Source organism: Mycobacterium gordonae (assembly GCF_017086405.1).
GTDB lineage: Bacteria > Actinomycetota > Actinomycetes > Mycobacteriales > Mycobacteriaceae > Mycobacterium > Mycobacterium gordonae_D.
This window is the reverse complement of the sequence record NZ_CP070973.1, coordinates 4,893,956-5,124,641: the sequence shown is the minus strand read 5'-3', so window position 1 is coordinate 5,124,641 and position 230,686 is coordinate 4,893,956. Positions and strand designations below refer to the sequence as shown.

The following is a 230,686-nucleotide window of genomic DNA, read 5'->3' as shown; positions in this document are numbered from 1 at the left end:
GTGTATCCCTTTCTTGTCGCCGAAGCGTCGGCACTAGGGTAGTTGCTCAGTGCACCAGCCTGACTTGGAGGACAGACACGTGGCGGACCGCGATCCCGACACCATCAAGCAGGAGATCGACCAGGCCCGTGAGCAGCTGGCGGCCACCGTCGACTCGCTTGCGGAACGGGCCAATCCTCGCCGCCTGGCCGACGACGTCAAGGCCAAGGTCATCGAATTCCTCAACAAGCCGATCGTGACGGTGTCGCTGACCGGGATCGGCGCAGCCGCCGTCGTCGTGGTGATCTACCGGATCAGAAAGCACTGATCGACTCAGCGCCGCGCCACGAAGTAGCCGGAGACCAGGGCTTTCAGCCGCCCCGACGGACACCACCACCAGACCAGCGATCACCGCGGTCGTCACGCCGGTTGACCTTTCATGCCTGCCGGGTGACGTGAATCGGAATGTTGTCGTCCCAAGGCTGGGCCCCGGCCATATCGGCGACCTCCACGTACCCGCGCTCGAACTCCCCCGTCGCCGCGTCCACCAGCCGATATTCCTGGCGCTGCGTCTGGATGGGTTGTGAGTCGAGGATCACCACCCGCACCTCACCGGGCTCGAATCCGCACCGCTTCTGCAGCGCCTCGATGAGGCACTCGTTGTGCAGATGCCCGTCGCCGAAGTTCCAGCCGAGCACCATCGCGCACAACACCTCACCCTCGCAGAGGTTGTAGTCGTCTTCGTCGTATCCGGCCAGGGCCCGGTGCGCGAGGGTGAACAGCGCCCTCCCGTGGGTGTTCATGCCGCGAAATGCGTAGGCGAGGTGGATGGGGACCAGGGTGGCCTCTTTGCTCTTGTACAACCGCTCGAGCTGAAGGTGCTGCATCGGCCCGAGCGCGCGCGAGCCGATGCGGATCTTCTCGTCGGCCGACGGCTTGACGCACCAGACGGTGGTGTCCCAGTTGCCGGCGTAATACCGCATGCCGGGCAGGAAGGAAACCTTGCGCGGGAACAGGTTTCCGATGACCACGGTGCCGGCGACCACCGTGAACAATGCGGCCACCAACACCGGTTGGTGCACATCGGAGAGGCCTACGCCCGCGTGCGCGACGAACAGCCACAGCACCCCGAACATCATGAAGACGTTCCACTCCAGCGGAACCCCCATCGGGAATGCCAACAGGATGTTGAGGTGGAAGACGATCATCACGAAGGCGGCGATGGCCGTGGGCCATCCGCCGTGCGAAAAGAGGAGCACCAACGGCACCAGCCCCTCCACAGCGGTCGAAAAGTGCGCGATGAATCCGGACAAGGCGCTGGGTCGCAAATCATCCGGGTACTTCTTGAACAGCGACCGCTTGAGGAATCCCGAGGGAATGAACGGGTTGTTCGCCAGCATGGTGGAGATCACGAAAGGAAAGTGCTTGTTCAGCTTGGACGTTGCCGCGCCGAGCCAGATGACCATGAACACCACCTTCGCCCCGACCACGATGTCCGCCCCGGAGAACAGGAACACCAGCGTCAGCGGCGCGTACACCTCCCCGCGGGCGGCCAGGAAGATGATCTTGTCGCGCAGGCCGAGTACGGCCAGCACGGAGAGTATGGCGATCGGTTGCCATCGGGGCAGCACGCCGATCGTGGTGTCCAGGGCCGGAATCGGACCGCTGCCGTCGGACACCACGGCGGTGGCGAGCAGGATGAGCAGGGCCGCGTAGAGCAGCGCGTCGAACGGAGTTCTGTCGGTGCCGTCAGTCAGGGGTATCCGGCCGGGCCACGGCGGCAGGCGGATGGTTGCGGGGCGCAGCCAGTACAGGGCAGAACCGATCGGCGGGAAGTAGCGCCCGGCCAGCGGCCCGAAACAGCAACCGAGGCCAAGAACCTCGAACAGCATCGTGTAGAGCACGGCCTTCTGGAAGACGATGGGCTCGGTCCACCACGATGCGACGTCGGTGAATCCGCCGACGCCCGTTGTGGTCGAGGCCAATGCCCAGGCGCCCAGGATGTAGAGCAAGATCTTGATGCCGTACATCACGTGCATGATCAGCGGTGTGCCGAAGCCGTTCGCGGCGATGTGCTGCATCATCGGGACCACGCGCTGCGCCCGCGGACGTTTGCTCCATTCAGCCATCTCGACGACGGGCAGGTTCGGCTGAATGAACCCCATTGCTGCTCCTTCGAACGGTGTGCTGTTGCCGACGACACGCCGTCGTGGCCGGCAACGTGGGGACGCTCGCGAGCGAGGGTCGGGCCATGAGAAAAGCTACCTGCGACGTAGGTGCGGCAAAAGGTATGCGTCGACTCAGCGGGACGAAACTCGCCGGTTTCGCGGGCTTGTTGCGATCAGCGCGATCCCATCTCCCGGGCGGGCCGACGGGGAGTGACGCCGTGGTGTCTTCATCGTCGATGGTGAGTACCGTTGAGCGACAGTGCTTGTCAGGTTCGAGCGACCTTCGCGCGCTCGACGGAACTGCTGCGCGGCTGACCACGGCGCCGCCCTCGCCGGCGCGCCGGTTCACGTGGACAACCGACGGGCCAGACCGGGAAACGTGAACCACACAGGTCTGTCGAGAGGAGTCCGAATTTGGGAATTGCCACTGTACGAATTGTCGGTGGCCACAAGCGCTTTGATGCCGACAGTCACGCCCTCGCCGACATCGACTTGACGATCGACGATGGCGACTTCCGGGCGATTCTCGGGCGTAGCGGCAGCGGCAAATCCACACTGTTACGGGTGATTGCCGGGCTGGAGACGCTCACCTCGGGCACCGTCGAGTGGTCCAGTGCCAACGGTGTGGCGCGACCGCCCACGACGTGGACGAGGACCTGTTGCTGGCGTCATCGACCGGTCCCGTTCGGCGCCGGTGGGTACCCGCGCTTGCGATCGTGATCGCTGTGGGCGCGTGGTGGCTGGCGACCGCGGTGCTGGCCCCGGCACATTCCCTGCTGCACGTGACGACGCCGGTGCAGGTGGCCAAGGCGCTAGGCGAGTTGTACAACCGCGGTGTGCTGCTGGCCGACACCGGGGTTAGCCTGTGGCACCTGCTGGTCGGTCTGTTGGTCGGCGCCGTGATCGGCATTCCGGCCGGGTTACCGATCGGGCTGAACGACACCGCCGAGCGCGCTACCCGACCGGTCGTCCAGTTTCTGCGGATGATTTCTCCGTTGTCGTGGGCGCCGGTCTCGGTGGCACTCTTGGGGCTCGGCGACGAACCGGTGGTCTTTCTGATCGCCGCGGCCTCGGTGTGGCCGATCCTGATCAACACCGCCGCCGGTGTGCACGCCATTGACCCGGGCTACCTCTAGGTCGCCAGATCGTTCGGCGCCACTCGCCTCGAACAGCTCGCCGTCGTGGTGCTGCCCGCAATCCGCGGCCATCTGCAAACGGGTCTGCGAGTGGCGTTGGGTATCGCCTGGGTGGTGTTGGTGCCGACCGAAATGTTGGGGGTGCGCTCGGGTCTCGGATATCAGATCCTCTACGCTCGCGACCAGTTGGCATACGGCCAGTGGTCGCGGTGATCGTGGTGATCGGCGCCATCGGGTACGTGCTGGATCTCGTGGCCCGGCGTGCCCTTTCGGGGTCCCGCCCGGCCTAGTTCGCCGCGACCGCGCGCGACCACGCCAGCGGGTTGAGTTCCCGGAAGGGGTCGTCGGCCCGCAGCGCGAGCAGATCCCGCAGGATCGCTTCGAGTTCGTGCTGGGTGTGGTCGCGCACCGTCGACACCCAGGTGTCCGCCGGTTTTTTCTTGGGCTTCGTGGTGTCGATCGGATCGCCGAAGCGCAGATACATCCGCTGGGGGCGGGGGATGAGGGTCGGTCCGATGCCCCGCAGCAACGGCATCGCCATGTCGGCATCGCCGCTGATTCTTTTGCTGACCGCTTGGCTGAGGCGACCCAGCCTGCTGTCGCGGGTGACCAGGCTCTTGTAGACATCGTCGCCGCCGACCAGGCCGACCGGCACGATCGGGTAGTTATGCTCCACCGCGAGGCGCGCGAATCCGGACCGGCCGCGCCAATTGAGCTGATACTCCTCGCCTTTGAATTTGGCGATCTCGCGGCCTCCGCCGGGGAACACCAGGATGGTCTCGTTATGGCGCATCAGTTCACTCGCCGCGTCCGGGGCGCCGACGACGCCTCCATAGGCGGCGATCAGGTCACGTCCGAGTCCTTTGGCCTGCCCGAACTTGCGGTCGGCCAGTGGCCGCACCCGGGTGCCGGTCACCCGCCGGACAAAGTGCGGAACGAGCAGAATCTCGGCCTGAGCCTGCTGAGTGTGGTTGCCGACCAACAGAAACCGGCCATCGGCGGGTAGCTTCTCCAGGCCACTGACATACGGGCGGTACAGGTCGACGACGGGTTGGATGCCGCCCTGGATCGTCTGCAGCGCCTCGCTCAGGATCTGCACCCGGCGAGGATGGTTCATCACGGCCTCACGTGCCTCGGTCATGGTGTCCTCCATTTCAGTTCCTGGCCACTATACCGAACGAACTAGTTCGTATGGTACCTTTTGGTGATGCGTAGTACAGACGAACTTCGCGACACGATCCTGGGCGCCGCTCGATCGGAGTTCGCCCAATTCGGGTTGGCCGGCGCCCGGATCGACCGCATCGCCCGCGCCGCAAGTGCCAGCAAAGAGCGGTTGTACGCACACTTCCGGGACAAGGAAACGCTTTTCCGCAGCGTGGTCGCCGCCGACAGCGCCGAGTTCTTCGCTGCCGTCACACTGCGGCCGGAGGCGGTCCCGGACTTCGTCGGCGACATCTTCGATCTCGCCTGCCGGCGTCCCGAGCATCTGAGGATGATCACCTGGGCAAGCCTCGAGGGGCTGACACTGGACCCGCCGCCCGCACTCGAGTGGGATTCGGTTCCGGAACGCGACATTCGCGCCATCGAGGAAGCTCAGGCTGCCGGCTATGTCGACTCTTCTTGGCGCCCCATGGATCTGCTGGTGGTGCTGTTCGGTGTGGGACTGTCCTGGGCACAGTCACCGCACCCGGACGCTCAGTCTTCCGATGCTGAGGTGCTGGCGGCCCGGCGTGCAACCGTCGTCGAGGCGGCCCGGCGAATCATCGCGCCGCGAGAATAGCCTCGGCGGTGCGGCGCCCGCTGACCAGTGCGCCTTGAATCGAGGCGGTGTCGCGATGGTCGCCGCACAGCCATATCCCCGCCGCGGTGCGGATCGGCCGGCGCACGGACAGCGGCGCGCCCTGTGCCGGCAGCGCTTTGGGTATGACGTGTCTGGTCAACGGCTTCCAACCGCGACTGTCGGTTTCCATGATGTCTGCGGCATGGGCCCGCATCGCGCTTTCCGACGGCACCGTTCCATCGCCGGCCACCACCGCCGAGGCCGCAATGAGGTGTCGGCCGGGCGGCGCATATGTCGGGGCGGCGGCACTGATCACTGCGGTGTTCAACACCGGTCCGCGGGGATGGGAACGGCCGTCCACCCGCAGCATCGGCGGACCCGGCACCGCATGATCGGTTGCCCACCAATCGGTCACGACCCCCTGCATGTGTGGCGCCGTCTCGGTTGTCAACCACGCCGCCGCGACCGCATCCGTCGCGACCACCACATGCCGTGCCCGGACACCCGCTCCCTCGGCATGAACGAGGTGCTGCTTGCCATCGGGGTCGATACGGAAGGCTCTGTGCTCCAACGCTATTCGATCGCTGATCGGCGCGGCCAACTGTCGCGGCAGGGCTTGCATGCCGTCGGCCGGCAGCGCAGGAACCCCGAGCGCGAACATCCGCGCCAGCAGTAACGCGAACGCGTTCGACGTGATCCCGGTCGTCTCGAGCAGCACACCGGCCATGAAGCGGTCAACCACCCTGCGCACCTCGCCGCCCAGGCCCGCCCGATCCAGCGCTTCTCGCAGACAGATGTCCCGATCCCGTTGCTTCTTGAGGCTTTTCGGCCGGGCGGCCGGGGCCACCCAGCGCACCAGCGCGACCAGGTCGCGAGGCGTGATGGCGCCGGAAGTCACCATGGCCGGCACTCGCCCGGGGGCGCGCAGCGGATGCACCCACACGGATGAACCCACCTCGCGGCGAACCACAACCCCCGCGCCGAACGGTTGCAGGTCCAGCTGCGCCAGGTCGACTGCCTTGCGCAGTTCCGGGTATGCCGGGTTGAGCACCTGAAACCCGCGGTCACACCGGAATCCGTCGACGATGTCGGTCCGGATCCGGCCACCGACCTGACCCTTCGCCTCCCAGACCAGGACATCGCGCCCCGCTGTCGCCAGCACGTCGGCACAGCGCAAACCGGCCAACCCGGCGCCGATGACCAGAACCTCTGTTTCGTCCATATCAGCTCACTCTTTCGCGGAACTGGAACCTGACCGGTGATCGGCGACCATACCGCGGTGCATAACGCGGTCCCCGACCACCCCACCGTGGTCGGCGCGATGCAGTACGCAGCGGTTGTCCCACATCACGACATCCCCCGGCGACCATTCATGGCGGTAGACATTGTCCGCCCGCGTCGAATGGCGGAACAGGAAGGCAATGGTCTCTTTCGCCAGCTCAGGCGACATGCCGCTAACCGCGGCGCAGCGCTGGGGCGCCGACAGATACAACGCGGTCCGACCGGACTCCGGGTGCATCAGGAAGACCGGGTGCTGCGCCGCCATCTCCTGGTCTGCGCCCAGGTCCAGGCCCGTCATGATGTGGGTGATGGTGCGCCCGTCGAGGTGGCTGCGGACTGAGTCAGGCAGTGTCCGGTAGGCGGCGTGCTGGTCGGTGAATAGCGTGTGCCCGCCGCGATTAGGAACCTGGACCGCTCGCAAGGCGGTGTAGACCGGGGGGTTTCTTACGTAACTGGTATCGGTGTGAAACGTCGAGCGGGGCGGCCGGTCGCGTCCGACGTTGCTGACCAAGTTGAGATCCGGGCATCCCGGTACGGGAGATTCGCCGGCGGTGAACACGATTGGACCGAAGCTGCGCAGAAAACGCAGGAAGGCTTCGTCGTCGATTGTCTGGTCAGGCAGGACGATCACACCGCGGCGCGCAAGCACCAGGCGCAGTGCGTGCACGTACGGTGCGGTCAACGCGCCGACCGAAAGGCCGGTTATCAACGCCCCAAGTGGTTTCAGCGTGGTGCACTCAAGCACGGTGCCCCCTCAAGGCCGATTTCGCGAAGTTGATCGGCGAACAACTCCGCGACGTCGATACCGGTCGCCGCCGCCATGACGGCGATGACGCTGCTGGGAGCGAAGGAGCAGTACGGGCCGGCCTCGAGGAACCACGGCTTGCCGTCCGGGTCGATTCGGAAGTCGAACAGGCTGTAGTGACGGCAGCCCAAGGCCCGGTGACAGCGTCGCGCCGCCTCCCAGACCCTTTCGGTGATCGGGTCGTCAGTGGGCACTATCCACGCGTAGCGGGTGTCCTTCGCCACGAGGTACAGATCACCGCCCTCGGTGCGGCGCAATTTGTCGTCGTGGTCACGGATGGGTTTGGTCGTCGCGTCCACCGCGTACTCTTCCAGCGGCAGGCACACCAGTTCCCCGTCGCGGACGACGATGCCGCACCGCACTTCCCGCCCGAGCTCGACGTACGACTCGATCAACGCCGACCCCCCGTAGCCGAGTGCCGTGTCGATCGCGGGGTGGAGTTCTCCCGGTGCGCGCACCAGGGACACACCTACCGAGTTGTCCGCGCATACCGGCTTGACCACCACCGGCAGCGGCAGGGTCGCGTCTTCACCGGCTCGCACCACCTCGCCGGCGGGCACGGCGACACCGGCGTCAGCGACGATCGCCCGTGCCGTCGCCTTGTCCGCCGCGATCTGCATCACCTCGGGCGGATTGCCAAGGTAGGGAAGTCGCAGTGCGCTCAGCAGTCGGCGGTAGGAGGTCATGCCGGGTAAGCAGAACATCTGCGGCACAACCACATCCACCCGCAGCGAGCGCAAGTGCGTGATGGCTCGAGAGACCGGCAATGCTGTTGCGGAATTCAGTGCGTCGGCACCGAGGTCATCGGGAAACCGCCATGATCCGTCGGGCGACACATACGCCAGCAGCACGTCGTAGCGGTCGTCTTCCGCGAGCGCGTCGAGGCAGGCGCGCGCGTAAAGGCGTGACAGCTCGGCGTGAAAGGTATCGACCGCCGACCCCACGAGGTGCAAGACCGACACGCGCGGCGGTAGGGTCATTCAGTCTCCGCCGTTCTCGACGAGTTTCCCGATGTTGAAGTCGATTCGGCGCCAACCTTTTCGGGCACGAAGGTTGGCCCACAGCAGTGCCGGGATCTGCAGATGATGCACCATCAGATAGGGCATCGGATCCCACCAGGTGAAGATCGCGTCCTTGCCTCGCATAATCGTCGCGAGCCTGCTGGGCCGGCCCGGCTGCCGGAGCAGCCGCCAGAGCTCGTGATAAATCCAGTAGGTGGGACGGGCGTCGGCATTCGGGGTGATCAGCGGATGCCCGTCGTCGAGGTAGGCGGCGGCAAGGTCCGGGTGGTCGTGAAACATGGTGATCGCCGAGTGGGTCCGCGGATTGCATTCGATGGCGTACACCGCACCGTCCCGAGACTCGATGAAATCGAAGGACACCTGGCCGCTGAGATTGAGATTCTTGACGAACGTTTCGACCCAAAGCCGGATTTCGGGCCTGTCGATACTGCGGTAATTGACCTGGGCCGGCGATGACTCACAGCAGCCGTAGACCTGCAGCCGCCCGCTGCGGGCAGTGCCGTGGGTGCAGTACTCGCGTCCTTCGATGAATTCCTGCAATATCCACGGGTCGTCCTCCGAAATCGACAGCGATCGCGCATACGCAGCATTGCGATCGGGTGTCGCGGCGGACAGGCGGGTGAGATCCAAGCGTCCGACCGGATCGTAGGCAATGCGCTTCAGGAGGTAGGAGCGTCCCGGGGGGAAAGCGAAGTCCACGACCTGCTCGGCATTCCTGATCCGGTGCGAGTCGGGCACCAGCAGGCTCAACGATGCTGCAGCTGAGGCGAATTGCGCCTTGTCATCGAGCAACCGAACCGTATCGGCATCGGAATGGACGACGTCGCAGGTACCGTCGAGCAGTTCCCGTGCGATGGCATCGGCGACACTTCCGGCGGGGCTGGACACCGGCACGTAGACGTCGACGTTTTCGTACCTGACGATGTTGAGCAGTGCGAGCGCGTAACCCGGAGTGGACGGTTCCGGCACACAGTAGAACGCATCCACCGCGCGGGAGAACCGGTGGCCGCTCCGTCGGTACTTGGTGGACTCGACCAGAATCACTCGGTGTCCGGCCAGGTGAAACGACCGGGCCAGCTGCAGCGCCTTAGTCATCTTTCCGCCAGTGAGCAGGATGGTCCGGCGAGCCTCGGCAGGCAGGCGGCCCCGAGCGGGTCGCCGTCCTCCGACCAACGCAACCAGCACCAGCGCGAGGTCGAAGGGAAGCGTGACGGATAGAGCGACAAGAGTGGCCACCGTCCGAGCCGCATCCGCATCCCAGATCCGGTGTACCCGAACACCGTTCATGGTCGCGGCGTCGTCGCGCGTCGCCGTCACTGCCGCGTGGCCTCGGATGCCGGCGGCGCGAAGACGTCCACGCCGTCTCCCGCGCGGGGAAACTCGAGGCAGATCTTCTTGTGCAACAACAGCGTATCGGCCAGCTCATCGGTGGTGACGTCGTTGAGGAACCGGCACTGACCGATCGGGTCGGGTATCGCGGCACGAAGCAGCCCGTCGCGCGTCTTGAGGATGGCAGTCGTCGCCCGCTCGAGCAGCTCCGAGGTCAGGTGTTCGCTGTCCAGGGCCAAACCCAGCGCGCTCATGACACTCAATATGCGGTCGCGGTCGCCGACCGACAGGTGGCCGCGCTGCTCCGCGAGTGTCGTCGACAACGCCATGTCGATGTTGATGGCGTGGCCATGGAAGAACGGGGTCGGTGGCGTCAGTTCCAATGTCGGGCTCCACGTGTGGCCGAACGCGATGACCCGGTCGAGGTCAATCTCGTGCAGGTTCGGCGCTTCCAGTCCGAGCATCGTCGCGATCCCCTGATAGGTCAGACGGTCACCCACGGCCCGCAATTCGGGGGTGCCGTCGAGATGGCCGAACCGGGTTCGGAGCAGTTCGGTGCCGTGCTCCTCGAGCAGATCGAAGATCTCGGCGTTGCCGACCACTGCGATCTTGATCAGCTCTGCCATCCCGTTACGTACCTGATCTTCGGGCAGCGTTTTGAGGAAGGAGAAGTCCAGCAGGACTTTCTCCGACGCGTGATAGGCGCCCAACCGATTCTTGTGCTTGCCGTGGTTAACGGCCACCTTGATCGACACGCTCGCATCGATAAGGCCGATCAGCGTGGTCGGAATCCGGATGTAGGGGGTGTTGCGACGGTAACTGGCGCAAGCGAATCCGGCGACGTCGGTGGTCAGTCCGCCCCCGACGACCAGGACGGGTTCGGTGCGCACCAAACCGAAAGCGTCGAACCGACTGACGATCTGTTCGTAGGTTTCCAGCGACTTGGCCGTTTCCCGGATCTGTACCGGGATAACGGTCAGCTCGATTCCGTGGTGGTTGAAATAGGACCGCATCGCGTCGCCGTAGATCCGGAAGACGGTATCGTCCACCACTGCCAACGCACGCCCGTACGGACGGTAGCTGTCTGCGAGTTCGGTGTTGTCCGGTGCGAACACGCCGTCGACGTAGCGCAGGTCGTACTCGATCCGCTCGTAGCCTTCGACGTGAAATGCTCTGTCACCGGCCGTCACTCGGGCTTGAAGATTGCTCACGGTGTCACTCCTGGGGCGAGGTGGGGAGGTGGTCAGGACGTGGCGAGGCCGAGAACCGTTTCAGGATCCAATGATTCGACGATCTGGATCGCGGCCGTGAACTCCGCTTCGCCCGCCCTGCTGGTGTTTTCGTTGGGGAACGCGATGCACGGGATGCCCGCTTGCACCGCTGCCGCTACACCGCCGACGTTGTCCTCGATCGCCACCACGCTGTCCGGCCGCTCACCGAGTTCCTTCAGGGCGAACTCGTACACCGCCGCACTGGGCTTGGCCTCCGACACGGACTCGTGATCGACGATGAGATCGAAGGTCTCGGCGCTGATCTCCGGCGTGAGCGCCGACAGCAATGCGTCGATGTTGGCCGGCGAAGTGGTGGTGACGAAGCCGACCTTGTGGTGATTCTTCTTGGCTTCGGCGATCGTGGCGGTGACTCCTGCGCGTGGCGTCACCGCCGAGTCCGCGAGCAGACGCTGGAAGATCTCGGATTTCACCTTGTGCACGGCTGCTGCATCGACGTTCTGCCCGCGGGACTGTGCGTAGTCCTCGATTCTTCGGGCACCGCCGTTGGAACCCAGCATCGCGATGTAGCCGTCTTGCGACCACTCCCAGTCCAGCCCGCAGTCGGCGAATGCTTCGTTGAAGGCTCGGCGCTGGAGCTCCGAGGTGTCGGCCAGAACACTGATGGATCCGAAGAGGACAGCTGACATGAGTTTCCTTTGATCGAGTGGGCATTGCCTAGATGGTTCCCCCGTCCACTACTGGTCTAAACGTACAGTAATGGTTAGATGCGTTTATAGTGGATATACAGTCCAATACTGGTCTGGCCGCCTTGGAACTTGCGCGGACTCGCTGTTGCATTACCCGGGGCCGGCCCGATGTTCAGTAAACTTCTGGCCCGAACGAGCCAGTGGGCGGAGACCACGAAGAAGGGACCGTTGCGAAAACAGAGGCGCGGCAGACATGACGGCAGTACCGGCTAACAGGCCGTCCGACGGCGGCGAGGACGCACGGGTCGCACGGACGCGTGCCGACGTCGCCCGCGCCGCCCTCAAGATCCTCAATGGCGAAGGGACAGAAGCGATTACGCACGCCCGGGTCGCCGATATGGCCGGTTACTCCAAAACCACGGTGTATACGCACTGGCCGGCGCGCGTCGACCTCATCGCCTTGGCGATCGAATCGCTCGGGGACATGCCGCACCACACACCCACCGGCGAGCTGCGCGCGGATTTGATCGAGGAACTCAAGGTCTTCCGGTCCGGGATCGTCGAACTGCGGCTCGACCGCGTGCTGGCCAGCATGGCGCAGTGGGCGTCGGAGGCACAGATCCGACAACTGCGGAACAGGGTCAACAGTGACGGCCAGCATCAGATGTACGCGATGCTGGGCGAGGTGTTCTCCGGCGCGGCGCTGGACGCGGCCGTCTCCATGCTGACCGGTGTCGTGGCATGCCCGTCACTGATGTACGGCACTCTCCCGGACGACGACGTCATCGAAGCCGCCGTCGACATGGTCCTGCGAAGCGCCGACTCGACGCATATCCCGACTCGTACCGTGGACACATGACCATTTCGTCGACGGTCAGCGCGGTGCGGCGCGACCTGGGGAGCCGAATCTTCGCCTTGGTGGCCGGCCCGGAGGGGCCGGCCAACCGGGAGCGCATCCACCGCACCCCGGGAGACCGGTGGTTCGCGCCGGATCGTCCCATCCGGCGGGTGAACGCGGACGCGTCGATGTTCGTCGGCGGATTGCGCGCCCTGCTGTTGCAGTCCTTGCATCCGCTGGCCATGGCCGGCGTCGCCGAACACTCGGACTACCGAGGCGATCCCTGGGGGCGGCTACAACGCACCAGCACCTTCCTGGCTACCACGACGTTCGGTTGCGCTGCCGATGCCCAAGCCGCGGTCGACCACGTCCGTCGCATTCACCGGTACGTAAACGGTGTCGCAACGGACGGGCGGCCATACGACGCGTCCGACCCGCACCTGCTGGAGTGGGTTCACATCGCCGAGGTGGACAGCTTCCTGCTCGCCCATCAGCTCTACGGCGCGGCCCCGCTCGACCAGGCCGGCCGGGACGGCTACGTCGCCGACATGGCCGTCGTGGCCAGGGCGCTCGGGGTGCCCGAACCGCCGCAGACCGAGCAGGAACTGCGTGACCGGATCGACGACTTCCGGCCCGAGTTGCGCGGCACACCGGCCGCCCGCGAGGCCGCCCGGTTCCTGCTGCTGACCCCGCCTTTGCCCCTGCCGGCCAGGCCTGCTTACGGCGTGCTGTCGGCTACCGCGGTGGCGATGCTGCCGGCGTGGGCGCGACTGCCCCTGCTGCTGCCGTACGTGCCGCTGCTGGAGGAGACGGTGACACGGATGGCCGGGCGTGTGCTGGTCGGCGGCATCCGCTGGGTCATGACGCCGGGTGGTGACGTGACAGCGACAGGTGGGTCAACGTCCTCGGCGCGACCGGAAGATCCGCCGACGCTCTGAGGGCGGCGAAGTGCTCTGGGAGCGCTCGAGTGCCTTCGGGGCCCAAACCGGATGGCCGGACTCGATGGCGCGGCGGAAGGCCGCTTGGGCGGCTTGGGTGTCACCGTGCTCGGCCCACAGAGTGCCCAGTCCGAATGCCGCGGCGGGGGCCGACTCGGCGTTTCCGGAGTCGGCCGCCTGCTGGAACGCAGCGGCCGCGCGGTCTGCGTCGCCTTGTCCCGCCCACAGGATCCCGAATCGGAGTGCTGCTCCAGGCGCATGCTCGGGGTGGCCCGACTCGAGTGCGAATTGGTAAGCGGCCGTGGCGCCTTCGAGGTCGCCCAGGCCGGCCCGCAGCATGCCGAGCGCGTTCGCCGCTGCCGGCGCATGGTCGGGATGCCCGGAGTCGATCACCGACTGATAGAGGGCGGTGGCGTCGGCGAAGTCGCCGTCCTTCTCGTGCAGCTTCGCCATGTTGATCGCCGCCTTGGGTGCCGCCTCGGCATCCTCGGTGTCGATCGCGGACCGATACGACGCACTGGCTTGTTCGAAATCGCCGGATCTTTCCCGCAGTTGCCCGAGATTGACCAGGGCCTTGGCCACCAGCTCAGGATCACCGGAATCGATGGTGGCCTGACAGGCGGTTGCCGCGCCGGCCAGATCACCCTGCTTTTCCAGCAGAGTGGCCAAATTGAATTCCGCGATGGGCGATAGTTCCGGGTGATCAGTGGCGATGACGATCTGATAAGCCTCCACGGCTCCCTCGGCATCGCCGAGGGCTTCTCTGGTCAGCGCCAGGTTGATCGCGGCAGTGGGAATCACCGCTGGCTTGCCGGACGCGACCGCGATCCGGTAGGCCACCTCGGCCCCCGCGGCATTGCCGCGACCCGCCCGCAACCCACCCAGTTGAAGCAGCGCGATCAGGATCGACTGTTCATGCTCGGATTCGATCGCCACGCGGTAGGCCGCTTCCGCTCCGTCGGCGTCGCCGTGTTCGGCTCGCAGATTTCCCAGATTCAGTGCGGCCATCGGGGCATGCTCGGGGTGACCGGAGTCAATTGCCTGCTGGTAGGCCGCAGTCGCACCTTGCGTGTCGCCTTGCCCGGTCAACAGGAACCCGAGCGCGAAAGCGGCTGCTGATGCCCAATGCGGGTGTTCGGAGTCGATGGCCCATTGATATGCCGCGAGCGCACCGTCGGCATCACCTTCGGTGGCTCGCTGCCGCGCCAGGGCGAATGCCGCCGGGGCCGCCTGCTCGAGGTCGCCGGAATGCAGTGCCCGTTGGAACGCAGCCTCGAGGTCGGCGGTTTCGCTCGACGCGTCGTGCGGTCGCTCGTGCTCGGAAGGGTATCGAGACGTTGGCATGTGGTGCGCCGTCAGGGTTTCGAACCCCGGACCCGCTGATTAAGAGTCAGCTGCTCTACCAACTGAGCTAACGGCGCGTGCTCGGCTTGAGACCGGCTCTCGACAATAACAGGCATCGCGCCCCTGAGTGAAATCCCCGGGTGGGGGCTGTGGTTAGCCGACAGAACCGCCGGGCACGAATCCGTCCGCATCTCCACGGCGAGTGCCGGCGAGGCACTACAATACTGGAAACAATCCAGGGTCAGCGGTGACCGTAAATTGCGAACAGAATGTGGAAGGTCACTTGATGACACCTTTGCGCAGACGTCGATCGTGGCTGGCTGCCGCCATGGTCTTAGTTGCTGTGTTCGGTGTTGCCTGCAGCAGTGGACCCAGTGCTCCGGTCGCCGCCAAAGTCATCGAAAACAAGGGCACACCTTTCGCTGACCTGCTGGTGCCCAAGCTCACCTCCTCGGTGACCGACGGGGCGGTCGGGGTCACCGTGGACGCGCCGGTGACGGTCAGCGTCGCCGACGGCGTGCTGGCATCGGTCGCCCTGGTCAACGACAACGGGCGCGCGATTGCCGGGCAACTGAGCCCCGACGGCCTGCACTGGCAGACCACCGAGCAGCTCGGCTACAACCGGCGCTACACGCTGAACGCCAAGGCGACCGGCCTCGGTGGTGCGGTGACTCGCCAGATGGCATTCCAGACGAGTTCGCCCGCGCACCTGACCATGCCCTACGTGGTACCGAGCGACGGTGAGGTGGTGGGCGTCGGGCAACCGGTCGCGATCCGCTTCGACGAGAACATCGCCGACCGCGCCGCGGCCGAGAAGGCCATCAAGATCACTGCCAACCCGCCGGTCGAAGGTGCGTTCTACTGGCTCAATCGACGCGAAGTGCGTTGGCGCCCCGAGCATTACTGGAAGCCCGGTACCAACGTCGACGTAGCGGTCAACACCTACGGCGTCGACCTGGGGGAGGGGATGTTCGGCGAGGACAACGTCAAGATGCACTTCACCATCGGTGACGAGATGATCGCCAGCGTCGACGACAACACCAAGATCATCACCGTTCGGATCAACGGCGAAGTGGTCAAGACCATGCCGACCTCGATGGGCAAGGACAGCACCCCGACGAACAACGGTGTGTACATCGTCGGGGCGCGGTTCAAGCACATCATCATGGACTCTTCGACCTACGGCGTACCGGTCAACTCGCCCAACGGGTATCGCACCGATGTGGATTACGCCACCCAAATTTCCTACAGCGGGATCTTCGTGCACTCCGCGCCGTGGTCGGTGGGCGCACAAGGACATTCGAACACCAGCCATGGCTGTTTGAATGTGAGCCCAAGCAACGCCGTGTGGTTCTACGACCACAGCAAGCGGGGAGACGTCATCGAGATCGTCAACACGGTCGGCAGCATCCTGCCCGGGACCGACGGTTTGGGCGACTGGAACATCCCCTGGGATGTGTGGCGCGCGGGCAACGCCAACCAAGGCGATCGCTAGCGCGGCGGAGCCGGGCGCAGCGGGTCGCCGCATCGGCTCCGCCGATCGCTAGCGCGGCGGAGCCGGGCGCAGCGGAATCTACACCCGCAGCACCGAACCCAGCGCGGACAGCGGGACGTGTGCCTCCACGGCGCCCCCGTCCATGTACCACTGCTGCGCGCCGGGAGAGAAGTCAATCGGTTCGTCGTGCGCTACCGGATAGTCGGGCATGTAGAGGACGAGCTCGTCCGGGGTGAGCGCCCACGCCCGGTAGGCGCCGGAGTAGACCTTGTCCGGGGTCCAGCGGTCGGCGAGGAACGGATACGTTCCCGGGTCATGTGGTGGCGCAGCCTGATTCAGCGCGGTCTCGATGTAGGGCTGCGCCAGCGGCGGTAGCGCGCTCAGCGGATTGCCGTTGGTCAGATCCGCCAGTTGCACGCGTCGGCCGCCCGCCATGTCGAAGGTAAAGGTGCGGTAGGCGTTGTTCGGCCGCGGGCCGTCGGCGTGGTAGTCCTCGTGGAAGACGGCGCTGAGCAGGTTGCCGTGCTGGAAGACCTGGTAGTTCTCCTCGCCGTAACTGTCCGCGACCATGTGGGCGTTGGCATTCCGCCAGTTGCCGACCAGGGTCCGTAGGTAATCCCGGATCACCGGACCCGTGGTGGGGTTGTCCACCAGGTCGACGGGCACGGCAACCTTGATGTCGCGCACGGCGTTGCGTTCCGAGGTCACCACCGCGTGGCAGTACTGACCGTCCCAGCCGCCGCCCAGCTCGCCGCAGAACGACTCAGCGGACGCGTGCGCGGTCGTCGCGCCCAAAATGGTTGTCGCGGCGGTCAGTAGTGACGCCGAGAGGATTCTTCCGATCATCGTTGACTCCGAATCGGTTACAGCAGCTGGACTTTGCTGGCTCGCCAGCGGCCGTCGACTTTCTCCATGGTCATCTTGATCCTGCTGCGATCGATGCGCGGATCGGGCACGGCCATATTGGCGACGGTCTGGTCGATGAACACCAGCACCACAACCTTGTTCGCGGTTTCCGAGGCGATCGCCGAGTCCACCACCACGCCGTGGGCGGTGGCCTTGTTGTCGATGAGCAGTTGCCGCAGTTGAACACTGGACTGGGTGTACATGTCCTTGAACTCGCCGGTGGCGCCGTCGAGCACCTGGCGGAAGTTCTCGTCGACGTTGTTCGAGTCGATGCTCGTCAGCACCCCCGCATACTTGATCGCCGCCTGTTGGGCTTCCTGGCCGGCCACCTTCAGCTGGTGCGCCTGCCACTGCAGCCAGCCGAGATAGCCCGAAACCCCAAGGGAAGCAGCCAATAACAGTGGGAGGATGCTGCGGCGCAGGTAGTGACGCCAGGGCCGGTTGAACCGCTTGGTCTTCTCCTTGCGGCGCAGCAGCGGCCCCTCGTCGCCGTCGTCTTCTGCGGCGTTGACTTCGGCGGCGTCGTCTTCGGCGTCGTCTTTGTCCGTGGCCGCGCCGGTGTCGTCGTCGGCGTCGACTTCTTCGGCGACCTCGAGGTCCTCGGCGTCGACCTCGTTCTCAGTGGTGGCGGTCACTGTCATCTCCTCGTGCTGGATGGGCTCAGTGTGGCGGTTCGATCGGCAACGGCGGGCCCCCGTAGGGGGTGGGAATCGTGAAGCGGCCCCGCGGGGTCGGATCGGTTCTGCGTCCCAGGTCCGCTCCCGGTGGCGGGCCCGCGGTGTCGTCGCCGCCCGGCCGCGGCGCGTTCTTGGCGCCCCGGATCCCGACTCCCGGGTCGTCGTCGCGGCAGTAGGTGTACATGAATGGTTCGTAATAATCGGCGGCCGAGGGCGGATGCGACGGCGTGCCGTAGTCGCACGCGTAGCGGGGGTAGAGCTCGGCCGTCGCCCACACGCCGTGGTCGTGGAAGGTGCTGGCCACCGCATCGATCGCCGATCCGCGGTAGTCAGGGAAGAGCGCGTTGAGCGCCGGCACGCGCAGATAGAGCAGTTGCGAGGCGGTGGCCAGACTGCCCAGGAGCGCCACCATGGTCTCGGAGTTGTCCGCGAACAGGTTGTCGATCGCGTTGAGCGCCTGGGGCGTCTGCTCGGTCAGACGCCGATAGCCGCCCTGCATTCTGGCGACGCCGGCCAGGGTCCGGTTCAGGTCCACGGTGGTGGCGGCCAGTCCCGCATTCTTGTCAGCCGCCAGGGACAGCACCACCCGGCTGGTCCGCAGGATGCTGGTCGTCTCGGGCAGCACCGAATCCAGCGTCGACAGCAACATGGTGCCACCGTCGACGATGGCAGCCAGCTTGCCGGGACCTTCCTTGCTGAGGCTGAGCTCCTTCTTGATCAGCTCGAGCTTGTGGGGATCGACCTGTGCCAGTAGGCCGTCGGCGTCGCCGAGCAGTTGCGCCAGGCTGACCGGGACGCTGGTGCGATCAAGCCCGATCACGCTGCCGTCGTGCAGGTACGGGCCGGCGTCAGATTCGGCCTCGAAGTTGATGTACTGCTCGCCGGCGGGCGACAGTGCCGACACGTGCACCGCGGCGTTCGCCGGGATCCGCACCTGCGAGGTGATGCTGGCGATGGCGTTGACGCCGCGGTCGGTGATCTGCAGCGAATCCACGCGGCCGATCCGTACGCCGCGCAGTGCGACGTCCTGATTGGGCAGCAGCCCGCCGGATTCCGGCAACTGCACGGTGACTATGTACGTCGACGCGAACGGCGCCACCCGCAGCGCGCCGAGCAGCAGATACGTGGTGGCGACGACCAGCGTCAGCACCAGGCCGGCCACCGACAGCCAGACCTGGCGGCGATGGGCGGCCCGCACTCCGCGGACGACAGCACGTGCTACACCGTCGATCACGGCGGTGGTCCTGGCAACGTAGTTCCGGGCGCCACGATGAGGCCGCCGGGCACGTTGGGGTCAGGCATCACCGGCACCTGCGGTGAGTTGGGACCCCGTCCGACGACGCGCTCCTGCAGTCGCCACAGGGTGTACTTCAGGGATCCGATGAACTCGTTCCAAGTGAACCTGGTCGGCCCGTGCAGGCCCCTATCCCCTGGGAAGCCGATGTCGGGAATCGATCCCAGGATGAGCTGATCCACCGTGACATGCACCGAAATTGCGTTACCGGCAGTGGATTTCACCAGGGCGGGGATCATCCGGTTCAACGGCAGCCAGCTGGTGTCGGGGCTTACCGCGACGTCGTTGGCGGCACCGGCGATGGTGTTCAGGTCACGGACCACGCTGCGGCCGCTGGTGTCGGTGCCGCTCAGGGAAGGAAAGCGGGCCAGCAGCCGGCTGGTGTCACCGACCTGCACCACCAGGTTGGACAACTCCGAGGTGTTGGCGGATAAGGCACTCACGGCGGGGTCGGCCGCGGCCATCACGTCGGTGAGAGCCTGGTTCTTGGCGTCGAGTTCTGAGCTGAGACGCGACAATTCGGTCAGCGCGTCAGAGATCTGTCCAGACCGGGCGTCCATGGTGCCCAGCAGCTGGTTGGACTTGCGCACCAGGTCGCCGAAAGCATGGCCCTGGTCGCCGGAGGCCCTGCCGAAACCGTTGATGATATTGGTGAAATTGCGCACCGCACCGCCGTTCACCAGGATCGCGGCCGAGCTCAACACCGATTCGACGGTTGCCGCCGCGGCGGTCGAGTCCAGTCCGATGGTGTCGCCGTTGGTCAGCATCGGCGTCTCCGGGGTGGTCTGTGCGGGCGGGCGCAGCGAGACGAAGACGTCGCCGAGCGGTGTGGCGGTGCGCAATTCGGCGGTGCTGCCCCTGGGCAGCAGCACGCCGTCGCGGATGCGCAGCGTGGTGACCGCGGTGTAGTCGCGGGCCATCATCGACTCGACCTGCCCGACGTCCGCGCCGGCGAGCTTCACCTTGGCATTCATCGGCAGGTTGAGTGCGTTGGCGAAGACCGCCGTGAGTTCGTATCCGCCCGAGCCCAGGCCGGGTGCCGGAAGGGGAAGGCTGGCAAGGCCGTTGGTGGCGCAACCCGAGGTGAGGAGCACGGCCGCAGCGATCGCGGCGGCGGTTCGTGTCGCGGTGCTCGTCATTTCTGGCCCATCGCCGCTAAGCCGTCCAGCACGTAGGTCAACCCGAAGTCGGGCCCGAAGTCCTGCACCGTCCCGGTGCTGCAGCCGAGTTGCCGCAGGCCCATCAGGTTGCAGACTTCTTTGGTCAGCTGGCTGTCGAAGATCATCCGGTCGGTGAGGAAGTGGGCACGCACCGCACCGTTTTCCCGGTCGACCATGTTGTAGGCGTTGTCGGCCAACAGCGGTGCGACGTCCAACGTTTCAGCGAGTTCCCGCCGCCGATCCACCAGCGTCGTCGCCAGCTTGTCGCCGTTGCGCGCGGCCTGCCTGATGGTGTCGCGGTTGGCGTCGAGCAGGTCGCCTGCCCGCTGGACGAGTTGGTCGAGTTTCCTGCCGGTGCTGCCCGTACCCAAGTCCTCATCGGCCAGGATCTGGCTGACCTGGTGGATGGTGGCGGAGAAGTCCCGCAGCTTGCCGTCGTTGTTGGCGGCGGCCTCGAACAGCGAACTGATGTTCTTGACGATGGCGGTGATCTGTCCGCGGGTCTGCGCACCCCCGTCGCTGCTCAGCCGCAACGCCCGCGACAGTTCATCCATCGCGCCTTTGATCCTTCCGCCGTTGCCGCTCAGCACTTCGCTGCCGCCGTTGAGCACGTCGGCCAGCGGACCCCCGCCGTGGCCGTCTCCCTCGAGCGACTTGGTGACCTTGTCCAAAACGGCCAGCACGCGGCTGAATTCGACCGGTGTCCGGGTGCGCGTCAGTCCGATGGTGTCGTGGTTCTCCAGCACCGCGCCGCCGCGGTAAGGCGGGGTCAGTTCGATCTGCCGATCGGTGAGGATCGACGTGGACACGGTGACGGCTTGCGCGTTCGCCGGGACTTTGACGTCACGGTCGACGGTGAACTGCACCTCGACGTAGCCGCCTTTCGGCGTGATCTTGATGACCTTGCCGACCGGCATGCCCAACACGGCCACCACGTTGCCCTCGTACAGACCTGAGGCGCTGTCGAACTGGGCGGTCACCGTGATCGGTTCCTTCTTGCCGGCCAGGTACCACCAGAAGCCGCCGACGACGGTGGCCAACGCCGCCACGACGGCCACGACGGTGATGACGCGGCCGCTCATTTGCAGTCCTTGTAGTACGGAATCATCCCGAATTGCTGGGCGCGGCCACTGATCGCGCACATCCACGAATCGATCAGCAGTGCGCTGGGGGCGTTGAAACTCACCGCGTTGGCGTCTCCGGTCAGGTTTGCCGCCTCGCGCACGAAGATCGGGGTGATCTGCAGCAGATCGCGCAGCAGGTCGTCGTGCTGGGCCATCATGTCGGTGAACTCCCGCATGTCTTTGAGCAGCCCCTCGACCCCCGACCGGTCGTTGACCACGATTTGGTGCATGGTGTCGACCAGGTTGGTCAGGGACTTCATCATTGCGTGGAACACGGCGCGTCGGGCCACAAACTGGCCCAGCAGATCCTGAGCCTGGTTGACCACATTGCCGATGCTGGACTGCTGGCGGCGCAGGGTGTTGGTGACCTGTTCGGTGCTCTTGAGCAGTTGGCCGAGTTGGTCGCGGCGCGCGGCGATGATCTGCGACAGCGAGTCGATGTTCTTCATCGCCTGGGGTACCACGGCGGGCAGGCCCTCGAGTTGCTTGCCCAGTACGGCCAGCGACTGCGCGAACCGGTCGGAGTCGACCTGGTCGAAAGTCGTTGTGGCGTCCTGTAATGCCGCCTGGAGGTCGTAGGGGACCTCGGTGTGCGCCAGGTCGAAGGTGCCGTGGGGGAGGGAGCCGGCACCGGCCGGTTCCAGGGCGAGATAGCGGGATCCCAGGATGGTGGTGACTTTGATCGAGGCCTTCGAGTCTGCGCCCAGCGTCACGTTGTCGCGGATCTTCAGGCCCGCTTCGACGTGGTCGCCGTCGAGTTTCATGCTGGTGACCTCGCCGACCGGTATGCCCGCCGCCGTGACCGGGTTGCCCGGCCGCAGCGAGGCGCCCTGCAGGAACTCGGCCGTGTAGTGCTTGTACCCGGCTCCCAGCGCGTGCACGACCAACATGGCGCCGATCAGCACCGCGACCACGGCAACGGCCGACAAACCCAGCCACAGCGGGTTGTAGTTTTCCAGCGGCCGCTTCCTGAGTCGCGAAAGGCGCTGTCTGACAACCGAATCAGCCACCTGCGCCCCCGTTGGTGTTCCGGCAGCGGGGCGTGTGCCACGCCTTGTTGCCGGGCGTTGCGGCGTTGACGATGATCGGCACCACATCGTTGAGGCCCGGGAAGAATGCGAACATGTTCAAATCGCACAGGTAGGCGTTGCCGTAGGCGCCCTGATTGCCCACCCGGACGAGCCCCTTCAGCAACAGGGGGATGTTGTCTCCGAAGAATGCCACCTGCGGCTCCACATCCATCAGGTGCCGGGCCACACCCGGTCGGCGATCGATGAATTCGCGCAACGCCGGGTAGTCCTGCTCGGCGGCCACCGACAGATTGCTCACCAGTCGTGACAGGGAACCCATGGAGGACACCAACTCCGGACGGCGTCGGTCGAGGGCGGCAACCACGTCGCGGGTCTGGGTGATCACCCCGTCGAGATTCGCGTTCTGCGCGGCGAGGCTGACGACCACCTTGTTGAGATTGGTGATCACGTCACCGAGCGCCTGATCCTTGCCCGCGAAAGTCTCAGTGAGCGTAGATGTTTGGCTGATCAGCGTGGCCAGCGATGAGGTATCGCCCTGTAGTGACTCGATGACGCCCTTGGTGAGGTTGTCGGCATCGTGCGGATTCAGCAGGCTGAACAGCGGTTCGTAGCCGTTGAGCAGCGCCGTGACGTCGAACGACGGTTCGGTGCGGTCCAGGGGGATGGTCGAGCCCGGCGGGAGCTGAGTTCGGCTGCCGTCTTTGCCGAGTGACAGTCCGAGGTAACGCTGACCGACGATGTTCTGGTAGGTCACCGAGGCGACGGTGTTGCCGAAGAGGTGCTGTTCGGTTTGCACCACGAACGACACCTTCGCGAGTTTCCCGTCCAGTTCCACCTTTTCGACCCGGCCGACACGCACCCCGGCCATCCGGACGTCGTCGCCCTCGCGCAGTCCGTACACGTCGGTGAACATTGCCGAGTAGGACGCCGTGCTACCGGCCACATCGCGCCGCAGGCTCACGTACACCAGCCAGGTCAGCGTCAGCGCGATGACCATGAACAGGGTCAGGCCGATCAGCGGGCCCCGAAATTTCACTTGGCCCCCCCGTCCCGTGCTACGGATACGGTGGTGCCGCGCGCCACCGGGCCCAGCAGGATCTCGGTGGCCGCAGTGGCGGGGCGGCCGGTGATCACGCTTAGCATTGTCCGTTCATAGTCGCTGCCGACCGGACCGACCGTGCCGCCGTAGGAGGACGGCAACGATCCCGCTGCCGGCGGACCGAGCAACGGCGGGGGCGGTACCGGGCCGTGCGCCGGGGGATATGGGTCCGGGTCATCCGGGTTGGCGCCGGTACGGATCGGTGGTGACGGCGAAATAAACGGCGGCAGTGGGGGATTGGGGTCGGTGAGGTTGGGCGGTGGATTGACCAGTGGTGGGCCGACCGCCACCAGGTTGCCGTCGGGGCCGATGACCGTGCCCGGCGGCGGGGCCAGATCCTTGGGCGGCTGGTAGTTCTGCGGCAGCAGCACGTCCGGCAAGTCGGGCTTGTTCGGAACCAGCGGCGCGGTGTAGCAGCTGGGGCCCTTCAGCTCGCCGTAATGCGGACAGTCCGCCCGCGTGTAGGCGAAGGTCTGGGTGAAAGAAATCCTGGTCCGCATGTTCCCGACGCCGAGTTCGGGTATCCAGACTTCCTCCATGAATTTGCGAGCCAGGTTGTCCAGTTTGGCGACCGCGGGGACGAAATTGTCGGACCGCATCGCTAGCACGCCGAGCACGGGCGTCATCTCTGTCGAGATCCTGATGAGCTGGTCCATGTGGTTGTCGAACGCTTGATGGGTGGTGCCGACGGTGTTCTGGGCGGCGGAGAGCAACGACGTCAGCTGTCCGCGAGTCTCGGCGAAGGTCTGCATCGGCTGCACGGCTTCGTGCAGGGCGTCGATCAGGTCGGGTGCGGTGGACTGCAACCCGCGGGTGGCCTCCAGCAGCGCCGACACCGTCGACGGGCCCGTATCGGTACTGACGATCGAATTGAGTTGGTCGATAAGCCGATTGAGTTGCGCACCGCTGTTCAGCAGTGCGGTCCGGCGATGGTTGGTGGCGGCCGCCAGCGCCGCCAGGATACCCACCGACCGGTCTTCGCGACCGCGACCCGTGGCGGCCAGCACGTCGCGGAGCTTGCTGACTGTGGTTTGGAACAGCACGGTCGGCAGGTTCTTGTCTTCCGGGATATGCGCACCCGGCCGGATGACAGCTCCGGGACCGTTCCCGACCAGTTGCACCGATGACACCGCGAACACATTGCTGGGCACCACCCGCGCGGTCACCGCCGCTGGAATGGACTGGGCGTACTCGGGTTTCAGGTCGATGTGAACGAAGTTTGGTTTGCCGTGTGCCGCCGGGACGACGCTGCTGACCATACCGACCAGGACGCCGTGATACTTCACGTCCGATTTCTGCGGCAGGCCGTCGCCGACGTTGATCAGATCGGCGGTCACCCGCACATAGTCGTTGAGCCGGCCCGTCGATTTGTACAGCAAGCCCACCGTCAGTACCGCCGCGACGACAATGACGGCCACACCACAGCCGAGCAGCTGCCGATCCGAAGGGCCGCGCCCGTCGACGTCGAAGGAATTGCCGGTCACCTCAGCCACCGAACCTTGCGCCGGCGTCGACGCCCCACAGGGCCATGGTGAGCAGCATGTTGACCATGATCATGACGGTGATGCTGGCCCGCATGCCGTGTCCCGCGGCAACGCCCACGCCCTCGGGGCCGCCGCTGGCGTAGAAGCCGTAGTAGCACTGAATGGTCGATGCGATCCAGACGAAGATGACGGCCTTGACCAGTGAATAGAGAATGTCCTTGCCGGCCAGCATCAACGAGAAGTAGTGCAGGTAGGAGCCGGCAGAGCCGCCGCTGCTGATCTGGACCACGACCTGCGTACTCAGGTAGCCGATGGCCAGGCATGCGGCGTAGAGCGGAATCATCGCCATCACCGAGGCGATGAGCCGGGTGGTTACCAGGTACGGGATCGGCCGGATCGCAATGGATTCCATCGCGTCGATTTCCTCGGCGATGCGCATCGAGCCCAACTGGGCGGTGAACCGGCAGCCGCCCTGCATCGCAAAGGCCATGGCGGCCATCAGCGGAGCCAGCTCGCGGGTGTTGACCAGCGACGACACGAACCCGGTCGCCGGACCCAGACCCAACAGGTCCAGAAAGTTGTAGCCCTCGATGCCGACCAGCGCTCCGACCGTCATGCCGAGAACCACTGCCACACCGGCGGTTCCGCCGCCGACCACGATCGAGCCGTTGCCCCAGGTGATGTTGGACAGCAAACGTAGGAACTCGCCGTTGTACTGCCGCAGGGTGAGCGGAATCGCCGTCAGCGCGCGCACGAAGAAGACCAGCATGTGGCCCAGCCGGCTGATCGGCTTGGTTCCCCTGCGGTACCAACGGATCAGGCGCCCGGTGACGGGCGCCAGTGGCAGGTAGGAGGAGGCGGTCACTCACAGCCCCGTCCGGGGCGACAGCATGATGTAGAGCTGGCTGATCGCGACGTTGACGATCATCAACAGCAGAATCGATTCCACCACAGCCGCATTTACTGAATTGGCCACACCCGTCGGCCCGCCTTTGGTGGAAAGCCCTTTCTGTGCCGACACGATCGCGACGATGGCGCCGAAGATGATTGCCTTCAACAGCGCCAGGATCATGTCGCCCGTGGTCGCGAACGAGGCGAACGTGGACACGAAACTGCCCGGGGCGCCGTTCTGGAAGTAGACGTTGAACATGTAGCTGGCGAAGAACCCGACGAAGCAGACCACGCCGGTCAGCGCGACGCCGATCATGATCGCGGCGGCGAAACGCGGGACAACCAAGCGGCGGATGACCGACACGCCCATCACCTCCATGGCGTCGGTCTCTTCGCGCATGGTCCGGGAACCAAGGTCGGCGGTGATGGCGGAGCCGACGGCCGCCGCCATCAGCACCGCGGCCACCAGAGAGGCGCCCTGCCGGATCACCGCCAGTCCACTGGCCGCCCCGGCCAGCGAGGTGGCGCCGACCTGGCCGGCCAGCAAGGCGAACTGGATCGACAGCGTGACGCTGATCGGCAGGGACACCAGGATGGTCGGCAGTACGGCGGTACCGGCCATGAACGCGCCCTGACGCACGAACTCCTGCCACTGGAATCGCCCGGTGAACAGGTCGATGAAGAAGTACTGGACGGTGCGGATGCCGAGGACGAACTGTTCGCCGACGGTCCGCAGCGAGGCCAGCGGATGACGGTCGACGTAGCCGACGCCCCAATGCGCTATGGCGGCGACGCCGTCATCCCGCAATTCGGGGTCGGATTCGATGGTCATCCCTGCACGCCCAAAAGGTTCTGTAGCAAACTCGAAGCAGTCGTCATAGCGAACCCGGAACCGTCGTCATCGGCGCACTCCCCACCATTTGCTCCCTGAGCGCCGAGCGGAAGGGGTTAGGTGCTATCGAGGTGTCCCTGCCCTGCAGGTGCCTGTGCCCCCATATCTCTGCAGCTCAATCCGGCTTTGCGGTTTCACGCTAGCTTACTTGATAGGGACTTTCAATAGTGTAGAGTCACTCATCGGCGATCTTTTCCGGATTGCTCAGCCGTGTTGGAATGTCAGGCTCACAAAGGTGATGGCATGTCCTCAGCAAACACCGAGTCGCTGCGGGACCGGCGGCGGGCCGAGTTGCTCTCGCAGATCCAGCACACCGCGCACGAACTCTTCGCCGAGCGCGGATTCGACGCGGTGACCACCGAGGACATCGCGGCGGCCGCCGGGATCTCCATCAGCACCTACTTCCGGCACGCGCCGACGAAGGAAGGCCTGCTGGTAGAGCCCGTCCGCGAAGCGATCAGCGCGATGCTCGATTCGTTCAGCACCCGACCCGCGGACGAATCGGCCGTCGAAGTGCTCATCCAGCTGTTCGTCGCCCGCGCCCGGGATGCCAGCGAGTCCGACCGTCTGCACACCTGGCAGCGCGCGATCGTGACCGCGCCCCACCTGTTGAGCAAGTCGACGCTGATGGGCGAATCCGATGAGCGCAGGTTCGTGGAGCTGGTGGCGTCGCGCATGCGCGTCGACCCGTCGGCCGATATGCGCCCCTCGCTGCTGGTCTATACCAGTCTGGCCACGGTCAAATTCGTCATCAACCGCTGGTTGACCGCCGACGTCGTCCCAAGCGAGCCCTTCGACGTACAGATGGAAGAGGCGCTACGGATCACGCTGGCCGGGTTCGCGTGATGGCAGGGGCGTTGACTCGGCGCTGAGGGTTGCGAATCACGCGAAACGCCGCCCTGGACGCAGAGTGAACGCCAGGGAGACGGGCTGGTGGCACAAAAAACCCCGGCCAGTGGCCGGGGATTCTGTTTGGGGTGAGTGACGGGACTCGAACCCGCGACATTCAGGATCACAACCTGACGCTCTACCAACTGAACTACACCCACCATGACCGCATGCGCGGCGACGTCGATACTAACCGCTTGAGCGCTCGTCGGCCGAATCGATTTCCTCTTCGGGGTCCGTGTCACCCTGAAGATCGGCCACCACCGCCGCGATTTCGCTGGTAGCGGGCCCGGGCAGGGGTACGAACGCGGTTCGCCGGTAGTACTGCAATTCGCGGATGGACTCGTGAATATCGGCAAGCGCGCGATGCGCCAGCCCCTTGGGGGGTTGCCCGAAGTAGATACGCGGGTACCAGCGCCGGCAGAGTTCCTTGATCGAGCTGACATCGATCATCCGGTAGTGCAGAAACGCGTCCAGGGCCGGCATGTCGCGAGCGATGAAGGATCGGTCGGTGGCGATCGAGTTACCGGCCAGCGGCGCCGTCTTGGGCTGTTTGACGTGTTCGCCGATGTAGTCCAGGACCATGGCTTCCGCGGTGGCCAGGTCGACGGTGGAGGCCCTGACCTCGTTGGTCAGCCCGGATCGGGAGTGCATGTCCTTGACGACGTCGATCATCGCCGACAATGCGGCGTCGTCGGCGTGGATCACCACGTCGATTCCGTCACCTAGAACGTTCAGGTCCGCATCGGTGACCAGGGCGGCGATTTCGATCAACTTGTCCGACCCCAGATCGAGCCCGGTCATCTCGCAGTCGATCCACACCAGTTCGTCACGCACAGCGCTCACACTAAGCCCACGCGCAGCTCAGGTAAGCCCTGACCCTGCCGCGCACGGGGAAGTAGGGTGATTGCTTTCCCACACAGCGAGGGGCGTCTATGAGCACTGAATCAGAGCTGGGACCCGCGCAACGCATTGCGGCGGGCTACGCCGTCGAAGGCCAGGCGCTCGAGTTGGGCACCGTGGTGGTCGACGGCCAGTCGGACCCGACCGCGCAGATCCGCATTCCGCTGGCCACCATCAACCGGCACGGCCTGGTGGCCGGGGCCACCGGAACCGGCAAGACCAAGACGCTGCAGCTGGTCGCCGAGCAGCTCAGTGCCGCCGGCGTGCCGGTGTTCATGGCCGACGTGAAGGGCGACCTGTCCGGGCTCTCGCAGCCCGGAGAGGCCAACGACAAGACTGCCGCGCGTGCCAGGGACACCGGGGACAACTGGGCGCCGACGGGCTTCCCGGTGGAGTTCCTGTCGCTCGGGACCGACGGAATCGGGGTCCCCGTGCGCGCCACAGTCGACAGCTTCGGTCCGGTGCTGCTGTCGAAAGTGTTGGGGCTCAATGCCACGCAGGAGTCGACGCTGGGGCTCATCTTCCATTGGGCCAAACAGAACAACCGCCCGCTGGTCACGCTGGGCAATCTGCGCACCGTCATCAGTCACCTGGCGGGCGACGAGGGCAAGGCCGACCTGAAGTCCCTTGGCGGGGTATCGGCGACGACCGCCGGCGTCATCCTGCGAGCGCTGGTGAACCTCGCGGGCGAGGGCGGCGACACCTTCTTCGGTGAGCCGAAGCTCGACCCGAATGATCTGCTGCGGGTCGACACGCGGGGCCGCGGCACGATCAGCCTGCTGGAGTTCAGTGGTCAATCGTTGCGTCCGGTCATCTTCTCGACGTTCTTGATGTGGTTGCTGGCCGACCTTTTCGCGCAGTTGCCCGAAGTCGGCGACATCGACAAGCCCAAGCTGGTGTTCTTCTTCGACGAGGCGCACCTGTTGTTCGCTGACGCGTCCAAGGCGTTCCTCGAACAGGTCGAACAGACCGTCAAGCTCATCCGGTCCAAGGGCGTCGGGGTGTTCTTCTGCACCCAACTGCCCACCGACCTGCCCAACGACGTGTTGTCTCAGCTGGGCGCCCGCATCCAGCACGCATTGCGGGCGTTCACCCCCGACGATCAGAAGGCGCTGAGCAAGACCGTCCGCACCTATCCGAAAACCGATGTCTACGAACTGGAATCGGCGTTGACGTCGCTGGGCATCGGCGAGGCCGTGGTCACCGTGTTGTCGGAGAAGGGCGCACCGACACCGGTCGCCTGGACACGCATGCGGGTGCCCCGGTCGTTGATGGGGGCCATCGGTACCGATGAGGTCACCAAGGCGGCGAAGGCCAGCCCCCTGCACGCCAAGTACGGGCAGACCATCGAGCGGCCGGAGCCCCCCATGGTCGCGACGGGGGGCCAGGCTCCCTCGGTTCCGCAGGTGGATGCCGAGCTGCCGCCCATGCCGGCGCCCTTCGAGCCGAAGGGACCCGCGGTGTGGGAGGAAGTGCTGAAAAACCCGACGGTGAAAAGCGGGATCAACACGGCGATACGCGAGATCATCCGCAACATGACTCGGTCCGGCCGCCGTCGCTAGTTGCGGCTATCCGCCGCCCAGCTTCTTGTAGAAAGCGCCCACGATCGGCGCCACGATGGCCCGTGGCGCATATCCACTTGCCACCGACATGGCCTTCGACGTCAACCCGGGCACGATGCGCATCTTGTTGCGCTCCAACGCATCCAGTGACACCTGCGCGGTGTGCTCGGTCGAAATCCACAGGAAGTCGGGCACGAGCTTCTCCACCAGCGATCGTTCGTCGCCTTCGGGCAGATCCGTGCGCACCGGGCCGGGCGCCAGCAGCGTGACGTGCACGCCGAATTTGCGGACCTCACCGCGCAGCGATTCGCTGAACGTGTTCGCGAATGCCTTAGTGGCGGCATAGGTGGCGTTGTAGGGAATCGGCGAATTGCCGGCTGCGGAGCCGGAAATGAGGATGCCGCCAGCCTGGCGCTGGATCATTCCCGGCAGCACCGCCAGCGTAAGGTCTTGCACCGCAACGGCATTCAGCTGCACCTGGGCCTTCTCGCCGGCCGGGTCGAGATCGGCGACCGCGCCGAACGTCGCGGTGCCGGCGTTGGCGCACAGGATCGAGATCGTCCGGGTGGCCAGTTCGTCGCACAGCCTGGCCCGCTCGGCGGGGTCGGCCAGGTCGGCCGGTCGTACCTCGACCGTGACGCGGTACCGCTCTGCAAGCCGGGCGGCGAGTTGGTTGAGCAGCTCCTCGCGCCGCGCGGTGATGATCAGGCTGTGGCCGCGCGCGGCCAGCTCGGTGGCCAGCGCCTCGCCGATGTTTTGCGAAGCCCCGGTGACTACAGCACGCGCGTCAGGACTGGGAGCGGGAACCGGCATGACGACGATCGTAGACAGTGGGCTCGCGCGGCCGGGCGCAGCGGGTCGCTGCCAGAACCAATACGCTCTTGTGCATGAGTGACCCGGAGCCGGGCGCGACGGATCGCCAGAGCGCCGAGCCTGAAGATTCGCAGACAAAGTTCGAGGACTCGTCTGCGAAATTACAGCTTCGGTGCGATGAGCTGCGGCCCTTCTCGCGAGTCCGGATTCTGGCCTGGGCCTTGTGGGACTGCGGCTCGACCGGCCTGAACGCGATCACGGCGACTTTCGTGTTCTCCGTCTACCTGACCAGCAGCGTCGGGGAGGGCGCACCCGGTGGTGCGACTCCGGAGAGTTGGTTGGGGCGTGCCGCAGCCATCGCGGGGATCGTCGTGGCCATGCTGGCGCCTGTCGTCGGGGTTTGGGTGGCCTCGCACCATCGACGGCATGTCGCGCTCGGCGTGTTGACCGGTTGCGCGGTGGCGACGACGTGCGGGATGTCGCTGATTCGTGATCAGCCCGACTATTTCTTCGCGGGCCTGGCGCTGTTGGCGGCGACTGCGGCGGCCGGTGACTTGGCCAGCGTTCCCTACAACGCGATGTTGCGGGAATTCTCGACCCCGGCAACAGCCGGGCGCATCTCGGGCTTCGGCTGGGCAGCGGGATACTTCGGCAGCGTTCTGCTGCTGATCCTGGTCTATCTGGGCTTCATGACCGGTGATGGCGATGAACGCGGTCTGCTAAACCTGTCCACGTACGACGGGCTCAATGTGCGGGCGGCGATGTTGCTGGCCGCGGCCTGGCTGGCGATCCTGGGAACGCCACTGCTGCTCATCGCTCATCGCCTGCCCGACAACGAGACCTCGGCGGCCCCGAAAACGAGCCTGCTGGGCGGGTACCGCAAGCTCTGGGTCGACATCTCCGCCGAGTGGCGGCGCGACCGCAACTTGGTCTACTTCCTGGTGGCCAGCGCGATCTTCCGGGACGGCCTGGCGGCGATCTTCGCCTTCGGTGCGGTGCTGGGGGTCGAGGTCTACACCCTCTCGAAGGCCGACGTGCTTGTCTTCGGGGTCGCCGGAAGCGTGGTGGCCGCGATAGGTGCTGCGCTCGGCGGACTGATCGACCACCGGGTGGGCTCCAAGCCGGTGATCGTGGTGTCGCTGACGGCGATCCTCGCCTCGGCGCTGAGCCTGCTGGCCCTGTCCGGCGCATTGGCCTTTTGGGTGTGCGGGCTATTGTTGTGCCTGTTCATCGGGCCGTCCCAGTCATCGGCACGAGCGCTGCTGTTGCGCATGGCGCAGCACGGTAAAGAGGGCGTGGCGTTCGGGCTGTACACGATGACCGGCCGGGCGGTGGCGTTCCTGGCGCCGTGGCTGTTCTCCGTCTTCGTCGACGTCTTCGGCGTGGCCCGAGCCGGTTTGGGAGGCATCTGTGTGGTGCTTGCGGTCGGACTGCTGGCCATGTTGAAGGTGCGAGTGCCGCCGCACGTGGCGATAGCGATGCCGGCTTCCGGTTAGCGCGGGGCGTCGCAGATGGTCAGACCCTGTCCGGTGCGCTGTCGCACCTGAACCCCGGCCACTGTGACCGAACAGGTGATCTCGTGGCCGATGTTGACCACCGTGACGCTCGCCGGGTGGTTCGCCGAGGTAGACAGGCTCACTTGTCGGGTCCAGGGCAACGCCACATTGAACTCGGTCTGGATCATGTCGCCGGCATCCATGTACATGACACTGATGGCGCGGCCCTCGCCGGAGACGCTGTAGACGACCGTCTGCAAGGCTCCGGGTGTGTTCGGCACTCCGGGCGGCGCCGTGGTGCCGGGCGGGGCGGTGGTGGTGGTGCGCGGCGGCCTGCGGGTGGTGGTGGGCGGCGACGTCGTGCGGGTCGTGGGGGGTGCGACGGTGGTGCTGGGCACCGGCGGCAGAGGTTCGATCGCGGTTTGCTGCTTGAGCGACCCATTGGCGATGACCAATGCCACGACCAACCCGATGACCAGCAACACCGCGGCACCGGCCACGAACCACAACCACCGGGGTGATCGCGGTGGGCCCTGGTCGGGCTCCTCGTCCTTCGGAGGCCCGTCCTGCTGCCAGTACTGTGGCGGCAACTGTTGGGTGGGATTGGGTTGGTAGGTGCCGGGGGCCCATGACGAATTAGCCCCGCCGTAGGTGGCATACGGCATGTCATCGGCATACGCCGGGTAGTCGATCGGGGGCGAATCCCGATTGTCATGCGGCCACGCCGAATCAGACCCCGGTCGAGGGGGACCGAATTGCTGGGTGCGACGTGGATCGTTCATATCCACTTCGAAGGGTACCGGGCATCGCGCTGGACGGGTTTTGCGACCGGCCCGAGCTGGCCCGATAACTTATTGTCCGCCGGCGGTCAGCGCCGCAAGCGTCATCGCCCGCATGACGGCGCGAGACCGAACCGCCCGCGCCGGTTTGGTGTCGGCCGATTTCATGCTGTGCGGTGTGGAGTTCAACAGCCCGAACACGGCATGCGCCATCAGTCGGGCGTCGGCTTCGGCCAGATCGGGATTAAGCTGGCGCAACACGCCGACCCAGATTTCCACGTACTGACGCTGCGCCTTACGCACCTGGCGTTCGGCCGCCGCCGGCAGGTGCGCCAGGTCGCGGTCCTGAATCCGGATGAGGTCGGGTTCGCCCAGCGCGAAATCGAGGTGGAAGTCGATCAAGCCATTCAGGGTCGCAACCGCGTCGGCGCCGCGGTCCTGCACCGCGCGCGCACCGGCCAACAGCCCGGCACTGATGCCGACCAGCAATTCGACCAACAGCGATTCTTTGTTGGGGAAGTGCCGGTAGATAGCGGGACCGCTGACGCCGGCGGCAGCGCCGATGTCTTCCAGCCGCACCGCCAGGAATCCGCGCTCAGCGAAGAGCCGCTCGGCAGCCGACAGCAGTTGTTGGCGCCGGTCGGATTTCAACTGGCTGCGCCGATTTGGCGGCTCGGACGGCCCGGATTCGTTGTCCGGGGCGGACGCTGGCATGACGGCCTCCTGGACATGTCGGTTAATCGTCACTAACGTAGCACCCGATCGCCGGCCGGAGGAACTGTGGCAACCGAACCTAGACCGCTTTCCTACGAACGTGGCCCGGGGGTGCCCGCGTTGCTCGAGACGACCATCGGCGCGAATCTTGTTGACACCGCAATGGTGTTCGGGTCGCACGATGCGCTTGTCGACGTCGCGGCAGGGCGGCGGTGGAGCTACACCGACTTCGTGACCGATGTGCGCCGGCTGGCGACCGGGCTGTTGCGGGCCGGCGTGAAGGCAGGTGACCGGATAGGCATCTGGGCGCCCAACCGGTGGGAGTGGGTTCTGGTCCAGTACGCCACCGCCGAGGTCGGGGCGATCCTGGTGACCATTAACCCTGCCTACCGTTCCCGCGAATTGGCCTACGCTCTCCGGCAATCCGGTATTGCCATGGTGATCGCCGCCCCCGGCTTCAAGGACGCCGACTACCTGTCGATGTTGACAGAGGTCAGGGCGGATTGTGTCGACCTGCGTGACGTGGTCATCATGGGCACCGCGGACTGGGATGAGTTGGCCGGTGCCGATGCCGATTCGGTCGCGCTGGCGCAGGCGGCCGCGACGTTGGCGCCCACCGACCCGATCAACATCCAATACACCTCCGGCACAACGGGTTACCCGAAGGGCGTCACGCTAAGCCACCGCAACATCCTCAACAACGGCTACTTGGTGGGGGAGTTGCTCGAGTACACCGAACAGGATCGGATCTGCATCCCGGTGCCGTTCTACCACTGCTTCGGCATGGTCATGGGCAACCTGGCGGCCACCAGTCACGGTGCCTGCATGGTGATCCCGGCGCCCGGGTTCGATCCCGCCGCGACCCTGCGGGCCGTGCAGGCCGAACACTGCACCAGCCTGTACGGAGTGCCGACGATGTTCATCGCCGAGCTCGGCCTGGCCGACTTCGCCGACTACGAGTTGGGCAGCCTGCGAACCGGGATCATGGCCGGCGCACCGTGTCCCGTCGAGGTGATGCGTCAGGTGATCGAGCGCATGCACATGCCCGGGGTCTCGATCTGCTACGGCATGACGGAAACCAGCCCGGTCTCGACCCAGACCCGCACCGACGATTCATTGGAACGGCGCGTCGGTACCGTCGGGCGCGCGGGTCCGCATGTGGAAATCAAAGTGGTGAACCCCGATACCGGTCAAACGGTGGCCCGCGGCGTGCCCGGCGAGTTCTGCACCCGCGGCTATTCGGTGATGTCGGGTTACTGGAACGACCCGGTGAAGACGGACGAGGTAGTCGACGCCGACGGGTGGATGCACACCGGCGACCTGGCCGCCATGGATGCGTGCGGGTACGTGCAGATCACCGGGCGCATCAAGGACATCGTCATGCGCGGTGGGGAGAACATCTCTCCACGCGAAATCGAGGAATTCCTGTACACACACCCCGACATCGTCGATGCACACGTCATCGGCGTGCCGGACGACCGCTACGGCGAAGAGATCATGGCCGCGGTCAGGCTGCGCGAGGGGGCCACGGAGTTGACCATCGAGGCACTACGGGAGTTCTGCGCCGGGCGCATCGCGCGGTTCAAGATCCCGCGGTATCTGCGGATCGTCGAGGAGTTCCCGATGACGGTCACCGGCAAGGTACGCAAAGTCGAGCTGCGCCAGGCGGCGATCGAGTGGCTCCGCGACAGTCGATAGCCGCTGCTGAGCGGCCCCACCCGCCCTGGACGCACCCGCTGTGAAATGGTATTGTCACTGTCTTAGTTAATGATTATTAACTGAAATCGGAGGCTCTGCGATAAATGGACAAGGTGGTGGCTACCGCTGCAGAGGCGGTCGCGGACATAACCGACGGCTCGTCGCTGGCCGTCGGAGGATTCGGGCTGTGCGGCATCCCGGAGGCGCTGATATCGGCGCTCGCCGAGCTGGGCGTCACCGACCTGGAGACGGTGTCCAACAACTGCGGAGTGGACGGCATTGGGTTGGGAGTGCTTTTGGCGCACAAGCGAATCCGCCGCACTATCTCCTCATATGTGGGTGAGAACAAGGAATTCGCGCGGCAATTCCTGTCCGGTGAACTGGAAGTGGAGCTCACCCCGCAGGGCACGCTGGCCGAGCGGCTGCGTGCCGGCGGGATGGGCATCCCGGGCTTCTACACGCCGGCTGGGGTCGGCACCCAGATCGCCGACGGCGGCCTGCCGTGGCGTTACGACGCTTCGGGGGAGGTCGCCGTCGTGTCGCCGCCCAAAGAGACGCGCGAGTTCGACGGCGTCACCTATGTTCTCGAGCGGGGGATCCGCACCGACTTCGCGCTGGTGCATGCCTGGAAGGGCGACCGGCACGGCAACCTGGTGTACCGCTACGCCGCCGGCAACTTCAACCCCGAGTGCGCCCCGGCCGGACGGATCACCATCGCCGAGGTCGAGCACCTTGTCGAGCCCGGTGAGATCGACCCCGCCACCGTGCATACGCCGGGTGTTTTCGTGCAGCGCGTCGTGCATGTGCCCAACCCGGAGAAGCGGATTGAGAAGGAGACGGTGCGGTGATGGCGGTCGATTGCGCCGAGCTTGGGGCTTCCCCCACATTCGCGACAAAGAGGAGTAACGCATGACCTGGACGCGCGACGCGATGGCAGCCCGGATCGCCGCCGAGTTCACCGACGGCCAGTACGTCAACCTCGGTATTGGGATGCCCACGTTGATTCCCAACCACATTCCCGACGGCGTGCACGTCGTCCTACATTCGGAGAACGGGATCCTCGGTGTCGGGCCCTACCCGCGTCGCGAAGACGTCGATGCCGATCTGATCAACGCCGGCAAAGAGACGGTGACGGTCCTACCGGGAGCGTCGTTCTTCGGTTCCTCGACGTCATTCGGGGTCATCCGTGGTGGGCATCTGGACGTGGCTGTGCTTGGGGCAATGCAGGTTTCGGTCACCGGGGACCTCGCCAACTGGATGATTCCCGGCAAGATGGTCAAGGGCATGGGCGGGGCGATGGATCTGGTGCACGGCGCCCGCACGGTCGTCGTGATGATGGAGCACGCCGCCAAGGACGGCAGCTCCAAGATCCTGGAGCGCTGCACCCTCCCGCTGACCGGTGTCGGCTGCGTCAACCGGATCGTCACCGAACTGGCCGTCATCGACGTCCGTGACGACGGCCTGCACCTCATCGAGACCGCCCCGGATGTGTCGGTCGACGAGGTGGTCGCCAAAACCCAGCCGCCGCTTATCCTGTCGGACCTGGTGTCCCGGTGACGGCTATCGCGCCCACCTTCGCCGACGAACATCGCCGATTGGTCGCCGAACTCAACGAGAAGCTGGCCGCGGCAGCCCTGGGCGGCAACGAACGCGCCCGCGAGCGTCACGTCAGCCGCGGAAAATTGCTGCCCCGGGAACGGGTGGACCGCCTGCTCGATCCGGGCAGCCCCTTCCTGGAACTGGCCGCGCTGGCCGCCAACGGCATGTATGGCGACGAGTCTCCGGGCGCGGGCATCATCACGGGGATCGGGCGGGTGTCGGGACGTGAGTGTGTGATCGTCGCCAACGACGCCACCGTCAAGGGCGGCACCTACTACCCGATGACGGTCAAGAAGCACCTGCGCGCCCAAGAGGTCGCTGTACAGAACCTGCTGCCCTGCATCTACCTGGTCGACTCCGGCGGCGCTTTCCTGCCCCGCCAGGACGAGGTGTTCCCCGACCGCGAACACTTCGGCAGGATCTTCTATAACCAGGCGACCATGAGCGCCAAGGGAATTCCGCAGGTTGCGGCGGTACTCGGGTCATGCACCGCGGGCGGCGCGTACGTGCCCGCGATGAGCGACGAAGCCGTCATCGTCCGCGAGCAGGGCACGATCTTCCTGGGCGGCCCACCCCTGGTCAAGGCGGCCACCGGCGAGATCGTCACCGCCGAAGAACTCGGCGGCGGGGACCTGCACTCCCGGGTCTCGGGCGTCACCGACCATCTGGCTGAGGACGACGAGGATGCGCTGCGGATCGTGCGCTCGATCGCGGCCACCTTCGGACCGCGCGAGCCCGCGCAGTGGGACATCCGTCCGTCGGTGGACGCCCGGTATGACCAGACGGACCTGTACGACGTGGTCCCCCCGGATCCGCGGGTGCCCTACGACGTCCGCGAAGTGATCGTGCGCATGGTCGACGGTGGCGAATTCAGCGAATTCAAGGCGAATTACGGTAAGACGCTGGTGACGGCCTTCGCGCACATCCACGGCCACCCGGTCGGGATCATCGCTAACAACGGCGTGCTGTTCAGCGAATCCGCAGTCAAGGGAGCGCATTTCATCGAGTTGTGCGATAGGCGCCGGATCCCGTTGCTCTTTCTGCAGAACATCGCCGGGTTCATGGTCGGTCGCGACTACGAGGCGGGCGGCATCGCCAAACACGGGGCCAAGATGGTCACCGCGGTGGCGTGCGCGCGGGTTCCGAAGCTGACCGTGGTGATCGGCGGATCCTATGGCGCGGGTAACTATTCGATGTGCGGGCGGGCGTACTCACCGCGCTTCCTGTGGATGTGGCCGAATGCACGCATCTCGGTGATGGGCGGCGAACAAGCCGCTTCGGTGCTGGCCACAGTGCGCGGTGAGCAGCTTTCTGCCGCGGGCAAGCCCTGGTCGCCCGAAGAGGAAGAGGCGTTCAAAGCGCCCATCCGCGCCCAGTACGAGGACCAAGGCAACCCCTACTACTCGACCGCCCGTCTGTGGGACGACGGCATCATCGACCCTGCCGATACCAGAACGGTTGTGGGGCTGGCGCTTTCTGTGTGTGCCCAGGCCCCGCTGGAATCGGTCTCCTACGGCGTCTTCCGGATGTGACATGTTTGACACTGTTCTAGTGGCCAACCGCGGCGAGATCGCGGTGCGGGTGATCCGCACTCTGCGCCGGCTGGGTATCCAGTCCGTCGCCGTCTACAGCGACGCCGACGCAGCGGCCCGTCATGTAATCGAAGCCGACACGGCGGTCCGGCTGGGACCGGCGCCGGCCCGCCAGAGCTATCTCGACATCGCGAAAGTGATCGACGCGGCGGTGCGCACCGGAGCCCAGGCGATCCACCCAGGCTACGGGTTCCTTTCGGAGAACGCGGATTTCGCCGCGGCATGTGATCGGGCCGGGGTGGCGTTTCTGGGGCCGCCCGCACACGCGATCGAGGTGATGGGCGACAAGATCGCCGCCAAGAACGCGGTCGCGGCCTTCGACGTGCCGGTGGTGCCGGGAATCGCGCGCCCGGGGCTGACCGACGACGAACTCGTCGCCGCCGCCGAAGACGTGGGCTACCCGGTACTGGTCAAGCCGTCCGCGGGCGGTGGCGGCAAAGGAATGCGGATGGTCGAGTACTCCGCCCGGTTGCGCGAAGCGCTGGTGAGCGCACGGCGCGAGGCCGCCTCCGCATTCGGGGACGACACGCTGTTTCTGGAGCGATTCGTGCAGCGGCCCAGGCACATCGAGGTTCAGGTGCTCGCCGACACGCACGGCAACGTGCTGCATCTCGGCGAGCGCGAATGCAGCCTGCAACGACGCCACCAGAAGGTGATCGAGGAGGCTCCGTCGCCGCTGCTGGACGCCGCCACCCGGGCGCGGATCGGCGCCGCCGCGTGCAACACCGCCCGCAGCGTCGACTATGTCGGCGCCGGCACGGTGGAGTTCATCGTTTCCGCGGACCGTCCCGACGAGTTCTTCTTCATGGAGATGAACACCCGGCTGCAGGTGGAACACCCTGTCACCGAGGCGGTTACGGGCCTAGATCTGGTCGAGTGGCAGCTGCGGGTGGCCGCGGGCGAGAAGCTGGCATTGGCACAGGACGACATCGAGCTGCGCGGGCACGCGATCGAGGCCCGGGTGTACGCCGAGGATCCCGCTCGCGGATTTCTGCCCACCGGGGGCCGGGTGCTGCAGGTCGTCGAGCCGTCCGGGCCCGGCGTGCGGGTGGATTCCTCGCTGCTGGCGGACACGGTGGTCGGCAGCGATTACGACCCGATGCTGAGCAAGGTGATCGCGCACGGCAGCGACCGGGCGCAGGCGCTGGCCCGCCTCGATCAGGCGCTATCGCAGACCGCGGTCCTGGGTGTGCAGACCAACATCGAGTTTCTCCGCTTTCTGCTTGCCGACGAGCGGGTGCAGGCCGGAGATCTCGACACCGCCCTGCTGGATGAGCGGCTCGACGACTTCGACCCGCTGGTGGCCCCGGACGATGTGTTCGCCGCGGCCGGTCTGTATGTCCAATGGGCTCTGCAACGGCGCAGCAGGGGCAACCTGTGGGCCAGCCCGAGCGGCTGGCGCATCGGCGCCGCCGCCGCTGCGGTGCGCACCGCGATGCGCACCGCGCAGCGCACGGAGACCGTCGCGGTGCGGGGCTTGCCCGATGCGGCCGAGGTGAGCGTCGGGGACGGTGAAACGCTGGCCGCGAGTGCGCAAGTCGGTACTGGGCGACTAAGCGTGACGCTAAATGGCGTACGCCGGGACTACCGGTGGGCCGAGGCGGAGCGGCACTTCTGGATCGCCGACGCGCGGGGCGCCTGGCACATCCGGGAGGTCGAGGAACACAAGATCCGTCGAGCCGCGGGGGAGCGACCCGCCGAGGTCGTCAGCCCCATGCCCGGCAGCGTCATTGCGGTGCAGGCCGAGTCGGGCGCCGAGGTTTCGGAGGGCGACGTGGTGGTAGTCGTCGAGGCGATGAAGATGGAGCACTCGCTGACGGCACCCGTCTCCGGTCAGGTGGAGGTGTTGGTGTCGGTCGGCGACCAGGTGACCGTCGACCAGGTGTTGGCCCGGCTGGTCCCGGCCACCGAAGAAGCAACAGAAGGCAAGGAATAGCGAATCATGACGACAACGATTCCAGCAGGAACTATTCCGAAGGAATACGAGGAACTCCGCGATACGGTGGCCGACTTCGCACGCACCGTCGTGGCACCCGTCTCGGCCAAACACGATGAGGAGCACAGCTTCCCGTACGAGGTGGTCGCCAAGATGGGGGAGATGGGGCTGTTCGGCCTGCCCTTCCCGGAGGAGTACGGCGGCATGGGCGGTGACTACTTCGCCCTGGGCCTGGCACTGGAGGAACTCGGCAAGGTCGACCAGTCGGTCGCTATTACCCTGGAAGCCGCCGTGGGTCTGGGCGCCATGCCGATCTTCCGCTTCGGCACCGAGGAGCAGAAGCAGCAGTGGTTGCCGGATCTGCTGACCGGGCGGGCGCTGGCCGGATTCGGCCTCACCGAACCGGGTGCGGGCTCCGACGCCGGCAGCACCCGCACCACGGCCCGCCTCGAGGGCAATGAGTGGATCGTCAACGGCAGCAAGCAGTTCATCACCAACTCCGGCACCGACATCACCTCACTGGTCACCGTCACCGCCGTCACCGGTACCGTCGCGGACGGCAAGAAGGAGATTTCGACCATCATGGTGCCTAGCGGCACAACGGGATTCATCGTCGAGCCGACCTACAACAAGGTCGGCTGGAACGCCTCGGACACCCATCCGCTGACCTTCGACGACGCGCGCGTCCCCGAAGAGAATCTGCTGGGCACCCGCGGCAAGGGCTACGCCAACTTCCTGTCAATCCTCGACGAGGGCCGCATCGCGATCGCCGCGCTGGCGACCGGGGTGGCGCAGGGCTGCGTCGACGAAAGCGTCAAGTACGCCAACGAGCGGCAGTCCTTCGGCCAACCGATCAGCTCCTACCAGGCAATCAGCTTCAAGATCGCGCGCATGGAGGCCCGCGCCCACGTGGCCCGCACCGCCTACTACGACGCCGCGGCAAAGATGTTGGCGGGCAAGCCTTTCAAGAAGGAAGCGGCGATCGCCAAGATGGTATCCTCGGAAGCGGCGATGGACAACGCCCGGGACGCGACTCAGATTCACGGCGGCTACGGCTTCATGAACGAATACCCGGTCGCCCGTCACTACCGCGACAGCAAGATCCTGGAGATCGGCGAGGGCACCACCGAGGTGCAGTTGATGCTGATCGCCCGCTCGTTGGGGCTCTCATGACAGACCGCCAGGTAGTCCAGCGCGGCCTGTGGTTCGAGGAGTTCGAGGTCGGCACTACCTACCTGCACCGCCCGGGTCGCACCGTCACGGAGGCCGACAATGTGCTGTTCACCACGCTCACCATGAACACTCAGTCGCTGCACCTGGACGCGGCGTGGGCCGCCGAGCAGCCGGGCTTTCGTGGTGAGCGGCTGGTGAATTCGATGTTCACGCTCTCCACGCTGGTCGGGTTGTCCGTCGCCCAGTTGACGTTGGGCACCATCGTCGCCAACCTCGGTTTCTCCGACGTGTCCTTCCCCAAGCCGGTTTTCCACGGCGACACGCTTTATGCCGAGACCGTGTGCACCAATAAGCGGGAGTCCAAGAGCCGTCCCGGCGAAGGCATCGTCACGTTGGAGCACACCGGACGCAATCAGCACGGGGATGTCGTGGCCAAAGCGGTTCGGACCACGCTGGTGCAGAAACGCCCTGCCGAGGACGCGTCATGAGTTTGCGTGACGCCGGACCGGGCTGGTTGTTCTGCCCGGCCGATCGGCCCGAGCGTTTCACCAAGGCTGCGGCGGCCGCCGATGTGGTGATCCTCGACCTGGAAGACGGAGTTGCGGCGCCGGAGAAGGCCGCCGCCCGCCAGGCGCTGCGGGACCACCCGTTGGACCCCACGCGGACGGTCGTGCGGATCAACGCGGCCGGCACCGACGATCAGGCCCGCGATCTCGAAGCGCTGGCAGGCACCGCGTATACCACGGTGATGCTGCCCAAGGCGGAGTCCGCCGCCCAGGTGGCGGCGTTGGGGCCGCGCGATGTCATCGCCTTGGTGGAGACCGCGCGGGGAGCGTTGTTCGCGGCGGAGATCGCGGCGGCGGAGCGCACCGTCGGGATGATGTGGGGTGCCGAGGATCTGATCGCCACCCTGGGCGGCAGCTCAAGTCGGTGCGCGGACGGCACCTACCGCGATGTGGCGCGCCACGTTCGCTCGACAATCCTGTTGGCGGCCAGCGCCTTTGACCGCCTGGCGCTCGATGCCGTACACCTGGACATCCGCGACGTCGAGGGCTTGCAGACCGAAGCGGTCGACGCCGTGGCGGTGGGCTTCGACGTGACCGTGTGCATCCATCCCAGCCAGGTGGACGTGGTGCGCAGGGCCTACCGGCCCAGCGACGAAACCCTGGACTGGGCGCGCCGGGTGCTCGCCGCGGCCAAGACCGAGCGCGGGGTGTTCGCGTTCGAGGGGCAGATGGTGGATTCCCCGGTGCTGCGGCACGCCGAGGCGATGCTGCGCCGGGCGGGGGAGTCTGCGCCCGGCTGACGGGATTGACTGACTCTCGATCGGGCCGTCCGTCAGCGCACCGTCAGGTAAATATCGGCCGAAAACTGTGAAGGTGCGAATTCGGGGTAACCCGAAATATCAACCCGGGAATTCAATGCGTTATGGTCGCGTCGGCTAGCAGGCGTATTTTCCCGAGCCAGCGACGCAATTCTCCGATCTCGGCAACCTCGATTGTCGCCGGTCGTTTCCGGGCTCATCCCGACTGCCCCGGCGTCCCGCCGGCGCCCTGCGCGCCGTCGTCGCCATCGGCGCCGACGCTTCCGGGCGCGCCAGGTGTGCCACGGGGAGCGGTGGGACCGCCGGCGCTGCCGCCCCCGCCGACTCCGCCGGTACCACCGGCTCCACCGACACCCGCGGCGCCTCCGGCTCCGCCGGCGCCACCGTTGCCGCCGATGCCTCCCGTGCCGCCGTCGGCTCCCGCGCCGCCTCTGCCGCCGTTGCCGCCGTCGCCGCCGTGCTGGAAGCCACCGCCACCATCGCCGCCGGCGCCCCCGGCCCCGCCGCCGGCGCCGGTCCCGCCGGTCCCGCCGGCTCCGCCGATACCCCCGGCTCCGCCGCTGACGCCCGTCGGGGTGCCCACGGTGCCGGCCGGCCCCGCCTGCGCCGCCTTTGCCGCCGTTGCCACCGGTGCCGCCGACGCTGTCGGGTCCGGTGGCGTCGCCTCCGGCGCCGCCGTTTCCGCCGTGTCCACCTTGGGCCTCACCCGAGCCGCCGATACCGCCAACGCCACCTGCGGCCCCGACACCCGCGGCGCCGCCGTTGCCGCCGTTGCCGGACTGACCGAATTGGGTATCGACGTCACCGCCTTTGCCGCCGGCGCCACCACTGCCGCCGGTGCCCCCGATCCCGCCGTTGCCGCCATCGCCACCGGTTCCGGTGGTCGCGGTGCGTCTGCTGCGAAGCAGGTTGCTGCGGCTGCTCAATCCCGGATTTGTGGTCACCTGGCCGGGTGATGCGGCATCCCGAGTCGGCACTCTTTACGTGGCCGAGTTTTACGGCTTTGAAGTGGATATCTATCCCGAATCCCGGGGTGGAGAGCACGCGCAAATCGGGAGTCGAAGAGGCACCGGAGACGACATCGCACACGCGGTCTGCACGTTGCGCAAGAGGTAGTGTCCAAGTCGAGTAGCAACAGACGGCGACCGGCCGAGCTGTCGGTTGCAAGTCTCGTACTCACCATTATCTAGCAACATATTTTTGGTTTCGTATCGCGGAAGTCCGGTTCCTATATTTCGAGTAATTGCTCGCTTTCAATCTCCTTAGTCAATTTGCCATATCCGTTGTTAGCGATCGCTTACAAGCAAATATTCTCGATATTCTTTGCTTTTGCGAGTGAATGCTCACTAGCAAATATCGACTCAAGCATGACGGGTGCGATCACCGAATCTGGCTGCCCAACATCAAACTGCACATTTCAATCCATCTCGATCGGATCAGCACGCTGATCGCCCAGGACCTCGTAAGTAGATCCGTGCAGCGAGGTCGACGCGGAGCTCCGCTCCGTGGGTGCCAAGTCGTTGGCCGGCGACCGCGGTGCTGCGGTGAGCCCGTCGTAGTGGTCCAGTAGATCTGTACCCGTGTTGTAGGTCCACGGTTGTGAGAGTTGTGGGCAGCGTGATCATCAGGAGGTCACATGCCCCGTCAGTATCCGGCCACGGTGCGTCGGCAAATCGTTTCCCGGCTGCGGTCCGGTGAGGCGGTCGCTGCGATCGCAGCTGAGACCGGGATTGCTCAGGCCACCCTGTTCCGATGGAAGCGCCAGGCTCTGATCGACGCCGGGATCATCGAGGGCACCCCGAGCGTAGAGGCCGATGAGCTGGCCGCCGCCCACAAACGTATCGCCCAGCTCGAAGCGGAGCTAGCGCTGACCCGGGATGCGTGCGAGCTGTTCAACGAGCAGGCGGTGCTGCCCCCAAAACGCCGGCGCGCGATCACTGAACGACTGATCGCGCGAGGACATTCCGCCTGATCGGCTTGCCGGATCACGGGATTGACGCGCTGCCTGTGGCAGTACTACCAGAGACGACCAGTGCCCGATCGCGAGATCCGCCGCCTGATTGTGGCCGACACGATCAGCGAAAATCCACCAGCGCTCCCGCGGCACCTACGGTGGTCGCCGCATCCGGGCCGCGCTGCTGGCCGACTACGAGATGAATGTCAACCTCAAGCTGGTGCGCTCGATCATGACCGAGCACGGCCTGAGTGGACTGCCACGGCCACGGCGGCGTATCCCCACCCTGATCCGAGTGACTACACCCGATGACCTGGTCAACCGGCACTTCACCGCGAGCAGGCCCAACGAACTATGGTGCACCGACATCGTGCGCCGCGAGGCGCTGTTTGACCGAGTAAAGGTGAGAGACCATCACGTTCCCGCTGTCGCAGCAGCGGGTTGAAGCTGAGGGCAGCCTGATCTCCGGGACGGGGGTGAGGGTGGACAGCGGCCCTGACAACGACGAGTCGTGCCAGAACGGCCAGATGGTGCGGGCTCGGCTAGCAAGACGGCGAGGTATACGTGAGGAACCAGTGTCTGAACGCCCCTCAAGTGCACCCACCAGCCCGGAACCTGGCGGACGTGGGCTGGGTCGCACCGCGTACCCACCTGGCTGAGGTCACCGAGTCTGGCGTAGCCGGATGTGCTTGTCCAGGTGGGGAACTCACGGGCCGGAGAATGTCGTCGGTTCGGGAGGCCATGGTGAAGGTCCTGCGGCGTAGTCATGGCGATGGTGCAGGGGCACAGCTGGATACCGATCCCGTCGAACGGTCAACAGTGAACGCGGGAACCCTGCCTTGGGTCCCACTCGCACCGGGCAGCCGGTTCGGGGCGTGTGGGAAGGTCCGTCGCCGACTGATGCCGGCGGCAGGGGGCGGAGAGCTCGTAGTAGTCGGAGGCCGGGAAAGCCGGTCACAGGGCGAAGGGGCTCAGTTTGATTGCGCAGCAACCGATGCATCTGGACATCAACCAATTCAGTCCCTCAGCTCGCATAACCACGGCTCAAAACGACGGGGACAGACCAACTGGACCACCAAACGGGTCCCCCTCAGTGCTGTGTCTCCCCGGCGCCCGCTCCTGCGGCTCGTGGGCACCGATCGAATGGCCTCTGGCTACCGCACCAACACAATGGGGGAGCGGCCGTAACAGCAAACGCCTTGATGCATCGTTTGCGCGACTCTTCGACTGCGTCGAGAGTCAGGCATTTAGCTGTTGGTTGCGGAGCATATCCGCTCTTGCACCTGCCGACCGGTGCGATCGGAGCCAGCCGGTGGAGTGGCGACCGATAGCTATTGCACTGTCTCGCAGCACTATTCGGTCAGCGTGTGCTTGCCACCCGCGGTTGGTTCCGGCCTCCGGTAGCGGGCGGCGAACGCCAACCGAGCAAGCGAGATGGTTGGCAAATCCGACGACTCGTGCAACGGGCTATCACTTACTTTGGCGGCTGACTGGCGTCGGCGCTCTCAACAGGCGGTGCGGAACTGGCGCCAACCATGGAACTTACTTGACTTGCTGAACCCGATCGCCGATGTCGACGTTCGCAGCCACCCTGTGGGGCACATCCTGCCGCACGGACGACTGCACGTTGGCGATCTTCTCGCGCGCGGGAATCGGTTCGGCCAGTTCGGCTTCCAGCATTCTGCTGATCGACTCGTCGATGAAGTCGAAAGTACCGGCATCCGAAGATGCCGCGCCGCTCCGGGCCGTTCCCGTCATGGCCGGATATCCGACCGTTGCGGGTGTGAAGGTTCGGTACGTCACCGCTCGTGAGTACTTCGGTTGCACGTCAATCACTTTGACCCGCAACTTCTCGGTCGGCAGCTCGCCGATCACTTCGCCCGTTTCGGGGTCGCGAAGAGGTTCGCCCACGTCCGCCAGCACTGCAACGACCATGTCGGGCTTGATGCCGTGCGTTGAACCGCGATTGATGATCAATGTGTACTGGTCCTCCACCGCAGCGACGCTGCCGCATATCAGTTCACCGTCGGCGTCGACCGGGGGCGTCGACCCCCACTGGCGTGAGGCATGTTCGGCCACCCCCAAGGACAATTCCGTCGCGGTCTTGGCTCGCACCACCTCGATCAGCGCACCGTCGTCGCTGCCACTCTCCAGGTGGGCTTGTGCCGCGGACAGCCGCTCGTCGACGTAGCGAACTGATCTCTTCAACTGCACGCTTGTCTGAACCGCGTTCTGGGTGGCTTCCAACAAGTGCTGATCGAGTCCTTGTCGGGCATGCCAACGTGTGCCAGAGACGCCGATTGCGATGCACAGTCCCGGAACGAAGGCGATAACGCACGCCTGCCCGATGGGATTGCCCGGAAACGCGAGGGCCCCGAAGATGCTGGCCACGGCGAGTCCGCTCAGGAGGGCGAGCCGTTGCAGCGGAGTCGGTTTGATCTCAGCCAGCCGGGCCAGCCCCCGACCCAGGTGGGTCAGCCCCCGACCCAAGTGGGTCAGCCAATGACCCAGGTGGCTCAGGCCTGCGGCGAGGTGTACGGGCAGCGCGGCGAACAGCGTTCTCCACGTTGCCTTTTCGGTCCTGGCCGGTGCGGGTGTCGCGGGCGCGGCAGGAGCCGATTGCCCGGTCGAGCCGGAACCGTCGGTTGGTGTCTCGCCGTCAGCCACCTCTCCATCATCGCACTGCGCGGTCGAACCGGAGGCCTGGGCGCGACCTGATTCGGTTTAGCCGGACTCACCAGCGACGCCCGGGCTTAGGGAGGCAAAGGAGTTGCCGCCCTCGCCGCCGGCGCCGAGGGTATTGCCACCGTTGCCTCCCTGCATGCCGATGCCGGGAAAGTTGATTTGGGAGTTGGGGAGGCCGCCGTTGCCGCCAGCGGCTCCGTTGGCGCCTGGGGCGCCGTCGAAGCCGGCGTTCGCGTTGGCGAGACCGCCGCCCCCGCCTCCTCCCCCGGTATCGCTGAGCTGGCCGCCACCACCTATGCCGCCGAAGCCCACATTTTGGTTGATGAAGTTGTTGGCGCGGAAAAGGGACAAACCGCCCTTGCCGCCCTGGCCTGCCGTGCCCCCGGGGCCGCCCGCAGCACCGCCGGCGCCGCCGCCGCCACCCGCGGCGAACCCATCATTGGTGGCGGCGCCACCGCCGCCGCCACCCCCGCCGCCGCCGCGACCGCCCGCCGCATCGGTAGCGGCGGCACCGCCGCCTCCTGTGCCACCGTCGCCGCCGATACCAAGTCCGGAGCCTTGGAAGTTGGTGGCCGGTCCGCCGGTGCCGCCGGTGCCGCCGGTGCCGCCGCTGCCGCCGAGTGCCCCACCGCCGCCGCCGGCGCCACCAGTACCGCCCGCACCACCGCCTCCGCCACCGCCGGAGAACCCGGTCTGTATGAGGGAGGACCCAGTGTTTGCTCCGCCGCCCCCACCGTTGCCGCCTTTGCCGCCGTCACCACCCCTGCCGCCGGTGGTGCCGCCCTTTCCGGCTGCTCCGCCGTCGCCGCCACTGCCGGCGCTGCCACCTTGGCCGCCCGCCGCGCTGACGCTGGTGCCGTTACCGTCGACGGTGTTGGTGACTCCGCCGATGCCGCCGTCGCCGCCGTTGCCGCCGGCGCCGCCTCGGCCGCCGATACCGCCGCCGATTCCGTTGAGGCCGTCTCCGCCGATGCCGCCTCGGCCGCCGTTGCCACCATGGCCGCCTGCATTGCCTCGGGTAGCTGGGGCCTTGTCAGTGCTGTTGGTGCCGTTGCTGCCTTGGCCGCCGGTGCCGCCTTTACCACCCGTACCGCCGGTGCCGCCGGTACCGCTATTGCCTGCCTTGCCACCGTCGGCGCCGTTACCCGCGGCGCCAGCAGTGCCGCCGGTTCCACCCTGGCCTCCGTCGGCACCCGCCACTCCACCGACAAACGGGCTGCTGCCGCCGGTGCCGCCGGTGCCGCCGGTGCCACCGTTGCCACCGTCGCCGCCGTCGCCGCCGCCAAAGCCTGCCTTGATGCCGGCCCCGCCGGCACCTCCCTGACCGCCGGCGCCGCCGCGGCCGCCTTGCAGCCCTGCGGTGGGATTCTGGCCGTTGCTGCCGTCTTGGCCGGCGCCGCCGGTGCCGCCGTCCCCGCCCTTGCCGCCGCGTCCGCCCTGGCCGGTGCCGCCGTCTTCGCCGCCGTCGACGCCGAGCCCGGCGGCGCCGGCGGTCCCGCCGGTACCGCCGCGTCCGCCCGCCGCCCCGTCGCCACCGTTGGAGGTGTTGGCCCCGCCGTTTCCGCCGGTGCCGCCTATGCCGCCGTTACCGCCGTTGCCTCCGTCGCCACCGCCGCCGCCCCCCGGAGTGACGCCGGCCCCGCCGGCGCCGCCTTGGCCGCCGGCCCCGCCGCGGCCGCCCTGCAGCCCTTGTTCGGGGTTGGAGCCGTCTGCGCCGTTATGGCCGGTGCCGCCGGCACCACCGTTGCCGCCGTTGCCCCCGAAGCCGCCGTGTCCGTTGATCCCAGTCGCGCCACCGTCGGTGCCGGCACCGCCGGCGCCGGCGCCACCGCCGGTGCCGCCGGCGCCGCCGGCTGCGCCGTCGCCGCCGTTGTGGCCGGTGTTCGCTCCGCCGGTGCCGCCGGTGCCGCCGGCCCCGCCGTTGCCGCCTGCACCGCCGCTGCCGCCGCCGTGTTGGCCGTCGCCAGCTCCGCCGGCGCCGCCTTGGCCGCCCGCACCGCCGCTGCCGCCCGGTGATCCTGTCTGAGGCGCGGTGTCATCGCTGAGGCCGGCTGAACCGGTGCCCCCGTTTCCGCCGTTTCCGCCGCTTCCGCCGGCGCCACCCTGACCGGTGCCGCCGTCCTCGCCGCCGCTGACACCGACGCCGGCCTTGCCGGCAGCTCCGCCGTTTCCGCCGTTACCGCCGGCGGCGCCGGCGCCGCCAAAGGTGCCCGTGTTCGACCCGCCGGCGCCACCGTTGCCGGCGGCGCCGCCGTTTCCGCCGTTTCCGCCGTCACCACCGGTGCCCAGGGTGAAGCCGAACCCACCGGCGCCGCCGTCTCCTCCGGCGCCGCCGTTTCCACCTTGTTGTCCTGCGGTCGGGCCGACTAAGACGTCGTTCCCGTCGGTGCCACTGGCGCCGGTGGCGCCGCGACCGCCGTTTCCGCCGTTTCCGCCGTTTCCGCCGTGGCCGTTGGTCCCTGCCAGCCCACCGTCGGTGCCGAGGCCGGCTGCACCTGCCTTCCCTCCGGCGCCGCCGTCGCCGCCGGCAGCGCCGGCGCCGGCCTGCGGTGGGACTTGTGGCCCGCTCTTGCCGCCGCCGTTGCCGATATTTGCCCCGCCGTTTCCGCCGTTGCCACCGTGGCCCCCCCTGCCACCGCTGCCGCCGTCGCCACCGCTGCCGGGGGTGAGGCCGGCCCCACCGGCACCGCCCTGACCGCCGGCACCGCCGTTGCCGCCCTGTTTTCCTGCGACCGGAGCAGAGAAATTGTCCCCGTCTTTGCCGTTTGCGCCGTTTGCACCATCGCCTCCGTTTCCGCCGGAGCCGCCGGTGCCCCCGCGGCCGTTGGCCCCTGCCACGCCGCCGTCAGCGCCGAGGCCGCCTCGGCCGGCGGTGCCGCCGGTGCCGCCGGTGCCGCCTGCCGCACCGTCGCCGCTGTCGGTGCCGGTGTGGTTGCCGCCGGTGCCGCCGGTTCCACCCGTACCGCCGTTCCCGCCGGCACCGCCCGCGCCGCCACCGGCGCCGGTGACGCCGGCTCCGCCCTTGCCGCCTTGGCCGCCGGCACCGCCCATGCCGCCTGGGTCGCCGGGGGTGGGGTTCGTCGAGTCTTGGCCGGCGTTGCCGGTTCCGCCAGCTCCGCCCTTGCCGCCTTGGCCGCCGGTGCCGCCATGGCCGTTGGCGCCTGCCGCGCCGCCGTCAGCGCCGTTCCCGCCTTTGCCGGCGGCGCCGCCGGTGCCGCCGGTGCCGCCTGCCGCCCCGTCGCCGCCACTGGTGCCGTTGTTCTCCCCACCGTCCCCGCCGGTTCCGCCGGTACCTCCGTTGCCGCCGGCCCCGCCCGCGCCGCCCCCGTCGCCGTTGATGCCGGCCCCGCCTAGGCCACCATCGCCGCCCGCGCCGCCGGTGCCGCCCTGGCCGCCGCTGGTGGGGTTCTTCGAATCGTTGTCGCCGGCGGCGCCGTGGCCGCCGTCGCCGCCCTGGCCGCCGCTGCCGCCGGTGCCACCGTGACCATTGGCCCCGGTCGCTCCACCGTCGGTGCCGAGACCGCCTTCCCCGGCGGCCCCTCCGGTGCCACCCGCACCACCGGCCCCACCGTCGCCGTCACCGGTGTTCGTGCCACCAGTGCCACCAGTGCCGCCGGTTCCTCCGGTTCCGCCGGCCCCGCCGGCACCGCCGCCGACTCCGTTGACGCCGGCCCCGCCAGAACCGCCGCGGCCGCCCGCCCCACCCTGGCCACCCTGGTCACCCGCTGTCGTGACGGAGCCGTCAGACCCGGTCGCACCGATGCCGCCGATCCCGCCCGCGCCGCCCTGGCCGCCGACGCCGCCGAACCCGTGGGCGCCGGCAGCGCCCAAGAAATTGGTTGCACTGACCGCACCGCCGGCGCCGGCACTGCCGCCGTTGCCACCGGCAGCTCCGCTGCCCCCAGTTCCGCCCACCACCAGCGAATTGCCGCCATGCCCACCGAGGCCACCAGCGCCGCCAACTCCGCCGGCCCCGCCGACCCCGCCGATCAGCGCCTGGTCAGCGCCGCCGACGCCGCCGGCTCCGCCGTTCCCCCCCGCGCCGGCCAGCGAGCCGAACGCCCCCGACGATCCGGGTGCGCCGGCCCCACCAGCGCCGCCGGCCCCACCGGCCCCGCCGGCTCCCGAGAACGAAATCAGCTGACGGTTCGCGCCACCGGCCCCACCAGTTCCTCCAGCACCGGCCGCGCCACCAAGCCCGGTCGCACCGTCCCCGCCGGCCCCGCCGGCGCCACCTGCCCCGCCGTTGCCTCCGCCGAGGAACCCGTTTGCCCCGCCCGCTCCTCCGGTCCCGCCGGTCGCGCCCACGGTTGCCCCGGCCCCGCCTGCGCCGCCCGCTCCACCAGCGCCCCACAGCCCGGCCGATCCACCGGCACCGCCGGCTTGTCCGGGCGCCCCGGATCCGCCGTTGCCGCCGTTGCCGAACAACCACCCGCCGTCCCCGCCGGCCTGTCCCGTGCCAGGGGCCCCGTCAGCGCCGTTACCGATCAACGGGCGACCCGTCAGGTTCTTCACCGGATCCAGTGCTTGGAGATCCTGGACGCCCTGAAGTAAGGATTGCAGCGGGGTGGCTGCGGCGGCCTCGGCAGCCGCATACGACTGTGCGCCGGCCGTCAAGGCTTGAGTGAATTCGACATGAAACACCGCGGTGCGCGCGCTGAGAGTCTGGAATTCCTGCCCATAGGCACTAAAGAGACGGCTGATCGCCACCGACACTTCGTCACTGCCCAGGGGGGCGATACCGGTAGTCGCGGACACCGCGCCGGCTGTCGCGGCCCCGAGCGCCGACCCGATTCCACTCAATTCAGTTGCTGCTGCGATCAGCACCTCAGGGGATGCAAGCAGATACGACACTTTGACCTCCAGGTGCCCGATCACTAAGACATTCAAAGCTGCGCTCAGCACCGTACACCAACTGCCAATAAATTGTCCGACGATTTCAAAGAAATTCCGCGTACCTGGAACGGCAAATTCTAGAACTAAATTCGCGTCTCGGTGTGGGACATTGAATCCGTTGGGGTGCAGTAAGATGGCGATATCCGGTCGGCGCGGCAGAAATGTATTAATTGTCGCCTGCGAGCTGACTTCAGCGCTGGGTTTGGCAAATCGATGTGGGCGCATATCCGACCGGGCTGACATGTCGCGAATTGCTGACGGCAGGCGCGTCACAATCGACGTTGGCGATCGCTGATCGAGAGTGTCGGCGAGCTGAAGCGGTCCGGCCCGTGCCCGTCCTACCGGCTTCGTGCGAGACCCAAAGTGCTACTTACCCGGCGGAGGCCCTAGTGCGCAATCGCATGGTCCGCCGGCGGTTGGCTGCTGAAAAGTTTTGGGTCCCCCGACCCCTAAAGTTTGGGTCCCCCGACCCTGACCTGAACACTAGCCCTCCTACCTAGTGCGCGCAGGAGTTTCGCAATATTCATCGAGTTTCCGCCGACCGACCCGCTACTTGCCCCGCCAGCGCAGCACTTCCAGCGCGACGGCTACGTTGACACTGTGTTCGGCCAGCGGCCGGGGAGCAGCTCGTCGGCGCGGGCCAGCCGCCGCAGCAGCGTGTTGCGGTGGGTGAAAAGCCGTGCTGCCGCACGGGATGCGTTGCACTGCTCGTCGACGAAAACCCGCACGTATTCTTGTAATTCGCTGCCCGCCGTTTCCAGGTCGCCGAGCGTGTGATGGACGAATTCGGTGGCGCGGTCGGTATCACCGGTGATCAGCGCCACCAGTTCGACGTCGGCGAAGAACGCCACATGGTGGGGCGATCGCAAGCGTGCCATCATCTGCTGGGTGGTGATGGCGTCGAAATGGCTGCGCCGAAAGCCGTCGATACCCTCGGCGCACGGCCCGATTGCCACCCGGATGTCGGACATGGCATTGATCGAATTGCCCAGCGCCGCAGTGTCGATCGTCTTACTCGGCACCCAGACCCACCGAGTTGCGGTGCTGGCGAGGATGGTGAGCGGTCGCACCGCGGCGGCCTGTCCGAGTGCCTCGGCGGCCGCATCGAGTCGGGCCATGTCACCAGCCGGGTTGTCGCTCCAGATGACTGCGGCGGTATGGGGGCCGGTCAAGGCGTAGCCCAGTCGTGACTCGGCCCTTTTCCGGGTGATGGGAGCGCCATCGAGAATCAGGGCGACGGTTTCACGGCGTTCGGCGTGTGTCCCGCGGGTCAGGTCGTCGAGTTCCTGTTCGATGTGGGCGGCAATGCCGGCCAGCGTGCCGTCGATGAAGGCGCTGATCGATCGGGAGCACACATCGAGTAGCTCGTGCAGTTCGGCAGGGTCGGAGGTCAGCTCGAACGCGATCTCCATCAACCGGCGCCATGCCACGGCTTCACCGACCCGATAGGCGTCGAGGGTGAACGCCGTGAGTCCGCGCCGCGCCACTTCGCGGGCGATGTTCATCGGCTCAGGCCCCGTGTTGGGAGGTACTGGCGCCCCCGGGTCCCGGACATTGGCCGCTCCCCAGAAGTACAGGTTCGCCCGATTGCTGCGACTGACCGCGGCGGCCAGTTCGGGGTCGGCGGCGATAGCGGGGCTCGCTGCGAGCACCTCGGCGTCGAGTTCTTCCAGCCACCCGGCTCGCGGGTTGACGGTGATCTGCGCACACTGCCGAATCAGCTCCCTGACCGGCTCCGACGGATGTTTCCAAGACATTTAGTCACAGTAATTTAGTGGTGCAATGTGCACTACTGCGTCGAGTGATTTGGGCAGATCTTCTCTTGGTTTGGGCACCCCAGATCGCCACGATAAACACAACAGTTCACCCGCGTCAGGAGCCAAGCTCATGTCTCACACCGTCGTAGACACCGCCCTCGAGCACGTCGACGTTCTCATCATCGGAGCCGGCATCTCCGGCATCGGCGCCGCGTACTACTTGCAGCGCGAGCACCCCGGCCGCAGCTACGCGATCCTGGAGGCACGCGCGGCCAGCGGCGGCACGTGGGACCTGTTCCGCTATCCCGGGATTCGTTCGGACTCCGACTTGCACACCTTCGGTTACGAGTTCAAGCCGTGGCGCGACGAGGACGCCATCGCCACCGCCGACAAGATCCTGGCCTACCTGCGTGAGACTGCCGCCGAGAACGGCATCGACCGCAAGATCCGGTTCCACCACAAGGTGCACGGTGCGGCCTGGTCCAGCGCCGAGGCCCGCTGGGTCGTCGACGTCGAGCGGACCGACACCGGCGCGCGGACACAGATCAGCGCCAACTGGCTGTTCTGCGCCGGCGGCTACTACCGCTACGACGAGGGTTACACGCCGCACTTCGAGGGCCGCGAGCGCTTCACCGGGCAGATCGTGCACCCCCAGCAGTGGCCCGAGGATCTGGACTACACCGGCAAAAAGGTTGTCATCATCGGCAGCGGCGCCACCGCCGTGACCCTATTGCCGGCCATGGCCGAACGTGCCGGGCACGTGACCATGCTGCAGCGCTCACCGACCTACATCATGCCGGTGCCGTCCAAGGACGTCATCGCCAACACGGCGCAGAAATTGTTCGGCGGCAAGCGCGGCTACGCGCTGGCCCGCCGCAAGAACATCCTGCAACAGCGCGCGGTCTTCGAGTTCTGCCAGAGGTATCCGGCCGCCGCCAAGAAGATCATCCGGTACCTCAACGCCAAGCAACTTCCGGAGAACTATCCGGTCGACGAGCATTTCAGCCCGACCTACAACCCCTGGGATCAACGGCTGTGCGCGGTGCCCGACTCCGACCTGTTCAAGGCCATCAAGAACGGCCGCGCGTCGGTGGTGACCGACCGCATCGTCACCTTTACCGAGAACGGCATCCTGCTCGAGTCCGGTCGTGAGCTCGACGCCGACATCATCGTCACCGCAACGGGTTTGAACCTTCAGGCGTTCGGTGGCATGTCGCTGGCGGTCGACGGGAAGCCGGTCAATCTGCCCGACCACGTGGCCTACAAGGGCATGATGCTCTCCGACGTGCCGAACTTCGCGTACGCGATCGGCTACACGAACTCGTCGTGGACCCTGAAGGTCGGCCTGCTCTGCGAGCACCTGTGCCGGCTGCTGACCCACATGGACGCCAACGGTTTTGACACCGCGCGCCCGGTGCTCGACGACCCGGACATGCAGACTCGTCCCTTACTGGACTTCGGCGCCGGCTACGTCCAGCGGGCGGTTCACCAGTTCCCGCGCCAGGGTGCCGGTCAGCCGTGGCAGACGTCGATGAGTTACTACACCGATGTCAAACTGCTGCGCAACGACGGTGTCGTCGACCCGGCCCTGAAGCTGACCAGTTCGGCCGAGGTGCGTAACCGCGAGGCCGTTCCGGCGTAGGCGGGCGCGCTCTGCATGCCGGCAGTTCCCGCTGAGACCGTTCGATCGACTTCCCCGCGATTCGGTCGAATGCGGCCGGATCAGGGAATAAGCAGGCTGCCGCCGATAGCCCTGCCGAGGATGCCCAGCAGACCCGCGGTGGCGCCAATCGGGCCAACGGGTATCGCCGGAATACTCAGTGCCCCTCCGGCGAAGTCGTCCGGTGGGAAGAAGCTGAACTCCAATCCCACGGCATTGAGCAGTGACCCGCCGGTCCCGTAGTATAAGGGGCCGCTCGCGCCGGTGACGACCTGCCCTGGGCTGAACAGTCCGCCGAAGGCGAGGCTCAGGCCGTCGAGTCGTTCCCCACCCGCAGAGCCGGTGGTGACGAAAGGATTGAGCGCCGGCGCCAGCGCGTCGAGGTTGAGTGTGGCCCCATTGAAGAACGCATCAACGACGTTGGCGGGTGTTTCGATCAGGTGACCGAGCGCCGCCCCCGGCGACCCGCCGGTGAGGTCGGCGAAAACCGTGCCCGCGCTATTCCACAATGCGACAGCGGGACTGACGAACGGCCCTACCGCGCCGAGGAGTACACCGCTGGCCGGGGAGGCGGCGAAGTTGGTGAGACCCGCGACCAGAGCCGTCTCTAGACTGGACGATCCCGTCTGGAAATCGCCGAGACCGGCCAGGCCCTTGTACAACTCGACGTGGACATCATTGAGGGGAACGACCGTCGGCTCCGGCGGTATGGCTCCCGGGTTGGTCGCCTGAGTGACGCCGCCGAGAGTGTGTTGCACGACAGCCGACGCGACATCCTGGGGCGCGCCGACCAGGAACACCGACTGCGCGGCGGTCTGGAGGTTGCCGACGAACGCTGCGGGGTCGGTTCCAAGCTGTCGGAGCCCCGTGGATACGCCGCCGATCAGGGTGGTCAGGCTCGCCCGTGTTGCGCCGAACGAGGATTGGGCATTGCGGGCTGTGGTGTCAAGGACTTCAGTCCACCGAGCCATCGGGTTGACGTCGGAAGCGGCCGCCAGTGCGCGGCCCGGGGCGTCCAGGCCGAGCCCTCCCGCGAGAAGCGTTCGAGCGCTGGCGATCTCGGCGTTCGCGTATCCCGCAGCGCTCGCGTTCAGCAGCTGGACGAATCGGGCGTGGAACGCCTCCGTGTGGGCGTTGACCGCCTGGAATTCCCGGCCGAAGCCGCCGAACATCGAAGCCAGCGCAGTCGAGACCTCGTCCTGCGCCGCAGCAACAATGCCGACCGTAGGACCTGAGACGGTGGCCGCGACGCCGTCCAACGAGGAGCGAATTGCCGTCAATTTCTCAGCAGCTCCGCGCACCAACTCGGGCGTAGCAATCACCGACGACATACCCAGCCTCCTCGGGCGCCAAGACTCGGACCGCCCCAAAAACCGACCCCGAGCCACTCAGCAGGTTCGCGACGGCGCTGCCAGGGGCCGATCCCACTCACTTCCAGCGCCGTGCAGGAAAAACCGTACTGCATATCGTTCGCATGTATCAAGCAAATGATTTGCAAGTAGCCGCGGCAGAACTGAAACTCTGCGACTCCTATCGCAGGAGAGGTCAACGACCGGAATTACCGGGGCTGGTCAGAGAGCGCGTTCTCTGACGGTCCGCGCCAGATCTATGCCGTTGATCCTCGGGAGAACCGGCATCTGGGCCAAAGCGGCGCCGAGGAGGATGCCGCATGCCACGACCAATGGTGTCGTCGCCTGCATCTCGAGTCGTAGGTGATAGCCAGCGCTGTGGTAGGTGGACAGGAGTCGGTCGGCAAGAATAAGGCCCCCGACGACTCCGACTGGAAGCGCGAGCAGAGCGACGCCGAAGTTCTCGGCGGCGATCGACCGGGAAAGCATGCCGGCCCCCATTCCCTGAGCATGCAGCGCGCCGATCTCGGTGAGGCGTTCAGAAACGTTGGCAGACATCGCGTTGTACAACATGGCGGCCGCCATGACCGCGGCAAACGCGAGCATGAGAGTGACCAGGGTGTCATAGAGGCTGAAGGTCTTACGCATCGTCGATGCCAGCGCTGTCGTCGATCGGTATGCCACCACGCCGGGCATCGCCGCAATCCGGTCACCGGCCGCGCGTCCCTCGGTGCCCGGCTTGAGCTTGACCAGAACTCCATTGACCGGTAGCGAACCCGCCTGTTGGTGAAGCTGATCGAGGGAGATGTAGACGACCGGTGAAAACGGTTCGTCGACAAATCCCACCACGCGTTCGTCGAGTCGAAGCCCCGACTGCGGCACTGTCACAACGATGCGATCGCCCAGCCTGACCGACAGCAGGTCGCGCAGGCCGACGCCGAGCAACACGCCGTCCCGGTGAGCCGGTCAGCTCCCGTTTCGGCTGGGAATACGTGCATTCGGCTCTGGGGCGTCAGAGCGATCATCATGGTTTCGTATCGGTGGTTGCCTGCCGAAGCGGTGATGCCGTAGGAGCCGTAGGCTTCGGCGGCGGCCACATCGGGGTCGACGTGCAACTTGTCCAGGACCCCATCGACTGAGCCGGACACGACGACTTCCCCGTCTTGTCGCTCGATCTGCCCGAATTGTCGGTTGACCATGCCCGGGACGGTGTCGCGCATACCCGCGAACACCATCACCAAGATGACCGCGGCTGCGACTCCGGTCGCGGTGAACGCAGTTCGGCGGCGGTTCCGAGAGAAAGCCCGTAGCGTCATCCGCCATCGAGCAGGAGCGCGTCTCACCGCCGGAGCCAACCGTTCCGCGATGCTGCGCCGCCCACGGTCCATGGGTGGGGCCACCCTCATGGCTTCGGCCGGCTGCATTCGGGCCGCAGCATTCGCCGGTGCCGCCGCGGCCAGCAGTGCTACGGATGCGGCGGTGAAGGCGGCGAGCAGGTACGTCGTCAGGTGCGCCGACGTGAGGTGCATCGGGAGTGCGATGGCCTCGGTGTACTTGGCCGTGATCCACTGTCCCAGCAGGTATCCTCCCAGCAGCCCTGGCGGCAGTCCCGTTGCGGCACAGGCGAGTCCGTAGCCGAGATAGTGTCGGCGTACGATTTTCGGGGCCACTCCGTTGGCTACCAGTGTGCCGATCACCGCCCGCTGAGCGGAGACGATGCGGGCGAGCAGCACATAGGTGCCGAGTGCGACAGCTGCGAGGAACAGCCACGGCAGTACCCCGGCGAGGCTCCTGAACTGCTTGACGTCGTCGCGAAGTGTGTGGAAAGACGGTTGCTCTTCGCGGGGAAGGAATTGGAGCCCGTTCTTGTGCGCGAGTTCACCCGCTGCGGTGGTCAAGGCGCTCGCCGCGGCGCGGTCAGCCGCGTAGACCACGCTCTGTTCCACGGGCTGCGCGGAATCCCGTTGAACTTCAGCGTCAGGGAGAAAAACGACGCCGAAATCCTCCGGGGTCGTCAAGATCTCCTGCGGGGAACGGGCCGGCCACAAGTACTCGGTCGACAGGGCCGAGCCTGCGACCGTAAAAGGTTGCCAGCCTGCCCGTCCCAGCAGTTCGACGATGTCGCCGGGACGGAGGTGGTAGTGATCGGCCAGGTGCTGTTCGAGCACGAGCTGTCCGGACGCCGGCAGCGTTCCGGCGTGCATGTCCAGAAGCGACACGGCCGGCTGCCGAGAGTCGGGTACGCCTACGGCGCGGCCGTATAGCGCGTGCCCGTTCACCCGGATCCCGATATCGGCCTGATGGCGTATCTCCACCAGGGGGCTGCCCGGCATCATGGTGAGGGCGTCGCGCAGGTTTGCGGCACCGGGTCCGGAGAGGATCGCGTCCGGCAACCGCTGGGTGGTGTAGGACCGCTCGAAGGATTGGTCGAGATTGCGGTAGCCGTCGGTGGCGGCGACGAAGATGGCTACGCCGATGGCCATGACGATCGAGATCGCAGCGAACCGCCAGCGGTCCCGCCACATGTCGCGGCGCAGCTTGCGGCGCAGCGCCTGACTCACCAGTCCAATTCCGATGCACTTAGCGGGTTTTCGTTCGTCTCGGTCCTGCTTATCGTTCCGGAGTGCAGCCACAGCACGCGGTCCGCCATCCGCGCGATCTCCGAGTTGTGGGTCACGATGAGCACGGTCTGGCGACTGTTGCGTGCCAGGTCGCCCAACGCGCTCAATACCTGACGGCCGGTGACCAGGTCGAGGCTTCCGGTCGGTTCGTCACACAACAGCAGCGGTGGCTGCTTGACGATCGCTCGGGCTACCGCCACTCGCTGTTGCTGACCGCCGGAAAGCTGGGCGGGGAAGCGGTCTGCGACCGCGTCGAGGCCGACCCGTTCCAACGCCGACCGACTGCGGGCTCGCGCGTCCGGTCCGGTCAGTTCGGCGAGCAACTCCACGTTTTCGAGTGCGGTCAGCGTGGGCACGAGGTTGAAGAACTGAAATACGAACCCAACCAGGTCGCGGCGATACTCCGTGCGCAGCTTGCGGCTGAGTGTCCCGATGTCGCGGCCGTTGACCTCCATCGTGCCCGCCGATGCCTGGTCGATGCCGCCAATAATGTTGAGCAGCGTCGTCTTTCCCGAGCCCGACGGGCCTAGTAGTACGACGAGTTCGCCGGCTCGGACATCCAGATTCACGTCACGCAGTGCCACAACCAGGTTGGGATCAGACCCGTAGGTCTTGCCGATATTGCTCAAACGCAATGCAGGTGGTCCACCTTCGCCAGACTCCTGGTCCGAACCTGTGCTGCCGACGTCTGACTCTGCGCTCATGTCCTCGCTAACTGGTCTCGGCCTCGCCCGCGTCGCGCACATCCTAATCGTTTGTAGGGATGGGTTGATCGGTCGAAATGACCGGGACTATTTCTGATCGGTCTGCTGCCAGGTGACGCCTGAGTTGTCCCGTCGTTCGACGACTTCTGAAAGAACGGCGCGCCTGGCGGCAGACCTCCCGGTGAGGTGGTGGGATTCCGTTGCCCGAGCCTGCCGCAGGGTTGACTTCCCGATGGTTGTTCCCGAGCCTTGAGCTCTTCGACAGAACGAAGTCCTGCGGTGCGCTGGAGTCACGGACGGCTAGTGAGATGACGGACCTTTGAGTCCCACGATTAGGGCGCCGCGTGAGTCCACCGGTAACAGCACGATGATCAACCGAAGGAGTCAAGGAACATTGAGACAGTATTGCGGAATTGATTGGGCTACAGCCCATCACGATGTCGCGGTGATCAATGACGATGGCAAAGTGGTGGCCCGCGGCCGGGTCAGTAACGACGCCGCCGGATTCGCCGCACTGCTGACGCTGCTGGCCGAAGCCGGCGACACCGCCGAGGATCCGATCCCGATCGGGATCGAAACCGACCGTGGCCTGTTCGTCGCGGCGTTGCGCGAAACCGGCCGGGTGATCTATCCGATCAACCCACTGGCTGCCTCCCGCTACCGGGCCCGGTACTCGGTCTCCGGCGCCAAATCCGATGCCACCGACGCGGTGCTGCTCGCCAACATCGTGCGCACCGACCCAGACGCGCACCGCCCGTTGCCGGCCGATACCGATCTGGCCCAAGCGATCCGGGTGTTGGCCCGGGCCCAGCAGGACGCGGTCTGGGCGCGTCAGCAGGTCGGCAATCAGATCCGCGATCTCCTCAAAGACTTCTACCCGGCCGCGCTGGTCGCGTTCGCCGGCCTGCCCGAAGGCGGACTGGCCCGCGCCGATGCCCGCACCGTCCTGACCGCCGCGCCGACGCCCACTCAGGCCGCCAACCTGACGCCGGCCCGGTTGCGGCGGCTGCTGATCAAAGCCGGCCGCAAACGCTACCTCGACCGTGACGTCGAGCGGCTGCGCGACATCTTCACCGACACCTACCTGCACCAGCCACCGGTGGTGGAGAACGCGATGGGCATTCACCTGACCGCGCTGCTGAGCCAGTTCGACGCGGCCTGCGCTGCCGCCGACGCACTCGCCGAGGCGGCGATCGCCCATTTTGACCAACACCCGGACGCCAAGATCATCACCAGTTTCCCCGGACTGGGGATGCTCGCCGGTGCCCGGGTGCTCGCCGAGATCGGTGACGACCGCACCCGTTTCGCCGATGCCCGCGGACTCAAAGCGTTCGCCGGATCGGCGCCGATCACCCGTGCTAGCGGCAAGAAAACCGCTGTCCTGCAACGCCATATCAAAAACCGTCGCCTCAACGCTGTCGGCCCGATCTGGGCCCTGGCATCGCTGCGCGCCTCCCCGGGAGCCCGCAGGCACTTCGACGCCCGCCGCGCAGCCGGAGACTGGAACCATCAAGCCCAACGACACCTGTTCAACAAATTCCTCGGCCAACTCCACCACTGCCTGCACACCGGCCAGCTCTACGACGAACATGTTGCGTTCCCACCTCCTCTCCAGCTCGCGGCTTGACCTTTAACTTCGTGAGATGTCTTTCAGGTGCCCAAGGACAAGTCCACCTGCGGTTCTGGTCAGCCGGTCAGCTCAGTCCGCCGTTGAACACGCTCATCGCGGGTGCATCACGCCGATGAGGGGATGCACCTGTTGGAAGGTCATGTCGTGTGCTTTGGCTTCGCGTGCGAGCGCGGCCAGACCGACGGTGTGCCACGTGTAGTTCGAGGTGAACTCCCTGACGATCGAGTCGCCTTCGCGTACCACGTAACGCATGGTCCACAGTTCTGCGTCGACACCAGCAGGCTCGCCGGAAATCAGTATCTCGTTGCGGCGGTTGCCGACTTGCTGCTGAGCGATCATCAACTCGGGTATCTCCATGGGCTGCTCAAGGGCCATGACCTCCACGAGAACTGGGGCCTGCGGCGTCAGTCGTGGCCGCAGATTCTGCCAGAAGTGTTCTCGCGCTTGCGGGTCGAGAAAACCGATCACCCCGAATAACACGGCGGCACCGATTCGGTCCGGCAGGGTGAAGCGCTCAGCAGTCTCTGCATGGACGGTCACCCTGTTGGTTATGTCTTCTCGGGTGAGAATGCGCGACATCAACACGGCGCGCATTGCAGGCGAAGGCTCGACGGCGTGGATTGGAACAGCTGGCACCGATTCTGCGACCGCCATCGTCGAAAGTCCGGTGCCAGAACCGATATCAACGATCGGCTCGGTGATCTCGCCGGCTTCGGACAGGGCCGACTGCAGCACGGCGCGCTTGGGCTCCCAGTGCGGCAGTGCCATCACCTCGTAGAACTCCGCGGACTGCGCGTACGCATCGGCATGGCCGCTGGCGATTGTGGACGAGTCTGTGCTACGAGTCATCGGCATCCTCGGTCGATAATGACAATCATCTTCATTAAGGTTACCGTAACATGACCGGCACCAGTTCTACGCGAAAGGATCAGGCAAGGCCCCGACGTGCTCATCATGAGGCGGCCGCCGCAGTGATCCAGGGGTGGTAGATCGACGTGTGCGCCGGACCGGTTCCCGCCAGGCAACACAGAAGGAGCGCCCCGATGTCCGCGCCACCGTTAAGACAACGACGTCGAAGCACGGCAAAACGCCAAGCGGTTCTGGATGCGCTGAGCGCCTGCGACAAGTTCCGCAGCGCCCGACAGCTCTACCTCGAAATCTGCCAGCGCCAGGCGGACTTGGTTGCGTTGACTACGGTTTACCGGATCCTTCACGCGTTGGCCGAGGAGCAGATCGCCGCCACCCAACGTGCCGAGGATGGGGAAGTTCTCTACCGTCTGCACGACGGCACCGAGCACGCGCATTACCTGCTCTGTCGGCGTTGCGGACATGCGGTGGCATTCAGCCCCAAATCTCTGGAAGAACACACCGATGAATTCGCGTCTCAGTATCACTTCGCCGACATCGCTCACTACATCAATTTCTACGGGACGTGCCCGGGATGCCGCGAGGCTTGAGAACTCGGCAGATATTGCCGGCCACAGCAGTGTGATGCGTTGGACGCAATCACCTTTGGTGAGATGGGCGGTCCGGATCGCTGTAGTTGCTCCGCGAGCGATGTCCGTGGCGGTGGCCAGGCTTAGCGGCTTCCCGCCGAGGAGCCGGAGTCATAGCAGCGCACCACTCCGGAGCGGTGGCCGGAGAAGATGCGATTGCCGGCGGCCGCCACCGCTTCGACCGGGTCACCGGTAGCCGTTTTCCAGAAAGGGCCGATCCGCCCACCTGGCTGACTTTTCGGCCGAAGCCGCCACAAGGCAACGCCGCCGCCAGCGTCACCTGAGATCAGGACCGGGTTGAGACCGTCCGTCGGTAACCAGGCCAGGGCGGTGACATCCGCGTTGTGCCACTCGGCGACGAGCCCATGCCGCCCGGTGGGGCCGCGACCGGAGAAATCCCAGAAGACGACAGTGTCGCCACTGTCGCAGCACATCCACCGGCCTGCGGATTCGAACGCAAGCCGAGACACCCGTCTGGGAAATCCGCTCATCTGAAAGTCGCTGCGGTCACGCACATTCCAGCCATGCAGTGTGGCGTCCTGGCTGCCGCCGACCACCCAGCGCCCCCTGGGCTCGACCGCTATCCCGGCGATTGCTCCCGGCGCGGCCAGCTCGGCAATTGTCCGATTGGTACCTGGCTCGAAGATCGTGACGCCCTGGTATGCGGCAGCCGCCAGCCTTCGGCCGTCCGCGCGCATCCAGGCCACTCCGGCCACCGTGCTCTGCAGCGGCGGGGAAGTCCAGCGGAGTTGGCCGTCGCGGGTGTACACCCGCACCGATCGTCCGTCGTTGGCGGCGAGGTCGCCGGTCTTGGTGGCCCAGGCCAGGCAGCCGCACCACTGATGGGGTATGTCGGCCAGCACTGACCCGCTCGAAAGGTCGAACAACACAAGACGTTGGCCGCCACCGACCGCGAGCCGTGACCCGTCTGGGCTGGTGGCCATGGCCAGGAGAAAGTCATCACACGCCAGACGCAGCCGCTCGCGGCCGTCGGCATCTGAAACGAGAATGTTGCCCTCAGATCCCCCGACGATCACGGTGTCGGCAAGTGGGCCGATTCCCAGTACCGGCTCGCCCAGTTCGGCCTGCCATAGCACCTCTTTCACCGCGGCGCCCGACGTTGTCGTCATCGCGCTGCCGGCAAGGGAGCATCCAAGAGGCAGGCGCGAAAACTTTCTTGGAGCTCCACGCGATCAAGATCTCGCCCGATGAAAATCATTCGGTTGCGCCGGGACTCACCCTGCCGCCATGGCGCCCCAAGCTGACCGTCGTGCAGCATGTGCACGCCTTGGAACACATAACGCTGATCGGTGCCGGCCAGATTCAATACTCCCTTGCTGCGGAACAAGTCTGGGCCGCGTTCGGCGAGCAGCTTTCCGAGCCATTCGTTGAGCTTTTCGACGTTCACTGTGCCATCGATGTCGATGCCTACGCTGCTGACGGAGGCGTCATGCTGATGCTCGTTGTCGGGGTCGAGGAAGTCAGGCTCGGCCGCCAAGACGTGCTCCAGGTCGAACGCGTGCACGTCGAGTACGTCAGCCAGGTCGACGTCACACTGCACCGCGGGCAGCACCACCACGGCGGCGTTGATGCTGCGGATACGCTCGGTGACGGTGGCGATCTGCCCGGGGTCGACCAGGTCCTGCTTGTTAAGTACGACCCGGTCGGCGAAAGCGATCTGTTCGACCGCTTCATTTTCGACTCCGTCCGGCTTCACCTCATCCAGGTGGATCAGCACATGTTTCGCGTCGACAACCGTCACGATCGCGTCGAGGCGCAGCTGTGCGCGCAGCACGTCGTCCATGAAGAAGGTCTGTGCAACAGGCGCGGGATCTGCGAGGCCCGTGGTCTCGATGATGATGGCGTCGAAGCGGTCCTTGCGTCGCATGAGTGCACCGAGGATTCGAATGAGGTCACCGCGCACAGTGCAACAGATGCAGCCGTTGTTCATCTCGAACACCTCCTCCTCCGCGTCGAGCACCAAGGCGTCGTCGACCCCAACCTCGCCGAATTCGTTCTCGATCACCGCGATACGCCTGCCGTGCCGTTCTCGCAGTATGCGGTTGAGCAGAGTTGTCTTGCCAGATCCCAGGAATCCGGTGAGTACCGTGACTGGAATACGTCCGTCAGTGGTCGTCATGTCGGCCTCCGGTCGGGTGTTCGCTGATGAGCCGGGTCACGACGTCAGCTGTGATTTCGAGCAGGGGTTGATGGAGGTTCCAGCGCCGAGGCGGTGAGGCGAGCACGGCGATGGCCGTCTCGATTGGCGGACAATCGGTCTCGCGGCACGTCAGCTGTTGTACGGTGACGGCGATATCGTCGGGCAGCTGAAGGACGGTGCGAACATGTTCGGCGAGGTGGATGGCATGCGACCGTCGGCGCGCGTCGTGCGCGCCGAGGTCATCACCGCCGCCCGCCAGTAGTCCGTGCAGAGGCCCAGGCACAGGCCAAGTTAAACGTTATTGAAAATCATTTTCAAATCGTAGCTTTCGCATATGTTGGCTCGCGACGTGACCCGCGTGGGTCGGCCCCGCGGGGATCGATTGGCTTCGTGGCGGGCGGGGACGGGCGTCGGCTGGCTATATCGCTGCAGCACAACCTATTTGCTGCCGGGTCGGGCGGATGGAGCGGGCGTGGCCGATGCAGGATCGCCGGGTTTGGCTAGCATCACCGCAATGGCCGTGGTCAGCGGCACCGAGAGCGCCAGAGCGATCCCGCCCACGGCAGAGCGGGCCAATTCGATGGCGATGCTCTCGCTCATCATCACGTCACCCAATGATCTGTTGGCGACGCTGAACAACAGCAGCAGGGGTAGCGAGCTCCCGGCGTAGGCCAGCACCAGCGTGTACACCGTGCTGGCGATGTGGTCGCGGCCCACTCGAATGGCGCCCAGGAAGATGGCGCGGCGCGACGAGTCTCCACCCAGGTGTGCGAGTTCGAAGACCGTCGACGATTGGGTGACCGTCACGTCGTTGAGCACGCCCAGTGATCCGATGATGAACCCGGCCAACAGTAATCCGCGGATCGACACGTTGCCCAGATAGGCGGCGACGTCGGAGTTCTGCTCGTCGGACAGGCCGGTGAGGTGGGTCAGATCGATGGCGGCCCAGGACAATAATGCGGCAAGGAACAACGACGACAGGGTCCCCAGCAGGGCCGCGCTCGTTCGCAGACTCACCCCATGCGCGAGATAGATCACCGCGTAGAGAATTACCGCTGACGCCACCACCGCTACGGGTACTGCGGGTGCGCCTTCTCGGAGTGCCGGAAGCAGAAATGCCACCAGCACAGCGAAAGCCACCACGATACCGACCAGCGCCAGTAGCCCCCGCCAGCGAGCGACCACGACGACGACCAGCGCAAACGCAATCGCCAGGGCCGCCAACGGCCAGCCACGTTCGTAGTCGTAGAACGCATAAGTGGTCGCACCTCCGGCGTCGACCTGTCGCGTGATCCGGATATGGTCGCCCGCTGTGAGGTGGGGCTGACCGGGACCCGGGGTGAACTCAAATGCCGTGTAAGCGCCCGCGTTTGGTCCGGAATCGATTGTGACCATGGTCAGCACACACCGTCCGGAACCGGGCATGCCGGGCTGGGCCGAAGTGGTGAGCACCTGACTTGCTGAGGGGCTCCCACAGTCGCCCAGCTGGCTGGATAGCACGTGTCCGGCCTCCGTGGTGACAGCGCCACCCGACGAATTCTGGAAAGGCATCGGAATGTCGACATGCTGCTGGTGCGGCCACAGCCACGCCAGGCCGGCCACCACCGACGCGGCGATTGCTGCCAGTAGTCCAACGACGATCTTCGCCGATGTCGGCCCGAGCGCGGCTCGGCTCGAGCCGGCGCCGAGTGAGTGTGAATGCGTGTGTGCCACGCGCTACACCGTAGGGCCGAGCTGCTGCGACGGGGAAAGATACCGATCGATCAGACGTTGAATCTCGGTGACCGCAGCGGCATGCGACACCCGACACGGTGACATCGGGGGGTCGAGTCACGCGGGTTCGCCGGGATGGCGAGGCTGATGGCTGGTGTCCAGCTTCCAGCGAATGCACGGGGCTATCGACGGCTTCGACAGGCCAACGCGAGGGATGTAGAGTGCGATTTATTGAAAATCGTTTTCAATAAGGCGAGCGAGGTAGCTCACCCCGTGAGTTGGCCCCGCGAGTCGGCGAGGGCGGTCGGTCGTATGCCGCCGCGCTCGTCGGAGGCCTCCGACTCTTCGTGTGCAGCGGCTAGATCTGAAGGAGAAAGATGAGAAGTGGCATCCACCCGGACTACCGCCCGGTGGTTTTTCAAGATGCGACTACCGGAAAGACTTTTCTGACGCGGTCGACTGTCACCAGTTCACGAACAATCGACATCGAGACGCCCGAGGGCATCCAGACGTATCCGCTTGTCGTGGTGGAAGTGACCTGCGATTCTCATCCGTTCTGGACGGGCACCCGGCGCTTGCTCGATTCGGCTGGTCAGGTGGAAAAATTCCGCCGCCGCTACGGGAGTCGATGAGCTATGGCTGCTGCGGCGCCCCTACCTCTGCCGGTCACCGTATTGTCCGGCTTCCTCGGTGCCGGCAAGACCACACTGCTCAACCACATTCTGGCCAACCGGGACGGCCGCCGGGTAGCGGTGATCGTCAACGACATGAGCGAGGTCAACATCGATGCCGCCCTGATCGCCGGGCAGGGCCACCTGGATCGCACTGACGAAACGCTGGTCGAATTGACCAACGGGTGCATCTGCTGCACATTGCGTCAAGACCTGCTCGACACGGTGGGGCTGTTGGCCCGCCAGAACCGATTCGACAACTTGATCATTGAATCGACCGGCATCTCCGAGCCGATGCCGGTCGCCGCGACTTTTGCCTGGGAGTTCGAGGACGGGTCCAGCCTGTCTCAGGTCGCGACCCTCGACACCATGGTCACGCTCGTCGATGCCGCAACGTTTCTGTCCGAACTTATTCGTGGTGAGGCATTGGCCGACAGGCAGTTAGCGGCCGCCGACGGTGATTACCGAAGCATCGCGGACCTGCTCGTCGACCAGGTGGAGTTCGCCGATGTCCTGCTGCTCAACAAGACTGATTTAGTGGGCCAGGACACTGTGAACAGGGTCGAAACGACGCTGCGTCGACTGAATCCGTCAGCGAAGATCGTGCGGACCGTCAACGGCCGAGTGGAACTGAGTGACGTGCTGGACACCGGTCTCTTCAACCCGCTGGCCGCAGAGGAGGTACCTGGCTGGGACGAAGAGATCGCCGGCGGTCACATTCCCGAGACGGAGGAATACGGCATCAGCAGTCTGACTTTCCGCGCGGACCGCCCTTTCCATCCGCAGCGGTTGGACGCGGCGTTGGGTCAGGTTCGTGGTCTGCTGCGCAGCAAGGGATTCTGCTGGATTGCCAGCCGCCCGCAGATCGTGGCGATCTGGTCACAGGCCGGCCCGAATCTGGTCATCGAACCGGCGCAATACTGGTCGTCGACAGACATGAGTCCCGGACAGGAAATCGTGTTCATCGGTGTTCGGCTCGATCATGCTTCCGTGCGGCGGCTGCTGGTTTCCGCCCTCCTCACTGATCTCGAATTTGCAGCGGGACAAGAACACTGGACGACGTTTCCCGATCCATTGCCGAAGTGGGAAGTAGCTCACACCCACTGACGGTGGGGAGAAGCGGGGCAGATTTCCGCGGACTGCCGCGTCGGGCATCCATCAGCGGTCACTTGTGTCGTTGTGGTGTGCCGGAGTGTCGGTGGTCGCCTCGACCGGCAAGTCGCAGGTCTGCTTATGCCAATCACCGAACGGATCGTGATAGTGGGCCCATTCCTGTGGACAACGCAATTCGGCGTCGGAGAGAAGTGCCCCGTGCAACGCGCCGATGATTTCGTCGGTGTTCGTGCCATACGTCAGGACAGTCATGGCGGTGTGCCGGTCACCATGTGCGCCATGCCATCTCAACTGTCCGAAGGCGCGTCTTTCGGCGTCGGTGGCGGCTAGTTCAGCCTCTGTCATGACGGCCAACCACTTGCCGGCCGAACTGACGTGTAGTCCGCCCCCGGCGGATTCCAACCACATGGCTTGCTGTGGTTGACTGGCAAGCCACAGCCGCCCTCGGGATCGGATCACACCGTCTAGCAGAACGTCGACGGCGGCTTCCAGGCGCTGCGGGTGGAAGGGGCGCTGGGCGGCGAATTCGAGCAGTTTGACAGCTCCTTGGGCCTCCAGGGATGGCTGTCCGGCAAGAAGCGGTCCGTGTGGATCGTCGCTTCGGCCTTGCCGCGCGTCGGGCCTCACCTCAGCCAGAAGTTGCTCGATATCGGCGCTTTCGACACCGATCCGGGCGCGCGGGGCAAGGCGGCGCACGACGCTCTTCACCACCGGGTCGGCGGGGGCCAGCACGGCCACGTCGGCAAATTCGGCCTGACCGACGACGACCTGCGCCTCGGTGCGCCCGTCGTCAAGCTCCGCATCTGAAAGCGCTTGGCGCAGCCACACCGATGAATCGATACACGTCACGACCGCCGCGATCGACACATCGAGAGCGGCAGGACCGTCCACATAGCCCGGTCCCATCTGGACCCGAACATGGTTGATATCCCAGCAGATTGGTTCGGGCTCCAGCCATGGCGCCAGGTGCACCACCACGCGGCGCACATCGTCGCGGCGATGTAGCCGGCGCAACAGCAACAGCAGGTCGTCGCGGATGGTGCATGAAACGCAACCGTGAATGAGTTCGAGTGCGACATCCGCGCTGGTCAACAGCCCATTTTGCCGCGACACCACTGTCCGCAGGACCACGTGGCCGGTGAAATGGTGTCGTACCACGAGACTTCCGGGCGTGCCCAGCATCGCGTGCGCGATCGCCTCGGTGCCTTCCTGGCCCGCGACGACGACGACCGGTGTTCTCATGCAGCCCCTATTGGAAATCATTTTCATTAACTGCGGTCTTACGGTAGCGTCTGGCGGAGAGCTTGTCGAAAACGATTGTCATTAAGGTCACCTGATAGGGAAGGCTGCTGGATGTCTGCTCGCTGTCAAGTCACGGGTCGGGAGCCGGGATTCGGCAACGCCGTTTCGCACTCGCACCGCAGAACTCGGCGTCGATGGTCGCCCAACATCCAACTCAAGACGTACTACCTCCCGTCTGAGGGCCGACGGATCAGGCTCAGGGTGAGTGCCAAGGGAATCAAGGTCATCGATCGGGACGGAATCGAGGCCGTTGTGGCCCGGTTGCGCAACGAAGGTCAGCGGATCTGATGGCACGCAACGAGATCCGCCCGATCGTCAAACTGCGATCGACGGCCGGCACGGGGTACACCTACGTCACCCGCAAGAACCGGCGCAACGACCCGGACCGGATGGTGCTGCGCAAGTATGACCCAATCATCCGGCGCCACGTCGATTTTCGAGAGGAGCGCTGAGCCATGGCCAAGAAATCCAAGATTGTCAAGAATGAGCGTCGTCGCGCCACGGTGGCTCGGTACGCCGAGCGCCGCGCCGAACTGAAGGAAATCATTCGGTTGCCATCGAGTTCGAGCGAGCAGCGGGCCGCAGCGCAACGTGAACTGATGCGCCAGCCACGAGATGCCAGCGCAGTGCGGGTGCGAAACCGTGACGCGATCGACGGGCGGCCGCGCGGGCATCTGCGCAAATTCGGTCTGTCAAGAGTGCGGGTAAGGCAGTTGGCGCATGACGGGCAACTGCCCGGGGTGCGGAAGTCCAGTTGGTGAGCCTCATGAAAACCGCAAAGAAACGGCGCCAGACTCGGGGTGGGCCACCGACCGGCAGATCGGCCAAGAAGAACCTGCTCGACAGCCTCGGGGTCAGCGCGGTTGATTACAAGGACACGGCTGCGCTGCGACTCTTCATCTCTGAACGGGGAAAGATCCGTTCTCGCAGTGTCACCGGCCTCAGTGTCCAACAACAACGGCAAGTTGCCACCGCCATCAAGAATGCGCGCGAGATGGCGTTGTTGCCCTATCCCGGGTCCGCCGCCGGTCGCTGAATTTGCGCCTTCTGACAAGCGGTCAGATCGCCGGGAACCGAAGGGATTCAAACAATGACGGTTCATGCCTCTCGTGGCCTGACCGGTCGGGGCGGGAACCGTTGAACGCGCGGCGGGGGACCGCGCGCCCGTTCACCGTCGTGGTCTGTAACGCTTGCGCAACCGAACAGCAAGTGTCTGTGATCGAGGAATTGCGTCCGACCATCCGTTGCTGCCCGCACGCCATGCTGGTTTCCGCGCCCTGCATCCTCGGGCCGGTCACGTGCGCATCTCGGCCGGCGGGGTGCGGTGTCATGGCGATGGTCCAGCCATGCACCACCGACCGGCTACCTTTCGGACCACCCCAATGGGTGGGCCCGATCACCAACAACGCTGAGGCGGCGTTGCTGAGGGACTGGCTGGAACTCGGTCGATGGGAAAACGCTCCTCTGCCAGGGCAACTCAGCAGGCATACGCGCTGGGCAGGTCGCGCTAGTCGGTGCAACTAGGCGGGAGAAACATCCGCTGGATGCGCCAGCCCTGGTGCGGCGGCGGCGCTCGTCGCAATCGCAGCCGCCGTCGAACACCAAGCGACGAGGGCCGTCAGAGGTGACCCGGCGGTCGGCTGACGCACTGCGCGGCGTAGAGCGCCTCGCCGAGCTTGTCCATCAGCTCCAGCTGGGTTTGCAGATAGTCGATGTGATCTTCCTCGTCGGCGACGATTTTCTCGAAAATGTTCGCGGTGGTGCTGTCTTGCTTCTCCCGACACAGGATGATCGCGGGCTTGAGACGGTTGATCACCTGGAATTCAAGCGCCAGATCGCTTTCGAACTGTTCGCGCAGTGTCTGGCCCACGCGCAGCGTGCCGATGCGCTGATAATTGGGCAAGCCGTCGAGCAAGAGGATTCGATCGGTGATCTCTTCGGCGTGCCGCATTTCTTCGAAGGACTCGCTGCGTGTATGGGCGGCCAACTCGGTGAACCCCCAGTTGGCTTGCATCTTGGAATGCAGGAAGTATTGGTTTATCGCGGTGAGTTCACTAGTCAATTGCTCATTGAGCAGTTTTAATATGTCGGGGTCGCTTTGCATCGTCATTCCTGACCGTTTGTAGGGTTGTCTTGCCGAATTCCGTCAGACACTGCCGCGCTGTGCGGTCATTCAGATTTCGCTGATAGCGATGACATTAGCCGAGGTGAGAGCGCTGCGCAACGAAGGTAGTGCTTATTAAGATCAGCTTTTCCTAAGCTGAAGCAAGGCTACATTAAATAAGTGTTCGGTCGCGTTCTCACGCAAAAGTAAGAGCGGCGATATCTGAGGCAACTCAGCCGTAGGAATGCAGTCCGCGAGATTCCGCTGGCGGGCCGCAGTCTGGTAGCACACGATGCAGATGATGGAGCTCGCCAACCAGCACCGTCGCGGTTAGTTCGACGGAAGCCGGCGCGGCAGAGAATTTCATCGCCCACCACCGGTGTGGCGGTAGCAAGCGCCGTGTTGCACAGTGTCAGCAGGGCATCAACAGAAACGGGCGGTGGGAACCATGTCTGACACGCTTCACAACGAACACCTCGGCCATGACCACGTACATGGAGACGGGTGTGGCCACGTAGCGATTCCGCACAACGACCACGTCGACTATCTGCACGATGGTCACGTTCATCGGCAGCACGGCAGCCATTACGACGAATGCGAGCCGGCCAGTCACACCGTTCATGAGCACCATGACCACGTTCACGGCGAGGGTTGTGGTCATGTTGCCGTCCCCCACGGCGATCACGTGGACTATGTCCACGATGGATGCCGGCACGCTGCTCACGGCGAGCACTACGACGAGCACTGACGTGCGGCAACCGCGCGTCTGATCATCCATTCGTCAAGTGCGGGGGTCATCTGCCGAAGGCGCTCCGCGATCAACCGGCCCCGAATGGAGGAATATTCAGGGCGCGCAGCAGTGAGCCGGCGATGGTCGTCGTAGCGGACACCACCGTCACACTCGGTTGTCCGAGGTTGATCGTGAGACCCGGATTCGGGGATGCCACGAAGGGATAGGTGTCGGGCATCGCTGAGGGGGGAAGCACTCCGGCCCACACCAAGTTGGCCTGCACGCCCTGCACGGTTCCCTTGAGCAAATAGGTGCCGACGTTTATCGGATTCACTACCGGAAACAGGCTGGCGGGGGTAGGAAGATTGGCGTATTCCGTGTTCGGGCCGCCGATGTCGCCGTAACCCAGATCGACCAGCACCCGCAATGGCGGTTGGATCATGTTGTGCAGCGGTTGTGGCAAGTTCAGCGGTCTTAGCAGCGGCAGATCCTGGGTCGGGATGAAGTAATAGGTGGTGTTGCCGGTAGATCCGGGCGAGACCGGCGCGACGATCGCGGTCGCGAGTTGTTCGGGCGTGATGTTCGGATATGTCGGACTCGGGCCCAGGTGGTCGTAATACAAGCCGGCATAAGCATTCGCGACGGACAAGAGGTTGATCGGGTAGCGGGGAAAGTGGGCGAAACCGTCGTATTGGATAGTGTAAATATCCGTAGGGTAGGCCAAATCCGGTGTCGCGCCACTGAATGTCTGGTTGAAACCGGGCAGGTAAAGCCCGACGAACCGTTCGAACTGGCCGCCGTTGGGATTATTGGGATTTCCCGTGAGTACGAATCGCACATTGGCCGGGTCAGGTGGGTTGGGGATGGTGCCGGTCGCGATTCCCTGCAGGTACTCGGTAATGATGGTCGAACTCTGGGAGAAACCGAAAACAGTGGTGTTGGTGTCCGGTGGTTGGGCTGCGATCGCCTGCTTGAGTATCTCGACTCCCCGAGCAACCGACGTGTCGAAGGTCAGGCTGTGCAATCCGGTGAGCGGCCAGCCTTGTTCGGGAGTGACCAATCCGGTGGGGACGGCCGTGTGTGGAGCGATGCGGGGCGCAATGTAGGCGTTGTAGACGTTGTTCAGATAGGTGCTGTCTGGGACGGGGTTGCCGGTACCTCCCATGATGAGAGTGGCGTAGTCGAGGGCCAGCATGGCTGGGGTCGGACCGGCCGTGCCGACCAGTGGATTGCCCAACAACGCTCGCCAGGGTGCATTGAGTGCAGCGACCAATTCGCCCTGGACCGCCTGCAGTGGTGACGCATTGAGCACCTCGGCGGCCGCATACGCTTTGGCCCCCGCGCTGAGCGCTTGAACGAACTGCTGGTGAAACGCGCTGACCTGTGCGCTGATCGCCTGGAATTCCTGACCATAGTTGGCGAATAGCGCTGCGACCGCCGCAGACACCTCGTCCGCACCGGCAGCTATCAGTCCGGTGGTTGGCACAGCGGTCGCCGCCTGCACTTCATCTAGCGCCGAACGGAGAGTCTGTAGATCCGCTGCCGCCGAAGCCAAGAACTCGGGAGTTACGGCAAGAAACGACATGGTGCCTCCTGCGCCTTAGCCGACACAGACGTGATCGCGGGATCGAGTGTCGAAAGCCGGGTGCCCGCCATGATCAGGGCTGCGCCGAACCCGGTAGCGCGGATGTACGGTCGAACATTCGAGGCTCCTCATCGGCATGGGCATTTCAGGTATACGGTTCTTCGGTTTGGCCCGACGATTGCGGGCCGGCGGGCTCCGGCGACTCTCCGCTGGAGCCGTTACCCCAAGTGTGGGGCAACATCGGCGCGGTCGGCCTGCTACCGAAGTCATCACCCAGGGTGAGCAATCCTTCGGGGCGAACGGCATCGGGCTTCGTTGCCGTTCCGGAAAATCCCAGCGATCCAGCACCCCGACTGGAAGCAGTTGTGTCATCGGGCGGGGCGTCCGGGCCGGCGTCCGTCCCTGAATCCAAGTCCAGAAATTCGTCGGCGTTGTCTCTCATCACTATCCGTCGTCGGCGCTTGGATCGCTGTTGTGCAGGTGCTCGTGACGACGCCGCGGCCGCCGCGGCGATGTCCGCGGCGGGTGCCGAGGCCTTGCCACGGTCGATCAATGTCGGCCCCTGCCCTCCATCGCTTCCGCCGCCCAACACCAGGTAGCCGAACGACGGGGTCCCGCCGGCCGGGGCGGATGCCGGCGCTGATGCTGGTGTCGACGCAGGCGTTGACCCCGTCGTCGCGGCGGGAGCCGGAGACATCGGAGCTGAGGAGCCCGCGGATCCGAAAACGGCGTCGCCCCTAGCCGTAGTGGGTGCCCGGCTTTCGCTGCTCACTCCGGGATCCTGGCCCGGCTGGGGAATGGCCGCGAGTCCGGCCAGGCCACTCAGTCCGGCAAGGCCGACGAGGGGTAGGAATGGCGTCGCCAAAAGGGCGGCGGGCGCGAAGAACAGGGTGTTGAAGATGACCTCGTAGGGCAGTGCCACGAATAGGAGAGTGGCGAGGAGCTCGGGGGAAGGGTTTTGCAGGAGAGCCTCTAGCAGCGGAAGAATGTAAGGCGGGCTATCGACGCCGAACAATTCATCCAGGATGTACGCGACGATCTTTTCCCACTCGGTGAGGATGTTGAGAGGGTTGAAGTCGGCGGCGGCAGGGGCACCGGATCTCAGCACCGGTGGGGCCGGCGGCGTGGTGGGTATCGCCGTGACCGCCTCGGCGGACACCGTTTGGTAGACGGTCATGGTGGTAGCGGCTTGCACCCACATTCGCACATAGTCGGCCTCGTTGAGTGCGATCGGAATCGTGTTGATGCCAAAGAAGTTCGTTGCCATCAGGGCCGCGTGGATGGCGTGGTTTGCTGCCAGCTCACCCAGGGTGGGCATGGCGGCCAGCGCGGCGGTGTAAGCAGTGGCTTCGGTCTCGTGCCGGGCGGCCGTAGTGGCAGCATTGGCCGCCAACAAAAGCAGCCACGCCACATACGGGGCATTGGCAGCGACATACGACTCCGCGCTGGGGCCCTCCCAGGCCATCGACTGTGTCTGTGCCACCACCGCTGAGAGTTCATCGGCTACTTCGGTGTATGTGATGCTCAAGGAAGTCCACGCCCCCGCCGCCGCCAGTAGCGGACCAGGCCCGGGGCCGCTGTTCAGCAAGGCCGAATGAACCTCGGGGGGAAGTGCCATCCAGACCGGGGCGGTCACCGCCGACCGGGCGCGATCGATGGCCGAGCGCCGATGCCCTGCACCGACTCAGCAATCGCGATTACAGACGACACGTCCAAGCCTCCTTGGCTCCCCTGAAGGCGATGACCGTAGGTCACCCCCGCTGTCCAAAACAATCACGCGCACAGTCCAGGCGGCGCGAGCCGCCGGGCCGCAAGGTTGCGTCGAACGCCACCCAAATCGCTGCCGTGGTGGCAGAGTTAAGCCCATCCGAGGCTGCCCTCATCCTGTCACCTCGGGGAACGGTTATTGGAAACGATTTTCATGTACTAATTTGCACCCGGGGACATCGTCTGTCAACTCCTGCATCAGGTCCGCGGTTGGCATTACGCTCCTCATTGCGGCGGCAGGTCATCGGTGTGGGCCCCGGTATGCCCTGTCTCGCGATGACCCGTGAACTGCGTTGGCCCTCCGCCACGTTCGCTGCCCCAGGTATGGGGCAGCATCGGCGCGGTCGGCTTGTTGCCGAAGTCATCGCTCACAGCTAACAACCCGGCGGGGCGTATGTCGTCACCCCAGTTGGCCGTCCCCGAGAATCCCAGCGAGCCCGCACCGCGGTCGGAGGCGGTTGTGCCACTGGGCGGACTGTCCGGGGACGCGTCCGGTCCCGAGCTGAGGTCCATGAATTCGTCGGCGTTGTCTTTCATCACGGTTCGCCGTCGGCGTCGCGAGCGTTGCTGTGCCGGTGTTCGTGCCGGGGCCGCGGCTGCCGCCGCGATGTCGGACGCCGGTGCTGAGGCCTTACCGCGGTCAATCAGCGTCGGGCCTTCTCCTGGGTCCGGAGGTCCGCCGAAAACCAGGTAGTCGAAAGGGGCCATACCGGCCGACGGGGCCGATGCGGGGGCTGGCGCAGGAGTCGATCCGGGTGCCGGTCCGGCTGCCGCCGCCGATGCCGGCGCCGGCGGCGCCGGCGCTGCGATCCCTGACCCGTACCCGAGTTGCGGCCGTGTGCTGGTCATCTGTGGTGGGAAATCGTCGCCGACGGTGGGCTCAAGGCTGGGCCGCCCCAGGGCCGCCAGACCGCCGAGACCGCCAAGGCCGCCGAGACCAGCCAGCGGCAGGAACGGAGTAGCCAATAGCGCCGCGGGTGCGAAGAACACGGTGTCGAAAGCGACCTCGTAGGGCAGTGCCACCAGCACCAGATAACCAAGCGTGGCCAGCGACGGATTTTCCAAGAACGCCTCTATCGCCTCAAGGACCGAGGGCGGGACCTTCACACCAAAGATGGCGTTCATGATTTCCTCGACGATCTTTTCCCAGTCGGCGAGAATGTTGAACGGATTGAAGCCGGCGGCAGCAGAGTTTTCGGACCGCAGCACTGGTGGGGCAGGTGGCGTGCTGGGTACCGCTGTCAGGGCCTCGGCAGATACCGTTTGGTAGACCGTCATGGTGGTGGCGGCCGCTATCCACATCCGCACATAGTCAGCCTCGTTGATTGCGATGGGAATGGTGTTGATTCCGAAGAAGTTCGTTGCTACCAGAGCCGCGTGGATTGCGTGGTTTGCTGCCAGCTCACCGAGGGTGGGCATAGCGGCCAGCGCGGCGGTGTAAGTGCTGGCCTGGGTCTCGAGCTGGGCGGCTGCCGCGGCAGCGTTGGCCGCCGCCTGCAGCAGCCAAGCCGCAAAGGGTGCGTTGGCGGCCGCATACGACTCCGCGCTGGGACCTTCCCAGTCTGCCGCCACCACCGCTGCCATCAGGGCCGATAGTTCTTCGGCCACTTCGGCGTATGTGACGCTCAAGGACGTCCACGCCCCCGCCGCCGCCAGTAGCGGACCGGGCCCGGGGCCACTGCTCAGCAATGCCGAATGAACCTCCGGTGGAAGCGCCATCCAAACCGGCGCGGTCACCGCCGATCGGGCGCGATCAATTGCCAAGCGCCGATGGCCCGCCCCGCCTCAGCTATTTGGACCACAAACGACCAATCCAAGTCCGTTCGGCTCTCTGAAGCTGTACCGCGGCACCCGCTCATCCGGTCGCTCATCGGTCGACAACGTCGTTGCTTGGTGAGGCAAAACACATTGGCAGAATTGCACTTTCGACTAGTTCTGGGTTTGCGGGGCGGCAGCTTGCCGCCTCGTCCGAGGCATCCCCGGATTCGTCGCCCCGACGACCGGTATTGGAAATGATTTTCATATAGTAATTTGCACCCGGGACCACTGCCTGTCAACTACTGCGTCGGGGTGCGCAGGCAGTTCCCAGGTTGGGACAGTTGACCGAAGGCCGGTCGCCAACGGCACCGATCCGGTGCGAGGAGCTACGACAGTGATGGGTATCTGGACGTGTCACGCGCCCTGGCGGAATGGCCGTGCGACCGTACAACCGGGGTGTGAACCTGCCGCAACTGGCTTGTCGAGTTATTGCCAGGCCGGACCGCTACACGACAGGTGCGATGGAGGATGAGCGTGCAACGACGAAGGGGATCATCGACATCTGGACGGCCGCCCTCGATTCTCAAGTCAGCCTGGGTGACACTGACTGCCTGCGCTGTGTTGTCGGCGGTCAGCTCCCTGGCCGGGATGGCGCCGCTGATCGCGGTCGTGGAAGTGACCCGACGTCTGCTGGCGGGTGATACCGATGTCTGGCCCGTCATCGTCGTAGCCGTCGTCGCGCTCGCCGTAAAGCAACTAGGTGTCCTGTCCGCCGGAGTGATGACGCATCTGGCCGACATCCAGATATCGTTTCGCGTCCGTCGCGAACTGCTGGTCAAACTGAGCAGGCTGCCCCTGAGCTGGTTCAGCGAACGCAACTCCGGCATCGTCAAGAAGGCCGTAGAAGACGACGTTGCGGCCCTGCACCGGCTTGTCGCGCATTCCATCGTCGAACTCAGCGCGGCGGCGGTACCGCCGCTGGCAGCGATCATCTACCTCTGCGTGCTGGACTGGCGGATGGCACTGGCGACCCTGCTTCCGGTGTTCGCCGGAATCATCGCTTACCAACGTGCGATGGCCAGTGCTGGAACGAAGTATCCGGAGTTCATGGACTGGCTGGTGCGACTGAACAGCGCTGCGGTGGAATTCGTGAACGGCATCGGTGTGGTGAAGGCATTCGGCACGCCCGGCGCGGCCAGTCGCCGGTTCCAGGAGACATCCCGGGCGTTCGCGCACTTCTTCTACGACTGGGCCAAATCCACGAGTGTCGCCGGAGTCATTGCCGAGATCTTGCTGTCGCCCCCGAGCATTCTGTTGGTCGTTGCGGCGACGGGCGGGATCCTGACCGTCGACGGGGAGCTGTCGGGAGTGAACTTCGTGGCATTCCTGGTTTTCGGCACCGTCATCACCGCCGGGTGGATGACCCTGCTGATGTCCGTGCACCCGTTGGTCACCGCCCTGAAGGTGTACCGCGGGATCACTGACCTGCTGTCCACCCCGGAGTTGCCGACACCGGACCATCCCGTGCAGCTCAACCCGCGGTCGGAGGGGCCGGTGGTGCGGATGCGCGGCGTGCGGGTCACCTACGGTGACACCGTCGCGCTCGACGGGATCGACCTGTGCCTCGAACGTGGCACCATCACCGCGTTGGTCGGCCCGTCGGGTGCCGGCAAGTCCACCTTGGCCAAGCTGCTGCCCCGGTTCGACGACCCGTGCGAAGGTGCGGTTGAACTGTACGGAGTCGATCTGCGCAGCATCGACCCCACGCAGTTGTACGAGCACGTCGCCTTCGTCTTTCAGGACTCGCACCTGGTGTCGGCGATGAGCGTTCGTGACAACATCCGCCTCGGTCGCCCGGAGGTGGACGACGCGGCGGTGCGTGACGCTGCGGCGAAAGCCCAGATTTTGGCCAGGCTCGACAACCTGCCGCGCGGGCTGGACTCGGTGGTCGGCGAAGACGCGGCGCTGTCGGCGGGCGAACGCCAGCGCGTGTGCATCGCGCGGGCGATTCTGGCCGACCGGCCGATCCTGGTCCTCGACGAGGCTACCGCCAGCGCCGATCCGGAAAACGAGGCCCGCATCCAGGAGGCGCTCAGCGAAGTCGCACGAGGACGGACCGTGCTGGTAATCGCCCACCGGCTCAACACGATTCGGGGAGTCGATGCCGTCGTCGTGCTGGAGGGCGGACGGGTCGCCGAACACGGTACGCATGCAGAACTCCTGGCGCGCAGCGGAATCTATGCGGGGTTATGGGAGCGGGAACGCGGCGCCGAACACGGTGTCGCCGAGCGACTGGAGTTGGGCCGATGACCATCATCATCCGCTACCTGCTCGATCTGCTTGATGCCCGTGGACGACGTCAGCTGCGCACGATGCTGGCATTGCAGGCCGCCCAGGGGATCTTGCAGGGGCTCGGTTTTCTGTTCGTCGTTGCTCTAATCGAGATTGTCTTCGACCGACCTGCCGATCAGGACCAGTTGTGGCGCTGCATCGCGGCGATCACCGTGACGGTCGCTGTCCATCACGGATTGTTGGCGTGGAGCACATCGCTCGCATATGTGGTCGGCACCGGCGTGCTTACGGGCTTCCACACCCGAATCGGAAACCATCTGGCTACCTTGCCGATCGGCTGGTTCGGTGCCGATCGGACCGGACCGGTGGGACGACTGGTCGCCAAAGACGCGGTGGATGTCGCGGACTTCCCCGCTCATCTGCTTCGGCACGTGATCGTCGGTGTCACTGCTCCGCTCACCCTGATCATCGGTAGCTATCTGTTCGACTGGCGCATCGGGACGGCCCTGACGGTCGGTGCGTTGCTGTGCGCGCTGTCGCTGCGGATGTACATGGGCATCGTGGCGCGCAACGACGGTCAGTACGAACACGACATCGGTGCCACAGCTTCGCGGATCGTGGAATACGCCCGGCTGCAGCCGACCCTGCGTGCCTATGGCGTTCTCAACCGCCGGGAACTCGGCACACTGGAAGAGTCCCTTACCCGCCAACAACATTCGCAGTCCCGGCTGACCATCCGCGGGGCCTGGGGTCTGATCGGATGCTTCGGCACCATGCAGTTGGTCGTGACGATGGTTATCGCGCTCGCGGTCTGGCTGACGCTGCGCGGTGAAATGGCCTTACCGACGATGATCGGATTGCTGATCATCACGCTGCGGATGATCGATCCACTGGCGCAACTGGGCGATCTGTCCGGCCATGTCCAGGTCACCGCCGACGCGATCGTGCGGGTGCGCGAGCTGCTGGCGGTGCCGGCCCTTCCGGAACCCGATGGTGACGTCTCGCCTGCCGGCGCCGACATCGCCCTGCGCGAAGTGCGTTTCGGCTACCGGCCGGATGAGGTCGTGATCAAGGGTATCGATGCCACGATCCCCAGTGGCAGCCTCACCGCGATCGTGGGCCCCTCGGGTTCGGGGAAGACGACGGTGCTTCGGCTGATCAGCCGATTCTTCGAGGTCGACGACGGCAGCATCATGCTCGGCGGCCACGATGTGCGCGAACTGGGCACCGGTAAGGTCGCGCGGATGACCGCGCAGGTCTTCGACGATGCGTACCTCTTCGATGGCAGCATCGCCGACAACTTGAGGATGGCCAATGCTGACGCCGCCGACTCCGAACTGCGTCGGGTGGCCGCGATCGCGCGCCTCGACGAGGTGATCGACCGATTGCCTGACGGCTGGGACGCACGGGTCGGCGAAGGGGGATCGGCCCTCTCCGGTGGGGAAAGACAGCGGGTGGCCATCGCCCGTGCCTTGCTCAAGAATGCTCCGGTGGTGTTGCTGGACGAAGCCACCGCGGCATTGGATGCCGTCAACGAGGCCGCGGTGGCCGACGCGATTTACGAGTTGGCGCGGGATCGAACTGTTGTTGTTGTGGCACATCGGCTTTCGACCGTCATGGATGCCGACCAGATCCTGGTTCTGGAAAGCGGGCGAATAACTGCACGGGGACGTCACGACGAATTGCTCGGCGCCGGTGGAACTTACGCCCGGTTCTGGGAGGAACGCCTGGGTGCGCTGGGCTGGCAGCTTCGGCCCGAACCGCTGTCCACCTCGGACCCAACGTGACCGTCGGTGACGAGCGGCTCGGGACGCGTTACCAGAGGTGCTGACTGTGCCGGAACGCGTCGGCGACGAGAGCAGCCCCGGCCACCACACACATCGCTCGCACCAGACGTGGCCCGTATCGGGTGATCACGCGCGTCACCGTGCGTTGCACGCGTTGCGCTCGTGGTGTGGGTCTGGTCGCCAGCAGGAGCACCAGCACCGGTGGTGCGAGTTCGACAGCGCAGTACCCAATCACCAATAGTGGCCAGAACCACGGCCGGGGGTGATGGGCACTCAGCATCGCCAGCGCGCCCAGATAGACCACGTCGGTCGCCGCCTGGCCGAAACCCAGCGCAGATCCGACGCACCCGAGCAGCCACGGCCGTTGTCGCATCACGGTGAATGCCCAGTGCGGCGCGGCTTTTCGGGCCGCCGCGGGATAACACGCCACACCGACAAGCAGCGCACCGACGACCAGCTCGCTGCGGTAGCGCAGCGTAGGGGTCAGTTCGAACGAGGACAGCCGAGTCAGCACGTCGACACCGAATACCACGGCGATGCCGAGGGCCGCGGTCGCGGCGAACAGGCCGGCGATGAAACTGAGACCGCCAGGCAGCGGAGAGCGGCGATGCAGTCGGCTGTCGTAGATGATCGCCGAAGTGGCACCGAGGTTGAGGACGTTGAGCGATTCGACGAGCGCCAGTCCCGACAGCGTCATCATGAGGGCAAGCATCAGCTCACCACCCGGAGTGACAAGCCCGGAGGTGCAGAGATCAAGGCGTTGTCGGGAGTCTGAACAAGTTGAACTTGTAGGTGTTGACCATCGACGGCGCCAGTCGCGCCAGCAGCGGCATGCCGTAGCGGCGTTGGGGCGGCCAGGTTTTGGCGATCTCCGGTTGCGGTTTGGCCAGGGTCCGGGTGTCGATCAGCTGCGGGCCCCAGCCCTCGATCTCCCGAGGATCGTCACACACCCACTGCAGCCGAGCGCTCACCTGCGCCAGCGAGCGATTGCGATCCTGGTTGTCCACCATCCGCCGGCCGGCGGTGTCGAAGCCGATCAACGCACCCGGGAACCGTTGACCAAGTTGAGTCAGGACGCGGCGTACTTCCTCGCCACTGAGATAGATCAGCACGGCTTCGCACAGGAACAGGTAGGGCCCCGGCGCGGCCGCCACAGTGTCGAACCAATCGGTGTCGAGCACAGAACCGGCAATCATCGTGCAGCGCTCGCTGTCACTGAAGAAGTGGCGGCGCAGCTCGATCACGTCGGGCAGGTCCAGGTCGAACCAGTGCACCTGTTTGTTGTCGAGGCGGTCGAACCGGGTGTTCAGGCCGGTCCCGAGTTCGACGACCGTTCCAGCGGGATGCTCGCGCAAGAACTGCGCCCCCCAGCCGTCGAATATGGATGATCGGGACACCGATCCGGACAATGACGAGCCGCGGAACTTGGTGAAGTCGTAGTCGATGGCATCGACGAGTTCGCGCGCACGGAGGTCGGCAAGCACCGAACGCCGCGCGGTCGCGTCACAGGCCCGCGCGTACAGCGGAATCAGCAACGTCTCCTGGACGTCGCCCAGTTCGGGCGCCGTATTGCTCATCAAGTCGCCTTCCGTGCCAGCGCTCGGTGTGGGTAGTCAACCGTCCGCCGCTGCCCGCAACGTTCGGCGGCGATGCCGGCAACAGATTCGACCAACCCGAGATCCGTTGCCGGCATCGACCAAACTAGCCGAGCAGCGTACCGCCCAACGCCCGCCCGACAACGTTGAACAGGTTAGCTGTGGCGGCAATGGGACCCACTCCGAGGGCGGGAATCGGCAATACGCCCACAAAGTCGTCCGAGTTGACGGCAAGCTGCAGACCCACCGAGTTCAGCAAAGAGCCGCCAACCCCTTCATACAGCGGCCCGCTGGCACCGGTAACCACCTGTCCCGGGCTGAACAAGCCGCCGAAGCCGAGGCTCACGCCAGTGACTTGTTCCTCGGAGCCGGGGCCGGCGAAGAGTTGGTTAACCAATGGTGCGAGCGGGTTGAGGTTCAGCGTGGCGCCGTTGAAGAACCCGTCGACGACGTTGGCCGGCGTGTTGATCAAGCCGTTGAGCGCCCCCATCGGATTGCCGCCGGTGATATCGGCCAGGATGCCGCCCGCGCTGTTGAGCGCCGCGACGCCCGGGCTGACGAACGGACCCACCGCGCCTATGAGCAGCCCACTCAACGGCGAAGCAGTGAGATTCAAGGCGCCAGCGAGTAACCCGCCCGCCGGTCCGCTGCTGAGGAACCCCTCCATGAGACCGTCGTACAACTGGACGTGTACGTCGAAAACGTCAACGATCTCGGTGCCGCTCGACTGCGTGATGCCACCCAAGGTGTTTTGCACGACCGCCGCCGCGACCTCGTTGGGCGCGCCGACCAGAGGCACCGACTGGGCTGCGACCTGCAGGTTCGCCAAGAACCCGGCCGGGTTGGTGACAAGCTGGTTCAACCCGGTTGAGACGCCACCGGCCAGCGTAGCTATGCCGGCGTCCCAGGCGCCGAATACCTTCTGGGCATTCTGGGATGTCGTCGTGAGGACCTGCTCCCAGCGGGTGATGGGGTCGATGCCGGCGGCTGCGGCAGCTGGTGCACCGGAGGCGCCGCCCATCAAAGTCCTTTGGGCGTTGGCGATTTCGGCGCTGACATAGGCCCCTGCGCCGGAGTTCACGGCGTTGACGAACTGCGAATGAAAACTCTGCGCGTGGGCGTTGACGGCCTGAAACTGCTGGCCTAAGTCACCGAACAGCTCAGCGATCGCGATCGAGACCTCGTCTTGCGCCGCGGCCACAACTGCCGTCGTGGATCCGGATGCGCTCGCCGATGCCTCGGCCAGCGATGAACCGATGCCGGCCAAATCCTGGGCTGCGCCCTGCACCAGTTCAGGTACCGCGATGACGAACGACATGTCGCACTCTCCTCGACTCTTCGGGACGATGGGCCCGCCGGCCAACCGCGATTTCCAACATGGGTCTCAAAGGTCGTCACGCATTGATGCAGGGACGTTCAGCGACGTTGCTGTGGTCCGTCGAGGGTTGCCGCCGGGCTAGCAGGCAGCGCTAGTCTGAAGCAGCCTTGTTGCACATCGTTTGCAGGAGCGTCCTTGTTGAACATGATTTTCATGTTATAAATTGCCTGCGGGACTTAGGTTTGTCAAACCTTGCGGAGCCGCGTCGCGGAGTCCACCAGTGGGAAGGGGTCTCAGTGTCATAGCGAACAACCGTCTGCAGCAGATAGCCCCAGAGCAGTAACCGGATCGCCCAGGACCGGAGCAATATATTCAATATATTTGGGTCGGGTCCACGGCGACTGGGATGGATGGCGACGCCTGGAACCGAAAGGGCTCAGTTCGTGCATAACCGGCTAAGCGCGCCGATCGGCGCCCTGCGCATCAACGAGGTAATCGCCGATTGGGTCGAGCGACGCCCGGATGCGGTCGCGGTTCGCATGGTGCGGGCGGCCGCACCGGACGTGTGGTCCTATCAACGGCTGTGGGAGCGGGTCAGCCAGATCCGCGATGGTGCCTTCGCTGACCTGCCGTGCGGCTCGCGGGTAGTGATGGCACAGGCCGGCGATGGCGACTACGTCGCTGGATTCCTCGCCGCCCTCGAAGCCGGGCTCATTCCGGTTCCGTTGTATCTGCCCGCGGCGGACGCGCCCGAACGGTTTCTGCGTCGGGCTCATCACATCTTGCAGGACTGCGAGCCGGCCGCGGTCTACACCAGCCCCGAACTCGTCGATGTGATCGGAGCCGATCCTGCCTTGGGTGGGCTTACCCTGCGGACGCCGGACTCGCCGGCCGTGGCCGCACAGCGGCCACCGGCCGACCCGGCGTCACCGATGCGGCACATCGCGTTCTTGCAGTACACGTCGGGTTCCACGGGTGAGCCGAAGGGCATTGTCAACACCCATGAGTCGGTGATGTACCAACGGACTTGCGGTGAGGCGATGTGGAACCGCAATGAGGACATCCACACCGTCAGCTGGCTGCCGCTCTATCACGACATGGGCATTTTCTGGGGGGTGATGCTCGCGCTCACGACCGGCGGCAGCGCGACGCTCATCCCCCCTTCGATTTCGTCCGCAGCCCGAGAATCTGGCTGGAAACCGTCGATCGCGTGCGCGGCAACTGGATTGCCGGCCCTGATTTCGCCTACCGGCTCTGCATTGATGCGTTCGATGACGCAGCGGTGGCCGATCTAGATCTCTCCTGCCTGCACTTGGCCACCAACGGCGCAGAACCGGTGCGCCCGTCCACGTTGAGCGGCTTCGTGGAGAAGTTTCGGTCGGCCGGACTGCGAGACGACGTCTTGGTGCCCCAGTATGGTCTCGCCGAGGCGGGTCTCGGCGTAGCGGGAACCGTCAAGCCTCGCCGCTGGGTGCAGGCAAGCTTTGATTCCGAGCACCTCAATCGCGGCCGCGCGGTCGAGGTTTCGTCGTCTGCGGAGGCTCGCCGCACCCGGACGTTGGTCAGTTGTGGTGACAGCACTCTGGGTTGGGATGTGCGCATCGTCGACCCGGAGCGCCGCACCGTCGTGCCGGACGGCGAAGTGGGCGAGATCTGGGTAGGTGGAGAGGGACTGCCGGACGGCTACTGGCGTCGACCCGAGGTGACGGCCGAAATCTTCGGGGCCACCACCGTAGCCGGCGCCGGACCCTATTTGAGGACGGGGGACGCGGGCTTCTTCAGCGGTGGTGAGCTGTTTATCTGCGGTCGCTACCGCGACCTGATCATCGTGGGCGGCGGCAACTACTTCCCCAATGACATCGAGTCGACCGTCGAAGAAGCGCGCTGCGGAGTCGACAGCGGCGGGGCGTGCGCAGTGCAACCCGAGACCTCCGACAGCTGGTGGCTGATCGTCGAAACCGCCGATCCCGCCGAAGATCTCGGCGATATCAGCCGAGTGCTACGACGCCGGATCCTGTCGGCGCACCAGACCGCGCCGGAACGCATCATCTGGGTGCGTCCACGCGTGCTACCCAGAACGACGTCCGGCAAGATCAGACGGCGCAAGGCGCTGAGCATGCTCGAGGCCGGACACTTCGACGTCCTCTATGAGGCGTCGGTCAAGTCGGACCGATCGCGCCCGCAGCCGCCGGTGACCGAACTTGCCGAATGCGTTTCGGCCCTGCTCGGCGTTCACGTGCACGACCTCGACGGCGACACCGATCTCATCGCGCTTGGCCTGACGTCGGTGATGACCGCTCAGGTTGTCGAGTGGGCCGTCACCCGGTCACGGCATCTGGACTTCGCTGCGCTATACGCCGAACCCACACTGCGCCACTGGCAACAACTCTACGATGGCGCGCAGCGGAGTCCGGTCCACCTTCCGCACGACGACGTCCCGGACCCCTTCGCGACCACCGCGCTGCAGCGCGCCTACTGGGTCGGACGCAGTACCGAGCAACCACTCGGCGGCGTGGGTTGCCAGACGTACTTCGAACTGGACGGCGCCACGATCGATCCGGGACGCCTCAACACCGCTCTCGATACCCTCGCGCGCCGGCATCCCATGCTGCGCAGCATGTTTCCCGACCCGGACCGCTGTTGCATCGACCCAGAGAACCGCCATGTTCCAGTGCCGGTACACGACCTGACCGACTGTGGCGACGCGAGGCGACGACTTCATCTCGATGAGGTCCGCACCAGGCTGCGTGCTCATCGATTCGACATCGAGACCGGTGACACATGGCGAGTCGAACTGACCCGGCTGCCCGATCGTTGCGTCCTGCACTTCGCGATCAATCTGATCATTGCCGACCTGAGCAGTATCGGTATACTCCTCCGTGATCTGGCGGCGTTGTATCGTGGTGATCAATTGCCCTCGCTATCAACCGAATTCGGTGATGGGTGGGCCACCGTCCGGCCTCCTTCGGCGCCGCAGTCGGACTCGATCGAAGCACTGCCCGAATGCCCTCAACTGCCGTGGGCCGAAGAGCGCGACATCGTCTTCCGGCGCCGGCAACACACGCTGGACACCGCCGCGATGGTGGGGCTGGACGAACACTGCCGGACTCACGGCGTCACCCGCGCCGCGGTGTTCCTGGCCGCCTACTCGCTGGTGCTGCGGCACTGGAGCGGTGCCGAGGACTTCTTGGTCAATGTCACCACTTTCGGACGCCCGCCCGGCATCTCGGACGTGATCGGCGATTTCACCCGGACCCACCTTTACCGCTGCGCGCAGCAGGAGCCGACCACCGTGGCGGACTGGGTCCGCGGCGCACAGCGCGGCCTGCGTACCGCGCTGGCCGGACCCGAATCCACCGACCTGCTCGCCGCCCAGCTGCGGGCCGGCACCGGCCACAGTGGCATCGCGCCCGTGGTGTTCACCTATGCGGGAGACACGACGATCCTGCCCCCGCGCGACGTCGACACACTCGGTGCCGTCGGCCACGTGTCCTCGATGACTCCGCAGGTGCTCATCGACAACCAGGTGGGCGTCGTGGGGGACAACCTGGTCGTGTCCTGGGATTACCGCGCGGGCTGTTTCCCGACCGGTGTCGTTGCGGACATGTTCGACGCCTATATCGGCCTGCTGGAAGGCTTTGGCGGCCATGACTGGTCGACGCCGGCGGTCATCGAGCTTCCCCAGCGTTCCCGATCGACACGTCAGCGGCGCAACGCCACATCGGCGGCGCGACCGGAAGGACTGCTCTTCGACGCATTCCGCGAGCAGGCCACCAACGATCCGGGCAGAGTCGCGTTGCGCTGGACCGCAGGCGAATTCGAAGCCGACGCCGATCACGATCCGATCGCGGCCCGCTACCCACAGCTGACCTACGGCGCGCTCGACGACCACGCACGTCGCGTAGCCGGAGTCCTGGTTCAACGCCACGCCCCGGGCTCCATCATCGGGATACAGCTACTCAAGGGCCCGTCTCAGGTCGTCGCCGCACTCGGGGTGCTGATGGCCGGCTGCAGTTACCTCCCGGTGGGAGTTGACCAGCCCGCGGATCGATTCGCCCGCATCTGCGCCATCTCCGGGATGTCGGGATTGATCCGCTCGAAAGAGAGGCAATACGAGCTCGCGGCCGCGGGACCGCTGATACACGACGTCGAATCGATGATCGAATGTGTTGCGGTGGAGCCGGTTCGGATCGACCCGGAGGACACCGCGTACGTCATCTATACCTCGGGCTCCACCGGTGAACCGAAAGGCGTACTGGTGTCCCATGCGGCCGCGTTGAACACGATAGTGGACGTCAATCGCCGTAACGAGGTGGGCGCGGCGGACGTCGTGCTGGCGGTCTCCGCGCTGGACTTCGACCTCAGCGTCTACGACATTTTCGGCCCGCTCAGCTGCGGTGCGAGCCTGGTGATGATCTCCGAACAGTCCCGCCGGGATGCCTTCCACTGGAATGCGCTGGTCAACGAGTTCGCGGTCACGGTGTGGAATTCGGTTCCGGCGCTGCTCGACATGTTGTTGATCGCCGCGGGTAGCGGCTGCGACATGCTGCCCAGCCTTCGGTCGGTGTTTCTTTCCGGTGACTGGATTCCGCTTGACATGCCGAAACGACTGCATCACGCGGCGCCCCGGGCACGCCTGGTCGCCATGGGGGGCGCCACCGAGGCCGCGATCTGGTCGAACGAGTTCGTCCTGGCCCCGGCCGCTGACCTCGATCCCGACTGGGTGTCGGTGCCTTACGGGTACCCGCTGTGCAACCAGATGTTCCGCGTTGTCGACGACTTCGGCCGCGACCGTCCTGACTACGTAGCGGGTGAGTTGTGGATCGGCGGAGCGGGCGTCGCGCAGGGTTATCACAACGCCCCGGAGCTGACCGCCGAGCGATTCGTGCTGGACGAGAACGGAATTCGGTGGTACCGCACCGGCGACCTGGGCTGTTACTGGCACGACGGAACCCTGCAGTTCCTCGGGCGGATCGACTCGCAGGTCAAGATCGGTGGCCACCGGGTGGAGTGCGGTGAGATCGAGCACGTGCTGCGTGAGTATCCGTCGGTGGAGAACGCGGCGGTGGTGCCGATCCAAAGCAATAAGGCGCTAGGTGCCATCCTCGTCTGCAACGGCGATATCGCGGGTTTCACCGATGCAACGGAGGTTGAGCTGCGGCGCTACCTGGCAGAACGATTGCCGCAGTATATGATTCCGCGGCTGATCATGCCCGGCGCCGAGCTGCCGCTCACGGGTAACGGCAAGGTTGATCGCCGTTGGGTAGCCGAGGAATTGGAGGAATTCGCCCGGGCCGCGCGGGACGGACAGTCGGCCACCGATCTCACCACGGTCGAACGCGTGGTCGCCGGGGTCTGGTCGGAGGTACTCGGTGCCGCGATCACCCGCCGCGGCGACAACTTCTTCGCCCATGGCGGTGACAGCCTGCGAGCGACGCAGGTGGTCGCGCAACTGAAGAACAGGGGAGTGATCGGCGCTGACGTCGGGCAACTTCTGGGGCACCAGACCCTCGGCGAATTCAGCTCGGTCTGCCTCGTCGGTGCGCGACCGCATGACTCCGGGCCTGATCATCCTCGCGTGCAGCAGAACAGTGCCTTTCCGCTCACCCGGCTGCAGCAGGCTTATGTGCTCGGCAGCGCCGGGCTGCACGGAACATCGCGTGCGCCAACATTTTTCTCGATCGTGCTGGCAGTCGAGGAGCCAGGAGACAGTGTCGACCTGGACCGCTTCGGTGCCGTCGTCAGCCACTGTGTCGCTGAATTCGCGGTACTGCGCTGTGTCCTGGACGACGACACCAGTCAACGCGTGCATGACGCCCCGCCGGTGCCGGTGGACGTCGTCGCCGGCACCTGTCCCGAGTCGCTGATGAAGCACATGGCCGGCGCGGTGTTCGATCCGCGGGCGGTCCCGGTCGTCCGGTGTTTCGCCCTGTCCGGCTCCTCGCGCTATGTCGGCCTGCTGATCAACTACCTGAGCCTGGACGCCCGCAGCCTGGCGACCGTCATCGCGACCATCATCGCTGACTACCAGCAGACCCCTCGGTTGCGTCACGTTGATTGCGACGCAGACGTTTTCGCGCGTTTCGCCGCCGACAATCAGGACGCCGGCCTGGCAGCCAACCCGCAGGCCAGCGCGCCGGCGCCGGTGCTGCCGTTGGCTGGCCGGCCACTCGGCTCGCGGGCGCGGGTGGAATTCGAGCGGATGACCTTCAACCTGGGCCCGCTGGAGTCGGCCGCACTGCGTGACCGGGCAGCGCAGCAGAGGGTCGCGCCGACCGCGCTGGTTTTCGAGGCATTCACCGATGCGCTCCACTCGATCGGCGCCGGGGAGCGATTTGCGGTGGTGGTCCCCAAGACCCACCGACCGGACTACGCACCCGTCGACCGTGAAGTGCTGGGCAACTTCACCCGGCTTGCGCTGTGTGAGGTCGACTACAGCGACGTCCAGCCCGGCTCGCTGGACGCGGTCACCGCCGCACAGCGCGAACTGTGGCGCGCCATCGCCGATGACGGCGACGCCACCGGCCTGCTCGCCGCGCTGCGTACTGCCGGGTCACCCGGCTATCCGGTGGTATTCACCAGCACGCTCGGGCTCGCGCCGCACTCGGGCGCCCAATTGTTGAATTTCGCCACACTGACCCAGACTCCCGGAGTGTGGTTGGACTGTCAGGTCGAGGACGACATGGGCGGCATTCGGGTCAGCTGGGACACAGCCGGCGGCATCGTCGCCGACGAACCGCTGGCCGTCGCGTTCCTGCGGTTCGAACAGGCGGTACGCCGGCACGCGGGGGGCAGCGGCGACGTGTCGTACACGTCCTCGACGTGTCCCCGATCCGAGCTGTCTGACGGCGGGTGGGCGAGCGCAGTGATCGGCCTGGCCGCCAGTCTCTGCGACGCCGAGCGGGTCCGTCCGCAGTACGCACCCCTGTTGCGGAGCTGGCAGCAACGGGGAGAGGTTGCGACGGCGGGCCAAAACATCGAGCGCGCGGCGCGCAGATTGGCTGACATCGTCACCGGAGCGGCGTCGCCGCACACCCTGGTCGGCGACCCGCAGTTGGCGCCCGAAGCGATGCTGCTCGCCGAGGACCGGTTGCAGGAGGCGCTCGACGATCTGGCCGAACGCATCTTTGCGCAGGCCCGCCACCTGGGCCGGCGCCTGCGGATCGTGGAAGTGGGTTCCCGTACCGGATTGATATCCCAACGCATTACGCAGCTGGTCGGCGCCGTAGTCGACGAGTATGTGTGTTTCGAGCCCAATGCGGTGCTGGCCGAGATCGCCTCTGGTCGGCATTTCGACACGGCTATCCGCCAGCTGGAGTCGGCTGAGCAGCTGACGAGGGCAGAGGCGGATGTGGTGATCTGTTGCGGATCGCTGCACCAGCTGCCCGACGCGGGGCCGGTCCTCGACGTCCTCACTGTGGCGGACGGCGGATGGCTCTGGGTCGCCGAGAACTGTGAGATCACGTCGGCGACCCTGGCCAGCGCGGCTGTCCTGAATCCCGATCTGCTTGCGCCTGAAGCGGAGTCAGTGCGGGCGGCCGACCAATGGTGGCGATTCATAGCCCAACACCATTGGCAGCCGGAGCAGATGACACAGGACGGTCCCGGCCTGACCATCGTCGCCCGCCGTCATCGCAGGACGCGCTCCCGGCCGGCCCCACGCGCTCACGTCGCACCGACATCGGTGTTGCCGGCATACCCGCTCGAGGAGTCGGTGCTCGGCACGATCGCCGGCATCTGGCAGCGCCATTTGAACATTCCGACGCCAACCGCTGACGACGACTTCTTCCTGCTCGGCGCGGATAGTCTGGTCGCGACCCGCGTCTATGCCGACCTGCGGGCCGCCGGTTTCACCAGGCTGGCTCTGGTCGACCTGTTCAACTACCCGGTTCTCGCGCAGCTTGTCGCGAAAGCCGGCGCCCCGAGTGCCCCGCACCCCGCGTCGGTGGAGGCGGGCCAGGTACTCGACGAGGGACAGGTTCCCCTCACCGTCGTCCAGCACGCGTATCTGGCCGGGCGGGACGGCGGTTTCTTGCTCAGCGGCGTGGCGGCCCACTGCTACTTCGAGTTCGAGGCGACGGATTTCGACCGCCCGAGGTTCGAAACGGCAGTACGGCAACTCATTTCCTATCACCCAGGGCTGCGTACCACGGTGACCGCCGAGACCCCCGGCGAGCCCTCGCCCCGGTGCGCTGTCGTGCATCCGGCCCCGATCGAACCCGTGATATCCGACTATGACGACGTGCGGACGCGGATGCGCGACCAGGTCATCGACGTCGTGACGCGACCCGGCATCGATTTCGGGATCCAGAGCACCGATGACGGCAGAACCATCGTCGGGATCAGCATGGACAACATCATGCTGGATGGCACCAGCATGATGATCGCGCTCGGGCAGCTCGACCATCTCTACCGCAGCGGCAGCGCCGACGGACTGCCACCGTTGCGTACGTCTTTCGCACAATACGTCGGCAGCCACCCCGAGTTGTGGCCCGACGCTGACGAGGCGGACCTGCCCGCGCTGGCGTCCAGCCGCGACTATTGGCGTTCGCGCCTACCGTCATTGCCGCGGGCCCCGGAGCTGGCCGACCTGGGTCTGCTCCTGGATATCGACAAGCCGGTGTTCGAACGAGCAACTGCCGTTATCGAGCAGGATGATTGGCGAAACATCACCCAGCGTTGCCGCGTCGAGCGGGTGACGGCGGCCTCGTTCCTGCTGGCCGGCTATGCGCGGGTGTTGTCCCAGTGGGCCGGCACCACACATTTCTGCGTCAATGTCACCCTCTTCGACCGCGACCACGGTGTTCCCGGAATAGACGAGGTGATAGGCGATTTCACCTCGCTGCTGTTGTTGGAGTGCCAAGTCGATGCGACCGAGTCGCTCTGGGAACAGGCCCGTCGTCTGCAGCGGCAACTGCTGACCGATCTGCCGCATCGCGCCGCGGACGCGGTCTGGCTGCAGCGCGAATTACTGCGTCACCACGGGATTCCGGGGCAGGCGGTGTTTCCCGTGGTGTTCACCAGTGGGCTCGGCCTAGTGGACACGTCGGGCCGGTCGGCCTTCGACTTCGGTGAATTGGTGTTCGGACTCTCGCAAACTCCACAGACGGTGCTGGATTTCCAGATGTGGGAGCGCGCCGGGGCACTGTCGTTGTCGTGGGACTTTGTTACGCAAGCGGTTTCGGCGTCGGACGCGCGCCGTTACCTCGACCTGATGGTAGCCGGCATGGTCGCTGCCGGGGCTGCGCCGGCCGCGGCGGCCCAGCCGCACGATCCGGGCACCGGTGACGAGTTCGTCGACCGGGTCTTGCGGATCTGCGCCACCGCCTTGAATCTGCCCCGGGTCGAAGCGAGCGACAATTTCTTCTTGCTCGGTGGCGATTCCGCCACGGCTACCCGAGTGGTGGAGCAGCTCAGCCGGGACGTGTCGGCCACCGCGACGTTGCGGCTGCTGTTCGAGCACCCTGTCCTCGGGGAATTCGCGGCCCAACTGGCCACCGTCGCCCCTGCTGGGGAGACCGCGAGTCATGTGGATACCGAAGCCGAAATCGAAGAGGGTGTGCTATGAGCGCGGCGGAGCTGATAGCCCGGGTGCGCGGCAGCGGCGTGCAGCTGTGGGTGGACGGTGAGAACCTGCGTTACCGGGCACCACACGGTGTGCTGGATGCCGAACTCAAGGCTCAGTTGGCCGCCGCCAAAGTAGCCGTCATCGCTGAGTTGACTCGTGAGACAGCGCTATTGCGGGCGCCCCAGGACCGGTTCGAACCGTTCCCGCTGACCGACGTGCAGGCCGCATATTTGCTCGGCCGCACCTCGGCATTTCGCTGGGGCGGTGTCGGCTGTCACGGCTATGCGGAGTTCGCGGTCGACCACAGCATCGCCAGGCCGGACGCGCAGGCGTATCGGGCGGCGTGGCGCAAGGTAGTCGACACCCACGACATGCTGCGTTGCGTGGTGCATCCGGACGGCTACCAGGTCGTCTGCCCGGACCTTCCCGATGGGCTGACAGTTTGTGAAAGCTCAGACGAGCAGCACATCGCCGCCGAACGCACCCGTATCTCCCAGGAACTCAGGAATCGTACCTACCCGCTCGGTGCAGGTCCGATGTACGACATCGTGGTCACCATCGGCGCGCACGACACCGTTGTGCACGTGTCGGTCGATCTGCTGATCGCCGATTTCGTCAGCATCTTCATCCTGATGACCGACTTCGGACAATGCCTTCTCGAACCCGAATACTGTTTGCCCCCTGTCGATTTCAGCTTTCGCGACTATCTGTTGAATGTCACGCGGCACCGCAACTCGCTCGCCGGATCGACGCGCCGGCAACGGGACCTGGATTATTGGCAAGCTCGGCTCGAGCAGCTTCCGCCACCGATTGCGCTGCCGATGCCGCCGGTCGACACCGACTCGCCGGGAACGCTCGTACCCAGCTTCACGCGGCGCTCGATGCGGTTGACGCCGGAGCAATTCGCCACTTTCACCAGGCGCGCCACTGAACACGGAGCCACCGCGAGCGTGGCGATGACGGCGGCATTCAGCACCGTCCTGGGCCGCTACGGCGACCGCGACCATTTCTTGTTGACCTTGACGACGATGGCCCGCTTCCCGTTCTCCGCCGCGGTCGGTCGGCTGGTCGGCGACTTCACCGGCACCAGCGCGCTGGAAGTCGACGTGCGTGGACAACGCACCTTCGGTGAGTCGCTTCGGACGATCGGGGGCCGCCTCTTCGAGGACATGGATCACGCGAGCGTCGGTGGCGTGGAGGTCGCCCGCATGCTCGCCCGCAGCGACGAGAACCGGGGCGAACACTCGCCCGTTGTACTGACTTCGACACTGGGTGTCGCGACCAGGCAGGACGTCGGGGCCAAGGCATCCTTCCTGCGCCCGATACCAGGCCGGGGCCTGAGCCAGACACCCCAGGTGCTGTTGGACTGCCAGATATTCGAGGTCGACGGCGCGTGCGAGATCAACTGGGACACCCGCGATGAGGGAATCAGCGAGGAGGTGCTCGACCGTGCCTTCGCCGATTTTTGCCAGGTGCTGCAGACACTGAGCACCGATCCCGCGGCCTGGAACCTTCCGGTGCTACCGGTGGTGGCCCCCGAGCCCGCGATCATGCCCGAGTGTGACGAGAACGCGTTGCTGCACAACGGTTTTTGTCGTCAGGCGGCACGCACGCCGGATGCGGTGGCCATCTGGCACGGCGATCAGGCCACCACATATGCCCAGCTGTTGGCCGCCGCCCGCGCGGTCGCCGCGGAGTTGTCCGGTGTGGGTGTCGGCGACTATGTCGGAATTCGCTTGCCGGAAGGGCCACGTCAGGTGGCGGCGATCCTGGGCACCGTTCTGGTCGGCGCGGCGTACGTGCCGCTCGACGTGCTGTGGCCGGATCACCGGGTCGCTCAGATTGCCGAGCAATGTTCGCTGGCCGCACTGTGTGAACCGGGCGGGCGGATCGACGATCTGCTCGCCGACCCGGCGGCCTGGCTCCCCCGGAGCGCTCCTGAGCCGCAGCGCACACCGGCGACGCCGGATGACACGGCATATGTGATCTTCACGTCCGGCTCGACGGGAATCCCCAAGGGCGTCATGATAAGTCACCGCGCCGCGGTGAACACCCTGGACGATGTGAACGACCGCCTCGGCGTCGGTGCGACCGACTCGGTGCTCGCGGTATCGCAGCACACCTTCGATCTGTCGGTGTACAACATCTTCGGCCTGCTGGCTGTCGGCGGCGCTATCGTGTTCGCCGCGGGCGGCGGCCGCAGCAATCCGCAGTCCTGGCTCGAAGCGATCGCCAGACATCGCGTCACGCTCTGGAATTCGGTTCCAGCGCAGATGCAATTGCTGCTCGACCAGGCCGGTCAGGGCCACACCCTGCCGACGCTGCGATGGATCATGTTGTCCGGTGACTGGATTCCAGTGGCCCAGCCGAAACAGATCGCCGCTCTGGCGCCCGGAGCTTCGATGCTGAGCCTCGGCGGTGCGACCGAGGCGGCCATCTGGTCGATCTGCCACCCCATGGAAGTACGCCGGTATGCGCGCAGCGTCCCGTACGGCACGGCGATGCGCAACCAGAGCGTGCACGTCCTGACCCACCGCGGTGAACCGGCTGCCAGGTGGCAAGTGGGCGAGATACACATCGGGGGAGTGGGTCTGGCGCAGGGGTATCTCGGCGACCCGCTGCGCACCAGGGCCGCATTCATCACCCACCCCGTCTCAGGTGAGCGGCTGTACCGAACCGGCGATTACGGCCGGGTCATCGACGAGGGCGTGATCGAGTTGCTCGGCCGCCGCGACAACCAGGTCAAGATTCGTGGTCACCGCATCGAACTGGCAGAAGTGGATTCGGCACTGTCCCAGCTGCCCGGTGTGCGGACCGCGGTGAGCGCCGCCATCGGTGACACGCGTCAAGATCGAATCCTGGTAGCTGCGGTGGTCTCCGATGCCGCCGGTCCCGAGGAGCAGGCCGAGCGCCGTTGCAGCGCAGCCGAAGTTCTGCGCGACCTGGGCAAGACCCACCGGAACCAGACCGAGGGCCTGGAGGTAGAGAAGCTGCTCGCCTTCGCCTCGGCCGCCCGTGAAGTCGCGCTGATGAGCATGTGCGCGGCGTTGGGTCCGGCGGTACACCCCGGCGAACACCTCACCGTCGACGAGTTGGCCGAGCGCTTGTCGCTTCCCGACCGGTTGCAGCGTCTGCTCCGCCGCTGGCTTGACGCACTGGTCGATGACGGCCGGGTGATGAGGCACCCGGGTTCAAGCCTGGAACTCGCTGAACGATATGAACTTTCCGATTGTGCGGCTCAGTGGCAGCGGGTACGTGAGCTGGGCGCGGAGGTCGACTACGGTGACGACCTGCTGGCGTATGTCGGCGAATGCATCCACCAGCTGCCCGGCCTGCTGGCAGGCGCCGTCGATCCCCTTCAGCTCCTGTTTCCCGAAGGCACCGTAGACACCGCAACCGCGGCCTACCGGGACAACCTGGTCAGTAGGTATACCAACCAACTGGTGGTGTCCGGTCTCACGGCGCGAGCCGCCCGGGCCGGCCAGGTGACTGCCGCACGGCCCCTGCGGGTTTTGGAGGTGGGGGCGGGCGTGGGCGGCACCAGCGTGGGGCTGATCACCGCCCTTGCGCCCTACCCGGTGCGCTACACCTTCACCGACGTGTCGAACTTCTTCCTGGCGCGGGCGCGAAACCTGTTCGCGGAATACGACTTCATCGACTACCGAATCTTTGACATCAATCGGCAGCCTGCCGAACAGGGTCTTGCCCCCGCCTCGTTCGACGCCATCGTCTGTGCCAACGTATTGCACAATGCGGTCAACATCGACGACGCGCTCGGTGCGTTGCACCGGCTCCTGGCACCCGGCGGGTCATTGGCTTTCATCGACGCCACGGCCGTCAACCATCCCCTGATGATCTCGATGGAATTCAAGGAAGGCTTGCACGGCTTCACCGACGCGCGCCTGGGCACCAACTCAGCTTTTCTCACCTACGCGCAGTGGCACGATGTTCTTGGGCGGTCACCGTTCGGCGCGGTCCACAGCTTTCCGCCGCCGGAACATCCGTTGGCCCTGCTGGGCCAGCATGTGTTCTGGTGTGATTCGGCATCCCCGGCGCACGCGCTGCGGCCCGCGGAGCTGATCGAGGGTGCCCGGGAAGTCCTGCCGGGTTATATGGTTCCCCAGCAACTGATCTCGCTGGCGACGCTGCCGCTGACGCCCAACGGCAAGATCGATCGGAGCGCGGTCACCGCCGAACTGGAAGCGCTGCGCTCCGCGGCCCGCGCGGGTGGCAGCGAGGCGGCTGCTCAGCCGGGTGTTCTGGACAACATGCAGACTCGTATCGCCGAAATCTGGGCATCGGTGCTGGGTTTGGATGCGAGCCGGATCTCGCCCACCTCGGACTTTTTCGCACTCGGCGGTGACTCGCTGCTGATGGCTCAAGCGATCGGCCGGATTCGCCGTGAGATCACCGAAGCCTCCGGTCTGGCCTGGGACGATCTGCTTCGCGCGATGGTGTCCAACCCCACGTTGGTCGCGGCGGCCGACGCGGTGCGCCGGCCTGCGCTGAAATCCCCGGCCGACCGAACCGAGCAGGCGGTCGGTGAGTCGGCGTCGCCGCTGGTGTATCTCGGTGCGGGGGAGGGCTTCACCACAGGAACCGAGATCTCCATCTGTGTGCACGACGGAAGCGGGGGGCTGGCTCCCTACGACCAGCTGGCCCCGCACCTGCTCGCGGCCGCAGACCGAGTCCCCGATCTTTACGGGTTGCGCCGGGTGCCGGGTGACGGCTATTCGCAGATCGCGCCGGCGGAGTTGTTCACCACCCTGGCCGCCCGTTACAGCGAACCGATCATCGCCCTCGCGCCGAAGAAGGTGCACCTGCTCGGTTACTGCATGGGAGGGTTGCTGGCGGCCGAGATCGCGAAACGGCTGGAAGAGGCCGCCATTGACGTCGGCACGGTGACGGTGGTCAGCTCGTACCGGGTTCCGATGGACGTCGAAGACGATGACATCCTCGACTACTGCTTCGCCCAGATACTGGGTGTCTCACCCGAGATCCTCGGAATGCAGGTAGACGACGACGCGGTGCGCGGAGCGTTCACCCGAGCCAGGGCACGCTACGTCGACGTGATTCCGGCGGGAGCCCTGCGCAGTGCTGCAGAACCCGTGCTGGCGGCGAGCCTGGAGCGCAGCGTGGACGCCGTGGAACCACGGATGAAGCTACTGGCCGAGTCAGGGGTCCTGGGTCCGGGATGGGACGTCGAGTCGCTCACCGAACTCAGGTCGATCTTCATTCACAGCCTGCGTGCCGTGGTGCATGGTGCGGCCGAGCCGTTCCTCGGCGACATCCATTTCCTCCGGCAACGCGGCGACATCCACTTCCTGCCGACGCTGCAGGAAGACATGACCGCGTTCTGGGCCGACTACTGCCTCGGAGAATTGACGATCAGCGATATCGACGGCACCCACTTCGATTGCCTGGCTGGCGAGAACGCGCAATCCGTCGCCAAGATGCTGGTGGATTGCTGGGCCGCGGACGCGTGAACGTGTTGTTGTTCGGCGCCACCGGTGCCGTGGGAAGAAGCTGCCTCGACGTTCTGACCCGACGTCCGGATACATCGCTGGTGATCGCCGGGCGCGACGAGAGGTCGCTGCATGAGGTCGCCACGGCCGCCACGGGTTCGGGGCCGGGCACGGTCGGGGTCGCCTGCCTCGACCTGACCGATGCCGCAGCGGTCGCCGCCGCGGTGCCGGGCTACGACGTCGTGATCAACTGTGCGGGCCCCTCACACCGTCTCAGCGAGGTGGTTGCCGGCGTGGCCATCGCTGCCGGGGTGCCGTACGTCGACCCCGGCGGCGACCAGGCGTTGTTGGACCGCCTCACTGCCGCGGCGCCTGACGTTCCCGTCGTGCTGCAAGCCGGTGTGCAACCCGGCGTCTCAGGACTTGTGCTGCGTATGCTCGCGGTGCACCGAACCGCTGAGAACGACGGCATCACCGTATGGTGCGGTGGGCTGCAGCACCTGACGTCTGCGTCGGTGCTGGAATACCTGGCCGCCCTCGGGGATCCGAGCAGTCATCCCGGTGCGGCATTGCGCCAGGGCATGATTCACCGCGTCGGTCGCTCCGACAGCCACCCCGCCCCGGCGCGATACTTTTCGGAATCAGTCACCGTACACCCCCATCTTGACGCCGAGACCATCTCGGTGGCAGCACATCTGAGCATCGCAGAGGTGTTGTGGCTGAACGTACTTGACGGTGTGCGCACCACCCGGGCCATGCAGCTACTGGCACTCGACGATGAACGGCGGCACACCACCGACCTCGATGCCGTGCTGGCCGCGGGCAAACTGGACTTGTTCGGTCGCCGGCCCTACTTCGCGATCGTCGGCAGCGTCGGCGCCACGACCGTCGCGTTTCGCTGTCCGGACAGTTACCGCATCACCGGTGCGGCGGCGGCGTTCGCGGCTGAACACATCGCAAAGCTACCGGCAGGCGTGTGGCCGTTCTGGCGGGTCGACGAGCCCCACACGGTGATGAACTATCTGACCTCGGTGGTGCCGGAGGCCGAGATAGCGTGTGTCGAAGACTCGGTGCCGCCGATGATTGAGGAAGGCTCGCTGTGAGTGCACGGCGCCGTCCGCAGGCCATCGTGGTCGGAGCGACGTTCGGTGCAATCTACGCCGAGGCGTTGGCGGCGCCCGATTCCCCAGTGGAGTTGATCGGTTTGGTCTCCACGGGATCGGCGGCGTCGGCGGCGTTGGCCGACCGGCTCGGCATCGCCTTGTACACGGACCTGGACGACCTGCCGCACGTCGACGTGGCGTTCGTGGTGGTGCGCTCGGGGGTGGTGGGCGGTGACGGCGTTCAGATTTGTGAACGGTTGCTAGCCCGGGGCATCCATGTGATGCAGGAACAGCCCGTACACCCGGACGAGATGCTGTCCCTGTTGCGGGTTGCCAAGATGAATCGAGTGCTTTACGCGGTCAACGACTTCTACAGCCGCGTCGCGCCGATGCGTCAATTCATCTGCGCTGCAAAGGTGCTCGACAAAGTGGCGCGGATCCGTTACGTTCACGCCCGGTCTGCCATCCATGTCGCCTACCCCTTGTTCACCATCCTCGGCAGTGTCGTCGGCGCCCTGGCGCCTGCGCAGGTCATGGTGCCCAAGCACGGCGGACCTAGCCCGTTCGTCGCCGGGCGCCTGATGCTCGCCGACGTCACCGTCGACCTGCTGATACAGAACGAACTCTGCGCCAGCGACCCCGACAATTACGCCCGCCTGATGCACGCCATCACTGTCGGAACCGACGCCGGAGAACTGGTTCTCGCCCATACCCACGGGTCGACTCGCTGGCATCGGCGCCCGCACCCCGAAGCCGGCCTGGCGGATGTTCCGGTCGCCGAGCCGGTCGGCGTCACCTTCGAACCGACTGCGGCCGAGATACGAAACGAGCTGTGGCCGAACGCGGTCAGACTGGCAGCAGCTGATTTCGTGGATTCCGTCGATCGGTCCGCGATCATGATCTCGCAGCGCCTTCTTCGGGCGACCCGGTTGTGGTCGGACTTCACCTCGGCAATGGGGCCGGTGACGTTGATAGACCCCGAACCGCCCATCCTCGTCTCGGCCGCGGAATTGAGTGTCGAACGTTAGTCGCACCGCCTTGGACAATGCGTGCCGGTGCCGTCGACCAGACGTGCTGCGACCTGACCGTGCGCGCCCTTCGACCGGGTGGGTGGACACCCCACACGATCGCGCTGCGATGGGCGGGTCCAAACTTTAGAAATGGAGCTAAGTGACTTCACCCCCGCCGCCCACCCGCCGATGTCAGCGCGGCTCGCGTGACGGCGTCCCTCAATGGGCCCGCACCGCGTCCCCTGAACGGCCTCTCGGACATCCGCGCGTTCTTCCACACCAACACCAGACCGCTGTACTTCATCTCGCCGACCCCGTTCAATCTGCTGGGCGTCGATCGCTGGATACGGAACTTCTTCTATCTGACGTACTACGACGCTTTTGAGGGCACACATTCCCGCGTGTTCGTGCCCCGGCGACGAGACCGCCGTGATTTCGACTCCATGGACGAGGTGTGCAGCCACCTGCTGTCGGATCCCGAGACGCTCGACTTCATCGCGGGCAAAGGCCCCGGTGGCAAGTGTTGCTTTGTGATGATGAATGAGGAGATCCAGGCATTGGCGCGGTCGGCGGGCCTAGAGGTCATGCATCCGGCGATCGAGCTGCGCGAGCGCCTGGGCTCCAAGATCGTCATGACGCGGCTGGCCACCGATGCGGGCATCCCGAGCGTGCCCAACACGATCGGACGGGCCGGTTCCTACGACGAATTGCTGACGCTCGCGCAGGACGCCGGTTTAGGCGATGATCTCGTCATCTCGATCGCGTACGGCAACGCCGGCAGTGGGACGTTCTTCGTGCACGGCCAGCGCGACTGGGACCAGCACGCCGGTGACCTGGTCGGGCAGGAACTCAAAGTCATGAAGCGCATCCGCAATGTCGAGGTGTGCCTAGAGGGTGCAGTGACCCGCCACGGCACCGTGGTCGGCCCAGCGATGACGAGTCTGGTCGGATATGCGGAGCTGACGCCGAGCCGGGGCAGCTGGTGCGGCAATGACATCTGGCACGAGGTGTTGCCGCCGGCCCAGACCCGCGCCGCGCGAGAAATGGTGACGAAGCTGGGCGACGTCATGCGTCGCGAGGGTTACCTCGGCTACTTCGAAGTGGACCTGCTCCACGACCTCGACTCCGATGAGCTCTACCTCGGCGAGGTGAATCCGCGCCTGTCCGGCGCCAGCCCGATGACGAATTTGACCACCGAGGCCTACGCCGACATGCCGCTGTTCCTCTTCCATCTGCTCGAGTACATGGACGTGGAGTACGAGCTCGACATCGACGAGATCAACGCGCGGTGGGAGCGGGGCTATGGCGAGGACGAGGTCTGGGGCCAGGTGATCATCACGGAGACCTCGCCGGAAATCGAGATCTTCACCGCGACGCCACGCACCGGGGTATGGCGTATCGATGACGACGGTCGTGTCTCCTTCGCGCGCACCGCCAACGACTGGGCCACCCTGCTCGACGGCTCCGAAGCCTTTTACATGCGGGTCGCGGCGCCCGGCGACCTACGTTCCGAGGGCGCTCAACTCGGTGTGCTCGTCACCCGTGGACACCTGCAGACCGACGACTATCAGCTGAGCGAGCGCTGCCAGCGCTGGGTCAAAGGTATGAAGGCGAAGTTCAGCTCAACGCCTCTTACGCCCGCCGCGCCGATCGTCTCTCGGCTCGTCGCACGAGCGTGAGCGCCCCGGCCGGCATCTCGCTGGACAACTGGTTGTCGGCGCCCTACGCGAAGTGGTCATTCCAGCACGTCGAAGATTTCGTGCCCACCGCGGTGATCTCGCGGAGGTCGGGCCCGGTCGCCGCCTTACCCGCAACCGGGGCCGCTTTGGCGGACATCCCGGTGGCCAGCACCGGTGGGGCGGTGACCACGGTGGGCGCGGTGATGGCCGCCACCGCGACCGACGGGTGGGCCGTCGCCTGCCGTGGATCGATGATGACCGAGGAATACCTGGACGGTATGCAGGCTCAGACAAGGCACCTGCTGTTCTCGGTGAGCAAATCACTGGTCGCCGCCGTAGTCGGCGTGCTGCACGAGGACGGTGCGATCCGGCTCGACGCGCCGGTCACGAATTTCGTTCCCGCTCTTGCGGATTGCGGTTACGCGGGAGCGACGGTACGCCACCTGCTGGATATGCGTTCCGGCATCGCGTTTTCCGAGAACTACGACGACCCGGCCGCGGAGATTCATCTCCTCGACCAGGCGATGGGCTGGGCGCCCCGGAACCGTCCGGACGCACCCGCCACGCTGCAGGATTTCCTGCTGACCCTGCGACGCAAGTCACCGCACGGCGGACCCTTCGAATACCGTTCCTGCGAAACCGATGTGCTCGGCTGGATCTGCGAGGTCGCCGGCGCCCAGCGGATGCCCGAACTGATGTCGGAATTGCTGTGGGGCCGCATCGGCGCCCAGTGCGACGCCACGATCGGCGTCGACTCGGCGGGCACCGGGTTGTTCGACGGCGGGATCAGCGGATGTCTGGCCGACATGATCCGGTTCGGCTCGCTTTTCCTGCGCGAGGGTGTCTCGTTGACCGGGGAGCAGGTCGTGCCGGCGGCGTGGCTGGCCGACACCTTCGCGGGCGGTCCCGACTCGCGGCAGGCGTTCGCCGCGAACCCGGACAACGATGAGATGCCCGGTGGCATGTACCGCAACCAGATGTGGTTTCCCTGCCCGGGCAGCAACGTCGTGTTGTGCTTGGGCATGTGCGGCCAGATGATCTACGTCGACCGCTCGGCGGAGATGGTCGCCGCCAAGCTCTCCACCCAGTCGCATTCGCACGAGCCACACATGTTGGATACCTTGCGGGCCTTCGACGCGGTGGCGCAGGAGCTGCGCGCCGGGTAGCGCTGGGTCGCCGCGAATATCTCATCGTTGGTGGCCTTGCGGACGTCGTGCAATCCGGAGCGAACCGGCCTCTCATGATCACGTCAATCGCTAGTGGCCGGATCATCCACAGGCAAGACAGTGACAAAGCGCTATAACGCAGACCTCGACTGCCTCCGGTGCCGCATTCTGACATTTTCGCCGCCCCACCCACTGTGACTCACGATGAGATCCCGTTCCGCGGCCGGAAAGTGCGCGCCGGGTTTTCTTCCCGGTTATTTTGAAATGTCTGGGGTGTGCAACAAGGGTCCGACCAGCGGATCCGCTGACGGGCTGCGAGGCCCAAACCGCGGGACACAGTTGAATTTCGGGTAAACCTTCTTACCGGTAATTCAAACTGCCCCACGGTTCGACAGATTGGAGAATAATGACCACCGCCGCATGCGATTCCTTTGCGCCGCCGAGGTTGCCTTTTCGGGAAAACCTGAGTTTTCGGCTTCCCGACGCAAATTGCAGACTCGTCGCATCGAATCCTGGACTCGATCCTACTTTATGGACTGAATACCTAGCTGGCGCAGTTCTCAGCTATGCCAAACACGGTGTGGAACGTACTTTGAATATTGACGCAATCCGGGATGGTGCCGACACCGAGTTATTTTTCGCGGCGGTAGATAATCGGGACCGCGTCGTCGGGGGCGCCCGGGTCGTGGGGCCGCTGTGGTCAGCCGATGACTCGCATGCTGTGATCGAATGGGAAGGTAGTCCGGGTGCGGTTGCGGTTCGCAAGATGATCAATGATCGGGTGCCGTTCGGCGTCGTCGAGGTGAAGTCGGCATGGGCTGACAGTGAGTCTCCTCACCGCGATGCCATAGCGACAGCCCTGGCCCGTACGGCGTTACCGATCATGGCCCTGTTAGGGGTTCAGTTCGTGATGGCGACGGCCGCGGCGCACGTGTTGGACCGGTGGCGTGCTTCGGGGGGAGTTGTGGCAACGACGATCCCAGCGGTGGCTTACCCGGACGAGCGTTACCGGACCAAGATGATGTGGTGGGACCGCAGCACCATCGCTAACCATGCTGATCCCAAACAACTCTCGAGAATGTTTACGGAGACGAGCGAACTGATGAGGTACGCGGAGGCGTCGAGTGGCGTCGCCATTGCGAGTGCAGGCACCGGCCGGTGAACGAGGCGCCCGACTGCGAGACCTGCCAAGCCCTCGTGCTGTCTGAAGATGACTCCGGGGATCGTCTTGCGCTCGATCGGCTCCGGTCAGATCCGGACATCCGGTGGATCGACCGGTTTGCAGATCAGCTCGACACCGCACGGCGCTCGTTGCCGCGGGCCGACCCGGATCTGCTCGGTGAAACCAAACGGTGGGCGTACTACCCCTGGCGGCGTACGGCGGTTGCCGTACTCGGTCCTCGGGCTTTCCGCGCCGCGCGGCTGGACCGGAACAGGCATCTCATCACCGCCGAGGAGCAGGACGTGTTGAACGACCTGCGGGTCGGTGTCGTCGGCGTCAGCGCCGGCCACGCGGTTGCCTACACGCTCGCCGCCGAAGGAGCCTGTGGCACAATACGACTGGCCGATTTCGATGAGCTCGAGCTGTCGAATCTGAACCGGGTGCCCGCCACTGTGCTCGACATCGGCCTCAACAAAGCGACCGTCGCCGCCCGCCGGATCGCGGAGTTGGATCCATACCTGGTCGTCGAGGTGGTGACCGCCGGCCTCTCGCATCAGTCGATTGGAGAGTTCCTCGACGGCCTCGATGTCGTTGTAGAAGAGTGTGACTCGCTGGACATGAAAGTGTTGTTGCGGCAATCGGCGCGCGCCCAGTGCGTGCCGGTGCTGATGGCGACCAGTGACCGTGGCCTGGTGGACGTCGAGCGCTACGACATCGACCCGGGGCGGCCGATACTGCACGGCCTGCTCGGCGATATCGACGCGGGCACGCTGAGTGGGCTGACGACCCGAGACAAGGTGCCCTATGTTCTCAATATCCTTGACGGCAAACAGCTTTCCACACGTGGCGCGGCTTCGTTGGTAGAGGTCGGCCAGACGATATCGGGTTGGCCTCAGCTGGCCGGGGACATCTGGATCGGCGCCGCGACGGTGACGAACGCCGTGCGTCGGATCGGTCTGGGGGAGCCACTCGATTCCGGGAGGGTGCGCGTCGATGTCAACGCCGCGCTGGATCGCTTGGCGGAGCCCGCCGCGGTGGATGACGGGGCCGCAGCGACACCGGAGTTGGCGCCGACCGATGCGCCGGACGTGCAACGACGGGTCAGCGAGGTCGTGGCCGAGGCAGCGATCTGCGCGCCGTCCGGCGGCAATGCGCAGCCTTGGCATGTTGTCGCCGAGGCGGACTCGCTCACCGTGCGACTGGCGCCGGAACACACCTCGATGATGGACATCGCGTTCCGGGGCAGCGCGGTGGCGCTCGGTGCGGCGATGTTCAATGCGCGGATCGCGGCCGCGGTTCACCAGGTGCTGGGACCCGTCGAATTCGATACGACGCAGCCGAACTCACCATTGCAGGCGACTCTGCGCTTCGGCCGGGCCGATGAACCGAGCCTGGCCGCCCTCTATGAAGCCATGCTGCTGCGGGCCACCAACCGCTACTGCGGCACCCCGACTCCGATCGACCCTGGGACGGTGGAGTTGCTCGAAGGTGCCGCCGCGACCGAAGGCGCGCGGTTGCGGTTGCTGTCGGAGCGCGGCGAGATCGACCGGGCGGCAGAGATTTTGGCCGCGGCGGATCGCATCCGCTATCTGACCCCGAGGCTTCATGCAGAGATGATCTCCGAGCTGCGTTGGCCCGGGGATCCCTCGGCGGACACCGGCATCGACGTCCGCAGCCTGGAACTCGATCCCGGCGGAATGGGTGTCCTTGAGGTGTTGCGCCGGTCGGATGTCATTGCGCGGCTGGCCGAATGGGATGCCGGTGCCGCACTCGGGACGAACATGGCCGAGCGGGTGTCGACGAGTTCGGCGATTGCCATCGTTTACGTCGAGGGCACCCGCCTCGTCGATTTCGCCCGGGGCGGGTCGGCGATGCAGGCGGTATGGATCGCCGCCCAACAATGCGGGCTGGCCGTCCAGCCAGTGTCGCCGATCTTTCTCTACGGCTGCACAAGAGAAGATCTGCAGAAGGCGTCACCACTGTTCGCCGCCGAGCTGCTCCGCCTGCAGCGTGAGCTGCGTGCCCTGGCCGAACCCGCAGAGAATGAGCATGAGGTGCTTGTTTTCAGGCTTTTTCACGCGCCGCCACCGTCGGTGCGCAGCCGCCGGCGCCGGCTTGGAACTCACTGAGAGTCACAGACTTCGTAAAATGCAGGATTACGCCATACCGCATCGGCTCGACCAGATCGTCACCGCCGTCGCCAACCAACTCATCGCTGCCGACGCCGGCACGTCGGTCGAGGTCAGCCGGCGGGTGCTGGCCTATCTGGTGGACCAGTTGGGCGTCGATGTCAGCTTCCTGCGTCACAACGATCACGACATCGACGCGACGAGGCTGGTGGCCGAATGGCCGCCGCGCCATGACATACCGGACCCCGATCCGCTTGCGCTGATCTATTTCGCCGATGCTGACCCGGTGTTCGCGTCGGCCAAGTACGCCAAGGAGCCGCTGGTCCTTCGGCCGGATCCGGCCTCCGACGACTACCAACAACGCATCCGGGAAGGCCGCCAGATCATGGAAACGTCCCTGGCCGCCGTGCCGCTGATCTCGGCGGAGGTCACGACCGGCGTGCTGGGGTTCGTCAAGTACGGCGATCGGGAGTGGCACCAGGCCGAACTGAACGCACTGATGGCGATCGGCAGCCTGTTCGCCCAAGTGCAGGCTCGGGTGGCCGCCGAAACGCAGCTCCGCCACCTCGCCGACCACGACGATCTGACCGGCCTCCACAATCGTCGGGCGCTGCTACGCCATCTTGACCAGCGACTGGCTGCCGGCCAACGCGGCCCCGTCGCCGCGTTGTTCCTCGACCTCGACCGCCTGAAGACCATCAACGATTACCTGGGCCACGCCGCCGGAGACCAGTTCATCCAGGTGTTCGCCCAGCGACTTCGTTCGGCGTGCGTCAGTGACAGCCTGATCGCACGACTGGGCGGCGACGAATTCGTCATAGTGCCACCGCCCCCGATGAGCCCCGATGCCGCGGTGCGCTTCGCCGAGCGACTCAGCGACCAGTTCAAGGAACACGTGTCCATCGGTGGCGAAGTGCTCACCCGTACCGTCAGCATCGGCACCGCGTGCGCCACGCCCGGAATAGACACGCCGTCGAACCTCATCCGCCGGGCGGATCAAGCCGTCCTGGCGGCCAAGCACGCCGGCGGCGACGGCGTCGCGGCCTTCACAGCGGACATGTCCCAACGAAGCGAACTGCGCAACGATATCGAGTTGCACCTGCGCAGCGGTATCGAATCCGACGCATTGCGGCTGGTCTATCTGCCCGAGGTGGACCTGCGGACCCGCTCGATCATCGGGGTGGAAGCCCTGGTCCGCTGGCAGCACCCGACCCGTGGCTTGCTGCCACCCGATCTGTTCATTCCGGTCGCCGAATCCGTCAATCTCGCAGGCGAATTGGATAGATGGGTGTTGCGTTCGGCCTGTCAGGAATTCGCGGGCTGGCGGTCCGCCGGACTGGGCCGTGATCTGGTGCTGCGAATCAATGTCTCGCCCGGTCAGCTGGTGACCGGGGGATTTGTGGACTTCGTCGCGGACACCATCAGCCAGCATGGTCTGGGCGCCTCCTCGGTGTGTCTGGAAATCACCGAGAACGTCATCGTCCAAGACCTACAAGCGGCCCGCGCCACCCTGGCCGGACTCAAAGCCATCGGAGTCGGGATCGCGATCGACGACTTCGGCACCGGATACAGCGCTATGTCGCTGCTGCAAACGCTTCCTATCGACACGCTCAAGATCGACAGGGGGTTCGTGCGGCGGCTCGGCGCCGAGGCCAGCGATCTGGTCATCGTGCGCGGGATCATGGTTCTCGCCCGTGGCTTCAACCTCAACGTGGTGGCCGAGGGTGTCGAAACCGCGGAAGCCGCACAGGTGCTCATCGATCATCAGTGCTACCGCGGACAAGGGTTTCTGTACTCGCCGCCGGTGACCGGTGCGGCCATGCGGCACATGCTGGCCAGGTAGCGGCGATCATCTCGACCAGCGCGTCGTCGCCGGAACCGTCTTGAGACCAACTTTGCGAATTCAACACTCGATCTGCGGACAGATTCGACCTCCAGGGACAAGAGCAGCGTGTCGACCATCGCGAAAGGCAGCGTGGAAACGACTGCGCCACGGCCGTACTCTCTCGAGGCAGGTGTGCTCGCCGGGAAGAGAGGACACGCCCGGGGGCTGACCATCCATCCCGGCTCCGGGCACATCGATAGGAGTCGATCTGGCCGGCTATCTGAAGCGGAGGCAACGGAAGCAGGGCGTCGGATTCGACGTCGTAGGAATCGATCTGGCCGGCGAGTAGGAATTTGTGTATCTCGACGCGCTGGTAGCGACCGGAGAACCCCTGTGTCCCCGTGGGCGAACCGAAGATCACGACATACTCACGAGGACTGAAGTAGAGAAAGTGGACCTTGCCGAGGATGCCGCCCGCCTTACTGCCCACCCAGTTACCCGGAGCGCCATCGATCAGTCCGGGATACGCTTCGGCCAGCATGCCGACAGCTCGATGGACGAGTTCGCCGCCTTGCACTGGTGTGCCGACAACCTCTTGGCGACTTGGGCCAACACGTCGGGATCGATTTAGTAGGGCATGGGGCTCTCCTCGGTCTCTCGTGGCGCTACTCGGCGTCGAAATCGATGGACAGGCTGGTCGTTCCGCTCATCACCAGCAAGGGTTTCCATGGCGGTGACCCCGTCCGTCGCGGGTTCGGCAGGCGCTGGGACAGGATCTTGAGTTGATCGCGCAACAGCGCCCACTGGTCGGGGCGATCGCCCAGAACCTGCATCGATGTACTTAACTGACTAAGCGTGGTGTCGGTCCCGGCGATCAGGATGCTGAACGCCGGCATGCGCAGTTCAGCGGCATCAAGTCGGTCGCCCGCATCCTCTATGCGGATCAGCTCGGAGAGAAGATCATCGGTCAGGTGTCGACGTCTGTCGGCGGCCATCTCGTCGATGTAGTCGTCGAACTCACCCAAGGACCCGCGGTGATGCCGTGTGCGGACAGGTGAATCCCCGGCGGGATCCCGGAATTGCGGATCGATCTGTTGCGGCGTGTCGGTGAGGTCGTAGGTCAACGTCGGCAGCCCCGCGGCGAAGACACTCGGTTTGGTGCCGGCGGCGGTCAAGATGGCTCCCTTGTTGCGGTGTCAGTTGTAATCCGCAACGGAAGATGAACCGTCCCGGGTTTCATGCACCCTCATGCGCATCAAACGCGGGATGGTTCACGACGCCGAAAGTTGGCTCGACGCACAAGCGGCCGCAGTCGGCAACGGCGGCCTCAAAGTAGCGACCGCCGCGAAGTACAAGCGGCTGCTTGGAGTTCTATGTGTTGCCGGAGCCGGGCGGTACGCCGGTTGCGGCGATCAACGCGGCCCGGTGCCGGAAGTTCCGCGCCGCGCTCGTCAACCGCCCATCCGGCGTCCGCGGCGGACAGAGCCTGAGTCCCCCAGAACCAAAGAACGCAAAGGCGGCGGGTGGGGGACCGGGACGTTGAAGTCCAGCAAGTCCCGACGCACGGTGCCGCTACCGGGCTGGCTCGCGGAGAAGATGGACTGCCACCTCGCCGGAATGCACCCACGTGGCAGCGACGACACGGCGCCGCTGCGGCCGGGGCGTAGCGCAGATGTAATAGCCCACGTCGCTAAGCGCCGGCGGGCCGCCCACGGCTGGGACGAGCCGGTGGACATGCCAACGTTCTATCGGCGCGTGTTCCGGCCCGCTCATCGCGGCGGGGCTCACGGCGAGCGAACCAGCCACCCCCGCAACGGAAGCCGCGCCCGCTAGCGCGGCGACTAGGGGAGTGCGGCTCCAGGACTTGCGGCATACTATTGCGGCGCAACAGATTACACACGGAGAAAGCCCGTGGCAGTTTAGTCGGTGGCTCGGCCACGCGGACCTCGCGGTGACGATGGCGGTGTAGGCGGACTACATCCCAGAGGAGCGCGCCGCGAATACGTTGCCGGAGCCGCCGCGGCCCACCGCCCCCGCGACGAACGTGGTCAGTTTAGTCGGGTAGAAGTTAGCTACGGCTGCACTTTCCCGGTCTCGACCAGCCGACGAGCGTCACCGCGAGCAACACCGCCGTCTCGGCTTCTTCCTGGGTGACGTCATCCGGCAGGGGTGACGCTGGCAATCCGCCGTGTCGGTCGTACTGCCCCCACCAAAGCTGCTTCAGGTTGTTGAGCAGTACGTGGTGCGATGTCGTGCCGCCCGGCTCCTCACGAAGATGCGGAAGGCTGAATTGCCCACCCTGCTCGATGCGCTGGTTCACCTTGCCGAGGGTCGGGCTGGGATCCTTGGGAATGACCACCGGGGCGCTGGCATCCTCCACATGGTGCTTTTGAGGTTGGGACGCACGCAGGGCGTCGTCCGCCGCCGGGGTAACGCCGGGTTGGATCACCAACGCCCTGGGCGGCGCGCGGTCGTTAGCGCGCCGACCACCCCGAACCCAGCGCCCCCGGCACGACTCGAACGTGCGACCTAGGGATTAGAAGGCCCTTGCTCTATCCACCTGAGCTACGGAGGCAATGCGCAGGTCAGTCTATCCAAGGTCGAAAAATCAACGGCCGCAGGCGACACATCGCGCCCGAAAAGGGTTTGTCTGAGCGAAAAATCAGCTATGGTGTGAGCCTCGACACACGTACAACACCGGCCGGTAATCGGCCGTTAACCGCAACGAGGCGTGTGCCTGAAGTCGAGGGGTGTGCTTAGCAATGTGTATTGCAAGTGTGACCGCGCGGTGCTCGCAAGCGGGTGCCGAGGCGTTGCGCCAGGGTGCGCAGCTCGCGGCCGACGCCCGGGGTATCTCCCGGGCCGGCGCGGTACTGCTGCGTGGCTCGCCTTTCGCCGTGGGTTGGATCGCCGGATGGCTGGCCACCGAGTTCCCGCCGCACGTGCTGACTGGGCACGCGTTGTCCCGGGTGGCGCCGACGGCGATCAACCGCGTCGGCACCACGTGGGCCGCGCAGCGTGCGGACCGTGCGCTGTCCGCCGCGCTCGAAGCGTCGTTCGGGTCGGACTTCCGTGAGCAGGTGTTCCACCCGACCACCAACCCGGCGTTGGGCGTGCGCCGCGGCATACTGCCCAAGCCCAAGCCGGGTCCGCACCGCCGCTACGCGGCGAAGACGTCGGACATCTCCTACGGTCCGGGGGGCACCGAGCATCTGCTCGACATCTGGCGTCGTCCCGACCTGGCTCCTGGGCACCGGGCCCCGGTGCTGATCCAGGTTCCCGGCGGCGCATGGAGCGTCAACGGCAAGCGTCCGCAGGCGTACACCCTGATGAGCCGGATGGTCGAACTCGGCTGGATCTGTGTGTCGATCAACTACAGCAAGAGCCCGCGCGCCAAGTTCCCCGCTCACATCATCGACGTCAAGCGCGCGATCGCCTGGGTCCGGGAGAACATCGGCGACTACGGCGGCGACTCCGACTTCATTGCGATCACCGGCGGGTCAGCGGGCGGTCACCTGGCTTCCCTGGCGGCGCTCACCCCGAACGACCCGAGGTTCCAGCCGGGGTTCGAACGTGCCGACACCACGGTGCAGGCCGCGGCGCCGTATTACGGCGTCTACGACTTCACCGACCTGGACAACATGCACGAGATGATGATGCCGTTCCTGGAGCACTTCGTGATGAACGCCAGGTTCGCCGACGAGCCGGAACACTTCTCCGCGGCATCGCCGATCTCCTACGTTCATCGCGACGCTCCACCGTTCTTCCTGCTGCACGGAGACCGGGACCAGCTGGCTCCCATCGGCCAGGCGCGGGCCTTCTGCGCGGCGTTGCAGGGGGCCGGTGCCGGCACGGTCGCCTATGCCGAACTGGCCAACGCGCACCACGCCTTCGACATCACCCCGACGGTGCGGTCCCGGCTGGCCGCCGAGGCTGTGTCCGACTTCCTGGGTGTCGTCTACGGACGGCGGGAAAGCGCGCTGATGGGTTCGTTGGCGCTGTCTGCTTCACCCGCCAGCTGACCCGACGCCGCGAGCCCGGGACGCCACCGAATGTGCGGTGCCTCAGCGGCGCCGTGCTGTGCGCACCCTCACTTTCACCACCGCCGCGACCGGACTAGCGTTGGGTGGGCATTCTGGTGGCGGGGCCTGTTAGCAGGAGGTTTGAACAGCGGTGACAGGGTTGACGTGTCGGGTTGCTCGGCTGGCGGGGGATCGTGAGCATGGCTGAAGCCGTGGGGTTGTCAGACGAGCTCGGACCGGTTGACTATCTGCTGCACCGCGGTGAAGCCAATCCGCGGACGCGCTCGGGGATCATGGCGCTGGAGCTGCTCGACACCACGCCGGATTGGAACCGTTTCCGGTCCCGCTTCGAGAGTGCTTCCCGCAAGATGCTGCGGTTACGGCAGAAGGTCGTGGTGCCGACGCTGCCGACGGCGGCGCCCCGCTGGGTCGTTGACCCCGACTTCAATCTCGACTTCCATGTGCGACGGGTCCGGGTGTCCGAACCCGGCACGCTGCGCGAGGTGTTCGATCTCGCCGAAGTGATGTTGCAGTCTCCGCTGGACATTTCCCGGCCGCTGTGGACGGCCACCCTGGTCGAAGGGCTGGCCGACGGGAAGGCGGCGACGCTGCTGCACCTCAGCCATGCGATCACCGATGGGGTCGGCAGTGTCGAGATGTTCGCCGAAATCTATGACTTGGAGCGCGATCCGGAGCCCAGACCGCTTCCCCCGCAACCCATTCCGCAGGATCTGAGCCCCAACGACCTGATGCGCCAAGGCATCAACCACCTACCCATGGCGATCGTCGGCGGCGCACTCGGCGCGTTGACCGGAGCCGTGTCAGTGGCCGGAAAAGCGGTGCTCGATCCGTTGTCCACGGTGTCCGGGATCCTGGGCTATGCCACCTCGGGCGCGCGGGTGTTGAACCGGGCCGCCGAACCGTCGCCGCTGCTACGCCGGCGCAGCCTCGCCAGTCGTACCGAAGCGATCGACATCCGGCTGTCCGACCTACACAAGGCGGCAAAGGCCGGTGGAGGATCCATCAACGACGCATATCTCGCCGGTCTGTGCGGAGCGCTGCGGCGCTATCACGTCGCCCTCGGTGTGCCGATCAGCACGCTGCCGATGGCGGTTCCGGTGAACCTGCGCGCCGAAGGCGATGCGGCCGGCGGTAACCAGTTCACCGGAGTCAACCTCGCGGCCCCGGTCGGCACCGTCGATCCGGTGGCCCGGATCAAGAAGATCCGGGCGCAAATGACTCAACGCCGCGAAGAGCCCGCGATGAACATCATCGGGTCCATGGCGCCGGTGCTCAGCGTGCTGCCGACCGCGGTGCTGGAGGGGATCAGCAGTTCGGTGATCGGCAACGACGTCCAGGCCAGCAACGTCCCGGTCTATCCGGGCGACACCTACATCGCCGGCGCAAAGATTACGCGGCAGTACGGCATCGGCCCGTTGCCCGGCGTGGCGATGATGGTCGTGCTGATCTCCCGGGGTGGATGGTGCACTATCACCGTGCGCTACGACCGGGCCGCCGTGCAAAACGACGCGCTGTGGGCGCAGTGCCTGCTGGAGGCCTTCGACGAGATCCTCGCACTGGCCGGTGATCCGCCACCGCACGCGCTGGCGGCATCGTTCGAGGGCGAGCAGATCGCCTCCGCACGGGCAGGGTCGGGCTCATGAGCGCCGGCGACCAGAAGGACGCGGCAGCGCCGGCCAGGGATCTGCGACTGCCCGGTTCGGTTGCCGAGATCATGGCCAGCCCACCGGGTCCGAAGGTCGGTGCCTTTTTCGACCTCGACGGCACCTTGGTGGCCGGCTTCACCGCCGTCATCCTCACCCAGGAGCGGCTGCGTCGCCGTGACATGGGTGTGGGGGAGTTGCTGAGCATGATCCAGGGTGCGCTCAACCACACGTTGGGTCGCATCGAGTTCGAGGAGCTGATTGGCAAGGCGTCCATGGCGCTGGCCGGGCGGTTGTTGGACGACCTGGACGAGATCGGGGAGCGGCTGTTTAATCAGCGGATCGAATCCCGGATCTATCCCGAGATGCGGGAATTGGTGCGCGCGCATGTGGCGCGCGGCCATACCGTGGTGCTCAGCTCGTCCGCACTGACCATCCAGGTCAACCCGGTGGCGCGATTCCTGGGCATCTCGAACACGCTCACCAACAAATTCGAGACGAACGAGGACGGGCTGCTCACTGGCGGCGTGGTCAAGCCGATCCTGTGGGGTCCGGGCAAAGCCGCTGCGGTGCAACGTTTTGCGGCCGAGCATGACATCGATTTGAAGGACAGTTACTTCTACGCCGACGGTGACGAGGACGTCGCGTTGATGTATCTGGTCGGCAATCCGCGCCCGACCAACCCCGAGGGCAAGATGGCCGCGGTGGCCAAGCGCCGCGGCTGGCCAATCCTGAAGTTCGACAGCCGGGGCGGCGTCGGGTTGCGTCGCCAGATCCGTACCCTGGCCGGCTTCGGCTCGATGGTTCCGGTAGCGGCCGGCGCGGTGGGACTGGGCCTGTTGACTCGCAACCGGCGCCGGGGCGTGAATTTTTTCACCTCGAACTTCTCGTCGTTGCTGCTGGCCACCTGCGGGGTACACCTGAAAGTCGTCGGCGAGGAGAACCTGACCGCCCAGCGGCCGGCGGTCTTCATCTTCAATCACCGCAACCAGGTCGACCCGATCATCTCCGGTGCCCTGGTGAAGGACAACTGGGTGGGCGTGGGTAAGAAGGAACTACAACGCGACCCGATCATGGGCACCATGGGCAAGTTGCTCGACGGGGTGTTCATCGACCGCGACGACCCGGACTCCGCGGTGGAGATGCTGCACACCGTCGAAGACCGCGCCCGCAACGGCCTGTCCATCGTCATCGCCCCCGAGGGCACCCGGCTGGACACCACCGAGGTCGGCCCGTTCAAGAAGGGGCCGTTCCGGATCGCGATGGCGGCGGGAATTCCCATCGTCCCCATCGTGATCCGCAATGCCGAGATCGTCGCGTCGCGCAACTCCACCACGCTGAACCCCGGCACCGTGGATGTCGCGGTGTTCCCGCCGATTTCGGTCCAGGACTGGACGTTGGACACGTTGTCCGAACGCATCGCCGAGGTCCGTCAGCTCTACCTCGACACCCTGGCGGACTGGCCGTATGACGGGCTGCCCGAGGTGGACCTGTACCAGCAGAAGCCCGCGGCTCCGGCAGCGAAGAAGGCGCCGACGAAGAAGGCTCCGGCAGCGAAGAAGGCACCGGCGAAGAAGGCCGCCGCCCAGAAAGCTCCCGCCAAAAAGGCCGCCGGCAAAAAGGCGGCCGGCAAGAAGGCAGCTGCGAAGAAGGCGCCGGCGAAAAGCGCCGTCGTCACGAGGGCGCCAGAGCCGACACCGAACAAGACTCCGCACGAATCCAGCGTGGACCCGACGTCGGTAACCGAGAGGCGACAGGAAAACCCGGACCAGTCCGACTCGTCGACCTCGACGACCTGATTGAGGCCCCCAGTGACCAAACCGGCCGCCGACACCAGCGCAGTCCTGACTGCCGAAGATTCGCTGGTACTCGCGTCCATGGACACTCCCGTGGAAATGGAACTGGTCATGGACTGGCTCGGCCAGCAGCGTGGCCGCCTGCCCGGGACCAAGTTCGACGTTCTCAAGCTGCCGCCTCGCAGTGCGCCGCGGGGCGCGCTGACCGCGCTGGTCGAGAAACTCGAATCCTGTGACGACCGGTCCATCGTGCCGGTGCGCGTCTTCTGGCTGCCCGCCGCAGACCGGGGCAAGGTGGCCAAGGTGGCCGCCTTGCTTCCGGGCCGGGACCCCTACCATCCCAACCAACGTCAGCAGCGGCGCATACTTCGCACCGAGCCGTGGCGGGCGCGGGTGGTTGCCGGTGAGTCGGCCAGCGTGTCCGAACTCCGCCGACAATGGCGTGACACGACCGTCGGCGAGAACACCCAGGAATTCGCGGAATTCGTGACTCGCCGCGCGTTGCTGGCTCTGGCACGCGCGGAGTACCGGATCCTGGGGCCGCAGTACAAATCGCCGCGCCTGGTCAAACCGGAGATGTTGGCCTCGGCGCGATTCCGGGCCGGGCTGGAGAAGATCCCCGGCGCCACGGTCGAGGAAGCCGGCCGCATGCTCGACGAACTGGCGACCGGATGGAGCCAGGCATCGGTGGACGTGATCTCGGTGCTGGGCAAGATGCTCAGCCGCGGATTCGACCCGGACTTCGACTACGACGAGTACCAGGTCGCGGCCATGCGCGCCGAGTTGGAATCTCATCCGGCGGTGTTGCTGTTCTCGCACCGGTCCTACATCGACGGCGCCGTGGTACCGGTTGCCATGCAGGACAACCGGTTACCGCCGGTGCACATGTTCGGCGGGATCAACTTGTCGTTCGGTGTGATGGGCCCCCTGATGCGCCGCTCCGGGACGATATTCATCCGCCGCAACATCGGCGACAACCCGTTGTACAAGTACGTGCTCAAGGAGTACGTGGGCTATATCGTCGAGAAGCGGTTCAATCTGAGCTGGTCGATCGAAGGCACCCGCTCGCGGACCGGGAAGATGTTGCCGCCCAAGCTCGGTCTGATGAGCTACGTGGCCGACGCCTACCTGGACGGCCGCAGCGAAGACATTCTGCTGCAAGGTGTTTCGATCTGTTTCGACCAGTTGCACGAGATCGCCGAATACGCGGCCTACGCCCAGGGCGCCGAGAAGACGCCGGAGGGCTTCAGCTGGCTTTACAACTTCATCAAGGCACAGGGCGAACGCAACTACGGCAAGATCTACGTCCGCTTTCCCGAAGCGGTGTCGATGCGACAGTATCTCGGACCGCCCAACGGTCCGCTGGCCGCCGATCCCGCCGCCAAACGCCTTGCGCTGCAGAAGATGTCGTTCGAGGTTGCCTGGCGGATCCTGCAGTGCACGCCGGTGACCGCTACGGGCCTGGTGTCCGCGCTGCTGCTCACCACCCGCGGGATGGCCTTGACGCTCGATCAGTTGCATCACACACTGCAGGACTCGCTGGACTACCTCGACCGCAAGCACACGCCGGTGTCGACGAGTGCACTGCGGCTGCGGTCGCGCGAAGGGGTGCGTGCCGCGGTCGACGCACTCTCCAACGGGCACCCGGTCACTCGTGTCGACAGCGGCCGGCAACCGGTGTGGTACATCGCCCCTGCCGACGAACACGCCGCGGCCTTCTACCGGAACTCGGTGATCCACGCATTCCTGGAGACCTCGATCGTGGAGCTGGCGCTCGCCCACGCCCGCGACGCCTCCGGTGACCGGGTCGAGGCGTTCTGGGCTCAGGCACTGCGATTACGCGATCTGCTGAAGTTCGATTTCTACTTCGCCGACTCGGCGGCCTTTCGGGCCAATATCGCCGAAGAGCTGGCCTGGCACCAGGATTGGGAAGCCCAGCTGGCCGCCGGGGGAGAGGCCGTCGAGAAGATGCTGTACGCCAAGCGGCCCTTGATGTCAGATGCCATGCTGCGGGTGTTCTTTGAGGCCTACGAGATCGTGGCCGACGTGCTGCGCGACGCCCCGCCGGACATCAGCCAGAAGGAGCTGACCGATCTCGCGTTGGGGCTCGGCCGGCAGTACGTGGCGCAGGGCCGGGTTCGCAGCAGCGAATCGGTGTCGACGCTGTTGTTCGCCACCGCCCGGCAGGTGGTCGCCGACCAGGATCTGATCGCGCCGGCCCCCGACCTGGCCGAACGCCGGGTCGCCTTTCGGCGTGAACTGCGAGACGTCCTCCGGGATTTCGCCTACGTCGAGCAGATCGCCCGCAACCAGTTCGTCGCTCGCGAGTTCACGATGAGGCAGCGGCGCTCGGACGAGCATCGGGACGACTAGCCCCCAAGGCAACGCCGCGGCGATTGTGCACAGTCGGTGCTTTTTCCACAAGCACACCGATCACCTCCGGCGCCGCCCCGCGTTTCGTCGGTGCCGGCGGGCTCAATGGGTCCAACACCAGCAGGACCCGAGAGAAAGTTGCGCCAATGTTCGAAACATGGATGACCGTCGTCGGCCACATCGTCAATGACCCTCAGCGCCGGCGCGTGGGGAACGAAGAACTGATCAAGTTCCGGGTGGCCAGCAACTCACGCCGACGCACCGGCGACGGCGGCTGGGAGCCGGGCAATTCGCTGTTCATCACCGTCAACTGCTGGGGCCGGCTGGTCACCGGGGTGGGTGCCGCGCTGAGTAAGGGTGCTCCTGTGATCGCGGTAGGCCACGTCTACACCAGCGAGTACGAGGACCGCGACGGCAACCGCCGCTCGTCGACGGAGATGCGGGCGACCGCGGTCGGGCCGGACCTGGCACGCGCCATCGTGCGTATCGAGAAGCCGAGCTACACCGGTCCTCAGCCGGTCGACAAATTGGCCGCCCAAGAAGCCGGCGTCGCTGCCGACTCGAGCGAAGCCGCGGCCCCCTGCAGCACCGCCGACGGCACCGAGGGGGCCGCAGCGCTGCCACTGTCGGCCTAGTGGTTCCGGGTGGTGCATAGGATGGTCCGCGGATATCCAAAGACCAGAAAGGCAACACCGCGGCATGGCTGAGTTCATCTACACGATGAAGAAGGTCCGCAAGGCGCACGGCGACAAGGTGATTCTCGACGATGTGACGTTGAGCTTCTATCCGGGCGCCAAGATCGGCGTCGTCGGCCCCAACGGGGCGGGCAAGTCGAGCGTCTTGCGGATCATGGCCGGGCTGGACAAGCCGAACAACGGCGACGCCTTCCTGGCAACCGGTGCGACGGTTGGCATCCTGCAACAGGAGCCACCACTGAACGAGGAGAAGACGGTCCGCGGCAACGTGGAGGAGGGCCTGGGCGAGATCAAGGTGAAGCTGGACCGCTTCAACGAGGTCGCCGAGCTGATGGCCACCGACTACTCCGACGAGCTGATGGAGGAGATGGGCCGGCTGCAGGAGGACCTGGACCACGCCGACGCGTGGGACCTGGACTCTCAGCTGGAGCAGGCCATGGATGCGCTGCGCTGCCCGCCGCCGGACGAACCGGTCACCAACCTCTCTGGGGGCGAGCGTCGCCGCGTGGCGCTGTGCAAGTTGCTGCTGTCCAAGCCCGACCTGCTGCTGCTTGACGAGCCGACCAACCACTTGGACGCCGAAAGCGTGCAGTGGCTCGAGCAGCACTTGGCCAGCTACGCCGGGGCGATCCTGGCGGTCACCCATGACCGCTACTTCCTGGACAACGTGGCCGAATGGATTCTGGAACTCGACCGCGGCCGCGCCTATCCCTATGAAGGCAACTACTCCACCTACCTGGAGAAGAAGGCCGAGCGGATCGCGGTGCAGGGCCGCAAGGACGCCAAGTTGCAGAAGCGGTTGCAGGAGGAGCTGGCCTGGGTCCGCTCGGGCGCCAAGGCACGTCAGGCCAAGAGCAAGGCGCGGTTGCAGCGCTACGAGGAGATGGCAGCTGAGGCCGAGAAGTCGCGCAAACTCGACTTCGAGGAGATTCAGATCCCGGTCGGGCCGCGGCTGGGCTCGGTGGTGGTCGAGGTCGAGCACCTCGACAAGGGCTTCGAAGGCCGGACCCTGATCAAGGATCTGTCCTTCACCCTGCCGCGCAACGGCATCGTCGGGGTCATCGGCCCCAACGGTGTCGGCAAGACCACGCTGTTCAAGACCATCGTCGGCCTCGAACAACCCGACAGCGGCACCGTCAAGGTCGGCGACACCGTCAAGCTGAGCTATGTCGACCAGACCCGCGCGGGCATCGACCCGAAGAAGACGGTGTGGCAGGTGGTCTCCGACGGGCTGGACTACATCCAGGTCGGCCAGACCGAAGTGCCGTCGCGGGCCTACGTATCCGCCTTCGGGTTCAAGGGCCCCGACCAGCAGAAACCTGCGGGAGTGCTGTCCGGTGGTGAGCGCAACCGGCTGAACCTGGCACTCACCCTCAAGCAGGGTGGCAACCTGATCCTGCTCGACGAACCGACCAACGACCTGGACGTGGAAACGCTGAGTTCGCTGGAGAACGCGCTGGTCAACTTTCCCGGCTGCGCGGTGGTGATCTCCCACGACCGGTGGTTCCTGGACCGGACCTGCACCCACATCCTGGCGTGGGAAGGCGACACCGACAACGAGGCCAAATGGTTCTGGTTCGAGGGCAACTTCGGCGCATACGAGGAAAACAAAGTCGAGCGACTCGGCGCCGAAGCCGCGCGTCCGCACAGGGTGACCCACCGCAAGCTGACACGGGACTAATGTCAGTCTCGCCACCCGACGATGCGGACCGGCACGGCCGCACCCGAGTGGGGGAGTCGAGCTTTACCCGCGACGATGCGGCCGGTAGAAACCGCTGAGGAGTGGGCCATAAACCAAGCGGTATCCGTCGCGAGTGGGGAGCAATCGGAATGACGATCGATCCCGGGGCCAAAGAAGACGTCGCGGCGTGGACCACGTTCACGCACGACGCCGAAATCCCTGACTGGGTGTCGAAGGCCTACCGAGACAGTTATCGGGGCCCGCGCGACGACGGACCTCACCAATCGAGTGAGCCGGCCTCGGTCGTCGCCCCCAGCGTGGTGGATGCGCATTGCCGACTGGCTCAGCACCGGCCGGCCGGCGAAAGCGCGGTCGCCGTCTACCTGGCCGACGATGCGGCCGGCTTCGGCCCGGCGCTGCAGGTGGTCACCGACCAGGGCAGCATGCTGATGGATTCGGTCACCGTGCTGCTGCACCGCCTCGGGCTGGGCTACACGGCGATCATGACGCCGGTGTTCGAGGTGCGCCGCGACCCGTCAGGGGAGCTGCAGCGCGTCGAACCCAAAGCTGACGACGCGTCGCCCTACGTCGGCGAAGCGTGGATCCACGTCCAGTTGTCGGCATCGGTCGACCGCAAGGCCCTCGCGGAGGTCGAGCGGTTGCTGCCCAAGGTGCTCGCCGACGTACAGCGCGTCGCCACCGACGCGGCCGCGTTGATCGACACGCTCAGCGAGGTGGCTGCGGCCGTCGACGACGATCCCGAAGGCCGCTACGAAGCACCCGACCGCCAGGAAGTGGCGGCGCTACTGCGCTGGCTCAACAGGGGGAATTTCCTGCTGCTGGGGTACCAGCGGACCCAGGTGCAGGACGGTTTGGTCGCCGGTGACGGCTCCAGCGGTCTCGGGGTGCTGCGGGCCCGCTCAGGCACCCGGCCCCGGCTCACCGACGAGTCGAAGCTGCTGGTGCTGGCGCAGGCCGCTGTGGGCAGTTACCTGCGTTACGGCGCCTACCCATATGCCATCGCGGTCCGGGAGTACGCCGCAGGCGGCGACGTCTACGAGCATCGCTTTGTCGGGCTGTTCACCGTCGCCGCCATGAACGCCGACGTGCTGGAGATCCCGACGATCTCACACCGGGTCCGCGACGCGCTCACCCTGGCGGGGAGCGACCCGAGCCACCCGGGCCAGTTGCTGCTCGACGTCATTCAGACCGTGCCGCGCCCGGAGTTGTTCACCCTGAGCGCCGAACAGCTGCTGGCCATGGCGAAGGCCGTCGTCGACATGGGTTCCCAGCGCCGCGCACTGTTGTTCCTGCGTGCCGACCGTCTCCAGTTCTTCGTCTCCTGTCTGGTGTACCTGCCGCGCGACCGGTACACCACCCCGGTGCGCCTGCAGATCGAGGACATCCTGGTCCGTGAGTTCGGCGGCACCCGGCTCGAATTCACCGCCCGGGTCAGCGAATCCCCTTGGGCCCTGATGCATTTCATGGTCCGGCTGCCCGAAGACTCGCAGCCGGGCTCCGTCGATGTCTCCGACGCCAATCGCAACCGCATTCAGGCGCTGCTGAGCGAGGCCGCCCGCACCTGGGCCGACCGGTTGACCGCCGCGGCCCCGACCGCCGATGTCAGCTTTGCCGACGCCGAGCACTATGCGACCGCCTTCTCCGAGGCATACAAGCAGGCCGTCACTCCCGCCGAGGCCATCAACGACATCGCCGTCATCAAGGAACTCAGCGACGACTCGGTCAAGCTGGTGTTCTCCGAAGGCGACGAGCACGGGCTCGCGCAACTGACCTGGTTCCTCGGCGGTCGCACCGCATCCCTGAGCCAGCTGCTGCCCATGCTGCAGAGCATGGGGGTGGTGGTGCTCGAAGAGCGGCCGTTCACCGTCATCCGCCCCGACGGACTGCCGGTGTGGATCTACCAGTTCAAGATCCAGCCGCACCCGACCATTCCGCAGGCGGCGACCGAGGAGGAACGCGAGGCGGGCGCGCAACGTTTCGCCGACGCCGTCACTGCGATCTGGCACGGCCGCGTCGAGATCGACCGGTTCAACGAGCTGGTGATGCGCGCCGGGTTGACCTGGCAGCAGGTGGTGCTGCTGCGTGCCTACGCGAAGTACCTGCGGCAGGCCAACTTCCCCTACAGCCAGTCCTATATCGAGTCGGTGCTCAACGAGCATCCCTCGACGGCACGCTCACTGGTCGCCCTGTTCGAAGCGCTGTTCCACCCGAAATCGGCGGGCAGCGGCCGCGACGCCCAAACCGCGGCCGCGGCCGTCGCCGCCGACATCGACGCGCTGGTGAGCCTGGACACCGACCGCATTCTGCGCGCCTTCGCCTCGCTGGTGCAGGCCACCCTGCGCACCAATTACTTTGTGACACAAGAAGGTTCGGCCCGCAGTCGCGACGTGCTGTCGGTCAAGCTCAATGCGCAGCTGATCGACGAGCTGCCGCTGCCGCGGCCCAAGTTCGAGATCTTCATCTACTCGCCCCGCGTCGAAGGCGTGCACCTGCGGTTCGGACCGGTCGCCCGCGGCGGGCTGCGCTGGTCGGACCGCCGCGACGATTTCCGCACCGAGATTTTGGGCCTGGTCAAGGCGCAGGCGGTGAAGAACGCCGTGATCGTCCCGGTCGGAGCCAAGGGCGGCTTCGTCGTCAAGCGGCCGCCGCTACCCATCGGCGACCCTGCCGCGGACCGCGACGCCGCCCGCGCCGAAGGCGTCGCCTGCTACCAGCTGTTCATCTCGGGACTGCTCGACGTCACCGACAACGTCGACCACGCCACCAAAGCCGTGAACCCGCCACCGCAGGTGGTGCGCCGCGACGGCGACGACGCCTATCTCGTCGTTGCCGCGGACAAGGGCACCGCCACGTTCTCCGACATCGCCAACGAAGTCGCCAAGTCTTATGGCTTCTGGCTCGGTGACGCGTTCGCCTCCGGCGGATCGGTGGGCTACGACCACAAGGCCATGGGCATCACCGCCAAGGGAGCGTGGGAGGCGGTCAAGCGGCACTTCCGGGAGATTGGCGTCGATACCCAGACCGAGGACTTCACCGTCGTCGGCGTCGGCGACATGAGTGGCGACGTTTTCGGCAACGGCATGCTGCTGAGCAAGCACATCAGGCTGGTCGCCGCCTTCGACCATCGGCACATCTTCCTGGATCCCAACCCCGACTCGGCGACCTCCTGGGTGGAGCGGCAACGGATGTTCGACCTGCCCCGCTCTAGCTGGGACGACTACGACAAGTCACTGATCAGCGAGGGCGGCGGGGTCTACAGCCGTGACCAGAAGACGATCCCGATCAGCGCCCAGGTGCGCGACGCACTGGGTATCGACGGTGACGTCACCGAGATGGCCCCGCCGAACCTGATGCGGGCGATCCTGCAGGCGCCGGTCGATCTGCTGTTCAACGGTGGGATCGGCACCTACATCAAGGCCGAATCCGAGTCCGACGCCGATGTCGGCGACCGCGCCAACGACCCGGTGCGGGTGAACGGGCACCAGGTGCGTGCCAAGGTGATCGGTGAAGGCGGCAACCTCGGCGTGACCGCACGCGGTCGGGTGGAGTTCGACCTGTCGGGTGGCCGGATCAACACCGACGCGATGGACAACTCAGCCGGCGTGGACTGTTCGGACCACGAAGTCAACATCAAGATTCTGATCGACTCGTTGGTCACCGCCGGCAAGGTCAACGCAGACGAACGCACGCCGCTGCTCGAGTCCATGACCGACGAGGTCGGCACGCTGGTGCTCAAGGACAACGAAGACCAGAACGATCTGATGGGCACCAGCCGGGCCAACGCGGCCAGCCTGCTTCCGGTGCACGCCGACCAGATCAAGTACCTGGTGGCCGAGCGCGGCGTCAACCGCGAACTCGAGGCCCTGCCTTCGGAGAAGGAGATCGTCCGGCGCACCGAGGCGGGCCTGGGACTCACCTCACCGGAGTTGGCGACGCTGATGGCGCACGTCAAGCTGGCGCTCAAGGAGGACTTGCTCAACACCGAGCTGCCCGACCAGGACGTGTTCGCATCCAGGCTGCCGGCCTACTTCCCGAAGCCGCTGCGAGAGCGGTTCACGCCGGAGATCCGGACACACCAGCTGCGCCGCGAGATCGTCACCACCATGCTGATCAACGACATGGTCGACACGGCCGGCATCAGCTATGCCTTCCGGTTGGCCGAAGACGTCGGTGTGCCCCAGATCCACGCGGTGCGCACGTTCGCCGCGACCGACGCGATCTTCGGAATCGACCACATCTGGCACCGCATCCGGGCCGCCAATCTGCCGGTCGCCCTCTCCGACCGGCTGACGCTGGACACCCGGCGGCTCATCGACCGCGCCGGGCGCTGGCTGCTGAACTACCGGCCGCAGCCGCTGGCCGTCGGCGCGGAGATCAACCGGTTCGCCGCAAAGGTCAAGGCGCTCACGCCGCGGATGTCGGAGTGGCTGCGCGGTGACGACAAGGCCATCGTCGAGAAGGAGGCCGCGGAGTTCACCGCCCAGGGCGCGCCGCCGGACCTGGCCTACCGGGTCGCGGCCGGCCTGTACCGCTACAGCCTGCTGGACATCATCGATATCGCCGACATCACCGAGATCGAGACGGCCGAGGTCGCCGACACCTATTTCGCGTTGATGGACCGGCTGGGCACCGACTCGCTGCTGACGGCGGTGTCGGAGCTGCCGCGCACCGATCGCTGGCACTCGTTGGCGCGGTTGGCGATCCGAGACGACATCTACTCGTCGGTGCGCTCGTTGTGTTTCGACGTTCTCGCGGCCGGCGAGCCCGACGAAAGTGGTGAACAGAAAATTGCCGAGTGGGAACACATCAGTGCCTCCCGGGTGGAGCGTGCCCGTCGCACCCTCAACGAGATACGGGAAAGCGGTGCAACAGATCTCGCCACACTGTCGGTGGCAGCACGGCAAATCCGCCGCATGACACGCACCAGCGGACGGGCGTCGTCGGGATGAGCATCGGCTACGTCGCAGCGGTGCCGGTGCGGTGGTCGGACATCGACATGTACCAGCACGTCAACCACGCCACCATGGTCACGATTCTCGAAGAGTCGCGCGTCCCGTTCCTCAAAGAACCGTTCGGCGCCGACATCACCACCATCGGGCTGCTGATCGCCGACGTCCGGGTCACCTACAAAGATCAGTTGCGCCTGGTGGATTCGCCGCTGCAAGTAACCATCTGGACGAAACGGTTGCGGGCGGTCGACTTCACGCTGGGCTACGAAGTGCGCTCGGTCAACGCCGACCCGGAGTCCAAACCGGCCGTCATCGCCGAGTCACAGCTGGCGGCCGTTCATATCGAGGAGCAGCGTCTGGTGCGCTTGTCGCCTCATCATCGGGAGTACCTGCAACGGTGGATTCGGTAATCGAACGTGGGCTGTGGCTGGCCGATCCGGCACACCGTGCGGACCTGGCGGCGTTCGTCGACCACGCACTGCGGCTCGACGAGGCCGCGGTCATCCGCATCCGGGCCCGGTCGGCGGGGCTGCTGACGGCCTGGGTGGCAACGGGTTTCGACGTGCTGGCCAGTCGGGTGGTAGTGGGCAAAGTCAAACCGCACGATATGTCGGTCGCCGCGGACGCGTTGGCTCGCGGGCTGACTGCCTGCGATTCCACGGGCTACGTCGATCCGGGCTTCACGATGGATTCGGCGTGGCGGGGCGCCCTGCCGCCCGAATCCGGCTTCACCCACCTTGATGACATTCCCGCGAAGCTGATGCTGGATCTGGCACAACAGGGAGCCGACCTGGCCAAAGAGCACGGCGGTGCGCACGGACCGCCGGTCTCGTTGCTGGACCAGGAGGTCGTCGAGGTCAGCTCCGGCGACGTCGTGGTGGGCATGCCCATGCGTTGCGTATTCGCTATGACCGCAATGGGTTTCCTCCCGCAATCGGCTGAGGCGATCAGCGATGACGAGATGGTCCGGGTCCGGATCTCCCCGACCTGGTTGCGCATCGACGCCCGGTTCGGTTCGGTGTACCGACGACGCGCCCACGCGGCGCTGTCAATGCTGTGAGCTGTTGAAATCTGGCGGAGTATTACGTGCCGTAGACCATCCACAGCGGCAGTACCCAGTTCAGATAGTCCATGAATTTCTTCAGACCCACGCGGTGCTGACCATAGCCGTAGGGGTCCTCGGCGTATTCCGGGAATGCGATGCCCAGGCCGAACAGTCCGGGGGCGATGATCCCATTCTGCGGGTTGTAGTGCAGCGACCCCCATTGCGGCGTGGCGGGCAGCGTCCTGGGCTCGAAGCCGACCGTATAGACAGCGTGGTCACACTCCTGCAGCCTGTCCTCGAATTCGGGACTGGACACCAAGTACCGCTCCAACCGGTCGGGATTGACGCCATCGATGTTCTCCCGCGCCCAGTCGGCCGCCCGGCCTTTGAGTCCGGTGTCATCGAATAGAATCCAATTATCAAGGTAAACAGCGTATTTAAGCGGGCTGCGGTAAAAATTGAGCACCCTGGCCACCGGTAGCCGCAACAGATGCGGCAAGGCGATCATGGTCGAGTGCGAGGAGCCGAACACCGCGACGGTGGCCCCCTCCAACGGCTGATCGGCAAGGCGTTCGGGGTCGAGTGCCACCTCGACCGGAATCTCCTGGAGATGCGGGTACGACAGGCTCTTCGGCACTGCGCCCACCGCGAGAATCACGTTCTGCGAGCCCACTTCGCCCAGCCCGGTCTCGATCCGCCACCGTCGTTGCGTCAGCGTCAGGGTGGTTGCGGTCGTCTGCAAGATCTGGACCCGTTCTCGCAGGTGCCCGGTGACCCACTGCAGCGGATCGGCCACCAGGCCCAGCGCGCACGTCTCGTCGGGATCGACCTCGTGCAGCGCCGATGGGGGAGCTTCAGAGAAGCGAAATGCTTTGGCGCCGTTCAGGTATTCCAGGAAGGTACTAGCGATGGTGTTGCTCGACACCGCGCGCCACTTCGTGCCGAGATCTCCCGCGGCGAAAGCCGGATCGATCCAGGCGATGCGGTCCTCGGGCACTCCGTGGTCGAGCAGTCGTCCCACCGCGGCGATGCCCGCCGGTCCCGCTCCGATCACTGTCCATGCGTACGGCGTCATGCACTACCTATAGCCGAGCGGGCGGCGTGGGCCAAACCGGCCTACGTGGCTCAGGCGTTCAATCGACGAAGTTGTAAAGGTTTTCGAGATGTCAGGGCTCGGGTCACGGTGACATGACCGTGGTGAGCCGCTGGTGCGGGGTCGCTCGAGTCCCGCAACGCACGTGTCGTCTTCGGGCGGAATCTATCAGAGCGGGACACCATTCCACTACGCGCGACAATGATCGCGAGTCGATCAATCAGCCGTTGTCGACGGCACGCGTCTTTTCGACGATTCGACCCGGCGACCCGACGGTCGAATCGTAGGATCAGCGTGTGTTCGCCGCCGGACGCCAAAGTCGCGCGCCGGCTTCGTGTCCGGGCCCCGGCGCCACCGTCTGGCGATCGGCATGGGTCGTTGACGTCGGGCGGGCCCGGTTGGCGCGGACGTGGTGAGGAAGGAAGGGCAATGACGGATCTGTTGGTGAGACCCGAATCGGTGTCCGCGACAGCGGCCAGCATCGCAGAGATCGGTACCTCGGTACGACGCGCCGAACTCGCCGCTGTGGGTCCGACTGCCGGTGTGGCGGTGGCCGCAGCAGACGAAGTCTCTGCAGCGATCGCGGCATTTTTCAGCGACTACGGTCGTAGTTATCAGGCGTTGAGCCGCCATGCGGCGGCGTTTCACGACGCGGTGGCGACTGTATTGAAAGCCGCCGGCGACTCTTACGCACAGGCCGAGGTGGCGGCTTCGCTGTCGCTCACCACGCTCATCAAGTCAACACACGCGCTGCTGGCGCCGCTCGCCGGGAACGTGACGGCCGCCACGGAGGCGCTGGTGGCAGCCCCGCCGCCGGTGCCTGTGGACGCTGCCCTGATCTTGAGCGAAAGCGGCGTGCCGACGCCGCCGGCAGCGTACATCCAGGATGTTTACACCAAATACGTTGCGCCACACTTTCCTTCCGCCAGCCCGCCGCAAGGTGTGTCGACCCCCAACGGCCTGTATCCGTTCACCGGCATCAAGGACTTGACCCTGGACATATCCATCGCCCGCGGGTCGACGATCTTGACGGACGCGATTGTGCAGCAACTCGCTGCCCTTCCCCCCGACGGTTCTATCGCCGTGCTGGGTTACTCGCAGAGTGCGGTGTTGTCCTCGGTCGTGATGCCCCGGCTGGTGGCCGAAGGCATCACCAACTCCCAGGTCAACTTCGTGTTGCTGGGTAACCCGATGAATCCCAACGGCGGTGTGGCCGCGCGCTTCGCGGGACTTACGTTGCCCAGTCTGGGTTTCACGTTCTACGGCGCCACTCCGGATAACGTCTTCCCGACCGTCAATTACACGCTGGAGTATGACGGCTTCGCCGACTTCCCGAGGTACCCGATCAACCTGCTCGCCGATCTCAACGCGGTCATGGGAATACCGTTCGTGCACGGCGACTACCAACACCTGACTCAGGCGCAGATCGACACCGCAATCCAATTGCCGACAGAGGGGCCCACGCAGAGTACCTACTACATGATCCCGACCAAACATCTGCCGTTGCTGGAACCGGTGCGTTTCATTCCTTACGTCGGTAATCCGCTCGCAGAGCTGGTGGAGCCAAACCTCAGAGTGCTGGTGAACCTGGGCTATGGCCACCCGGGGTATGGCTACGACATCGGCCCGGCCAACGTGCCCACACCGTTCGGGCTGTTCCCGCCGGTGAGCCCACTGACGGTGCTGGACCACCTGGCCGTCGGCACCCAACAAGGCATTGTCAATGCTGCCAACGAGATTCAGGCCCAGGGGCCGCCACCGCTGCCCAACATCGGGCCATCGGACATCGTGAACGCGCTGCAGTCCGGTTCGACATGGTCAAGCGATCTGGCGTCACTCACGACGAAATCGCCGGTCTCGGTGGCAAAAGAGTTGATCTTGGAGCTGCAGGCGACCAATAGCGCATTGAGTGGCGCATTTGTGAAAGCGTACTCAACCGCGTACGCAACATTGCTGCCGACCGCGGATATCGCCAGCGAGATCGCTTTCACTCTCCCCAGCTATAACGTGAACCTGTTCCTGAATGGCATGTTGCAGGTCTTGAATGGTCAACCGATAGAAGGGTTGATCAACGCAATCGGCTATCCAATTGCCGCGGACGTCGGCCTGATCACACTCGCCAGCGGCTTTCAAGCCATTGTGATGGTGTATGCGCTCGACACAATACTATTCGGAACGCCGCACCCGCTCCCGTGATCACCGGTGTTCAGGAGGCAGGGACACGCAGCCGCACGGGGGCGGGTTGGTCGTCGCGGGCAGATCGCTGTGACCGCGGCGCCGCTCAGAGCAGCCAGACCGCGCTGTCCGGCAACAACAGCCCGGACTCGACCCGCGCACTCGAGAGGATCGGTTCGCCGGCCGGTAGCGCCACCGGCCGATCACCGGCGTTCAACATGCACACCAGGCCGGCGCCACGCCGGAACGCCAACGTGTTCTCTGGGCCGGAGATCCAGTCGTGTCCGCCGTCGAATTCGGCACGGCTCCTTCGCAATCCGAGCGCGGTCCGAAAGAACGACAGCGTCGAATCGGGGTCGGCGCGCTGCTTTTCCACGGTCAGTGCCGCCCAGTCGGCCGGCATCGGCAACCAGGTTTCCGCATTGCGGGAGAAGCCGAATGGGGGAGCCTCGCCCGACCAGGGCAACGGAACCCGGCACCGGTCGCGGCCGCGCTCGGTGTGTCCCGAGCGTTCCCATGTCGGGTCTTGCAGCACCTCGTCGGGCAGATCCACGTCGGGCAAGCCGAGCTCTTCACCGTTGTAGAGGAACACCGCGCCGGGCAGGGCGAGCATGAGCATCAGCATGGCCTTCGCCCGCCGCAGCCCGATCTCGCCGCCGCCGTAGCGGGTGACTTCGCGGCCGACATCGTGGTTGGACAGCGTCCACGTGGGCGTGGCGTTCTCCAGCGCGGCGGCGGCCAGCGAGTTCTGCACGGCCTCGCGGATCTCCGCGGCGTCGAATTCGGTGCGGGTGAGCCGGAAGTTGAAGCCCAGGTGCAGTTCGTCGGGTCGCACGTACTCGGCCCATTGCGCGTTGTCGTGGACCCACACCTCTCCGACGGTGACCGCCGCGGGGTAGTCGTCCATGACCGCACGGATATCGCGGTGGATCGCGTGCACGTGCGGCCTGTTGAACCGCGGGTCGTCGTCAGTGTGGCGCAGGATCTCGACGTGCGCTTCGGGCGCGTCCGGCAGGCCCGGTGGCTTGGCCATGCCGTGCGCCACGTCGATGCGGAATCCGTCCACGCCACGCTCCAGCCAGAACCGCAGCGTCTTCTCGAAGTCGTCGAAGATCTCCGGGTTGTCCCAGTTGAGGTCGGGCTGTTCGGAATCGAACAGGTGCAGATACCACTGGCCTGGCTTGCCGTCCGGTTCGTTCACCCGGGTCCACGCCGGCCCGCCGAACACCGACTCCCAGTTGTTGGGCGGCAACTGCCCCTCGGGCCCCCGACCGTCGCGGAAGAAGTATCGGTCGCGCTCGGCGCTACCCGGCCCGGCGGCCAACGCGTCCTGAAACCACGGATGCTGCGAGCTGGAGTGGTTAGGCACCACGTCCATGGTGACCTTGATGCCTCGTGCGTGGGCCGCGGTGATGAGCCGCTCGAAGGCGGCGGTGCCGCCGAACAGCGGGTCGATGTCTCGCGGGTCGGCGACGTCATACCCATGGTCGGCCATCGGTGACACCGTGACCGGGTTGAGCCAAATGCCTTCCACCCCAAGTTGTTCCAGGTGATCCAGTCGGTCGGCCAGGCCGTCGAGGTCACCGACGCCGTCGCCATCGCTGTCGGCGAACGAGCGCGGATAGACCTGGTAGAACACCGCGGACTGCCACCACTGTGCTGTGTCGTCGCCCATCACAGCGCCGAGTTGACCAGGGAGTGGGCGGCCATTTCCAGGTACTGCAGTAATTGGCGACGGTGCTCGTCGTCGAGTGTCTGTGCATCGACCGAGGCGACCGCGGTGTGCATGCACCGCAACCAGGCATCGCGCTCGATGGGGGTGATCCGGAAGGGCACGTGCCGCATCCGAAGGCGCGGATGTCCGCGCCGATCCGAGTAGGTCCGCGGACCGCCCCAGTACTGCTCGAGGAACATCCGTAGCCGTTCCTCTGCACCGCTGAGGTCCTCCTCCGGATACAGCGGCCGCAATATCTCGTCCTCGGCGACCTGTTCATAGAAGCGGGCCACGATCGCGTCGAAGGTCTTGGCGCCGCCGACGGCGTCGTAGAAAGATTCAGGTGTTTGATCCATCACGCTCCATTGTGGTCCACCGCCGGGGCGGGGCGCGATCGCGCCCGGTGTTCACCGGATCGACACGGGGTGGCTTAGGACAATTGGCGTGCGATCTGCAGCAAATCATGGTGGACTGTCGGCGGAGGATTTATGGCGCAGCGCAACAAACGCCGCAGCCACCGAAGTTCCGGTGCCGCGGCAAATGGACCCGGGCCTGCGACCGCGTCGTGTCTGCACAGCGTTGACACCCATCCCCCTTCCCGCTCGGAGACCACGTCGATCTGGAGCCGTCGGCGGGTGTTGCTGCTGAACTCCACCTACGAGCCGCTGACCGCATTGCCGATGCGGCGCGCCATCGTCATGGTGATCTGCGGCAAGGCCGACGTGGTGCACGACGACCCGAGCGCGGCCGTCATCCACTCCGCGACCCGGTCGATCGTGGTGCCCTCGGTGATCCAGCTGCGCTCCTTCGTGCGGGTGCCCTACCGCGCTCGGGTCCCGATGACCCGGGCTGCGCTCATGCACCGCGACCGCTTCTGCTGCGCCTATTGCGGGGCCAAGGCCGACACCGTCGACCACGTCATCCCGCGCAGTCGCGGCGGCGACCACTCGTGGGAGAACTGTGTCGCGTGCTGCTCTTCGTGCAATCACCGCAAGGGCGACAAACTGCTCGCCGAGCTGGGCTGGTCGCTGCGTCGCACCCCGCTACCGCCCACCGGACAGCACTGGCGGCTGCTGTCCACGGTCAAGGAGCTCGACCCGTCGTGGGCACGGTACCTCGGTGAGGGCGCGGCCTGAATTTGTGGGGTCTAACCTCGCCGGTCGAACCCGTCGTGGGATACGGTTTGCGTCGTGAGCATGATGGAGATTCACCTCATCTTTGTCGGCATCCCGTTGGGGCTGGCGATCGTCCTCGGGCTGATCTTCCTGACCCGCAAGAGCCCGCACCCGGCGACCTACGACCTGTCTCAGAAGTGGACCCACGAGCCGGTGTTGTGGGCCGCCACGGATGAGGCCGTTGGCGGTCACCACGGCGGGCACGGGTCGGAGTTCACGGTTGGAGGTGGCGCAAGTGGCACATGGTGAAGTCGCGACGGTCGACCCGGCGGACCTGCCCCGGGGTTGGGTTCTCACCACGAGCGGACGGGTCTCCGGGGTCACCGAGCCCGGCGAGCTCTCGGTGCATTACCCGTTCCCCATCAACGACCTGGTGGCCGTGGATGACGCGCTGAAGTACGCGTCCCGGGCGTCCAAGGCGCGGTTCGCCATCTACCTGGGTGATTTGGGTGCCGACACCGCGGCGCGGGCCCGCGAGATTCTGGCCAGGGTGCCGACACCCAACAACGCCGTGTTGCTGGCGGTGTCGCCCGACCAGAGCGCCATCGAGGTGGTGTACGGCTCCGAGGTGCGGGGGCGTGGCGCCGAATCGGCGGCACCGCTCGGTGTCGCTGCCGCCTCGTCCGCGTTCGAGCAGGGCAACCTGATCGACGGTCTGGTCAGCGCGATCCGGGTGCTCAGCGCGGGGATCTCGCCGGCCTAGTGGAGGTCGATCGACGCGCCGGGTCCCTGCGCGCCGAACGTGACGCCACGGCGAAATATCAGGCGGATTCTCGCCCTGAGACCACGCTCGACGAGGCCTGGGGGTCGCGCGCTGCGTGAATCCGTACGAGCGCGCGCTGCGGCGGGCTGATCTGCTGACCGGCCCACTTCCGACGGGTTACATCAGTAGATGGCTGGGCAACGCCGGGCGCCGCTCGGTGGGGCCGGACGTCGTGGTCGACGTCGCACGAACGGGTCTCGTCTTCTCCCTGCAGCTGCTGCAGGGATGCGAGGAGATCACCGACAGGCGCGGCAAATCGTACTTTCTCCTTCCGCCGGGAGCCAGTGGGGTGGACGCGCGGATGGCGGTGCTGCTGGCGTATGTCTTCAACGCCGGCACCGACTACGCCGGGGGGGACTTCGCCCAAACCCCGTACTCCGCCGCCGAGGTGAAGCGGATCATGGACCGCCAGCATGCCAATAACTGGAGCTATCAGCGCGACGTGAAGTTCGTCCACCGCAACGGCGGACGCTTGGTCGCCACTCCGCACGGCATCCTGATGGGCTTGGGCGGCAACTGGATCCAGCGCCTGTTCAGCCAGCGTGGCGGCACCACCTGGGGCGACATCTTCATGGTCAACACGCCCCGTGTCGACGATCCGGCCCAGCGGCTTCGCGCGGTCATCCAGTCGCGGATGCGGCCCGAACTGGATCGGCTGCTGCACCACGAGGAGCGGCACTGCGCGCAATGGGCCGCGCTCGGCTACGGAGGCATGCTCCGGGCCTACGGCTGGGAACTGTTGCGCGAGTTGATCCTTCGCAAGACCAACCGGCTCGAGCTGGACGCAGGCCTGCGCGACGGCGGCTATTGCTGAGCGTCGAACTTCCGGGCCCGCAGCGAGCGCTTCACGGCGGCCTGCCCCTCCAGCACGAGCCGGCGCAGTGACGGCGGCACGTCGGGGTCGGCCAGGAACGAGTCGGCGGCCTCGATCGCCTCTTCGCTGATGTCCCAGTACGGGTACAGGCCGATCACCACCGATTGTGCGACTTCGCTGGACCGTCGCTCCCAGACGCCCCGGATCGCCGCGAAGTAGCGCGCGGTGAACGGCTTGAGCAGCTCACCTTGGCCCGGCGCGCCGATCCCGCCGATGATGGCGCGTCCCATCGCGTTGGCCAGGGTGTCGTCCTCGACCACCGTCGTGAAGGCCTGCTCCTTGACCGCTAGCTGCGGCCGCGCCGCCGCAGCTTGTGCTGCGTGCCGCTTGCCGGCGGCCGTCCGGTCCTGTCCTGCCTCAGCATTGATGCGCGGCGACTCCAGACCGTCGGCGTCGATCGCGCCGGCGGTCGCCAGTGCGATCACCACCCGCCAGCGCAGGTCGGCGTCGACGCCCAGTCCCGGCAATCCCTGCTCGGCCGGATCGCCGTCAAGGAGGGCCGCCAGCACCTCCACGTGTCGCGGCGACAACACCGACGTGCACAGCGCGTTGACGAACGCGAGCTGATGGTCAGACCCTGGCTCGGCGCCGCGCGCCAGTTCCAGCAACCGATCGGCGAATTGCGGCCAGCCGTGTTCGCGCGCCCAGCCCGGCTCGCCGTAGGACCCCACCGCCGTCTGTGCCTGCAGGAGCAGCCGCTGCAGCACTGTGACCGCGGTTTCGGCCTGAATGCCGCCCGATACCAGCGCGACGAAGTCGCGGGCGCGCAGTTCGGCCTCGCGGGTCATCTCCCAGGCCGCCGACCACGCCAACGAACGGGGCAGCGGCTCGGCGATGTCGGCGATGCGGTCCAGTGCGGTCTGCAGCGACTCCGGGTCCAGCCGCAGTGAGCAGTAGGTCAGGTCGTCGTCGTTGACCAGGATCAGCTTGCCGCGCGAAAGGCCAACCAGCTCAGGAACTTCGGTGGTCGGTCCGTCGACGTCGAGCTCGTGTCGGTGGACGCGGACCAGCTTGCCGGACTCGTCGTCGTCGTAGATCCCGACCGCTATCCGGTGCACTCTGGTCTCACCCTTACCGGGCGCCGCACCGCTCTGCAGCACGGCGAACCTGGTGAACTTACCGTCGTCGACGTCGAAATCGGCGCGCAGGGTGTTGAGCCCGGTGGTTTTCAGCCACTGCTGTCCCCAGTTCGACAGGTCGCGACCGGACGCTTTCTCCAGTGCCGAAAGCAGGTCGCTGAACGTGGCGTTGCCGAATGCGTGGGTGCGGAAGTAGTCCCGCAGACCGGCCAGGAAGTGATCGAGACCCACATAGGCGACGAGCTGCTTGAGTACCGAAGCTCCCTTGGCGTAAGTGATTCCGTCGAAGTTGACCTCAACCGCCTGTAAATCCGGGATGTCGGCGGCGATCGGGTGGGTGGAGGGCATCTGGTCCTGCCGGTAGGCCCACGATTTTTCCACGGTCGCGAACGTCGTCCACGCCTCGGTGTATTCGGTGGACTCGGCCTGGCACAACACCGAGGCAAAGGTGGCGAACGACTCGTTGAGCCAGAGGTCATCCCACCACGTCATGGTGACCAGGTCGCCGAACCACATGTGCGCCATCTCGTGCAGCACCGTCTCCGCGCGGCGCTCGTAGGAGGCGCGGGTGACCTTGCTGCGGAACACGTAGTCCTCGAGGAACGTCACGGCGCCGGCGTTTTCCATTGCGCCGGCGTTGAATTCGGGAACGAACAGCTGGTCGTACTTACCGAACGCATACGGCACGCCGAAGTTGTTGTGATAGAACCCGAATCCCTGTTTGGTCTCGGTGAACAACCGCTCGGCGTCCATGTGCGGCGCCAGCGAACTCCGGCAGTAGATTCCCAGCGGTATCTCGCCGTGTTCGTCGCTGTAGGTGTCGTTCCAGACGGCATAGGGGCCGGCGACCAGTGCCACCAGGTAGGTGCTCATCCGTGGTGTGGTGGCGAAGGTGTGGACGCCGTTCTCGACACTGAGCGGAGCCCCGTTGGACACCACTTTCCAGTGGCTGGGCGCGGTCACCGTGAGGTCGAACGTGGCCTTGAGGTCCGGCTGGTCGAAGCAGGCGAACATCCGCTTGGCATCGGCGGTTTCGAACTGGGAGTACAGGTACGTCTCCTCGTCGACCGGGTCGACGAAGCGATGCAACCCTTCGCCGGTGTTGGAGTAACGGCAGTCGGCGTCCACCACGACGACGTTGCGGTCGGCCAGTCCCCGCAGCGCAATGCCGGTCGATTCGTCGTAACAGGAGACGTCGAGATCCTGGCCGTTGAGGCTGGCGCTGTGAACGGTGTCCGCGGCGAGGTCGAGGAACGTGTCAGCACCGGCGAGGGCGTCAAACACCACGGTGGTGGTGGAGCGGAAGGTGCGCTCGCCCGGCGCTCCCGACCCGTCGGTGACGTCGAGGTTGATCTGATAACTGTGCACGGTGAGCAGTGCGGCGCGTTCGACCGCCTGATCCCGGGTGAGGTTGGGAAGAGCCACGCGCTCCAACATATCGGCCGGTACGGCGCGACGCTCGACGCGCCGGGAACAGTCACGGCACCGCTACGGTTGTGTGTGAGCGGACCGTCCCGTCCCACCTTCTAGGAGAGGACCGCAGAAATGCCGGAGAATGCGCCCACGAAAAGCCGAGCCGACTTCTGGTTCGACCCGCTGTGTCCGTGGTGCTGGATCACTTCGCGCTGGATTCTCGAAGTGGAGAAGGTCCGCGACATCGAGGTCAACTTCCACGTGATGAGCCTCGCGGTGCTCAACGAGAAGCGGGAAGACCTTCCCGAGCAGTACAAGGAGGCGATGACCAGGGCGTGGGGGCCGGTGCGGGTGGCGATCGCCGCCGAGCAGGCCCACGGTGCCAAGGTCCTCGACCCGCTGTACACCGCGATGGGCACTCGGATTCACAACGAGGGCAATAAGGATCTCGACGAGGTGGTCAAGCTTTCGCTGGCCGATGCCGGCCTGCCCGCCGAACTCGCTCAAGCCGCCACCAGCACGGAATACGACGAAGCGCTGCGCGAGAGCCACCACGCCGGTATGGATGCCGTGGGCCCCGATGTGGGCACGCCGACCATCCACGTGAACGGCGTGGCCTTCTTCGGACCGGTGATTTCGAAGATCCCGCGCGGCGAGGAAGCCGGCAAGCTGTGGGACGCCTCGGTGACGTTCGCGTCCTATCCGCACTTCTTCGAGCTCAAGCGGACTCGCACGGAGCCTCCGCAGTTCGACTAGCCTCGCTCGTGCACAATGTCCGGCATGCGCGTCTACCTGGGTGCCGATCACGCCGGCTTCGAGCTCAAGCAAAAGATCATCGAGCATCTGAAGAACACCGGTCACGAGCCTATCGACTGCGGCGCCTTCGCCTACGACGCCGAGGACGACTATCCGGCGTTCTGCATCGCCGCGGCGCAGCGTACCGTCGCCGACCCGGACAGCCTGGGCATTGTGCTGGGCGGTTCCGGCAACGGCGAGCAGATAGCGGCCAACAAGGTGCCCGGCGCGCGGTGCGCCCTGGCGTGGAGCGTGCAGACTGCGTCGCTGGCCCGCGAACACAACAACGCCCAGTTGATCGGGATCGGCGGCCGCATGCACTCCCTCGACGAGGCGCTGGCCATCGTGGACGCCTTCCTTGCCACACCGTGGTCGAAAGCCGAACGCCACCAACGTCGTATCGACATTCTCGCCGAGTACGAACGCACCCACCAAGCGCCACCGGTGCCCGGCGCGCAGGGCTGAGAGCCCGTGCCCGAAGGCCATACGCTGCACCGGTTGGCCCGGTTACATCAGAAGCGCTTTGCCGGCGGTCCGGTGGCGGTGTCCAGCCCGCAGGGCCGGTTCACCGATGCCGCCGCTGTGGACGGCGCGGTGCTGCGCCGTGCCAGCGCCTGGGGTAAACACCTCTTCCACCACTACGCCCATGGGCCGGTGGTGCACGTGCACCTCGGGCTCTACGGCAAGTTCACCGACTGGGAGCGACCCGGCGGCGAGCCGGACCCGGAACCGGTCGGGCAGGTCCGGATGCGCATGGTCGGCGCCGAGTACGGCACCGACCTCCGCGGCGCGACGGTGTGCGAAGTGCTCGACGCCGGCCAGGTGGACGACGTGATCGCCCGGCTGGGGCCCGACCCGTTACGCTCCGACGCCGACCAGGCCTGGCCGTGGGCGCGAATTGCCAAGTCCCGCAGGCCGATTGGCGCACTTCTGATGGACCAGAGCGTGATGGCCGGGGTCGGCAACGTCTACCGCAGCGAGCTGCTGTTCCGTCACCACATCGACCCGTACCGGCCGGGTCAGAAGATTTCCGAAGCGGAGTTCGCAGAAGCCTGGACCGACCTGGTGGCGCTGATGAAGGTCGGGCTACGGCGCGGCAAGATCGTCGTCGTCCGTCCCGAACACGACCAGGGCGCGCCGTCGTACGCGCCCGGGCGCCCGCGCACCTACGTGTACCGGCGGGCGGGCGATCCGTGCCGGGTCTGCGGCGAGACGGTACGGACGGCGGTGCTGGAGGGCCGCAACGTGTTCTGGTGCCCGACCTGTCAGAGGTGACGCCACGGCGACCGTGAATCGCGCGACGCGACGCGCCGCGGTGGTGTCGGGCACCTCACATTTGGCGCGAGGGAGAGGCGCGGTCAGTCGATTTTGACCCCGAGCGCGCGGTAGACCTCGTTGCTCAACGAGACACTGCGCGGGTCGGCGTTGGCCTTGCTGGCGTCGAAGCGGTTCGACACATACCCATAGCCGATCCGGTGCTCGAGGTCGACGAACGCGAACGAACCGCCCAGCCCGCCGTGTCCGAACATGCGCGGATTCGGTCCGTTGATGCAGCGCTGATTGAGCATGTAACCCAGCCCCCAGCCGTGGTCGGCCACGCGCGGTCCCAGCACCAGGTCGGGCTCGAAACCGCCCTGGCACACCCGGACCCGATCCATGTGCTCGCGGCTGAGCAGTTTCTCCTGAGCCAGCGCGTTGTAGAACGTCGCCATCCCCAGCGCGGACACCTGGGCGTTGGTGCCCGGGAACTCCAGCTGCCGCCACAGGTGCAGGTTCTCTGTGTCCAGGTCGTCGTCGGCCAGGAACCCCATCGAAATCGACATGCCGGCCTTCGGATGGTCGTCCAGGCTGGTCGGGTCACTCGGGGCCTGCAGTTCGGCCAGCAACTGGCGGCCGGTCGGCTTGTTCACCCGCTCGGCGCAGCGCAGTTGCTCGGAAGGTTTCAAGCCGATGTGGATCTCGGCGCCGATCGGCTCGGCGATCTCGGTCCGCAGATACTGACCGATGGTGCGCCCGGTGACACGCCGGAACACTTCGCCGAGGATGAAGCCGAAAGTGGTCATGTGATAGCCCTGCGCGGTGCCCGGCTTCCACCAGGGTTCGGCGATGGCCAGCCGCCCGCAGACGTAGTCCCAGTCACACAGTTGCTCTGTGGTCACCCGGGTGCGCGGGCCGATCACGCCGGAGCGGTGGCTCATCACCATGGCCAGCGTGACGTCTTCCTTGCCGGCCTGGCCGAACTCGGGCCAGTACCGGGAGACCGGAGCATCCAGGTCCAGCTCGCCGCGGTCGGCGAGCTGGTGCACGCAGGTGGACGTCAGGCCCTTGGTGCCGGACAGCACCGTGGTCAGCGTGTCTTCTTGCCAAGGGCGCTGGCCAGCGGCATCGGCGTGGCCGCCCCACAGATTGACCACGAGGTTCCCGTCGACCCAGACGGCGACCGCCGCGCCCGCCTCGTCGCGCAGCGAAAAATTGCGCTCGAACGCGTCGCTCACTCCGACGAAGTCCGGCGCGCAAGAGCCATGGATCATCGCGCTCTCAAGGTCGCTCATTGCGCCTTTCTGTCGAACAAAACCATCAGCTCAGAGCGGGCGACGGGAATCGAACCCGCGTAGCTAGTTTGGAAGACTAGGGCTCTACCATTGAGCTACGCCCGCATGTATTAGTCGACCGAGATGGTACGTGGTGGCGAAGATCAAATCTAATCGACGCAGTCATGTGACCGCTCCGTGAGCTGTCAGGTCCCCGGAGGTCTCTGCGGGCCCGGCGCTGCCGGGCCGTAGGATCGCGTGGTCAGCGCGGGGTGTAGCGCAGCTTGGTAGCGCATCCGCTTTGGGAGCGGAAGGCCGCAGGTTCAAATCCTGTCACCCCGACCAGACCGCCAGGCGCACCGCAGCACGCACAAACGACACACCGAGGAGCACGCCGTGAAGAGCACCGTGACGCAGTTGAGCCCGACCCGGGTTCGCATCAACGTGGAGGTGCCGTTCCCTGAGCTTGAACCCGATTTCCAGCGGGCCTACAAGGAGCTGGCCAAGCAGGTTCGGCTGCCCGGGTTCCGGCCGGGCAAGGCGCCGGCCCGGCTGCTCGAGGCGCGGTTCGGCCGGGAGGCCCTGCTCGACCAGGTCATCGAGGACGCCGTGCCCAGCCGCTACGGCCAAGCGCTCACCGAGTCCGACGTGCAGCCGATCGGCCGGCCCAACATCCAGGTCACCCACAAGGAATACGGCGAGGAGCTGCAGTTCTTCGCCGAGGTCGACGTCCGCCCCAAGCTGGAGATCCCCGACCTGGACGCGCTGAGTGTCTCCGTCGACCCGGTCGAAGTGAGCGACGAGGAGGTGGATGCCGAACTTCAGTCATTGCGCGCCCGCTTCGGCACCCTGACCGGAGTGGACCGGCCAGTGCAAACGGGCGACTTCGTCTCGATCGATCTGTCCGCGACCGTCGACGGCGAGGACGTGCCCAATGCCGCCGCCGAGGGGTTGTCGCACGAGGTGGGTTCCGGCCGCCTGATCGTGGGCCTGGACGACGCTCTGGTCGGGCTGGCCGTCGACGAGTCCAAGATGTTCACCGCCAAGCTGGCGACCGGGGAACACGCCGGCCAGGATGCTGAGGTCACCGTCACGGTCAAATCGATCAAGGAACGGGAACTGCCCGAGCCGGACGACGAGTTCGCTCAGCTCGCCAGCGAGTTCGACACCGTCGACGAGCTGAGGGAGAGTCTCGGCGAGCAGGTGCGCAAGACCAAGCGCGCCCAACAGGCCGACCAGATCCGCAACTCTGCCCTGGACGCGCTGCTCGAGCAGGTCGACGTCCCGGTGCCGGACGCCATCGTGCGCTCCCAGATCGAGGAGACGCTGCAGGCCGCGATGACCGGTCTGAATCAGGACCAGACCAAGTTCAACGAGGTGCTCGAACAGCAGGGGTCCTCGCGTGCGGAGTTCGACGCCGAAGCGCGCGCCGCCGCTGAGAACAACGTCAAGCGTCAGCTGCTGCTGGACGCCATCGCCGACCAGCTCGATGTCCAGGTCGGGCAGGAAGACCTGACCGAGCGACTCGTGCTGACATCGCGGCAGTACGGCATCGAGCCGCAGCAGCTGTTCGCCTACCTGCAGGAGAACAACCAGCTCGCTGCCATGTTCGCCGACGTCCGGCGCGGTTTGGCCGTCGCGGCGGTAATCGAGAAGGCCACGGTCACCGACACCGACGGCAACGCCATCGACACCAGCGAGTTCTTCGGTAAGCGGCACGCGGACCACGACGACCACGATCACGACGACGACGAGGCCGATTACGTCGACGACGACGACGAGGCCGATGACGTCGACGACGTCGACGACGTCGACGAGGGCGATGACCTCGACGAATCAGACGTCGAATCAGACGCCGAATCAGAGAAGGCCGACACGGCCGATGAACCCACCACATGACGCTGTGAGCGAACGCGCCCGTTTCGGGGGGTCAAAGGGTGGGTCCGGTTGGTTAGTGTCGGTGCAACAAGCAACACAGAAAGTAGGTGTCCCCACTGTGAGCAGGGTGACTGACATGCGTTCGAACTCGTTGGGTCTCAACCTCACCGACTCCGTCTATGAGCGCTTGCTCTCCGAGCGCATCATCTTCCTGGGGTCGGAGGTGAATGACGAAGTCGCCAACCGGTTGTGTGCGCAGATCCTGTTGCTCGCCGCCGAAGACGGGGACAAGGACATCTCGCTCTACATCAACTCACCGGGCGGATCTATCAGCGCCGGCATGGCCATCTACGACACCATGGTGCTGGCGCCCTGCGACGTCGCCACCTACGCGATGGGCATGGCTGCCTCGATGGGCGAGTTCTTGTTGGCCGCCGGCACCAAGGGCAAGCGCTATGCCCTGCCGCACGCTCGCATCCTGATGCACCAGCCGTTGGGCGGTGTGACGGGCAGCGCGGCCGACATCGCCATCCAGGCCGAGCAGTTCGCCGTCATCAAGAAAGAGATGTTCCGGCTCAACGCTGAATTCACCGGCCAGCCGATCGAGCGTATCGAGGCCGACTCCGACCGCGACCGCTGGTTCACCGCCCAGGAAGCCCTGGAGTACGGCTTCGTCGACCACATCATCACTCGCGCCGCCCACATCAGCAACGGAGAAGCCCAGTGAACCCTCTGAACCCGCAGACCCAGCCGCAGGCGCGCTACATCCTGCCGTCGTTCATCGAACACTCCAGCTTTGGCGTCAAGGAGTCCAACCCGTACAACAAGCTGTTCGAGGAACGCATCATCTTCCTCGGCGTCCAGGTTGACGACGCGTCGGCGAACGACATCATGGCCCAACTGCTCGTCTTGGAGTCGCTGGATCCCGACCGCGACATCACCATGTACATCAACTCGCCCGGCGGCGGCTTCACCTCGCTGATGGCCATCTACGACACCATGCAATACGTGCGGGCCGACATTCAGACGGTGTGCCTGGGTCAGGCCGCCTCGGCGGCCGCGGTGCTGCTGGCCGCCGGAACCCCGGGTAAGCGGATGGCGTTGCCCAACGCGCGGGTGCTCATTCACCAGCCCTCGCTGTCGGGGGTGATTCAGGGTCAGTTCTCCGACCTGGAGATCCAGGCCGCGGAGATCGAGCGGATGCGCACGTTGATGGAGACCACCCTGGCCCGCCACACCGGCAAGGACGCCGCCACGATCCGCAAGGACACCGACCGCGACAAGATCCTCACCGCGGAGGACGCCAAGGACTACGGCATCATCGACACCGTGCTCGAGTACCGGAAGCTCTCAGCGCAGAACGCCTGACGCGTCTTCGTTCGCGAGCAGACACAAAGCACCCGTCTCCACGAAGAGACGGGTGCTTTGTGTCTGCCGGCCAGCCGGGGCCGCGGTAGGGTTGATGCCTGGTGGCAGCGTCGATGGCGTAACGACCGCGACACGCCAGAGACACGTATTGCGCGTCTCAACGAGTGGCGGACGCCGTCGGAGGATATGTTGCATTCACACGAGAAGTACGCAACGCAGTGAGCACCAGCAAATACCAAGGAAGCTATTCGGCATTATCGGTCGCGACAGGCCGTGACAAACGGGTAGCGTCGTGGGATACACGCGGCAGGCAAGACGAACGGCGACACAGGAAGTAGGCCCTGAGGCATCATGGCGCGCATCGGAGACGGCGGTGACTTGCTGAAGTGCTCGTTCTGCGGAAAGAGCCAAAAGCAGGTCAAGAAACTCATCGCGGGTCCCGGGGTGTACATCTGCGACGAGTGCATCGACCTGTGCAACGAGATCATCGAAGAGGAACTCGCCGACGCCGACGACGTCAAGCTCGACGAGCTCCCCAAGCCTATAGAGATCCGCGATTTCCTCGAGGGCTACGTCATCGGACAGGACACCGCCAAGCGAACGCTGGCTGTCGCGGTCTACAACCACTACAAGCGCATCCAGGCCGGCGAGAAGGGCCGCGACTCCCGGTACGAGCCGGTTGAGCTGACCAAGTCCAACATCCTGATGCTCGGCCCGACGGGCTGCGGGAAGACCTACCTGGCCCAGACGCTGGCCAAGATGCTCAACGTGCCGTTCGCGATCGCTGACGCCACCGCACTGACCGAGGCCGGTTACGTCGGTGAAGACGTCGAGAACATCCTGCTCAAGCTGATCCAGGCTGCGGACTACGACGTCAAGCGCGCCGAGACCGGCATCATCTACATCGACGAGGTCGACAAGATCGCCCGCAAGAGCGAGAACCCGTCGATCACCCGCGACGTGTCCGGCGAAGGCGTTCAGCAGGCACTGCTGAAAATCCTGGAAGGCACCCAGGCCTCGGTTCCCCCGCAGGGCGGTCGCAAGCATCCGCACCAGGAGTTCATCCAGATCGACACCACGAACGTGCTGTTCATCGTGGCGGGTGCGTTCGCCGGTCTGGAGAAGATCATCTACGAGCGGGTCGGCAAGCGCGGTCTGGGCTTCGGTGCCGAGGTCCGCTCGAAGGCCGAAATCGACACGACCGACCATTTCGCCGAAGTGATGCCCGAGGACCTGATCAAGTTCGGTCTGATCCCGGAGTTCATCGGACGCCTTCCGGTCGTCGCCTCGGTGACCAACCTCGACAAGGAGTCGTTGGTCAAGATTTTGTCGGAACCGAAGAACGCCCTGGTCAAGCAGTACACCAGGCTGTTCGAGATGGATGGTGTGGAGCTGGAGTTCGCCGACGATGCGCTAGAGGCGATCGCCGACCAGGCCATCCACCGCGGCACCGGTGCCCGCGGGCTGCGCGCCATCATGGAGGAAGTCCTGCTGCCGGTGATGTACGACATCCCCAGCCGCGACGACGTCGCCAAGGTAGTCGTCACCAAGGAGACGGTGCAGGACAACGTGCTGCCGACCATCGTGCCCCGCAAGCCGTCTCGCTCGGAGCGCCGCGACAAGAGCGCCTGACCGCCGCAAGCTTGGGGCCGACTCCTGCGGGTTGGCCTGCGGCGGCTTGACTTCGTGACCGGTGACCCGAGGAAAGAGCCGCGGGCTTGGCCAGCGAATCCAGAAAACCTCGGTGCTGTGCTCTCTTCTGGCGATACGATGCTGCCTGCCATTCTTCGCTGGTGACCTAATCATCGCCGGCCCAGCTTGACGCTCTACTCGTTGCTCAAGCGGGAGGTGTCAGATGTCTTATATGAACGCGGCGCCGGAAGCCATGCTGTTGGCGGCGGGGCCGGTGGGGTCGGTGGGCTATTCGGCGCCGGCGGAGTCGGCGGCGCCGGTGGGACAGGCTTGACCGGAACCGGAGGGGCCGGCGGACAGGGCGGCAGCGGAGGGCTGTTCGGGGCCGGCGGCGCCGGTGGTTCCGGCGGATTTGGCGCGGGCGGATCTCTGGTTGGCGGGCAAGGTGGCTCCGGCGGTAACGCCGGCATGCTCGCACTCGGTGCAGCAGGTGGCGTTGGTGGTAGTGGTGGGGGAGGTTTTGCCAGCGGCGGGGCCGGCGGAATCGGAGGCAGCGCGAGCATGATTGCCGGCTTGGGCGGCGCGGGAGGTCTCGGTGGGTTCGGCGGCAGCGGGGGAGGGGGTCGCGGCGGAGCCGGAGGCGCCGCCGGCCTGCTCACCGGCTCCGGGGGGTCCGGTGGAGCCGGCGGCGCGTCGGGCACCGCGGCCGGCGGGGCCGGCGGCACCGGCGGCAAGGCCGGGTTGCTCGGTAATGGTGGTGATGGTGGTGCCGGCGCAGAGGGCGCGGGCAGCGCCGGCGGGCCAGGCGGAGCTGCGGGAGCTGCGGTGCTGATCGGCAACGGCGGCAATGGTGGTGCCGGCGGGGCCGGCACGCCCGCCGGCACGGCAGGCGCGGCCGGCCCCGGAGGTCTGCTGCTCGGGCGGGACGGGTTGTACGGGTTGCCATAGGCCGGCCTGAATGGTCGCCCGGTACCTGATCGCCATGCCGGAAACGGGCCCGGATCGCGACCGAACACCGCCAACGCCGATAACGTGACCAACACCACAGTTTTGGGTCTTCCCCTGTGCTGCGCCAGCCTGACATCGGCTTTTACCTGCATACTCGCCGGTAACAAGTCTAAGAGGACGGCTGTACACCCTTAGAGAAGTGTCATAATTGGTACTTCCAGTGACATACAACGTGACAGCGGAGACGGCACTCCGGCGCGCGTAATCTGGAAGCTGCAGCCGGAGTGCCTGTCCGGACAGCAAGTTGGAAGGCGGAGACGTGAATCCGAGCGGCAACGGCGCCGGGGAAGAGTCTCAGGACGGGTCCAGTCGGCAACGCCTGGAAAACGTCGTGATCCGATTCGCGGGAGACTCCGGCGACGGCATGCAGCTGACGGGCGACCGATTCACCTCGGAAGCGGCACTTTTCGGCAACGACCTGGCCACCCAGCCGAACTACCCGGCCGAGATCCGCGCTCCCGCAGGAACATTGCCCGGCGTCTCGTCCTTCCAGATCCAGATCGCCGACTACGACATCCTGACCGCCGGGGATCGGCCGGACGTCCTGGTAGCCATGAACCCCGCCGCCTTGAAGGCGAATATCGGTGACTTACCCCGCGGCGGAATGGTGATCGCGAATTCCGACGAGTTCACCAAGCGCAATCTCACCAAAGTCGGTTACGTGACCAACCCGCTGGAGTCCGACGAGCTCGAAGAATACGTCGTGCACGCGGTGCCGATGACCACATTGACCCTGGGGGCCGTCGAATCGATCGGCGCCACGAAGAAGGACGGCCAGCGCGCCAAGAACATGTTCGCCCTGGGGCTGCTCTCGTGGATGTATGGGCGGCCGGTCCGCACCAGCGAGACTTTCATCAGGGAGAAGTTCGCCCGCAAACCCGACATCGCAGAGGCCAACGTGCTGGCGCTGAAAGCGGGTTGGAACTACGGCGAAACCACCGAGGCGTTCGGCACCACCTACGAGGTGTCCAAGGCCACGCTGCCGGCCGGTGAATACCGGCAGATCTCCGGCAACACCGCGCTGGCCTACGGCATCGTCGCGGCCGGCCAACTCGCCAGCAAGCAGGTGGTGCTGGGCAGCTACCCGATCACCCCGGCTTCGGACATCCTGCACGAGCTGTCCAAGCACAAGAACTTCGACGTCATCACCTTCCAGGCCGAGGACGAGATCGGCGGCATCTGTGCCGCTATCGGCGCTTCCTACGGGGGCGCCCTCGGCGTCACCAGCACCTCCGGGCCGGGTATCTCGCTGAAATCCGAAGCGATGGGCCTGGCCGTGATGACCGAGCTCCCGCTGATCGTCATCGACGTCCAGCGTGGCGGGCCGTCCACCGGTCTGCCCACCAAGACCGAGCAGGCCGACCTGTTGCAGGCCCTGTTCGGCCGGAACGGAGAATCGCCGGTGGCGGTGTTGGCGCCGCGCTCTCCCTCCGACTGCTTCGACACCGCCCTGGAGGCGGTCCGGATCGCGGTGTCGTACCACACCCCGGTGATCCTGCTGTCCGACGGCGCCATCGCCAACGGCTCTGAGCCGTGGCGCATCCCGGATGTCAGCTCCCTCAAGCCGATCAAGCACATCTTCGCCAAACCGGGTGAGCCCTTCGAGCCCTACGCCCGGCACCGGGACACTCTGGCCCGCCAGTTCGCGGTGCCCGGGACCCCGGGCCTCGAGCACCGCATCGGCGGGCTGGAAGCCGCCAACGGATCCGGAGACATCTCCTACGACCCCACCAACCACGACCTGATGGTTCGGATTCGGAAGGCCAAGATCGACGGCATCAGCGTTCCGGACCTCGATGTCGACGACCCCACCGGTGACGCCGAGTTGCTGCTGCTCGGCTGGGGAAGCTCCTACGGTCCGATCGGCGAAGCGTGTCGGCGGGCGCGTCGCAGGGGCACCAAGGTGGCGCATGCCCACCTGCGATACCTCAACCCGTTCCCGGCCAATCTGGGCGATGTGTTGCACCGCTATCCCAAAGTGGTGTGCCCAGAGATGAACATGGGCCAGCTGGCGATGTTGTTGCGCGCCAAGTACCTGGTCGACGTGAAGTCGGTGACCAAAGTCAAGGGTGTCTCGTTCCTGGCCGACGAGATCGGCCGATTCATTCGGGCAGCACTGGCCGGCAGGTTGAACGAGCTCGAGCAGGACAAGACCATAATCGCCAGATTGTCGGCGGCCCACGTCGAAGCGGGGGTCAGCGCATGATGGTCGATGCGAAGCGATGAGGAGGACGCGGCGCTTATGACCAGCCTGATCGGTACCGACCTTGGTGTGACCCCAGAGTCGACAAAAAGGGAACGGTTGACCAAGAACGACGGGGTGCCTACCACCGATCAGCCGCAGAAGGGCAAGGACTTCACCAGCGACCAGGAGGTGCGCTGGTGCCCGGGATGCGGTGACTACGTCATCCTCAACACCATCCGCAACTTCCTGCCCGAACTCGGGCTGCGTCGCGAGAACATCGTGTTCATCAGCGGTATCGGCTGCTCGAGCCGGTTCCCGTACTATCTGGAGACCTACGGATTCCACTCGATCCACGGCCGCGCGCCCGCCATCGCCACCGGCCTGGCGCTGGCTCGGGAAGATCTGTCCGTGTGGGTGGTCACCGGCGACGGTGACGCGCTGTCTATCGGTGGCAACCACCTCATCCACGCGCTGCGCCGCAATGTGAACATCACCATCCTGTTGTTCAACAACCGCATCTACGGGCTCACCAAGGGCCAGTACTCGCCGACGTCAGAGGTCGGCAAGGTCACCAAGTCGACCCCGATGGGCTCGCTGGACCACCCGTTCAACCCGGTGTCGCTGGCGTTGGGTGCCGAGGCGACATTCGTTGGGCGAGCCCTGGATTCAGATCGCGCCGGCCTGACGGAGGTGCTACGGGCCGCGGCCGAGCACCGTGGCGCCGCGCTGGTCGAAATCATGCAGGACTGCCCGATCTTCAACGACGGCTCGTTCGACGCGCTGCGCAAGGAAGGCGCCGAGGAGCGGGTGATCAAGGTCCGCCACGGCGAACCGATCGTGTTCGGCGCCAACGGCGAGTACTGCGTGGTGAAGTCGGGCTTCGGTCTCGACGTGGCCAAGACCGCCGACGTGGCTCACGAGGAAATCGTGGTGCACGACGCGCATGGCGATGATTCGGCGTACGCATTCGCGTTGTCGCGCTTGTCGGATCAGAACCTCGACCACATGGTGATGGGCATCTTCCGCGACATCAGCCGACCCACCTACGACGACGCCGCCCGCTCGCAGGTAGAGTCCGCCCAGAATTCGATCCCATCGGATGAAGCCGCGCTGCAGTCGCTGCTGCGCGGACGTGACACCTGGACCGTGGACTGAGGGGCAGCACAAGTGGCTGAAGACGTTGCACTGGCCGGCGTCGTCGTCGCCGGCGGCGAATCGCGCCGGATGGGCCGTGATAAGGCCACCCTGCCGCTGCCCGGCGGGTCGGGCACGATGGTGGAGCGCGTGGTTGACGTTGTGTCGCAACGCTGTTCGCCGGTGTACGTGATGGCCGCCCCGGGCCAGCCGCTGCCCGCGCTGTCGGTCCCGATCCTGCGCGACGAGGTGCGTGGGCTGGGTCCGTTGCCGGCTACCGGACGCGGATTGCGTGCCGCCGCGGCGGCCGGCGCGCGCTACGCGTTTGTTGCTGCGGTCGACATGCCTTCGCTGACAATCGATTTGATCGAGGAACTGTTCCGCCTCGCCGTCGAGACCGATGCCGAAGTGGTGATGCCGTGGGACGGTCGCAGTCACTATCTGGCCGCGGTCTACCGCACGGATCTCGCCGACCGCATCGATGCGCTGGTGGCCGGCGGCGCACGCAAGATGAGTGACCTCATCGACGCCTCGGATTCCCAGCAGATCGTGCTGACCGACTCCGACGCGCTGGCCAACGTCAACACAGAGGACGACTTGCGGGCGCCGGTTCGTCCGGGACGCTAGGGCACCTCTGCACCTTCTTTTCGGTGGCTGACGCCGGCGCGCGCCGGTGATCGGTGCCGCCACGGCGCGCACGATCCGAATTCCGAGAGATTCCACAACTAACTCGATTCATCGACGGCGCGATCGACCGCGATGTCGAATACCGTGACGCCGAATTAGTTGACCCCTGAATTGTGTGCGACATCACGTCCGCTCGTTATCCACCCGTGTTGTTGGTCGTGCGTCACATAGTGAAATGCGGTGGCCCAGCTCACAATATGCGCGTGATTCGGCTCACGAAAGCTGTGCTGCCGCAGCGGATTGACCGCAACCCGAAAGAATCTTCTGACCTGCACAGACCATTGTGATGTCGGTCCGTGATCAACCCGTTATCGGCCCGGTACGCCCATTCGTCTGAGGTGACGAATCCAAATCGTTATCGTACGGTCCTTCTAGCCCAAAAATGGGCACCAAAAAGTAACTATGAAAATTGAATCCACGGACCCGCGTGTGAGCGGATGTGGGAGACGGCACTGAATGTCGGAGCCGCCCCGCGGGCGTCGGCCAGCAGCCGCGCCGGGCAGATCAGGCCCTCCGCTGTCGTGCCGAACAGAGACGGCACGCCCTGAAGCAGCGATCACAGCACCTTGTCGCACCAAAGCAACACCCAACCCACCTCGGTGGGTTGGCTTCAGCGCGCGCGCAACGAAAGGAACAGTGTGAAGAACGTCCGCAAGACGCTCATTGTCGCCGCGATTACCGGGACCCTCGTGACCGTGCCGACCACCGGCATCGCTCATGCGGATGTCCAGGGCGTGGACCCCAATGTCGCTCCCGGCTTCGATCCGGGCCAGCCGGCGCCTGACGCGCCGCCGGCCCCGGAGTTCGTGGGCTTCGACCCGAACTTGCCGGCGCCTGACGCGCCGCCCGCCGACGCGCCGCCGGCGCCGGAGCCGGCCGGCTTCGACCCCAACCTGCCGGCCCCCGACGCGCCGCCGGTGGACGAGGTCCCGGCGCCCGCACCGGTCAAGGCGTACAGCGTCAACTGGGACGCCATTGCGCAGTGCGAGTCCGGTGGCAATTGGGCGATCAGCACCGGCAACGGCTACTCCGGTGGCCTGCAGTTCACGCCCGGCACCTGGCGTGCCAACGGTGGCAGCGGCTCACCGGCCGGCGCCAGCCGTGAGGAGCAGATCCGCGTGGCCGAGAACGTCTTGCATTCGCAGGGTATCGGCGCGTGGCCGGTCTGCGGCCGCCGCGGCTGATCAGTTAGACCATCAGGCGCTGCCGCGCCGAGCGGATGCCGGGCCTTCGGGCCCGGCATTCGTCGTTCTCAGGCCCGGTCGATGTCCCGGGCGGCCGGCATCTCGAACGCCGCCCGCCCGGCCACGGATGCGATGTGCCGAGTGAACACGGCGTCAGGGATCAGCGCGCTGGTACGGGTGAGGACGGCGCTGAGGAACGCCGGACGCAGGTTGATGACGCGCCCGAGCATCGCCGACTCACGAACCACCGCAGTTGTTCGCGGCCGGCGAAAGTCGGCGAACCTGGCGAAGGCTGTCGGCAGGTCGGGGCAGCGCTCGACGAACGCCCGCAGGATCGCAGCATCCGCCAAACCTTGGCAGCCCCCCTGGCCTAGGTGCGGACGCATCGGATGGGCCGCGTCGCCGACGACCAGCACCGGCCCACGGGCCCAGCACTCGCCCGCTTCACGGTCATAGAGGTCGTTGCGCAGCACATCTGCCGGGTCTGTGGCGGCCAGCATGGCGGGAATCGGATCCGGCCAGCCGGCCAGTCTGGTTCGCAGGCGGGGCAGGTCAGCTACGGTCGCCGAGCCGCCCTCCGGGGCGCGCTCGGTGGTGTACCAATACGTGAGGTCTGGCCCGCAGGGAATGTGGCCGGCCTCCACGCCAGGACCTAGCGTCGCGCCGGCCAGCTCGGGATCCATGGCGCAACCGGCGATGCCGCGCCAGGCGGTGTAGCCGGCGTAGTGGTAGCGCAACGCACCGTTGAGGTGGCGAGCCACCGTCGAACCGATGCCGTCGGCGCCGATAACGCCGTCCGCATACCGGATCGTCCCGTCCGACAGCGTGATCCGGACTCCGTCACCGTCGACTGAAAGCTTCACCGCCGCCAGCCCGTATTCGATGGTGGTGTCACCCACCGCGGCGGTCAGGATGTCGCGCAGTGCCGCGCGCCGCACCACCACCAATGACTCGCCCAGCGCGCTGATCAACGATTCGGTAGCGGGCCGACGCAACCAGGAACCGTCGCGCCAGCGAAGGGCGCCGGTCGCGACGCGGGCGCCGGCGGCGCGCACCTCATCTCCTTGTCCGAGCTCGTCCAGGGCGGCCAGCGCGTTGGGCCAGATGCTGATCGCCGCACCGGGCGTCGTGTCGGTGCGCTCCTCGACGATGCTCACTTGGTGGCCGCAACGCCGCAAAGCCACGGCACAGGCCAAACCGGCGATGCCCGCTCCGACGACGACGATTCGTAGCGTCATCCCGCGGAAATTACCGCCGGCGACAAAGACCGTTCAAGAACCGGCTGCCTGGCGGGGCCCAGCGGTGGCCGGGGTAGCGTCAGGTGGGTGACCAAGACGCCACGTGAATTCGACATCATCGTCTATGGGGCAACAGGCTTCGTGGGAAAGCTGACCGCCGAGTACCTAGCCCGGGCCGGGGGAGACGCGCGAATTGCGCTGGCCGGCAGGTCGACAGAGCGCCTCGAAGCGGTACGCAAGACGCTCGGGCCGACCGCGCAGGACTGGCCGCTGATCGCCGCCGACGCCACCTCCGAGTCGTCGCTCAAAGAGATGGCCGCCCGCACGCGGGTCGTCATCACCACCGTGGGTCCGTACACCCGTTACGGACTGCCCCTGGTGGCGGCGTGTGCCGCGGCCGGCACTGATTATGCCGACTTGACCGGCGAGGCGAATTTCGTGCGCGAGAGCATCGACCTTTATCACAAACAGGCCGTCGACACCGGGGCCCGGATCGTGCATGCGTGCGGGTTCGACTCCGTCCCCTCGGACCTGACCGTCTACGCGCTGTTTCGTGCCGCGCACGAGGACGGCGCGGGCGAACTGGGCGAGACCAACTTCGTGGTTCGCTCCTTCCGGGGCGGCTTGTCCGGCGGCACTTTCGCGTCGATGACCGAGATCCTGCGTCTGGCCTCAAACGACCCCGAGGTGCGCAATCAGCTCAGCGACCCCTACACCTTGACCACCGACCGAGGCGCCGAACCCGAACTCGGCCCGCAACCCGATCTTCCGTTGCGTCGGGGCCGGACGCTGGCGCCGGAACTTCGCGAGCTGTGGACCGCCGGGTTTGTGATGGCCCCGTACAACACCCGTATCGTGCGACGCAGCAACGCCCTGCTGGACTGGGCCTACGGCCGCAGCTTTCGCTACAGCGAGTCGGTGAATCTCGGGTCGTCGCCCGTCGCGCCGGTGGCGGCGGCCGTGGTCACCGGATTGAGCAATGTGGCGTTCGGACTGGGCAGCCGCTACTTCCGCCTGCTTCCGCGGAAATTGGTGGAACGCGTCGCCCCTAAGCCCGGCACTGGGCCGAGCGCCAAAGCCCGCGAGCGCGGCTACTACAAGGTGGAGACGTACACCACCACCACCTCCGGAGCCCGCTATGTGGCGCGCATGGAACAACGCGGCGACCCCGGCTACAAGGCCACCTCGGTGATGTTGGGGGAGTGCGGCCTTGCGCTGGCCAAAGACCGCGACAAGCTTTCCGACCTGCACGGTGTGCTGACCCCGGCGGCGGCCATGGGCGACGCCTTGCTGGCCCGGTTCCCACACGCAGGTATCGAATTGCGGACCGAACGGTTAAATTGACGCGCTAGTTGAAATCCGCCTGATGAAAGGGTTTTGATCCGGATCTGGTGGGTCTAGTGTCGTAGCTGCTCGCCTCCCATCCCAGCGACGAAGGTGGATCCTGATGGCCGGTCTCGACGATCTTTACGCGCAGATCCCCACCTCGGACATCGCGTCGAAACTGGGGGCCGACCAGGGTGAGGTCGATAAAGCGGTGCACACCCTGGTGCCGGTGTTGCTCAGTGGCCTGCAACACAATTCGCAGGACCCGGAGCACGCCAGCAAGATCGAGGACGCCGCCAGCGGTCACGCCGCGCGTGGGCTGCTCGACGCAGGTGGCGGGGTCGAGCACGTCGACGAGGAGGGCGGGCACCAGGCGGTCGCGACGCTCTTCGGCGGCAAGGACACCAACGAAGTCGCCGCCGCACTGGCTGGCGGTGGGGCCGGCAACAGCGATCTGCTCAAGCAACTGTTGCCCGTCATCTTGCCGATTGTCTTGGCGTACATCGGAAAACAGCTCAATTCCGGCGGCCAGGCCGAAGCTCCCCAGCAGCGCAGCTCCGGCGGCGGGCTGGGTGACATCCTGGGCAGCATCCTGGGCGGTGGCAACGACAAGTCCCTGGGCGGCATTCTCGGCAGTGTGCTGGGCAATAAGGGCGGTGGCCTCGGCGACATTCTCGGTGGCCTGCTCGGCGGCAAGAAATAGTCTGCGCCACAACAAGATTGCGCTGAGCGCAAGTCTGTTTCGGGCGCGTCGCGGTCAAGTATTTTCGAGATCCAGCAAAAGATGGAGAGGGAAACGCATGTCAGACAGGCTCACCGAAGGACAGAAGCTGGTTAAGGGAGAGTCGCTGGTCTCCAGCAACGGCGCCTACACCTTGACGTTGCAGGACGACGGCAACCTGGTGTTGGCCGTCTGGGGTAAGCCGATCTGGGCCACCGCCACGAATGGTCAGGACGTGGTGCGCGCCGAGGTGCAGACCGACGGCAACTTCGTGCTCTACACCGCCGACAAGCCGGTGTGGCACAGCGACACCAAGGGCAAGAAACGCGTCCAACTCGTCCTGCAGGACGACCGCAATCTGGTGCTCTATGCTGCCGACGGGCCGGCCTGGTCCACCAAGACCGAGACCGACGCCCCGCCGCCGCCGAACCCTGCCGCGGAGGCGGCCGCGGCCGATCTCGACGACAAAGGCATTTCGCAGGACGAGCCGGCGCCCGCTGAGAACGCCGTCGCCGAACCGCCGGCCGAAGCACCGCCGGCCGAACCTGAGCCGCCGGCCGCGCGCACCTACACCGTCGAGTCCGGCGACACCTTGTGGGCGATCGCGGAGCGGTTCTACGGCGACGGCAGCAAGTACCAAGTCATCGCCGACGCCAGCGGAATCCCGAACCCCGACCTGATCCACCCGGGACAGGTGCTCACCATCCCGTAACCACCTGGTCCGCTCGACCTGCGGTTTCAGGCCCTTACACGGGCGCGGCTGGCGGTTCCTAGAATTGACCGGTGACCGCCAGCCCCCGCCCTGCCGACGACCAGCTGCCCAAGTCTTGGGATCCGGCCGCGATGGAGGGCGCGATCTACCAGAAATGGGTGAATGCCGGCTACTTCACCGCGGACCCGCACAGCACCAAACCCGCGTACTGCATCGTGCTCCCGCCGCCGAACGTGACCGGCAGCCTGCACATGGGGCACGCGCTGGAACACACCATGATGGATGCGCTGACCCGACGTAAGCGCATGCAGGGCTACGAGGTGCTCTGGCAGCCGGGCATGGACCACGCCGGCATCGCCACCCAGAGCGTGGTCGAGAAGCAGTTGGCTGTCGACGGCAAGACCAAAGAAGACCTCGGTCGCGAGCGTTTCGTCGACAAGGTTTGGGATTGGAAGCGTGAGTCCGGCGGGGCGATCGGTGGCCAGATGCGCCGGCTCGGCGACGGTGTGGACTGGAGCCGGGACCGCTTCACCATGGACGAGGGCCTGTCGCGTGCCGTGCGGACGATCTTCAAACGCCTCTACGACGACGGCCTGATCTACCAGGCCGAACGACTGGTCAACTGGTCACCGGTGCTCGAGACGGCGATCTCCGACCTCGAGGTCAACTACCAGGACGTCGAGGGCGAACTGGTGTCGTTCCGCTACGGCTCGCTCGACGACTCCGGGCCCCACATCGTGGTTGCGACCACGCGGGTGGAGACGATGCTGGGCGACACCGCCATCGCGGTGCACCCCGACGACGACCGCTACCGCCACCTGGTGGGGACCAGCCTGCCGCACCCGTTCATCGACCGCGCGATGATCGTCGTGGCGGACGAGCATGTCGATCCCGAATTCGGCACCGGCGCGGTCAAAGTCACTCCCGCACACGATCCCAACGACTTCGAGATCGGATTGCGCCATCAGCTGCCGATGCCCTCGATCCTGGACACCAAGGGCCGGATTTCCGGGACCGGCACGCAATTCGACGGCCTGGACCGGTTCGAGGCCCGGGTCAAAGTTCGCGAGGCGCTTGCCGCCCAGGGCCGAGTCGTCGAGGAGAAGCGGCCGTACCTGCACAGCGTCGGGCACTCCGAACGCAGCGGGGAGCCCATCGAACCGCGGCTGTCCCTGCAATGGTGGGTAAGGGTGGAATCGCTGGCCAAGGCCGCCGGTGACGCGGTTCGCAACGGCGACACCGTGATTCACCCGTCCAGTCTGGAGCCGCGCTGGTTCGCCTGGGTGGACGACATGCACGACTGGTGCATCTCGCGCCAGCTGTGGTGGGGCCACCGCATCCCGATCTGGTATGGGCCCAACGGTGAAATGGTGTGCGTCGGTCCCGACGACACGCCGCCGGAAGGCTGGGAGCAGGACAGCGACGTGCTGGACACCTGGTTCTCCTCGGCGTTGTGGCCGTTTTCCACCCTGGGCTGGCCGTCGAAGACCCCGGCGCTGGAAAAGTTCTACCCGACAAGCGTTCTCGTCACCGGCTACGACATTCTGTTCTTCTGGGTGGCCCGGATGATGATGTTCGGCACCTATGTCGGCGGTGACGACGCCATCACGCTCGATGGCAGCCGCGGCCCGCAGGTGCCGTTCACCGATGTGTTCCTGCACGGACTGATCCGCGACGAGTTCGGCCGCAAGATGAGCAAGTCCAAGGGCAACGTCATCGACCCACTGGACTGGATGGACGAGTTCGGTGCGGATGCCCTGCGGTTCACTTTGGCCCGTGGCGCCAGTCCCGGCGGCGACCTGGCCATCGGCGAGGACGCCGTGCGGGCGTCGCGCAACTTCGGCACCAAACTGTTCAACGCCACCAGGTACGCGCTGATGAACGGCGCCGCCCTGGCCCCGCTGCCCCCGTTGCAGCAGCTGACCGACGCCGACCGCTGGGTGCTGGGCCGGCTGGAAGAGGTTCGCGCCGAAGTCGACGCGGCTTTCGACAGCTACGAGTTCAGCCGCGCCTGCGAAGCGCTTTACCACTTCGCCTGGGACGAATTCTGCGACTGGTATGTCGAGCTGGCCAAAACACAACTCGCGCAGGGAATTTCACACACCACCGCGGTGCTGGCCGCTGGCCTGGACACCTTGCTGCGGCTGCTGCACCCGGTGATCCCGTTCATCAGCGAAGCGCTGTGGCAGGCGCTCACCGGCCAGGAGTCGCTGGTGATCGCCGACTGGCCCGAGCCGTCCGGCATCGCGCTGGATCCAGTTGCGACACAACGGATCACCGATATGCAGAAACTGGTGACCGAAGTGCGCAGGTTCCGCAGCGACCAGGGCCTGGCCGACCGGCAGAAGGTGCCGGCCCGCCTGGTCGGTGTCGACGAAGCCGATCTGAGCAATCAGGTTCATGCCGTGACTTCGCTGGCCTGGCTTACCGCGCCGGGCGACGACTTCCGCGCGGCGGCGACGCTGGAGGTGCGACTGCATAGCGCTACGGTGGTCGTGGAACTCGACACGTCGGGCACCATCGACGTGGCCGCTGAGCGCCGGCGCCTGGAAAAGGATTTGGCCGCGGCGCAGAAAGAACTGGCATCCACCGCGGCCAAACTCGGCAACGCGGACTTTTTGGCCAAGGCGCCCGAAGCTGTCGTCGACAAGATCCGCGCCCGGCAGCAGGTTGCCCAGGAAGAGACGGACCGGATCTCCGCCAAATTGGCAGCGCTGCAATGACGTCTGAGTCGCAGGATTGGGAGTCGAGCACCCGGCTGGCACCCACCCCGGACGAGATCGCGGCCCTGCTGCAGGTCGAACATCTGCTGGACCAGCGCTGGCCGGAGACCCGCATCGAGCCGAGCCTGACCCGGATCACCGCCCTGATGGACCTGCTCGGGTCGCCGCAACGCAGCTACCCGTCGATCCATATCGCCGGCACCAACGGCAAGACGTCGGTCGCGCGGATGATCGACGCGCTCGTGACCGCGCTGGCGCAGCGCACCGGCCGAACCACCAGCCCGCACCTGCAGTCGGCGATCGAACGCATCTCGATCGACGGCGAGCCGATCACGCCGGCACAGTATGTCGACATCTACCGGGAGATCGAACCGTTCGTTCAGATGGTCGACCAGCAGTCGCAGGCCGACGGGGGGCCGGCGATGAGCAAGTTCGAGGTCCTCACCGCCATGGCATTCGCGGCGTTCGCGGATGCGCCCGTCGACGTCGCGGTGGTGGAGGTCGGCATGGGTGGCAGCTGGGATGCGACGAACGTTGTCAATGCGCCGGTAGCGGTCATCACCCCGGTAAGCCTCGACCATGTCGAGTACCTTGGCGGCGACGTTGCAAGCATCGCCGGGGAAAAGGCGGGCATCATCACCCGGGCGCCCGAAGGGGCGCCGGACACCGTCGCGGTGCTCGGGCGACAGGTTCCCGAGGCGATGGAGGTGTTGCTGGCCCAGGCGGTGCGCGCCGACGCCGCGGTTGCCCGCCAGGATTCGGAGTTCACGGTGCTGGACCGGCAGGTGGCCATCGGGGGACAACTGCTGCAACTGCAGGGCCTCGGTGGGGTGTACCCGGACATCTTTCTGCCGCTGCACGGCGAGCATCAGGCGCACAACGCGGCGCTGGCGCTGGCCGCGGTCGAGGCGTTCTTCGGCGCAGGCGCGCAGCGGCAGCTGGATGTGGAGGCCGTGCGGGCCGGCTTCGCCGCGGTCACCAGTCCCGGACGGCTGGAGCGCATGCGCAGCGCCCCGACCGTCTTCATCGACGCCGCGCACAACCCCGCCGGCGCGGCCGCCCTGGCGCAGACGCTGACCGACGAGTTCGATTTCCGCACCCTGGTGGGCGTGGTCGCGGTGCTGTCCGACAAGGACGTGGACGGCATCCTCGCCGCGCTGGAACCGGTGTTCGATTCCGTCGTCGTCACCCACAATGGGTCACCCCGGGCGCTGGATGTCGAGACGCTGGCATTGGCGGCCCAGCAACGGTTCGGGCCCGACCGGGTGATCCCGGCCGACAACCTGCGCGACGCCATCGACACCGCCACCGCGCTGGTCGACGCGGCCGATCAGGAGGATGAAATGTACTCCGGTACCGGCATTGTCATTACCGGCTCGGTCGTCACCGCCGGAGCAGCCCGGACGTTGTTCGGACGTGATCCGCAATGACCGGCGATGTCACGCCGCCGCCCGACCCGTGGAAGAGCTTCGCCGGGGTGATGGCCGGCACCCTTATCCTCGAGGTGATCGTGGTGTTGCTGGCGATACCGGTGGTGGGCGTCGTCGGAGGCGGCCTGAGCGGCGCGTCACTGGGGTACCTGATCGGATTCGCCGTGCTGCTCGTCGCGTTGACCGGGTTGCAGCGCCGGCCGTGGGCGATCTGGGTGAACCTGGGCGCACAGTTGGTCCTGGTCGCCGGCTTCCTGCTGTACCCGGCCGTCGGATTCGTGGGCCTGCTGTTCACCGCGGTGTGGGGGCTGATCGCCTATCTGCGCGCCGAGGTCCGGCGGCGCCAGGAACGCTGGGCGCCGCCGCCGTCCTGATCCGAGCTGTTCGCCGGCTTCGCTGAAACTGTGTCCAGGGCGGGGCCAAGGGCGGCTGGCGGGCACTGAGTGCAGGATCGATGCCGCTACCGCAGGCTCACTGGGTGAGCCCGGCTTGGGTCTGGCTCGCGCGCCCTCTACTCTTGTGCACCGTGACCGAACGGACCCTCGTATTGATCAAGCCCGACGGCGTCGAGCGCCAGTTGATAGGCGAGATACTCAGCCGCATCGAGCGCAAAGGCCTCACCATCGCGGCGCTGGAACTCAGGACCGTCGGTGAAGAACTGGCCCGCCGTCATTACGCCGAACACGACGGCAAGCCGTTCTTCGGTTCGTTGCTGGAATTCATCACCTCCGGGCCCGTCGTGGCGGCCGTCGTGGTGGGGACGCGCGCGATCGCCGCGTTCCGGCAGCTCGCCGGCGGCACCGACCCAGTGGAAAAGGCCACGCCCGGGACCATTCGCGGCGATTTCGGCCTGGAAACCCAGTTCAACCTGGTGCACGGGTCCGATTCTCCGGAATCGGCCCAGCGCGAGATCGAGCTCTGGTTTCCCGGCATCTGATCGGGCCGCTCCGAAGGGGAGCGTGATTCGTCGAAGTGATGTGGGATACTGACTCCGGGTGAACGTCGTCGAACTGGCGTCGGACACTCGAATGAAGACTTGAACAAGCGCGACCATCGCCAGTCCGCGATGCGGCGCAGCATGTCGAGCCGTCATTCAGTACGGCACCGAGTGGGCCCATCCTGGGCTGCTCGGGGCGAGACCATCACAAGTCCGGGAGAAGTGACCCGGACCCATAGCGAAGCCCTCGAGTGGCCGCGTCGACAGGACGACGCGCCCGGGGGCTTGAGGAGAATACGTGGTAGACGATGCCCCAACTTCAGACTCAGCAAGCGAGCCGACCGAGCGTGAGGACCTGCCCGACCGCTTGAGGGTGCATTCACTCGCCCGGACCCTGGGAACGACCAGCAGGCGGGTGCTGGACGCCTTGGCCGCTCTGGACGGGCGGATCCGCAGCGCACACTCCAGTGTCGATCACGTCGACGCGGTGCGAGTACGCGATCTGCTGGCGGCCCAGCCCGACGCTCCGGAAAGCGACGCCGAATCGCCGGAAGTCGCCGACGACCAGTCGCCGACCGAACCCGAATCCCGGCTGATGCTGGAAACGGTCGAAATCCGGGAGATTCGCGAGACCCACGAGGTAATCGAGCGTCCGCACTACATGCCGCTGTTCGTCGCGCCTCAGCCGCTGCCTGAGCGGGTTCAGGCCGACGACGACGCCGGCGACGAGAGTGCGGCCGACGACTCGGACTACGCAGACGACGCCGACGTGCCCAGCGCCGGGGCGGACGACGACGAGGACCAGTCAGACCGCCCCGCCAACAAACGCCGCCGCCGTGGCCGCCGGGGCCGCGGGCGCGGACGCGGTGAACAGAACGGCGCCGAAGGGGACAATCAGCCCGGCGACACGGCCGAGCAAGGTGACGAGTCGGCCGAAAGCCAGGATTCCGACGACGACACCGACGACACCGACAACGGCGACGAGGACAACGGTTCGGGTGAAGGCGCCACCCGCCGTCGCCGCCGCCGCAGGCGCCGCAAGTCCGGCTCGGGCGACGACAACGACGACAGTCCGTCACCCGACGACCCGCCCAACACCGTCGTGCACGAGCGCGCGCCGCGCAACGGCGGTAAGTCCGGGTCCGACGACTCCGCTGCCGGTGAGATCAAGGGGATCGACGGCTCGACCAGGCTGGAGGCCAAACGCCAGCGCCGCCGCGACGGTCGCGACGCCGGCCGGCGCCGCCCACCGGTGCTGACCGAGGCCGAGTTCCTGGCCCGGCGCGAGGCCGTAGAGCGGGTGATGGTGGTCCGCGACCGGGTACGCACCGAACCACCGCACCCCGGCGCGCGCTACACCCAGATCGCGGTGCTGGAAGACGGCATCGTGGTCGAACACTTCGTGACGTCGGCGGCCTCTGCCTCTTTGGTCGGCAACATCTACCTCGGCATCGTGCAGAACGTGCTGCCCTCGATGGAGGCCGCGTTCGTGGACATCGGTCGCGGCCGCAACGGTGTCCTCTACGCCGGTGAGGTCAACTGGGAGGCCGCCGGTCTGGGCGGAGCCGACCGCAAGATCGAGCAGGCGCTCAAACCCGGCGACTATGTCGTCGTACAGGTCAGCAAGGATCCGGTCGGGCACAAGGGCGCCCGGCTCACCACACAGGTGTCGCTGGCCGGCCGTTACCTGGTGTATGTGCCCGGTGCCTCGTCGACCGGCATCAGCCGCAAGCTGCCCGACACCGAACGTCAACGCCTCAAGGAAATCCTGCGCGAGGTGGTGCCGTCCGACGCGGGCGTGATCATCCGCACCGCATCCGAAGGCGTCAAAGAGGAAGACATCCGCGGCGACGTCACCCGGCTGCAGGAGCGCTGGAACCAGATCGACGCCAAGGCTGCCGAGACCAAGCAGAAGGCAGCCGGCGCCGCGGTGGCGCTCTACGAAGAGCCCGACGTGCTGGTCAAGGTGATCCGCGACCTGTTCAACGAGGACTTCTCCCAGCTGATCGTCTCCGGCGACGAGGCCTGGACCACGATCAACGAATACGTGAATTCTGTTGCCCCAGATCTGGTCTCGAAGCTGACGAAGTACGAGCCGGCGGGTCAGGAAGGTCAGTCGGGCCCGGACGTGTTCGCCGTGCACCGAATCGACGAGCAACTGGCCAAGGCCATGGACCGCAAGGTGTGGCTGCCCTCGGGCGGGACGTTGGTGATCGACCGCACCGAAGCCATGACGGTGGTCGACGTCAACACCGGCAAGTTCACCGGGTCCGGCGGCAACCTGGAACAGACGGTCACCAAGAACAACCTGGAAGCGGCCGAGGAGATCGTGCGGCAACTGCGGCTGCGCGATATCGGCGGCATCGTGGTCATCGACTTCATCGACATGGTGCTCGAGTCCAACCGCGACCTGGTGCTGCGCCGCCTCACCGAGGCGCTGGCCCGCGACCGCACCCGCCATCAGGTCTCCGAGGTGACCTCACTCGGCCTGGTGCAACTGACCCGCAAGCGACTGGGAACCGGCCTCATCGAGGCGTTCTCGACGTCGTGCCCGCACTGTGCGGGCCGCGGGATCGTGATGCATGCCGATCCGGTCGACTCGGCGCCGGCGACGGGACGCAAACCCGAGTCCGGCGGCGGACGCCGCAGCAGGCGGTCGAAGAAGCCGCGATCCGAACAACCCGTCGACAATAGCGTCGTGGCCAAGGTCCCGGCGCACGCGCCGGGCGAGCACCCGATGTTCAAGGCGATGGCCGCGTCGTCGCGCGACGAGGACGACGACGGCGAAACCGACCTCGAGTCAGATGAGGAATTGACCGTCGAGACCGACGAGCAGACAGAATCCCTGGCGGTGCCGGCGGGCGACGAGTTCGAAGACGCCGACGAAGACGACGACGAGGACGCCGTCGACGACGACGAGGACGACGAAGACGACGACGAAGACGACGACGAAGACACCGACGAAGACGACGACGAGGACGTCGACGAGGCGGCCGACGAACTCGACGACGAGGATCTCGACGACGACGACGAAGACGTGGACGAACTCGACGACGAGGACCTCAACGACGACGAAGACAACGACGACGAAGACAACGACGACGAAGACGACGACGAAGACGACGACGAAGACGACAGCGACGAGGACGACAGCGCCGTTGCGGGTGTGAGCGACGCCGATGACGACGATGCCGAGGCCGTGGGCGAGGTTCCGTCCGTGGTGATCGCGCAGGTTCCGGCCCCGCCGCGCCGGCGGCGCGCGGCCGGCCGGCCGGCCGGTCCGCCGATCCACGTCGACTGAGGAACCAGGGGCCGGTTTGACCCTGTAGGTGCTGGTCACGTACCCTTGGACAGTTGTCGTCAGGGCTCTAGGCATTGGATGTGACCGACGACAGCGGGCCGACACCGAGCCCGCACCCCAGACCACCACCCGCGCCGGGTTTGCCCGCGCGCGAGTATGACGCAGACAGACGAGAAGAGGCAGGAGCAACGATGGCGACCTACGCAATCGTCAAGACCGGCGGTAAGCAGTACAAGGTTGCCGTCGGCGACGTGGTCAAGGTCGAGAAGCTGGAGTCCGAGCCCGGCGCGAACGTGTCGCTGCCGGTTGCGCTGGTCGTCGACGGCGCCAACGTCACCACCGATGCGCAGGCGCTGGCCAAGGTGGCTGTCACCGGTGAGGTGCTCGAGCACACCAAGGGCCCCAAGATCCGCATCCACAAGTTCAAGAACAAGACCGGCTACCACAAGCGGCAGGGACACCGTCAGCAGCTGACGGTCCTCAAGGTCACTGGCATCAAGTAGGGAGCGGCAGACATGGCACACAAAAAGGGCGCTTCCAGCTCGCGTAACGGTCGTGATTCAGCCGCCCAGCGGCTCGGCGTCAAGCGCTTCGGCGGCCAGGTGGTCAAGGCCGGCGAGATCCTGGTCCGTCAGCGCGGCACCAAGTTCCACCCGGGCGTCGACGTCGGCCGCGGCGGCGACGACACGCTGTTCGCGAAGGCTGCCGGCGCGGTCCAGTTCGGCGTCAAGGGCGGCCGCAAGACCGTCAACATCGTTCCAGCCGGACAGAGCGCCGACTGAGCTCGGGCTGATGGGGCGGGGTGTGCCCGCCCTGGCACGCCCGTGGCCTATTGAGGGGAAGCCCGATGCCTCGATTCGTCGATCGGGTGGTGATTCACACGCGCGCGGGTTCCGGCGGCAACGGCTGCGCCTCGGTCCACCGCGAGAAGTTCAAGCCGCTGGGCGGGCCTGACGGCGGCAACGGCGGCCGTGGCGGCAGCATCGTCTTCGTCGTCGACCCCCAGGTCCATACGCTGCTGGACTTCCATTTCCGGCCGCATGTCACCGCGCCGTCCGGCAAGCAGGGGATGGGCAACAACCGCGACGGTGCCGCCGGTGCCGACCTGGAAGTCAAGGTTCCCGACGGCACGGTGGTTCTGGACGAGAACGGCCGGCTGCTGGCCGACCTGGTCGGCGCCGGCACCCGCTTCGAGGCCGCCGCCGGTGGCCGCGGCGGTCTGGGCAACGCGGCTCTGGCCTCGCGTGCCCGCAAGGCCCCCGGCTTCGCGCTGCTCGGGGAGGCGGGGCAGGAACGCGATCTCACCCTTGAACTCAAGACCGTCGCCGACGTCGGCCTGGTCGGGTTTCCCTCGGCCGGAAAGTCATCGCTGGTGTCGGTGATCTCGGCGGCCAAGCCCAAGATCGCCGACTACCCGTTCACCACGCTGGTTCCCAACCTTGGTGTGGTGTCGGCCGGCGAGCATTCCTTCACTGTCGCCGACGTGCCGGGCCTGATTCCGGGCGCCTCCGAAGGCCGCGGTCTGGGCCTGGACTTTCTGCGTCACATCGAGCGCTGCGCGGTGCTGGTTCACGTGGTGGACTGTGCGACCGCCGAACCCGGACGCGACCCGATCTCCGACATCGACGCACTCGAGGCTGAACTCGCGGCCTACACCCCGACATTGCAGGGTGACGCCGTGCTGGGTGACCTCGCCGAGCGGCCACGGGCGGTGGTGCTCAACAAGATTGACGTACCCGAAGCCCGCGAGCTCGCCGAGTTCGTCCGTGACGAGATCGCCCAGCGCGGCTGGCCGGTGTTCCTGGTGTCGACGGTCACCCGGGAAGGGTTGCAGCCGTTGATTTTCGGCCTCTGGCAGATGGTGTCGGAATACAACGCCGCCCGGCCCGCGGTGGTACCCCGGCGACCGGTGATCCGCCCGGTGCCGGTGGACGACAGCGGCTTCACCGTGGAGCCCGATGGAGAGGGTGGCTTCGTGGTCGCCGGTGCGCGGCCCGAGCGCTGGGTCGGCCAGACCAACTTCGACAACGACGAGGCGGTCGGCTACCTCGCCGACCGGTTGGCCCGTCTCGGTGTGGAGGACGAACTGCTGCGGCTGGGCGCCCGTCCCGGCTGCGCGGTCACCATCGGTGAGATGACGTTCGACTGGGAGCCGCAAACCCCTGCGGGGGGCCAGGTTCCGTTGACCGGCCGCGGTACCGACGTGCGTCTGGAACGCTCCGACCGGATCGGCGCCGCCGAGCGCAAAGCCGCTCGGCGGCAACGTCGCGAACGCGAAGACGGCTGATGACCAGTCCGTACCGGGACGCCATCCGGACGGCGCGCAGCATCGTCGTCAAGGTGGGTACCACCGCGCTCACCACCGAATCGGGCATGTTCGACGCCGGCCGGCTGGCCGACCTCGCCGATGCGATCGAGGCACGGATGCAGGCGGGCAGCGACGTCGTCATCGTCTCCTCGGGTGCCATCGCCGCCGGCCTGGACCCACTCGGATTGCCGCGTAAGCCAAAGGATTTGGCTACCAAGCAGGCCGCTGCCAGCGTCGGGCAGGTTGCCTTGGTGAACTCCTGGAGCAGCGCATTCGCCCGGTATGGCCGCACGGTGGGCCAGGTGTTGTTGACCGCGCACGACATCGCGATGCGCGTCCAGCACAACAACGCTCAACGCACGTTGGACCGGCTGCGCGCATTGCGGGCGATCGCGATCGTCAACGAGAACGACACGGTGGCCACCAACGAGATCCGCTTCGGTGACAACGACCGGTTGTCGGCTTTGGTGGCGCACCTCGTCGGCGCGGACGCGCTGGTGCTGCTCTCCGACATCGACGGGCTCTACGACTCCGATCCGCGAAAGTATCAGGGCGCCAGGTTTATTGCCGAGGTGACGGGTCCGGCCGACCTGGACGGCGTGGTTGCTGGGCAGAGCAGCCACCTGGGCACCGGCGGCATGGCCTCGAAAATGTCATCGGCGCTGCTGGCCGCCGACGCCGGGGTGCCGGTCCTGCTGGCACCCGCCTCCGATGCCGCGACGGCCCTCACCGACGCCTCGGTGGGCACGGTGTTCGCACCACGGGCCGAACGCATGTCGGCGCGCCGGTTCTGGGTGCGCTACGCCGCCGATTCCACCGGATCTCTGTCGCTGGATGAGGGCGCGGTCCGCGCCGTCATCGGCAGTCGCCGCTCGCTGTTGCCCGCGGGGATCACCGCGGTGTCGGGCAAGTTTTTCGGCGGTGACGTGGTCGAACTATGCGGACCGGATGCCACCGTGGTGGCGCGCGGCGTTGTCGCGTACGACGCCGCCGAGTTGGCGACGATCATGGGTCGCTCCACGTCGGACCTGCCGGGAGAGCTGCGCCGGCCCGCGGTGCACGCCGACGACCTGGTAGCCGTCTGACTCACTGCACCGACTTGAGGTACAGCGCGGCCCAGATTATTTCGACCAACGTGTCGGTGAGCTCAGCGTCGTATTCCGCCGGCTGGCCGGGCAGGTTCAGCTGGCAGGCCCGTTCCACCATCAGGGTGAGGGCACTGGCGGTGGCGGCGGCCGGGAGGCCGCGCCGGATCGATCCGTCGGCCTGGCCGCTGTCGATGACGCGGTGTACCCGTTGCGAGATTGCGGTCAGCAGGTCGCGGTAGGTCTGGGCCGTTGCGGGGTCATAGCCGGCCATTTCGCTGAGCGCGACCAGCACCGGCTGGTGGTGGCGGTAAGTGGCGACGATGCCGGCGATCGCCGCCCTGAGATCCCCGGGATCGCGTTGGTCGGCCACTGACCACCACCGCTCGCCGGCGGCGGCGAGGTCGTCGAACACCGCGGCCGCCAGGCGGCGCAGCAGGTGGCCCTTGTCTTCGAAGTAGATGTAGAAGCTGGCTCGGGAGATCCCGGCCTCGCCGGCCAGGCGATCGACGCTGAGTTCGGTGAAGCTGGCGCCGTCGCCCATCAATCGTTCGGTGGCCTCGAGCAGCCGGCTCTCCATGTGTTCGCGCCGCTGCCGGCGGTCCTGGCGTGCCTGCGACTTCCTGGTGACCGACGGCATTCGACGAGCATATCGAAGCCGGAGACATATTGACTAGACAATATGTCTAGTCATAAAGTCGGGCGCATGACAGCGACACGCGCAAGCGGCCGTACTTATGATGCGATCGACCTGTCTTCGCCCCACTTCTGGGCGACCACCGCCGACGACCGGGAACGCTCGTTCGCGGTGCTGCGTGCCGAGCGCCCGGTGAGCTGGCATTCGCCGGTCAAAGACACGCTGATGGATGATCCCGACGACCCGGGGTACTGGGCGGTCACCCGCCGCGCCGACATCGTCGCGGTCAGTCGCAACAACGAGGTATTCCGGTCCGGCAAAGGGGTGATGTTCGCCAGCATTCCCGAGGAACTGCTCGAGGCGTCGCAGTCGTTCCTAGCGATGGACCCGCCGCGGCACACCACGCTGCGCAAGCTGGTCAGCGCTGCCTTCACGCCCAGACAGGTCCGCCGAATCGAGCAATCCATCCAGGCCAACGCCAAGACCATCGTCGCGGAGTTGCGGGATGCCGGCAGCGGCGTTGATTTCGTCGAGTACTGCGCCAAGGAACTGCCGATGCGGACGCTGTCGGACATGGTCGGAATCCCCGAATCCGAGCGGCTGCAGGTGGCGCGCGCGGCCGACGCGCTGGTGTCCTGGTCCGACCCGGAGTATCTCGACGGTCGCGAACCGCTGCAGGTGTTGTTCGAAAACCAGGTGTACCTGCACCAGGTCGCCGGACAATTGGCCGCGCAGCGCCGGGAGAATCCGGGCGAAGATCTGTTCAGCGCGCTGGTAAACGCCGAGGTCGACGGCGACCGGCTCTCCGATGCCGACGTCTCGGCTTTTTTCGTGCTGCTGGCCGTGGCCGGCAACGACACCACCCGCCAGACCACCAGCCACGCCCTGAAGGCGCTCACCGACTTTCCGGGCCAAAGAGCTTGGCTGCAAGCCGATTTCGAGGACCGGATTGGAACGGCAGTCGAAGAGTTCATCCGGTGGGCCACTCCGGTGATGACGTTTCGGCGAACCGCGGCAACGGATTTCGAGCTCGGCGAGCAGCAGATCCGGACGGGGGACAAGGTGGTCATGTTCTACGCATCCGGGAACCGGGACGCCGAGGCGTTCGACGAGCCAGGCCGTTTCGACCTGAGCCGCAGCCCCAATCCGCACCTCGGGTTCGGCGGCGGCGGCGTACACTTCTGCCTCGGCGCTCACGTCGCCCGCGCCCAGTTGCGCGCCATCTTCGGCGAACTGCTCAGCCAGCTGCCTGACCTCGCGGCGGGTGAACCCGTCTATGTCCCGGGCAATTTCATCCACGCGATCCGCAGCATGCCCTGCACTTTCTGACATCTGGCTCCAAGAGGACTACAGTCGCGGACGCTCGTGGCGCACTGTGCGCCGGCGGTCGCTGGAGAAATCGTTGAGGATCTCCCGAGGATCCGCACAGGCGCCTCCGAAAAGCTCTTTGCATCAGCGAAGTCACTCAGACTCGGAGAGAACCATGTGGGCTTTGACAACATCTCACGGCATGCGCGTCGACAACATCGAGCGTGAGCAGGACGCCCGGCAGGCCGTTTACATGCTGGGTCACCCGCGGCTCATCGGCCCGTCCTCGTGGCAGGTGGTCGACAATCGGGGACGCCAGTTCGTCGCCGAGGTCAGAAGGGCGCGCTGAGCCTAACCGGGCTGCCCGGCGCTGCCGGTGCCGCCGGCGTTGCCGTCTAGACCGTCTGAGCCCGGGGTGGTGAATCCGAAGCCGCCCACGCCGCCGGATCCGAATGCTCCGCCGCCTCCGCCGCCACCCCCGGTGCCGCCTTGAGCTGGACCACCGCTGGCGCCGGCCTGGCCAAGCAGGAAGCCGCCCGAACCACCTAAGCCGCTGGCGCCGCTGAGTCCGCCGTTGCCGCCCGTGCCTCCCGTGCCGCCGTCGCCGCCACGGCCCCCGTCGCCACCGATACCGTTTCCAATGGCATTGCCTTCACCTCCTGCTCCGGCGTTACCTGCGGCGCCGCCGATGCCACCGGTGCCACCGGAACCTCCGATACCGGCGTTGCCGCCGTGACCACCGTTGCCGATCAAACCAGCGGCGCCACCGGCTCCGCCTGCACCCCCGGTGCCCCCGGTGCCGCCGGTGCCGCCATTTCCGCCGTCACCGCCACTGCCGCCGTCACCGCCGGTCGCCTCCGTGACGGGACCGACGGCATTTCCGCCGTTGCCGCCAATGGCACCGTGGCCGCCGAGCGCGCCGGTACCCCCTACCCCGCCGGTGCCTCCCGCTCCGCCGCTACCGCCGTTGCCGACCAGGAAGCCACCATGACCGCCGTTTCCGCCGGCGCCTCCGGTGCCTGCTGTGCCACCTGACGCGCCGGTGCCGCCGTCCCCGCCAGAACCGCCGTCACCTCCGTTGTTGAAGACCGGAACCAGACCTTTGGTGAACGCCTCGCCACCTTGACCGCCGGCGCCGCCCGCACCGCCGAATGCGATCCCTACCGTCCCGTCACCGCCCGAACCCCCGGTAGCGGCGCCGAAGATGGCAAGGGCGTTCCCGCCATCACCACCTGCGCCACCGATGCCGCCGACGCCGCCGTTGCCGCCGTTGCCGGCCGTGGCATCCCCGGTTTGGGTGGACTCAGCATTGCCACCGAGACCGCCGGTACCGCCAACGGCGGCGAAGGCACCATCGGCACCGCCCTGCCCGCTGGTGGCGATGGCATCGCCGGTGGCCGTCACGCTGACGCCTTTGGTACCGGTCGCCGCCTGACCGTTGATGGTGGGGTTGACACCGTTGGCCCCCGTCACGCCGGTGCCACCCTGGCCGCCGGCACCGCCGTCGCCGAACAGCAGGGCGTTGCCACCGCTGCCGCCGGCGGCACCGAGGCCGCCCATTCCGCCGGTTCCGCCATTGCCGAACAGCAACCCGCCGTTGCCGCCGTTACCGCCGGCCGCTCCGGCCCCGCCGGCGCCGCCGTTTCCGCCGCTGCCGAACAATCCGGCGCTGCCGCCGTTTCCACCGGCCTGGCCGGCCACGCCGTTGCCGCCGTTGCCTCCGTTGCCGAACAGCAAGCCGCCGGCGCCACCGGACTGTCCTGGCGCGCCGTCCGCGCCGTTGCCGATCAGTGGACGGCCCAGCAGCGCCTGGGCGGGCGCGTTCACCACGCCCAGCACGCCCTGCTCCACGGCTTGCAGTGGCGAGGCGTTGGCCGCTTCGGCGCCGGCGTAGGCTCCGGCGGCGCCGCCCAGAAGCTGTGCAAACTCCGCATGAAAGGCCGACCACTGCTTGCTGAGCGTCTGGTATGCCTGACCGTGCTCGGAGAATAACTGCGCGATCGCGCCGGAGACCTCGTCAGCCCCGGCGGCCAGCACCCGCGTGGTCGGGGCAGCCGCGGCACCCGCGGCGTTCAGGGTCTCGCCAAGGCTTTCCAAACCTCGTTGTGCCGAACGGAACTCGGCGGGGATGGCCACCAGGTACGACATCGCACTCCTTGCCGTCGTCCCCCGGGAGAATGATTCTAACCGCAGCCGGGTGGTAGCTGGTAAGAACCCATAGTTTTTGTGGCGCAGCGAATTCCGGTTCTAGAACGGCGCTCGGACCGCACGGATCGGCAACCCGGTCAGCTCGCCGGCCAGCAGCGTCAGCATCTCCGAACAACCGCCATCGACCGCCACGGTGGCCAAGTCGTCACCCCGGGTGCGGCCGCGGTTGACGATCGCCACGGGAATGTTGTGGGCGACGGCGTGACGCACGAACCGGTACCCGGAGAAGACCGTGAGCGACGAGCCCGCCACCAGCAGCGCCTCAGCCTGATCGACGAGCGAATATGCCTGATCGACAATGTGTTTGGGCACGCTCTCACCGAAGTAGACGATGTCGGGCTTGAGCATGCCGTCGCAGTGCGGGCAGTCGAGGTAACGAAACGCGGAGGTGTCGGCGACCACGGCGTCGGCGTCCGGAGCCACCGCCAGACCGCCGACCGCTTCGGAGCGCTCGATGAATCCCGGGTTGAGCGCCTCGAGTTGTTCGGCCAGCGCGGCGCGACTCATGCGATGGCCGCAATCAAGGCAGGCCACCTGGGCATAGGTGCCGTGCAGATTGACGACGTTGGTGCTGCCGGCCTTGGTGTGCAGCAGGTCGACATTCTGGGTGATCACGCCGGTCACCACTCCGGCCCGTTCCATCGCGGCCAGCGCCCGGTGTCCGGCGTTGGGCTGGGTGTCGTCCATGTGCCGCCAACCGAGATGGTTGCGCGCCCAGTAGCGCTGCCGGAACACGGGGTCGGAGGTGAACTGGCGGATGGTCATCGGGTTGCTGGGCGGCGAGTTAGGTCCCCGGTAATCGGGTATGCCCGAATCCGTGGACAGGCCCGCGCCCGTGAGCACTGCGATCCGGCGGCCGGACAGCAACGCGACGAGCTCGGGAGACTCCACTCCACCGAGCCTAAGCACTAGTTGACACCCCGTCATCCGACCTCGACGTGGGCAATGCGACAGTAACGCGAGAATGGAGGGTGATGAGCTTCTACTCCGCATACCGGCACGGGTTCGTGCGCGTCGCCGCGTGCACGCAGCACACCTCGATCGGGGACCCGGCGGCTAACGCGGCATCGGTTCTGGGTTTGGCCCGCCAGTGCCACGACGACGGCGTGGCCCTGGCGGTGTTTCCGGAACTCACCTTGAGCGGGTACTCCATCGAGGACATCCTGCTGCAAGACGCGCTCCTCGATGCTGTCGTGGAGGCGCTTACCGAGGTTGTCACCGCGTCCGCGGATTTGCTGCCGGTGCTGGTCGTCGGCGCCCCGCTGCGGCACCTGCACCGCATCTACAACACCGCCGTGGTCATTCATCGCGGAGCCGTGCTCGGCGTAGTGCCCAAGTCCTACCTGCCGACTTACCGGGAGTTCTACGAGAGTCGGCAAATCGCACCCGGAGACGGCGAGCGCGGCACCATCCGGATCGCCGACAGCGACGTTCCGTTCGGACCCGACCTGTTGTTCAGCGCCTCGGACCTGCCGGATTTCGTGCTCCACGTCGAGATCTGCGAGGACATGTTCGTGCCCGTGCCACCCAGCGCCGAAGCGGCCCTGGCCGGGGCGACCGTGCTGGCGAACCTGTCCGGCAGCCCGATCACCATCGGCAGGGCAGAAGACCGGTCGCTGCTCGCCCGCTCGGCGTCGGCACGGTGTCTGGCCGCCTACGTGTATGCCGCCGCGGGTGAGGGCGAGTCGACGACCGACCTGGCCTGGGACGGCCAGACCATGATCTGGGAGAACGGCACCGAACTCGCCTCCTCGGAGCGCTTCCCCAAGGGGGAGCGCCGTTCGGTCGCCGATGTCGACACGGGACGGCTGCGCTCCGAGCGGTTGCGGATGGGCACCTTCGACGACAATCGGCGCCACCATCGAGCGTCCACGGATGGCTTTCGCCGGGTTGTGTTTCGCCTCGACCCGCCGACGGGCGACATCGGTCTCCGGCGCACTATCGAACGCTTCCCGTTCGTACCGTCCAATCGTGAACGGCTGGAACAGGATTGCTACGAGGCCTACAACATCCAGGTTGCGGGGCTGGAGCAGCGGTTGCGGGCGCTCGACTATCCGAAGCTGATCATCGGCGTCTCCGGGGGACTGGATTCGACGCACGCGTTGATCGTCGCGGCCAAGGCGATGGATCGGGAGGGCCGGCCGCGTAGCGACATTCTGGGGTTCACCCTGCCGGGATTCGCCACCGGTGACCACACCAAGAACAACGCCATCAAGCTGGGCAAGGCGCTGGGTATCACGTTCGATGAGATCGACATCCGCGAGACCGCCGCGCGGATGTTCGCCGAGATGGGCCATCCGTTCGCGCGTGGCGAGAAAGTGTACGACGTCACTTTCGAGAATGTGCAGGCCGGCCTGCGTACCGATTACCTGTTCAGGTTGGCGAACCAGCGGGGCGGCATCGTGCTGGGGACCGGGGATCTCTCCGAGCTCGCGCTGGGCTGGTCCACCTACGGCGTCGGCGACCAGATGTCGCACTACAACGTCAACGGCGGTGTGCCCAAGACACTCATCCAGCACCTGATTCGGTGGGTCATCTCCTCGGACCAGTTCGAAAAGGACGTCACCGACGTGCTGCAGTCGGTGGTGGATACCGAAATCACCCCTGAGCTGGTCCCGGCCGGGGAGGAAGAGGAGCTGCAGAGCAGTGAGGCCAAGGTCGGTCCATATGCGCTGCAGGATTTTTCGCTGTATCAGGTGTTGCGGCATGGTTTCCGGCCGTCCAAGATCGCGTTCCTCGCGTGGCATGCCTGGAGTGACCCGGACCGCGGCGAGTGGCCGCCCGGCTTTCCTGAGAGCAACCGGCCGACGTATTCGCTGTCGGAGATCCGGCACTGGTTGCAGGTTTTCGTGCAGCGGTTCTACTCGTTCAGCCAATTCAAGAGATCGGCACTGCCCAACGGTCCCAAGGTTTCTCATGGCGGTTCGCTGTCGCCACGCGGGGACTGGCGCGCCCCGTCGGACATGTGCGCGCGGATATGGCTCGATGAGATCGAGCGCGAGGTGCCCGAAGGCTGACCGGCTTTCGCGCGGTCAAACCGGTTCGTCGTCTTCGGGTGCGAAGAGTTTCTCCGGGTGGTGGAACGTGTTCACTCTCGGTTGGCCGTGATCGAGGTGGGCGGGTGGGATCCATTGGGTGTCGCCTTGGGCGTTTTTGCGGGTGGTCCAGCCCTTCTCGGCGAGGCGATTATCCGGTCCACAGGCGAGGGTGAGGTCGTGGATGTCGGTGTAGAAGGAGTGGGTCCACCCGGAGACGTGGTGCACTTCGGCGTGGTAGGCGGGTGCGGTGCAGCCCGGGCGGGTACAGCCACCCTCCTTGGCGATCAACATCATTCGCTGGGCCAGGTTGGCAAACCGCTTGGTGTGAAACAGCGCCAAAGGCTTGGCCTGGTCGAAGACGGCCAGGTAGTGGTGTGAGGTGGCGGCCCAGCGGATCAGGTCTGTGACGGGGACCCGGGTGCCGCCGGCGGTGCGGACCTTGCCGGCTCCGGCTTCGAGGTCTTTGAGGGTGGTGGTGACGATGATGGAGACGGGTAGCCCTTTGTGGGTGCCCAGCTCGCCGGAGGCGAACAGTTCCCGGATCGCGGTGACCATGCCGTCGTGGTTGCGTTGGGGTTGGCTGCGGGTGTCGGGCGCGCGCTCGCCGTCGGGGTTGGCGGTGCCGGGGGCGGCGAGTTTGGCCCAGGCGGCTTCGATCAGGGCGCGCAGTTCGGGGGTGATCAGGCCGCTGATGCGTGACATGCCGTCGTATTGCTGGGGGCCCAGGGCCAGGCCACGTGTGCGGGCGCGTTCTTCCTCGGTGTAGTCGCCGTCGGGGTGCAGCAGCTCCATGAGTTCGTGGGCGTATTTGGCGACTTGGTCGGGGCGGAAGTCGCAGGCTTTGCCGGCGAGGTCTTTTTCGGCCGCCTCCCAGGTGCCCATGTCGATGGTGCTAGGCAGGTGGGCGATGAAGGAGCGGATCACCTTCACGTGTCCGTCGCCGATCCGGCCCTCGCGTTGGGCGGCGGCGGTCGCGGCCAGCTTGGGTGCCAGCGGCTCCCCGGTGAGCGTGCGGCGCTGCCCGAGCTCTTCGGCTTCGGCGATGCGGCGGTTGGCTTCGGCTTTGGTGATGCGCAGCCGATCAGCCAGGGCGGCCGGCAGTGCGGCGCCGAGTTCTTCTATAGTGGCGGCGCCAAGGTGGGTGATCAGCGCGTGCTGCGGGGTCCGTAGCCGGCGGGCCACCTTTTCCAGGCGCTCCATGCCGCGCATCCACTCCGGGGTGGTGAACGCATCAAAAGTCAGGCCACACAATCGATCTAACTCAGCATCGAGTGCGTTGAAGACCTCCACGATCTCCTCACGCGTGCTCGCTGCCATACCCCAATTCTACGATCGGGCACCGACAAGTTCGGATTGCTGCGAAGGCCGAATCTTGTTGCTATCGAGAGTGAATCGAGTTCCGGCGCCGAGCATCACCTGGGTCCCGTTACTGACGTGACAACCCCGAGACTGCGGCCTCGATAGCGGCAGCGTCCGGTGCGCAATCACCGGCACCGCGCACCAGGGTCGCCAACGCACCGGCTGCGCAGGCCCGTACTAGCGCCGCGCGCCGGGTGCCGGGGGACCCGGAACGAGCGGGCCAACTCGCGGCCAGGACACCCGTGAAGACGTCGCCGGCGCCCGTGGTGTCCACCGCAGCCACACCCGGGGCCGGCACCTCGAACTCGCCATCGGTGCCGACATAGCGGGCACCGCGCGCCCCCAAGGTGACCACCAAATGCGCAGGCCGCCAACGCCACAGTCTGGCCTCGTGCTCGTTGGCGATCACGACGTCGGCGACGCCGGCCAGCTCGGACAGCGCGTCACCGCCCTGCCCGGCGGGCGAGACGTTGACCATCACAACCGCGCCGGCTGACTTCGCGTGCCGTGCGGCCGCCAGTGCCGTCGACACGGGAATCTCCAACTGAGTCAACAACACATCGCAGTCGTCGATCGCAGTCGAGGACACCGACAGCGCCGCGTTGGCGCCCGGAGCCACCACGATGGTGTTTTCCCCGTCCGCATCGACCACGATGATCGCCGTGCCGCTGGGCCCGTGCCGACGGACGACGCCGTCCACCCCGACCCCCGCAGCCCGCAGGTGGGCCAGCAACCGCTCGCCGGCGGAGTCGTCACCGACCGCTCCGACGAACCGCACGTGCGCGCCGGCGCGTGCCGCCGCGACCGCCTGATTTCCGCCCTTGCCGCCGGGTGCGTACGCCAGCGACGACGCCAGCACCGTCTCACCCGGACGCGGCAGACCCGCGACGTCCAGCGTCAGATCCCAGTTGATGCTGCCCACCACGCAGACCCGCGTAGACATGTCGTCGAGGTTAGTTGTCAACGGAGAAACTTGGGCACGGTAGCCGCGCGGCCCCGGCTACGGTGCCGCCATGCAGTCGTTGATCCCCGTGCTGAGCTGGGGCATCCCAGCCGTCGCCACGGTGTTCGTCGCCGTGAGCTGCTACCGGATCAAGAAGCCGCGGCTCGCCGGTGCGGAGCTGACCGCAACGGCGCGGGTGGTGTCGGTGCACTCGACCGGCACGATGATCGACGACCGGGACGTCTGCAAGATCATCCTCAGCGTCGAAATTCCCGGCCGCGATCGGTACGAGGCGACGGTCAGGCAGGCGGTTCACCCGATCTCGATGGCCGCGATCCAGCCGGGCTCGATCGTCGGAGTTCGAGTCGATTCCAGCAGACCGCGGCAGGTCCGGATCGAGCCCGGCGGGCCGGTACGCCGGACGGCGATCACCGGGCCGCCGAGCGTCGCAGCCCTGGCCGCGGCGTACAACGAGCACAAGCAACGGCACGGCGGTGCGTCGGGACGCTGGGCGTCGGCAGTGCACTTGCTGACATCGGGTCAGCGGATACCGGGCGTCCTGCGGTCATTCGCCGCGACGGGAAATACGTTGCGGGGCTTAGGCCGAGAGGCAACCGCCATGCCCGAGCTTCTCGACGCCCCGCAGTACGTCATCGAGATGGAGTTCAGGTTCCCGAATCTGGCGCCGATCGTCGGGCGAAGCGTCCAATCGATACCAGACGAGCACGTGCCCTATCTGGCGGCCGGGCTCGAACTCCCGTGTGCGGTCGATCCTTCCGATCCCGCACATCGGTTCGTCGTGGACTGGGAGCGGGCCGTCCACTGAATGCCATCGCGCCGGCCATCACCGATCGGTGAATTCTCGGACACGCACCGGCGTCGCTTTTCAGCAAAACGCCGATATCGGCCGGTCTGAGCGCTACTCTGCACCGTGATCGGGGACCCCGTGACAGACCGGTGGCAGGAGGGAAGCCGATTGACGTCGGGTGAGCCAACAGAATCGGAACCGGAGGCACCACGCGCTCCGGGGAAGAAGCGCGTCCGCCGTCTTCTACCAGGCTTCCGTTTCCGGATCAGCATCCAGTCCAAGATCCTCGTCGCGCTCCTGTTGTCGAGCATCCTGTCCATCGCGGTCATCGGCTACATCGGCGCCATCTCCGGACGCAACGCCTTGCGCGAGGTCGAGTCCGAGCGACTCATCGAGTTGCGCGAGTCCCAGAAGCGGCAGATCGAGGCGTTGTTCCGCGAGGTGACGAGTTCGCTGATCGTCTACAGCGGCGGCTTCAGCGTCGACCAGGCCGTCATCGCGCTGACCGCGGGCTTCAATCAACTGAACAACGCGACGATCAGCGGGCCGCAACAACAGGCGCTCGCAAACTACTACCAAGAACAGATGATCAAGCCTATTCAGCGGGTAACGGGGGAAGAGCTCGATCTCAACGCGCTGCTGCCGAAAACCAACGCCGAGAAGTACCTTCAGGCCAACTACACCGCCGCGACCAGGCCCAACACCGACCCGCCGGTGGATCCGGGTGACGGTAGCGCCTGGTCGGCCGCCAATGTCCGCTTCGATTACTACATGCGCAGTATCGTCAACCGATTCAATTACCGGGACGCCCTGCTGTTCGACATGGACGGCAATGTCGTCTACACCGTGGACAAAGGGCCTGACCTCGGCACCAACATCCTGACCGGGCCCTACCGTGAATCGAATCTGCGCGAGGCATACCTGAAGGCGTTGCGCTCCAACGACGTTGAGTTCGTCTGGATCACCGACTTCGAGCCGTACCAGCCCCAGCTCGACGTGCCGACCGCGTGGGTGGTTTCGCCGATCGGTCTGGACGGCAGGTTCGACGGCGTGATGGCACTGCCGGTGCCGATCGCGAAGATCAACTACGTCATGACCGCCAACAAGCAGTGGAAAGCCGCCGGCATGGGCGCTGCGACCGAGACATACCTGGCCGGCCCGGACGGTCTGATGCGTTCCAATTCAAGGCTTTTCTTGGAGGACCCGAAGCAGTACCGGCGCGAGGTGGTCGCGGCCGGCACCGCCCCCGATGTGGCGGACCGGGCCATTCGGCTGGGCGGTACGACGTTGGTGCAACCCGTGCGCAGCGCCGGTCTCAAGGCGGCGCAGCGTGGTGAGACCGGAGTGACGATCGGCACCGACTACACCGGCAACAAGGAGCTGGAGGCCTACGCGCCGCTGGTCGTTGCGAATTCGGATCTGCAATGGTCGATTCTGGCGACCCGGGACGACTCCGATGCTTTCGCGCGAATCGGGAGATTCACCAAAGCGCTTGCGGTCGCTGTCGCGGCGATGGTCTTCGTCATCTCTGTGGCGGCCATGGTCATCGCCCAGGCGGCGGTGCGACCGCTGCGCCGCCTGGAGAAGGGCGCCCAAAAAATCAGCTCCGGCGACTACGAGGTCAATATCCCGATCACTTCACGTGACGAAATCGGGGATCTCACAGGCGCATTCAACGAGATGAGCCGTAACCTGGCGATCAAGGAAGAATTGCTGAACGAGCAGCGCCGGGAAAACGATCGGCTGCTGCTTGCGCTGATGCCGGAGTCGGTGGCACAGCGGTACCGCGAGGGTGAAGCCACCATCGCGCAGCAGCATCAGGACGTCGCCATCATCTTCGCCGACATCGTCGGACTCGACGAGATCTCGAGCAAAGTTGCGGGCGACGAACTGGTCGGGATCGTCGACGACCTCTTCCGCCAGTTCGATTCGGCAGCCGAAGCCCTTGGGGTGGAACGAATTCGCACCTTCCACAACGGCTATCTGGCCAGCTGCGGGGTCGTCACACCACGCCTTGACAGCATCCACCGCAGTGTCGAGTTCGCTCTCGAGATGCGGCGGATCATCGAGCGCTTCAACAACCAGAGCCGACACGTGTTGCGCCTGCGGGTGGGTATCAACACCGGCAATGTGGTCAGTGGATTGGTGGGCAAGTCCGGACTCGTCTTCGACATGTGGGGTGCCGCGGTCAGCCTGGCCTACCAGATGCACAGTGGCTCACCGCAACCCGGCATCTATGTCGCATCGCAGGTGTATGAGGCGATGCGCGACACGCGCCAATTCACGCCGGCCGGCACGATTTCCGTCGGTGGTGCAGAGCAGGCCATTTACCGCTTGTCGGAGCGATAGTGAACTTCTTCCACTCGGATTGGTTCTATTGGGCGATCGGTGTGGCGATCGGATTTCCGGTCGGCCTGATCCTGCTCACCGAGCTGCACCACATCCTCACCCGCCGGGGTAACCGGCTGGCCCGCCAGGTCGGGGTGATCCGCAACTGGCTGCTGCCGCTGGGGGCACTGTTACTGATCCTGGTCAAGGCCTCGCAGATCTCGGCGGGTGAAGTCCCGGTGCGCATTCTCACCACCGTGTTCGGCTTCCTGGTGTTGGTGCTGTTGCTGTCCGGGCTCAACGCGACGGTGTTCGAGGGAGCGCCGGAGGACAGCTGGCGGAAACGGCTCCCGACGATCTTCTTGGACGTCGGCCGCTTCGCCCTGATCGGGGTCGGACTGGCAGTGATCCTGTCCGTCATCTGGGGGGTGCGGGTCGGCGGGGTGTTCACCGCGCTGGGCATCACGTCGGTGGTGATCGGCCTGATGTTGCAGAATTCCGTCGGCCAGATCGTCTCCGGCCTGTTCATGCTCTTCGAGCAGCCATTCCGGATCAACGATTGGCTGGACACCCAGAACGCCCGGGGTCGCGTCATCGAGGTGAACTGGCGCGCGGTGCACATCCAGACCGGCGGCGGACTGCGGATCATGCCGAACTCGATGCTGGCGACCACCGCGTTCACCAACCTCAGCCGCCCACCCGGCCCGCACAAATGCTCGGTCAACACCACGTTCGCCGCGGGGGATTCGCCGGACAAAGTCTGTGCGATGCTGACCCTGGTGGCCAGCGCACTGCCGCTCATGATGCCTGGGACCGCACCGACGTCGGTCGCGCTGGGAGGCGGTGAGTACCGCACCACGATCAGGGTCAGCTCGCCGGCCGACGAGGGCCCCACCCAGTCCACCTTCGTGCGCTGGATCTGGTACGCCGCGCGCCGATGGGAACTGCATCTGGACGGAGCGGACGATGACTTCTCCACTCCGGACCGCGTCATGAAAGCGTTACGCACCGTGGTCGCCACTGAACTGCGCCTCACCCTGGCTGACCAACAGTTCCTTGCGCCGTATGCCAGGGTCGTGCGCTACGGCACCGACGAGATTGTGCAGTACGCCGGAATGGTGCCTACTGCGATGACCTTCATCGTGGCCGGCAGGGTGCAGATGACAGTGACGGACGCGGACGGGGCTGCCCTGCCTTTCGCCACCCTCAACGAGGGCTCGTTCATCGGGGTCACCGCTCTGACACGGCAACCTAACCTGGCCGGCGCCTATGCCCTCGAGGAAGTCACCGCGCTGGAGATCGAGCGCGAACACCTCGAAAAGATCGTGATGGACAAGCCGATGCTGCTGCAGGATCTGGGCCGGCTGATCGACGAGCGACAGAATAAGGCGCGATTGGCCCGTCGTGAACGTGCCAAGGCAACGACCGCGGTCGCACCCGGTGGGCTAAAGCCCGATACCCTGGGGTAATGAGTCTGCAAGCACCGGCCCGCAGCGGCGCGACCCAGCAGCAGAATCCCGATCTACGCCAAGAGGTGCACGCCGCCGCCCGCCGTGCCCGGGTGGCCGCCCGCGTCCTGGCGTCGATCCCGACAGTGGTCAAAGACCGCGCGCTGCACGCCGCCGCCGATGCGCTGCTGGCCCGTGCGGATCAGGTCCTGGCCGCCAACGCCGAAGACCTGGATGCGGCACGCGCCGCCGGCACCGCCGCCGCCATGCTCGATCGGTTGGCGCTCAACCCGCAGCGCATCGACGGAATCGCCGCCGGTTTGCGGCAGGTCGCGGGACTGCCCGACCCGATCGGTGAGGTACTGCGCGGCTCGACCCTGCCCAACGGGCTGCAGCTACGCCAGCAGCGGGTTCCGCTGGGCGTGGTCGGAATGATCTACGAGGGTCGCCCTAACGTGACCGTGGACGCGTTCGGGCTGACCCTCAAGTCCGGTAACGCAGCGCTGCTGCGTGGCAGCTCGTCGGCGGCCAGGTCGAACGAGGCGCTGGTCACGGTGCTGCGCGGCGCCCTGGAGAGCCAGGAGCTGCCCGCGGACGCCGTCCAATTGCTGTCCTCGGCCGACCGCGCCACCGTCACCCACCTGATCCAGGCCCGGGGTCTGGTCGACGTGGCGATCCCGCGCGGGGGAGCGGGCCTGATCGAGGCCGTCGTGCGGGATGCGCAGATACCCACCATCGAGACCGGTGTCGGCAACTGTCACGTCTATGTGCACGAAGCCGCCGACCTCGACGTCGCCGAGCGCATCCTGCTGAACTCCAAGACGCGGCGGCCCAGCGTCTGCAACGCCGCCGAGACGCTGTTGGTCGACGCCGCGATCGCCGGGGAGGCGATGCCGCGGTTGCTCAACGCGCTGGAGACCGCGGGCGTCACAGTCCACTTGGACGCAGGGGAAGACGACCTGCGCCGCGAGTACCTGGCGATGGACATCGCGGTCGCGGTCGTCGACGGGGTGGACGCCGCGATCGCGCACGTCAACGAGTACGGCACTGGCCACACCGAGGCCATTGTCACCACCAATCTCGCTGCGGCGCAACGGTTTACCCAGCAGGTGGATGCGGCTGCCGTGATGGTCAACGCCTCCACCGCGTTCACCGACGGCGAGCAGTTCGGCTTCGGCGCCGAGATCGGCATCTCCACCCAGAAACTGCATGCTCGCGGCCCGATGGGGTTGCCGGAACTGACCTCGACCAAGTGGATCGTGTGGGGTGACGGCCACACCCGTCCGGCCTGAAGTCTCAATCAAAGGAGCCCCATGAGCGTCCCTGCGCGGCCCGTGCCGCTGTTCGCCGACATCGCTGACGTCTCGCGCCGGCTCGCCGAAACCGGCTACCTGCCCGACACCGCCACCGCGACCGCGGTCTTCCTGGCCGACCGGCTCGGCAAACCGCTGCTGGTGGAAGGGCCCGCCGGCGTCGGAAAGACCGAACTCGCCCGGGCCGTCGCCCAGGCAACCGGGTCGGGCCTGGTCCGATTGCAATGCTACGAGGGCGTCGACGAGGCGCGAGCGCTCTACGAGTGGAATCACGCCAAGCAGATCCTGCGTATCCAGGCCGGCTCTGGAGACTGGCAGTCCACCAAGGACGACGTATTCAGCGAGGAATTCCTGCTGCAGCGTCCGTTGCTGACCGCGATCCGGCGCACCGAGCCGACCGTGCTGCTGATCGACGAAACCGACAAGGCCGACATCGAGATCGAAGGCCTGCTGCTGGAGGTGCTGTCCGACTTCGCGGTGACGGTTCCGGAACTGGGCACCATCACCGCAACCCGCACACCGCTGGTCGTGTTGACCTCCAACGCCACCCGCGAGCTGTCCGAGGCGCTCAAACGGCGCTGCCTGTTCCTGCACATCGACTTCCCGACCCCCGAGCTGGAACGGCGCATCCTGCTCTCGAGGGTGCCCGAACTGCCCGAGCATCTGGCCGAGGAACTTGTGCGCATCATCGGCGTGCTGCGCGGCATGCAGCTCAAGAAGGTGCCGTCGATCGCCGAGACCATCGACTGGGGACGCACGTTGCTGGCGCTGGGCATGGACACCATCGACGACGCGGTCGTCGCCGCCACACTCGGCGTGGTCCTCAAACACCAGTCCGACCAGCAGCGGGCGACCGGTGAGCTGAGGCTGAACTGATGGCCAGTCGGCGCATCCGTCCGTCCCGGCCGCTGGCGCCGCACGGCTTGCCCGGACATCTGGTCGGCTTCGTGGAAGCGCTTCGGGCGAGCGGAATTTCGGTAGGTCCGTCCGAGACAGTGGACGCCGGCAGGGTGATGGCCACCCTGGGCCTGGAGGACCGCATGGTGCTCCGCGAGGGCCTGGCGTGCGCGGTGCTGCGCCGACCGGACCACCGCGAGACCTACGACGCGATGTTCGACCTGTGGTTCCCCGCGGCGCTGGGGGCCCGAGCGGTGGTTTCCGAAGACGGCGGCGAGTCCGATCCCGAAGGGCTGCCTCCCGACGATGTCGAGGCGATGCGGCAGATGCTGCTGGACCTGCTGGCCGACAACCCCGACCTGGCCGACATGGACGAGCGACTGGTCCGGATGATCGCCCGCATCGTCGAGGCATACGGCAAGTACAACTCCTCTCGCGGTCCGTCGTTCTCGTCATATCAGGCGCTCAAGGCGATGGCGTTGGACGAACTGGAAGGCAAGCTGCTGGCGGGGCTGCTCGCCCCCTACGGCGACGAGCCCACGCCCAGCCAGGAGCAGATCGCCAAGGCAATTGCGGCGCAGAAGATTTCCCAGCTGCGGAAGATGGTGGACGCGGAGACCAAGCGTCGCACCGCCGAACAGCTGGGCCGCGAACACGTTCAGATGTACGGCATTCCGCAGCTGTCGGAGAACGTCGAATTCCTGCGGGCATCCGGTGAGCAGTTGCGTCAGATGCGCCGCGTGGTGGCGCCGCTGGCCCGCACGCTGGCCACCCGGCTGGCCGCCCGGCGGCGCCGCTCCCGCGCCGGGTCGATCGACCTGCGCAAGACCCTGCGTAAGTCGATGTCCACCGGCGGCGTGCCGATCGACGTCGTGTTGAAGAAGCCGCGCCCGGCGCGGCCGGAGCTGGTGGTGCTCTGCGATGTGTCGGGTTCGGTCGCCGGTTTCAGCCACTTCACTTTGCTGCTGGTTCATGCGCTGCGACAACAGTTTTCGCGGGTTCGCGTCTTCGCGTTCATCGACACCACCGACGAGGTGACGCACATGTTCGGGCCGGAGGCCGACCTGGCGGTGGCCATTCAGCGGATTACCCGGGAGGCCGGCGTGTACGCCCGCGACGGCCACTCGGACTACGGCAACGCGTTCGTCTCGTTCGTGCAGGCGAACCCGAATGTGTTGTCGCCGCGCAGTTCACTGCTGGTGCTCGGCGACGGGCGCACCAACTACCGCAATCCGGCCGTCGACGTGCTCGCCGACATGGTCAACGCCTCCAGGCATGCGCACTGGCTCAACCCGGAGCCCAGACACCTCTGGGGCAGCGGGGATTCGGCGGTGCCCCGGTATGAGGAGGTCATCACGATGCACGAGTGCCGGTCGGCCAAACAACTGGCCACGGTGATCGACGCGCTATTGCCGGTGTAGCCTTTCCCGGTCGAGCGGATGCAAAAGCCCCCCGGAACGCTTGTTCCAAGGGGCTTTTGCGTCTGCTCGCCGAGGTTCAGCGGGTCTTGCGGAACACCAGCCAGCGCATCTCGATGGGGCTCTTGTCGCGTTCGACGGGGAATACGTCGAGACCGCTGACCCAGTCGGCGTACCAGCTGGTGGGTGGCCAAGCGCCGGACGGCAAGTTGGTGCTCTCGTATTCGTACACCGAGTCGTCGGCAATCAGTTCCAGCGGCAGGCCTTCGGCCCCGGTTGCCATCTCTTGGCGCGAGAACATGCCCGTGTACGCCTGCTGCCCGAATTCCCGCGCCGCGTCGTCGAGTTCGTAGCCGTAGCGCGGCAGGAAGGTGTTGAACACCAACTGCCCCCCGGGCGCCAGGCAGGCGGCGGCCAGTTCGAACAGTCTGCGCAGCTGCTGCGGCGACCGGAAATCGGGCACCACTTCCGAGAGCAGGATCAACTGGTAATCCTGGCGCAGGTCGTCGGTGGTCTCGAAGACGTTGCGCACGATGACCCGCACGTCGAGACCCTCCTGGCGGGCCTGCGTCCGGATGATTTCGGCGAACTTCGGCGTCAGCTCCACCACGTCGACGGGGTGTCCGCGCCGGCCCAGGGGCAAGGCGTTGCGCCCGGTTCCCGCGCCGATGTCGAGCACCGGATGGGCGCGGACGTCGGCGGCTTCATTGGCCAGCGCCCACACCCGGGCGTCGGGCTCGGTGCCGAACAGCGGTGGTTCCCGGGTGCTGATCCAGTTCTCGTAGGCTTCGGCGACGGTGAACCACCGGGCGTTGACCTGGTAGTGCAGGGTCGGGCCGACCGGCGCGTTGTAGCTGATCACGATGTTGGAGCGCTGCGAAATCGAGTAGGCCTCGGCCAACTGGTTCTGCAGCACGGTCCGCAGGTGGGCGAGTTCCTCGTCGTTGAATTGCCGGCCTACGCCCGCGAAGATGCGGCTGCACATCTCTACGTACTCGTCGAGCAGGCTCGGTACGGCCGGCAGCGAAATCTCGCCGGTGACCACGGATCGGCTGAAGAACCGCCGGGTCATGGCGTCTTTCCACTCTTGTTGCTGATCTACGGCGGCTGGCAGCGAATTTTCCACAGCACTCCTTCTACACGATCGTTCGCTCTGATGGGGGGCATCGACGCAATTGGACGCCGAACCGCAAATGGACGCCGAATACCGACACCGCCGATGTTTGGCCGAAACGGCCAGAATGCCGGGCGGTAGCGATACGATCCGCCGATCGGGCCAGGTAAACCCAGCGACGGGAGCTGGATGTGTCGTACGTCATTGCAGCGCCGGAATGGGTAACCGCTGCGGCCGGGGATCTGGCAAGCATCGGATCGACCATCAGCGCAGCCAACGCGGCCGCGGTGTTTCCCACAACGGGTGTGCTTGCCGCGGGCGCTGACGAAGTGTCGGCGGCCATCGCAGCGCTATTCGGCATTCACGCACAGTCCTATCAGGCTCTGAGCGCCCACGCCGCGGATTTTCATTCTCAGTTCGTGCGGATGATGACCGGTGGGGCTGAGGCGTACGCGGCGGCAGAGGCGACCAATGTCCAGCAGGCTTTGCTCACTGCGATCAACGCGCCTACCCAGGCGCTGTTCAACCGCCCCCTGATCGGCAACGGCGCCAACGGCGTCGACGGCACCGGCGAGGCGGGCCGTCCCGGCGGATTCTTGGTTGGCGACGGCGGCAATGGCGGCTCCGGCGGTATCGGTCAGAACGGCGGCGCCGGCGGTGCGGCCGGGCTGTTCGGTAACGGCGGTAGCGGCGGACGGGGTGGCAACAATGCGGCCGGCGACGCGGGCAGCGGTGGACTTGGCGCCGGAGGTGGTCTGCTGTGGGGCAACGCCGGCAACGGCGGCGCGGGCGGCACCTCCAACACCGCTACCGCCGGCAACGGCGCCAACGGCGGGTCCGCCGGACTGTTCGGAAACGGCGGGGCAGGCGGGGCCGGTGGGTTGTCCTTCAGCATGGGCGGGGGCAGCGGCGGTAGCGGTGGCAACGGTGGGCTGCTGCACGGTAACGGCGGAAACGCCGGCGGCAGCCTCTCCGGAATTGGTTACGGCGGTGCCGGCGGGAACGCCTACCTGTTCGGCGACGGCGGTGACGGCGGCACCGGCACCCCGGGCGGCGCCGCGGGCAGGGCGGGGCTGCTGATTGGCAACGGCGGCAATGGGGGCAACGGTTTGCCCGGAGCCAATGGCGGTCTGCTATCAGGTGACGGCGGTGATGGCGGCGGCTCTATCAGTACCGCGGTCGCGCCCGGGGCCGGTGGAAATGCCGGGCTGTTCGGAAACGGCGGCGCCGGCGGCGCAGGGTTCGGTCGGGCCGGCGCCGACGGCGGATCCGGCGGATGGCTGTCGGGCAACGGCGGTGCCGGCGGCGACGGTGGCGACAACGTCGGAAGCAACCCCGGGTTCGCCGGTGGTAACGGCGGTAATGCCGGGCTCTACGGCAACGGTGGGGCCGGCGGCACCGGCGGGTTCGGCGGCATGCTCGGCAACGGTGGGACCGGCGGCAACGGCGGGCGCGGCGGAATCATTGGCGACGGCGGGCGGGGCGGCGACGGAGGACCCGCTTTCGGAACCACTGTTGCAATCGGGGGCAACGGCGGCAACGCACAGTTCATCGGTAACGGCGGAGCCGGCGGAAACGGGACCAACGGCGGCGCCGGCGGCAGCGGTGGTACCCGGGGCCTGCTCGCGGGAACAAACGGAACTCCCGGACAGGCGTGACTGAACGGGCGTGACCCGCGGAACACCGGCGTTTCTGCTGCTCGCGCCGCAACCGCCAACCCGACTGCGGCGACGTTGCTCCAGTAAGCTGGCAAACCATGCAAAAGCGGCTGCGCAGGCTGGGGGTGATGGGCGGGACGTTCGATCCCATCCATTACGGCCACCTGGTTGCTGCCAGCGAGGTCGCACACAAGTTCTCGCTCGACGAAGTGGTGTTCGTGCCGAGCGGGCAGCCGTGGCAGAAGGACCGCCGGGTATCGGCGGCCGAGGACCGGTACCTGATGACCGTGATCGCCACCGCCTCCAACCCCCGCTTCTCGGTCAGCCGCGTCGACATCGACCGAGGTGGCCCCACGTACACCAAGGACACGCTGCGGGATCTGCAGACCCTCAACGCGGACTCCGAGCTGTACTTCATCACCGGAGCGGACGCGCTGGCGTCCATCCTGACCTGGCAGGGCTGGGAAGAGATGTTCGAGCTGGCGCGTTTCATCGGTGTCAGCAGGCCCGGCTACGAGCTGCGCCACGATCACATCACCGAAGTTCTGGGTGAGCTGCCCACCGAAGCGTTGACGCTGGTGGAGATTCCCGCCCTGGCGATCTCTTCGACCGACTGCCGGCGGCGGGCCCTAGAGCGCCGGCCGCTGTGGTACCTGATGCCCGACGGCGTCGTGCAGTACGTCACCAAACGACGCCTCTACCGCACCCCCGAGAGGAGCGAGAACCCGACCGCCCCCAGCGTGACGGCCGGAAACAGCACATGAGCGCAAATCAGGAAGCGATCGACATGGCAACGGTGGCCGCCGCCGCTGCGGCATCGAAGTTGGCTGACGACGTCCTCGTCATCGATGTCTCGGGCCAACTGGTCATCACGGACTGCTTCGTCATCGCCTCGGCGTCCAACGAACGGCAGGTCAACGCCATCGTCGACGAGGTCGAGGAGAAGATGCGCCGAGCAGGCTACAAGCCGGCCCGGCGCGAGGGCGCCCGCGAGGGCCGCTGGACGTTGCTGGACTACCGCGACATCGTCGTGCACATCCAGCACCAGGACGACCGCGACTTCTACGCACTGGACCGGTTGTGGGGCGACTGCCCGCTGGTGGCGGTCGACCTGGGGGAGCAGCGGGACGGAACTGCGGAATGAGGGCGCGCCGGCTGGTGATGCTGCGGCACGGGCAGACCGACTACAACCTCGGCAGCCGGATGCAGGGTCAGCTCGACACGGACCTCAGTGAGTTGGGCCGCGCCCAGGCCGTGGCCGCCGCCGACGTGCTGGGCAAACTCCAGCCGTTGCTGATCGTGTCTTCGGATCTTCGGCGTGCGTTCGACACCGCGACCAAGCTCGGCGAGCAGACCGGCATGCCCGTCCAGGTGGACCCCCGGCTGCGGGAGACCCACCTGGGTGACTGGCAGGGTATGACGCACACCCAGATCGACGCCGATGTCCCGGGCGCTCGGTTGGCGTGGCGCGAGGATGCGGCCTGGGCGCCGCATGGCGGTGAAAGCAGGGTCGACGTCGCCGCCCGAAGTGTGCCGCTGGTGGCCGAGCTGGTTGCCGGCGCGCCGGAGTGGGGTGGCACGGGCCAGCCCGAGCGCCCGATCGTGCTGGTGGCTCACGGTGGTTTGATCGCCGCGTTGTCGGCCGCGCTGCTGAAGATCCCGGTTGCCAACTGGCCCATCCTGGGGGGCATGGGTAACTGCAGCTGGGTCCAGTTGAGCGGTCATTCCGAGGACGATGCCGGTTTTGCGGACATCCGCTGGCGACTGGATGTGTGGAACGCTTCGGCGCAGGTGTCCAATGACGTCCTCTGACCCTGGGGCCAGGCCCACCCTGTTGATCTTCGCCGACTCGCTGTCCTACTACGGTCCCACTGGCGGCCTGCCCGCCGACGACCCGCGTATCTGGCCTAATATTGTTGGCGCTCAACTTGATTGGAACGTTGAACTGATCGGCCGGATTGGCTGGACCTGTCGGGATGTATGGTGGGCGGCCACCCAGGACCCGCGGTCCTGGGCGGCGCTGCCGAAGGCCGGCGCGGTGATCTTCGCCACCAGCGGCATGGATTCGCTGCCATCGGTGTGGCCCACCGCAGTGCGGGAGTTGATCCGATACGTCCGGCCGCCCTGGTTGCGGCGCTGGGTGCGCGACGGCTATGGCTGGTTGCAGCCGCGGCTCTCGCCGATGGCCAGGTCCGCGCTGCCGCCGCAGCTGACCGCGTATTATCTCGAACGCACTCGCGGGGCAATAGATTTCAACCGTCCCGGGATCCCGGTCGTGGCGTCGTTACCCTCCGTGCACATCGCCGAGACCTACGGCAAAGCACACCACGGGCGCGCGGCTACCGTCGCGGCGATCACCGAATGGGCCGATCAGCAGGGGATTCCACTGGTCGATCTGAAAGCGGCTGTCGCCGAGGAAATTATGAGCGGGCGCGGAAATCCGGACGGGATCCACTGGAACTTCGAAGCCCATCAATGCGTCGCCGAGTTGATGCTCAAAGCACTCGCCGAAGCCGGAATTCCGAACGAGAAAACGCGCTGATTGTTGGCCAGCGCCGGCGACGATGCAGCGCGAAGCGATGAGGAGGAGCGGCGCCATGTCTGTCGTAGTCGTCACCGACAGCGCATCGCGCCTCCCGGCCGAATTGCGAGACCGGTGGGGGATTCGTGAAGTGCCGCTGCATATCCTGCTCGACGGCGCGGACCTGCGCGACGGCGTGGACGATGTTCCGGCCGACATCCACAAGCGACATGCCACCACCGCGGCCGCCACCCCGGCCGAGCTCAATGCCGCCTACCGACAAGCGTTGACCGACAGCGACGGCGATGGTGTTGTCGCCGTGCATATTTCGTCCGGGCTGTCCGGAACCTGCCGAGCCGCCGAACTGGCCGCCGCCGACCTCGTACCCTCGGTGCGGGTGATCGACTCCAAGTCGACGGCGATGGGTACCGGTTTCCTGGCATTGACCGCAGCCCGGGCGGCCGCGGACGGGGTCGATCTGGACAACGTCGCCGATGGTGTGGCAGCCGGGGTGCGCCGCACGCACGCCTACATGGTGGTGCACCGCTTGGACAACCTGCGCCGTAGCGGCCGCATCGGCGGCGCGAAGGCATGGTTGGGCACCGCGCTCGCGCTCAAGCCGCTGCTGCACATCGTTGACGGCAAACTCGTTCTGGCGCAACGTATAAGGACCATCAGAGGGGCGGTCGCGGCGATGGTCGACCAGGTCAGCGAGATTGTGGGGGAGCGCCCCGCCGCACTGGCGGTGCACCATGTCGGCAATCCCGACGGCGCGCGCGATCTGGCCGCCACGCTGGCAGACCGGCTGCCCGCATGCGACCCCGCCATTGTCACGCCGTTGGGTCCGGTGCTCGCATTGCACGTCGGCGAGGGGGCGTTGGCCGTATGCCTGCAGCTGGCCGAATGACTCCGGCGGGTCAGATCTGCTGGACGACGACCGTCCTGCCTATTCCGTCGGCGGTGTTCTGAAAATAGACGGGCAACAATGAGAACGGGTACGACCCCGTGTTGAACACGTAATATCCGGGCCCATACATGGGGCCCGTCGCCGACGCGACAACAAATGGGGTGTGGTCAGCTGTGACAGTCTGTGTGTAGAGGGGCACGCCATTGATGGTGGAGACCGTGATTACCGTTCCCGCCGGCAGGTGGTTACCGATGTTGAGACCCGGCACCAGCGACTGCGGGACGGCCCCGAGTTCACCCCCGGTATCGATGAACGCGCCGACGGTCTGCGGTAGTTCGTTGTTAATCTGAACTTGCACAACGGTTCTCGGAGAGCCGCCCATTCCGACATAGGGCGGCAGCGGATTGGGGCCGAACTGCATCGTGCCGCGCGGTAGGTTGACCAGCACTCCATCGTCCAAGTGGTCAGGTAGAGCATCGATCACCGAAACGGGGAACGGATAATCGTTGTTCTGGCCCACGCCGAGATAGGCGGGCAGGGACGACAGATCCACCGCCCTTCCGCTCAACGTAGCGGAGGTGGCGACGCCGATGGTGGTTGGTTCCGTAACGATGCCGTTCCCGAAGTTCAGGGTGGTCTGATAGGTCTGATAGTTGACCAACAGCGAGCCGCCGTAACTTACGCTGCTGGATCCGGTTGGGGTGCCGAGAGCGACCAGGTCGACGTAGTGCGGCGGTACCACCAGGCCAGACGCGCCGGAGTCGACGATGACGGGCGACGTCGGTCCTCCACCCACCGCGATATTCAGCATCGGTCTGCCGTACTGACCGGGATAGATCAGCGTCTGATTGGGACCCAGCGCCGTACTGATTCCTGCGGTGCCGGGCTCTCCGAGCAGGCCGCCGCGACCGCCTACGCCACCCACGCCGCCGGGGCCGCTGGCCCCGCCGGTGCCGCCGATGCCGATCAGGCCGGCCGAGCCGCCGGCACCGCCGGGCATGCCGCCGTAGAGGTTGCGGCCACCGGTGCCCCCGTTGCCCCACAGCAGACCGCCGGCGCCTCCGGCGCCTCCGGGCGCCCCGTAGCGGACGCTGACGCCACCGGTGCCCCCATTGCCGAACAGCCAACCACCGGCGCCACCGGGTGTTCCCATCCCTGCGGCGGTGGTGTAACCGTCGGCGCCGTCGCCGAACAGGGGGCGCCCGGTTGCCTGCAGGACCGGGTCGTTGATCAGGTGTGACACGTTGGAGGCCACATATTTGGCGAGAGCGGCCTCGGCGACCGCGTACTCGTGTGCCGTCTCCAGCAACCTGATCCGGAATTGCTCGTAGGACGCGGCGAATTGCTCGGCCGCTTGCTGATACTGCTGGCCGTGCTCGGCGAAGAGGCTGGCTACCGCCTCGGAGATCTCATCGGCGCTGGCGGCCGCCAAGTTCTCGGTGGGAATCGCCGCCGAAATATTCATTGACTGCAGGGCAGACCCCACGGTCCGCAGCTTCGCCGTAGCGGATTTCAACTGTTCCGGGGATACCGACACAAAAGACATGGCAGCCCCCAATCGTTACGCGCTGTCTGCGTCGACAGTGCTCGAACTGTAACTCCGGAGTGGGCGCTCCGATGTTGACCTGGTGTACTGAGCCGGGTCAGACACCGCCGGGGCCGCCGGTTCCGCCCTTGCCGCCGGTGCCGCCGGTGGCGCCGACAGCGGGGCCGCCCGTGACGCCGTCGCCGCCGCCGGTGCCTTTGCCGCCTGAACTGCCGGCGCCTCCGGTGCCGCCGGAGCCGCCGGTGCCGCCGTTGGTGCCGGCGCCGTTGGTGCCCCCGACCCCGCTGGTGCCGCCGTCACCGCCCGTGCCGGCCGTGCCGCCGTCACCGCCCTTTGCGCCGGGGAAGCCCGAGCCGGTCAGGCCCGCGCCGCCGGTGCCGCCGGTGCCGCCGTTACCGGCCGTCCCGCCGCTGCCGGCTGTGCCACCGACGAAAGTCGAGCCATTGAAGCTGCCGGCGTCACCACCCCTACCGCCGTTGCCGCCGCCTCCGCCAATACCGCCCACGGTTGGGGCAGTCGTGCCTTTGCTCGAACTGCCGGTGCCGCCATTGCCGCCGGCGCCACCGCCGCCTCCGGTACCGCCGGTGTTGGTCGTGACGGCGCCTGTGCTCGCGCCGCCGGCGCCGCCGTCGCCGCCGCGCCCGCCGACACCGCCCTTGGCGGGAATCGACGTTGTGTTGTTGCCGCCGTTACCACCCTGGCCGCCGCCGCCACCGTTGCCGCCTGCCGCGGTGAGGTCGCCGATCCCGCCTTCGCCACCGGAACCGCCATTGCCGCCGGCTCCGCCCGGCGCGGCGGGGCTGCCGTTGCCGCCCTTGCCGCCAGGGCCGCCGTTGCCGCCGGTCCCGCCGACGGCGCTGAGAGCGCCACCCTTGCCGGCGATGCCCGCGGCGCCGCCGTTGCCGCCGTTGCCGCCCCTGCCGACGTCGTCGCCGAGAGGTCCGCCGTTGCCGCCGGTGCCGCCGTTGCCCCCGTGGCCGCCGCTGCCGCTGGCGCCGTTGGTCCCGCCCGGGCCGGAGTTACCGCCGTTGCCGCCCTTGCCGCCCGCGCCGCCGCTGCCGCCCGCGTCAGCAGCGAAAGACGCGCCCGCGTTGATGCCCGGAGCGCCGTTGCCGCCGTCGCCGCCCTTGCCGCCGCCGCCACCATTGCCGGCGGTGGCGCCATTGCTGGTAGCGCCGGCACTGCCGCCGTTGCCGCCGACTCCGCCGGCACCGCCGGCCGGGGCGCTCACGCCGCCCGGGCCGTTGTCGGTGCCGGCGTTCCCGCCATGGCCGGCGTTGCCGCCGGCGCCGCCGCTGCCGCTGACACCTCCGGTGCCGGTGGCGCTTCCGCCGTTGCCGCCCTTGCCGCCGTCACCGCCGATGTCGCCCGCTTTGCCAGTCGCACCGGCGAGGCCGTTGCCGCCGGAACCGCCGGTGCCGCCGTCGCCGCCTCGGCCACCGCTGCCCTGCGTGGTGCCCGTGCCGGTGGCGCCGGCGTTGCCGCCCGCACCGCCGGCACCCCCGGCGTTACCGGCACCGGCGCCCGTGACACCGGTGCCGCCGTTGCCGCCGTTGCCGCCCGCGCCGCCGCTGCCGGCTTTGCCTCCGATGCTCCCGACGCCGGTGGCGTTGCCGCCGTTGCCGCCCGCGCCGCCGTTCCCGCCGGTGTCTCCCACCGTGCCGGCCGCGCCGCTGTTGCCAGGGCTGCCTTTGCCGCCAGTACCGCCGGTGCCGCCGACTGCTCCGCTGCCCGCGGCGGCACCGCCGGTGCCGGCCTTGCCCGCGTCGCCGCCATTGCCACCGGCCCCACCCGACGGTGCCGTCACGCCGCCCTTACCGGCGTCAGCGCCGCCGTTACCGCCGTTGCCGCCGTCGCCACCGCTGCCTGCGCTGCCACCGGTTGTGCCGCCGTTGCCGCCGTTGCCGCCGTTGCCGGCCCTGCCGCCGGCGCCGCCGACGGCTCCGCTGCCTTCGCTGATGCCGCTGACGCCGCCGGTGCCGCCGTTGCCGCCGCCGCCGCCCTTGCCGCCGGTGGTGCCGCCGGTGCCGCCGTTGCCGCCGTTGCCGCCGAGTCCGCCGACGCCGCCGTTGCCGCCGGCCAGGCCCGAGTTGAGGGCCGCATCGCTGCCCGTGCCGCCGGTGCCGCCTGCGCCGCCCTTGCCGCCGGCGCCGCCCACGCTGCCGGTGCCGGCGGCGGTGCCACCGACGCCGCCGGCACCGCCGTTACCGCCGCCTCTGCCGCTGTTGGCAGTGCCGGCGCTACCGTTGCCGCCGTCTCCACCGGAACCACCTACGCCGCCCTTGCCCGCGCCGGTACCGCCTGAGCCCGCTGCTCCGGCATTGCCGCCCTTACCGCCGGTGCCGCCGGACGGTGCGCCGGAGCCGCCGGAGCCGATGTCGGCGCCGGCGTCACCGCCGCGGCCGCCGGCACCGCCATTGCCGGCGTTGCCGGCCTTACCGCCGGTACCGGAGGCGTTGCCGCCGTTGCCGCCGATGCCGCCCGCACCGCCCGCGCCGCCATGGTCGCCGCCGGCGCCTACGCCGCCGTTGCCACCGGTGCCGCCGGTGCCGCCGGTGCCGCCGATACCGCCGGCGGCACCACCGCTGGCCGCGCCCGGACGGCCACCCGCGCCGCCCCGGCCGCCCGTGCCGCCGGCCGGGGCTGTCGCGCCGCCGGTCCCGGTATCCGTGCCCCCGACTCCGCCGTCGCCGCCACTGCCGCCCGATCCGCCGTTGCCCGCTTTTCCACCGGCGCCCGAGGCGTTGCCGCCGATACCGCCGGCCCCACCCAGACCGCCGGTATCGCCTGTCTTTCCGGCGATATCGGTTCCGCCTCTGCCGGTGGCACCGCTGCCGCCGTCACCGCCGTTACCGCCGATGCCGCCGCTGCCTTTTGTGGTCCCGGTACCCGCCGTGCCGGCGTTGCCGCCGTTTCCACCGGCACCGCCCGCCGGCGCGGTGGCCCCGCCGCCGCCGCCGATGTCGGCACCGCCCTTTCCGCCGTGGCCGCCGTTGCCCCCATCGCCGGCCTTGCCGCCGATGCTGCCGGTGCCAGTCGCATTGCCGCCGTTGCCGCCGGTGCCGCCGTTGCCGCCGGCGGTTCCGGCTGCGCCGGCCGCACCCTCGCTGCCCTTGCCACCGTTGCCGCCAGTGCCGCCGCTGCCGCCGGTGCCGCCCCCGCCGGCGACGACTCCGGTGCCGCCGGTGCCGGCGTTACCCCCGGTGCCGCCGTTGCCCCCGGTGCCGCCACTGCTGCCCGCAGCGGAGTAGCCGGTGCCGCCATTCCCGCCGGCGCCGCCGTTGCCGGCCTTTCCGCCGATGCTGCCCTTACCCGCGGCGTTGCCGCCATTTCCGCCGGCGCCGCCGGCGCCGCCGTGATCACCGGTCGTCCCGACGCCACCAGCGTTGCCGTTCGCACCTTTGCCGCCGGCCCCGCCGGCGCCGCCGACGCCGCCGCTGCCAACGGTGTCGCCACTGCCGCCGGTGCCGGCGTCGCCGCCGTTGCCTCCTTTGCCGCCGGCCGGGGCAGTGGCTCCGCCCGTGCCGGTGTCGGCCCCGCCATCCCCACCGGTCCCGCCGGCCCCCCCGTTGCCGGCTTTGCCGCCGATGCTGCCGGTGCCGGCGGCGTTGCCGCCGTTACCCCCGGCCCCGCCACGGGCACCTTCGGTCCCAGCGCTGCCGGCCGTGCCCGCATTGCCGTTGCCGCCGTTTCCGCCGTTGCCTCCGCTGCCACCGGTGCCTCCGCCGCCCGCGCCCGCGTCGCCGCCGTTGCCGCCCGCACCACCATTGCTGCCGGGTGCCCCGGCAGCGGTGAGACCGTTGCCGCCATTGCCGCCGGCACCACCACTTCCGGCTTTGCCGGCGATACCGGTGGCTCCGCCGCTCCCGCCGTTACCGCCGGTCCCACCGTCGCCGCCGGTGTCGCCCGCAGCGCCGATGACAGTGCTCGCGTTGCCGTCGGCGCCGCTGCCGCCGGCTCCACCGTCGCCGCCGTTGCCCCCATGCCCTGCGGCTTTGCCACCGGTGCCGGCCTGCCCGGCGTCACCCCCGTGGCCGCCATCGCCGCCGGACGGCGCCGTCGCGCCACCCGTGCCCGTGTCACTGCCGGCGCTACCCCCGTTGCCGCCCGTGCCGCCATTTCCGGCATTGCCACCAGTGCCGCTGACGCCGCCGGACCCGCCGTTACCGCCAACTCCGCCGTTCCCGCCTCTGGTTCCGCCGACGCCGGCCGCGCCGTTGCTGCCGGTGCCGCCGTTTCCGCCGGTGCCGCCGTTTCCGCCGGTGGCACCGCTGCCCTGGATGGCTCCGGTACCTGCGACGCCGGCGTTGCCACCGTTGCCTCCGGCGCCGCCCTTGCCGCCGGGTATACCGGAGTTGGCTTTACCTCCACCGGAACCGCCGTTTCCGCCGGCGCCGCCGTTCCCGGCGTTGCCGCCGGTACCGGTAAGACCGCCGCTGCCACCGTTGCCGCCGGCGCCGCCGTTGCCGCCATTGTCGCCGGAACTACCGCCGGTGGCGCCTGCGTGGCCCTTAGCGCCATCGCCACCGACTCCGCCGTTGCCTCCGACGCCGCCGCGACCCGCGATCAGACCCGTGCCGGCCTTGCCTGCGTCGCCGCCATTGCCTCCGCTGCCGCCGGACGGGGCGGTGAAGCCCCCACCGCCGCTGTTATCCGAGCCGCCGTTGCCGCCGGCACCTCCGGCGCCGCCGTTCCCGGCGTTGCCGCCGACTCCGGTCGCGCCGCCATCGCCGCCGTTGCCGCCGATACCCCCGCTGCCACCGGCGAACCCGGCCTTGCCGGACCCGCCGTTGACGCCGCTGCTTCCGTCCCCGCCATTGCCGCCGCGACCGCCGGTGGCGCCGTGGCCCGTTGCGGCACCGGTACCTGCTGCTCCCGCCGCGCCACCGTTTCCGCCGGCCCCGCCTGCGCTGCCGGCTCCGTTACTGGTGCCGGCCTTGCCGCCGTCACCGCCGGCACCGCCGTTCCCGGCGTTGCCGCCGATACCGGTGTTACCCGCGCCGCCGGCTCCGCCTGCGCCGCCGTCGCCGCCCTGACCACCGCCGCCGCCTTGCAGACCGGGGCCGGTGGGGGCGATGCCCCCATTGCCGCCGTGACCGCCGGCGCCGCCGACTCCACCGCTGCCCGCGGTGCCGCCCGCTCCGGAGCTGCCACCCGCACCGCCGGCGCCGCCGCGGCCGCCCGCGAACCCGGTCGCGCCCACAGCGCCGCCGGCACCGTCGGCTCCGGCGCCGCCGCCCCCGCCGTTGCCGCCGCGACCGAAGCCACCGCCTCCGACGCCGGCGCCGCCGGCTCCGGCATCGCCGCCGTGCCCACCCGCCCCGCCATCGCCGCCGGCACCGGGGGTGCTGATGCCCGCTCCGCCCGTGCCGCCGACACCGCCGTCACCGCCGACCCCTGCGACGCCCAAGTTTCCTGCGATGCTTCCCGGTCCGCCGGCGCCACCGACGCCGCCGGCTCCACCTGCTCCGCCCGCAGCACCCGGAAGGCCGGCGCCGCCCGCCCCGCCGATACCGCCCGCGCCCCCGGCGCCGCCGCTGGCAAGGCCCAGCATCTGACTGGCCCCGCCGACCCCGCCGTTTCCGCCAGCGCCGCCGGATTGCCCCGGTGCGCCGGGCGCACCGGCCCCACCTGCGCCGCCGGTGCCGGCGAAACCGGTCGTTGTTCCCCCGTTGCCGCCGCGCCCACCGTCGCCGCCACGCCCACCCGGGGTAACTGCATCACCGCCGACGCCGCCGGCGCCCCCATTGCCGTTGGCGCCGGCATTTCCGCCGGCGCCACCCTGCTGGCCTGGCGCGCCGGAACCACCCCTGCCGCCGTTGCCGGACACCCAGCCACCGTCTCCGCCGTTCTCACCTGTGCCCGCCCTGCCGTCGGCGCCATCGCCGATGATCGGCCGGTCCGTCAGCAGCTCGCTGGGGGCATTGACGAGGCCCATCAGGCCCGTCGCCAGCGGGCTGTCCAACAGCGGTTGCAGCAGCCCGGCGTTGCCGAACTCAATGCGCTCATATGCCGCCGCGCCCCGCTGGAATGCCTGGACAAACTGGTCGTTCGCCGCAGCGGCCTGCGCGCTGGCCGCCTGGTATTCCTGGCCGAAGGTGCCGAACAATCGCGCGATCGCCGATGAGACCTCGTCCGCGGCCGCCGCCGCGATGCCCGTCGTCGGCGACGCCGCGGCCGCGCTGGCGGCGCGGATCGATTCGCCGATTTCGAACAGGTTCGTTGACGCCGCGGCCAGGGCCGCCGGTGTTGCAATGACGTAAGACATCGGCACCTCTGAATCAGTCTTCGGTGGAAGCGGGCAAGTGGGCTGTGCGGCTGATCGGATGGGGGATCATCGATGCCTCGTCTAGAACAGGGTGAGCGGGCCGGCGAAACTGATCGGAATCCGGTCGATCGTGATCGACGGCAGATCGAACGCGGGTAAAGCGCCGGACAGCGCCTGTCCCAACGGAATTCGCGGGATGGTCAGACCCGGGAAGGTCAGCGACGGGATGGTCACCGATAGCGGCAGGCCGAGTTCGATCGGGTCCACCGGGATCGAGAATCCGGGGATTCCCCCTGGCGGGGTCGAGACCGTGAACCAGGGGATTTCCCATGCAGGAGTCGTGCTGGTGCTGGACCCCCCGAGATTGATCTGCGGGACGACGCCTCCACTGAAATAGATCGCGCCGGTGGTGGTCGCGAGCCCGGTCTTGATCTGATCGAAATGCAGGAACGCGTCGGCGGTCAGCCGGGGGATGCTGATGGGCTGCATCGAGACCGGGCCCGCGGTTGCGCTCGGGTCGAGTCCCAGGTGAATGGGCGGTGTGGAGAAGGACGGGATGGTGATCGGACCGATGCCGCCGCCGAGGTCGAAGCCCAGCGGGATCGACGGAATGTGGAACGAGGGGAGTACGGCGGGGCCGATGCCTCCGTTGGCGGTGACGTAGAGCAGTTTGTATGGCGGCAGCAGGTTGTCCGGGGTGGCCAGTTTGACGATGGCGTCCAAGCTGGCCTGGATGGCGGGGATGGTTCGGGCGGGAATGGTGAAGCCTTTGGGCCCGGCGGCGAGATTGAGGTCCACCAGGTTGTTGGCCGGGAAGGTCAGCCCGTTCGGGAAGATCGTGGCGCCGTCGACACCGCCCGGCAATCGGAACCCCAGCGGGATCCTGTCGATCATCACGGCCGGCGTGTTGAAGGCGTACGTCCCGCCGCTGAAGACTATCGAATACGGATCCTGGGTCGCGCTGCCGAGGACTAGGGGGTTGACGAAGAGCAGGTCGGTCAGCGGTGGCGAACCGATCGAAATGTATGCGCCGGTGGGGGCGGGGATCGGGTCCCAGGGCGCATTGCCGCTGGTCCATATGACGAATGGCGATATCTTCGTCACCGCAGTCTTGAACGCGTCGAAATGGACGGTTGCCAACGGGTCGTTGAAGATCGCGGGAATGGTTTGGGACGGGATGCCGATCGGGCCCAGGCCGATGTCGCCGGTGATGTCGATCGGGATGTTCGGAAGCTCTATCGGCGGGATGGTGAATGCCCCATGACTCAGGCCGAAATTGAGGCCCAGGGGAATGGTGGGAATCGGGAGGTCCGGGATCTTCACCGGGCCCATGCCGCCGGAGAACTGGAAATCGACCAGGTTGAGTGACGGAGGAATACCGTCGATCGGATTGAGCAGGGTGGCGTCGAGGTGCAGGTGCAATGGAATGGGGTCGATCGTGTAGCCATCGGGGAAGATCGTGAACGGCTGCAGGCCGCCGGTCAGCGTGTAAGTGACCGGAATCGGGTTCTGCGGGATGGACATTCCGCCGGGGAACAGGGTGAAGGCGGGAATGCCGCCGTGGGTGTCGATGGTCAGCGGAATCGGGGAGGTCGCGATTCGCGGAATATTGATCGCTGGAAGGTTCAGCGTGACGGCACCGGTCCGGGCATCGGTGGCGCCGGTCTGGACGAGGATGCCGGCGGTCGGTCCCAGGGTGTTCAGTTGCTGGCTGATCGCGAATTGCCCGAACGACCACGGGGGAAGGTTGTCGGGCTTGTATTGGGCGTTGAAGCCGATCGCCGGAAGCTGCAGCGTCGATCCGGTGCTGGCGGGGATGTTGAGCGGAATCACGATCTGCTGCGCCGGCATGTTGAGGCCCTCGAAGAGGGTGATGGCGGGAAGCGCCACGCCCTGGTGGATTTCCACCGGTATTGCTGGCACGTCGATCTGCGGCACGGTGAAGGAATTGATGTAAATGGTCTCGTTGATGTTGATCGGCAACCCTGGAACGTGAATAGGGTCGATGTGGACGGGACCGAGGTTCTGGTTGATGTCCAGAAGGGTGATCCCCAGGTTGGGGTCGGCCACATTCTGGTAGTCACCGGTAAAGAGTGCGCCGATGCTGTGGTCGCCGGAGATCAATATCCCGTCGTTGAAGTCACCCGAATTGGCCAACCCGACGTTGCCGTCGCCGCTGTTGAACAGGCCGGAGTTGACATTGCCGGGGTTCAGCGCGCCGAGGTTGGCGTTACCCGCGTTGAAGAAGCCGAGATTGCGCTCGCCCGCATTGCCCAATCCGCTGCTGAAGTTGCCGGCGTTGAAGAGGCCGGTGCTGCCCACGCCGGAGTTGCCGATACCGATGTTGTTGCTGCCCGAGTTGAAGAATCCGACGTTGTTGGTGCCGGAGTTGAACAGGCCGATGTTGCCGGTCCCGGAGTTCCAACCGCCGAAACCGTTCTGGTTGTCGCCGACCAGGCCGATGCCGACGTTGCCGGTGCCGGTATTGCCGAAACCGATGTTGCCCGACCCGGCGTTGCCGAACCCGAAGTTGCCCGACCCGGCGTTGCCGAGGCCGACATTCTTGCCCACCATGGCGCCTAAAGCACCGTTGCCCCAACCGATGTTGGCATCGCCGATATTGCCGCCACCCAGGTTGTAGCTGCCGATGTTGCCGTTGCCGAGGTTGAGGCTGCCCAGGTTGCCGCTGCCGAAGTTGTACACACCGACGTTGCCCAGTCCCGCGTTCATCAATTGCTGCTGGAGCCAGGTCGCACCGGAAGTCACCACGTCGCCCAGTTGCGGCCCGATGCTCCCCGGCAGGGCGAGGTTCGATCCGATCGGGATTGCGGGAATAAGTGTTTCGGGAATGGTGAACTGCGGTATTTCTGTCGCGAAGTTGAGTGGAATCGACTGTGTATAGCCGATGCCCGGGATGGTGGCGGCGGAGACGATGTCCAATGGAATATCGATTGGAATCGACCCGCCCAGAGAAAGCGGCGGAATGGCGATGGAGGACGTCATGAAATCGAGCGGCACCGTCATTGCATCGATACCCTGATTGACGACGAAGGCGAAAACGTTTCCTTCGAGTTGTCCGCCTATCACCGGTATGCCCCGGAGAGTGAACGGTATGGAACCGATGTTGACGTTGATACCGATTGGTTCGGTGGCAAAGGTTCCGGAGGTGCCGAACGGCGGAATGACAATGGGCTCGTGCGTGATGAACCCATAGTTCGTGATGCCGTTCAAGCCCAGGCCGATAGCGGGGGTGGGAATAGTGGGTAAGCCGAGGTTCAGGTTGATGGTGCCGGTTCCGCCCGCACGGATCGGCTGGATGAGCGGCGCCGCCGGAATATGGATGGGACCGACGCTGCCGGTGGTGGGCACCGGGGTCGGGGAGAGCACCGTGGCGTTGATTTTGAAGGGGAACTGATCGATGCGGAAGCCGTCCGGAAAAACGGTGAACGGATCTGAGCCGACGGAGAAATTGGTGAGGCTGACCGAGTTCTCCGGGAATGTGAGGCCACCCGGGAGCAACGTCATGGGATCGATGCCGCCGCCCAGGCCCAGAGTGAGGATGTTCTGTGCGGGAATGCTGATGTCGGGCAGTGCCAGTGGGGTGGTCGCCAGATCGAGAGTCTGCGGGCCGTAGAAAAGGGCGTCGACCGCGACATTGATGTTTCTCAGAACAAGAGAGGGCAGGCCGCTGCCCAGACTCATGCTGGCGATGTCGATGTGCGCGTTCGGGCCGCTGATCGGGCCGAGCTGGAGCTGCCCGGTGAAACTGAGCGGGTCGAGAAGGTTGACCGAGGAAATGGTGTTCTGGGCCAGGGCCACGGTGCCCGTCGCATGCAGCGGTATCTGCGGAATGGCGATCTCGGGAACGGTGAAGCTGCCGATGCTGACGGTCGCGTTGGTGATCGCGGCGTGCGCCTGCGGTATGGCGATGGGTGCGACGTGGACGGGTCCCACGGTGCCGTTGGCCGTGATCGTGAGCGGAATCGACGGAAGTGGGAACAGGGGCACCACGCGATCGGCGCGGACGACGGTGTCCAATGACGCAGGGATTGCGTCGATAGTGATTCTCGGCGTGCTGAAGCCGTCGATCTGGCCGGCCGTGCTGATCGTCAGCGGAATGGCATTCTCGGGCAGGGAGAAGCCGGGGATGGTGAAGGCCCCGGTGCCGGCCTTGATACCGACATCGAAGTGCAGCGGTGCATCGGGGATGCTCAAACCGCCCGGAAACAGGGTGAGCGCAGGGGTCGTGTAGCTCAGTTGCGCGGCAATGGGATTGACGCCCGGGTTGATGAAGACGCCCTGACTCAGCAAGAGGGGCCCCGCCCACAGCCCGGACGTTTGAATGCCGCCCGGCACCAGGTTGAATCCGGGAATTGTGATGATCTGGCTGGGGAACTCGATGGCCGGCACCAGGGTGATGGGCGACACCCTCAGGGGGCCGATGTCGATCGGAATGCTGAAGTCCACCAACGGGATTGCCGGGACGTGGATCGGTGGAACGGTCAGCGGTCCCAGCAGGAAGGTCTGGTGGAAGTTCAGTGGGATGGTCGGAAGGATCTGAATCGGTTCGATGGTGATCGGGCCGACGGCTCCTGCGACGTTCAGTTCGAGGGGAAGGGTGATCGGGAAGAGGTCGAAGGAGGGACCACCGGTCGCGCCGAGCAAACCGGAAAGCAATCTGCCCGGATTGAGTAAGGCCGGGCCGCTAGCCGCGCCGAGCGCACCCCTAGCCAGGCTCGCGGTACCCGAGGTGAGAAATCCTTGGGCCGCCGCAGCTGCAGTACTGGCGGCGCTCACCACGTTCGGAAGCCCGCCAAGCGCCTGCGCCGGCTCGGTGAACGTCTGCAACGCCGACGCCACCGCAGAGGCATTGAGGTGGTAGCCGGCCATGGCGGCCACGTCCTGGGCCCACATCAGCTCGTAGTCGAACTCCGTGGCCGCGATGGCCGGAGTGTTCTGGCCAAAGATATTGGACAGCGCCAACGCGACGAACTGCGACCGGTTCCCGGCAATGACCTCCGGGCGCACCGCGGCGGCCAGCACCGCTTCGAAGGCGGCCACCACCGCCCTGGCCTGCGCTGCGGACGACTCGGCGGCGGCTGCCGCCGCGTCCAACCACCCCGCGTACGGGGCCGCCGCCGCGGCCATTGCCGCGGCCGAGGCGCCCTGCCATGACCCGGACACCAGCCCGGAGGTCACCGACGAGAACTCCGTCGCCGCCGTGCTCAGCTCGGCGGACAACCCCTCCCAGGCGGTCGCGGCCGCCAGCATGGGTTCTGGCCCCGCACCAGCGTGCAACAAAGCGGAGTTGACCTCCGGCGGAAGAATGAAAAAGCTCAACTGTGCGCCCTTTGCTCAGACCATAAGCCGCCGAAACCCCATCGACGGCAGCGTCAATTTAGGGGTAAGTTTATTGCGCAACCCGTACCTGCACCGCGTATCGACATAATTTGTACACGCGCATATGGGTGACGTCAGGGGACTGGCCAGATTCCTACTGTGGCTGTGCATTCTGCTTAATGAATCTGTGCACAATGCCTAAAATACCTGTGCAGAATGCCTATTTCGCAGTGCAATGTGCCCAGTCGCGAATTTTGTATTCAAATGGCGATCCCGCGTGACGCTCGCCACAGCTCGCCGCGCCGGCCCCGGCTTCCGTCACCGTCGCCGGTAACGTCGGTGAGCTTTGTCCCCCACCCGAGGAGCATCATGGGTCTTCCCCGCCGACGAATGATCGTGGCCGCTGCCGCCTTGACGGCGGCGGTGGCCGCCGGGAATCCGCGGCGGCCCGACCCCCCGATCCTGTTGGACACCGAGGAACCGTGGCCGCCGATCGACGCCCGCCTCGCCGCGCTCGAGGCGAGCTCCAACGCCTCGATCGGACTGTTCGGACTGAATCCGGCTTCCGGACGCGAGCTGGGTTATCGCGCTGACGACATGTTCGCCACCTGCTCGACGTTCAAGGCCTATGTGGCAGCCCAGATCTTGCAGCAAGATCAGCGCGGTGAACTGCGGCTCACCGACACCGTCTACATCGACCCCGCCGCTGCCGTCCCCGTCGCCTCACCGGTCACCAAAGCCCACATCGGCGAACGAATGCCGCTTTCGGAGCTGTGTGCGGCGGCGGTGCGGCACAGCGACAACACCGCAACCAACCTGATGCTCGCCATGTTGGGCGGCCCGCCGTCGGTGACCGCGTTCGCCCGTTCGGTCGGCGATGACCGGACGTCGATGGTGCGCTGGGAAACCGAGCTGAACACCGCCTATCCGGGCGACCCACGGGACACCACCAGCCCCCGGGCGATGGGCACCGGCTTCCTCACCATGCTCACCGGGGATGTTCTGGACGCACCGCACCGGGCCCAACTGGAGGAGTGGATGCGCACCATCGTCACGGGGGACCGCCGCATCCGCGCGGGCTTGCCGCCCGGATGGTCAATCGCGGACAAGACCGGTTCTGGTGACTACGCGAGCACCAATGACATCGGGGTCGCTTCCGGGCCGCACGGCGAGCGAGTTTTGTTGGCGGTGATGACGCGAACCCGCTCGAATGACCCCGAGGCGCCCACCTCGGACGCGCTGATCGCCGACGTGACGAAGCTCGCGGTGCCCTGGCTGCTGGTGCCGGTCTAGGGTGCGTGGCCCGGCCGAGTCAGCGGGGTACCGCCTTGGCCGGGACGAACACATTGTCGCTGCCCCTGGGATGCACCACCTGCGGCCACCAGAACCACCGGCCCAGCAACGTCGCGATCGAGGGCATCAGCAGCGTGCGCACGATCAAGGTGTCCAGCAGCAGGCCGATACAGACGGTGGAGCCGAATTGGCCGAGCACCCGCAGGTCACTGCCGAGCATCGACGCCATGGTGAAGGCGAACACCAGGCCCGCAGCGGTCACCACCCCGCCGGTGCCGGCCATCGACCGGATGATGCCCGTCTTGAGCCCGGCATGGATTTCCTCTTTGAACCGGGACACCAGCAACAGGTTGTAGTCGGAGCCGACGGCCAACAGGATGATCACCGACAGGGCCATCACGATCCAGTGGATCTTGATGCCGAACAGGTCCTGCCAGATCAGCACCGACAACCCGAACGAGGCGGCGATGGAGCTGGCCGCGGTGCCCACGATCACCAGCGCCGCCACCACGCTGCGGGTCAACAGCAGCATGATCATGAAGATCAGCGTCAGCGCCGACACCACGGCGATCATCAGGTCGTACTTGGCGCCGTCGTGCATGTCCTTGAACGTCGCCGCGGTGCCCCCCAGGTACACCTTCGCGTCGGACAGGGAGGATTGCTTGAGTCCCTCCTGCGCGGCGGTCCGTTCGGCGTCGACGCGGGAAATGCCTTCCGGCGTCATCGGATCGCCCTGGTGAGTGATGAAGAATCGCGCTGACTTGCCGTCCGGCGACAGGAACATGCGCAGGCCCGTCTGGAAATCCGGGTTGTCGAACGCCTCGGGCGGCAGGTAGAAGAAGTCGTCGTTCTTGGCGGCGTCGAAACTCTGGCCCATGACGACGGCGGTGTCGCTCAGCGCCTTCATCTGGTCCAGCATCGCCGAGAACGTCGCCTGCATGGTCAGCGTGAGGGATTTCGTCGTCTTCATCGTGGTGATCATCGGCGGGATCAGCACCAGCATCGAGCGGGTGGCATCCGCCGTGCGTTGGATGTCCTTGGTCAGCAAGTCGAATTGCCCTGCCAATTGGTCGAATCCGTCCAACGACTCGAACAGCGACCGCAACGACCAGCAGATGGGAATGTCGAAGCAGTGCTTCTCCCAGTAGAAGTAGCTGCGGATCGGACGCCAGAAATCGTCGAAGTCGGCGATGTGGTCCCGCAGCCGGTTGGTGATCTCGGCGGTCTCCGCGGTGGTTCTGGCGCTGTCGTCGGCGGCGTTGGACAGCTCCGTCGTCACCTTGTACATGCGTTCCATGGTTTCGATCATGAACTGCATCTCGTCGGCCATCTTGGTGATGTCCTTCATGCGGTCCTGCAGGAACGCCATGTTCTGCATCGTCGTCTGGCTCTGCATGCTGTTCTGAAAAGGTATGGAGCTGTGCTGAATCGGGATGCCCAGCGGCCGGGTGATGTCCTGCACCATGGCGATGCCGACGGTGCGCATCACGTTCTTGGCCACCCGGTCCAGCACCAGCATGTCGGCGGGGTTGCGCATGTCGTGGTCGGCCTCGACCATCAGCATGTCCGGGTCCATCCGCGCTTGTGAGAAGTGCCGGTCCGCGGCCTGCTGGCCGAGGTTGGACGGGGCGGAGGCCGGGAGATAGTACCGGTCGTTGTAGCTCGTCACGTAGCTCGGCAGGGCCACCATCCCGATCAGGACGATCGCGGCGCTGACTGCCAAAACTGGTGCGGGCCAACGCACCACCGCGGTGCCGACACGCCGCCACAGCCGCCCCTGCCGGGCCGTGCTCCTGGATTCGAAAAGATGGAACCTACTGCCCGCGAACACCACCGCTGGCCCCAGTGTGACGCCGGCCAGCACCACCACCAACATGCCGATCGCCACCGGCGCGCCCATGGTGTTGAACCAGGGCAGCCGGGTGAAGCTCAGGCAGTACGTGGCGCCGGCAATGGTCAGGCCCGAGCCCAGGACGACCGGAGCCACCCCGCGAAAGGTGGTGTAGTAAGCGCCTTCTCGATCCTCACCCGCGCGCAGCGCCTCCTGATAGCGTCCGATCAGGAAGATGCCGTAGTCGGTGCCCGCGGCGATCGCCAGCATGGTCAGGATGTTGGCGGCGAACGTGGTGAGGCCGAAGACGTTGTGGTAGCCCAGGACTGCCACGATTCCGCGTGACGAGGCCAGCGCGACGAAGGTCATGAACAGCTGGACCAGGGTGGTGACGATCGATCGGTAGACCAGCAACAGCATGAGCGCGATCGCACCGAGGGTGAACAGCGTAATGGTGGCCAGACTGGCGTTGCCGATGATGTGCATGTCGTCGGACAGCGCCGCGGGCCCGGTCACGTAGGACTTCACCCCGGGTGGTGGCGGGTTGTGCTCCAACACCTTTCGGACGGCTTCCACGGAATCGTTGGCCAGCGTGGTGCCCTGGTTGCCGGCGAGGTTCAGCATCACGTAGGCGCCCTTGGCGTCGGCGCTCTGGGCTCCCGCCGCGGTCAGCCGGTCACCCCAGAAGTCCTGGATGTGCTGAATGTGCTCGTGATCCTGGCGCAGCTGGCGGATCACGTTGTCGTAGTAGCGGTGTGCGTCATCGCCGAGGGGCTGCTTGCTCTCCAGCACGATCATCACCGTGCTGTTGGAATCGAATTCCTTGAAATTGTGGCCCAGTCGCATCATCGCCACCATGGACGGTGCGTCCTCCGGCGTCATCGGCGCCGAATGTTGTTCGCTGACCTTTTCCAGCGTCGGAACGATGACGTTGACCAGGACGGTCAGCACCACCCACGCGATGATGATCGGCACCGCGAAGATGCGGATGGTGTGAGGGATGAGGGGCCGGTGGCGGCGCTCTTCGGTGGCGGGGGGTTGGACGGCGATCGGCGTGGTGTCGTCGGCGGCAGATCTGTGGTTGAGGTCGCTCATGCCGACTTCACCAGGCAGAAGGTCTGGGGATTGACGCCGTCGGACTGTTTCTCTTCCTTCACCACGTTGTCGACGGTGATGCGGCAGCCGATCCGGCTGCCGTCGCTCTGGGCCATGATGTTGGCGCTCACCGAGGGCAGCGTCGTCGAGATGGTGAACGACCACGGCAGCGGCGCGGCGTTGACCTGGTGGGTGTTGGCGTCGGCGTCCCAGTAGTTGATGTTCGCGATGGCTCCGGCGGGCCCGAAGATGTCGTACTTGACGATCTTGGGGTTGAACTGCACGATCTCGATGCCCGCGCCGGCGTTGGCGTTGAGGTCCTCGGACCCGAAGATCTTGTGCAGCCGGGACACCACCAGTCCCGCGACGGCGAGCACCACCACCAGAACCAGAGGTATCCACGCCTTCCGCAGCAAGCGGGTAGTGGGACCCGCGATCGCACCAGCCTTCATCGCCACCGCCCTTTACGAGTCTCCTGCCCCAACTCAGGGTTGCAACACCCCGCGGGAGAGCGTGCTTCCCCGGCACGACAAATCCGGCAGAATGTTTGCTCGGCTAAGTATGTTAACCGTTAGTGGACGCCAACGTTCCCCGGGGTTGCGCTCGGATGCCCAGCGGCACAATCAGCGCGCCACCCGGCCGGTAACCGGCGGCAGGTCCGCGAGCGTCACGATGCCCTGCCTGGCGGCTACCACCGCGGGGATGGCGTTGGTGACCGGCATCGCCGTGTAGATCATGCCCAGGCCCATGAAGCCGGGTTCGGTCCAGTCTTTCGGCGGCAGACAGTGCAGCACCGTGCGCATGTTGGGCAACCCGAACACCTGGATGACGTGCCCGTGCTCGAGCGGCTTGGGTGGGACGACGTGATCGCCCATCGTCCAGTTGAATCCGACGCTGACGACGTTGCGGTCACCTTGCCAGCCGCGGTGATATCCGTAGACGCCGCCGACCGTTCCGGCGGGGATCGTCATGAAGTCCAGATCGGTGTCTCCGGTAGCGGCGGTGAATGTGACGTCGAAGGTCATCCGGTCCAGTCGGGCACCGATGGCATCGGCCATCATCGCGGCGGACTCGGCGAACACTTCGCTTTCCCGTCGCACGCTCTCGGCCAGTCCCGGCGTGTCGGGGTCCTGCGAGAAGCCCATCGCCGTCTGGGTTCCCGCCGACTCGTAGGTGGAGCAGTCGACCGACTCGGTGATCCGGATCTCGTCGACGCGCTCGCAGGACGCGGACAGCACCATGCCGACCATGTTCGTCATTCCCGGGTGCGCGCCGCTGCCGAAGATGGTCGAATTGCCGCGTTCGCAGGCAGCGACGATGCGCTCACGGTCCTGCGCCGTCTGCTTGCCGCCGGTGATCCAGGCCGCGCTGGTGCACACGTTGACCCCTGCTTCCAGCAACCGCACCAGCTCATCGATGTTGGGCCACAACGGGTTATAGCAACACGCGTCAGCACCCAACGCGATCAGCGCGGCGATGTCGCTGGTGGCCCGCACCCCGGTCGGCTCCGGCCAGCCCGCCAGCTCGGCGGCATCGACACCGACCTTGTCCGTCCCGTGGGCATAGCCGCCGACTAGTTCCAGGTCCGGACGTCCGATGATGGCGTGCAAGGAGCGGCGCCCGATGTTTCCCGTCGTCCATTGGATGACGCGCAGGGGACGGTCCGGGCTGGCTGTGCTCATCGGAGCTCCTTTGCTCCGGTTGACGGGAGCCATTATCGCCGTCGGCGTTCGGCGTCAGCGAGCACCCCGGTTCAGCACCGACATGGCACCCGACAGGATCTGCGAGAGGGGGTCCGCACCGCCGCCGAAGGTGGCCTGGGTGGCCGGTGCCGTGACGGCCGCCGGGTCATAGCCGTTGACCGGGTCCACCTGAACGGGCGCGGTCTCCGGATCGTCGTTGCGCGAGTAGCCCGCGTTGACCATGGGCAGCAGCACCGAGTCGAGCTCGTTCAGCGTCTGCTCCGGCACCCCGGCGTATTGGAACGGCAGCACCAGCGGGAGGTGCCGCTCGGGAATCAGGTACGTGGTCGTCGTGGCGCCCCGTGAGTTGACCGTCGTCCTTATGTTCTGCGGCGGCACCATGCTCGGGTTGGTGAACGCCACCGCGGTGTGGCCGGTCATCAGCCCCACCAAAGTGTTGGCCAGCGACATCCAGTTGTCCGGCCGGTCCGGGAAGTCGGCGATCGAGTCGTAGGCAGAGATGAACATCTTGGTGTCGTACTGGCTCTCGACGGGCGGCGGCACCGGATAGTCGAGTGCGGGAACGACGCTGCCGACCGGGAACATGGCGGTCAGGAAGCTCTGACCGAAAGCATGGCGCGCAACGGGGTCGCCGAACGTGGCGAAGGTCAGTTGGTCTGGCGGGGGAGCGGTCGGGTCATTGGCGAGCCGGGCCTGCAGGGCGTTGAGCACCAGCGCACCCTCGGACAGACCGATCGTCGTGCCCGGACCACCCTGGCGGATCGCTGCATCCAGGTTGTCCGCGCCGACCTCTACCGATTCGCCGACGCTGGGTCCGTCCGCGCCCAGTCCGGGAAACATCTCATCCAGCCGGCCGATGCCCGGAAACAATCGCCCCAACACGTGGCCCTGCACCTGGCCGGCGGGATAGTCGACGATCTGTCGCCGCAAGCCCGGAAACCATTCGGCGCCTTCGCGGCGGATGTACTCGTCATACGGGATGCCCAGCACGTGCGCGCCCCCCAGCGCGTACGCCGTGCCAGCTCCCGGCGCGGGTTCGGCCGGCGTTTCGTCGGCCCATGCGGGTGCACCACCGAAACATCCTGTGGCCGCGACAATCCCCACCGCGGACACTCCCGCGAGTAGCTTCTTCATCCCCACTCCTTACCTGATCGGGGCCTGATCGGGGGCCTGATCGGCGTGGTTCCGCGAGTCTCGCACACCTGACCCGGTCCCGCTAATTCGCCTGTCACCCGGCGCGTCCGGGCAGTGGTCGCCGCCAACTCAGCCGGGACGGCCACCAACTCGCGCGTCCGATCAACGCGGCCACCGCGGGCACCGTGACCGTTCGTACCAGGAAGGTGTCCAACAGGATTCCGACGCCGATCACGAAACCGCCCTGGACCACGGTGCCGATGCTGGAGAACAGCAGACCGCCCACCGAGGCCGCGAAGATCAGGCCCGCCGCGGTGATCACGCCGCCGGTCGAGGTGAGCGTGCGGATAATGCCGTAACGCATGCTGCCCGGGGACTCGTCGCGCATTCGTGAGATCAACAGCATGTTGTAATCGGCTCCCACCGCGACCAAGACCACGAAGGCCAGCGGTGGCACACTCCAATGTAATTGTTGGCCGAGTAGGAATTGAAAGACCAGTACGCCGATTCCCACCGCGGACAAGAACGAAATGACCACGGATCCAACCAAATACAGCGGCGCGACAACCGCACGCAGTAGCGCCATCAGGGTCAGTAACACAACGAAGAGCGTGACGGCGATGATGAACCGAATATCGTGCTGGTAATAGTCGCGGGTGTCGCGCAAAGTAACCGGATATCCCGCCATAGAAATTGACGCATCCGACAATGCGGTGTTCGGCTGGGCGCCGCGTGCGGTGGCGGTGATGGCATTGACCTGATCCATCGCTTCCGCGCTGAATGGGTTGAGCTTGGTCTGGACCACATAGCGCACGGAGTGGCCGTCGGGCGAAATGAAAATCCTGGCCGCCTTCTTGAATTCGTCCATACGCAGCAGCTGAGCCGGAATATTGAAGCCCGCCATCGACGGATCGGCCGCATCCTTTCGCAGCGACAGCAGGAACGCCGCCGCCTCGGCCAGACCGGCACCCAGCTCCTTGACCTGGCCGACGAGCTGTTCCACCCCGTCGGCCACTTGCCGGCTTCCCCCAGCGGCCCGGTCGGCGCCGCGCTGGAGGTTGTTGAGGCCGGCCTGCAGGCCACCCGGCTGGTCCAGGCCCATAGCATGCATCGCCTTGGTGAAGCTGTTCAGCGCGTTGCGCAGGCGGTCCACCGTCGCGTTGAGGGTTTGCCGGTCCTGGAACGTCTCCAGCTGACGCGCCAGGTCGTTGATCTCGTCGAGGCTTCCGTCGTTGCGAGCGGCGACCACCCGTTCGAATTGCGCGCGGGTGGCGCTGCACGAGGTGTCCAGGTCGCAGACCGGGTTGCCCTGCAGTGCGACCAGCACCGGAGCCACCCACGCGAACATGTCCTTCACCGCCGTGAAGCTCAGCCCCATGGAGTTGCCGAGCGCGTTGATCCTATTGACCAGCTTGGCAGCGGTCGCGACCTCCTTGACCAGCTTGTCGCCGCCGTACTGGCTCCGCATGGACGAGAAGGAGTCGAGCAGGCCCTGCATACCCGAAACCATCTGGTTGACCTGACCCCGCACGTCGCCGAGATTGTCGGCCAGCGTGTCGGCCCCTTTGACCAGCCTGTTCAGGTCGTCGTTGTGGTCGCTGATCACCGTCGACCCTTCACCCAGCCGGGCGCCGACGGCGCCCGCCTGATAGGTGGCCCGGAACTCTTCGGGCACTACCCCAGTGGGCCGGGTGATACCAGTGACCGCGGCGATATCGGGCAGTTGGCTGACCCGGTCGGCCATCTGCTCCAAGTCCGCGAGGGCACGGGGGGTGCGCAGGTCATGCGGGGACTGGACCAGGATGTATTCGGGGATGGACTGGTTCACCGGAAAATGCCGGTCCAGGGCGGCATAGCCGAGCGAACTCGGGGCGGACGCCTGCACCGCTTTGCGGTCGTCGTAGTTGTAGCGCACCAGCCCCGCGCAGCTTGCCAGGACGGCCAGCACCAGCAGGCTCGCTACCAGGTGGGTCTTCGGTCGGCGCACGATGCGTATCCCGGAACGCCGCCAGAACCCGGCGGTCAGCTCGCGTCTGGGTTTGACCCAACCGCGCGGGCCGGCCACCACCAGGATGGCCGGCAGCAGGGTGACCGCCGCCAAGAACGCCACGCCGACGCCGATCGCCGAGGACACCCCGACCGAGGAGAACACCCCCATCCGGGCAAAACTGATTCCCAGAAACGTCAGTCCCACCGTGGCGGCGGATGCGGCTATCACCTTGCCGATCGACATGAGGGCCCGTCGCACGGCTTCGTCGTAATCTGTGTCGAGATCCGAGCCGCGCCGCAGATAGTCGTGATACCGGCTGATCAGAAAGACAGCGTAGTCGGTTCCGGCCCCGGCGATCATCGCGCTCAGAAACACGATCGACTGGTTGGACACGCCCAGGCCGCTCGCCTGAGAGAAACCGGCGACCACGGCCTGGGCGATCACCATGGAGATCCCGATCGCCAGCAGCGGCAGCAGCATGGTGACCGGATTGCGGTAGACCGCGAGCAGCACAAGCAGGACCAGCACGGCGATCGCGAGCTCGATCGGCAGTCGGTCGTGTTCGCCGGCCACCGTCAGATCGGCGACGGTGGCGGCCGGTCCGGTCAGGTTCGCGGTCAGTGGGCTGCCGGCGAGGCTCTGCTTGACCACGCCGGTGACCTGGTTGAAGGCAGCGTAGGAGCGGGGAGTGCCGAGCTCACCGGCGAGGCCGACCGGCAACACCCAGGATTTGCGGTCCTTGCTGGTCAGCACCGACCGCAGGGGCGGTGTGCTGACGAAGTCCTGCAACATGACGACGTTGCGGGTGTCCTGCCGCAGTGCGGCCACCAATTTGCGGTAGGCGGCTTCGTCGGCCGGCCCGAGTCCCTTCTCGTTGGTCAGCACGACCAGCAGCAGGTCTTCGCTGCCTGACTCGTGGAAAGCCTCGGTCATCTTGCGGGCGGTGACGGCCGAGGGCGCGTCGTCGGGCAGGATCGCGAGCGGATGCTTCTGGGCCATCTCATTGAGCGACGGCAGCGTCAGCGGCAATGCGATCGCAATCGCGACCCATAGCCCGATTACCGCCCAGGGCCACCGCACCACGAAATCGGCTAACCGTCGCAAATTGCCCCCACCTCATCAGGTTCTCGCGGTCCACGCCCGATGGCCACCGCCGGTCCCACTGCTCGATTATGTGTCGCACCCGCCGCGACTTCGGGTATTTTTTCAAAAATTATGAGCTCCGAAGAACTCCGAAGAAGTCGGAAGTGCTCCCAGACTACGTGACGCGTCCCCAATGCCCGCTATCAGCGACCCGCGCGCACACTGATTTCATTGCCTCAACATATCGGGCGACCGATTTGTGCGCCACCGGGTTGTCCGGGAACATGACCGCCATAGCTGCCCCTTGCTCGTATCGGAATATATAGATGGTCAATTGATAGGAATACCGGCGGTCGGAATAGATTCCGATGCTGTTGGCGGCACTCATTTCGGCCGCGGCGATGACGGCATTCAATGGAGCGGCGCCGCCGTGCAGAAAGTTCGACACTGGGAAGTTGGGTCGGGGCCAATTCAGCCATGGCGCTAATTCCAACACGCGGTAGTAAGGCACCTTGGCCATATCGAGGCTCGAATCGAATGACTCCTGAGCTGCCCACGCTGCTTCGCTGAAAGACGACGCAGCGATAGGAATGGTCAGCGGCACCAGACCGGTAAACCAGCCCTGGGTCATGAAATTCTCACCACTCTTGCGCGCGTCCCGCGGCGTGAGCGCGTAATAGGTGGGCGCCCCGGTGAACTCGTGGTCCACCAGTGCCATGCATGCGAACAGCCCGCCGACGAACCGCGCGCCGGCCGCCTTGCAGGCCGAATCGAATCGCTCGGTCTGCTCGGCGTCCATCAGGTTTTCGGTCACCATGTCGCTGTTGGTCGGCTCCAATGGGTTGCCCAGCGGAAGCGGAAATTCGGGAAGGCTGCCATTGTTATTCTCGGCGAACTCGATCCATTTGCGGACCCCCGGGGAATCCAGGCTCAACTCGGAGGTGCGCTCGCGCTCTCGGACGCAGTATTCGTCATAGCTGCCGCTGTCGGGCAGCGCCAGGGACCCGTCGCCGCCCACCATCGACGCGTACACGGCGTTGGATTCCAGCATGGTGATGCCGATCAGCGTCGCGTCTCCGTGGACATGGTCGATGCTGGCGTAGAAGGTGAAGTGGTCGTCGCTCTGGACGATCCCGAACGAGAAGCAACCCCACTGCAGCGGATCCGGTGTCGCCACCACATGATCGTGAATTTGTTCGACGGTCATTTCGCCGTGGTCAACGGGCGCTAATTCGATATCGGCCGGATCTGTCATCGTATGCCTGATGAATTCGCCGGTGTCGGTGCACTCGAACCAGCTGCGGTACGTATCGTGCCGGCGCAGATATGTGTTGAGCGCCTGATTCATGATGACCGTGTCGCAGTGCCCCGGTACTTCGCAGGTCGCGATCAGCAGTCGTGAAAAGTCGAGGCCAGAACCTTTTCTCTGATAATAATTCCGGAGATGCTGGCCTTGCATGTAACTGACCGGAACAGTGCTGACGGGCGCTTGCCGTGCCTTTTCCTGAGCGGCCAGCGTGGGGTGCCAGGAAATGACGGTGCCGGGGCGCACCGCCCAATCCTCGAGTGAGCCGATTGTGATTTTCCCGATCTGCAAATCTTTCCCTCCCGGGTCGCGCCGCCTTTCGCTGGCCGCGGTCGGCCGATATCACGATAACCGCATCGGCAATCACTCTAGCGGTGGCAGGCTAATACACTACGCGACTCGCATTCGCCTGGAGCCTATGGTAAACGAGTGGTACCTAGCGCTACCTCGGCCGGCACTACCTGGTAATTTTCAGATGTCGGCGCGCCGCGCATTCGTGCTTGTAATAATTGCGGAGGGGGAGATCCGTCTGCTGCCTGACCGGGCTGTGGCGCAGGAGGAACCAGTCTTCGCCGGCCAAGGCAGAGAGGACAGCGCATGGCAACCGCCGAAGCAGAGGTGACGGCGCCGCCAACCGGGTTCGCGATTGTCGGCTACGCGGCGCGCTTCCCGGGCGCCGGTGACGCGGACGAGTTCTGGGAGCTGTTGCGTCAGGGTCGCGACGCCGTGTCGGAGGTGCCCCGGGACCGGTGGGACGCCGACGAATTCTTCGACCCGGACCCGGATGCGCCCGGGAAGGTGGTGACCCGCCGGGCGGGCTTCGTCGACGACGTCGCCGGTTTCGACGCTCCGTTCTTCGGACTGTCGGCGCGTGAGGTCCGGTTGATGGACCCGCAGCACCGGCTGTTGCTGGAGACGGCGTGGCGCGCGGTGGAGCACTCAGGTACCGCGCCGACCGCGTTGGCGAACACCAACACCGGGGTGTTCATCGGCCTTTCCACCCACGACTACCTGGGCATGGCCTCCGACGAACTGGATTATCCGGAGATCGAGGCCTACATGGCCATCGGGACGGCGGCCGCCGCGGCGGCGGGCCGCATCAGTTACCGGCTGGGTCTGCAGGGCCCGGCGGTGACGGTGGACACCGCGTGCAGTTCTTCGCTGGTGGCGATCCATCAGGCCTGTCAGGCGCTGCGGTTGGGCGAGTGTGACCTGGCGCTGGCCGGTGGCGCCAACGTCCTGCTCAGCCCGGCGACCATGATCACCTTCTCGCAGGCGCACATGCTGGCGCCCGACGGCCGGTGCAAGACATTCGACGCCGCCGCGGACGGTTATGTGCGCGGCGAGGGTTGCGGCGTCATCGTCGTGAAGCGGCTGGCGGACGCGCTCCGGGACGGTGACCGGATCCGCGCGGTGATCCGGGGCAGCGCGATCAATCAGGACGGCGCATCGGGCGGTCTGACGGTGCCCAACGGTATCGCCCAGCAGCGGGTCATCGCTGAGGCGCTGCACCGGGCCGGCGTCGCGCCTGCCGACATCGGGTACTTGGAGGCGCACGGGACCGGTACCTCGCTGGGCGATCCTATCGAGGTCCAGGCCGCCGGCGCCGTGCTCGGAGCAGGACGCGACGACACCGCGCCGCTGCTGATCGGGTCGGCGAAGACCAACATCGGCCACTTGGAGGCCGCGGCCGGGATCGCCGGGATCATGAAGGTCGTGCTGTCGCTCGAACACGAGCTGTTGCCGCCGCACCTGAATTTCCACGACCCGTCCCCGCACATCCCGTGGGACCGCCTCGCGGTGCGTGTCGTCAAGGAGGCCACGCCCTGGGAACGTAACGACCGACGGCGGTTGGCCGGGGTCAGCTCGTTCGGGTTCTCCGGGACCAACGCGCACGTGATCGTCGAGGAAGCACCCGCGGAGCTGAATGCGGTTGACGCGGGGCCCGATCCGGCCGGGCAACGGTTCAGCGTGCTGCCGCTGTCCGCGCGCACGCCGGCCGCGTTGACCCAACTCGCCGAGCGCTACCGCAGCTGGTTGAGCGAGCATCCCGAAGCGGAGCTGGCGGATGTGAGCTTCTCGGCCGGAGTGCAGCGATCCCATTTCGAGCACCGCGCTGCGCTGGTGGCCAATTCGACGGATTCGGCGCGTGAGCTCCTCGCTGCCCTCGCCGACGATCGCCCGGCGCCGGGGCTGGTGCGCGGCGAGTGCGCTGATCCGCCGAAGACAGCGTGGTTGTTCCCGGGGCAGGGCAGCCAGTTCCCGGGCATGGCGCGCGAGTTGTTCGACCGCGAGCCGGTGTTCGCCGAGACGGTCAGCCGGTGTGCGGCGGTGGTCGACGGCGTGCTCGAAAGGCCGTTGTTAAGTGTCATTTTCGACGCTGAGCAGCTGGCCAGTCCGGACGGCCAGGACATGGTGCGGCAGACGGCCTACGCGCAGCCCGCGTTGTTCGCGGTGGAAATGGGCCTGGCCCGGCTCTGGCAGTCGTGGGGTTTCGAACCCGACGTGGTGCTGGGTCACAGTGTCGGCCAGTATGCGGCGGCCTGTGTGGCCGGCGTGTTCAGTCTGGAAGACGGGGCGTTGTTACTCGCCGAGCGTGGCCGCTTGTTCGGAAATTTGCCTGCCGGCGGGCGGATGGTGGCGGTCTTCACCGACAGCGAGCGGGTCGAAAGTCTCACCGGGGAGTTTCCGCGCCTGTCGGTGGCCGCCTACAACGGCGCCAACACCGTGCTGTCGGGGCCTGCCGACGACCTGGATCGCGCGGTGGCTGGGCTGACGGCCGGCGGTGTTCGCTGCGAGCGGCTCGACACCAGCCACGCGTTCCATTCGGCGCTGTTGGATCCGGCCCTCGACGAGTTCGAGGAGTTCGCGAACCGGTTCGAATACGCTTCGCCGCAGCGGATTCTGGTGTGCAACCGGACCGGTGCGGCGCTGGGCAGGCAAGTGCGACTCGACGGGCAGTACTGGCGTCGTCACGCCCGACAGCCGATCGAGTTCGCCAAGAGCGTCGCCACTTTGGCCGACTTGGGCTGCAAGCTGCTGCTGGAGGTCGGCCCGCAACCGGTGCTGACCGCGGCAGCGCTGCGCGCCTGGCCGGATCCGGCGACCGCGCCGCGGGCGATCGCGTCGATGCGCCGAAACAGCGCCGACCACCGCCAGATCACCGAAGCCGTGGCCGACGCCTACGTCGCCGGTCATGTGCCCCAGTTCGGTGCCCTGCACCAGGACCGGCGGCGCAAGCTCGACCTGCCCACCTATCCGTTCCAGCACCGTCAGTACTGGTACCGCGACAACCGGACCCAGCCGACCGGCAAGACCGACCGGTCGGCGACGCTGCGCACCGAAGCCGTCCGGCTGCTCGAGGACGGCCGGATCGACGAACTTGCCGCATTGCTGGACGGCTCGGGCGGCAATCAGCAGACCATCGGCGTGCTGACAAAGCTTGCCGCCCAACACAACCGACAGCGCGAGACGCAGTCCATCGCGCAGGACCGGTACGAGATCCGGTGGCAGAAGTCGGCGGTTGCGCCGGCCGGCGAGGACACCGCCTGGTTGCTCGTCGTCGACGACCCCGGGGCCGTTGCGCCACTGCTCGATGCGCTGACGGCACGCGACCACCGGCACCGCGTCGTCGGGCTACCGGCCTCCGACGCCGACGAGGAACGCCTCGAAGGCGTCCTGCGCGAAGCGGCCACCGACGAAGCTGCGTTGCGCATTCTGGTCCTGTCCGCCGTCGAGTCGGACACCACGCCGTCGATGCGGTCGTTGCTGCGGATGCAGCACCGGGTGATCGGCGGGGCACGGCGACTGTTCCGGGCCGCGGCGACCGCCGAACTTCGCGCTCCGATCTGGCTGATAACCTCTGGCGCGCAACAGGTTACCCCGACCGACGCGGTTTCTCCGGTGCAGAGCTGCCTGTGGGGCTTCGGTCGGGCGGCCTCGCTCGAACATCCCCAGGCATGGGGTGGACTGGCAGATCTGTCGGTCGGCAGCGCCGCCGAGTGGTCGCGGCTGATCGACACCGTCACGGCCGGTGGTGCGACCGAAGACCAAGTGGCGCTGCGGGATCAATCGGTCTACGTCCCGCGGCTGGTCCGCCGGGCCGGCACGCCGATCGGAACACCGCTGGCACTTCGTGCCGACGCGACGTATCTGGTGACCGGTGGCCTGGGCTCGGTCGGGCTGGAGATCGCCGGTTACCTGGCCGCCCACGGCGCTGCGCATCTGGTGCTGACCGGCCGGCGCGCGCCGAGCAACGACACGCAGCAGCGTATCGACGTGCTGCAACAGCAGACGGGCTGCGAGATCCGGACCGTCGCCGCCGACGTCGCCAATCCGCATGATGTCGCCCGCCTGATCGCCACGGTGGCCGCGGACCTACCGCCGCTGGCCGGCATCGTGCACGCCGCCGGTGAGATCGGCAGCACCCCGCTGCGCAGCCTGGACGACGCCGAGGTCGATCGCGTCTTCGCCGGAAAGGTTTGGGGTGCATGGAATTTGAGTGAAGCAACGGCCGACATGCCGCTGGACTTCTTCCTCAGCACCTCCTCTATCGCATCGGTATGGGGCAGCTTCGGCCAGACCGCCTACAGCGCGGCCAACGCTTTCCTCGACGGGTTGTCGTGGCGGATGCGCGAGCAGAACTATCTCAGCGTCAACTTCGGTCCCTGGGCGGCGGGCATGGCCGACGAACAGGCCCGAGCGCAGCTCAAGAAGCGCGGGGTGGTGACCCTGGCGCCTGGCGACGCTCTGGCCGGCATGGCCGAGCTGATGGTCACGCAGTCGACGCAAGGGGTGGTGGCCCGCATCGACTGGGCCCGCTTCCTGCCCATCTATCAGCAGACCGGTCGGCGGGCGTTCCTGGCCGAACTGGAACGGGAGTTGCCCGAGTCGGCGACGGCGCCGACGGCGTCGGGAACCACGAAGCTGGTCGAGCAGCTCACGGTCGCTCCGGTGCAACGGCGCAAGAGGCTCGTCGTGGACTACCTGCGCGACGTCGTCGCGGAGGTCACGCGCGTCGACGCCGCCGAGATTCGCGACGAGGCAGGGTTCTTCGACCTCGGCATGGATTCGCTGATGGCCGTGGAACTACGGCGCCGGGTCGAGCACGGCGTCGGCAAAGCGCTGCCGGCGACCCTGGCCATGGACTACCCGCGGCTGGTCGATGTGGCGGATTATCTGCTCACCGACGTGCTGCACCTGAGTGCTCCGGCAACAGCGAAAACAGCGGCACCGGTCACGGCGACGGCCGCCTCGGTGGACGAGCCGATCGCCATCGTCGCGGTAGCCTGCCGCTTCCCGGGCGCCTCCGATCCCGAGGCGTACTGGGAGCTGCTGGCCAACGGTGTCGACGCGATCCGCGAAATCCCGGACGATCGCTTCGACGTCGATGAGTATTACGACCCCGATCCCGAGACACCGGGCAAGATCTACAGCCGCTGTGGGGGATACCTCGACGCGATCGACGGATTCGATCCTGAGTTCTTCGGGATCTCGCCCCGGGAAGCCGTGTGGATGGATCCGCAGCAGCGGTTGATGCTGGAGATCGCCTGGGAAGGCCTGGAACGTGCTGGCTATTCGCCGGCGGCGTTGCGCGGCAGCCGAAGTGGCATCTTCGTCGGGGTGGCGGCCAACGAGTATTCGCATCTGTTGACCGCCGAGTCGGTCGACAGCATCGAAGCCCACTTCATCACCGGCAACGCGCTCAACGCGATCGCGGGACGCGTCGCCTTCGCGCTCGGTCTGGAGGGGCCGGCGGTGGCGGTCGACACCGCCTGCAGTTCGTCGCTGGTGGCCGTGCACGAAGCGTGCGGAGCCCTGCGTTCCGGCGACTGCGATCTGGTGCTGGCCGGCGGCGTGAACGTGCTGTTGAGCCCGGCATCCCTCATCGCGGCCTCCCGGGCCAGGATGCTGTCGCCTGACGGCCGGTGCAAGACCTTCGACGCCGCCGCCGACGGGTATGTACGCAGCGAGGGCTGCGGCATCCTGGTGCTCAAGAGGCTCAGCGATGCGGTGCGCGACGGCGACCGCATTCAGGCGGTCATCCGGGGCAGCGCGGTCAACCAGGATGGCGCGTCCAGCGGCCTCACGGTGCCCAATGGTGGTGCACAGCAACGGCTTATCGCTGCGGCGCTGGCTCGGGCGCACGTTGCCGGCAGCGACGTCGACTATCTCGAGGCGCATGGTACGGGCACGTCGCTGGGTGACCCGATCGAGGTGCAGGCCGCCGCGGCGGCCTACGGCGCCGACCGCGACCCGAATCACCCGCTGCTGATGGGATCGGTGAAGACCAACATCGGACACCTGGAATCAGCGGCCGGGGTCGCCGGTCTGATCAAGATCGTGCTGTCCCTGCAACACCAGACCCTCCCGCGGAACCTGCATTTCGAGAACCCGTCACCGCACATCCCGTGGGACTCGCTACCGGTGCGCGTCGTGGACGAAGCCACCCCGTGGCACGCCAACGGCCGCCCGCGGCGTGCCGGTGTGAGTTCCTTCGGCTTCACCGGCACCAACGCGCACGTCCTGATCGAAGAGGCGCCGGCACCGGAGCCGATCACCGCAGCCGACGTTCCCGACGGGCCCGTGCATGTGCTGCCGCTCTCGGCGCGGTCCGAGCAGGCCCTGGTGTCGTTGGCGGAGCGGTACGCGTCCTGGCTGGAGGATCATCCCGACGCCGACATCGGTGACGTCTGCTACACCGCGGGTGTCGGGCGTTCGCATTTCGAACACCGGGGCGCCCTCGTCCTGGATTCCGGCGCCACCCCGGTTGGGGGGGCCCGCGACATGCTTGCCGATCTGGCCGCAAACCGGTTGCGCCCCGGCGTATTACGTGGCACGTGCGGCGACCCGCCGACGACGGCGTGGTTGTTCACCGGACAGGGCAGCCAGTATCCGGGCATGGCGCGCGAGCTCTTCGAGACCGAGCCGGTATTCGCCGAAACCGTGCAACGGTGCGCGGACGCGATCGACGGCATGCTGCCGCATCCGTTGCTGGAGGTGCTGTTCGCGGCGGACCGGGAAACCGGAGAAACCCTGCGCCACACCTCTTTCGCCCAGCCTGCCCTGTTCGCGATCGAGATGGGTCTGGCCCGGTTGTGGCAGTCGTGGGGGATCGAGCCCGACGTGGTGCTCGGGCACAGCGTGGGCCAGTATGCGGCGGCGTGTGTGGCCGGAGTGCTCAGCCTCGAGGACGGTGCGCGGCTGATGGCCGAACGGGGTCGGCTGTTCGGCAGCCTGCCCGAGGGCGGACGGATGGTGGCGGTCTTCGCCGACGCCCGCCACGTGGAGGACGTCGCCAATCAGTCCCCGCAGGTGTCGGTTGCCGCGTACAACGGCCCCAACACCGTGCTGTCGGGTCCTGGCACCGACCTGGAACAGATCGTCGCCACGTTCAACGAGGAGGGAATCCGCTGCACCTGGCTGGACACCAGCCATGCCTTCCACTCCGCGTTGCTGGACCCGGTGCTCGACGAATTCGAGGCGTACGCGGCGCGGCTGGAGTTCAATGTTCCCACGCTGCCGCTGGTCTGCAACCGCACCGGCACCGTCCTTGACGCCGAAACCCCGCTGAATGGCCAGTATTGGCGTCGGCACTCCCGCCAGCCCGTGCAGTTCGCCGACAGTGTGCGCACGGCCGCGGCGCTGGGCTGCACGGTGTTGATGGAGATCGGCCCGCAGCCGATCCTCACCGCCGCGGCGGTGCAGGTCTGGCCGGAACACTCGGCGCCGCCGCGCGCCATCGTCTCGTTGCGCAAGGGCGCCGACGCACGACGACAGATCGCCGAAGGCTTGGCAGCCGCCTACGTCGCCGGGCATCGGCCGGACTTCGCCGCCCGCCACCGGCGACCGGGTCGCAGGCTCGAGCTGCCCACCTACCCCTTCCAGCGCCGGCACTTCTGGCCCAAGAGTTCCGGTGTCACCCCCGGCGACGGTGCCGTGGTGTCCGGAATATTGGGTAGCGCAAAGGATCTCGCTTCCGGTGACGCCGTCTATACCAGCCGGCTGTCGGTCAAGACGCAGCCCTGGCTGGCTCACCACGTCATCTACGGAACCGTCGTGGTCCCGGGTGCGACGTACGCCGCGATGGCCCTGGCCGCCGTCGGTGCCCCCGCGCATGTCCGGGACGTCTTTTTCTATGAGCCGATCATCCTGCCGGACAAGAGTTCTCGTGAAGTCCAGCTGACGTTGCATCCGCTCGAGGACGGCGGCGGCTGGACGTTCCGGGTGCACAGCCGACCCTATGGCGTGCGCGAGGCGGAGTGGTCGCTGAACGCCGACGGCACCGTGGTCAGCGGCATCGAAGACGAGCACCCGGCGCAGCAGCCGGAATCGATCGAGGCGGCAACCGAGCGGTTGAGTCGCACCCAGACCCAGCAGTTGTTCGACACCTTCGTCGACATGGAGTTGGCCTGGGGCCCGACCTGGTCCACTTCCCTGAAGTCGTTGTGGGTGGGCGAGGGTGAGGCTATCGGCGACGTCGCCATCGGGGAAGAACTCGCCGAGCACCTCGGCAGCGAGCCGATCCACCCGGTGCTGCTGGACCTTTGCACCGGAGTCGCCTTCCCGGCATTCCCGGCGTTGCTGGCGGCCGAACACGGCATCGCGGATCTGTTCCTGCCGTTGCGCTACGGGCGGGTATTGCTGGCCGAGCGGATGCCGCAGCGGTTCTATTGCCGCGCACGGTGGCACGCAAGCGGCCTGGAAAGCGAAACGCAAGTTTTCGATCTCGATTTCGTGGACCGCGACGGTCGCCTGCTGGGCGGAATCCGCGAATTCACCGTGAAGCGCGCACCCCGGGAGGCGTTGCTGCGTGGGCTGGGAGGCGACGCCACCCGGCTGCTGTACACCCTCGGCTGGAACGAGGTGCCTGCACCGGGATCGGAGGCGTCCGGCGACACCACGTGGTTGGTGGCCGGGTTCGACGAGCTGGCGGCGGACCTGCCGAACAGCCTGCGCACTAACGACGTCGTGGATCCCGGGCTTTGGTCGCAGCTGTTCGCGCAGGCCAGGGAGCAGGGTGCCCCGATCTCCGGCATCGTCTGGCGCAGCGGCCGGCGGCCGGGCGCCGACGAGTCGAGCGTGGAGTTCGCCGGACGTCTGGAGGGCGAGCTCGACCGGCTGTTGACTCTGGTGCGGACCGCGCTGGGTCAGCAAGACCTGAAACTGCCTGGGGGGGTGTGGATCGTCACCGAGCGGGCCGTGGCGACCGAGCCCGGGGAACCGGTCGACCCCGTGCAGGCCGCGTTGTGGGGCCTGGGTCGCACGGTCATCGCCGAGCAGCCACAGTTGCGCTGCCGGCTGATCGACCATGACGGCTCCGAGGACGCCGTGCAGTGGCTGGTGCGGCTGTTGGCCGCGCCGGCGGCGCCCGTCACCGAGCCCGAAATGGCACTGCGGCAAGGGAAATTCCTGGTATCGCGGCTGCTGCCATGGGCGCGCGGCGGACACCTCACGGTGCCCCGCGCCACCGACTATGTGTTGGCGCCGACCGAACGCGGTGCCATCGACAACCTCCGTCTGGTCGAGACCGAGGTGACGGCGCCGACGCAGGGTCAGGTGCAGGTCCGGGTCGAGGCCGCGGGTCTGAATTTCCGGGACGTGCTCAATGTGCTCGGTCTTTATCCTGGCGACCCGGGACCCATCGGTGGCGACTTCTCCGGCATCGTCACCGAGTTGGGCGACGGTGTCAGCGGACTCGAGGTGGGCCAGCGCGTCTTCGGCTTCATGCAGGGCGCGTTCGCCAGTCGGGTCAACGTGCCTGCGCAGTTGCTGGCTCCGGTGCCCAAGGGTCTGGGTGCGGTCGCCGCTGCGAGCATCCCGGCGGCGGCGCTCACCGCGCGCCTGGCGTTCGACTGGGCCAAGCTGCGGCCGGGGGACCGGGTGCTGGTGCACGCCGCCAGTGGCGGCGTCGGCCTGGCGGCCGTCCAACTGGCGCGGCAGTGCGGCGCAACGGTGTTCGCCACCGCCAGCACCTACAAGCGTGCCGCGCTGCGCCAGCTGGGTGTGGAGCACGTGTACGACTCGCGCACTACGGATTTCGCGGACCAGATCCTGGCCGACACCGACGGCGCCGGAGTCGACGTCGTGCTGAACAGCCTGACCAATGAGGGATTCCTGGAGGCGACCGTGCGTGCCACCGCCCGCAACGGCCGGTTCGCTGAGATCGCCAAGCGCGATATCTGGACACCCGAGCAGATGGCCGCGGTGCGCCCTGACATCGACTACGAGATCGTGGCGTTGGACGGCACCATCATGAGCGACCCGGGGCACATCCATCGGCTGCTGGGTGAAGTTTCGGACGGGCTCGGGAGCGGGGAGTGGCAGCCGCTGCACGCCGAGATCTATCCGCTGACCGAGGCGAAGACGGCGTTCCGGCGCATGCAGCAGGCCCGGCATATCGGCAAGATCGTGGTGCAGATGCCGAATCCGCTTGCGCCACGCGCAGATCGGACCTATCTGGTCACCGGAGGCCTGGGTGCGCTCGGTCTGCACACCGCGTCGTATCTGGCCGCGCTGGGTGCCGGCGACATCGTGCTGACCAGCCGGCATCTGCCGGACGCCGAGGCACAGCAGGCGATCGACGCCATCACCGAGCGCTACCGGTGCCGGCTGCACGTCTTCGGCGCCGACGTGGGCGACGAGTCCCAGCTCAGAGATTTGCTGGAGCGTATTCGCGCCGAGCTGCCGCCGCTGGCCGGGGTGGCACACCTGGCGGGCCTGCTCGATGACGCGCTGCTACCTCAGCAGAGTCTGGAACGGTTTCGGACGACGTTGGCGCCCAAAGCGTTTGCGGCATGGCATCTGCACCGGTTGACCCAGAACGACGACCTGGAATTCTTCATCATGTACTCCTCGGTCTCCAGCGTCCTCGGTTCACCGGGTCAGGCGAACTATGCCGCCGCCAACGCCCTGCTGGACGGGCTGGTCGCCGATCGCAACGCCCAGGGCTTGACCGCCACCAGCGTCAACTGGGGACCGTGGGCCAAGGGCGGCATGGCCGCGTCGCACGCCGCGCGTGTCAATCTCGGTGCCCAGGGCCTGATTCCGCTCGACCCCACCGCCGCGCTGAGCGCGCTCGGCGAGCTGTTCGCCGAGGGCACCGGGCAGGCGACCGTCATCAAGGCCAATTGGCAGCGTACGGCGAAGGTGCTGGGTGGTTCCCGTCCTGCGATCCTCGACTACGTGCTGCCCAGTGCTGTGGCGACCACGCCGGGGGACAGCGAGTTGCTTCGCCAGTTGCACGAGATACCCGAGTCGCAACGGACCGATTTCCTGACCGAGTATCTGCAGCAGGAGGTGCAGAGCTTCCTTCGGCTCGCCCAACCGCCCGCGGCCAGCAGCCGATTCCTGGACCTGGGCACCGACTCCCTGATGGCGGTCGAACTGCGCAACCGGTTGCTCGGACAATTCGGTGGCGCACTGACGATCAGCGCCACCGCGGTGTTCGACTATCCGACCATCAGGGCGCTCGCCGAGTACCTGGCCGAGCAGCTACCGGAGCTGTTGTCGGCAGCCGAACCAGCCGAACCGGCCGAACCGGCCGACCCCGCCCCGGACGAACCTGCCGAACCGGCCGACCCCGCCCCGGACGAACCGGCCGAACCGGCCGACGGCTAGTTGCCGCCGCGTCATGTCCCCGTGGTCCGCCGGATCACGTTGCGACAGCGTTCGTGTTCGCAACCCTGATGGCGTCTATGGCCCGCAATATTCGGATGCGCGCCAGGGGTGTGTGTGACACAGTCAGATCCCGTGACTGTGTCGCCCGGCTCCCCGCTACCCGCATCGTTGCGGCTGTGCAGTCCGGGCGATGACGACTGGCCGGGGATGTACTTCTTGGCCGCCAACAGTTTCGCCGACTTTGTCGGGCCCGATGTGACGAGCCGCTTGCGCACTCTGATACCCCACAATGGCGCCGTCGTGGTACGCGCCGGCGATGACGTGGTCGCGATGGCCCTGTATCTGGATCTGCGGCTGACGGTGCCCGGCGGCGCGGTCCTGCCGACTGCGGGTCTGAGCTTCGTCGCGGTTGCACCCACGCACCGGCGGCGCGGACTGCTGCGCGCGATGTGTACCGAGTTGCATCGGCGGATGGCCGATTCCGGGTATCCGCTGGCTGCTTTGCACGCCAGCGAGGGCGGCATCTATGGCCGGTTCGGTTACGGGCCCGCCACTGTCTTGCAGGAGCTCACCATTGATCGGCGCTTCGTCCAATGGCACGGCGACGCACCGGGGCTCGGTCCGCAAGCTGTCAGACTCGTCCCGCCGACAATGCACCAGGGCGCGTTCGAGGAAATCTACGAGCGTTGGCGACGGCGGGTGCCCGGCGGCATGATGCGGCCCCAAGTGCTCTGGGAACAGCTGCTAGCCCAACGGCCGTCCGTGCCGGGCGGTTCGATGAAGTCTTTCGGGCTGCTGCATCCGGACGGGTATGCAATTTATCGGGTGGACAACCTCGACCCCACCCTGGCGCGCGTCGACGAACTCAGGGCGCTCACCGCCGACGCCCGTGGCGCGTTGTGGCGGGCTCTGTTGGGCCTGGATTCGGTCCAGCGGATCAGCATCCTCACGCACCCGCAGGATCCGCTGCCGTTCCTGCTCACCGACCCCCGGCTGGCGAAAACCACCTGGCGACAGGACGGTTTGTGGATCCGG

Annotated in this window: 160 protein-coding genes, 5 tRNA genes and 7 pseudogenes (1 of these 172 only partly in view); 100 read left to right on the top strand and 72 right to left on the bottom strand. The window is 66.4% G+C overall.

Going from position 1 to position 230,686, the window contains the following annotated elements:
* Positions 1–79 precede the first annotated feature (79 nt).
* Positions 80–307, top strand: a complete 228-nt coding sequence (locus JX552_RS21715) for a DUF3618 domain-containing protein (RefSeq protein ID WP_205873947.1) — start codon at positions 80–82, stop codon at positions 305–307.
* Between the two features lie 109 nt (positions 308–416).
* Here the strand turns inward: JX552_RS21715 and JX552_RS21710 are convergent, their stop codons facing one another.
* Complete coding sequence (locus tag JX552_RS21710) at positions 417–2,144, bottom strand: DUF3556 domain-containing protein (protein ID WP_205873946.1); 1,728 nt, start codon at positions 2,142–2,144, stop codon at positions 417–419.
* Positions 2,145–2,561: 417 nt separating this feature from the next.
* On the opposite strand from JX552_RS21710, the gene JX552_RS34245 reads away from it, so the two are divergent.
* Together JX552_RS34245 and JX552_RS21700 are read left to right on the top strand one after the other, a co-directional pair.
* Complete coding sequence (locus tag JX552_RS34245) at positions 2,562–2,867, top strand: ATP-binding cassette domain-containing protein (protein WP_205873945.1); 306 nt, start codon at positions 2,562–2,564, stop codon at positions 2,865–2,867.
* Positions 2,792–3,573, top strand: a pseudogene (locus tag JX552_RS21700) (ABC transporter permease). The gene JX552_RS34245 and the pseudogene JX552_RS21700 overlap by 76 nt, the downstream one beginning before the upstream one ends.
* On the opposite strand, the gene JX552_RS21695 reads toward JX552_RS21700, so the two are convergent.
* The gene (locus JX552_RS21695) at positions 3,570–4,424 is read right to left on the bottom strand and encodes a lysophospholipid acyltransferase family protein (protein WP_205873944.1); all 855 of its coding nucleotides are present in this window, start codon (positions 4,422–4,424) and stop codon (positions 3,570–3,572) included. The pseudogene JX552_RS21700 and the gene JX552_RS21695 sit on opposite strands and share 4 nt — an antisense overlap.
* A 66-nt stretch (positions 4,425–4,490) precedes the next feature.
* Between JX552_RS21695 and JX552_RS21690 the strand changes: the two genes are divergently transcribed.
* Entirely contained in the window at positions 4,491–5,063 is a 573-nt protein-coding gene (locus tag JX552_RS21690) for a TetR/AcrR family transcriptional regulator (protein ID WP_205873943.1), read from the top strand.
* On the opposite strand, the gene JX552_RS21685 is transcribed toward JX552_RS21690, so the two are convergent.
* Genes JX552_RS21685 through JX552_RS21660 form a run of 6 tightly spaced genes read right to left on the bottom strand, consistent with a single transcriptional unit; the run spans position 5,044 to position 11,418 of the window.
* Positions 5,044–6,285, bottom strand: coding sequence for an FAD-dependent oxidoreductase (locus JX552_RS21685; RefSeq protein ID WP_205873942.1), 1,242 nt, complete (start codon positions 6,283–6,285; stop codon positions 5,044–5,046). The two genes, JX552_RS21690 and JX552_RS21685, sit on opposite strands and share 20 nt — an antisense overlap.
* A 6-nt stretch (positions 6,286–6,291) precedes the next feature.
* Complete coding sequence (locus tag JX552_RS21680) at positions 6,292–7,089, bottom strand: TauD/TfdA family dioxygenase (protein WP_205873941.1); 798 nt, start codon at positions 7,087–7,089, stop codon at positions 6,292–6,294.
* Positions 7,068–8,129 carry a D-alanine--D-alanine ligase family protein gene (locus JX552_RS21675; protein ID WP_205873940.1) on the bottom strand — a complete coding sequence of 354 codons (1,062 nt, stop codon included), beginning with the start codon at positions 8,127–8,129 and terminating at the stop codon, positions 7,068–7,070. The genes JX552_RS21680 and JX552_RS21675 overlap by 22 nt, the downstream gene beginning before the upstream one ends.
* Positions 8,130–9,488, bottom strand: coding sequence for an ATP-grasp domain-containing protein (locus tag JX552_RS21670; RefSeq protein ID WP_241010668.1), 1,359 nt, complete (start codon positions 9,486–9,488; stop codon positions 8,130–8,132).
* Entirely contained in the window at positions 9,485–10,711 is a 1,227-nt protein-coding gene (locus tag JX552_RS21665; protein WP_205873939.1) for a sedoheptulose 7-phosphate cyclase, read from the bottom strand. The genes JX552_RS21670 and JX552_RS21665 overlap by 4 nt, the downstream gene beginning before the upstream one ends.
* Before the next feature lie 32 nt (positions 10,712–10,743).
* The gene (locus JX552_RS21660) at positions 10,744–11,418 is read right to left on the bottom strand and encodes an HAD-IA family hydrolase (protein WP_205873938.1); all 675 of its coding nucleotides are present in this window, start codon (positions 11,416–11,418) and stop codon (positions 10,744–10,746) included.
* Positions 11,419–11,671: 253 nt separating this feature from the next.
* Between JX552_RS21660 and JX552_RS21655 the strand changes: the two genes are divergently transcribed.
* Both JX552_RS21655 and JX552_RS21650 read left to right on the top strand, forming a co-directional pair.
* Positions 11,672–12,277, top strand: coding sequence for a TetR/AcrR family transcriptional regulator (locus JX552_RS21655; protein WP_205873937.1), 606 nt, complete (start codon positions 11,672–11,674; stop codon positions 12,275–12,277).
* A complete protein-coding gene (locus tag JX552_RS21650) occupies positions 12,274–13,194 on the top strand; it encodes an oxygenase MpaB family protein (protein WP_205873936.1) in 921 nt (306 codons plus the stop codon). The genes JX552_RS21655 and JX552_RS21650 overlap by 4 nt, the downstream gene beginning before the upstream one ends.
* On the opposite strand, the gene JX552_RS21645 is transcribed toward JX552_RS21650, so the two are convergent.
* Both JX552_RS21645 and JX552_RS21640 read right to left on the bottom strand, forming a co-directional pair.
* Positions 13,153–14,538 (bottom strand): tetratricopeptide repeat protein, encoded by a 1,386-nt coding sequence (locus JX552_RS21645; protein WP_205873935.1) that lies wholly within the window; start codon positions 14,536–14,538, stop codon positions 13,153–13,155. The two genes, JX552_RS21650 and JX552_RS21645, sit on opposite strands and share 42 nt — an antisense overlap.
* A 1-nt stretch (position 14,539) precedes the next feature.
* Positions 14,540–14,615: transfer RNA gene (locus JX552_RS21640), tRNA-Lys, on the bottom strand.
* Positions 14,616–14,824: 209 nt separating this feature from the next.
* Here JX552_RS21640 and JX552_RS21635 point away from each other — a divergent pair.
* Positions 14,825–16,033, top strand: coding sequence for a L,D-transpeptidase (locus JX552_RS21635; RefSeq protein ID WP_205873934.1), 1,209 nt, complete (start codon positions 14,825–14,827; stop codon positions 16,031–16,033).
* Positions 16,034–16,111: 78 nt separating this feature from the next.
* Here JX552_RS21635 and JX552_RS21630 read toward each other — a convergent pair whose 3' ends face one another.
* Genes JX552_RS21630 through JX552_RS21585 form a run of 10 tightly spaced genes read right to left on the bottom strand, consistent with a single transcriptional unit; the run spans position 16,112 to position 26,531 of the window.
* The gene (locus JX552_RS21630) at positions 16,112–16,879 is read right to left on the bottom strand and encodes a mannan-binding family protein (RefSeq protein ID WP_205873933.1); all 768 of its coding nucleotides are present in this window, start codon (positions 16,877–16,879) and stop codon (positions 16,112–16,114) included.
* 17 nt (positions 16,880–16,896) lie between these two features.
* Positions 16,897–17,580 carry a YfgM family protein gene (locus JX552_RS21625; protein ID WP_205873932.1) on the bottom strand — a complete coding sequence of 228 codons (684 nt, stop codon included), beginning with the start codon at positions 17,578–17,580 and terminating at the stop codon, positions 16,897–16,899.
* A gap of 19 nt (positions 17,581–17,599) precedes the next feature.
* Positions 17,600–18,850, bottom strand: coding sequence for an MlaD family protein (locus JX552_RS21620; protein WP_205873931.1), 1,251 nt, complete (start codon positions 18,848–18,850; stop codon positions 17,600–17,602).
* Positions 18,847–20,049 (bottom strand): MlaD family protein, encoded by a 1,203-nt coding sequence (locus tag JX552_RS21615; protein ID WP_205873930.1) that lies wholly within the window; start codon positions 20,047–20,049, stop codon positions 18,847–18,849. The genes JX552_RS21620 and JX552_RS21615 overlap by 4 nt, the downstream gene beginning before the upstream one ends.
* Complete coding sequence (locus tag JX552_RS21610) at positions 20,046–21,152, bottom strand: MCE family protein (protein ID WP_205873929.1); 1,107 nt, start codon at positions 21,150–21,152, stop codon at positions 20,046–20,048. Before JX552_RS21610 ends, JX552_RS21615 begins: the two co-directional genes overlap by 4 nt.
* Positions 21,149–22,204 (bottom strand): MCE family protein, encoded by a 1,056-nt coding sequence (locus JX552_RS21605; protein WP_241010667.1) that lies wholly within the window; start codon positions 22,202–22,204, stop codon positions 21,149–21,151. Before JX552_RS21605 ends, JX552_RS21610 begins: the two co-directional genes overlap by 4 nt.
* Positions 22,197–23,261, bottom strand: a complete 1,065-nt coding sequence (locus tag JX552_RS21600) for an MCE family protein (RefSeq protein WP_205873927.1) — start codon at positions 23,259–23,261, stop codon at positions 22,197–22,199. Before JX552_RS21600 ends, JX552_RS21605 begins: the two co-directional genes overlap by 8 nt.
* Positions 23,258–24,808, bottom strand: coding sequence for an MlaD family protein (locus JX552_RS21595; RefSeq protein WP_205878603.1), 1,551 nt, complete (start codon positions 24,806–24,808; stop codon positions 23,258–23,260). The genes JX552_RS21600 and JX552_RS21595 overlap by 4 nt, the downstream gene beginning before the upstream one ends.
* A gap of 1 nt (position 24,809) precedes the next feature.
* Entirely contained in the window at positions 24,810–25,673 is an 864-nt protein-coding gene (locus tag JX552_RS21590) for an MlaE family ABC transporter permease (RefSeq protein WP_205873926.1), read from the bottom strand.
* Complete coding sequence (locus JX552_RS21585; protein WP_205873925.1) at positions 25,674–26,531, bottom strand: MlaE family ABC transporter permease; 858 nt, start codon at positions 26,529–26,531, stop codon at positions 25,674–25,676.
* A 303-nt stretch (positions 26,532–26,834) separates the two neighbouring features.
* Between JX552_RS21585 and JX552_RS21580 the strand changes: the two genes are divergently transcribed.
* Complete coding sequence (locus JX552_RS21580; protein WP_205873924.1) at positions 26,835–27,437, top strand: TetR/AcrR family transcriptional regulator; 603 nt, start codon at positions 26,835–26,837, stop codon at positions 27,435–27,437.
* A gap of 127 nt (positions 27,438–27,564) precedes the next feature.
* Here the strand turns inward: JX552_RS21580 and JX552_RS21575 are convergent.
* Positions 27,565–27,640 (bottom strand) — tRNA-His (locus JX552_RS21575).
* 28 nt (positions 27,641–27,668) lie between these two features.
* On the bottom strand, positions 27,669–28,316 hold the full coding sequence (orn, locus tag JX552_RS21570) for an oligoribonuclease (protein WP_205873923.1): 648 nt from the start codon (positions 28,314–28,316) through the stop codon (positions 27,669–27,671).
* A gap of 98 nt (positions 28,317–28,414) precedes the next feature.
* On the opposite strand from orn, the gene JX552_RS21565 reads away from it, so the two are divergent.
* Positions 28,415–29,944, top strand: a complete 1,530-nt coding sequence (locus JX552_RS21565) for a helicase HerA-like domain-containing protein (RefSeq protein ID WP_205873922.1) — start codon at positions 28,415–28,417, stop codon at positions 29,942–29,944.
* Positions 29,945–29,950: 6 nt separating this feature from the next.
* Here JX552_RS21565 and cmrA read toward each other — a convergent pair whose 3' ends face one another.
* Positions 29,951–30,757, bottom strand: coding sequence for a mycolate reductase (gene cmrA, locus JX552_RS21560; protein ID WP_205873921.1), 807 nt, complete (start codon positions 30,755–30,757; stop codon positions 29,951–29,953).
* 74 nt (positions 30,758–30,831) lie between these two features.
* Between cmrA and JX552_RS21555 the strand changes: the two genes are divergently transcribed.
* Positions 30,832–32,253 carry an MFS transporter gene (locus JX552_RS21555; protein ID WP_205873920.1) on the top strand — a complete coding sequence of 474 codons (1,422 nt, stop codon included), beginning with the start codon at positions 30,832–30,834 and terminating at the stop codon, positions 32,251–32,253.
* Here JX552_RS21555 and JX552_RS21550 read toward each other — a convergent pair.
* Together JX552_RS21550 and JX552_RS21545 are read right to left on the bottom strand one after the other, a co-directional pair.
* Positions 32,250–33,035, bottom strand: a complete 786-nt coding sequence (locus JX552_RS21550; protein WP_205873919.1) for an MmpS family transport accessory protein — start codon at positions 33,033–33,035, stop codon at positions 32,250–32,252. The genes JX552_RS21555 and JX552_RS21550 overlap by 4 nt on opposite strands.
* Positions 33,036–33,104: 69 nt before the next feature.
* Positions 33,105–33,746, bottom strand: coding sequence for an SACE_7040 family transcriptional regulator (locus JX552_RS21545; RefSeq protein ID WP_205873918.1), 642 nt, complete (start codon positions 33,744–33,746; stop codon positions 33,105–33,107).
* Between the two features lie 66 nt (positions 33,747–33,812).
* Between JX552_RS21545 and JX552_RS21540 the strand changes: the two genes are divergently transcribed.
* The 8 genes from JX552_RS21540 to JX552_RS21505 all read left to right on the top strand — a co-directional run bounded on the left by JX552_RS21540 (position 33,813) and on the right by JX552_RS21505 (position 43,050).
* The gene (locus JX552_RS21540; protein WP_241010666.1) at positions 33,813–35,444 is read left to right on the top strand and encodes an AMP-binding protein; all 1,632 of its coding nucleotides are present in this window, start codon (positions 33,813–33,815) and stop codon (positions 35,442–35,444) included.
* A gap of 104 nt (positions 35,445–35,548) precedes the next feature.
* Positions 35,549–36,292: a CoA transferase subunit A gene (locus JX552_RS21535; protein WP_205873917.1), complete on the top strand. Its 744-nt coding sequence runs from the start codon at positions 35,549–35,551 to the stop codon at positions 36,290–36,292.
* 61 nt (positions 36,293–36,353) lie between these two features.
* Positions 36,354–37,001, top strand: a complete 648-nt coding sequence (locus JX552_RS21530) for a CoA transferase subunit B (RefSeq protein ID WP_205873916.1) — start codon at positions 36,354–36,356, stop codon at positions 36,999–37,001.
* Positions 36,998–38,575 carry a carboxyl transferase domain-containing protein gene (locus JX552_RS21525; protein ID WP_205873915.1) on the top strand — a complete coding sequence of 526 codons (1,578 nt, stop codon included), beginning with the start codon at positions 36,998–37,000 and terminating at the stop codon, positions 38,573–38,575. Before JX552_RS21530 ends, JX552_RS21525 begins: the two co-directional genes overlap by 4 nt.
* Position 38,576: 1 nt before the next feature.
* Positions 38,577–40,571, top strand: coding sequence for an acetyl/propionyl/methylcrotonyl-CoA carboxylase subunit alpha (locus JX552_RS21520; protein WP_205873914.1), 1,995 nt, complete (start codon positions 38,577–38,579; stop codon positions 40,569–40,571).
* Between the two features lie 6 nt (positions 40,572–40,577).
* On the top strand, positions 40,578–41,744 hold the full coding sequence (locus JX552_RS21515) for an acyl-CoA dehydrogenase family protein (RefSeq protein ID WP_205873913.1): 1,167 nt from the start codon (positions 40,578–40,580) through the stop codon (positions 41,742–41,744).
* Positions 41,741–42,232: a MaoC family dehydratase gene (locus tag JX552_RS21510; protein ID WP_205873912.1), complete on the top strand. Its 492-nt coding sequence runs from the start codon at positions 41,741–41,743 to the stop codon at positions 42,230–42,232. Before JX552_RS21515 ends, JX552_RS21510 begins: the two co-directional genes overlap by 4 nt.
* On the top strand, positions 42,229–43,050 hold the full coding sequence (locus tag JX552_RS21505; protein WP_205873911.1) for an HpcH/HpaI aldolase/citrate lyase family protein: 822 nt from the start codon (positions 42,229–42,231) through the stop codon (positions 43,048–43,050). Before JX552_RS21510 ends, JX552_RS21505 begins: the two co-directional genes overlap by 4 nt.
* A 214-nt stretch (positions 43,051–43,264) precedes the next feature.
* Here the strand turns inward: JX552_RS21505 and JX552_RS21500 are convergent.
* Positions 43,265–43,946 (bottom strand): annotated as a pseudogene (locus JX552_RS21500) (hypothetical protein); the annotation flags it as partial.
* Between the two features lie 758 nt (positions 43,947–44,704).
* Here JX552_RS21500 and JX552_RS21490 point away from each other — a divergent pair.
* Together JX552_RS21490 and JX552_RS21485 are read left to right on the top strand one after the other, a co-directional pair.
* Positions 44,705–45,040, top strand: a complete 336-nt coding sequence (locus JX552_RS21490) for a transposase (protein ID WP_205873910.1) — start codon at positions 44,705–44,707, stop codon at positions 45,038–45,040.
* An 88-nt stretch (positions 45,041–45,128) separates the two neighbouring features.
* Positions 45,129–45,467, top strand: a complete 339-nt coding sequence (locus JX552_RS21485; RefSeq protein ID WP_205873909.1) for an IS3 family transposase — start codon at positions 45,129–45,131, stop codon at positions 45,465–45,467.
* A gap of 1,097 nt (positions 45,468–46,564) precedes the next feature.
* Here JX552_RS21485 and JX552_RS21480 read toward each other — a convergent pair.
* The 3 genes and pseudogenes from JX552_RS21480 to JX552_RS21470 form a co-directional block, all read right to left on the bottom strand.
* Positions 46,565–47,689: an MreC domain-containing protein gene (locus JX552_RS21480; RefSeq protein WP_205873908.1), complete on the bottom strand. Its 1,125-nt coding sequence runs from the start codon at positions 47,687–47,689 to the stop codon at positions 46,565–46,567.
* A 57-nt stretch (positions 47,690–47,746) separates the two neighbouring features.
* On the bottom strand, positions 47,747–52,561 hold the full coding sequence (locus JX552_RS33440) for a PE family protein (RefSeq protein WP_277395999.1): 4,815 nt from the start codon (positions 52,559–52,561) through the stop codon (positions 47,747–47,749).
* A gap of 591 nt (positions 52,562–53,152) precedes the next feature.
* Positions 53,153–54,360 (bottom strand): annotated as a pseudogene (locus tag JX552_RS21470) (PucR family transcriptional regulator).
* Between the two features lie 130 nt (positions 54,361–54,490).
* Between JX552_RS21470 and JX552_RS21465 the strand changes: the two are divergent.
* Entirely contained in the window at positions 54,491–56,002 is a 1,512-nt protein-coding gene (locus JX552_RS21465; RefSeq protein ID WP_205873907.1) for a flavin-containing monooxygenase, read from the top strand.
* A gap of 80 nt (positions 56,003–56,082) precedes the next feature.
* Here the strand turns inward: JX552_RS21465 and gjpA (JX552_RS21460) are convergent, their stop codons facing one another.
* The 4 genes from gjpA (JX552_RS21460) to JX552_RS21445 all read right to left on the bottom strand — a co-directional run bounded on the left by gjpA (JX552_RS21460) (position 56,083) and on the right by JX552_RS21445 (position 60,694).
* Positions 56,083–57,351 (bottom strand): outer membrane porin GjpA, encoded by a 1,269-nt coding sequence (gene gjpA, locus JX552_RS21460; RefSeq protein WP_205873906.1) that lies wholly within the window; start codon positions 57,349–57,351, stop codon positions 56,083–56,085.
* Between the two features lie 240 nt (positions 57,352–57,591).
* The gene (locus tag JX552_RS21455; RefSeq protein ID WP_205873905.1) at positions 57,592–58,257 is read right to left on the bottom strand and encodes an ABC transporter permease; all 666 of its coding nucleotides are present in this window, start codon (positions 58,255–58,257) and stop codon (positions 57,592–57,594) included.
* Positions 58,254–59,930, bottom strand: a complete 1,677-nt coding sequence (locus JX552_RS21450) for an ABC transporter permease (protein ID WP_205873904.1) — start codon at positions 59,928–59,930, stop codon at positions 58,254–58,256. The genes JX552_RS21455 and JX552_RS21450 overlap by 4 nt, the downstream gene beginning before the upstream one ends.
* Entirely contained in the window at positions 59,927–60,694 is a 768-nt protein-coding gene (locus JX552_RS21445) for an ABC transporter ATP-binding protein (protein WP_205873903.1), read from the bottom strand. Before JX552_RS21445 ends, JX552_RS21450 begins: the two co-directional genes overlap by 4 nt.
* 367 nt (positions 60,695–61,061) lie before the next feature.
* On the opposite strand from JX552_RS21445, the gene JX552_RS21440 reads away from it, so the two are divergent.
* The gene (locus JX552_RS21440) at positions 61,062–62,321 is read left to right on the top strand and encodes an IS110 family RNA-guided transposase (RefSeq protein ID WP_205873902.1); all 1,260 of its coding nucleotides are present in this window, start codon (positions 61,062–61,064) and stop codon (positions 62,319–62,321) included.
* A 93-nt stretch (positions 62,322–62,414) separates the two neighbouring features.
* Here the strand turns inward: JX552_RS21440 and JX552_RS21435 are convergent, their stop codons facing one another.
* Positions 62,415–63,059 (bottom strand): class I SAM-dependent methyltransferase, encoded by a 645-nt coding sequence (locus tag JX552_RS21435; protein ID WP_241010665.1) that lies wholly within the window; start codon positions 63,057–63,059, stop codon positions 62,415–62,417.
* A gap of 308 nt (positions 63,060–63,367) precedes the next feature.
* Between JX552_RS21435 and JX552_RS21430 the strand changes: the two genes are divergently transcribed.
* Complete coding sequence (locus tag JX552_RS21430) at positions 63,368–63,781, top strand: Fur family transcriptional regulator (protein WP_205873900.1); 414 nt, start codon at positions 63,368–63,370, stop codon at positions 63,779–63,781.
* A gap of 122 nt (positions 63,782–63,903) precedes the next feature.
* Here the strand turns inward: JX552_RS21430 and JX552_RS21425 are convergent, their stop codons facing one another.
* The 4 genes from JX552_RS21425 to JX552_RS21410 all read right to left on the bottom strand — a co-directional run bounded on the left by JX552_RS21425 (position 63,904) and on the right by JX552_RS21410 (position 67,694).
* A complete protein-coding gene (locus tag JX552_RS21425; protein ID WP_205873899.1) occupies positions 63,904–64,950 on the bottom strand; it encodes a WD40 repeat domain-containing protein in 1,047 nt (348 codons plus the stop codon).
* Complete coding sequence (locus JX552_RS21420; protein WP_205873898.1) at positions 64,947–65,960, bottom strand: CobW family GTP-binding protein; 1,014 nt, start codon at positions 65,958–65,960, stop codon at positions 64,947–64,949. Before JX552_RS21420 ends, JX552_RS21425 begins: the two co-directional genes overlap by 4 nt.
* Complete coding sequence (locus tag JX552_RS21415; RefSeq protein WP_205873897.1) at positions 65,947–66,264, bottom strand: hypothetical protein; 318 nt, start codon at positions 66,262–66,264, stop codon at positions 65,947–65,949. Before JX552_RS21415 ends, JX552_RS21420 begins: the two co-directional genes overlap by 14 nt.
* A 155-nt stretch (positions 66,265–66,419) precedes the next feature.
* On the bottom strand, positions 66,420–67,694 hold the full coding sequence (locus JX552_RS21410; protein WP_205873896.1) for a YibE/F family protein: 1,275 nt from the start codon (positions 67,692–67,694) through the stop codon (positions 66,420–66,422).
* Between the two features lie 377 nt (positions 67,695–68,071).
* Between JX552_RS21410 and JX552_RS21405 the strand changes: the two genes are divergently transcribed.
* Positions 68,072–68,326, top strand: a complete 255-nt coding sequence (locus tag JX552_RS21405) for a type B 50S ribosomal protein L31 (RefSeq protein ID WP_205873895.1) — start codon at positions 68,072–68,074, stop codon at positions 68,324–68,326.
* Between the two features lie 3 nt (positions 68,327–68,329).
* A complete protein-coding gene (locus JX552_RS21400; protein ID WP_205873894.1) occupies positions 68,330–69,472 on the top strand; it encodes a GTP-binding protein in 1,143 nt (380 codons plus the stop codon).
* Between the two features lie 51 nt (positions 69,473–69,523).
* On the opposite strand, the gene mrf is transcribed toward JX552_RS21400, so the two are convergent.
* A complete protein-coding gene (mrf, locus tag JX552_RS21395; RefSeq protein WP_205873893.1) occupies positions 69,524–70,720 on the bottom strand; it encodes a ribosome hibernation factor-recruiting GTPase MRF in 1,197 nt (398 codons plus the stop codon).
* A 111-nt stretch (positions 70,721–70,831) separates the two neighbouring features.
* Between mrf and rpmB the strand changes: the two genes are divergently transcribed.
* From rpmB to rpsR, 4 genes are read left to right on the top strand one after another with little or no spacing between them, the layout of a single operon-like run.
* Positions 70,832–71,068 carry a 50S ribosomal protein L28 gene (gene rpmB, locus JX552_RS21390; RefSeq protein WP_205873892.1) on the top strand — a complete coding sequence of 79 codons (237 nt, stop codon included), beginning with the start codon at positions 70,832–70,834 and terminating at the stop codon, positions 71,066–71,068.
* A complete protein-coding gene (gene rpmG / locus JX552_RS21385; protein WP_205873891.1) occupies positions 71,068–71,232 on the top strand; it encodes a 50S ribosomal protein L33 in 165 nt (54 codons plus the stop codon). The genes rpmB and rpmG overlap by 1 nt, the downstream gene beginning before the upstream one ends.
* Before the next feature lie 3 nt (positions 71,233–71,235).
* Positions 71,236–71,541, top strand: a complete 306-nt coding sequence (gene rpsN, locus JX552_RS21380; RefSeq protein WP_205873890.1) for a 30S ribosomal protein S14 — start codon at positions 71,236–71,238, stop codon at positions 71,539–71,541.
* Positions 71,542–71,546: 5 nt separating this feature from the next.
* Positions 71,547–71,816, top strand: coding sequence for a 30S ribosomal protein S18 (gene rpsR, locus JX552_RS21375; RefSeq protein WP_205873889.1), 270 nt, complete (start codon positions 71,547–71,549; stop codon positions 71,814–71,816).
* 582 nt (positions 71,817–72,398) lie between these two features.
* Here rpsR and bfr read toward each other — a convergent pair.
* Positions 72,399–72,884, bottom strand: coding sequence for a bacterioferritin (gene bfr / locus JX552_RS21370; RefSeq protein WP_205873888.1), 486 nt, complete (start codon positions 72,882–72,884; stop codon positions 72,399–72,401).
* A gap of 448 nt (positions 72,885–73,332) precedes the next feature.
* Between bfr and JX552_RS32615 the strand changes: the two genes are divergently transcribed.
* On the top strand, positions 73,333–73,632 hold the full coding sequence (locus JX552_RS32615; RefSeq protein WP_241010664.1) for a hypothetical protein: 300 nt from the start codon (positions 73,333–73,335) through the stop codon (positions 73,630–73,632).
* A gap of 70 nt (positions 73,633–73,702) precedes the next feature.
* On the opposite strand, the gene JX552_RS21360 is transcribed toward JX552_RS32615, so the two are convergent.
* From JX552_RS21360 to JX552_RS21350, 3 genes are all read right to left on the bottom strand, one after another.
* Positions 73,703–75,199 (bottom strand): PE-PPE domain-containing protein, encoded by a 1,497-nt coding sequence (locus tag JX552_RS21360; RefSeq protein ID WP_205873886.1) that lies wholly within the window; start codon positions 75,197–75,199, stop codon positions 73,703–73,705.
* A 145-nt stretch (positions 75,200–75,344) separates the two neighbouring features.
* On the bottom strand, positions 75,345–76,835 hold the full coding sequence (locus tag JX552_RS21355; RefSeq protein ID WP_205873885.1) for a PPE family protein: 1,491 nt from the start codon (positions 76,833–76,835) through the stop codon (positions 75,345–75,347).
* Positions 76,836–77,191: 356 nt separating this feature from the next.
* Positions 77,192–78,703, bottom strand: a complete 1,512-nt coding sequence (locus JX552_RS21350; protein ID WP_205878600.1) for a PPE family protein — start codon at positions 78,701–78,703, stop codon at positions 77,192–77,194.
* Between the two features lie 618 nt (positions 78,704–79,321).
* Here JX552_RS21350 and JX552_RS21345 point away from each other — a divergent pair.
* Together JX552_RS21345 and JX552_RS21340 are read left to right on the top strand one after the other, a co-directional pair.
* Positions 79,322–81,034: an ABC transporter ATP-binding protein gene (locus JX552_RS21345; protein WP_241010663.1), complete on the top strand. Its 1,713-nt coding sequence runs from the start codon at positions 79,322–79,324 to the stop codon at positions 81,032–81,034.
* Positions 81,031–82,803, top strand: coding sequence for an ABC transporter ATP-binding protein (locus tag JX552_RS21340; protein ID WP_205873884.1), 1,773 nt, complete (start codon positions 81,031–81,033; stop codon positions 82,801–82,803). Before JX552_RS21345 ends, JX552_RS21340 begins: the two co-directional genes overlap by 4 nt.
* A gap of 28 nt (positions 82,804–82,831) precedes the next feature.
* Here the strand turns inward: JX552_RS21340 and JX552_RS21335 are convergent, their stop codons facing one another.
* The 3 genes from JX552_RS21335 to gjpA (JX552_RS21325) form a co-directional block, all read right to left on the bottom strand.
* Positions 82,832–83,515, bottom strand: a complete 684-nt coding sequence (locus JX552_RS21335) for a GAP family protein (protein WP_205873883.1) — start codon at positions 83,513–83,515, stop codon at positions 82,832–82,834.
* Between the two features lie 40 nt (positions 83,516–83,555).
* Positions 83,556–84,380, bottom strand: coding sequence for a class I SAM-dependent methyltransferase (locus JX552_RS21330; protein WP_205873882.1), 825 nt, complete (start codon positions 84,378–84,380; stop codon positions 83,556–83,558).
* 124 nt (positions 84,381–84,504) lie between these two features.
* The gene (gjpA, locus tag JX552_RS21325; RefSeq protein ID WP_205873881.1) at positions 84,505–85,716 is read right to left on the bottom strand and encodes an outer membrane porin GjpA; all 1,212 of its coding nucleotides are present in this window, start codon (positions 85,714–85,716) and stop codon (positions 84,505–84,507) included.
* A gap of 410 nt (positions 85,717–86,126) precedes the next feature.
* Between gjpA (JX552_RS21325) and JX552_RS34240 the strand changes: the two are divergent.
* The 10 genes and pseudogenes from JX552_RS34240 to JX552_RS21280 all read left to right on the top strand — a co-directional run.
* Positions 86,127–87,775: pseudogene (locus tag JX552_RS34240) on the top strand (AMP-binding protein); the annotation flags it as partial.
* Positions 87,776–87,832: 57 nt separating this feature from the next.
* Positions 87,833–95,284, top strand: coding sequence for an amino acid adenylation domain-containing protein (locus tag JX552_RS21320; RefSeq protein WP_431196002.1), 7,452 nt, complete (start codon positions 87,833–87,835; stop codon positions 95,282–95,284).
* Positions 95,281–100,770 carry a non-ribosomal peptide synthetase gene (locus JX552_RS21315; protein WP_205873880.1) on the top strand — a complete coding sequence of 1,830 codons (5,490 nt, stop codon included), beginning with the start codon at positions 95,281–95,283 and terminating at the stop codon, positions 100,768–100,770. The genes JX552_RS21320 and JX552_RS21315 overlap by 4 nt, the downstream gene beginning before the upstream one ends.
* Positions 100,767–101,852 (top strand): saccharopine dehydrogenase NADP-binding domain-containing protein, encoded by a 1,086-nt coding sequence (locus JX552_RS21310; protein ID WP_205873879.1) that lies wholly within the window; start codon positions 100,767–100,769, stop codon positions 101,850–101,852. Before JX552_RS21315 ends, JX552_RS21310 begins: the two co-directional genes overlap by 4 nt.
* Complete coding sequence (locus JX552_RS21305; RefSeq protein WP_241010660.1) at positions 101,849–102,880, top strand: Gfo/Idh/MocA family oxidoreductase; 1,032 nt, start codon at positions 101,849–101,851, stop codon at positions 102,878–102,880. The genes JX552_RS21310 and JX552_RS21305 overlap by 4 nt, the downstream gene beginning before the upstream one ends.
* A gap of 188 nt (positions 102,881–103,068) precedes the next feature.
* Complete coding sequence (locus JX552_RS21300) at positions 103,069–104,541, top strand: biotin carboxylase (RefSeq protein ID WP_205873878.1); 1,473 nt, start codon at positions 103,069–103,071, stop codon at positions 104,539–104,541.
* Positions 104,538–105,707, top strand: coding sequence for a serine hydrolase domain-containing protein (locus JX552_RS21295; protein WP_205873877.1), 1,170 nt, complete (start codon positions 104,538–104,540; stop codon positions 105,705–105,707). Before JX552_RS21300 ends, JX552_RS21295 begins: the two co-directional genes overlap by 4 nt.
* A gap of 406 nt (positions 105,708–106,113) precedes the next feature.
* A complete protein-coding gene (locus JX552_RS21290; protein ID WP_205873876.1) occupies positions 106,114–106,869 on the top strand; it encodes a hypothetical protein in 756 nt (251 codons plus the stop codon).
* Positions 106,866–108,998 carry an Rv1355c family protein gene (locus JX552_RS21285; RefSeq protein ID WP_205873875.1) on the top strand — a complete coding sequence of 711 codons (2,133 nt, stop codon included), beginning with the start codon at positions 106,866–106,868 and terminating at the stop codon, positions 108,996–108,998. The genes JX552_RS21290 and JX552_RS21285 overlap by 4 nt, the downstream gene beginning before the upstream one ends.
* 19 nt (positions 108,999–109,017) lie before the next feature.
* On the top strand, positions 109,018–110,841 hold the full coding sequence (locus JX552_RS21280) for a putative bifunctional diguanylate cyclase/phosphodiesterase (RefSeq protein WP_205873874.1): 1,824 nt from the start codon (positions 109,018–109,020) through the stop codon (positions 110,839–110,841).
* Here the strand turns inward: JX552_RS21280 and JX552_RS21275 are convergent.
* Together JX552_RS21275 and JX552_RS21270 are read right to left on the bottom strand one after the other, a co-directional pair.
* Positions 110,769–111,450, bottom strand: a pseudogene (locus JX552_RS21275) (isomerase). The gene JX552_RS21280 and the pseudogene JX552_RS21275 sit on opposite strands and share 73 nt — an antisense overlap.
* Before the next feature lie 38 nt (positions 111,451–111,488).
* Positions 111,489–111,842 (bottom strand): annotated as a pseudogene (locus JX552_RS21270) (cytochrome P450); the annotation flags it as partial.
* A gap of 229 nt (positions 111,843–112,071) precedes the next feature.
* Here JX552_RS21270 and JX552_RS21265 point away from each other — a divergent pair.
* Entirely contained in the window at positions 112,072–112,656 is a 585-nt protein-coding gene (locus JX552_RS21265) for a hypothetical protein (RefSeq protein WP_205873873.1), read from the top strand.
* 235 nt (positions 112,657–112,891) lie between these two features.
* Here the strand turns inward: JX552_RS21265 and JX552_RS21260 are convergent, their stop codons facing one another.
* Together JX552_RS21260 and JX552_RS21255 are read right to left on the bottom strand one after the other, a co-directional pair.
* Complete coding sequence (locus JX552_RS21260; protein ID WP_205873872.1) at positions 112,892–113,272, bottom strand: hypothetical protein; 381 nt, start codon at positions 113,270–113,272, stop codon at positions 112,892–112,894.
* A gap of 52 nt (positions 113,273–113,324) precedes the next feature.
* Positions 113,325–113,398 (bottom strand) — tRNA-Arg (locus JX552_RS21255).
* 187 nt (positions 113,399–113,585) lie between these two features.
* Here JX552_RS21255 and lipQ point away from each other — a divergent pair.
* The 9 genes from lipQ (at position 113,586) to JX552_RS21210 (ending at position 129,084) form a co-directional block, all read left to right on the top strand.
* Entirely contained in the window at positions 113,586–114,845 is a 1,260-nt protein-coding gene (gene lipQ / locus JX552_RS21250) for an esterase LipQ (RefSeq protein WP_205873871.1), read from the top strand.
* A gap of 200 nt (positions 114,846–115,045) precedes the next feature.
* A complete protein-coding gene (locus JX552_RS21245; RefSeq protein ID WP_205873870.1) occupies positions 115,046–116,509 on the top strand; it encodes a WS/DGAT/MGAT family O-acyltransferase in 1,464 nt (487 codons plus the stop codon).
* A complete protein-coding gene (locus JX552_RS21240) occupies positions 116,506–118,308 on the top strand; it encodes an HAD-IB family hydrolase/lysophospholipid acyltransferase family protein (protein ID WP_205873869.1) in 1,803 nt (600 codons plus the stop codon). The genes JX552_RS21245 and JX552_RS21240 overlap by 4 nt, the downstream gene beginning before the upstream one ends.
* Positions 118,309–118,320: 12 nt before the next feature.
* A complete protein-coding gene (locus tag JX552_RS21235; RefSeq protein ID WP_205873868.1) occupies positions 118,321–120,678 on the top strand; it encodes a glycerol-3-phosphate 1-O-acyltransferase in 2,358 nt (785 codons plus the stop codon).
* Between the two features lie 146 nt (positions 120,679–120,824).
* Positions 120,825–121,313, top strand: a complete 489-nt coding sequence (locus JX552_RS21230) for a single-stranded DNA-binding protein (protein ID WP_205873867.1) — start codon at positions 120,825–120,827, stop codon at positions 121,311–121,313.
* A gap of 64 nt (positions 121,314–121,377) precedes the next feature.
* Positions 121,378–123,054, top strand: coding sequence for an energy-dependent translational throttle protein EttA (gene ettA, locus JX552_RS21225; protein WP_205873866.1), 1,677 nt, complete (start codon positions 121,378–121,380; stop codon positions 123,052–123,054).
* A gap of 149 nt (positions 123,055–123,203) precedes the next feature.
* The gene (locus JX552_RS21220) at positions 123,204–128,024 is read left to right on the top strand and encodes an NAD-glutamate dehydrogenase (RefSeq protein WP_205873865.1); all 4,821 of its coding nucleotides are present in this window, start codon (positions 123,204–123,206) and stop codon (positions 128,022–128,024) included.
* Positions 128,021–128,434, top strand: coding sequence for an acyl-CoA thioesterase (locus tag JX552_RS21215; protein ID WP_205873864.1), 414 nt, complete (start codon positions 128,021–128,023; stop codon positions 128,432–128,434). Before JX552_RS21220 ends, JX552_RS21215 begins: the two co-directional genes overlap by 4 nt.
* Entirely contained in the window at positions 128,422–129,084 is a 663-nt protein-coding gene (locus tag JX552_RS21210; RefSeq protein ID WP_205873863.1) for a DUF8010 domain-containing protein, read from the top strand. Before JX552_RS21215 ends, JX552_RS21210 begins: the two co-directional genes overlap by 13 nt.
* Positions 129,085–129,106: 22 nt before the next feature.
* On the opposite strand, the gene JX552_RS21205 is transcribed toward JX552_RS21210, so the two are convergent.
* Positions 129,107–130,144 (bottom strand): FAD/NAD(P)-binding protein, encoded by a 1,038-nt coding sequence (locus tag JX552_RS21205; RefSeq protein WP_205873862.1) that lies wholly within the window; start codon positions 130,142–130,144, stop codon positions 129,107–129,109.
* A gap of 447 nt (positions 130,145–130,591) precedes the next feature.
* Here JX552_RS21205 and JX552_RS21200 point away from each other — a divergent pair, with 447 nt between their 5' ends.
* Positions 130,592–132,358 (top strand): PE family protein, encoded by a 1,767-nt coding sequence (locus JX552_RS21200; protein ID WP_205873861.1) that lies wholly within the window; start codon positions 130,592–130,594, stop codon positions 132,356–132,358.
* An 85-nt stretch (positions 132,359–132,443) separates the two neighbouring features.
* On the opposite strand, the gene JX552_RS21195 is transcribed toward JX552_RS21200, so the two are convergent.
* Both JX552_RS21195 and JX552_RS21190 read right to left on the bottom strand, forming a co-directional pair.
* The gene (locus tag JX552_RS21195; RefSeq protein WP_205873860.1) at positions 132,444–134,012 is read right to left on the bottom strand and encodes a glycoside hydrolase family 13 protein; all 1,569 of its coding nucleotides are present in this window, start codon (positions 134,010–134,012) and stop codon (positions 132,444–132,446) included.
* Positions 134,012–134,407: a globin gene (locus JX552_RS21190; protein WP_205873859.1), complete on the bottom strand. Its 396-nt coding sequence runs from the start codon at positions 134,405–134,407 to the stop codon at positions 134,012–134,014. Before JX552_RS21190 ends, JX552_RS21195 begins: the two co-directional genes overlap by 1 nt.
* 132 nt (positions 134,408–134,539) lie before the next feature.
* Between JX552_RS21190 and JX552_RS21185 the strand changes: the two genes are divergently transcribed.
* From JX552_RS21185 to JX552_RS21170, 4 genes are all read left to right on the top strand, one after another.
* Positions 134,540–135,187 (top strand): HNH endonuclease, encoded by a 648-nt coding sequence (locus JX552_RS21185; protein WP_205873858.1) that lies wholly within the window; start codon positions 134,540–134,542, stop codon positions 135,185–135,187.
* Between the two features lie 63 nt (positions 135,188–135,250).
* The gene (ctaJ, locus tag JX552_RS21180; protein ID WP_205878597.1) at positions 135,251–135,475 is read left to right on the top strand and encodes an aa3-type cytochrome oxidase subunit CtaJ; all 225 of its coding nucleotides are present in this window, start codon (positions 135,251–135,253) and stop codon (positions 135,473–135,475) included.
* On the top strand, positions 135,462–135,929 hold the full coding sequence (locus tag JX552_RS21175; RefSeq protein ID WP_205873857.1) for a DUF5130 domain-containing protein: 468 nt from the start codon (positions 135,462–135,464) through the stop codon (positions 135,927–135,929). The genes ctaJ and JX552_RS21175 overlap by 14 nt, the downstream gene beginning before the upstream one ends.
* Positions 135,930–136,197: 268 nt before the next feature.
* Positions 136,198–136,803 carry a hypothetical protein gene (locus JX552_RS21170; RefSeq protein WP_431196001.1) on the top strand — a complete coding sequence of 202 codons (606 nt, stop codon included), beginning with the start codon at positions 136,198–136,200 and terminating at the stop codon, positions 136,801–136,803.
* Here the strand turns inward: JX552_RS21170 and pepN are convergent.
* On the bottom strand, positions 136,794–139,367 hold the full coding sequence (pepN, locus tag JX552_RS21165; RefSeq protein WP_205873856.1) for an aminopeptidase N: 2,574 nt from the start codon (positions 139,365–139,367) through the stop codon (positions 136,794–136,796). The two genes, JX552_RS21170 and pepN, sit on opposite strands and share 10 nt — an antisense overlap.
* A 120-nt stretch (positions 139,368–139,487) precedes the next feature.
* Here pepN and JX552_RS21160 point away from each other — a divergent pair, with 120 nt between their 5' ends.
* Genes JX552_RS21160 through JX552_RS21150 form a run of 3 tightly spaced genes read left to right on the top strand, consistent with a single transcriptional unit; the run spans position 139,488 to position 141,425 of the window.
* The gene (locus tag JX552_RS21160; RefSeq protein ID WP_205873855.1) at positions 139,488–140,111 is read left to right on the top strand and encodes an Rv2466c family mycothiol-dependent reductase; all 624 of its coding nucleotides are present in this window, start codon (positions 139,488–139,490) and stop codon (positions 140,109–140,111) included.
* 24 nt (positions 140,112–140,135) lie between these two features.
* On the top strand, positions 140,136–140,615 hold the full coding sequence (locus tag JX552_RS21155; RefSeq protein ID WP_205873854.1) for a ribose-5-phosphate isomerase: 480 nt from the start codon (positions 140,136–140,138) through the stop codon (positions 140,613–140,615).
* Positions 140,616–140,621: 6 nt separating this feature from the next.
* Complete coding sequence (locus JX552_RS21150; protein ID WP_205873853.1) at positions 140,622–141,425, top strand: Fpg/Nei family DNA glycosylase; 804 nt, start codon at positions 140,622–140,624, stop codon at positions 141,423–141,425.
* 83 nt (positions 141,426–141,508) lie between these two features.
* Here the strand turns inward: JX552_RS21150 and JX552_RS21145 are convergent, their stop codons facing one another.
* Positions 141,509–142,702, bottom strand: a complete 1,194-nt coding sequence (locus JX552_RS21145) for a serine hydrolase domain-containing protein (RefSeq protein WP_205873852.1) — start codon at positions 142,700–142,702, stop codon at positions 141,509–141,511.
* A gap of 34 nt (positions 142,703–142,736) precedes the next feature.
* Positions 142,737–142,807 (bottom strand) — tRNA-Gly (locus tag JX552_RS21140).
* Positions 142,808–142,949: 142 nt separating this feature from the next.
* On the opposite strand from JX552_RS21140, the gene JX552_RS21135 reads away from it, so the two are divergent.
* The 10 genes and pseudogenes from JX552_RS21135 (at position 142,950) to JX552_RS21090 (ending at position 153,757) form a co-directional block, all read left to right on the top strand.
* Positions 142,950–143,026 (top strand) — tRNA-Pro (locus JX552_RS21135).
* Between the two features lie 51 nt (positions 143,027–143,077).
* Entirely contained in the window at positions 143,078–144,580 is a 1,503-nt protein-coding gene (tig, locus tag JX552_RS21130) for a trigger factor (protein ID WP_205873851.1), read from the top strand.
* A 97-nt stretch (positions 144,581–144,677) separates the two neighbouring features.
* Positions 144,678–145,286, top strand: a complete 609-nt coding sequence (gene clpP1 / locus JX552_RS21125) for an ATP-dependent CLP protease proteolytic subunit ClpP1 (protein WP_205873850.1) — start codon at positions 144,678–144,680, stop codon at positions 145,284–145,286.
* The gene (clpP2, locus tag JX552_RS21120) at positions 145,283–145,927 is read left to right on the top strand and encodes an ATP-dependent CLP protease proteolytic subunit ClpP2 (RefSeq protein ID WP_205873849.1); all 645 of its coding nucleotides are present in this window, start codon (positions 145,283–145,285) and stop codon (positions 145,925–145,927) included. The genes clpP1 and clpP2 overlap by 4 nt, the downstream gene beginning before the upstream one ends.
* A 351-nt stretch (positions 145,928–146,278) precedes the next feature.
* Entirely contained in the window at positions 146,279–147,559 is a 1,281-nt protein-coding gene (gene clpX, locus JX552_RS21115; protein ID WP_065137443.1) for an ATP-dependent Clp protease ATP-binding subunit ClpX, read from the top strand.
* A 240-nt stretch (positions 147,560–147,799) separates the two neighbouring features.
* A pseudogene (locus JX552_RS21110) lies at positions 147,800–148,507 on the top strand (hypothetical protein); the annotation flags it as partial.
* 319 nt (positions 148,508–148,826) lie between these two features.
* Positions 148,827–150,773 (top strand): 2-oxoacid:acceptor oxidoreductase subunit alpha, encoded by a 1,947-nt coding sequence (locus tag JX552_RS21105; RefSeq protein WP_205873847.1) that lies wholly within the window; start codon positions 148,827–148,829, stop codon positions 150,771–150,773.
* 6 nt (positions 150,774–150,779) lie between these two features.
* Positions 150,780–151,907: a 2-oxoacid:ferredoxin oxidoreductase subunit beta gene (locus JX552_RS21100; protein WP_205873846.1), complete on the top strand. Its 1,128-nt coding sequence runs from the start codon at positions 150,780–150,782 to the stop codon at positions 151,905–151,907.
* Positions 151,908–151,919: 12 nt separating this feature from the next.
* Positions 151,920–152,513 carry a molybdenum cofactor guanylyltransferase gene (mobA, locus tag JX552_RS21095; RefSeq protein WP_205873845.1) on the top strand — a complete coding sequence of 198 codons (594 nt, stop codon included), beginning with the start codon at positions 151,920–151,922 and terminating at the stop codon, positions 152,511–152,513.
* Between the two features lie 698 nt (positions 152,514–153,211).
* Positions 153,212–153,757 (top strand): transglycosylase family protein, encoded by a 546-nt coding sequence (locus tag JX552_RS21090; RefSeq protein ID WP_205873844.1) that lies wholly within the window; start codon positions 153,212–153,214, stop codon positions 153,755–153,757.
* Positions 153,758–153,825: 68 nt separating this feature from the next.
* On the opposite strand, the gene JX552_RS21085 is transcribed toward JX552_RS21090, so the two are convergent.
* On the bottom strand, positions 153,826–154,995 hold the full coding sequence (locus JX552_RS21085) for an FAD-dependent monooxygenase (RefSeq protein ID WP_205873843.1): 1,170 nt from the start codon (positions 154,993–154,995) through the stop codon (positions 153,826–153,828).
* A gap of 87 nt (positions 154,996–155,082) precedes the next feature.
* Here JX552_RS21085 and JX552_RS21080 point away from each other — a divergent pair, with 87 nt between their 5' ends.
* The 12 genes from JX552_RS21080 to proB all read left to right on the top strand — a co-directional run bounded on the left by JX552_RS21080 (position 155,083) and on the right by proB (position 169,538).
* Entirely contained in the window at positions 155,083–156,339 is a 1,257-nt protein-coding gene (locus JX552_RS21080) for a saccharopine dehydrogenase family protein (RefSeq protein WP_205873842.1), read from the top strand.
* A 103-nt stretch (positions 156,340–156,442) separates the two neighbouring features.
* Positions 156,443–157,024: a DUF937 domain-containing protein gene (locus tag JX552_RS21075; protein ID WP_205873841.1), complete on the top strand. Its 582-nt coding sequence runs from the start codon at positions 156,443–156,445 to the stop codon at positions 157,022–157,024.
* Between the two features lie 97 nt (positions 157,025–157,121).
* A complete protein-coding gene (locus tag JX552_RS21070) occupies positions 157,122–157,754 on the top strand; it encodes a LysM peptidoglycan-binding domain-containing protein (RefSeq protein ID WP_205873840.1) in 633 nt (210 codons plus the stop codon).
* 71 nt (positions 157,755–157,825) lie between these two features.
* Positions 157,826–160,477: a valine--tRNA ligase gene (locus JX552_RS21065; protein WP_205873839.1), complete on the top strand. Its 2,652-nt coding sequence runs from the start codon at positions 157,826–157,828 to the stop codon at positions 160,475–160,477.
* A complete protein-coding gene (folC, locus tag JX552_RS21060; protein ID WP_205873838.1) occupies positions 160,474–161,907 on the top strand; it encodes a bifunctional tetrahydrofolate synthase/dihydrofolate synthase in 1,434 nt (477 codons plus the stop codon). Before JX552_RS21065 ends, folC begins: the two co-directional genes overlap by 4 nt.
* The gene (locus JX552_RS21055) at positions 161,904–162,281 is read left to right on the top strand and encodes a DUF4233 domain-containing protein (protein WP_205873837.1); all 378 of its coding nucleotides are present in this window, start codon (positions 161,904–161,906) and stop codon (positions 162,279–162,281) included. The genes folC and JX552_RS21055 overlap by 4 nt, the downstream gene beginning before the upstream one ends.
* Positions 162,282–162,433: 152 nt before the next feature.
* Positions 162,434–162,844 carry a nucleoside-diphosphate kinase gene (ndk, locus tag JX552_RS21050; RefSeq protein ID WP_205873836.1) on the top strand — a complete coding sequence of 137 codons (411 nt, stop codon included), beginning with the start codon at positions 162,434–162,436 and terminating at the stop codon, positions 162,842–162,844.
* A gap of 298 nt (positions 162,845–163,142) precedes the next feature.
* Complete coding sequence (gene rne, locus JX552_RS21045; RefSeq protein WP_205873835.1) at positions 163,143–166,145, top strand: ribonuclease E; 3,003 nt, start codon at positions 163,143–163,145, stop codon at positions 166,143–166,145.
* A 191-nt stretch (positions 166,146–166,336) separates the two neighbouring features.
* A complete protein-coding gene (gene rplU / locus JX552_RS21040) occupies positions 166,337–166,648 on the top strand; it encodes a 50S ribosomal protein L21 (protein ID WP_055577886.1) in 312 nt (103 codons plus the stop codon).
* Between the two features lie 12 nt (positions 166,649–166,660).
* Positions 166,661–166,927: a 50S ribosomal protein L27 gene (gene rpmA / locus JX552_RS21035; protein ID WP_065137432.1), complete on the top strand. Its 267-nt coding sequence runs from the start codon at positions 166,661–166,663 to the stop codon at positions 166,925–166,927.
* 65 nt (positions 166,928–166,992) lie between these two features.
* Entirely contained in the window at positions 166,993–168,432 is a 1,440-nt protein-coding gene (gene obgE / locus JX552_RS21030) for a GTPase ObgE (protein WP_205873834.1), read from the top strand.
* Complete coding sequence (gene proB, locus JX552_RS21025; RefSeq protein WP_205873833.1) at positions 168,432–169,538, top strand: glutamate 5-kinase; 1,107 nt, start codon at positions 168,432–168,434, stop codon at positions 169,536–169,538. The genes obgE and proB overlap by 1 nt, the downstream gene beginning before the upstream one ends.
* Before the next feature lies 1 nt (position 169,539).
* Here proB and JX552_RS21020 read toward each other — a convergent pair whose 3' ends face one another.
* Entirely contained in the window at positions 169,540–170,178 is a 639-nt protein-coding gene (locus tag JX552_RS21020; RefSeq protein ID WP_205873832.1) for a TetR/AcrR family transcriptional regulator, read from the bottom strand.
* A 66-nt stretch (positions 170,179–170,244) separates the two neighbouring features.
* On the opposite strand from JX552_RS21020, the gene JX552_RS21015 reads away from it, so the two are divergent.
* Positions 170,245–171,504 (top strand): cytochrome P450, encoded by a 1,260-nt coding sequence (locus JX552_RS21015; protein ID WP_205873831.1) that lies wholly within the window; start codon positions 170,245–170,247, stop codon positions 171,502–171,504.
* A 163-nt stretch (positions 171,505–171,667) separates the two neighbouring features.
* Entirely contained in the window at positions 171,668–171,832 is a 165-nt protein-coding gene (locus JX552_RS21010) for a hypothetical protein (RefSeq protein WP_205873830.1), read from the top strand.
* Positions 171,833–171,834: 2 nt separating this feature from the next.
* On the opposite strand, the gene JX552_RS21005 is transcribed toward JX552_RS21010, so the two are convergent.
* Together JX552_RS21005 and JX552_RS21000 are read right to left on the bottom strand one after the other, a co-directional pair.
* On the bottom strand, positions 171,835–173,631 hold the full coding sequence (locus JX552_RS21005) for a PE family protein (RefSeq protein WP_205873829.1): 1,797 nt from the start codon (positions 173,629–173,631) through the stop codon (positions 171,835–171,837).
* Positions 173,632–173,730: 99 nt separating this feature from the next.
* The gene (locus JX552_RS21000; protein WP_205873828.1) at positions 173,731–174,618 is read right to left on the bottom strand and encodes an NAD-dependent protein deacetylase; all 888 of its coding nucleotides are present in this window, start codon (positions 174,616–174,618) and stop codon (positions 173,731–173,733) included.
* A 47-nt stretch (positions 174,619–174,665) separates the two neighbouring features.
* Here JX552_RS21000 and JX552_RS20995 point away from each other — a divergent pair, with 47 nt between their 5' ends.
* A complete protein-coding gene (locus JX552_RS20995) occupies positions 174,666–176,708 on the top strand; it encodes an NAD(+) synthase (RefSeq protein WP_205873827.1) in 2,043 nt (680 codons plus the stop codon).
* A gap of 15 nt (positions 176,709–176,723) precedes the next feature.
* Here JX552_RS20995 and JX552_RS20990 read toward each other — a convergent pair whose 3' ends face one another.
* Both JX552_RS20990 and JX552_RS20985 read right to left on the bottom strand, forming a co-directional pair.
* A complete protein-coding gene (locus tag JX552_RS20990) occupies positions 176,724–178,046 on the bottom strand; it encodes an HNH endonuclease signature motif containing protein (RefSeq protein ID WP_205873826.1) in 1,323 nt (440 codons plus the stop codon).
* A 109-nt stretch (positions 178,047–178,155) separates the two neighbouring features.
* Positions 178,156–179,031 (bottom strand): ribokinase, encoded by an 876-nt coding sequence (locus JX552_RS20985; protein ID WP_205873825.1) that lies wholly within the window; start codon positions 179,029–179,031, stop codon positions 178,156–178,158.
* Between the two features lie 70 nt (positions 179,032–179,101).
* Between JX552_RS20985 and JX552_RS20980 the strand changes: the two genes are divergently transcribed.
* From JX552_RS20980 to JX552_RS20955, 6 genes are all read left to right on the top strand, one after another.
* Entirely contained in the window at positions 179,102–179,857 is a 756-nt protein-coding gene (locus JX552_RS20980) for a hypothetical protein (protein ID WP_205873824.1), read from the top strand.
* A 150-nt stretch (positions 179,858–180,007) separates the two neighbouring features.
* Complete coding sequence (locus JX552_RS20975) at positions 180,008–182,188, top strand: adenylate/guanylate cyclase domain-containing protein (RefSeq protein ID WP_205873823.1); 2,181 nt, start codon at positions 180,008–180,010, stop codon at positions 182,186–182,188.
* Positions 182,188–183,636: a mechanosensitive ion channel domain-containing protein gene (locus JX552_RS20970; RefSeq protein ID WP_205873822.1), complete on the top strand. Its 1,449-nt coding sequence runs from the start codon at positions 182,188–182,190 to the stop codon at positions 183,634–183,636. Before JX552_RS20975 ends, JX552_RS20970 begins: the two co-directional genes overlap by 1 nt.
* The gene (locus tag JX552_RS20965) at positions 183,636–184,907 is read left to right on the top strand and encodes a glutamate-5-semialdehyde dehydrogenase (RefSeq protein WP_205873821.1); all 1,272 of its coding nucleotides are present in this window, start codon (positions 183,636–183,638) and stop codon (positions 184,905–184,907) included. The genes JX552_RS20970 and JX552_RS20965 overlap by 1 nt, the downstream gene beginning before the upstream one ends.
* Positions 184,908–184,928: 21 nt before the next feature.
* The gene (locus JX552_RS20960) at positions 184,929–185,804 is read left to right on the top strand and encodes an AAA family ATPase (RefSeq protein WP_065133807.1); all 876 of its coding nucleotides are present in this window, start codon (positions 184,929–184,931) and stop codon (positions 185,802–185,804) included.
* Positions 185,804–187,246 carry a vWA domain-containing protein gene (locus JX552_RS20955; protein WP_205873820.1) on the top strand — a complete coding sequence of 481 codons (1,443 nt, stop codon included), beginning with the start codon at positions 185,804–185,806 and terminating at the stop codon, positions 187,244–187,246. The genes JX552_RS20960 and JX552_RS20955 overlap by 1 nt, the downstream gene beginning before the upstream one ends.
* A gap of 76 nt (positions 187,247–187,322) precedes the next feature.
* Here the strand turns inward: JX552_RS20955 and JX552_RS20950 are convergent, their stop codons facing one another.
* The gene (locus JX552_RS20950) at positions 187,323–188,315 is read right to left on the bottom strand and encodes a class I SAM-dependent methyltransferase (RefSeq protein ID WP_205878595.1); all 993 of its coding nucleotides are present in this window, start codon (positions 188,313–188,315) and stop codon (positions 187,323–187,325) included.
* 233 nt (positions 188,316–188,548) lie between these two features.
* Here JX552_RS20950 and JX552_RS20945 point away from each other — a divergent pair, with 233 nt between their 5' ends.
* From JX552_RS20945 to JX552_RS20920, 6 genes are all read left to right on the top strand, one after another.
* Positions 188,549–190,015, top strand: coding sequence for a PE family protein (locus JX552_RS20945; RefSeq protein WP_205873819.1), 1,467 nt, complete (start codon positions 188,549–188,551; stop codon positions 190,013–190,015).
* Between the two features lie 98 nt (positions 190,016–190,113).
* Positions 190,114–190,779 carry a nicotinate-nucleotide adenylyltransferase gene (gene nadD, locus JX552_RS20940; protein ID WP_205873818.1) on the top strand — a complete coding sequence of 222 codons (666 nt, stop codon included), beginning with the start codon at positions 190,114–190,116 and terminating at the stop codon, positions 190,777–190,779.
* Entirely contained in the window at positions 190,776–191,159 is a 384-nt protein-coding gene (gene rsfS, locus JX552_RS20935; protein WP_205873817.1) for a ribosome silencing factor, read from the top strand. Before nadD ends, rsfS begins: the two co-directional genes overlap by 4 nt.
* The gene (gene gpgP / locus JX552_RS20930) at positions 191,156–191,827 is read left to right on the top strand and encodes a glucosyl-3-phosphoglycerate phosphatase (protein WP_205873816.1); all 672 of its coding nucleotides are present in this window, start codon (positions 191,156–191,158) and stop codon (positions 191,825–191,827) included. Before rsfS ends, gpgP begins: the two co-directional genes overlap by 4 nt.
* The gene (octT, locus tag JX552_RS20925) at positions 191,814–192,557 is read left to right on the top strand and encodes a diglucosylglycerate octanoyltransferase (protein WP_205873815.1); all 744 of its coding nucleotides are present in this window, start codon (positions 191,814–191,816) and stop codon (positions 192,555–192,557) included. Before gpgP ends, octT begins: the two co-directional genes overlap by 14 nt.
* 55 nt (positions 192,558–192,612) lie before the next feature.
* Positions 192,613–193,443, top strand: coding sequence for a DegV family protein (locus JX552_RS20920; RefSeq protein WP_205873814.1), 831 nt, complete (start codon positions 192,613–192,615; stop codon positions 193,441–193,443).
* Positions 193,444–193,453: 10 nt separating this feature from the next.
* On the opposite strand, the gene JX552_RS20915 is transcribed toward JX552_RS20920, so the two are convergent.
* The 3 genes from JX552_RS20915 to JX552_RS20905 all read right to left on the bottom strand — a co-directional run bounded on the left by JX552_RS20915 (position 193,454) and on the right by JX552_RS20905 (position 206,597).
* The gene (locus JX552_RS20915; protein ID WP_205873813.1) at positions 193,454–194,989 is read right to left on the bottom strand and encodes a PecA family PE domain-processing aspartic protease; all 1,536 of its coding nucleotides are present in this window, start codon (positions 194,987–194,989) and stop codon (positions 193,454–193,456) included.
* 97 nt (positions 194,990–195,086) lie between these two features.
* Entirely contained in the window at positions 195,087–201,257 is a 6,171-nt protein-coding gene (locus JX552_RS20910; RefSeq protein WP_205873812.1) for a PE family protein, read from the bottom strand.
* An 81-nt stretch (positions 201,258–201,338) separates the two neighbouring features.
* On the bottom strand, positions 201,339–206,597 hold the full coding sequence (locus tag JX552_RS20905; protein ID WP_205873811.1) for a PPE family protein: 5,259 nt from the start codon (positions 206,595–206,597) through the stop codon (positions 201,339–201,341).
* Positions 206,598–206,963: 366 nt separating this feature from the next.
* On the opposite strand from JX552_RS20905, the gene bla reads away from it, so the two are divergent.
* Positions 206,964–207,890, top strand: coding sequence for a class A beta-lactamase (gene bla, locus JX552_RS20900; protein WP_431196000.1), 927 nt, complete (start codon positions 206,964–206,966; stop codon positions 207,888–207,890).
* Between the two features lie 19 nt (positions 207,891–207,909).
* Here the strand turns inward: bla and JX552_RS20895 are convergent, their stop codons facing one another.
* From JX552_RS20895 to JX552_RS20870, 6 genes are all read right to left on the bottom strand, one after another.
* Complete coding sequence (locus JX552_RS20895; protein WP_205873809.1) at positions 207,910–210,816, bottom strand: MMPL/RND family transporter; 2,907 nt, start codon at positions 210,814–210,816, stop codon at positions 207,910–207,912.
* Positions 210,813–211,268, bottom strand: a complete 456-nt coding sequence (locus JX552_RS20890) for an MmpS family transport accessory protein (protein ID WP_205873808.1) — start codon at positions 211,266–211,268, stop codon at positions 210,813–210,815. Before JX552_RS20890 ends, JX552_RS20895 begins: the two co-directional genes overlap by 4 nt.
* A 171-nt stretch (positions 211,269–211,439) precedes the next feature.
* A complete protein-coding gene (locus tag JX552_RS20885; protein WP_205873807.1) occupies positions 211,440–212,498 on the bottom strand; it encodes an NAD(P)H-dependent amine dehydrogenase family protein in 1,059 nt (352 codons plus the stop codon).
* A gap of 54 nt (positions 212,499–212,552) precedes the next feature.
* Positions 212,553–213,653, bottom strand: coding sequence for an acyltransferase PE (gene pe / locus JX552_RS20880; protein ID WP_205873806.1), 1,101 nt, complete (start codon positions 213,651–213,653; stop codon positions 212,553–212,555).
* A 94-nt stretch (positions 213,654–213,747) separates the two neighbouring features.
* On the bottom strand, positions 213,748–216,747 hold the full coding sequence (locus JX552_RS20875) for an MMPL/RND family transporter (RefSeq protein ID WP_205873805.1): 3,000 nt from the start codon (positions 216,745–216,747) through the stop codon (positions 213,748–213,750).
* A gap of 154 nt (positions 216,748–216,901) precedes the next feature.
* Entirely contained in the window at positions 216,902–218,323 is a 1,422-nt protein-coding gene (locus tag JX552_RS20870; protein ID WP_205873804.1) for a condensation domain-containing protein, read from the bottom strand.
* Between the two features lie 306 nt (positions 218,324–218,629).
* On the opposite strand from JX552_RS20870, the gene JX552_RS20865 reads away from it, so the two are divergent.
* Both JX552_RS20865 and JX552_RS20860 read left to right on the top strand, forming a co-directional pair.
* Entirely contained in the window at positions 218,630–229,651 is an 11,022-nt protein-coding gene (locus JX552_RS20865) for a type I polyketide synthase (protein WP_205873803.1), read from the top strand.
* Positions 229,652–229,765: 114 nt separating this feature from the next.
* Positions 229,766–230,686, top strand: partial view of a GNAT family N-acetyltransferase gene (locus JX552_RS20860; protein WP_431195881.1) — the 5' portion only. The gene runs 309 nt beyond the window's last position; 921 of the gene's 1,230 nt are visible here — the first part of the coding sequence; it begins with the start codon at positions 229,766–229,768; its stop codon lies beyond the right edge, outside the window.

Excerpts from the sequence above, each read along its gene's own strand:
- JX552_RS21710 (WP_205873946.1), bottom strand. The coding sequence starts at position 2,144 with ATGGGGTTCATTCAGCCGAACCTGCCCGTCGTCGAGATGGCTGAATGG.
- JX552_RS21695 (WP_205873944.1), bottom strand. The coding sequence starts at position 4,424 with ATGACCGAGGCACGTGAGGCCGTGATGAACCATCCTCGCCGGGTGCAG.
- JX552_RS21690 (WP_205873943.1), top strand. The coding sequence starts at position 4,491 with ATGCGTAGTACAGACGAACTTCGCGACACGATCCTGGGCGCCGCTCGA.
- JX552_RS21685 (WP_205873942.1), bottom strand. The coding sequence starts at position 6,285 with ATGGACGAAACAGAGGTTCTGGTCATCGGCGCCGGGTTGGCCGGTTTG.
- JX552_RS21675 (WP_205873940.1), bottom strand. The coding sequence starts at position 8,129 with ATGACCCTACCGCCGCGCGTGTCGGTCTTGCACCTCGTGGGGTCGGCG.
- JX552_RS21660 (WP_205873938.1), bottom strand. The coding sequence starts at position 11,418 with ATGTCAGCTGTCCTCTTCGGATCCATCAGTGTTCTGGCCGACACCTCG.
- JX552_RS21655 (WP_205873937.1), top strand. The coding sequence starts at position 11,672 with ATGACGGCAGTACCGGCTAACAGGCCGTCCGACGGCGGCGAGGACGCA.
- JX552_RS21650 (WP_205873936.1), top strand. The coding sequence starts at position 12,274 with ATGACCATTTCGTCGACGGTCAGCGCGGTGCGGCGCGACCTGGGGAGC.
- JX552_RS21645 (WP_205873935.1), bottom strand. The coding sequence starts at position 14,538 with ATGCCAACGTCTCGATACCCTTCCGAGCACGAGCGACCGCACGACGCG.
- JX552_RS21635 (WP_205873934.1), top strand. The coding sequence starts at position 14,825 with ATGACACCTTTGCGCAGACGTCGATCGTGGCTGGCTGCCGCCATGGTC.
- JX552_RS21630 (WP_205873933.1), bottom strand. The coding sequence starts at position 16,879 with ATGATCGGAAGAATCCTCTCGGCGTCACTACTGACCGCCGCGACAACC.
- JX552_RS21625 (WP_205873932.1), bottom strand. The coding sequence starts at position 17,580 with ATGACAGTGACCGCCACCACTGAGAACGAGGTCGACGCCGAGGACCTC.
- JX552_RS21615 (WP_205873930.1), bottom strand. The coding sequence starts at position 20,049 with ATGACGAGCACCGCGACACGAACCGCCGCCGCGATCGCTGCGGCCGTG.
- JX552_RS21610 (WP_205873929.1), bottom strand. The coding sequence starts at position 21,152 with ATGAGCGGCCGCGTCATCACCGTCGTGGCCGTCGTGGCGGCGTTGGCC.
- JX552_RS21585 (WP_205873925.1), bottom strand. The coding sequence starts at position 26,531 with ATGACCATCGAATCCGACCCCGAATTGCGGGATGACGGCGTCGCCGCC.
- JX552_RS21580 (WP_205873924.1), top strand. The coding sequence starts at position 26,835 with ATGTCCTCAGCAAACACCGAGTCGCTGCGGGACCGGCGGCGGGCCGAG.
- JX552_RS21565 (WP_205873922.1), top strand. The coding sequence starts at position 28,415 with ATGAGCACTGAATCAGAGCTGGGACCCGCGCAACGCATTGCGGCGGGC.
- cmrA (WP_205873921.1), bottom strand. The coding sequence starts at position 30,757 with ATGCCGGTTCCCGCTCCCAGTCCTGACGCGCGTGCTGTAGTCACCGGG.
- JX552_RS21555 (WP_205873920.1), top strand. The coding sequence starts at position 30,832 with ATGAGTGACCCGGAGCCGGGCGCGACGGATCGCCAGAGCGCCGAGCCT.
- JX552_RS21550 (WP_205873919.1), bottom strand. The coding sequence starts at position 33,035 with ATGAACGATCCACGTCGCACCCAGCAATTCGGTCCCCCTCGACCGGGG.
- JX552_RS21545 (WP_205873918.1), bottom strand. The coding sequence starts at position 33,746 with ATGCCAGCGTCCGCCCCGGACAACGAATCCGGGCCGTCCGAGCCGCCA.
- JX552_RS21535 (WP_205873917.1), top strand. The coding sequence starts at position 35,549 with ATGGACAAGGTGGTGGCTACCGCTGCAGAGGCGGTCGCGGACATAACC.
- JX552_RS21530 (WP_205873916.1), top strand. The coding sequence starts at position 36,354 with ATGACCTGGACGCGCGACGCGATGGCAGCCCGGATCGCCGCCGAGTTC.
- JX552_RS21520 (WP_205873914.1), top strand. The coding sequence starts at position 38,577 with ATGTTTGACACTGTTCTAGTGGCCAACCGCGGCGAGATCGCGGTGCGG.
- JX552_RS21515 (WP_205873913.1), top strand. The coding sequence starts at position 40,578 with ATGACGACAACGATTCCAGCAGGAACTATTCCGAAGGAATACGAGGAA.
- JX552_RS21510 (WP_205873912.1), top strand. The coding sequence starts at position 41,741 with ATGACAGACCGCCAGGTAGTCCAGCGCGGCCTGTGGTTCGAGGAGTTC.
- JX552_RS21505 (WP_205873911.1), top strand. The coding sequence starts at position 42,229 with ATGAGTTTGCGTGACGCCGGACCGGGCTGGTTGTTCTGCCCGGCCGAT.
- JX552_RS21490 (WP_205873910.1), top strand. The coding sequence starts at position 44,705 with ATGCCCCGTCAGTATCCGGCCACGGTGCGTCGGCAAATCGTTTCCCGG.
- JX552_RS21465 (WP_205873907.1), top strand. The coding sequence starts at position 54,491 with ATGTCTCACACCGTCGTAGACACCGCCCTCGAGCACGTCGACGTTCTC.
- gjpA (WP_205873906.1), bottom strand. The coding sequence starts at position 57,351 with ATGTCGTCGGTGATTGCTACGCCCGAGTTGGTGCGCGGAGCTGCTGAG.
- JX552_RS21445 (WP_205873903.1), bottom strand. The coding sequence starts at position 60,694 with ATGAGCGCAGAGTCAGACGTCGGCAGCACAGGTTCGGACCAGGAGTCT.
- JX552_RS21440 (WP_205873902.1), top strand. The coding sequence starts at position 61,062 with ATGATCAACCGAAGGAGTCAAGGAACATTGAGACAGTATTGCGGAATT.
- JX552_RS21430 (WP_205873900.1), top strand. The coding sequence starts at position 63,368 with ATGTCCGCGCCACCGTTAAGACAACGACGTCGAAGCACGGCAAAACGC.
- JX552_RS21425 (WP_205873899.1), bottom strand. The coding sequence starts at position 64,950 with ATGACGACAACGTCGGGCGCCGCGGTGAAAGAGGTGCTATGGCAGGCC.
- JX552_RS21420 (WP_205873898.1), bottom strand. The coding sequence starts at position 65,960 with ATGACGACCACTGACGGACGTATTCCAGTCACGGTACTCACCGGATTC.
- JX552_RS21405 (WP_205873895.1), top strand. The coding sequence starts at position 68,072 with ATGAGAAGTGGCATCCACCCGGACTACCGCCCGGTGGTTTTTCAAGAT.
- JX552_RS21400 (WP_205873894.1), top strand. The coding sequence starts at position 68,330 with ATGGCTGCTGCGGCGCCCCTACCTCTGCCGGTCACCGTATTGTCCGGC.
- mrf (WP_205873893.1), bottom strand. The coding sequence starts at position 70,720 with ATGAGAACACCGGTCGTCGTCGTCGCGGGCCAGGAAGGCACCGAGGCG.
- rpmB (WP_205873892.1), top strand. The coding sequence starts at position 70,832 with ATGTCTGCTCGCTGTCAAGTCACGGGTCGGGAGCCGGGATTCGGCAAC.
- rpmG (WP_205873891.1), top strand. The coding sequence starts at position 71,068 with ATGGCACGCAACGAGATCCGCCCGATCGTCAAACTGCGATCGACGGCC.
- rpsN (WP_205873890.1), top strand. The coding sequence starts at position 71,236 with ATGGCCAAGAAATCCAAGATTGTCAAGAATGAGCGTCGTCGCGCCACG.
- rpsR (WP_205873889.1), top strand. The coding sequence starts at position 71,547 with ATGAAAACCGCAAAGAAACGGCGCCAGACTCGGGGTGGGCCACCGACC.
- bfr (WP_205873888.1), bottom strand. The coding sequence starts at position 72,884 with ATGCAAAGCGACCCCGACATATTAAAACTGCTCAATGAGCAATTGACT.
- JX552_RS32615 (WP_241010664.1), top strand. The coding sequence starts at position 73,333 with ATGTCTGACACGCTTCACAACGAACACCTCGGCCATGACCACGTACAT.
- JX552_RS21360 (WP_205873886.1), bottom strand. The coding sequence starts at position 75,199 with ATGTCGTTTCTTGCCGTAACTCCCGAGTTCTTGGCTTCGGCGGCAGCG.
- JX552_RS21340 (WP_205873884.1), top strand. The coding sequence starts at position 81,031 with ATGACCATCATCATCCGCTACCTGCTCGATCTGCTTGATGCCCGTGGA.
- JX552_RS21335 (WP_205873883.1), bottom strand. The coding sequence starts at position 83,515 with ATGCTTGCCCTCATGATGACGCTGTCGGGACTGGCGCTCGTCGAATCG.
- JX552_RS21330 (WP_205873882.1), bottom strand. The coding sequence starts at position 84,380 with ATGAGCAATACGGCGCCCGAACTGGGCGACGTCCAGGAGACGTTGCTG.
- gjpA (WP_205873881.1), bottom strand. The coding sequence starts at position 85,716 with ATGTCGTTCGTCATCGCGGTACCTGAACTGGTGCAGGGCGCAGCCCAG.
- JX552_RS21320 (WP_431196002.1), top strand. The coding sequence starts at position 87,833 with ATGCTCGAGGCCGGACACTTCGACGTCCTCTATGAGGCGTCGGTCAAG.
- JX552_RS21315 (WP_205873880.1), top strand. The coding sequence starts at position 95,281 with ATGAGCGCGGCGGAGCTGATAGCCCGGGTGCGCGGCAGCGGCGTGCAG.
- JX552_RS21290 (WP_205873876.1), top strand. The coding sequence starts at position 106,114 with ATGACCACCGCCGCATGCGATTCCTTTGCGCCGCCGAGGTTGCCTTTT.
- JX552_RS21280 (WP_205873874.1), top strand. The coding sequence starts at position 109,018 with ATGCAGGATTACGCCATACCGCATCGGCTCGACCAGATCGTCACCGCC.
- JX552_RS21265 (WP_205873873.1), top strand. The coding sequence starts at position 112,072 with ATGCGCATCAAACGCGGGATGGTTCACGACGCCGAAAGTTGGCTCGAC.
- lipQ (WP_205873871.1), top strand. The coding sequence starts at position 113,586 with ATGTGTATTGCAAGTGTGACCGCGCGGTGCTCGCAAGCGGGTGCCGAG.
- JX552_RS21245 (WP_205873870.1), top strand. The coding sequence starts at position 115,046 with ATGGCTGAAGCCGTGGGGTTGTCAGACGAGCTCGGACCGGTTGACTAT.
- JX552_RS21240 (WP_205873869.1), top strand. The coding sequence starts at position 116,506 with ATGAGCGCCGGCGACCAGAAGGACGCGGCAGCGCCGGCCAGGGATCTG.
- JX552_RS21230 (WP_205873867.1), top strand. The coding sequence starts at position 120,825 with ATGTTCGAAACATGGATGACCGTCGTCGGCCACATCGTCAATGACCCT.
- ettA (WP_205873866.1), top strand. The coding sequence starts at position 121,378 with ATGGCTGAGTTCATCTACACGATGAAGAAGGTCCGCAAGGCGCACGGC.
- JX552_RS21220 (WP_205873865.1), top strand. The coding sequence starts at position 123,204 with ATGACGATCGATCCCGGGGCCAAAGAAGACGTCGCGGCGTGGACCACG.
- JX552_RS21215 (WP_205873864.1), top strand. The coding sequence starts at position 128,021 with ATGAGCATCGGCTACGTCGCAGCGGTGCCGGTGCGGTGGTCGGACATC.
- JX552_RS21205 (WP_205873862.1), bottom strand. The coding sequence starts at position 130,144 with ATGACGCCGTACGCATGGACAGTGATCGGAGCGGGACCGGCGGGCATC.
- JX552_RS21200 (WP_205873861.1), top strand. The coding sequence starts at position 130,592 with ATGACGGATCTGTTGGTGAGACCCGAATCGGTGTCCGCGACAGCGGCC.
- JX552_RS21195 (WP_205873860.1), bottom strand. The coding sequence starts at position 134,012 with ATGGGCGACGACACAGCACAGTGGTGGCAGTCCGCGGTGTTCTACCAG.
- JX552_RS21190 (WP_205873859.1), bottom strand. The coding sequence starts at position 134,407 with ATGGATCAAACACCTGAATCTTTCTACGACGCCGTCGGCGGCGCCAAG.
- JX552_RS21185 (WP_205873858.1), top strand. The coding sequence starts at position 134,540 with ATGGCGCAGCGCAACAAACGCCGCAGCCACCGAAGTTCCGGTGCCGCG.
- ctaJ (WP_205878597.1), top strand. The coding sequence starts at position 135,251 with ATGGAGATTCACCTCATCTTTGTCGGCATCCCGTTGGGGCTGGCGATC.
- JX552_RS21160 (WP_205873855.1), top strand. The coding sequence starts at position 139,488 with ATGCCGGAGAATGCGCCCACGAAAAGCCGAGCCGACTTCTGGTTCGAC.
- JX552_RS21155 (WP_205873854.1), top strand. The coding sequence starts at position 140,136 with ATGCGCGTCTACCTGGGTGCCGATCACGCCGGCTTCGAGCTCAAGCAA.
- JX552_RS21145 (WP_205873852.1), bottom strand. The coding sequence starts at position 142,702 with ATGAGCGACCTTGAGAGCGCGATGATCCATGGCTCTTGCGCGCCGGAC.
- clpX (WP_065137443.1), top strand. The coding sequence starts at position 146,279 with ATGGCGCGCATCGGAGACGGCGGTGACTTGCTGAAGTGCTCGTTCTGC.
- JX552_RS21100 (WP_205873846.1), top strand. The coding sequence starts at position 150,780 with ATGCGAAGCGATGAGGAGGACGCGGCGCTTATGACCAGCCTGATCGGT.
- JX552_RS21085 (WP_205873843.1), bottom strand. The coding sequence starts at position 154,995 with ATGACGCTACGAATCGTCGTCGTCGGAGCGGGCATCGCCGGTTTGGCC.
- JX552_RS21075 (WP_205873841.1), top strand. The coding sequence starts at position 156,443 with ATGGCCGGTCTCGACGATCTTTACGCGCAGATCCCCACCTCGGACATC.
- JX552_RS21070 (WP_205873840.1), top strand. The coding sequence starts at position 157,122 with ATGTCAGACAGGCTCACCGAAGGACAGAAGCTGGTTAAGGGAGAGTCG.
- folC (WP_205873838.1), top strand. The coding sequence starts at position 160,474 with ATGACGTCTGAGTCGCAGGATTGGGAGTCGAGCACCCGGCTGGCACCC.
- JX552_RS21055 (WP_205873837.1), top strand. The coding sequence starts at position 161,904 with ATGACCGGCGATGTCACGCCGCCGCCCGACCCGTGGAAGAGCTTCGCC.
- rplU (WP_055577886.1), top strand. The coding sequence starts at position 166,337 with ATGGCGACCTACGCAATCGTCAAGACCGGCGGTAAGCAGTACAAGGTT.
- rpmA (WP_065137432.1), top strand. The coding sequence starts at position 166,661 with ATGGCACACAAAAAGGGCGCTTCCAGCTCGCGTAACGGTCGTGATTCA.
- obgE (WP_205873834.1), top strand. The coding sequence starts at position 166,993 with ATGCCTCGATTCGTCGATCGGGTGGTGATTCACACGCGCGCGGGTTCC.
- proB (WP_205873833.1), top strand. The coding sequence starts at position 168,432 with ATGACCAGTCCGTACCGGGACGCCATCCGGACGGCGCGCAGCATCGTC.
- JX552_RS21020 (WP_205873832.1), bottom strand. The coding sequence starts at position 170,178 with ATGCCGTCGGTCACCAGGAAGTCGCAGGCACGCCAGGACCGCCGGCAG.
- JX552_RS21015 (WP_205873831.1), top strand. The coding sequence starts at position 170,245 with ATGACAGCGACACGCGCAAGCGGCCGTACTTATGATGCGATCGACCTG.
- JX552_RS21005 (WP_205873829.1), bottom strand. The coding sequence starts at position 173,631 with ATGTCGTACCTGGTGGCCATCCCCGCCGAGTTCCGTTCGGCACAACGA.
- JX552_RS21000 (WP_205873828.1), bottom strand. The coding sequence starts at position 174,618 with ATGACGGGGTGTCAACTAGTGCTTAGGCTCGGTGGAGTGGAGTCTCCC.
- JX552_RS20995 (WP_205873827.1), top strand. The coding sequence starts at position 174,666 with ATGAGCTTCTACTCCGCATACCGGCACGGGTTCGTGCGCGTCGCCGCG.
- JX552_RS20990 (WP_205873826.1), bottom strand. The coding sequence starts at position 178,046 with ATGGCAGCGAGCACGCGTGAGGAGATCGTGGAGGTCTTCAACGCACTC.
- JX552_RS20985 (WP_205873825.1), bottom strand. The coding sequence starts at position 179,031 with ATGTCTACGCGGGTCTGCGTGGTGGGCAGCATCAACTGGGATCTGACG.
- JX552_RS20980 (WP_205873824.1), top strand. The coding sequence starts at position 179,102 with ATGCAGTCGTTGATCCCCGTGCTGAGCTGGGGCATCCCAGCCGTCGCC.
- JX552_RS20965 (WP_205873821.1), top strand. The coding sequence starts at position 183,636 with ATGAGTCTGCAAGCACCGGCCCGCAGCGGCGCGACCCAGCAGCAGAAT.
- JX552_RS20960 (WP_065133807.1), top strand. The coding sequence starts at position 184,929 with ATGAGCGTCCCTGCGCGGCCCGTGCCGCTGTTCGCCGACATCGCTGAC.
- JX552_RS20955 (WP_205873820.1), top strand. The coding sequence starts at position 185,804 with ATGGCCAGTCGGCGCATCCGTCCGTCCCGGCCGCTGGCGCCGCACGGC.
- JX552_RS20950 (WP_205878595.1), bottom strand. The coding sequence starts at position 188,315 with ATGACCCGGCGGTTCTTCAGCCGATCCGTGGTCACCGGCGAGATTTCG.
- nadD (WP_205873818.1), top strand. The coding sequence starts at position 190,114 with ATGCAAAAGCGGCTGCGCAGGCTGGGGGTGATGGGCGGGACGTTCGAT.
- rsfS (WP_205873817.1), top strand. The coding sequence starts at position 190,776 with ATGAGCGCAAATCAGGAAGCGATCGACATGGCAACGGTGGCCGCCGCC.
- gpgP (WP_205873816.1), top strand. The coding sequence starts at position 191,156 with ATGAGGGCGCGCCGGCTGGTGATGCTGCGGCACGGGCAGACCGACTAC.
- octT (WP_205873815.1), top strand. The coding sequence starts at position 191,814 with ATGACGTCCTCTGACCCTGGGGCCAGGCCCACCCTGTTGATCTTCGCC.
- JX552_RS20920 (WP_205873814.1), top strand. The coding sequence starts at position 192,613 with ATGTCTGTCGTAGTCGTCACCGACAGCGCATCGCGCCTCCCGGCCGAA.
- JX552_RS20915 (WP_205873813.1), bottom strand. The coding sequence starts at position 194,989 with ATGTCTTTTGTGTCGGTATCCCCGGAACAGTTGAAATCCGCTACGGCG.
- JX552_RS20910 (WP_205873812.1), bottom strand. The coding sequence starts at position 201,257 with ATGTCTTACGTCATTGCAACACCGGCGGCCCTGGCCGCGGCGTCAACG.
- JX552_RS20895 (WP_205873809.1), bottom strand. The coding sequence starts at position 210,816 with ATGAGCGACCTCAACCACAGATCTGCCGCCGACGACACCACGCCGATC.
- JX552_RS20890 (WP_205873808.1), bottom strand. The coding sequence starts at position 211,268 with ATGAAGGCTGGTGCGATCGCGGGTCCCACTACCCGCTTGCTGCGGAAG.
- JX552_RS20885 (WP_205873807.1), bottom strand. The coding sequence starts at position 212,498 with ATGAGCACAGCCAGCCCGGACCGTCCCCTGCGCGTCATCCAATGGACG.
- pe (WP_205873806.1), bottom strand. The coding sequence starts at position 213,653 with ATGAAGAAGCTACTCGCGGGAGTGTCCGCGGTGGGGATTGTCGCGGCC.
- JX552_RS20865 (WP_205873803.1), top strand. The coding sequence starts at position 218,630 with ATGGCAACCGCCGAAGCAGAGGTGACGGCGCCGCCAACCGGGTTCGCG.